Below are 230686 nucleotides of genomic sequence, written 5' to 3' on the forward strand. Positions count from 1 at the left end.
GAGATCAATTACAGCTTTGTTTGGACATTAGATGGCGGAGTATTGCCAGAAACAGGATCAAGCATTGAGGTAACATCCGCCGGAACCTATACGGTAACAGTAACCGATGTATTCTCTAACTGTGAGAGTAGCTCAAGCGCTAGCTTTACAGCAGGTAACCCACCAGAGTTCGATGTAATTCCGTTGACTTTAGCCTTCGATGAGCAACACTCGGCTCAGGTAATCAACATCAGCGGTAATGGCGATTATGAGTTCAATATCGATAACGGTCCGTGGACCGCTGTAGGCAGCGACGGCAGCATTACCTTTAGCGGATTAAGTGCTGGAGTACATTTTGTATACGGAAGAGATAAGAACGGTTGTGGAACAACGGTACGCGAAATCGCATTCATCGATTATCCAAAGTTCTTTACACCTAACGAAGACGGTTACAACGACACTTGGAATATCATCGGTTTAGGAGAAGCCAATATCGGAGCTAAGATCTTTATCTTTGACCGTTACGGTAAGCTATTGAAGCAATTAAGCCCAAGTGGTCCAGGATGGGACGGTACCTTTAACGGTAAGCCAATGCCATCAAATGACTACTGGTTTAGTGTAGAATACAAGCAAATTTTACCAACCGGTGAAGAGCGTATAGATACCTTTAAAGGTCACTTTACCTTGAAGAGATAATCAAGTTACCCCTAAATTAAGAAAAGGCTGCTCCTAATAGAGCAGCCTTTTTTTTTGCCATTTTAATAGTATTTATTGCTTAAAAGGATAGCCTTAAATAGTTTAGAGTCTGCCTAATTATGAATTCAAAACATTGGAATAGTTTACTTAGGGGTTTATTGAATTAAATAAAATCATTGCGGAGCTGGAAAAATGAACCGCTGTTTGCACTACAATAGGAAAAGCATTTTGTTATTTTGAAGCAATCTATACTTAGACAATAGATTTGTCTGGGGCAAGCAGTTGCAAAGAATCAGCCTTTGAATTTGAAATATTAGTAATAGAGGTTCAAAAACCTATAGTACAGGATTTTAGTGGGAGGTTATTTTTCTAAAATAGTCTTCTAGGCTCTCCTGTTCTTTGGATAAAGAAAGTATTTTGCAATTATTGGCTCGAGACAAATCATAGATTTCGCCACCCATATCCGTTTCGGTATCGAATTTTAAACGGTAGGAGCGAGCATCTATTTGTTCGGTTGATATTAAATGCGGCAGGTGGGCAAAGCTATCTTCGCTAATGCTTTGATCAAAAACCACTTGAATAATTTGATTCTTTTCATGTTGTAAATCCGCTAAGGGCTTATCAATTATCAATTTGCCCTTGTTCATAATCAAAACCCGACTGCACATTGCTTCAACCTCTTGCATAATATGGGTGGAAAGAAAAATAGTTTTATCGGCACTAATACTTTTGATAAGATTTCTTATTTCTACCAATTGATTGGGATCTAAACCTGTAGTGGGTTCATCTAAAATCAGCACTTTCGGATCGTGCAACAAGGCTGTTGCAATTCCCACTCGTTGGCGATAACCTTTTGAGAGCGCTTGAATTTTTTTACCTATTTCGGGTTGCAATCCCGTGAGTTCGATTACTTCTTGAATACGTTGTTTTGAACATTTATGAATACGAGCGTGAAACAATAAATACTCCCGTATATACATATCTTCATATAAGGGATTGTGTTCGGGTAAATAGCCGGTCAAAGCTTGTACATCTATAGGATTTGCTTGTACATCTATACCTTCTACAAAAGCCGAGCCTGTACTAGGTTGAAGATAACCGGTAAGAATTTTCATCATAGTAGATTTTCCTGCCCCGTTTGGTCCTAAAAAACCAATTACCTCACCGCTTTTAACTTCAAAAGAAATTTCTTGGAGGGCTTGTTGTTGGCCATAAAATTTACTCAGATTTTTTACCAGAATCCCCATAAATAATTCGTTTATGTTATTGGTTTAAGAATGTAAATTTACATATTTTATTGAAAGCCTACTTTTATTTATACTAGAGAATAAAGTATCTTCGTAAAAAAGATGAAATATGAGTAAGGAAATGTCTGGTAATACTGCAATGAACGATTGGTTGAAAGCTTTTAATTTAGATCGGCCATTGTTAATTGCTGGTCCTTGTAGTGCCGAAACCGAAGAGCAAGTACTGGCCACAGCAAAAGCATTGCAAAACACAGACACCAATGTATTGCGTGCCGGTATTTGGAAACCCCGTACCAGACCTGGCAACTTTGAAGGCGTGGGTGCGCTGGGTTTAAAATGGCTTTTAAAAGCTAAAAGAGAAACCGGTTTGCTTACTACTACCGAGGTGGCCAACCCTATTCACGTAGATCTAGCTTTAAAGCATGAAGTTGATATTTTATGGATAGGTGCACGTACCAGTGTTTCTCCTTTTGCCGTTCAAGAAATTGCCGAAGCGCTTAAAGGGACCAACAAAATAGTTCTGGTCAAAAATCCTATTAATCCAGACTTAAGTTTATGGCTAGGAGCTTTAGAACGTTTTTATAAAACCGGTATAGAGCAATTGGGTGCTATTCACCGTGGTTTTTCTAGCTATAAAGATAGTTTGTATAGAAATATACCCGAGTGGCAAATACCTATTGACCTAAGGCAAGAACTCCCCGATATACCCTTAATTTTAGATCCTTCTCACATCGCTGGCGATAGGAAGTTAATTTTTGATTTATGCCAAACCGCCTTAGATTTAAATTATAATGGATTGATGGTTGAAACCCATCCTAATCCAGACCAAGCCTGGAGCGATGCTAAACAGCAAATAACGCCAGAAACGCTCGCGGCCTATACCCGCGAATTAAAGGTGAGAAAAAAAAGTTCATCAAATCAAGATTATGAAACATCTTTAAGACGGTTGCGCCTTCAAATTGATAAGTTAGATGAACAACTGATTCAAATACTTATCGATCGTATGCAAATTGCCGATAAAATTGGAGCGGTAAAAAAGACGCATAATGTGGCTATTTTACAACCAGAACGCTGGCAGGCCATATTACAAAAAATGATAAATTTGGGTGTAGATAAAGGTCTAGCTGAAGAATTTGTGTACAGACTCTTTCAGGCAATACATCAAGAGTCTATAGCCCACCAACAAAAAATATTACATACTACTAGTGCAAAGCAAGCAAATAGCCATTAAGCGGAAAGCCTATGAAAGAAGGAATCGTATATAAATCAACCGGAAGTTGGTATCTAGTCAAAGAAAAAGAAGAGGAGAACTTTTATAAATGTCGCATCAAAGGCAAATTTAGAATAAAAGGAATCAAAAGTACCAATCCAGTTGCTGTAGGCGATCATGTTTTGTTTCAATTAGAAGCAAACAAAGAAGAAGAAACAGGAGTTATCCAAGATATACAACCTAGAGAAAATTATATTGTACGTAAATCGGTTAATTTGTCTAAACAAACGCATATCATAGCCTCCAATTTAGACCAAGCCTTTTTAATGGTTACGCTTAATAATCCGCCTACCTTTACTTCTTTTATCGATCGGTTTTTAGTAACCGCACAAGCCTACCAAATACCAACCACCATCTTGTTCAATAAAATAGATGCTTATACAGAAGATGAAAAAGATGAAATTCGGTATTTGGCCTTGTTGTATCGTGAAATTGGTTACACTTGTATAGGTACATCGGCGGTTAGCGGTAAAAATATTGAAAAAGTAAAAGAACTTCTTAAAGATAAAAAGACCCTTTTAGCGGGTCATAGTGGTGTGGGTAAATCTACTTTAATCAATGCGATTGAGCCAAGCTTAGATCTAAAAACGGCGCAAATCTCTAACCAACATTTGCAAGGCCAACATACAACTACCTTTGCAGAGATGTTTGATTTGCCTGAAGGCGGACAAATAATCGATACTCCTGGAATCAAAGGTTTTGGAGTGGTAGATATGGAAAAAGAAGAACTAGACCACTACTTTCCTGAATTTTTTGCTCGTAAAAAAGATTGTAAATTTCACAATTGCCTGCATCTCGAAGAGCCCAAATGTGCGGTTAAAGATGCCGTAGAAGAAGGCGATATTGCCTGGTCGCGGTATAAATCTTACTTGCAGTTGATACAAGGTGAAGACGAGAATTATAGAGTAGATATTTATAAAAACTAAAATATGCGAGCGACTATACAGCGGGTGAGCCAAGCTAGCGTAGAGGTAGATAACCATATCGCTGGAGTTATTCAAGAAGGTTTGTTAATTTTATTGGGGGTTTGTGATGATGATACCCAAGATGACATTGCTTGGTTAAGCAAGAAAATTGCCCAACTGAGAATTTTCCGTGATGAACATAAACCTATGAATCGATCCCTAATCGATATTGATGGTGATGCGCTGGTGGTAAGTCAGTTTACCCTTTATGCCAATACTAAGAAGGGCAACCGCCCCAGTTTTGTTGACGCCGCTAGTCCTGAGCTGGCTAAAACACGTTACGAAGAATTTGTAAAGGCATTAGAAAAACAACTTGATAAGCGGGTGGCAACCGGCATATTTGGAGCCGATATGCAAGTTAGCCTAATCAATGACGGACCAGTCACCCTAAATATAGATACCAAAAACAGATAAATGAATATACAAGACGCACAAAAAGCAGTTGACGATTGGATTAAAACGCACGGAGTGCGGTATTTTAATGAATTGACCAATATGGCTCAGCTTACCGAAGAGGTAGGAGAGGTGGCCCGTATTATCGCCCGCCGTTATGGGGAGCAAAGCGAAAAAGAAAGCGATAAGAACAAAGACTTAGGCGAAGAACTAGCCGATGTGGTTTTTGTGGTACTCTGTTTGGCCAATCAAACCGGTGTAAATTTGCAAGAAGCTTTCGATAAAAAGCTTGAGCTTAAAACCAAACGCGATCACGATAGGCACCATCAGAACCAAAAACTTAAATCATGAGTTCTTTTAAAAAAATACTACAAGCACCCAATTTTTGGAAATCGGTGCTTTTTATCGGCCTAGCCTTTGTTTTGCTGTACAATGCAATTGATTACGCTTTTGGTTATTCGATGCATTGGGATCAATTTTTAGAAGCTAAGTGGCAAGGTAGCACAAAATGGCGTTTTATTATCGCGAACCTTTTGGGTGGGGCACTTTACGGATTTATCATTAGCTTTTTACGCTACCGCAAGCAAATCTTACAAGATAAGCACAAAAAATGATACGGCTAGAGCATAGTAAAACACCTATAGCGGCAAAGATTAAAATTAGTGGCTCTAAAAGCATTAGCAACCGCTTGCTTATACTTCAGCAGTTTTGTCCAGATTTGATTTTAGATAATCTATCGGATAGCGACGATACTCAAGTGCTTATTAAAGCCCTGCAAAGTCAAGAAAAACATATTAATGTGGGGCATGCCGGTACGGCTATGCGTTTTTTACTAGCTTATTCTGCTACGCAACAAAAAGTTACAAAAATTATAACCGGTAGCGAGCGTATGCAGCAACGACCAGTAGCACCTTTGGTAGAAGCCTTACTGCAGTTGGGAGCTAAAGTTACCTATCTGGGTGCCAAAGGCTACCCACCCGTTAAAATTCATGGGTTTTGTCAACAAACTACTCAAATAAATATTAAAGCAGATATTAGCAGTCAGTTTATCACGGCTTTACTATTGGTAGGGCATCAACTTCCTATGGGGTTAGACTTGCATTTACAGGGCGGACTCATTTCAAAACCCTATGTACAAATGACTATTGACCTGTTGGCGAAATTGGGCGTGGCAGTAGAGGTGAGAGAAAATAGATTGTTGATTGAACTCCAGCAGCTTAAACCGCAAAAGATTAATGTTGAACCCGATTGGAGCTCGGCTTCTTATTTTTATAGTGCCTTGGCTTTAGCGCCTGTAGGTTCAACATGTTTCCTTTACGGATTTAAAAAAACAAGTTTACAAGGAGATGCTCGTTTAGTCTCTTGGTACCAAAAACTGGGGGTCGAAACCCAAGAAACATCCGAAGGTTTACAACTGCAACGAGTAGAGAAAGAAATTTCCACCCACCTTAGCCTAGACTTAGTCAACAACCCAGACCTGGCACAAACCTTAGCAGTTACCTGTTTGGGCTTAGGTATGAGCTGTGATTTATCTGGCTTGCAAAGTTTAAAAATAAAAGAAACCGATAGACTACAAGCTTTAAGAAATGAAATGCAGCGCTTAGGGGCGACTTTACGTATTACCGACTCAAGTTTACATTTGAGTCGCCAACAAAATCCGCTGCAAAGCGCCACTATAAAAACCTACCAAGATCACCGTATGGCTATGGCATTTGCACCATTAGCATTAAAAGTACCCCTTATGATAGAGAATGAAGCAGTGGTAGCCAAATCTTACCGAAGCTTTTGGAAAGATTGGAAGAAAATGGGCTTTTTAATCAATTAAAAAACAGGTTTTTATAAACTTAGGGGTAAATCAAATAAAAGATAAGCAACTTTTATAAATACGCTGCCTAAGAAGTAATAATTTGCTCTGCGACTTATAAAAAAATATTGTACAATATTTCGGCAAAAATTGTACAATATTTATAAAAAAATTGTACAATATTTTTTCAAGAGTTGTACAACTTTTATAAATAAGCTCTTTATGTTGTTTTAAAAAGTACAGCAACTTTTGTTAGGTACTAGCCTATCTTTTTTCAGAATCTTATTGATATACTGTTTTTTTTTATTCCCTGTTTTCAATTTTTTCAATTTCAAAGGGTTGTTAGTTTTGGCATCAAGAGCAGTAATAGGGGCATTATATTTAAAATAACAGCAGGCTTTGAATCCGCGAAAGCTAACCCACTAGATTTTAGGTAAAAAACATGTCGATTTACTTGACAACCCCTAGTCTGAGGTTGTATATTTGCATTCTTTTAAAAATGATACTATGGGAATGAAACTTTCGCAGTTCAATTTTGAACTACCTAAAGAGTTATTAGCAGAATACCCTTCTGAGCATCGCGACGAAGCCCGTTTGATGGTAATTCACAGAGAATCGGGAAAAATTGAGCATAAAATGTTTAAAGACCTAATCGATTATTTTGATACCGATGATGTGATGGTTTTTAATAACACGAAAGTGTTTCCGGCCCGTTTATTTGGAAACAAAGAGAAAACAGGGGCTCGTATTGAGGTTTTCTTATTAAGAGAGCTTAACGCCGAAACCCGATTATGGGATGTTTTGGTAGATCCTGCTAGGAAGATAAGAATAGGAAATAAACTATATTTTGGTGAAGATGAGAGTTTAGTGGCCGAGGTTATCGATAACACTACCTCTAGAGGAAGAACCCTGCGCTTTTTATATGATGGATCTTATGAAGAGTTTAGAAAAAAATTAAATGATTTAGGAGAGACACCGCTACCCAAATACATCAAAAGGGAAGTAGAACCAGAAGATGCAGAACGTTATCAAACCATATATGCCAAGCAAGAAGGAGCAGTAGCTGCCCCAACCGCTGGCTTGCATTTTTCTAAACATTTGTTGAAACGTCTAGAAATTAAAGGGATAAATCTTGCCGAAGTTACGCTTCACGTAGGATTGGGTACTTTTAATCCTGTTGAAGTGGAAGACCTGTCTAAACATAAAATGGATAGTGAAGAGGCAGAGATTGCCAAAGAAACTACTCAAATTGTGAATAAGGGCATAGAAGATAAGCGTCGCGTTTGTGCGGTTGGTACAACCGTTATGCGCTCTTTAGAAAGTGCGGTATCATCAAACGGTACCTTGAACGAGTTTAAGGGATGGACCAACAAGTTTATTTTTCCTCCTTATGACTTTAGTATTGCCAATTGTATGATTACTAATTTTCATACGCCAAAGTCAACGCTTTTAATGATGATTTCGGCCTTTATGGGGCACGAATTAATGGAAAAAGCCTATAAAGAAGCAATTAAAGAAAAATATAAATTTTATAGTTATGGCGATGCGATGCTAATTTTATAACTGCAACGCACACAATCTAGTAAAACCACACTTCGGTGTGGTTTTTTTGTTTAAATTTTAGTAAGCATAAATAAAAATCTACCTTTGCAGCGTGAAAAAAGAGAAAAAAGATATACGGTCGCTCACTAAAGAGCAGTTGAGAGATTTTTTTGTTTCTATTGGTGAAAAAGCCTTTAGGGGTAATCAAGTCTATGAGTGGTTATGGTCTAAAGCGGCGCACGATTTTGATGCGATGACCAACCTCTCTAAAGAGGTAAGGCAATTGTTAGAAGAGCACTTTGTAATCAACCACATACAGGTAGATGAAATGCAGCGCAGTAGCGATGGCACCATTAAAAATGCCGTAAAATTACACGACGGTCTAACGGTAGAGTCTGTACTGATTCCTACCTTTTCTAGAACAACTGCTTGCGTTTCTTCACAAGTTGGTTGCAGTCTAGATTGTCAGTTTTGCGCTACAGCCCGCTTAAAGCGGATGCGTAATTTGAATGCCGATGAGATTTATGATCAAGTAGTCGCTATAGATCAAGAAAGCCGATTGTACAATGGTATACCCTTATCTAATATTGTTTATATGGGTATGGGAGAGCCATTGATGAATTATAAAAATGTATTGGCCTCTATAGAAAAAATAACCTCTCCCGAAGGACTTGGAATGTCGCCAAAGCGCATTACGGTTTCTACTTCGGGTGTGCCCAAGATGATAAAAAAATTAGCCGATGATGAGGTAAAATTTAATTTGGCTGTTTCCCTACATTCAGCTATTGATGAAGTGCGCACGCAAATCATGCCTTTTAATGCTAGTTTCCCTTTAAAAGATTTAAAAGAATCTTTAATTTATTGGTACCAGAAAACAAAGAGGAGAGTAACCTATGAATATTTAATTTGGAAAGACATCAATGACAAACCAAAAGACATTGCTGCATTGGTTGAATTTTGTAAGGCCATCCCCTGTAAGGTGAATATCATAGAATACAACCCCATAGATGATGGTGCTTTTCAACAAGCCGATGCTCAAGTTACCTCAGCTTATCAGCGTGCTTTAGAACAGGCAGGTATAACGGTAACAGTTAGACGTTCACGAGGTAAAGATATTGATGCTGCTTGTGGGCAACTCGCTAATAAATCTTCAAAATAAAAAAAGGCCATCTTTTTAGATAGCCTTTTTTTTGGTGTTGGTGGGCGAGATTTACTCGACCATAAATTTAAAACTTGCTTGTTTGTTATTCATGTTTAATCGAGCAAAATAAACACCAGGTGTTAACTGACTAAGGTCTATTTGTGCCGATTCTTTATTAACTTTAATGGTTTTGATTTGCTTACCTTGCAGGTTATAAAGATTTACTTCTTTTAATAATTGCGTGGTATTGATGAATAGCTGCTTGTTTTGCGTATAGAAAGTATGGCTTAATGCCTCTGCTTGATCTAAACCAGCAGTTCCTTCTGTAGTGAAACTCCAAGTAGGCGTATTTACAGCAGCACCAACATCGTTTTTAGGTATAACGCGCCAGTAGTAAGTTGTCCCGTAGGTTACATTGCTTAAGGTGGTGCTGGTACCATTCACATTACCTATAATATTCAGCTGCGTAGGATCTGTAGCGGTAGGATCGCTTAAGTAAAATTCATATTGTGTTGGAGCACCTCCTGTTGCGGCTGCCTCCCAAGTTAAATCTACACTAAGTTGGTTTTGGCTATCGGTATATAAAACTACGCCTGTGGCGCCATCTGCAGGAGTTGGATTGGCGGCGGGGTCTGGCGCAATGCTACTATCACCCGTTGTAAAAGACCAGGTAGCAGAGTTAGTCGCTGTTCCTGCAGCATTCTTGGCCACTACTTGCCAATAATAGGTTTCTCCTTCTTGAATGCCGGTTACGTTTACCGAAGTGTTTGGTGTTGAACCAAGCAAGTTAAGCTGTGTAGGATCTGTAGCGGTTGGGTCACTTAAGTAAAATTCATATTCATCGGGTGTACCTCCTGTTGTAGCAGCAACCCAAGAAAAACCTACTTGTGGTTGATTTTGAGGATTCATACTTACGCCTACTTGTGTAGCGCCATCGGCTGGAGAGGGCGTAGTAACGGCGTCGGGTAATGTGGCCACTGTAGATGAACTCACCACATCAAAAGTAAACGCGTTGGTGCTTCCTAAACCGGCATTAGCATAATAATTATCAAATGCTATATAATAGGTAGTGTTGGCATAAGCAACAAAAGATACGGTTGGGTCGTTTAAGGTTGCTCCACCGTCTGGGGTGGTTACCAAGCTACCTCCGAGACAATTTAAGCTTGTACAGCTACCGTCATAAACACTAAAAGAAGGGAAATAATCTGTGCTGCTTACCGAAGCAGGTGCAGGTGAAGTTACGGTAATGGTTTGGTCTTGAGTTGGTGTAAAGGTATACCAACCGCTACTGGTAATGTCGGAGGCGGTGTAATAAGCAGGGTTACAAGTAGTGGTGGTAGCTGTTCCCGAAACTCCTGCTGCATTCACAGTAAGGGAAGCATTAAAGTTTAAGGTGATACTTTGCGCATTGTTACAGTCAGACTGAGCATACAGCCAACCGGTAAAAAGCATGAGTAGTAAGGTAATTTTTTTCATGATAATTTGTTTTAACAATTGTTTTGTGAATATACTTAAATCTTATCATAAAAAAAATAATTGTTTGTAAATTAAAAATAAGATAGAGTTGTTGTTCTATATAATTTATCTAATCCAAATACCTGACTACAAGTGGGGCTTTAAAAAAAAACACCCATAAAAATCATTTTATAATGCATAAAAAAAGGCTACCTAAAAGGCAGCCTTTAAACTATTAGTGTTAAGCGTAAATTACTTCTTAATCACTTTAAAGCTTTCTTTTTGACCGTTGATGTTTACTTGTACTAAGTATACGCCAGCGTTTAAGCTATTCAAGTTGATTTGAGCATCTTTAGCCTCTACGTTTTGATTGATTACCTCTTGACCTAAAAGGTTAAATACCGCTACATTGTTCATTGCATTTTCTGCATTGATGTTTAGTACCGCATTGGCATCAACAAAATGCTTGAAGTTTACTTTTTCTTGAACCTCTGTACCTAAAGTCGTATCTACAACTAAATTATCAAAATAGAAGCCATTTTCGTAATTGTCAAAAGCAATATAAAAGTTCTCAATATTAGTTGCCGCCCAAACGTTTCCTGTATATACTAAAGTGTTATCTAAGTAATATTTAATTTCACTATTGGTAAAATCAAACTCCATTTTAAAATTATACCAAGTATCGAAAGCATAAGTTGAAGCTTGTTGCCAAGCATTACTGCCTCCTGCATTATCTACAACTTGAACATTGTTTTGATAATCAAATTTTACTACTGCCGTAACTTGACCTTGAGAAGGTGACTGCGGAGAAATTCTAACATCAGAAGCATTACCGCCTGCTGGTGGAGACTCTACATAAAGATCAAAAGAAACCTCTACTTTCGAGTCATTGATCACATTTACAGGGCTTATAGCACCTACAGGAACTAAATTACCATCATTATCTTGGTACTGTTGATTCGTTGCAGTGGCTTTTAAGGAGTTTGTACCGTCTGAAGCCATAGTGTTATCTACAGTAAACTGAGGGTCTAAAGGGTCTTGAACAACCCAAGAATTTTGGCTATCGATAGTTGAGCCAGCGGTAAAACCTTCGCTAGTTTCAAAAGAAACAGTTGTTTGCGCTTGCATTGTGAACGCTGCTACTAAGGCAGCAAAAGTTAAAGTAATTTTTTTCATAAGGTTAAGTTTACTAAATTAAGCCGTGAATTTACATAAAATATAGTGAGTATCCAAAAATTAATTTAGAATTGATGTAAAAGAGGTGTAAAATAAATGAGGCTATTACTCAGTAACAGCCTCATCTTCTTAATTAAAGGAGTAAAAATTATTTTTTAATCACTTTAAAAGATTTTAATTGACCTTCAATGCTTACTTGTACCAAGTACACGCCGTCATTTAAATTATTTAAATCGATCTCGGCATTTTGAGCCGCTAGGTTTTTAGTAATAACCTGCTGACCTAAAATGTTAAACACTTTTGCCTGCTCGATGTTTGTTTTGGCATTTAGATTTAAAATATTGTTAGATACAAAATAATTGAAATTTTCAAATTCTTTATCATCAGTACTTAAGGCTCCTTCGACTACTTTAAAATCATCTACTTGAAATCCAAATTGATCATTCCCTTTATGGTTTATAGCTAAATAAACCGTTTGCCCGGCGTAATTATCTAGATTAACTGTAAATTTTTGCCAAGTAAGGGCAGTAGGTACTTGATTTGCTAATAGCGTGGTAAAGCTAGAAGTTTGCGTATCTGTTGTTGAAATTGCTACATCAAAAACTTCGTTAGAAAATGTGTTATCTGCAGCTTTTGCATAAAAGGTTAATTCATTGCCATTGGCTCCTAAAGTAATAGCTGGTGTAATCATCCAGTCGTTATTAGGCTGGTTTTGAGACGCAAAAGAGGTCATAGCCTTTGTGCCACTTCTTGCGTCCCAATCCGCATCGGCGGTAGGCGTTATTGGTGGAGTGGTTGCCGTACTATTAAATACTATAAAGGCCATTGGATCACCTGCATTTTGAAAGGTAACACCAGTGAAACCATAAGTAATTTGTTGATCAACATCAGTAAGCGTCCAATTGCCTACATTGGTGATGGCGAAGTCAGTATAGGAATCAAAATCATCTTCAAACAAGGTGGTTTGCGCTTGCATTGTAAAAGCAGCAGCAAGAGCTGCAAGGCTTAGAGTAATTTTTTTCATAATTCATGTTTTTAAGTTGATAACCTAAGTTAATAAAAATTTTATGGTTTTGCTTATAAATTAACACATTTTTAATTTATAAGATCTGTACCTTTGTCTTCTATGAAGATTATAGCCCAGATAAAACAGCCCATTGAGCACGAAATGCGCTTGTTTGAAGATAAGTTTAGACTGTTTATGTCTTCGCGAGTAGCTTTACTTAATAAGATCACCTACTATGTTGTAAACAGAAAAGGAAAGCAAATGCGCCCTATGTTTGTTTTTTTAGTCGCTAAAATGGTTGCAAAAGGCGAAGTAAACGACCGCACCTATCGAGGGGCATCGGTTATTGAGCTTATTCATACCGCAACCTTGGTGCACGATGACGTAGTAGATGATTCTAACCGGCGACGCGGTTTTTTCTCACTTAATGCATTATGGAAAAATAAAATAGCTGTCTTAGTAGGCGACTTTTTGTTATCAAAAGGTTTGCTATTGTCTATAGATAATGAAGATTTTGATTTGCTTAAAATTATTTCGGTAGCGGTGCGGGAGATGAGCGAAGGAGAGTTGCTGCAAATTGAAAAAGCGCGGAAACTTGATATTACAGAGGAGGTTTACTACGAAATTATAAGACAGAAAACAGCCACGCTTATTGCAGCTTGTTGTAGCATAGGGGCGGCCGCTGTAAAACCCGATTCGCCACACGTTGAAGCTATGCGCGAATTTGGCGAACTCATTGGTATGGCCTTTCAAATAAAAGATGACCTGTTTGATTATGGGCAAGAAAAAATAGGTAAACCCACCGGTATAGATATTAAGGAGCAAAAAATGACACTTCCGTTGATTTATGCTCTTAATCAAGCTTCGCCCAAAGAGAAAAACTGGCTGATAAACTCCATCAAAAATCATAATAAAGACCGCAAAAGGGTAAAAGAGGTTATTGCTTTTGTGAAAGCTCAAGGCGGATTGGATTACGCGGTAAAAGTGATGAAATCTTACCATTCGCGTGCACTTAAAATATTAGAAAATTATCCCGATTCGCCCTACAAATCCTCATTGCTTTTGATGGTAAACTATGTGATAGAAAGAAAAAAATAATTTTTTTGTGCATCAGGCAACCTTTTTGCCCTTACTTTCGTCTATATAAATAGAAGTCCACACGAGAGTGAAAGTTATACGTTTACATAAAAAAGAATCCTTTAACCTAAATAAACTTAGGCGGCAAGACCGAAGAGAGCAAAAACGGCTCTACGAGCGGTACGCTCCAAAGATGCTTAGTGTAGCACGTATGTACATCAAAGATTTGCAATTTGCAGAAGATAGCATGCTTAGGGCATTTGTAAAAGTATTTTCCAAAATCAACCAATTTGATGACAAGGGTAGCCTCGAAGGCTGGATACGCCGAATTGTAGTGCGAGAGGCGATAGATTTTTTACGTAAAAAACAACACCTAATGTTTGAGGAAAAGCTAGAGAACTTGTCGCAACAATCTTGTGAGCAACCCAGTCTTGATCGGCAACAAATTGCCAATGACTTGCAACAGGCCTTAGATTTGTTGCCAGCTGGCTACCGCAGTGTTTTTGTTTTGTTTGAGGTCGAAGATTTTTCGCATAAACAAATTGCCGAGTGCTGTAACATTAGCGTGGGTACTTCTAAATCACAATTGGCAAAAGCCAAAAAAATGTTGCAAGATATTATTAAGAATTCAAACAGTTGGAAAGATGGAAGTATGGGATAAGGAGCTTGAAAAGCTAAAAAATAGAGAGATCACCCCCTCAAATAATGCATGGTCTGAGATTGAACATCAACTCAATGACAAAGCTAAGCGAAAGCGTAAAAGACTTTTTTTCTATGCTGTGGCGGCAAGCTTTTTATTGGGAGTTGTGCTAACGGGCTTGTTCAATCGGTCACAAGAAGTGCCTGTAACAGATGTGGTGCAGCCTAAGCAGCAACCCGAAGAAAATACCATAAAAAAGTTAATAGAGGGTAAGCCGCAATTCAAATCTGCCGATGAATTGAAACAGCTCTTTCCTCAGCAAAGCCTCAGCGAGACCAATGAGCAAAAACAGAATAAATCAGATTTTAATGCAGAGCAGTCTTTAATCCGTAAAGAAAAAGCAAACAAAGCTCTTCCTGTAATCGCTAAGGCTGAACAAAAAATGGCGAATGAAATTCAACCCGATAGCCTACTACCGCTTTTACCTCAAGAAAAGGTACAGCTTACTACTACTCACTGGGATGAGGCGCAAATCGAAGCGGCTTTGCAAAAAGCATTAGTGCAAATAGAGCGCCAAAAAGGAACAAAAAACTATAGCGTAGATGCTAATGCACTGCTGCAGGAGGTTGAACGTGAATTAGATGTGCAGTTCAGAGAAAAGATATATTATGCGCTGCAAAAGAGAATAGAAAATATTAAAAATGCAATTGTTAAACTTTAATTGAATCTTATGAAAAAACAACTACATGTATTAATGCTCGTATTCGCTTTGTTAGGCGGTACCTTAACCCAAGCTCAGGTAATTATAAAAACCGAAGCCAAGGAAAAACTTGAGCAATTAAACGCCCAAAAAAGCAGGGTGCAAGAAGAAGAAAAGGCGTATTTAAAAAAGCAAATTGAGCGCATTGAGCAAATGCAGGCCGAAAATAAAATTACAGCGGCCGAGGCGCAAAGACGCAAAGAGGCAGCTGCACAAAAATCGGCTCAGAACATCGCTAGTAAGATGCTTATCATCGACGAGCAAATTGCTTTGATCAATAGAAATAGCGACGATTATAAGGCGACAGAACTTACCTTGGGCATCGGTCTAGATAACGATAAAGAAGACAATAAACAATACGATGAAAAAGACGCTATTCTCAAGCGTACTACTTCTGGTTTTACCATGGCCTTTGGTTTGAGTAACGCTTTAATAGATGGTTCAATAGACGACTCGCCGTATAAGATTGCGGGGAGTAGGTTTTTTGAATTGGGTTATGAGTGGCAAACCGTTTTAGATAAAAACGCTTGGTTGCGTTTGCGTTACGGAGCTTCACTTCAGTTTAACGGATTAAAACCAGAAGACAATCAATATTTTGTTGAAGACGGTGATCAAACCGTTTTAGAAGAGTTTCCGGTAGAATTAGACAAAGCTAAACTACGTATGGATAATTTGGTTATTCCTATTCATTTAGAATTCGGGAAAGCCCATAAATATTTTGACAAGGGTACTGCTTGTTACACTAGCACAGATAAATTTAAGATGGGTATAGGAGGTTTTGTAGGCTTGAATTTGAATACCATCCAAAAACTAAAGTTTGAGGAGAATGGTAAAAACAGAAAAGAAAAGCGTAACCAAAGCTATAATACCAATAACTTTCTTTACGGATTAAGTGCCTATATTGGTTATGATTCTGTTTCTTTATATGCTAAATATGAATTGAATACGGTTTTTAAAGACAATGCCATAGATCAAAATGCAGTAGCTTTAGGTTTGCGTTTTAGTTTTTAACTATTTCAGAAAAAGTAAAGTAAAAAAGGAAGCCTTGGGTTTCCTTTTTTTTTGTTTCATATTGTTTAATTTTGTCCCGCTTGGCTTCTAAACATCCAATCGCTTATGATTAAAAAATCCACCATCGATCAAGTCTTTGATGCCGCTCGAGTAGAAGAGGTTATTGGCGATTTTGTACAATTAAAAAAATCGGGAAGTAATTTTAAAGGCTTGAGTCCGTTTACAGATGAACGCACCCCGAGTTTTATGGTTTCGCCAGTAAAACAAATCTGGAAAGACTTTAGTAGTGGTAAAGGAGGTAATGTAGTGGCTTTTTTAATGGAGCATGAGCATTTTAACTATCCCGAAGCCATAAAATACTTGGCAAAAAAATATGGGATTGAGATTGAAGAAACCCAGCAAACCGATGAAGAAAAAGCACAAGCCGACGAACGTGAAAGCCTATTCTTAATCAATGAATTTGCCCGCGATTATTTTGAGCGTATGCTGCACGAAACCCAGTTGGGTAAAAGTATAGGCTTATCTTATTTCAAAGAACGCGGTTTCACTCAAGATACCATCAAGAAATTTCATTTAGGCTATTCGCCAGATGTTTGGGATGCTTTCACACAAGAAGCCATTCAAAAAGGCTATAAACTTGAATTGCTCGAGAAAACCGGTTTGAGTATTGTAAAGGAGAACAAGCAGTTTGACCGATTTAAGGGTCGGGTGATGTTTCCTATTCAATCGATGTCTGGGCGAACACTAGGGTTTGGTGGACGTATTTTGCGTACCGATAAAAAAGCAGCCAAGTACCTCAATTCACCTGAAAGTCCGGTTTATCATAAGAGTCAAGTCCTTTACGGATTGCATTACGCTAAGCAAAGTATGGCAAAAGAAGATCGCTGTTATTTGGTAGAAGGCTATACAGATGTAATTCAATTGCATCAAGCGGGTATAGAAAATGTGGTTTCTTCTTCGGGTACGGCTTTGACCGAGCAACAAATACGGTTGATTTTACGTCTAACAAAGAACATTACTGTTCTGTTTGACGGGGATGAAGCAGGTATGCGAGCTGCTTTACGCGGAATTGATCTCATTCTGGCGCAAGGTCTAAATGTTAAAGTCTGTACTTTTCCAGAAGGAGAAGACCCCGATAGTTTTGCACGAAAGCATCCTACCGAAGATATTAAAGCCTTTTTAGACAATAATGCCCAAGATTTTATAAGTTTTAAGGCCTCCTTATTGATGAAAGAGAGTGCTAACGATCCCATTCAAAAAGCCGCTACCATTCGCGATATGGTAGAAAGTATCGCAAAAATACCCGACCGTATTCAGCAAGAGATATACCTCCAAGAATGTTCGCGCATCATGGATATTTCAGAGAACGTTTTGTATAGTTCGTTAGCCCAGTTAACCGCGGGTCAATCTAGAAAAGCCAAACAAAAGTCTCAGTCGGCATCGGCTCCTTCGGGCGCTATGCAGGTAGTTAAAGAGCAAACCCAACAAACCAAGGTAAATAGACAACACGAACTAGAAAAGCATATCATTCACCTTTTACTGCATTATGGCGCAGCCGAAGGTGAGTTTAAAGAAACCTATTTAGAAGAAGATGAAGACGGAGAGGAGTTTTTAAAAACTGAACAGGTGAGCCGCAAAGTGTACGAGAAAATTTATTTAGATCTGCAAGAAGATGAGATTGAGTTTACCCATCCCGTATTTAAAGCGATTTATCAAAAGTTAATCGATACACTCAACCAAACCACAAGCCTAGATGTTGCTGCTTTTATTAGAGAGCTAGAGCCAGAGCACGCGCAATTGGTAAGTTCATTGGTTATGAACCAAGAGAAAAACTTGCTTAGCCGTTGGGAAGATCAAAACATTTTTGTGCGAGATATTCAAGATTTAGAGCCCCTAGAAGTAGAGCAAACCATATTGCATTTGCGCAATTTATTGGTACAGAAAAAAGTGCAGGAGTTAATGCAGGAAGTGATGCAAAATAAGGCTAACCATCACGCCAATATCCTTGAAGACATCAACGATTATAACGGTTTAAAAAAGATGATTGCCGATAAATTAAACCGGGTGATTTAAAAACGCATAGGTAATAATTACTTTAAATGTGGTGGAATGTTACAAACCGGTATAGGATTAATTTTATGTAAATTGGCCCGATTTAATCGAGTATAAATACCTAACACGATTTCCTGTCTTGGGGTTAACTTATGATCTGTTGGGTTGGCTGTATATGCCATAGCCCATTCGAGTTCGTCATAACTCGCACCAAGTTGATCTTCATCGGTGCGGCTGTCTCCAAAAAGTCCGTCGGTAGGTGCCGCTTTTAGAATACTCGGTGCCACGTTGAGGTATTCTCCTAGCGCATAAACTTCGCTTTTAAGTAAATCGGCAATAGGACTAAGGTCTACACCGCCATCGCCATATTTGGTAAAAAAGCCTACACCAAAATCTTCAATTTTGTTCCCAGTACCCACCACGAGATAGCCGTGTAAACCTGCGAAGTAATATAAGGTGGTCATGCGCAAACGAGCTCTTGTATTGGCAAGAGTTAAAGCGAGTTGGTCGGTGTCGGGTGTGCTAGGAAAACTATTTTTAAGGCTTTCGAAACTTGGGGTTAAATCGACTTCGAGCGAGCTAACGTTACTAAATTCTCTTTTAAGGTTTTGAATGTGTTCTTTCCCGCGGTGCATTTGGCTAGCCGCTTGGTGTATTGGCATTTCAATACATAAAGTACGCAAACCTGTTTGCGCACATAAAGTTGAAGTTACGGCAGAGTCAATGCCGCCGCTAATACCTACAACAAAGCCATTGGTTTTTGCTTGTGTACTATAATTTTTAAGCCAATTTACAATGTGTTGAGCTACCTTATCTGTTTGCATAGTCGCTGGGTTTTTAGAGAAATTAAACTACCTTTGCCCCAAAAATAAGGCGAAAAATTTAGGAATAAAATTATATCGCTTTTAATGCGAAAAAATAAACCTATTGTTTATGATTAAATCCAGGTATCTTTTGCTAATTGTAGTGTTGCTGCTTGTAAGTTGTAATCGGGAATCAGCGGTAGAACAGGCGATAGAGGAAATAGATATTTCGGTGCAAATCGATCGCTTCGATTTGGCTTTTGGTGAGGCAACCCCAGAAGATTTACCGCGCTTAAAGAGAAAATATCCGTTTTTGTTTCCAGAGCGTTTTCACGATTCAGTTTGGGTAAATATGATGCGCGATACCATTAACCAAGAATTGCACGCCGAGGTTAAGAAAGCTTTTCCGAATATGCATGAAGAGACAGAAGATATTGCTCATCTGTTTAAGCATTTTAAATATTATTTTCCTGGTTTTGAAGCGCCGCGAGTAGTAGGCATTACTTCAGAAGTTGATTATAAAAACAAGGTAGTGGTTAGTGATAGCTTAATGCTGATTGCTCTAGATACTTATTTGGGTGAAGATCATTTCTTTTATGATGGTTTGCAGGTTTTTATAAAGAAAAATTTTAAAAAAGAAATGTTGTTAAGTGATATAGCTGGGAGCTATGCTCGCCAATTGGTACCTAAGCCTAAGGGGAGAACTTTTTTAGAGCAGATGTTGTATTATGGTAAGCAATTGTACCTTAAAGATTTGGTGATACCGCATACTAAAGAGGCTTACCGTATAGGATATACTTTAGATGAAATGCAGTGGGCACATAACAATGAAGCGCAAATCTGGAAATATTTTTTACAAAAAGAGTTGCTCTACGATACCGATGTGCAATTGCGAGAGCGTTTCATTAACATCGCACCCTTTAGTAAATTTTACTTGCAGCTCGACCAGGAAAGTCCGCCTCAATTGGGGCAGTATATCGGCTGGCAAATCGTTCGGCAGTTTGCCGAAAAGCATCCAGACATTAGCTTAAAGCAGCTTCTGCAATTGCCGGCTCAAAAATTATTTCAAGAATCAAATTATAAACCTAGAAAACCAGAATAATGAGTACAAAACAGTCTGAAATAAAAATACATGTTGAGGTAGATGAAAATAATGTGCCAGAGTCTTTACATTGGAGTGCAGAAGACGGGGGCGTGCGTCATGCACAATCTAAAGCTATGATGCTTTCTTTGTGGGACAGTCAAAAGCAGGAAACCCTGCGAATAGATCTTTGGACTAAAGATATGCCGGTAGATGAAATGAAGGTGTTTTTTCATCAAACGCTAGTAGCTATGAGCGATACTTTTTATCGTGCTACAGATGACGAAAAGATGATGGAAACTATGAAAGATTTTTGTGATTATTTTGCTGAAAAACTTGAACTTAAAAAGGATTAGGTAGCTTAGTCAGTTAAACTTTGATTAATCTCATCTATATAATTTAGCAATTCTTCGCCACCCATTTTCTTTGATGAAGAAGTGAGAAAATACGGAGGTATTTCTTCCCAGTATTGCAGTAATACAGATTTATAGTGCCCAATGTTTTTTTCTATAGCATTGGGCTTTAATTTGTCAAGCTTAGTAAACACAATACTAAAAGGAATTTGATGTTCGCCTAACCAAATCATAAAGTCTAAATCAATAGGCTGTGGCTCGTGTCTAGCATCAACCAAAACAAAGGCAGAAACCAATTGCTTACGTTCTTTAAAATAATCGGTAATAAACTTTTGAAAGGTTTTCTTAGCTTTTTTGCTAACGCGAGCATATCCGTAACCAGGCAAATCTACCAAATGCCAAGCTTTATTGATTAAAAAGTGGTTAATCAATTGCGTTTTACCAGGTCTTCCCGATGTTTTAGCCAAGTTTTTACGCTGGGTAAGCATATTGATGAGAGAAGATTTCCCTACATTACTGCGCCCAATAAAAGCATATTCAGGTAATTGGCTAGCCGGGCATTTTTTTACCTGGCTATTGCTCATTACAAATTCTGCAGAGGTGATCTTCATAAAAATTATATCGATTTTGCTTTTAACCAATCGTGTAAAATGGTGTTGAAGGCATCTGGATGCTCCATCATTGCCGCATGCCCGCACTTGTCTATCCAAAATAAATCAGAATTGGGTAGCAATTCATTAAACTCAACCGCTACTTCAGGCGGTGTAACATTATCTTGTTTTCCCCAAATGATGCAAGTAGGCGTTTTCATTTTAGGCAAATCTTTAGCCATATTGTGACGTATAGCCGATTTTGCAATGGCTAGAGTACGTATTAATTTATTTTTATCGTTTACGGTATTGAATACATCGTCTACAATTTCTTTTGTGGCAACTTTGGGGTCATAAAAAACATTCTCGGCTTTTTTCTTTATAAACTCATAATCACCTCTTCTGGGGTAACTTTCTCCCATAGCGCTCTCGTATAAACCTGAACTTCCTGTGATTACCAGGGCTTTAACCCTTTCGGGAAATTTTTTAGTGGCTAATAAACCAATGTGGCCGCCAAGGGAGTTTCCAAGCAGAATAACTTCAGACCAACCTTTATGATCTATAAAATCTTTTAAGTACTTCGCAAATGAGTTAATATTGGTTTTAAGCAATGATAAAGTGTAAAGTGGTAATTCTGGAATTACTACTTTGTAACCCTGTTTTGGGAAATAGTTGGCTACTCCGTCAAAATTACTTAAGCCGCCCATAAGGCCGTGTAAAATCACGATGGGAGTACCTTCCCCTAATTCTATATACTTAAACTTGCCTTCGGTTTTAATGTCTTGTTCCATGCACTAGTCTTGCTGTTAGCGTTAGCAAATATAGGTATTATTGTTAAAAACAATCTACTTTTAAAAGAAACCTAAGGCTAAAGGTACTGTTTATTGTGGCAATTTTAAAATGCAAAATCCAAAATAAGCCTTAAAATTTGGCTTTATGCTCCACAATTTCCCACTCGTTTAAATACCGTAAATTATGGCTTAAGGCTTTAAGTTTCAAAAACTTATTAACAATGTGGAGAAATGTGGTAAAAAGTGGATAAAAATTCAATATATTTGAATATTCAAATCGATTTAATGCTTCATTTAACCGGAACATACGAGTGTAAAATAGACGCCAAGGGTAGGCTAATGCTGCCTGCCGCGCTAAAAAAGCAGTTGTTGCCAGAAATAGAAGATGGCTTTGTTTTAAAGCGTTCTGTATTTGATCAATGCTTAGAACTTTACCCGATGAGTGAGTGGAAAGAAATGATGTTGAAGATAAATAAGCTGAATCGGTTTAAGAAAAAGAACAACGATTTTATAAGACGATTTACAGCAGGTGTGAAGATTGTAGAGGTAGATGCTGCTGGTCGTTTATTGGTGCCAAAAGACTTATTTAATTTTGCAGAATTGCAAAAAGAAGTAGTGCTTTCATCGCAGATGACTATCGTTGAATTGTGGGATAAGAAAAAGTATGAACAGGTTATTGGCAATTCTGCAGATGATTTTGCAAGTCTAGCCGAAGAAGTAATGGGAGATCGAGATGAGCAATTATGAATATCATAAACCCGTATTGTTGCAGCAAACCGTAGATGGTTTGGCAATAGACCCTAGCGGTACATATGTAGATGTAACCTTTGGGGGTGGTGGTCATTCAAGAGAAATTTTAAATCGGCTAAACGACCAAGGGAGGCTCTTTGCTTTTGATCAGGATGCAGACGCGCAAGCTAATGCATTAGAGGATAGTCGCTTTACCTTAATACCAGAGAATTTTAGGTATATCAAGCGTTTTTTACGCTTTTATGGGGTTAAAAAAGTAGATGGTATTCTTGGTGATTTTGGAGTTTCATCTCATCAATTTAATGAAGCTGAACGCGGATTTTCTACGCGTTTTGAAGGGCGATTAGATATGCGTATGAATCAGAATGATAGTTTGTCGGCTTATCAAGTGATTAATACGTATGATGAAGAGCAGTTGAGAGACATGTTTTACGCTTACGCCGATTTGAAAAATGCTCCTAAACTTGCAAGAACAATCGTAGCGGCTAGGGCTGAAGCGCCTATAGTTACTTCGCAACAGTTAAATGATTTGTTGACCCCTTTATTGTTTAGGGGAAAAGAGTTTAAAATTTTAGCGCAAATTTATCAAGCTATTAGAATCGAGGTAAATCAAGAAATTGAAGCTTTAAAAGAATTTTTATTGCAAACGCCAGAATTGTTAAACCCAGGCGGTCGCATTAGTTTAATATCGTATCATTCGTTAGAAGATCGTTTGGTAAAGCGATTTATAAGAAATGGCTTGTTTCAAGGTGAGCCTGAGAAAGATATGTTTGGGCGTGTTGAGGTGCCGTTTAAAAAGGTAGGAAAATTAATAGTGCCTACCCCACAAGAGGTGCAAGAAAACAATCGGGCAAGAAGTGCAAAACTTAGAATAGGCGTGCGTTTATAAGTTAAATAGCAGGAGGTATGAGTAGAGAGCGGGTGTATGATTTTTTGCGAGGCAAGTTTCTCTTAAGTGAAGAGGCAAGTAAACACTGGTGGTTTATTATCTTTTGTACGCTATTGGCTTTAATAATGATTGCTTCTTCGCATAGTGCAGAGCGAAAAGTGCACCTAATTGCAAAAATGAATAATGAAGTGCGCGAATTGAGGAGTGAGTCTATAGCGGCTAAGAAAAATTTAATGACTTTAAAAATGAAGTCTACTTTAGAAGAGAAATTAAAAAATACAGGGGTGGGTCCAGCAAAAAATCCGCCCAAAAAAATTATCGTTTATCTGAATGACTAACGAAAAGCAAATTACCAATCGAATTATAATTGTAGCAAGCTTTATGCTTATTTTTGCTATAGGGGTAGGGTATAAGCTTTTTGAAATACAGGTAGTAGAAGGAGAAAAATACAGAGACCTGTCTGAAAAACGCATTTTCAAGAATTTTGAAATTCCGGCTAACCGGGGTAATCTTTATGATAGTAACGGTCATCTATTGGCAACATCGGTACCCGAGTATGATATCCGATTTGACGCTGTTACTGTATCCGAAGAAAATTTCAATAAAAATTTACGTCCGCTGGCTAAAGCTCTAGGTAAATTATTCAATCGGCCTGCCAGCCATTATATCAATAAATTAAAAGAAGCTCGGAATACCAAAAACAGGTACTATTTAGTAGCTCGCGGGGTGAGTTATACCCAGTATGTTCAATTACGGGAATTTCCTATGTTTAATTTGGGGGCCTTTAAAGGCGGATTTATTGCCGAACAGCGAACGGTTAGAGAACTGCCGTTAGGTAAAATTGGCGAACGTACCGTAGGAAGAGGTCAAGCCGGATTAGAGGGAGCTTACAATGAGTATTTGCAAGGGAAAAACGGAAGACGTTTAAAACAGAAAATAGCCAAAGGCCAATGGAAACCTATTGGAGATGCAAACGAACTAGAACCACAAGATGGTCTAGATGTTTACTCTACCATAGATATCAATATGCAAGACGTGGCGCATCACGCTCTGTTGCGTCAGTTAGAAAAGTATGAAGCGCACCACGGAACAGTGGTGGTTATGGAGACCAAAACAGGCGAGATTAAAGCCATGGCCAATTTAGCACGAACCAGTCTAGGGACTTATTATGAAAAACGTAATTATGCCGTATGGGAAGCGCAGGAACCTGGCTCTACATATAAGCTAATGACTTTAGTGGCAGCACTTGAAGATAAGGTGGTAGATACCAGTGACGTGTTTGATACCGATGGCGGAAAGGTTTTATACTATGATCGTGCGGTGCGGGATTCTCGTTTTGGAGGTTACGGAAAGATTTCGGTGGCCCGAGCTTTTGAGGTTTCTTCTAACACTGTTTTTTCAAAGTTTATAACTCAAGGCTATCAGCATAATCCAGAAAAATTGGTTAATCGTTTAAGTTATATGGGCTTGAATGATCGTATTGGTCTTGATATTAAGGGAGAAGGAAAACCTCATATACCGCATCCAGATGACGCAAATTGGTACGGTACTACACTCCCCTGGATGTCTTTTGGTTATGGAGTAACTATAACCCCCTTGCAAACACTTAGCTTTTATAATGCCATTGCTAACGATGGTTTAATGGTGAAACCACGTTTGATTAAGCAAGTAAAAGATAAAGACCGATTGGTGGCGCATTACCAACAACCTGAAGTGAGGAACACCATTTGTTCGAAAGAGACCGCTGCTAAAGTGAAAAAATTAATGGAGAATACGGTGAAAAATGGTACTGCAACCAATATTTATAGTAAAGAGTTTTCAATGGCCGGTAAAACCGGTACTTGTTTAACGAACTATGGTGTAAATCAAAAGGAGAAAGAATATATCGCTTCTTTTGTGGGTTATTTCCCCGCAGAACAACCTAAGTACTCTTGCATTGTTGTTATTACAAAACCCAATAGAAAATTAGGCTATTATGGAAGTACCGTTGCGGCTCCTGTTTTCAAAGAAATCGCACATGCGATTCATACCGATACGCCTATCACTAAAGAATTTGAATCGCTTGAAGTAGAAAACAAAAAAGTAAAACAAGAATTTGAGCAATATTATACGACGGCACAAAAATTTAAAACTAAAGTGCCTAAAGTTATTGGTATGCCAGCAATGGATGCTGTGGCTTTATTAGAAAATTTAGGACTTCGTGTAGTTTTGAAAGGTACTGGTGAAGTGAAAAAACAGTCGTTAGAGGCTTATACTGATGTTAAACCCAATCAAACCATTTATTTATTAACAAGTTGATTACCCTAAGAGACATATTATATGGTGTACCCATTGAGGGCACAAAAGGCAATACCCAAATAGCCATTACTAACTTGCACTTTGATAGCCGTAAGGTAGAGCTTAATGATGTTTTTGTGGCCATAAAGGGCACCGCAGTCGACGGGCATAAGTTTATCGAAAAAGCGGTTAACCAAGGCGCAATTGCAGTGGTTTGTGAGGTTTTTCCCGAGCAGATTCAAGGAGGGGTTACCTATATTCAAGTAGCCGATACCAAAAAGGCATTAGCCATAATTGCTAATAATTTTTATGATTCGCCCTCAAAGAAATTGAAGCTAATTGGAGTGACGGGTACCAATGGTAAAACAACAGTATCCAGTTTGTTGTACCAAATGTTTAAAAATGCCGGTTATGCTGTAGGACTTATCTCAACCATCAAAATTATGGTTGATGAAGAGGAGTATTCAACAAAGTTGACTACCCCAGATTCTATTACCATAAACAAGCATTTGGCCGCTATGGTTGATGCGGGAGTGGAATATTGTTTTATGGAGGTAAGCTCACACGGAATAGCTCAACACCGTACGGCAGGTTTGCATTTTGCAGGAGGTATATTTACCAATTTATCACACGACCATTTAGACTATCACAAGACTTTTGCTGAGTATAGAGATGTTAAAAAGCAATTCTTTGATGAATTAGATAAAAGTGCTTTCGCTATTACTAATATAGACGATAAGAATGGCTTATTTATGTTGCAAAATACGCCAGCAAAAAAGTATACCTATGCCCTTAAAACACTTGCCGATTATAAGGTTCAAATATTAGAAAATGAATTTACTGGCTTATTGCTTAAATTGAATAATCAAGAAGTATGGACCACCTTAATCGGGGCTTTCAATGCGTATAATATAGCGGCCATTTTTGCTGCAGCAGATTTATTAGACTTACCTGTTCTTGAGAATCTAAAACAAATCAGTAAACTAAAGGCTGTTAACGGGAGATTTCAATATGTGGTATCGCCAAAACAAAAAGTTACCGCAATAGTAGATTATGCCCACACCCCCGATGCACTTAAGAATGTGCTACAAACCATTAATTCTATACGCAGTAAGAATGAAAACTTAATAACTGTGGTAGGTTGCGGGGGAGATCGCGACAAAACCAAACGCCCCGTGATGGCTCAAGTCGCTACGGCTAGTAGCAATCGGGTTATTTTTACGAGTGACAACCCCAGAACCGAAGATCCTGATACTATTATTGCAGAAATGCAGGCTGGAGTAGAGCCGCAATATATAAGCAAATGCTTAGCCATTACTCAAAGAAAAGAAGCGATTAAAACTGCTTGTGCGTTGGCACAAGATGGAGACATTATTTTAATTGCCGGAAAGGGTCATGAAACCTATCAAGAAATAAATGGTGTAAGAACCGATTTTGACGATTTAAAAGTCGTACAAGAATTTTTAATACAATTAAAGAAATAACCATGCTATATTATTTATTTGCATATCTAGAACAGCATTTCGATTTCCCTGGCGAACAGCTTTATCAATTCCTTTCGTTTAGGGCTAGCTTGGCTATTTTATTTTCTTTATTGATTTCAACTATCTTCGGTAAGAGGATTATCAAGTACTTATTAAGAAAACAAGTGGGTGAAAGAGTACGTGAATTAGGACTTGAGGGTCAGGCCGAAAAAGCAGGAACTCCTACTATGGGAGGACTCATCATTATCTTAGCTACTCTTATACCAGTGCTTTTATTTGCAAAATTAGACAACATTTATGTAATCCTTTTGATTGTGGCCACCCTTTGGATGGGAGCAATAGGTTTTCTAGATGATTATATCAAAACATTTAAACAAAATAAAGAAGGCTTGCAGGGCAAGTTTAAGGTGATTGGGCAAGTTGGTTTAGGTATTATAATTGGGGCTACCATGTACCTACATCCCGATATAACGGTTAGGTCTAGTGTTTTATCAGAAACAAAATCTGTGCAAACCACTGAAGCCCAGGAGGGTCAACCTCAAATACAAGAGGTGAAAAGCACTACTACAACAATTCCATTTGTAAAAGATAATGAGTTTGACTACTCGAGCTTGATTAGTTGGATTAATCCGAGTTACAAAAAATATGCATGGCTGATTTTTATTCCTATTGTGATTTTTATTGTTACCGCTGTTTCGAACGGAGCCAATTTAACTGATGGAATAGACGGACTAGCAGCAGGTTCTTCGGCCATTATTGTTCTTACATTGGGGATTTTTGCTTGGGTATCGGGTAACGTTATTTTCTCAGAATATCTGGATGTCATGAATATTCCTAGATCGGGTGAAATGACCATTTTTATAACTGCTTTTGCAGGAGCATTGGTTGGTTTTTTATGGTATAATACTTATCCCGCTCAGGTTTTTATGGGTGATACCGGCAGTTTAACCATTGGAGGCGTTATAGCCGTTTTGGCCATCGCCACGCGTAAAGAACTATTAATACCTCTTTTATGCGGTATTTTTCTTATTGAAAATCTCTCGGTAGTATTACAAGTAGCTTGGTTTAAATACACCAAGAAGAAAACAGGAGTGGGGAAACGAATTTTCTTAATGTCACCCCTGCATCACCACTATCAAAAGAAAGGAATCCACGAAAGTAAAATTGTAGTTCGTTTTTGGGTAGTAGGTATATTTTTAGCCATTTTAACAATTGTAACCTTAAAGATAAGATAATGCAAAAGAGACTCGTTATATTGGGTGCTGGAGAAAGCGGAATGGGAGCTGCTCTTTTAGGGAAAAAAGAGGGGTATGAAGTTTTTGTATCTAGTTTGCAGACTATTGAAATGCGCTATAAACAAGTTTTACAACAAGAAGATATTGCATTCGAAGAAGATCAGCACAGTATAGAACGCTTGCTTAAAGCCGATCTGGTGATGAAAAGTCCAGGGATTCCTGAGGATGCTCCAGTGGTGGTACAACTAAGAGAAGCTAGAATTAAGGTTATTTCAGAAATTGAGTTTGCTAGTTTGCATACACACGCTATGCTCATCGGTATAACCGGAAGCAACGGTAAAACCACGGTTACTTCTTGGATTCATTATATTTTACAAAATGCTGGGATAGATGCTGTTCTTGCTGGGAATATTGGCGATAGTTTTGCCAAGAATGTAGCCCGTAAAAGTAATAATTGTTATGTGTTAGAATTGAGTAGCTTTCAGCTTGACGGAATAGAGACTTTTAAGCCTCATATAGCCGTTTTAACCAATATAACTCCCGATCATCTCGACCGCTATCACAATCAATTTGAATCTTATATCGCAGCTAAGTTTCGCATTGTAAAAAATCAAACACAACAGGATTATTTTATTTATGATGCCGATGACCCAGTGATTAATAAATGGTTATCTCAACACGAAATCAAATCTATAAAAATCCCCTTAAGTTCTAAAGAATTATCGGGTAATGGCGCTTATTTAAAAGACGATGAACTCCATATAAAAATAAACGAATCACATTTTACTATGGCTCAAGATGATATTGCATTAAAAGGAATTCACAATACAAAAAATGCGATGGCTGCCTCTGCAGTGGCACAACTTTTAAAAATTAGAAAACAAACGATTAAAGAAAGTTTACAGCGTTTTCATGGAGTAGAACATAGGTTAGAACGAGTGGTTAATAAAAACAAAGTAAGTTATATCAACGATTCTAAGGCAACTAACATCAATGCCACCTATTATGCATTAGACAGTGTTAAAGCCGATACGATATGGATAGTAGGAGGCGTAGATAAAGGTAACGATTATTCAGAATTGCTCGCACTAGTTAATGAAAAGGTAAAAGCAATTATTTGTTTGGGGGTAGATAACCAAAAGTTAATAAACTCGTTTAACAATTGTGTAGATACCATAGTTGAAACTCAAAAGATGCAAGAGGCTGTAAGCCTTGCCTATGATATAGCCAAACCTGGCGATACGGTTTTGTTATCGCCTGCTTGTGCTAGTTTTGATCTTTTTAAAAATTATGAAGACCGAGGGAATCAGTTTAAAGAAGCAGTGTTAAAATTAAAATAATAGTGAGCGCTAAAAAGAATAACATAAAGCAATTTCATTTCTTTCACCTTTTAAAAGGGGATAAGCTTATATGGGCTGTTGTAGTGTTATTGGGGTTGTTTTCTTTTATTCCCGTATATAGTGCAAGTAGTAATTTGGCCTATATTTATGGTAATGGTAACACCTTAAGCTTTTTGTTGAATCATCTTGCCCACTTACTTATTGGTTTTTTCTTGATATTTGCGGTGAGTAAAATACCATACAATTACTTTAAAGGCTTGTGCGTCCTGGCTTTGCCTTTGGTTATTATTTTATTGGTTTATACGCTCTTTCAAGGAACCACAATTGATGGAGCAAATGCTAGTAGATGGATCAAAATTCCTTTAATCAATAAAACCTTTCAAACATCTACAGCTGCGGCAGTAATATTAATGGTATTTGTAGCGCGTTATTTATCTAAAATAGCCGATAAAGAGATCACTTTTAAATCGAGTATGATTCATTTATGGCTACCAGTAGGAGCTGTTTTGGTACTTATTTTACCAGCCAATTTTAGTACAACTGCAATTTTATTTGCGATGGTACTCATGCTGGTTGTGGTTGGAGGTTATCCGTTGAAATATGTTGGAATTATATTATTAGCTGGCATAATTGTTTTAAGTGTTTTTATGTTATCCGCAAAAGCCTTTCCGGGTTTGTTTCCTAACCGAGTAGATACTTGGATTAGTAGGGTTGAAAATTTTGCCAGTGCAGATGACAAAGAAATTTATCAAGTTGAAAAGGCTAAAATAGCCATCGCTAGAGGAGGTGTTTTTGGGGTAGGTGTAGGTAAAAGTGTACAGCGTAATTTCTTGCCGCAGTCTTCATCAGACTTTATTTATGCGATAATTGTTGAAGAAATGGGGCTCGTAGGCGGATTTCTAGTGCTATTTGCTTATTTACTCATATTATTTAGACTGGTGGTTGTAGCTATAAAAGCCCCCAGTATATTTGGTAAACTATTGATAATTGGCGTTGGATTACCTATTGTTTTTCAAGCTCTGATTAATATGGGAGTGGCTACCGAGTTATTTCCGGTAACGGGGCAAACCCTACCTTTAGTTAGTAGTGGTGGGTCTTCTATATGGATGACTTGTGTGGCTTTAGGAATGGTACAAAGTGTGTGTGCAAAACGCGAATCGTTAAGAAATAAAACCGATATACAAAATCAACAAGACGATGTAAAATCGGGATATAATCAGGAAGAGAATCCATTGGAAATACTAAGCGAAACCCTATGAAGCCGTTACGAATCATATTGTCAGGAGGAGGAACAGGCGGGCATATTTATCCCGCTATAGCCATAGCGAATGAGCTTCAGGTTCGTTATCCAGAAGCTGAATTTTTATTTGTAGGCGCCAAGGATAAAATGGAAATGCAAAAAGTGCCACAAGCAGGTTACGCAATTAAAGGATTATGGATTAGCGGTATCCAGCGTAAGCTGAGTTTAGACAACCTAAGTTTTCCATTTAAATTATTAAGTAGTTTATCGGCTTCTAGAAAAATTATAAAAACTTTTAAGCCGCACGTTGCCGTTGGTACGGGAGGATTTGCAAGCGGACCTTTATTAAAAATGGCCAGTATGATGCAAATACCTAGTTTGATACAAGAGCAAAACTCTTACGCTGGGATTACCAATAAGTGGCTGGGTAAATCTGTAGATAAAATTTGTGTGGCTTACCCTGATATGCAGCGGTATTTTCCCGCATCAAAGATAATTTATACTGGAAACCCAATCCGTAAAGAGATTACTAGTGGAAGTGCTTCAAAATCTGAAGCTTTAGTTAAACTGGGTTTAAATCAACAACAGCCAGTACTTCTTGTTTTGGGTGGTAGTTTAGGCTCAAAACGTATCAACCAAGAAATCGCTAAAAATGTAGAATGGTTTGCACAATTAGGTTTACAGGTAGTTTGGCAAACCGGTAAATTATATTTTGAGCAATATAAGCATTTAACTAGCCAAAGCGTGCGGGTAGTGCCTTTTATAGAAGAAATGAGTATGGCTTATGCTGCAGCAGATTTCATTGTTTCTCGCGCAGGTGCAGGTGCTGTTAGTGAATTAAGTGTGGTAGGAAAACCAACGCTATTTATACCTTCTCCTAATGTAGCAGAAGATCATCAAACCAAAAATGCCGAAGCTGTGGTACAACAAAAAGCTGCATTATATATCAAAGAGAAAGATTTAGAGACTAAATTTCAAGAAGTTCTTTCTGAATTGGTGCAAGATGAACACAAACAACGCGAATTGAGTTTTAATTTTAAGCAGTTAGCAAAACCTCATGCGGCCGCACAAATAGTAGATGAAATTGAACAATTAATACAAGAAAAGTATGGTGAACTTTCGTAACATAGAAAACCTTTATTTTTTAGGTATCGGCGGTATAGGGATGAGCGCCCTGGCACGTTATTATGCCGGTGGTAAATATAAGGTTTATGGTTATGATAGTACTCGTACCCAACTTACTCAAGAGTTAGAGCATGAAGGTGCTCAAGTAGTTTACCACGAAGAGGCTGGCTTAAGTCTGTTGCAAGGCTTAAGTAAAGCCAAAACATTAGTGGTATTTACCCCAGCCGTGGCTAAAACTAACATAATATTGTCTTATGCCCAGACCAACCAATTTCCCATACTAAAACGAGCTCAACTCTTAGGGGAGATTACAAAAAATCACCCTACGTTGGCTGTTGCTGGTACACATGGTAAAACCACTACTACTAGTATTTTAGCACATATTCTTAAAGTAGCAGAGGTACGTTTGACGGCCTTTTTAGGTGGTATTACCGAAAATTACAATACCAATTATTTAAACGAGGGCAACGAGGCAATTGTGGTTGAAGCCGATGAATTTGATCGCTCATTCATGCATCTAAGTCCGAGTATCGCTGGCATTACAAGTTTAGATGCCGATCATCTCGATATTTATAAAAATAAAGAGTCTTTAGAAGTTAGCTACCGTGCATTTATCTCAAAGATAGAGCAGCCCGAAAATTGTTTTAAAATAGAAGGATTAGCAATACCAGGGCAGCCGGTAGGGTTTTCGGCTACTTGTGTTTATCAAATTCTTCAGTATACTGTGCGTGAGGGCAAGTATATTTTTGATTTTAAAACACCCAATGGAGTTTTACAGGATCTTGAATTTGCTTTGCCAGGTAGGCATAATTTATTAAATGCAGCACTAGCAATGGCCATGGCTCTGCATTTTGGGGTAGCACCTAAGCATATGGCATCAGCACTAAGAAGCTTTAAAGGAATTAAAAGGAGGTTTAGCATTCATTGCCATAAACCCCGTGTATTAATAGAGGATTACGCGCACCATCCTCAAGAAATTAAAGCGATGCATCAGGCGATGAGCGAGATGTACCCTAATAAGCGATGTTTAGCTGTTTTTCAGCCGCATTTATATTCTAGAACACAAGACTTTGCCACAGAATTTCAGGAAAGTTTGGCAGCTTTTGATGAAGTATTGTTATTGCCAATTTACCCTGCACGCGAGCAAGCCATCCCTGGAGTAAATAGTGAGATGCTACTTTCGGGTATAGAAAATGTGCAAAAAAAATGCATTCAAAAAACCGATTTAGTTTCGGAAGTGCTTCAGTCGGATGCCGAGGTGGTTATATTATTAGGAGCAGGAGATATAGGGCTAGAAGCCGAAAAAATTAAAAAAGCGTTAAAACGTGAAAATTAATTGGAATTACATAAAAGGCTTTGCATTATTGAGTTTGATTGTGTTTCTGTACGGATTTACACAGCAGCGTAACCATGCTAGAAAATTCGATCTATTGCAGGTAGTTTTTGTTAAGGATAGCGAAAAGTTTATCAGCGCCAAAGAGATAGAAAAAATTGTTTTACAAAATGAAAAATCTATTGATAAAATACCTAAAGATAGTTTAGATTTGAAAGTTTTAGAAAAACGTATAGACGAACATCCATTGGTTAAAAACGCAGAGGTGTATCTAACTGTAAGTGGGGGTGTTAACGTTGAGGTGCAACAAAAAAAACCATTGGCTAGAGTGTATGCTAATGCATCATTTTATATCGATGAAGATGCTAATAAGATGCCATTATCAAAAAACCATACGGCTAGAGTGCCAATGGTGAAGTATTCTGGGCAACAAGATTTAGGTTATGTGCGGGGTTTATTGAAAGAAATTAATCAAGATAGTTTTTTAAAACATCAGGTTGTTTCAATAGAAGTAGATCAAAAAAAAGAGATTCGATTTTATGTGCGTGGTTATGATTTTGAAACTATCTTAGGGGATAGTACAGCGCTAGCAGAGAAATTAAGAAAATTTAAGGCGTTTTATAAAACCGCATTTATAGATAAAAAGTTGGAGCAGTACGAGAGTATAAAATTAAATTACAAACAGCAAGTAGTTGCTACCAAAAAGGTATAGAAACTGGTTATGGAAGTAAATGATCAAGAAATCGCAGTAGGGCTAGACATAGGTACAACCAAAATTGTAGCTATGATTGGTCGGTATAATGAATACGGTAAAACCGAAGTTTTGGGTGTTGGTAAATCTAAAAGCTTAGGAGTGCATCGTGGCGTGGTTAATAATATAACCCAAACCATACAATCTATACAACATGCCGTAGAACAAGCAGTTGCCGATGCCGGAATTGAAGTGAAAGATGTGGTAGTGGGTATTGCTGGTCAACACATCAGAAGTTTACAACATAGCGATTATATTACCCGTGAGAATGCTGAAGAAGTAATTGGTGCTCAAGATATAGAAACCTTGTGTAACCAGGTACATAAATTAGTTATGTTACCAGGCGAGGAGATTATTCATGTTTTGCCCCAGGAATATAAAATAGACGGTCAAGGCGAAATAACTGAGCCAATCGGTATGTACGGCGGTAGATTGGAGGCCAATTTTCATGTGGTGGTAGGTCAGATCTCATCTATCAGAAACATAGGTCGTTGTATAAAAAGCTCTGGATTAGAACTAGAGGGAGTTACCTTAGAGCCATTAGCATCCGCCAAAGCGGTATTAAGTCAAGAAGAGAAAGAAGCCGGTGTTGCATTGGTTGATATAGGAGGAGGAACTTCTGATTTGGCTATTTTTAAAGATGGTATCATACGCCACACGGCAGTAATCCCATTTGGAGGAAATGTAATTACCGAAGATATTAAAGAGGGGTGCAGCATTATTGAAAAGCAAGCAGAGCTCCTTAAGGTGAAATTTGGTTCAGCTTGGCCTGGAGAAAATAAAGAAAATGAAATTGTATCTATTCCTGGCTTACGCGGAAGAGAACCCAAAGAAATATCTTTAAAAAATTTATCGAAAATCATTCATTACCGGGCGGTTGAAATCATTGAACAGATTTATTTAGAGATAAAAAATTACGGTCACGAAGAACAAAAGAAAAAACTTATTGCAGGTATAGTTATTACCGGTGGAGGCGCACAATTAAAGCACTTAAAGCAATTGGTTGAATATGTAACCGGTATGGATACCCGTATAGGGTACCCCAACGAGCACCTTGCAGGCGATAGCAATAAAGAAACCACCAGTCCTATGTACGCCACGGCTGTAGGTCTAGTTTTAAACAGTCTAGAGCGTAAACAGCAAGAAAAACAAGAGCGATTAGAAGCCGAACTTCGCCGTAAACACGCCGAGAATCATCAAGGTGTTAAAAGTGTTAATAGTGAAGACACTGGTAATATTGAGAATGATTCAGTAAAGGAAGAGCAAATTGAAGGCGAACAACTAGAGCAAACCCATCAAGAAGAACAAGAGCAAGAGGTGAAAGCCAGTAATGTGGCCCGCAAGAGCATTTTCGAAAAATGGTTTGACACCTTAAAAGATTTTTTAGATAAAGTAGAATAAAGTAAATAAGCGAAGCATAACACCCAAAATATAGAATTATGAGCAGCACAGAATTCGACATTTCATTTGATTTACCCAAAAATCAATCTAACGTGATCAAAGTGATTGGCGTTGGTGGCGGCGGTTCAAACGCCATTAATCATATGTTTGAACAAGGAATAAAAGGAGTAGATTTTGTTGTGTGCAACACCGATGCGCAGGCCCTAGAAAATAGTCCGGTTCCTATTAAGTTACAATTAGGAGTAAACCTAACCGAGGGGTTAGGAGCAGGTGCTAATCCAGAGATTGGAGAGCAGGCCGCTTTAGAGAGTTTTGAAGACCTTAAGAGCATGCTTAATACCAATACAAAAATGGTATTCATTACCGCAGGTATGGGTGGAGGTACCGGAACTGGAGCCGCACCAATCATTGCTCAACAGGCTAAAGAGATGGGAATTCTTACCGTAGGTATTGTAACTATTCCATTTCAGTTTGAAGGTAAAACAAGAAATGATCAAGCTCAACAAGGGGTAGAAAAATTAAGAAAACAAGTAGACTCGCTTATTGTTATTAATAATAATAAACTTCGTGAGGTTTATGGTAATTTAGGCTTTAAAGCCGGATTCTCTAAGGCCGATGAAGTTTTAGCTACTGCCTCACGAGGTATTGCAGAAGTAATTACACATCACTACCAACAAAATATAGATTTACGTGATGCTAAAACGGTATTGAGTAATAGCGGTACGGCCATTATGGGGTCTTCAACCGCCTCAGGTAGCAATAGAGCTCAAGAAGCGATCATTAAAGCACTAGATTCACCTTTATTAAATGATAATAAAATTACGGGCGCCAAAAACGTGTTGCTGCTTATTGTTTCGGGCTCCCAAGAAATTACTATCGATGAAATTGGAGAGATCAATGATCATATTCAAAATGAAGCAGGGCATAGTGCGAATATCATTATGGGTGTAGGGGAAGACTCTAACCTTGATGAATCTATATCGGTAACCATAATTGCTACTGGTTTTGATGTAGAACAACAAAATGTAATTGTTAATACAGAGGCCAAGAAGATCATTCACACCTTAGAAGATGAGCAGAAGGTAGTTCAAGATTTAAGCGAAAAGCGATTTCAAGCGCGATCATCTGCCATAGATGAGCCTTTGCCTAAAGAAGAGCAGGAAGAGAGAGTAGTGCACACGCTATTTGAGCAAGAGCAGCTTGAAGAACCACAAGAGTCTACTAATGCGCAAGAACAAGAAGTGCAAGCTTCCGCGGAAGCGAATACAGATGATTTTGTTTTTGTTGATGCAACTAAGAATACAACCAAAGAACAAGAGCCAGTAGAAGAGAAAAGACAGGTTGAAGAAGATAAGGAGAAAGAACAGGTAAATTTTACATTTGATTTCCCTATTAATCCTATAGCTTCAAAACCTGCTCCTTCATCTATTTCGGAGGAGACTGCAAAAACACCTACAGAAGTAGAACCTACATCATCTAAAATTATTCACAGGCTTGAGGAAGAGCCGCACGAAAAGCAAACACCATCTGCGCCAAAACCCAATGTAACAGGAGGAGTAAAACGCTATAGTTTAGATGACTATATGGAGGAGGAAAAACAGTTCCAAGAAAATAGAGCTCCAGAGGAAGATTATAGACAACAGACTCAAATTGAAGTTAAACAGCCTGTTTCTGAACCTATAAGTAAGGTTGAGGCCGCTTCTTTTGAGAATAAAAATAATCCGGTAGAAGAGCCAAAAGATACAGAAGAAATCGATCCTTTAGAAAACCCAATATCGCAAGATCTTATTGCACGAGCGGCAGAGAGACGTAAGCGCATGAAGGAGTTTAACTATAAGTTTAGGAATAATTCATCTATAGAAGAAATTGAACGAATGCCAGCATATAAGCGAGCCGGTCTCGATTTAGAAGAAGGAGAAACCACAGGTGATACAAAACTATCTCGAACCAGTGTAAATGGTTCTTCAAAGGATGATTTGAATTTTAGAACAAATAACTCGTTTTTACACGATAATGTAGATTAAATACAAAATTTATGAGTTTAGAAAAACAAGTAATGATAAAAATGAAAGAGGCCATGAAATCGAAAGATCAAATGGCCTTAGGAGCACTGCGTGCTATAAAAAATGCATTGATTTTAGCTAAGACAGAGGCTAATGCGACGGATTTGACTGAAGAGCAAGAAATCCAGATAGTGCAAAAATTAGTGAAGCAACGTAGAGATAGCGCAGAAATTTACCAAAGTCAACAACGTGAAGATTTGGCAGAGCCAGAACTAGCCGAAGCTGAGGTTATTACTCAATTTTTACCCAAACAGCTTACTGAACCCGAGATTGAAGCCGAAGTGCAAGCTATAATTGCAGAAGTAGGAGCGTCTGGAATGCAAGATATGGGTAAAGTAATGGGTATAGCCAGCCAAAAAATGATGGGAAAAGCCGATGGTAAAACCATTTCGGCAATTGTTAGAAAAAAATTAGCATAAGTATACTATATTAGGTATTTTTGCGCTGCTTAAATAGCTATTAGGCCCCGTGGCGCAACTGAATAGCGCATCAGATTTCGGCTCTGAGGGTTGCAGGTTTGAATCCTGCCGGGGTCACGAATAAATAAAAAAGCCTTACTTTCTACCAAGCTTGCTTGAAACTGAAAGTGAGGCTTTTTTATTTTCAAAGCGGAGCTTTGTCAGGAAGACGCAGTCAATCTGCCGGGGTCAATTTTTTAGTCCATAACCTCTTGTTTTTCAAGGGGTTATTTTTTTCTTGTGTCGCCCGTTGTGTCGCCCTTTTAAATTTTCTTAAACTTCCTCATAACGCGCATGCAGAATTTCTATTAGTTATTGAGATCAACTTTATCTAAGCATTTGATATAAACTTATAAAGAGCTCTTTTTTAAAGGTTATAAACATTTTTTGTCATCAATTTTATTCCTAAAGTGTAAAAACTACCAGATTAGACTTAACTTTTAAGTACATAAATTCTAGATGAAATCATTTAACATCTCTAGTTCAACTATAATTTTATGAGAAAACATAATTATTAGATTCATTTAATTTAAAATCCGTTAATCTGATGTAGTGAATTATGTAAATATTCACATATTTTTTGTGTTTATTTTTTAACTTTAAGTTAAATATTATAATTTATGAAGGTGCTAAATAAATTGTTTTGCCTTATGATAGTTGTTGCTTCGGTAGCCTGCGATAATGACGACGGTAACGCACCAAACCAAAATCAATGCTCTTACCTAGGTTTTTCTTATTTAGACACAAATAACAACACAAGCATCCTTATTCCAGAAGCCGATTTATACACCGATTTTTTTATCTCCTCATCGAACGGGCCAGAAGTTGAGATTTATAAAACCTCTCAACCTGGTAGTTTTTACTTTTTAACCACTACTGTGGGGTTAAATGCAACAGGAACTGGAACGCTTAGTTTAAATGGGAATGTATATAATGTAAATGTAATTTGCCAGCGAACTGGTAACACGGTAGGAGATGAAATGCGATTTGATTTGACTGCAAATGGTTTAGAAGCCGAATTTTGTGTTATTATAGATAGAGTCCAATAGTATTAGAAACCGCCGCAAACTCGAAAATTTAGTAGTTACCCTAATTTAAAACTGGTTTAATAAAAATTAAACAACTATTACGGCGGTTATAATTGGTTAATTAGCGTGTCAAAATTATGCATTTTCCTTTTTTTAAAAATACCCAGTAAAGGGTATATATAAATAAATCTCTATGAATAGCATTTGTTTGTTCAGGTAATATTACTTTTATAGAACATCTTATTTAAAAATCATACTAATGAAATATTATTTTACCCTAATCTTGTTGATTGCATCTTCAGCGACTATGATTGCACAAGAGTTTGAAGGCTCCTGGTATGGAGTGTTGCAGGCGGGAGGTCAACGTTTAAATTTAAGTTTTCATATCAATAAAAATGAACAAGGTTTTACCACTACGATGGATAGCCCTGACCAAAACGCTAAGGGAATACCGGTTGAGGTTACGCGAATTGAAGGTGATAGATTACATCTAGAAGCGCCACAGTTGGCATTGCGTTATAGTGCAGAAATTAAAAAGGATACTCTGTTTGGTACGTTCGCTCAGGGCGGATTTAGCACAACTTTAAACTTAACTAGAACAAAGCCTGCCCAATTACGGCCTCAAGAACCACGAGAACCTTTTCCTTACATAGTAAAAGAGGTAAGTTTTAAAAATAAAGAAGGAGGTGTACGTTTGGCTGGTAGCTTAACCCTGCCTAGTTCTAAAGGAGAATTTCCAGCAGTTATCTTATTAAGTGGTAGTGGCCCTCAAGATCGGGATGAAAGCTTAATGGGGCATAAGCCATTTTTAGTAATAGCCGATTTTTTGACTAGAAACGGTATTGCTGTTTTGCGCTACGATGATCGTGGGGTGGGAGAATCTACGGGAGATTTTAGTCAAGCCAGTTTAAACGATTTGGTAATTGATGCGGCTTCGGCACTTTCATTTTTAAAAAACCATGATCAGGTAAAAGAGATCGGTTTAGTTGGTCATAGTGAAGGCGGATTGGTTGCTGCTATGCTTGCTAGTGGTAATTCGAATGTTGACTTTATCGTTAGTTTGGCGGGGCCCGGAGTACCTTTAGATGAACTGCTTATTACCCAAAATAAAGAATTAAGTTTGGCACTTGGTTTTACTGAGGAACAAGTACAACCAAGATTAGAATTCAATCAAAAAATGTTTGATTTAATAAAGAGCATAAGCGATGAAGAAGCTTTAAATCAGGCTGTAAATGATTTTTTTAATGAGGAAGAAATAAATTCCGCTCAAAAGCGAAATGAATTAAAACAGCAGTTTTTGAGTCCGGGTATTCGAAGTTTAATTAAAACTAATCCGGCTCTTTACTGGAGTAAAATAGAAGTGCCAATATTGGCTTTAAATGGTGCGCTAGATTTACAGGTCAACGCTAAAGACAATTTGCAAGCCATACAAAACGCAAACAGCAAAGGAGGTTCAGCAAATGTTGTCGTGAAGAATTATCCCGATTTAAATCATTTATTTCAGAAAGCTAAAACGGGATTACCGGCGGAATATGGGCAGATTGAGCAGACTATTGCTCCTATAGTTTTGCAAGATATTCTAGATTTTATTAACCGCAATATTAAAAGAGAATAAGTATATTTGAATAAAACTTCAGCATGAAAAATTTACTTATTTTGCCACTTATAGCTTTATTTGTTATAGGCTGTAGCAATGAGCGTAAGGCGCTTAAAGAAAAACACGATGAGGTACTACAAGAAGTATTTGATGCTCACGATGTAGCCATGCCTAAGATGGGAGAAATAAACACCCTGCTTAAGCAATTAGAAGAAAAAATTGATAGTACATCAGAATCAGAAAATTATATAAAAGCTCAAAAAGATTTACAGGCGGCACATAAGCATATGATGACTTGGATGCAGGATTTTTCTTCCAAATTTCCAGATGTTAACCAAATCGAAAATCTTGATGCAAAAGAATTAAAGCAACGTACGGATAGCTTAATAAGCGAAAAGCCGGCTGTGGAAGCCATGCGGGATCATGTTTTAAAAAGCATTAGCCGCGCTAAAGAAATTTTAAACAATTAGGCTAAGGCTTTCTAAAAAGAAAAAGGTGGCTGCAATCGCAGTTACCTTTTTTTATTAAACCAACTATTGCTTTTTCTGTATTTTTTTCACCAAGTAGGCTGCATCTTTTTTTATGCCACCTAAAGTTGCAGAGCCTCGAGTATGCAGCCACGGAAGGCCTATAAAGTATAAGCCTTTCATTGTGCTCACTCCTCTGTGATGCTTGGGATAACCTTCGTGAGTAAGCTCTAAGCCTTCAATCCATTCAAAATTCGGTCGATAACCAGTTGCCCAAACGATATTTTTAACATCTTCTAAGGTCTTTAATTCGGTTTCGATGCGTTTACCATCTGCATCGGTCGTTCTACCTACGGGTATAACATTTTCTCTATTTAGTATCTCTTTTACGTTGGTGCCAATAACAGGCTGGCGGTTATTACTTATTCTTTTTCCAATAAAACTATTTTTGCTAAATGATAAAAAACCTGTCTTTGTAAACCACCACCAAAGCGTTTTGCCTAAAATTTCTTGGGGTAAACTTTTAATATTGGTTTCTCCTGAAAAATAAACGGTATGTTGGTTTTGTTTTGAGACTTCATCAAGTATTTGAAAACCGCTATCGCCATCACCTACTACTAGAGCGTTGCCTGCTTTTAATTGCTTTGGGTTTTGATAATAATTACTATGCATTTGACAGATTTCGTCCGCTATTTTTTTGGCACAGGGAGGTGTATAAGGAATGTGAAAAGGTCCTGTGGCAATGATAACGTTCTTGGCTTGGTAAACTCCATTTTTATGCTTTAGATGAAAAATCTCGTCTTTTTTATAAATTTTTTGAATTAAGGTGTTTAACTCAATAGGGAAATTGAAATGATTGGCGTAGGTTTTAAAATACTCAGCGACTTCATATTTATTGGGGTAATGGCCCTTTGGGGCAGGAAAATCTAAGCCGGGTAAATGATTGAACTCAGTTGGTGTAAAAAGCTTTAATGAGTCCCATCTATTTAACCAAGAAGCTCCTATTTCACTTTCTTTATCAACCATTAAAAAAGATTGATTGTTTTGTTGTAGGTAATACGCCATTGCTAGACCTGCCTGAGCAGCGCCTACAATAATAAAGTCTTTCATAGTTTATAGGTATTAGCCCATGATAACGTAAAAATTTAAAAAAACCAAATTATGAAATGGAATAGTGCTCTAAAAATATTCTATATTCGAAAAAAAATTAGTTTGGAAGAAGAAAAAATAAATATTTACTTTTTAGTCATTGTACTGGGGGCTCTCTTAATATTCTTTGTGCTATTTTTATTGGGTAAGATTTTTTCGACAATAGAATATATTTATGCCACTCGTACCAATAAACCCTTATTTATCCATTTTTATTGGCCTTTGCGCAAACTTACTCAAGACCAAAAACAATTTATTAGCAAACGTTTTTCGTTTTATCGTCAATTAAATCCGCGAAAGCAACTTTTTTTTGATCACAGGGTAAGTGGTTTTTTAAAGCATAAAACTTTTGAAGGTCGTTCAGGGTTTGTGGTCACTCCAGAAGTAGAATTGTATGTGGCGGCCACTGCTGTCATGCTTACTTTTGGGATGCGTCGCTATAAGTTACCTATCTTGCAAAAAATTTTGATTTATCCAGAAATCTATCGCTCAACAATCACGAAACAGGATCACAAGGGGGAGTTTAATCCGCTTTTAAAAACTATGGTTTTAAGTTGGAAAGACTTTCTTCTGGGTTTTGAACATCGCAGCGATAATGTTAATCTGGGGATTCATGAATTTATCCATGTCATCCAAATTAATAGTTATAAAGAGTCTAGTATTAGTGGAGATATTTTTATAGATGCCAGTAAAGAGATTATAAACAAGCTTAAGAAAGACTCTTATAGAAATTATGTGCTGCACTCAAAGTTTTTTAGAAACTATGCATTTACCAATGAATTTGAGTTTATTGCGGTTTTGGTTGAGCATTTTATTGAATCGCCGCAGCGTTTAAAACAAGAATTCCCCGATTTATATATAAAAACCAGGGAAATGCTTAATTACCGAATGATTCATTAAAAAAGCGGCAAAAAAAAGTTGAAACAATTGATACAGAGCGCTTATGGGTTAGTTAGTATGAGCTTTGTATAAAATATATTATTAAGTATACAGAATTTTGCCGCCTTTAGTTGAAAAAAACTAATTTAACTTTAAACTTACATGTTGTAAAAGAATCAGTTTAATTCGCTCGGCAATCAAATTATTACCATCATTGTCTAGGGGTGAAATAGAAAATATACCATCGCCATCGCCATCTTTAATATCATCAAAGTTTATGAAATTTGAATTAAAAGCGAGGTAGCTATCAAAGTTTACGAGAAGCTTTACTTGATTTTCTTCAATGGTTATAAACTCTTTATTTGCACCATATTTAAGCCGAATATCATTGCTGCAATCGTGCCAAAAAATGAATGGTTTGCCCTTTATTTTTCCTGTTATTTGAATGCTTTTTTGATACATTTCATTTTCGGGGTTTTGATGTGAATCAAAAGAAAACACTATTTCTTCGTATAACCCATTAGGTATAGTAATATCAACTAAATTTACAGGTCTAGGATTGATTAAGTTGGCTAAAAACGGACCTTGAAGTTTAGGGTTCATACTGGCATCGTAGTAACCATCATTCTCTTTGATGTCATCATAATCGGCTAGTTTTATTTCAATATCCGATAAGTTTACCCAGAACTGATCTATTTCAATGGTATTAGGATTTGATGTTTTGTTGCTAAAATTGTTAACATCTGAAGTGAGTTGTACTTCTAATTTTCCCATACTGTTGGGAGTGATGCTGTCGTCGTCTGAGCAGGAATACAAGACGGGAAGGCAAATGCTACATGCTAAGAACATGCCCAGCATTTTGCACGCTGCGGTGTTAAAAGGTTTCATAATAGGTTGATTTGGTTGTTAGTCTTGTAAAGATATTAAACCTAAATCGTTTGTTGTGTTAATAAACTGTTAATCAACCTTGTAGTTAATCTTGTTTTTTTACAATGTCTTGAATAATTAGGGTGGCGTGTACCCTGGAGTTTTCAATAAACCACTTATGTGTTTCTAAACCGCCACAAATAACACCGGCCAAATAAATTCCTTTTTGGTTGGTTTCCATCGTGCGTTCATCGTAAAAGGGTATCTTTTTTGTTTTGTCGGCCCAATCAATTCCTAAGTCTTTGAGGAAATTAAAATTAGGTTGGTAACCAGTAAGCGCTAGTACAAAGTCGTTTGGAAGGCTTATAGTTGAGGTAGGTGTACGCAATTCTATTTCCTCTTTTAGAATACGAGTAACCTCTGCGTTAAAGTAGGCTTTAATACTACCTTCTTTTATGCGGTTCTCAATGTCGGGTTTCACCCAATATTTTACTCGTTCTCCAATTTTTTCACCACGGATAATCATGCTTACTTTTCCGCCTTTTCGGTAAATCTCGAGTGCGGCATCTACTGCAGAATTACTCGCTCCTATTATTGCAACATGCTGTTGTGCGTAATAATGAGGGTCATTGTAATAATGATTTACTTTTGGTAAATCTTCACCTGGTACATTTAATTTATTCGGTATATCATAAAAGCCAGTGGCTACAATTATATTTTTGGCTTTATACGTAGCTTTGTTGGTCTTTATTTCGTATGCAGTAGGAAGATTAGATTCATTAGATTGTTTTACCTCTAATACAGCTTCAAAAAGGTTTACCGCCAAATTGTTAGCAGTAGTAATTCGGCGGTAATACTCTAATGCTTCTTGCTTAGTGGGTTTAGGATTATTGCTGATAAAAGGAATGCCGCCTATCTCTAATTTTTCTGATGTCGAGAAAAAAGTCATATTGGCGGGGTAATGATAAAGGGAGTTTACCAAAGTACCCTTGTCTAGAATAATATAGGATAAATTGTTCTTTTGGGCTTCAAGGCCGCAAGCCAATCCGATAGGGCCTGCACCAATTATCAGACAATCTAAAATCATTATTTTTGGGTAATTTCTTTTAAGTTAGCTATGGTTTCAATTGGCTGCTTGCTTTTAAATACAAAGCTACCAGCAACCAATACATCAGCACCAGCTTCAACTAGTGCTTTGGCATTTTTGTCTGTAACCCCACCGTCAATTTCAATTAAGGTATTGGCTTTTTTCGAAATAATAAGCTCTTTTAATGCCCTCACTTTTGTATAGGTATTTTCGATAAATGCTTGACCGCCAAATCCCGGGTTTACACTCATCACACACACTAAATCGATATCTTGAATCACATCCTCAAGTAGTTGTATATTCGTGTGCGGATTTAAGGCTACCCCGGCTTTCATCCCTGCAGCTTTAATGGCTTGCAAAGTGCGGTGTAGATGCGTGCAGGCTTCAAAGTGTACCGTTAAATTATCTGCACCTAAATCGGCAAAGGTTTGAATGTAACGGTCTGGCTCTACAATCATCAAATGCACATCTATAGTTTTTTTAGCGTGTTTACTTATGGCTTTTAAAACAGGCATGCCAAAACTGATATTGGGTACAAATACGCCGTCCATAATGTCAATATGAAACCAGTCGGCCTGACTTTTATTTACCATTTCGATATCGCGCTGTAAATTGGCAAAATCGGCTGCTAAAATTGAGGGAGCAATTTTTGTTGCATTCATTTTTTGTTGTGTTGTTGATTTTTTGCAAAAATAGGCATTAGAGACTAGAATTGGTTGAAAATAAATGCTTATTCTTTTCTTACCGGGCTTTTATTATTATTTTTAGTTTTTGAAAATACCACACCAAAATGATTTTAATAGACAATTTAGGAAATACAAATCCTTACCTTAATCTTGCTTTAGAAGAATATATGCTTCGAAATTCTAAACAGGGTGAAGATTTCATTTTATTTTATATTAATGAGCCATCAATAATTATTGGACGGAATCAAAATACCTTAGAAGAAATAAATACGAGTTATATTGAAGAAAAAGGCATACATGTGGTAAGAAGAATATCTGGTGGGGGAGCGGTTTATCACGACCACGGGAATCTGAACTTTAGCTTTATTACCGATTATGATGTGAAACGATTGAACAACTTTAAGAATTTCACACAACCTATTGTGAACATATTGAATGAGATAGGGGTTCCTGCAAAAATGGAAGGTAGAAACGACTTGTTGGCCAAAGGGAAAAAGATTTCGGGTAATGCTCAGTTTTCTAGCGTCAAGCGGATGTTTAGTCACGGCACCTTATTATTTGATACCAATTTAAATGAAGTAGCTAAAGCACTTCAGGTTAAAATGAGTAAAATTCAGTCTAAAGGACATAAATCAGTGCGTAGTAGAGTGGCCAACATCACTGAGTTTTTACCAGAACCTATGCGTATTGAAGACTTTAAGCAAAAAATTATAGACGGTCTGTTTATAGAGAAAGAAGATTTTAGTATTTATCAGCTTACCGATGAGGAGTGGGCCGGAGTACACCAACTAAAAAAGGAAAAATATGACCAATGGGACTGGAATTACGGGAAGTCGCCTAAATTTAATATCCAACGTGAGAAAAAATTTCCGGTAGGAATTATTGATCTCCGTATTTTTGTGGAAAAAGGTCATATAGCGGCTATTAAGATATATGGAGACTTTTTTAGTAAAGATCCGGTAGATGAATTGGAGCATAAGCTTTTAGGTGTTCGTTATACACTGCCTGATATAAAAGAGGCTTTAGCTGGTGTAAACCTTAAAAACTATTTTGGTGATTTGGCCAAGGAAGATTTTATAGAGCTGCTTTATGGGGAAGATGAAGAGTCAACTGAATAAAAAAAAACCGCCAATTGGCGGTTTTTTTATTTAACCTAAATAGGTCTTTAGTATTTTGCTTTTTGAGGTATGTTTAAGTCGGCGGATAGCTTTTTCTTTAATTTGACGCACACGTTCACGGGTCAAATCAAAAGTTTCTCCTATTTCTTCTAAGGTCATAGGTTGTTGGTCGCCTAAGCCAAAGTACAGTCTTAAAACATCGGCTTCTCTAGGAGTCAAAGTTTCAAGCGCTCGCTCTATTTCGGTTCTTAGAGAGTCATGCATCAAATCTTTATCGGGATTTGGAGACTCACCAAATTTCAACACATCATATAAATTAGAATCTTCACCATCTATCAAAGGTGCATCCATGCTAACGTGTCTACCTGAATTTTTCAACGACTCTTTAACGTCATTTACTGTCATGTCTAATTCCTTAGCAATTTCTTCGGCACTAGGAGGACGTTCATTGGCTTGCTCTAGAAAGGCAAAGGTCTTGTTTATTTTATTGATTGAGCCAATTTTGTTTAAGGGTAGACGTACAATTCTAGACTGCTCAGCTAAAGCTTGAAGTATAGATTGTCTAATCCACCAAACGGCATAAGAGATAAATTTAAAACCACGTGTTTCGTCAAATCGTTTTGCGGCTTTAATCAATCCTAAATTTCCTTCGTTGATTAAATCGGGAAGGGTAAGTCCTTGGTTCTGGTACTGCTTCGCTACCGATACCACAAAACGAAGGTTAGCGTTGGTTAATTTCTCTAAAGCTCGGTTATCACCTGCCTTAATACGTTGTGCTAACTCTACTTCTTCTTCTGCGGTAATCAAATCTACCTTACCAATTTCTTGCAAGTATTTGTCTAAAGATGCGGTTTCTCTATTGGTTACCTGCTTTGTAATTTTAAGTTGTCTCATTTAAAATGCTCCCAGTTAAATTAATGGTTGTATTAGGTTATACGTGCCTTTTTGAAAAAGGTTACAAAAGTAATACTTTTTTATTTTGAGTGCACATAAAAAAAAGCCTTAAACTCATTTAATTGATTTTAAGGCTTTTTTGTTCTGGGTTATTTTAATTAAACCCTTATGTGGCCATCGCCAAATACATAATATTTATTGGTGACCAATTGCTTAAGACCTAATGGCCCACGATGATGTAGTTTGTCTGTGCTAATAGCTAGTTCTGCACCAACTCCCATTTGACCTCCATCTGTAAATCGAGTAGAGGCATTGTGATAAACCGCAGCACTGTCAATTTGCTCCATAAAAGTTAAAGCTTCGGTTTTGTCTTCAGTAATAATGGCAGTTGAATGCCCACCTGAATATTTATTTATTTTCTGAATAGCCTCTGACATACTTGAAACTTCAGCTACCAAAATTTTCATCGCTAGGAACTCTTCGTACCAAGCCTCTTCATCGGTTAGTAATTTTGTTTCTGGGCATAAAGCGTGGATTGATTCATCTGCCCAGACCGCTACATTTACTTCTTTTAAGCTGCTATACAAATCAGCTACCTTTTCTTCGTAGTTCTCAATATTTTTATCTAACAGCACCTTATCTAAAGCATTGCATCCCGAAATTTTATCGGTTTTGGCATTGATGATAACTTTTTTGGCTTTATCCCAATCAGCTTTTGGCGATACGTATAGAAAATTATTACCTCTACCACTAATCAGTACTGCACAAGTCGCATTTTCTTTTACAAAATTAATCAAACGCTCTCCACCTCTCGGTACAATCAAGTCTAATGGTTCAGTTGGGTTTTTCAGGAAATCTCTTGTTTCGTGTCTATCCATTTGCATTAGACGTATCCAATCATTGCTTAAATCATTTTCGGCTAAAGCCTCATGCCAGCAAGATTCTAAAACTAAATTAGAGTGTTTAGCTTCTTTACCTCCCTTAAGTAAAATTTTATTATTGGCTTTAAAAGCTAATACGGCTGCTTCAATGGTAACATCGGGTCTAGATTCATAAATAATCATAATGGTCCCAAATGGAGCAGTTTTATTGATGATTTCTAAACCGCTATCTAATTTTTTTTCGGCAATGTTATTCCCAACAGGATCTTCCTGTACTTTTACCTCTTTGATAGCTCTAATCATATCGTCAACCTTTGCTTTGTCTACCACTAATCGGTCGTAAAGCGCTTGATCATCTTTAGAAAATGCATCAAGATCTTTTTGGTTGGCCGCTATAATTTCTTTTCTTCGTTGATCAATGATTCGCATCATTGAATCTAATACGTTATTTTTTTTATCTGTTTCTAATAATTGCATAAGCTTTGTTTTAATTCTTACTTCATTTAATCTTTTAGTCATTAACAATAAACTCTGTACCTACATTTTTCCCTTCTACTATATCTACAATAACATTAGGTATTTTACCTTTTGCGATATAGGTAGGTATATCTTTAAGTGCGGTTTGCTTAGCTATTTTTAATTTACTTTCCATTCCGCCTCTGCCTTCTCCTTCACCTTTTTCAGAGGCTTGAACATATTTTTCAACATCTTGGTCGGGGGTCACTTGTTTAAGTCTTTCAGAGTCATCGTCGTCTGGATGCCCAGTATAAAGTCCATCTGTATCGGTTAAAATAATCAAACGGTCGGCGTTTACCAACTCAGCCACTAGGCTGGCTAGCTCGTCATTATCTGAAAACATAGACATGGTAAGAGAAACCGCATCATCTTCATTGGCAATAGGAATAACCCCTTGCGATAGTAAACCTTCATAGCAATTGATCATATTTTCTCTATGTCTTCCTGGTGCGAAATCGCGTTTAGTAGCTAAAACTTGGGCGCAGCGCATCCCGTAATCGTGAAATAAACTATAATAGTGTCTCATCATACGCGGTTGCCCGACAGCCGAATACACTTGTCTTCTGGTAGAAGCGTCTTCTATACTGCATTGACTAAGTACTTCTTTTCCTGCTATAGCCGATCCAGAAGATACTAATATAACCATGACATCGCGTTCATAAAGTACCGCAATTTGACGAACGATTTCTTTTAAAACCGGACCTAAGATGCGGTTATCTTTATTGGTCATTACATTGGTTCCTACTTTTACTACTACTCGTTTGATGTCTTTTGTTTCTGTCATTACTTGTTCTTCTTTTCTCCTAATTCAACAGCACGATTAAAGGCTGCGTAAGCCGCTTCTTTAATAAGTTCATTTACATTGTTATCTTCCATGGAGTCTAGGGCGGCTCTTGTGGTTCCCCCTTTTGAAGCTACACGATCCATCCAAGACTTAGGAGATAAGTCAGATTGATTGAATAATTCTACCGCTCCTTCAAAAGTATTGCTTACTAAAATCTTGGAGTCGTAATCTGAAAAGCCCATTTTTTTTGCTGCTTCGAGCATTGATTCCATAAAATAAAATACATAAGCAGGACCGCTACCTGATATACCGGTTGAAGCGTCTATAAAATTTTCTGTATCAACGTGAATAGATGCGCCGGTTGTATCTAATAAGTTACGAACGGTTAGCAATTCAACGCGTGTAACCGCATCGCTTTCTGTGTAGGAAGTAACTCCCTTGCCTACTTGAGCGGGAAGATTAGGCATAGTGCGTACCACTTTTTGCGTATTTAAACCTTGCATTATGGTTTCGATGGTAACCCCGGCCATCAATGATACAAAAATTTGTTGCGGATTGATTAGAGGTTTCATTTGCTCAAAAAGTTCTTCGCAGTGGTAAGGCTTAACTGCGATAAAAACCAAATCGGCGCTGGGAAGCACCTCCTCTAAATTGTCATAAACAGCAAATAAATTTTCTTCTTTTAATTTCGTAATTTTTTTTGGATCGGTATCAAAAATTCTAACTTTTTTTCCATTCATTAAAGCAGACTTAGCCATACCTTCAGAATAGGTTAAACCCATGTTACCGCCACCAATTACTAATAATTTCATTCCTTATTTTTAAGTTAATAATTTATTGTTGTCTTATTAGCTGCAACTACCATACGATAGTTGGTATTAGCAATAAAACTTCATAAATAATAACTTTTTTTAACTTAAAAACAAATATTTAAGTATTGTTTAAGAATTCTGTATAATTTTAACGAATCGAGGTGAGTTAACCGGTTTGTTTGGCGTTAGGAGACTGACACATTTGCCGAGAGGTGATAATTTGGCAGTATATAAAAAAGCCTTCCCGAACGGGGAAGGCTTAAAATTCTAAAATAATAATTTTTTATTCTTTGTTTTTCTGCTCTCTTGGTGGTCGAGGAAGAAGTGCCTTGCGAGAAACTTTTTCTTTTCTGGTTTTAGGATCAAAACCAAAATATTTTACGTCTATTACATCGCCAAGATTTACCACATCGGTAACATTGTTTGTTCTTTCCCAAGCCAATTCAGAGATATGTAATAAAACCTCATTTCCTGGTGCTTCGGTATATTCTACCACAGCTCCAAAATCTAAAAGCTTAATTACTTTTACTTCATAAACGCTTCCTTTCTCAGGCTTAAAAGTAATAGCATCTATTTTAGCTAGAACTTTATCGATTCCTTCTTGGTCTGTACCCAGTATTTCTACAATACCTTCTTCGGTAACAGGATCTTCATTAATTACAATAGTAGTGTTGGTTTCTTTTTGTAATTCTTGAATTACTTTACCACCCGGACCAATAAGACTACCGATATATTCATTAGGAATTCTACGGGTAATCATTTTAGGAGCATGTGCTTTAACCGTTTCGTTTGGCTGGTCTATAGTGTCTGTAATTTTTTCTAAGATATGTAATCGACCTGCTCTGGCTTGTTGAAGCGCTTTAATTAAGATTTCATAACTTAAACCCTTTACTTTGATATCCATTTGGCAAGCGGTTATACCCTCAGCTGTACCAGTTACTTTAAAGTCCATATCACCTAAATGATCTTCATCACCTAAAATATCTGATAGCACTGCATATTTACCACTATCGGCATCGCTAATAAGTCCCATTGCAATACCTGAAACCGGCTTTTTAAGCTGAACCCCAGCATCCATAATTGCCATAGTTCCTGCGCAAACGGTCGCCATTGAAGAAGAACCATTAGATTCTAAGATTTCTGAAACTACACGAACGGTGTAAGGGCAATTATCTGGAATCATTCCTTTAAGGGCGCGCTGAGCTAAATTTCCATGTCCTATTTCTCTTCGTGAGGTACCTCGAATAGGTCTTGCCTCACCAGTTGAGAATGGAGGAAAATTGTAATGTAAGTAAAAGGTCTCTTCGCCTTCAAAACTAGGCATATCTATTTGGTTTGCTTCGCGCGAAGTACCAAGGGTCACCGTTGCAAGCGCTTGGGTTTCACCTCGAGTAAAAATCGAAGAACCGTGAACAGAAGGTAAGTAATCAACCTCACACCAAATTGGTCTAATCTCATCTGTTTTACGTCCGTCTAAACGTAAACCTTCATTTAAAGTTAAATCTCTTACTGCTGCTTTTTCGGCTTTGCTGTAGTACTTGCTTATTAAATCGCCATACTCCTCTTGCTCTTCTTCAGAAAAACTAGCGGTAATTTCTTCTTTAATTTCCGCGAAAGCTGCACTGCGTTCTGCTTTAGAAGAACCCGCTTTGGCTACTTCATAAACTTTATCATAAGCCAAATCGTGAATTCGTTTAGCTAAGGCTTCATCTTCTCTTTCACCTTCATAAGTTCTGGTTTCTTTTTTACCAAAAGCTTCGGCCAGTTTTATTTGCGCCTCACATTGCTTTTTAATTGCTTCGTGAGCAAATTTGATGGCTTCGGTCATTTCTTCTTCAGAAATTTCTTTCATTTCTCCTTCAACCATCATAACAGAATCGGCAGAAGCACCAATCATCATATCGATATCCGATTCAGCTAATTGGCTAAGCGTGGGGTTGATGATAAACTCACCATTTACACGACCTACACGAACTTCAGAAATGGCACACTCAAATGGTATGTCTGATAACTGAATAGCCGCAGAGGCAGCCAAACCAGCCATAGCATCTGGCATCACATCATCGTCATGAGACATAAGTTGAATCATAACCTGCGTTTCTGCGTGGTAATCTTTAGGGAAAAGTGGTCTTAAAACGCGATCTACAATACGCATAGTAAGCACTTCGCCATCACTTGGTCGTGCTTCTCTTTTAAAGAAACCGCCAGGATATCTTCCGGCAGCCGCAAATTTCTCTCTATAATCTACCGTTAAAGGTAAAAAATCAACGTCGCTTTGTTTGTAGTTAGAGACTACGGTACACAGCAGCATAGAATTTCCTGATTTCACAACAACAGAACCGTGGGCCTGTTTTGCTAATTTTCCGGTCTCGATAGAGATTTCTCTTCCATCTCCTAAATCGATAACCTCTTTAAATGTTTTTGGAATCATACTTTTTATTTCTAAGTTAACAATGGTCTCCGTCGGGATCCAGGACGGCCTGGGTTGTGTGTGTTGTGTGTAGTTGTAATGACCAATGAAAAACTATTACTGTAGCTTTTTCTTTATTTTCTTACACCAAGGTAAAAAAAAAGGGGCAAAACGCCCCCTTAAAATTATTTTCTAAGTCCTAAATCTTTTACGATTTCACGATACCTCATAATGTCTTTCTTCATTAGGTAGTCTAAAAGACGTCTTCTTTTACCCACTAAAGACACAAGAGCGCGCTCAGAGTTAAAATCTTTTTGGTTTCCTTTTAAATGTTTTGAGATGTGTGCAATTCGCTTAGTGAATAATGCGATTTGTCCTTCGGTAGATCCGGTATCATTCTTTCCGCTACCATACTTCTCAAATAATTCTTGTTTTGCTTCTTTACTTAAATACATTCCAATATTATTTCAATGATTATTATGCATAGATAGATTTTCTATCAAGCGGCAAATATAAAACATAATTTTTTAATTTATTCTAGTTAATGCAATTATTTACTTCCGCTTTAAGCGGATTATTGTAAAGGATGATATTGAGAAAGTAGTCTGACTTTATAAATCCGTTATTCATTAAATTATAACGGGGTTGACTTTGTCTTTTAGTTTGGTCAAATTCATATTGGTGCAAGTTACTTATTTTTTATAGCTTTGTGCTATGTTTAAAAATGCTGTCATAAAATTTCAAGCTTTTTTTATAGCTTTTGTACTACTGCTGTCTACCACTTCTTTTGCAGTAGAAAAGCATTTTTGTGCAGAGATATTAGTTGATTTTAGTTTTAGATTAGATACCCAATCTTGCTGTCCAGAGCCCGACCCAGAAGAGCAAATTAATTTTGAAAATTCTTGTTGCCAAGATTCTATCGAAGTTTTTTCTGGTCAAAAGCAACTTAAGCAAGATCAATCAGATTGGGATATTCAAGTGCCAAAGGCATCTATTTTATCTTTTACTTCTATCAATTCCGCTTTAAGCTTAATACAGGAGCAAAGACTCCATTTATTAGTTTGGAGCAAAACACCTCCATTCTGTAATACTCCGCTTTATTTGCGTAATGAGCAATGGCTCATTTAGACTTTTATTTTTAATTAGACTGCCCTAGTAGATTTCACAGAAGGCAGTTTTTATGTTTTTTACCGAACATCAATTAAAAATTAAAAGCAATTACAATGAAAAGAATATCCTGCCTTTTTATGCTATTTTTAGGTATTTGTGCGGGTGCACAAGAAAAAATAAGCGGCGTTGTTTATGAGCGCGGAGAAAAAAATATGCCTTTGCCCGGCGCTAATGTGTATTGGCTAGGCACCCAAGTAGGAACCGTAACAGACTTTGACGGAAAATTTGACTTACCTTATAAAAGCGAATCTCAACAATTGGTGGTGAGTTATATTGGTTTTACAACCGATACCGTTGCGGTTAGGGATGCTAAAATTCCTTTAAAGATAGACTTAGCACCTAAAAGCAATTTAGATGAAATTAAGATTGTCTCTAAAAAACAAGCAACTTCTAGATCGTTTTTAGATGCTCAAAATGTAATTAACGTAAGCAGCGATGAATTATTGAAGGCTGCTTGCTGTAATTTGTCTGAAAGTTTTGAGACAAATCCCTCTATAGATGTCAATTTTGCCGATGCTATCTCGGGTACTCGCCAAATTAAAATGCTGGGATTAACCAGCCCATACATACTTATTGCTACAGAAAATATACCTACAGTACGCGGAGCTTCACAAGCCTATGGACTCACTTTTACTCCTGGTACTTGGGTAGAGAGTATTCAAATTACTAAAGGTGCAGGAAGTGTAGTTAATGGTTATGAAAGTATGGCAGGGCAAATAAATGTTGAGTTACAGAAAACCACCAAAGATGATCGGTTTTTCTTAAATCTTTATGGAGCCACTAATCAAAGATTTGAGTTGAATTCCCATTTCAATACTCCCGTGAGCAAAAAATGGAGTACCGGCCTTTACGTGCACGGAAATATACACCAAGAAAAACACGATGTAAATCATGATGGTTTTTTAGATATGCCTTTATATCATCAAGTTAATGTGATGAACCGTTGGCAGTATACCGACACAGAAAAAGGCTTGGTTGGCTTTTTTAATATTAGGGCGCTAACCGATGAAAAACAGGCGGGACAAGTAAATTTTGATCCAGAGCAACATAAACTAGGCAATCAAGTTTTGGGAAGCGAAATAAAAACCCAACGTTATGATTTCTCAAGTAAATTCGGTTATGTTAACCCAGATTTACCTTGGCAGAATATGGGGGCGCAATTTTCGGTTAGTCACCATAACCAAGAGTCGTATTTTGGATTACGTAGGTATGATATAACGCAGAATAGCATATTTACTAATTTTATGTATAATAGTATTATTAGTGATTCTAGGCACAAAATAAAAACGGGTGTTAGTTTTACTTATGATGATTACGAAGAACTTGTAGAAAACAAAAGTTATACGCGAACAGATAATGCGGTAGGCGCTTTCTTTGAATATAATTTTGACAACCTAGAAAAGCTAAATTTAACTCTAGGCTTACGGGCAGATCAGCATAACCGTATGGGCTTTTTCTTGACTCCTAGGTTGCATATGCGTTATTCCCCTTGGGGTAAATCGGCTTTTAGGGCATCAATTGGTAGAGGAAAGCGTTTGGCCAATATTTTTGCAGAAAATCAAAATTTGTTCGCTACCGCTAGAAGTATAAAAATCTATCCTTCCAATTCAGAAGGGGCTTACGGCTTAGATGCTGAGATTGCTTGGAATTATGGAGTTTCTTTTTTACAAGGATTTAATTTATGGGGCAATAAGGCAGATATTACCGTAGATTTTTACCGTACAGATTTTGAAAATCAGTTGGTTATCGATTGGGAATCGCCTACGCAGATTCAGTTCTATAATTTAAAGAATGAAAGCTATGCCAACAGCTTTCAAGTAGAGGCTAATTATAATATTACAAAAGGTTTACATACGCGTTTTGCTTATAAATATTATGATATAAAAACCAAGTATTTAAGTGGTGAAAAATTGAAGCCTCTTACGGCACAACATAGGTTTTTTGCTAATCTATCTTACGAAACGCCTATTAAAAATAATAGTACTTGGAAGTTTGATGTTACTTATAATTGGTTAGGGAAACAACGCTTTCCTCAAACCGATTCTAATCCGCAAGCCTATCAATTACCCGAATTTTCGCCAGAAGTAAATACGGTAAATGCACAGGTTACGAGAGTGTTTTCGCCAAAGTTTGAAGTATATTTAGGAGGAGAAAACATAACCAACGTTAGGCAAAACCGACCTATTTTAGCAGCCGATAACCCGTTTGGGTCTAATTTTGATACTACTATTGTATATGGTCCTATCTTTGGTAGTATGTATTATATGGGACTTCGTTATAAATTGAACTAATAATTAAAACTAAAATTAAAATGAAAAAAATAGTAAGTGTACTTTTATTTTTTGCCGTAAGTATGGCCTTTGCCCAAAGTAAAAACGCCAGAGCAAGCCTTGTTGTAGATGGCGTTTGCGGTATGTGTAAAGAACGTATTGAAAAGGCAAGTATTAAAACTAAGGGAGTGAAAAGCGCCATTTGGAATGTTGAAACCCACGAGTTAAAACTGATTTATAATGCTAAGAAAGCAGATTTAGGTGAGGTAAAACAAAATATTTTGGCCGTGGGTCATGATGTAAACGATTTAAAAGCGAGCGACGAGGCGTATAATAGCGTACACGCTTGTTGCCGATACCGCGATGAAGCTGTTAAAGACGATCATAAAAAGGAAAAAGATCAATAAGCACAACTTTATTTAAAATTTAAAGCCTCTAAGATTCTTAAATCTTAGAGGCTTTTTAAAAGGATTAATAAATTATTTTGCCAGGATTAGACTTAAAACTGATACCCTAAGCCTGTTTTTAAAGAAATACTTTTGTATTGGTTATAACCAAACCCATATCCTATTTTTGCTGTAAGAAATAAATTTTTATACAAGGCAATATTTCCTTGTACCTGCAGTTGAAAAGTCTCATCTGACGATTTGCCGGTAACTATATAATCAGCGTTCCCTTCTAGATCTGTTATACTTTCTATCAAACCGTCATAAAACATACCTAAATAATTTACTTCACCAAAAACTTTAAATCTCTTTTGATTAATAATTAAATAGGCAACACCTATTTCCCATTTCTTAATTTCGGTTTCGCTATCTAGCCAAAACAAATCCTCATAATTGTCATCTGTTTTGGCATAAATTTTACCCCAAGATAATCCTAAGTGAAATCTTTTGTATACTTTTCTGGAGTATGCAATCTGAAACCCTGAACCGCTGAATGTATTGTTGTATCTTGTTTTAACACTGAGGTATTCATAGTTTCCCTCTAAAAAATTACCTTCATTAAAAATAATTTCTGTAATTGTTTTTTTATCATTAGAAGATTTTTCTTGAGCATAAGTGTAAGTAACAAAAATCGTTAATAGGAACAATTAGTATGCTTTTTTCATTTTGAAATTTTAATTGAATAATGATGTAAAGATATTCTTAAAATTCTTTTTACTTTAATCTAAATTATTCTATTTTAGACTAAAATAGTTATAAAATGACTGGTATTGGGAAATGCATTAGAGCACTCAGACAAATAAAAGGCTATTCTCAAGAATATATGGCCATTAGATTACATATGTCGCAAAGTAATTATGCTAAAATAGAAAAAGAGTTAATCAACATCTCAACCCAACGCCTAAAGGCTATTGCAGCGGTTTTAGAAGTTAGTATGCACAGATTGCTAGTAGAACCTCCTCAAAAATCCACTGCACTAATTGATGAAAAAGAGGATCTCAATTTGGAGGTAATGGAAGATTTTTTTACAACTAAAGTGCTTTATGAAAAAATAATTGAAGATAAAGACAAAGAAATTGCTTTTTTAAGGGAAGAAATAAAGCAGCTTAGAACAAAATAATGTAATAGTTGTCAAACCTTATTGGGTTCATCACTCACGTAATACTCTTTGCCTACTTCATCTATAGGTATTTAAAATTATGTAAAATCTATTTTGACAGACTTAATTTATTTTTTAAGCTCAGCTTCAGCTTGATTTAGATTCAAAATAAAACAAGCTAGCTTGTAAGCTAGCCTGTTTTTTATAGATTGAAGTGTTTTACACTTTTTTATGCACGAACCTGGTGGTTCTGAATTAAATCTAAGTATAAATTTACTTTATCTTTTAAATCTCTACGGTGAGTAATAAAATCTAAGAAACCATGTTCTTTTAAAAATTCTGCGGTTTGAAAATCATCTGGCAGATCTTTTCCAGTGGTATCTTTCACCACTCTAGGTCCGGCAAATCCAATAAGCGCGCCGGGTTCAGAAATATTAATATCGCCAAGCATCGCATAAGAGGCAGTGGTACCACCCGTTGTAGGGTCTGTACACAGAGAGATATAGGGTATCTTTTCTTCTGCGAGTTGAGCGATCATTACAGAGGTTTTTGCCAATTGCATTAAAGATAGTACGGCTTCTTGCATACGGGCACCTCCAGATTTTGATATAATCATTAACGGGATTCTGTTATCTAGAGAATATTTTGCTGCTCGAGCTATTTTTTCTCCTACAACGCTACCCATAGAACCGCCTACAAAGCTAAAATCCATACAAGCTACTACTAGATCTTTTCCTTTAGATTTACCTACTCCTACTCGAATAGCATCTTTTAGCCCGGTTTTTTTCTCGGCTTCCTGAATTCTGTCGGGGTATTTTTTCTTATCCTCAAATTTTAGAGGATCTTTAGAAGTAAGATTTGCGTCTAATTCTTTGAATTTATTGTCATCAAATAATATCTCAAAATACTCTTTACTTCCTATTCTTACGTGGTAACCATCTTCTGGGCTTACGTAAAAATTTCTAGCCAACTCTTCGGCATCTACAATTTTACCAGTTGGAGATTTGTACCACAAGCCTTTGGGTACATCTTTTTTATCTTCGGTAGCGGTTTGTATTCCCTTTTTTGTTCTTTTAAACCAAGCCATAATTTTTACTTATTAATTGGGCAAATTTTATTTGCTTAATGTGTTGATATTATTAAGGTCTTCAAAAGCTTGTTTTAATCTTGTTTTAAAAGTGCTTTCACCTTCTCTTAACCATTTTCTTGGGTCGTAATATTTTTTATTTGGTAAATCTTCTCCTTCAGGATTTCCAATTTGCGAAGCTACATAGGCCTCGTTATTTTTCATGTAATCTCTAACTCCTTCCGTAAAGGCATATTGCAAATCGGTGTCTATATTCATCTTAATTACCCCATAACCTATAGCTTCTCTTATTTCGGCTAGGCTAGAGCCACTGCCTCCGTGAAATACAAAATCAATATGGTTGTTGGGAACATTATAATTTTTGCTGATGTACTCTTGAGAATCTTTTAAGATGGTAGGGGTGAGCTTTACGTTACCGGGTTTATAAACTCCGTGAACATTTCCAAATGCGGCGGCAATGGTAAATTGATCGCTTACTTTACTAAGCTCCTCAAATGCATAGGCAACCTCTTTGGGTTGCGTGTATAATTTAGATACATCTACATCTGTATTATCAACGCCATCTTCTTCGCCACCAGTAATACCCAACTCAATTTCTAAAGTCATTCCCATCTTGCTCATGCGAGCCAAATATTCTTTGCAAATAGCAATGTTTTCTTCAAGAGGTTCTTCACTCAGGTCAATCATATGAGAACTATAAAGAGGTTTGCCTGTTTCTTTATAAAATTTTTCACCCTCGTCTAGCAAACCGTCTATCCAGGGTAGTAATTTTTTAGCACAATGATCGGTATGTAGGATAACGCTAGCGCCATAAGCTTCGGCCAACTGGTGAACGTGTTTGGCACCAGCTACGCCTCCTAAAATTGCGGCTTTTTGGTTTTCATTAGAAAGACCTTTACCTGCATTAAAAGAAGCTCCGCCATTTGAAAACTGTATGATAACGGGCGCGTTAAGCTCTGCAGCCGTTTCCATAACCGTATTTAGGGTGTTTGACCCTACAACATTCACGGCCGGTAGGGCATAGGCATGTTTCTTAGCGTGGTTAAATATAGCTTGCACCTCTTTACCTGTAGCAACTCCGGGTTTAATTTGATGACTCATATAGTTGATCTTATAAATTTAAGAGACAAAATTAATAAAATAAAATGGCTTAGAAAGGATAATTAATACCAACATTGTAAACCACATTGGCAAAATTATATTCTTGAAACCATTTTTGTTTCGTTTGGGCGGGGTTGTAGGTTTTAAAACCAAGGTCAAGCCGGATGACAAAAAAATCTAAATCATACCGCAGACCAAACCCAGTACTTACGGCGAGTTCCGTAAGGTCTTTAAGCTTTGTAAAGCGGGAAGCTTCATCTTTTACATTGTCTTCTACATTCCAAATATTACCGATATCCGTGAAAACGGCACTATGCAAATCGCCAAATAAATTAAAACGGTATTCTAAATTAAAAGCTATTTTCATATTGGCTTCATTAAACTCGTTAATTCCGCCAGAGCTACCCGGTCCTAAACTATAGGCCTGCCAACCGCGGTTATCATTGGTTCCTCCCGCAAAAAAACTTCTTGCAAATGGTATACTGCTGGCGTTACCATAAGGTAAGGCAATACCACCCATTATGCGTGCCGCAATAATATTGTCTTTGCCTAGATCCCAATGCTTGATAAAATCTGTTTCTAGTTTTATATATTGCGAAAATTGTACGCCAAATAAATCATAGTTACCCTGACTGTTTTCTTTTAAATTGAGCATTTTTCCTAGTAATGCAAGCGAATTTCCTGCGGTCTCTAGTTTAAAGCGAAACTGACTAAAGTCCCAATCGTAAATACCCTCTCTTGTGTTTTTATTGTACGAAAAATTGGTGGCCAAAATCAAGTTGTCCTCGGTTAATCTTTGTCTTCTTTCAATAATATCACGGGCTATTTGTTCTTGTTCACGTGTTAAATTAATTTGGTTATTTCTTAGGTCTCGTATAAACCCATTGGCACCTTCGGGAATAATAAGATTGGGTAAGCCAGAACCAGATGAATTGTTATTGAAATAAGCGGGATTGATTTGCGAAATATTGTCTTGGGCAATTTCATTGAGTCGAGAGAAAGAGTTGGTGTATACGTTAAAGTAATTACTGGTGTTTAAATTTTTAACATATTGTAAATCGATTAAACTAAACTTATGGCTCAGAGTTTCATTGGGATACCAACGGTAGAAAAAACTTCCTGTAACGTTTTGTTTGTCTAATCCTATATTTTTTTGTGTGCTTAACCCAACGCGTAAGGTGGTGAACGGCGACATTTTTTTGGGAATTATTTTTTCGGTATTTACAGGAAACGCAATACTAGGAAAAGTGAGGCTGGCATCGCTACCAATTTCTGAAATATTAAAAAATCGGTCATTGGCATCAGCCGCTTCTTTTGAAGAACCCACACTACCTCTTGCTGCAATTTCTAGATTTTCTGCGCCACCAAATACATTTCTAATCAGTAAGGAGCCTCCAAAACCAATACCAAAATCTTGAATGTTACTTCGTGAGGCATCTACGTTAAAATCTACTCCTAGTTTAGGTCTTGGGGTTAAAAAAACATTGGCAATAAGTTGCGTGCCGGTGCTGTCTCTTGGATCGGGTTGATACTTGATGTCGGGGTATCTAAATTGCCCCAACTCATTTAATCTTCTGTAGGTTAAAGAGCGGTCGAGGTCTTTGTAAACATCTCCCTTTCTTATAAAAACCGCATTGGCTAAAGTTTTTGGCTTGTATTTTAACTTGCCAAAAGAGTAAATAGTATAGCCTTTGTATTGTGCCGAGTCTTGTGCAAAATTGCCAGATTTAAAAGAATAATCGGGGAATATGTTAACCTGACTAATGCGGTGAATTTTATAGGGCACCGTTTTGGTGCTGTCTTCGCGTGTAACTTCTCGGTTAGAAATTATAATATCTGTCTTTACCTTATGGTTGGTGTCTAAAGTGTCGGCTTCAAAACTGATGAATTCTTTTTCAAAGTGGTACAAGCCTCGATTCCTGAAAAAGAAAGTGATTCTATCGCGTTCTGCCTCAAAATTATCGGTGTTAAACTGTTGTCCTGCTTTTAAAATACTTTCTTTTTTGCTTAGCATATACAAACTGTCTGCCACTGGCGACTTTATTTGCTTTTGTATACTGTCAAGAACATAAGCTTTGTTAGTGGTAACCCAATATTTAACACGCGTTCTGTCTTTTTTATGGTTTACCGATTTAAAATCCGCTTCAGCATTAAACCACCCACGGTTCCAGAAATAAGCTTCTAACCGATTTTTGCTTTTTACACTTTTGTTTTCATCATAAACACTGGGAGGTTCTCCCGATTCTTTTAAAGTATTATGAAAAGATAAATAGCCTCTTTTAATGCGGTCAACTTGTTTTTGTGAATAAATCGAAGCGAGTCGTTTTTTGCGGTTTGGCTTTCTGTTTAACCAAGCGGTATAACTCGAATCGGGGTTTGGTTTTGCTAGGTTATAAATGTGCAGCTTAAGCGGAATACCCAAAACCGGTAATTTGCTATTGGGTTTTTGGTAAACCTGATTGTATAGGGCATTGTCTTTTGACTTTTCATTGTTTACAAAAATGCTGTTTTCTGTGAGTAGTCGCTCATCCTCTTTTACTCTTTTTGTAGGATTACAGCTTACAAAATTTAAGACTAAGCAGAATAATATTATTTTTGCGGTAACGGCTCTCAAAATCATCTAAAAATTAGGTTCAAAAATACATCAATTTATGCTCAGCAAAAATCAAATAAAGTTAATAAACAGTCTTTCTCAAAAAAAATATAGGAATAAATATAATCTTTTTGTAGCCGAAGGAATTAAAGTTATAAAAGAGCTTTTAAACTCAAATTATGAATTGGAGTTGCTGTATAGCACTACAGATGTCTTTTATGTTCCAACAGAGAAATTACAACTTATCACCGAAGCCGATTTGAAAAAGATTAGCAAGCTGGCCACCCCACAAATAGCATTAGCGCTTTTCAAAATACCCGAAAAAAGCGAAACTATGAAAGCGGTTAATTTTGCGGTGGCCTTAGACGGTATTCGCGACCCAGGCAATTTAGGTACAATTATAAGACTTTGTGACTGGTTTGGTGTGAAGCAAATTCTGTGTTCTAATGATACCGTAGATTGTTATAATGAAAAAGTAGTGCAAGCAACTATGGGTTCTCTTGCTAGAGTAAACATCGCTTACACGGATTTATACGAAACTTTAAAAAACACCGATTTACCCCTACTAGGAACTTTTATGGATGGTGAAAATGTATATAAAACCCAATTACCGTCAAGCGGAATTATAATATTAGGCAACGAAGCTAACGGGATTTCTCCCACCATCGAAAGTTTAGCAAGTCAAAAAATAAGTATTCCCCAATTTGGCGAAAACCAATCTACTGAAAGTTTAAATGTAGCCACGGCTACGGCCATTTTGCTAAGTGAATGGAGAAGAGGTTAATAGATTAGTGCCATTTGAAAATGGCGTTTATTTTGTTATCTAAATACTTGCGTGTTAAATTTTTACGGCTAGTAGAAAAATATTTAAGTACTCCGTATTGTTTTGGAGTTAATCAATAACCAAAAACCGAAGCATGCTTATTGAAAAGTGAAATTAATAAAGATGCCGCGAGACTTCATAGATTCAATTTGCCCTGTGTAAGGACTGTTTGGGTCTTTATCTCGCTTAAGCTCATCGGTCATGCCAAATACACCGCGTATAGAGGGGGTGAATTTGAAATAAGGCAGGTAAAAATCAATGCCAAATCCTAGCTCAAAATAATTGGCATCATTAATCATTCTAAATTCGCCCGCGCTATTGTCATCTGGATTAGTTTCATTACTAGATAGGTTGATAGAGCGTGAAACCCCACCCACTACAAAGGGTTTAAAGTTGTTGAGTCTTTTGGTTGAAAACTTCACCAACAAAGGCACATGGATGTAAGTAGATTTGATATCTCTAAAATTGTCTTCGGGAATTTCGGTATAAGTAAAGGTACGATTGGCAAAGACAACTCCAGGCTCTAACCTTAGATCAATATAATCATTGATTCTTAGATTTCCCAAAAGCCCTACATTAAAACCAATATCGTTTTTCACCACAATGTCGGTTGCGGGCTTATTGTACTGCAAGTCGAATCCGTAAGAGTTGAAGCCTAAAAAATAACCCCAAGACCAACGCTGCTTGTCCATATTATCTTTGTTGCGAATCTTTTCGGTGTTAAAAAACCCTTGTCCATAGCTGCTCGTGAGGCTTAAAAAAACCACCGTACACATCAATAAATATCTCATAAAATTACTTTGAAGCAGAATAAATTGTTGCTACACCCATAGTTTGCGGATGATGATTCACTTTATTAAACCCAATTTTCTTTAAAATATTGTTGAATTTTTCACCAAATGGGAAAACTGCGGCACTATCGCTTAAATATTTGTAAGCCACCTTGTCTTTTGAGAACAGTTTTCCAATACTAGGCAACATATATTTAGTGTAAAATTTATATCCTTGTTTAAAAGGAGCTTTGGTAGGTACAGATGTTTCTAAAACAATAAAAATGCCTCCTGGTTTTAGCACGCGGTAAATTTCGGCTAATCCTTTTTCTAGGCTTTCAAAATTTCTAACGCCAAAAGCCACGGTAATAGCATCAAAAGTATCTTCTTTAAAAGGTAGAGTCTCAGAATCTCCTTGGGTCATCTTAATTTTATTGCCTAAGCCTTTGTTTTCTATTTTTTTGCGTCCTACGCTAAGCATACCCTCAGATAAATCTAGTCCAATTACATCTGGTACTCCAGCTTCTGCTAGACTAATAGCTAAGTCTCCCGTTCCTGTTGCTATATCTAAAGCATTTTTGGGCTGGGTGTTCATAACCATTTGAATTACCTTTTTGCGCCAAGAAGTATCAATACCAAATGAGATGACACGATTGAGCCCATCGTAATTATCAGAGATGGTATCAAACATTTGTTCTACCTGCTTTTTCTTAGCTAGTTTTGAATCTTTATAAGGGGTGACTTTCTTTGCCATGGCTTTTTTTGACAAAGATAAGTTTTAATACTAAAAATAAGATTCACAAATAAAAAAATCGGTTAGAGCTTGGCATCTCCAATTGTAAATGCCATATCTTTGCCCTACTAAAAACCCATTTATGAAAATTATCATTGCAGGGGCAGGAGAAGTAGGTTTTCATTTATCGAAACTGCTTTCTTTTGAGTCTCAAGATATTACCCTTATAGATCCGGATGCCGAAAGTTTAGAGTATGCCGACAGTCATCTGGATATAAGAACCATAAAAGGAGATGCAACTTCAATTTTATTACTTCATGACGCTCAAATAAAAGGAGCCGATTTGGTGGTTGGTGTGACCAGTAGCGAGACAACCAATATAACCATTTGTGTTTTGGCTAAGCAATTGGGTGCTAAACGTACCATTGCAAGAATTAGAAATACCGAGTTTATCGAACATAAAGATGTGGTGGGTTTTGAGCAGTTTGGGATAGATGAACTCATTTCTCCAGAATCATTGGCAGCTAAAGAAATTGAGTCTTTGGTAAAGCAATCGGCGTTTAATGATACCTTTGAGTTTGATGAAGGTGCCTTATCAATGATCGGTTTTAAACTTTCTCGTAATGCGCCATTTTTAGGTAAAACATTAAAAGAAGCGCAAAACATTTTTCCAGACATACCTTTTGTCTGTATTGCGATACAGCGTTATGGAACCCAATTTACGCTAATACCTCGTGGAGATACTGAGTTTAAGGAAGGAGATCAAGCTTATTTCATGTCCAGTAGGCAGGGGTCTGAACAGTTGTATAAATTAACGGGTAAACAAAAACAGGAAATCAAAAATGTGATGATTCTTGGAGGGAGTAAAATTGGTAAACAAACGGCGAAAGAATTGGCAGAAGCCAAATTTAATGTTAAGCTGGTTGAGAAAGATAGAGAAAAGGCATTTGAATTAGCCGATGAGATGAATGATACGCTTATAATTAATGGCGATGGTAGGAATGTGGGTTTATTAGAAGAGGAAAATATTCACGATATGGATGCTTTCATCTCGGTTACAGGAAATTCTGAAACCAATATCATGTCCTGCTTGGTAGCCAAATCTAAAGGAGTGAAAAAGACCATCGCTCTAGTAGAAAATATGGATTATTTTCAATTGAGTCATTCTATAGGAATAAACTCCTTAATCAATAAAAAATTACTGGCGGCAAACACCATCTTTAGGTATGTGCGCAAAGGAGAGGTTGTGGCCATGACCAAACTTAATAATTTAAATGCCGAATTGCTGGAGTTTATTGTGCATAAGAAATCAAAAGTTTGTGGTAAACGTATTGTAGATATCGACTTTCCAAGATCTACCATCGTGGGTGGTGTAGTTAGAAAAGGTAAGGGTATGATAGCTTCAGGCGATATTTTGATAGAGCCAGGAGACCGTATAGTGGTGTGCTCATTACCCCGATCTATCCATAAAATAGAAAAGCTATTTTCATAATGCCTAAACTTAATTTTAAAATTATTGTGTACATTATGGGGCTGCTATTGTTATGCAATGGCGGCTTTATGCTTATTGCTACCTTGGTGAGCTGGATTTATAAAGATGGTGCCACGGTTCAAATTGCGGGAGCATCTGTGACCACAATGATGGTAGGTATGCTTTTTATGTTTACTACCCGAAATTATACCAAAAAACTTAAACAAAGAGAAGGGTATATAATTGTAACCTTTGGATGGATTTTTATGGCCTTAAGTGGTATGCTGCCTTATCTCTTTACGGATGCTATTCCAGATATTACCAATGCTTTCTTTGAAACGATGTCTGGTTATACAACTACTGGAGCCACTATTTTAGACGATATAGAGGTATTACCCGAAGGTGTTTTACTATGGCGTAGCCTTACCCATTGGATAGGAGGTATGGGTATAATTGTGCTTGCGGTTGCTATTCTTCCGCTATTAGGAATAGGGGGTATGCAATTGTTTGCCGCTGAAGCACCAGGACCCAGCGCAGATAAATTAAAACCTAGAATTGCAGACACGGCAAAAAGATTATGGCTTATTTATGTTGGTTACACAGCCGCCGAAACGATTTTATTGAATTTAGCCGGCATGTCTTTTTTTGATGCTGTAAATCATGCGCTTAGTACATTGTCTACAGGAGGATTTTCAACTAAGAATGCAAGTGTTGCTTACTGGAATGATCAACCTTTAATTCAATATATTATTATTGTTTTTATGTTCTTAGCAGGTACCAACTTTGTGATGAGTTACTTTGCTTTTAAGGGAAAAATTCAACGCATTTTGCACGAAGATGAATTCAAATGGTATGTTATTTTTGTTTTTGGTTTTGCTATTGTTGCTGCGCTACTAATTTATTTTTATGCAGATACGAGTCAGTCTACCATAGTGCATCCAAAAGTTTGGGGGGAGTTTGAAAGTGCTTTTAGGCACGCGCTTTTTCAAATTTTAACAGTGATAACCACAACTGGTTTTATTACCGCCGATTTTACTTTATGGACACCCTTTTTGACTATTTTCTTTTTTGGATTGTTTTTCTTAGGGGGTTCTGCCGGGTCTACTTCTGGAGGGGTAAAGGTGGTGCGTCATATTATTATGATTAGAAATGGAATTGCTGAATTTAAACGAGCATTACACCCTAACGCAATTGTACCAGTACGTTACAACGGTAAGGGAATAAAAGGAGAGATTGTTTTTAATATTTTAGGATTCTTTATTCTTTATATGTTGGCTTTTATTATTGGAGCTATGGGATTGGCTGCGTTAGGCTTAGATTTTCCGACGGCAATTGGCGGTGCGGCTTCTTCTTTAGGGAACATAGGGCCTGCGTTTGGCGATTTGAGCCCGGTTGATAATTTTAACAGCCTACCCATGTTGGGTAAATGGTGGTCTGCGTTTTTAATGCTTATAGGTCGTTTAGAGCTGTTTACGGTGCTTATTATTTTGACTCCCATGTTCTGGAGAAATCGTTAACTCTTAACTGCATTTTAACGTCTTATTTTAAATTTAATGTTTTCTAGTAATTTAGATGTTAGTAATTTAAATCTACCCAATTAGAATCAAATATTGTGAAACAACTTTGCCCACCAACCAAACAATTATTCTTCTATATTACAGGCAAACACAATTAATGAACCTGCCATCTAGAATTGGTACGACGAAAAAGAGAATTTATGGCATTGGAGAGCAACTTAAACTCAGAAATGCTATAGCACAAACCTATAAATTGGAGATTATAGCAGAAGTTGACGGCTACAAAGATTATGCTAGTGTAATTGCAAACAGCCCTTACCAATTACAAAAGATAAGCCTTAACCCAAGCGATCAAATAACGTTTTATTACCAAGCAGCTGGAGCCAGTTCGGGTTATATAAGTATTATCTCTATCCAAACCGTAATAGGAAATAATTAAATTTTAGATGTAATGGCAAGCGCAGTAAATATAGATGTTTCTACATAGCCTTTAGGTAAGTATGTGGTCGCATTAAAATGAATTGGAGAAATTATAGAAACCTAAATTGTAGTCATTCAATAAAAAATATATAATCCATAAAAAAATAAAATGCTTCCCAATAGGAGAAGCATTTTTATATGTTGAATTTTAAGTATAATTAACTTAACGCAGCCTTAATTTGTTGTATAGCCTGTGTAATTTCTTTTTCGCTGGCGGCATAAGAAAGACGAATACAGTTAGCATCTCCAAAAGCTTCACCCGTTACGGTAGCAACTTCAGCTTCTTCTAAAAGGTACATGCTTAAATCGGTAGCATTGTTGATGGTTTTTCCGTGGAAGCTTTTTCCATACAATTCCGAGACATCGGGAAAAACATAAAAAGCACCTTGTGGGGCGTTGCATTTAAAGCCGGGGATATCGCTCAATAAATCTAAAATAAGTTTTCTACGTTCTTTAAACGTATCAATCATAAAAGAAATTTTGCTCACTGGAGCTTCTAGTGCGGCAATAGTTGCGCGTTGGGCAATACAATTGGCTCCGCTGGTAAATTGTCCTTGAATCTTGTTACAAGCTCGCGCTATATACGAGGGAGCTCCAATATAGCCAATTCGCCAACCGGTCATCGCAAAAGCTTTGGAAACCCCATTAACGGTTACCGTACGCTCATACATATCGTCAAAGGCCGCCATGGAGGCGTGCCCGTTGGCTGTAAAATTAATGTGCTCGTAAATTTCATCGCTCACTACAATAATATCTGGATGTTTTTGAAGCACATCGGCTAGGGCTCTTAATTCTTCTTTACTGTACAACATACCGCTAGGATTGCACGGAGAACTAAACCATAACATTTTGGTTTTGGGTGTAATGGCTTTTTCAAGCTGTTGCGGAGTCATTTTGAAATCTGTTTCGATAGTAGTTGGTACTTCTACAGGCACTCCTTCGGCAATTTTCACAATATCCTTGTAGCTCACCCAATACGGGCAGGGTAAAATAACTTCATCTCCTGGGTTGATGCAAACCATGGCTACGTTGGCTAAAGATTGTTTTGCCCCTGTAGATACAACAATCTGCGATTTGTCATAGTTGAGGTTATTATCGCGTTTGAACTTGTTTATAATCGCTTGTTTTAAATCATCGTAACCATCAACCGGGGTATATTTATTATAATTATCATTGATGGCTGCGATAGCAGCATCTTTAATAAATTCAGGTGTAATAAAGTCGGGTTCGCCTAAGCTAAGGCTGATTATATTTTTACCTTCCGCTCTAAGCTCACGTCCTTTGGCCGCCATGGCTAAGGTTGCACTTGTCTCTAACCGGTTGATTCTGTCTGATAGCTTATTCATAGCAATAGGATTAAGATAGGGCTATTTTTGGATTGGCCCCCATTTCTTTTAAATGTTTAAAGTGAGCAACTATAGCTGCTCGTGTTGTTTTGTATTCGTGGTAAGGCAACTCGCACTCTTGCGCTGTCTGCTTTACAATTTTAGCAATTTTATCATAATGAATATGGCTGATATGTGGAAATATGTGGTGCTCAATTTGGTGGTTTAAGCCGCCAGTAAACCAGTTTATGATTCTATTTTTAGTAGCAAAATTTACAGTGGTAAATAATTGATGAATCGCCCAAGTATTTTTTAAGTTTCCTTTTTCATCGGGCAAAGGCATTTCTGTATTTTCTACCACATGTGCCAGTTGAAAAACAATACTTAAAATTAGTCCAGCGGTATAGTGCATGATAAAAAAGCCTAAAAGAATTTTCCACCAAGCAATACTCAAAACCAACATAGGGATAACAATCCAAATGGCAATATATAAGGCTTTGGTTATAGCTAAGGTACTCCATTGCCATATAGGATTAGGCATTTTGCCATAACTTAATTTTTTCTTTAAATAGCGATGTGTTTGTTTAAAGTCTGTTGTTAATACCCAGTTAAAGGTTAGCAATCCGTAAAGGAAAACCGAATAATAATGTTGAAACTTATGAAATCTACGCCATTTACTGTGTTTGCTAAATCGGATAATGCGACCGGCTTCTAAATCTTCGTCGTGGCCGTGCACATTGGTATAGGTGTGGTGCAATACATTGTGCTGTACCTGCCAGTTGTATACGTTACCAGCTAAAATATACATGCTACCCCCCATAATTTTATTGATCCATTTTTTGGAAGAATAAGAACCATGGTTAGCATCGTGCATCACATTCATACCTACGCCTGCCATTCCTACGCCCATAATTATTGTGAGCAAAAGCATCCACCATTGGGAAATGTCTAAGGTTAACATTATAAAGTATGGACTTAAAAACAGACTAAACATGATTATAGTCTTAAGGTGAAGTTTCCAGTTACCCGTTTTGTTAATGTTGTTTTCTTTGAAATAGGTGTTTACTCGCTTATTTAAAGTCCTAAAAAACTTATTGGTGTCAATGCGAGAAAATTTTACAGTGTTGTTTTTCATTTAAAAATAATATAAGTTCCAAATTTAAACATTTCTATGCGTAAAATCGTTCTTTGTTATAGTGCAATTTTATGAGAAATGTCAAGGTTGATAAAAATAAGTATTTTAGCAGGTAAATATCAATTTTCACTTAAATAAAATTGTTTTATGATTCCTGCTATATCATTATTTGTCATTGTTAGTCTATCTGCCTTGATTACCCGTATTGCCGCAATTGCTTTGACGCATACTGGCCTATCTACAGAAGTTGCTCGTTTTCAAGCTCGTTCTGCCTATACAGGTACGGGTTTTACTACTTCTGAAACTGAAAAAATCATGAATTTCCCAGTGCGTAGAAAAATCATTTATAGCCTAATGCTTATAGGGAATGCTGGTATTGTAACCACAATGTCTACGTTAATATTAACCTTCGTTTTACCTAATAGCACCAGTAATCTGCTGTGGGGATTATTCATAATTATAGTGGGTATGGCGATAATTTGGTGGGCGGTACAAAGTCCTTGGGTTGATAAGTACCTTTCTAAGGTTATTGGTAAAGCCTTAAAAAAGTACACTAGAATTGAAGTAAAAGATTATGCATCTATCCTACATCTAGCCGAGGATTACCGAATTACGGAATTGCGTGTAGATGAAGATTCTTGGTTGGCTAATAAATCGCTTAACCAATTGGCTCTGCGTAAAGAGGGTATTATTGTTTTGGGTATTAAACGTGAAGATGGTCAATATTTAGGATCTCCTAACGGAAGTTCTCTCGTAAAAACAGGTGATTTACTAACCATGTACGGAAAAGAGGAAGTATTTCTTAATTTAAATCAGCGTAAGCGTAATTTAGAGGGAGAATTAGAACATCAAGAGCAAATGCGCAAAGAAGCAAATAATTAGTTTTACTTTACGGATGGCTTATACGATTCTTATTATATTTGCATAAAATTGCAGCGTGGAATTAATCAAGCATTATTTTCCTGGTTTAAGTCAGGATCAAATCGATAAGTTTACTCAACTAAACGAATTATACCAAGATTGGAATCAAAAAATTAATGTGGTTTCAAGAAAAGATATAGACGAGATATATCTAAGACACGTTTTACATTCTTTGGGTATTGCTAAAATTCAAGGTTTTAAGCCAGGAGCTAAAATTATGGATGTTGGTACAGGAGGTGGTTTTCCTGGGGTTCCTTTGGCAATACTTTTTCCTGAAACAAGCTTTCATTTGGTAGATAGTATAGGTAAAAAAATAAAGGTGGTTAATGAAGTGGTAGAAGGCCTTGGTCTAGAAAATGTACGCAGCAGCAATTGCCGAGTAGAAGAAGTAGATGAGCAGTATGATTTTATTGTGAGTAGGGCGGTAGCTCAAATGGATACTTTTGTGCGTTGGGTAAAAGGTAAAATTGCTAAACGCCAGCAACATGAGTTGAAAAATGGAATTCTTTATCTTAAAGGTGGTGATCTTTCTGAGGAACTTGCGGTATATGAAACGGCAAAGATTTATGATTTAAAAGATTACTTTGAAGAAGATTTTTTTGAGACGAAGAGCGTGGTGCATTTGCCAATGAAATATAAAGCTTTGTAGACAAAACTAATTCATATAAAAAAAATCCGCTAACAAGCGGATTTTTTTTGGTTGGATTATACCCTTTTATTCTCCTAAGAACGGATATCTGTAATCTGTTGGTGGAACAAAGGTTTCCTTGATAAGACGCGGTGAAACCCAACGCAATAAGTTAAGCTTAGATCCTGCTTTATCATTGGTTCCACTAGCTCGAGCACCACCAAATGGCTGTCTGCCCACTACGGCTCCAGTTGGTTTGTCGTTAATATAGAAGTTTCCAGCAGCATTCTGTAAAATATCTGTAGCAAGACTAGCGGCATATCTATCTTTAGACAAGATGGCTCCGGTAAGTGCGTAAATACTTGTTTCGTTTACCAAATGTAGGGTTTCTTCGTATTTTTCATCTTCATACACATAGATGGTTACCACTGGGCCAAATAACTCAGTTTCCATGGTCGTGTACTTTGGGTTTGTGGTAAGTATTACCGTTGGTTCAATGAAATAACCTTTAGATTTGTCATAGCCACCTCCTATAATAACTTCGGCATCTTTATCTTGCTTGGCTTGATCGATATAGCTGGCTAGTTTATCAAATGATTTTTCGTCTATAACGGCGGTAATAAAATTACTCATGTCTTCTGGAGATCCCATTTTGAATGATTTTAAATCTTCTTCAACATAAGATTTTACTTCATTCCAAATAGAGTTGGGGATGTAGCAACGCGAGGCTGCACTACATTTTTGGCCTTGAAACTCAAATGCACCTCTTGAGATAGCTGTTGATACTTCTTTTGGGTTGGCAGAAGGGTGTGCTACAATAAAATCTTTTCCTCCTGTTTCACCAACAATACGTGGGTAAGTTTTATAATTATTTATGTTTTTACCAATTTCAGCCCAAATGTTTTGGAAAACACCAGTACTTCCTGTAAAATGTACTCCAGCGAAATCTGGACTCTTAAGTACAGTATCGGTGATCATGGCTGGGTCACCCATTACCATATTGATTACACCATCAGGGACTCCAGCTTCTTGAAACACTTCCATAAGTACTTGAGCAGAGAACATTTGTGTAGATGAGGGTTTCCAAACTACTACATTACCCATTAAAGCGGCAGAAGAAGGTAAGTTACCTGCAATTGCTGTAAAATTGAATGGAGTAATTGCATAAACAAATCCTTCTAGTGGTCTATATTCTACACGATTCCATGCCTTTTCATCAGATTCTGGTTGCTCATCATAGATTTGAGTCATATACTCCACGTTAAAACGTAAGAAGTCTATAATTTCACAAGCAGAGTCAATTTCGGCTTGATAAATGTTTTTTGACTGTCCAATCATTGTGGCGGCATTAAGTCTTTGCCTGTAGGGACCAGCGATTAAATCGGCCGCTTTTAGAAATACCGCAGCTCGTTGCTCCCAAGGTAATTTAGCCCACTTTTCACGAGCTTTTAATGCTTCTTCAATTGCAGTTTCAATATGACTTTTTTCAGCCAAATGAAAAACACCTAAATCATGTTTGTGATCATGCGGGGGGTGCATATTTCTTGTTTTTCCCGTTTTAATTTGTTGGTCACCTATATATAATGGGATATCCATTTTTTGGTTGAACATCTCTTTGTAAGTTGCCAATGCTTCTTCTCTTTCTGGGGTTCCTGGCGCGTATGATTTTACAGGCTCATTTACCGCTGGAGGAACGTGAAAAAATCCTTTTCCCATAGTATTTTTAATTTTTAATTCTTGAATATTTTAAAGGTCTAAAGGTAACAAAATTAATGTAGGAAAAAATAGAAAAAGGCAACCGATTTTCAATCGCCGAAATTATTTTAAAATGAAGAAAATGAAGTTGTTAGTGTTTAATTTAAAGCGAAAGGTGCACTAAGCTTAAAAGTGGGTATATGTACCTTAAATTTTTTGGTAGATGTAAAATTGATCATGTTGTAAAATCCGCTCATTGAGCCAAAGGGAGAGGTGAGTAGGCACCCACTGCTATAAGTGTGAGATTCACCAGGCTTTAAAACAGGTTTTTTACCAATAACCCCTTCGCCTTTTACAATTTCATCTGGACTAAGGGCATCTTTAATTTTCCAGAATCTGGAGTTGAGTTGCACCGAGTCGTTGCTCTGGTTTTCAATGGTTATTTGATAAACAAAAGCAAAGTTAACCTTATAGTTTTTAAGGAATACACCTTCAAAACTAGTTTGAACCGATATTTTTATACCTTTTGTTATTTGCTGAATCATTGTAAATTACAACTTGATAATGTCAAAATTAATTTGATAAATATAGCCAAAAATTATAGGAAAAAATAGCTTATGTAAAATTTTAAGATTTTATTGACTTCTGATTATTTTTATTGAGATTGAAGTAAGAATTTTTCGCAATGAAATAACGTAAGAGATTCTTAATTGCTGATGTTGCGACTGTTAGCCGATCCCACTCCTATAATTCTGTCAAAACGTCCGCCTATAGGCCGGTAATAAACTAGAATGGTGTACTGGTTTTCGGTTTCATCAAAGTTTCCGCTAAAATAACCTAAGTCAATACTTCCATCTTTCCTCTTTAATACATATTTATAATTATAAAAGCCTTGTTTCAATAGATATTTTAAGGTGTAGGCATCTTGTTTTTTATCATAGTTTAAGCGGGTAGAGCTGTTTAATTGATAATTGTTAAAGTTTCCGTAAAGATGAATTTCTCCGCCATTTAGCGGTTCATAGTTAAAAAGTTTAAAATGCACCCAAGTGTATTCTGCTTCTATGTCGGGGTTGTTTCCTTGAATGGTGTTAATCTTGAAGTGACCATTTATATCTGGATTGTAAGTGTATGGATCGTATTTTCTAACCTTGTCGCCAAAAAGGTAGGTGTTGTAGATATCGATAAGTGCCGTACGTTGAATATTCATTGTAGAAGCGCGAATGTCTTTGTTCTCAAAAAAAAGAAATTCATTTCCTCCCCAAAAAGCGCTTTCGTCATCGTAGCGGTAAATCAATTCATTGCCTAAGGTGTATTGAGGTTTAAGGTTGTAAATGGCTCTTTTGGTATTGTTGTTGGGGATGATTAAGGTTTTAAGGTTGGTAGCAGGATTTTGGATCAAAATATCATCCTGACCATTAATAGTAAAGTTTAAGACTTGTTTTTCATTGATGTATTTTAAATTACGCGTACGTTTTACCTCTGCTTTTACCAGGGCTATATTTTCGTAAACCATAAATTTTCTGGAGAAAACAACTTCTCGTTGGCTGTTTAAAATACTCAGTAGATAATTGCCACTTACTTTGAGCCCTTTCGTGATGTTATTGGGTATTTGAAGTTTGTAATGAGTGTAAATTTGCAGGGTGTTAAATGAATCTTCAAAATTTAAAATACGGGTGTCATCAAAACCGTTTAAAATTTCTGTTTTAGCTAACTCAGATGGAGTCCAGTCAAAATTAAAATGCTCTATCTTGTAAAAATAATCGGCATTATCTCCTATAAGGTCATCAAAGCTTAGCTGTATAGTTGACCCTAGTTCGACAATTGGGGTTCCTCCAAACTCGTCTTGGCCTTTGAACTCAATGCTACGTATGTATTCTGGAGGTGCTGTTTCGGCTACTTGCGCGGTAAGGATTTGGAAACAAAAAAGTAGGAATAAGGTGTTTACGATTTTCATACCATTAAAATAAAGGTAAATATAAGCAAATGGTCTGCCAAGCTTAAAAAGTACAGGTCTGAATATTTATAATTTAGAATAATTATAAATAATATAATATACTCGCAATCATACGGTCAAGAAGATAATTAAATTGCTAAATTTGCAATCGCAAATATTAACTTATAATTTAGGATTATGTCAAAAGGCATTAAGGTTAAAAAGGGATTAGATTTGCGTTTGGTAGGAGAGGCCTCTAAAGAGTTGGTTTCTACCCGTGAATCTAAGACCTATGTTATTAAACCATCGGATTTTCATTTGGTGGTTCCTAAAATGATTGTAAAAGAAGGTGGGAGACTTAAAAAGGGTGATCCCATTTTTTATGCTAAAGGTAATGAGGACTTAAAAGTTCTTTCACCTGTTAGCGGTACACTTACCAAAATAGAGCGTGGAGCAAAGCGCGTTATTTTAAGAATATTCATAGAGGCAGATGCGCAACAAGAAGAGACCGTATATAACCCGGTTAATATTTCTTCTGCAAAACCAGAGGAAATTAAGAAAGCTTGGTTGCAAGGTGGTTGTTGGCCATTTATTATGCAGCGTCCTTATGATGTGATCGCCAATCAAGGAACTACTCCAAGAGATATTTTTATTTCAGGATTTTCTACCGCTCCATTAGCGGCAGATGTCGATTTTGTACTCCAAGGTAAAGAAAAAGAGGTCCAAGTTGCATTATCAGCTTTGTCAAAATTAACTTCTGGTAAAGTTCATGTTGGTGTAAATTCAACTAGTGGTTTGTTTGCCACAATGAAAGATATAGAATTGCATCAAGTAAGTGGTCCGCATCCTGCTGGAAATGTAGGGACTCAAATCAATAAATTGTCTCCTGTAAATAAAGGAGAGACAGTGTGGACAATAGCGCCACAGCATTTAGCGATTATGGGGGAGATGCTATTGACAGGGAAATATAATCCAGAAAGAATAATTGCCTTTGTAGGTTCAAGTTTAGAGAACCCTAAATATTTTAAAACAAAAATTGGGGCAGAATTAGATCCTATAATTCAAGAAATTGGCTTAAAAGGAGATAATGTTCGTGTTATTAATGGAGATGTGTTAACCGGAGTTCAAACCGAAAAGCAAGGTGGGCATTTAGGTTTTGCCAATTCTGTTGTAACGGTTATCCCTGAAGGAGATGATTATGAGTTCTTTGGATGGAACAAGCCCGTTTTTGATAAGATATCAACTTCAAGAGCGCTTACTTTTTCTTGGTTAAACCCAAAGAAAAAATATGAACTAACCACCAATACTAATGGTGAGCATAGAGCTTTTGTGCTTACAGGTAATTACGAGGAAGTTTTTCCTTTAGATATTTACCCGTTACAAACCTTAAAAGCTTGTATGGTTAAAGACTTAGACCAAATGGAAGCCTTGGGTATGTATGAAGTGGCGCCAGAAGATTTCGCATTAACAGAGTTTATATGCGTGTCTAAACAACCACATCAGCAAATTATAAGAGAAGGTTTAGATTTAATGTATAAAGAAATAGGATAAGGTTATGGGATTGAAAGAAAACTTACATAAGCTTAAAATGAAATATGAAGGCAAAAAAATGGCGCCTGCCTTTAATGCACTTCATACATTTTTGTACTTACCCAATATGATTACAAAGGGAGGTACGCATATTAAAGCAGCCGATGATTTAAAAAGAACGATGAATACGGTTATTTTAGCCTTAGTTCCTTGTTTGATTTTTGGTATGTTTAATGCAGGATTCCAGCATTATGCAGCTATCAATGGCTTGCCAGAGGGTATGTCTTTTTTTAGTACTGCTTTCTGGAATATGGATAACTTTTTATTGGGGCTTGTAACCGTTCTTCCATTAGTGATTGTGTCTTATGGAGTAGGTTTAGCGATAGAATTTTTATTCGCAGTAATAAAAGGTCATGAGGTAGAAGAAGGGTATTTGGTAACAGGAATGCTAGTGCCACTAATTGTACCTATTGATATTCCTTTATGGATGCTCGCTGTAGCGGTAGCCTTTGGTGTAGTTATAGGTAAAGAGGTTTTTGGAGGTACAGGAATGAATATTCTTAACCCTGCATTAACTATTCGAGCTTTCTTATTCTTTGCTTACCCTACTTGGATGAGTGGAGATAAAGTATGGGTTCACGAAGCGGTTGAACGTGCAGGTACTCCAGACGCAATTTCGGGAGAAACAATCTTGGGTAGCTATGCGCAAAATAGTGATGTGATGTACTCTTTACAAGATATGTTCTTTGGTTTTATTCCTGGTTCGGTAGGAGAAACTTCTAAACTTTTAATTGTTATAGGAGCTTTATTTTTAATCTTTACCAAAGTAGGAAGCTGGAGAATAATCTTAAGTACGCTTATTGGTGCCTTAGTAATGGGACTTATTTTTAATGGTGTAGTTGACGCCGGATGGATTCAAGAAGGATCTAAGTTCTTCGGATTAATGAGTGTTCCTTTTTGGCAGCATCTTATAATAGGTAGTATTTTATTTGGGGCTGTTTATATGGCAACCGATCCTGTAAGTGCAGCACAAACCAATAAAGGAAAATGGATTTACGGATTTTTAATCGGTTTTATTTCAATTCTTATCCGTGTATTTAATCCAGCTTATCCAGAAGGAGTATTCTTGGCTATTTTATTGATGAACGTATTTGCTCCTACCATAGATCACTACGTGATTCAAGGAAATATCAATAAACGCAAAAAACGTCTAAAAGTTAAAACAGCATAATAATGGCTATTAATACAGATAAGAATAGTTATACCATCATTTTTGCAATTGTGATGGTAGTTATAGTAGGAAGTTTGCTAGCTGGTTTTGCCAATGGTTTAAAACCAATGATTAAAGCAAATGAACGATATGAAAAACAACAAAACATACTTTATGCTTTGGGTGTGAATAACAACGAAGGAGCTAATGATGTTGTTTTTATTGGTACAGAGCAAGTTGAGGAAGAATTTAAAAAATATATTACTAAGCAATTGGTAATTCAAGGCGATCAAGTAACCGAAGATGATCAAGCTTACTTAATTGACATCAGTAAAGAAGAAAACAAAGCAAAAAAGGCAGATTACCAAAGAAGACTTCCTTTGTTTGTTGCCAATTTAGAGGGCGAAGAGCTTTATGTGATGCCAGTTAGAGGCAAAGGACTCTGGGATGCCATTTGGGGATATGTAGCGGTTGATAAAAGTATGACCGTAAAAGGTGTTTATTTTGACCATAAAGGAGAAACACCTGGTTTAGGGGCTGAAATTAAACAACGCTACTTTATGGATGATTTTACGGGTGAGAAATTCTTACACGGAGGAGCCTTCAAAGGTATCGAAGTGGCTAAAGGTAACAACGACCCTAAGAATGAAGATAAATCAGATAATGAGGTAGATGCTTTGGCAGGTGCAACCATCACAGGAGATGGTGTAAGCGCTATGCTAAGAAAAGATATCAAACTTTATGTGCCTTATTTTAAAACTTTAAACAACTAAAATTATGGGACTTTTATCTAGAAAAGACGCAAAGTTAATTACAGACCCATTAGCAGATAACAACCCCATTACCATACAGGTTTTAGGTATTTGCTCTGCATTAGCTATTACCGCTCAGTTAAAGCCATCTATTGTAATGGCAATTTCGGTACTGTTTGTAATGGGGGTGGGTAACGTAGTGATTTCGTTATTACGGAATTTAATACCTTCAAAAATTAGAATTATTGTACAATTAATCGTTGTAGCTACATTAGTAATTATTGTAGATCAAGTGCTTAAAGCTTTTGCTTACTCACTAAGTAAAGAACTTTCTGTATTTATTGGATTAATTATTACCAACTGTATCATTATGGGGCGATTTGAAGCATTTGCTTTAGGAAACGGACCTTGGAAATCCTTTCTTGATGGAATAGGAAATGCAGCGGGATATGGACTAATCTTAGTAATTGTTGGTTTCTTTAGAGAATTATTAGGTTCGGGAACTTTATTTGGTTTTCAAGTATTAGGAGACCCTGTAGAGAAAACAGGCCTTTATGCTATAGGATATGAGAATAATGGTTTTATGGTATTGCCTCCAATGGCGCTTATCGTAGTGGGAATCATTATCTGGGTTCAACGCAGTAGAAATAAAGATTTAATAGAAGAGAATTAATAATTCGTTACGCGAATAATTCAGTAAAAAATTTATTATGGAACATTTAGAATTATTTTTTAAATCCATTTTCGTAGATAATATGGTATTTGCCTATTTCTTGGGAATGTGTTCTTACTTAGCTGTATCTAAAAAGGTAAGTACAGCAGTAGGTCTAGGGGCTGCGGTAATATTTGTATTAACCGTTACCGTGCCTTTAAACTGGTTGTTAGACCAGTATATTTTACAAGAAGGTGCGCTTACATGGTTGGGCCCAGAATATGCAGATTATGACTTGAGTTTCTTATCGTTTATTTTATTTATTGCTACCATAGCAACCATGGTTCAATTGGTAGAAATAATCGTTGAGAAATTTTCACCTTCACTTTATAACTCTTTAGGAATTTTCTTGCCGTTAATCGCCGTTAACTGTGCAATTTTAGGGGGTTCTTTGTTTATGCAATCCAGAGACATTGCTTCTATAGATTTAGCTTTGAACTATGGTTTTAGTAGTGGTATTGGTTGGTTCTTGGCAATTGTAGCTATTGCTGCAATTCGTGAGAAAATTAGATATAGTAACGTTCCCGCTCCACTTCGTGGTCTTGGGATTACCTTTATTATTACTGGTTTAATGGCTATTGGCTTTATGAGCTTTGGTGGTATGTTAACTGGTGGTGATGAAGAAACTACTTCTTTAGAGCCAAGTCAAGAGAATAGCGTAGGTATGCTTGAAGAAGAAAAAGAAAATACTAACCCAACTGCTGAAACCTTAGTGGTGTCAGATTTAAACAACCAAGAATAGTATGTTTTTAGCAAGTACAATTGGCGTAGTAGTTGCCACCGTAGTAGCTTTTTTAGTTTTAATTCTACTGCTTGTCGCATTACTACTTTTTACAAAACAAAAATTATCGCCTTCTGGTCCGGTTACTATAACCATTAATGATGAGAAGAAGATAGAGGTAGATTCTGGAGGAACCTTATTATCTACCTTAGGTAAAGAAAAAATATTCTTACCTTCTGCTTGTGGTGGTGGTGGTACATGTATACAATGCGAATGCCATGTTTTAGAAGGTGGTGGTGAAGCCCTGCCTACTGAGACGCCTCACTTTACTCGAAAAGAATTGCAAGAAGGAGCAAGACTCTCTTGCCAAGTAAAGGTAAAACAAGATATGAATATCCATATACCAGAAGAGGTGTTCGGAATTAAGAAATGGGAGGCAACCGTAGTGCGTAACTACAATGTAGCCTCATTTATTAAGGAGTTTGTAGTGGAGATTCCTGAGGATATGAACTATAAAGCTGGAGGGTATATTCAAATTGAGATTCCTCCTTGTGAAATCAATTATAAAGATATTGATATCACAGCTCACCCAGAAGAGCATGAAACTCCAGACAAGTTCCAAGAGGAGTGGGATAAGTTTGGTTTATGGCCATTGGTGATGAAAAATACAGAAACCGTAGAAAGAGCTTACTCTATGGCTTCTTACCCAGCCGAAGGGAGAGAAATTATGCTTAACGTGCGTATTGCTACGCCACCTTGGGATCGTGCCAAAAATCAATGGATGAATGTAAATCCTGGTGTGGCTTCAAGTTATATATTTAACTGTAAAAAAGGAGATAAAGTAACTATCTCAGGTCCTTATGGTGAATTCTTTATCAACGAATCTGAAGCAGAAATGCTTTATGTAGGTGGTGGAGCCGGTATGGCACCTATGCGATCGCATTTATATCATCTTTTCAAGACCTTAAAGACAGGAAGAAAAGTAACGTATTGGTATGGAGGTAGATCTAAACGAGAGTTATTCTACATTGAGCATTTTAGAGAATTAGAACGCGATTTCCCGAACTTTAAGTTTTACTTAGCCTTGTCTGAACCTTTAGAAGAGGATAATTGGAAGGTAAAAGAAGATATTCATGCTGAAGGGGATGGGTTTGTAGGATTTATTCACCAAGTAGTAATAGATCAATACTTATCAAAACATGATGAGCCAGAAGAAATTGAATTGTATTTCTGTGGACCACCGTTAATGAACCAAGCGGTTCAAAAAATGGGAGAAGACTTCGGTATTCCAGATGAGAATATCAGATTTGATGATTTTGGTGGATAAACCATCATTAATAATGTATATAAAGCCTTTTCATTTAATTGAAAAGGCTTTTTTTATACCAAAAGACTAGTCTTTTTCGGTTGATAATCTAAAAGTTCTTCAATGCGAAGTAAATTAGGCTCATGATCGAGTTTGCATAAATACTTGATCACCGCTTCTAATCCATAAAACAAATCATCTTGATTATAACTAAATTTTCCATTTGCTTCAAATCTTAGCCGTTTTAAAAACACAGCTTCTATATCAAGCAATTCTTGAGGGGTAAAGCCCTCAAACCTTCTTCCAAGTAATTGATTTACCCTCCCTACATAACTCAAATTCCCTTCTCCTATGCTATCGCTGAAATCGGCCCAGAAATCGGCTTGATTTAAGATATTGCCCACCGCACATTTACAGTGGCAATTAGGATGTAATTCTCCTTTATGAAAAGCAGTATATAATCTATTTATCGCTTTCTCTGTTCTTCTCTTAAATGCCATTTATCATTTTTACTTTTAAGATAAATAAAAATCATAAAATACTGATAATTAGAAGGTTGTTTTAACACTTTCTTTATTTTGGTTCAGGTTTTTACATTGAGCAAAATGTAGTATTTTTGGGGTATGAAAGAAGAACTAACAGAACAAGAATTGCATCAACTTGCTATGAATATAGTAGGAAAAGATTTAGAAAAACAAGGATTTGAATTTTTAGCGGTTAATTCTAAATTAAAAAAGAACCCACAATTTGTTATTCAAAAGGAAAAACAAATGAGCTTTGTGGTTGTTCGGGCAATTTGTCATCCACAAAAAGTTTCTGAAATGGATAAGGAACTTATGCAAAAAGTAAAGGATCACGCTGTAAAGTTTGAGGCCGACACTTATTATGCACCTGTTGGTCTTGGGCATGGTGATGACTTTGAACGACCCGTGGTCAAAGACGAAGCATATAGTTTGCTTTATCCTGGTATAAAAAAAGTATGAGGTATATATATTTATTTTTGATTTGCTTGTTTGCCGCTTGTCAAGCACCACAACAAGAAGAATTTGTCATTTCTGGAGATGCTTTTGGCACTCGATACTACATCAATACACAAAAAAAAGCAGTAGAAAAATCCCAAATTGATAGTATTATAAATCGAGTTAATCAATCGGTTAGTACTTATTTGGAAACTAGCGATATTTCACGCGTGAATAAAGGGGATAGTACTATAGTGGTTGATTTTATCTTTACGGAAGTATTTAAACTTTCGAAGAGAATTCACCAAGAAACCGATGGTTATTTTGATCCCACTGTTGGCGCCCTAAGAAATGCTTATGGATTTGGAACCAGTCCGGCATTAAACGACCTTTCGCAACATACAATAGATTCTTTGTTGATGTTAACAGGTTTTGAAAAAATAAGCTTAACAGAACAAAATCAAATCCGTAAAGTAAATCCCAATATCTATATTGATTTTAATGCTATTGCCAAAGGCTACGGTATTGATCTCATCGCTGATTTTTTGAACCAACAAGGCATCGAAAATTATTTGGTTGAGCTTGGTGGTGAAATTGTTTCGCGTGGTATAAATTTAAACAAAAATGCCGGTTGGATAGTTGGCGTAGAGGGAATAGATTCTGATTTAGATAATAGGAGCTATCAATATAAACTCAAACTTAAAAATGAAGCCTTGGCCTCTTCTGGCAATTATCGAAAATTTTGGGTAGATAGCCTTAGCGGAAAAAAATATGTGCATACCATAAATCCTAGAACTGGTCAAGCAAAAACTACGCAAGTGACCAGCGCATCAATAATCGCAGCAAATTGCGCCAAAGCCGATGCGTACGCTACAAGTGTAATGGCAATGGGAAAAAAGAAAGCACTATCTTTTCTTAAGCAGGAGAACGGCATAAAGGCTGCTTACTTCACTTATATCGATAGTTTAGGCAAACAAAGGGAGTATATGACCCAATCGTTTAAAGAGCGCTTGGTGAATTGATTATTTATAAACCAAGGGTAAAATCTCGTTGGGATCTAAGCAGAATCTCTGTACTTCGCCAATGCTTAATTGCTGCGCATAGTGAACAGGTTTTACCTTGAAGCCGACCTTAGACAATCTGTCAAAATAATCTTTGCCGTAAACACGAACATGGTCATATTGTCCAAAAATTTCAGCTCTCTTTTTCGGGTCGGTTATGGTGTCGTCTTCAAAAGTTTTTTCCCTATAAATATCTTGTGGTACCTGAAGAATAGCGAAACCACCGGTTTTTAAAACACGATATATTTCTTTCATCGCTTTAATATCATCAGGAATATGTTCTAGTACGTGATTACAAAAAATAACTTCAAAGTGATCATCAGGAAACGGTAGATTACATATGTCGGCTTTAACATCGGCTAGAGGAGACTCTAAATCGGTTGTAGTGTAATTTAAATGCGGTAATTTTCTAAATCGATGATAAAAGGCCTGCTCGGGAGCCACGTGCAACATTTTTCGAGGCAAACTAAAAAAATCAGTTTCGCGTTTGAGGTAAAGCCATAGTAATCTGTGGCGTTCTAAAGATAATGTAGATGGCGATAGAACATTTGCTCGGGTTTTTCCATATCCATAAGGTAAAAATCGTCTGAATGATTTACCATCTATGGGATCTGTAAAGGTCGAGCCTCTTAAAAGAATACTCAAAAACGGCTGGGCTACATAACTTGCTTTGATAAGTAGCGGTCTAGGAACGTTATTGAGTATCCATTTAATCATTGTTTTTTAGGCTTTAGTGGTATTAGTTACTTTCTTAAATTCGTTTTCTTCTTCACTACTAATACCTAAGGCTTCATAAATATAGTCAAAGGTAGATAATAACTGTGGCTTACCATCAACTAAAGCCACATCATGCTCAAAGTGAGCACTTGGCAATCCGTCTTTGGTAAGTATCGTCCAGCCATCTTTTAATTGGATAATCCTTTTACTCCCCATATTTATCATAGGTTCTATGGCCACAACCATTCCTTCTACAAATTTTTTGCCGCGTCCTCTTCTTCCATAGTTAGGCATCTCTGGGTCTTCGTGCATCGTTTTTCCTATTCCATGGCCTACCAATTCGCGTACTACGCCATACCCGTGTTTTTCTGCATAGTTTTGAATCGCATAGCCTACATCGCCAACGCGATTGCCTATTTTGAATTCTCTTATGCCTTGGTATAGCGACTCTTTAGTTACTTGCAGTAATTTTTCGACCTCTGGGCTTACTTCACCTACTTTAAACGTGTAGGCGTGGTCGCCATAATAACCATTTTTCACCGCTCCGCAATCTATAGAAATGATATCACCTTCCTTTAAAGGCTCGTCATTGGGTATTCCATGAACCACTTGCGCATTGGGACTCATACAAAGTGTGTTGGGAAAATCATATAAGCCCAAAAATCCTGGCACAGCATCTTGTGAGCGAATATACTCTTCGGCTATTTTATCTAATTCTAAGGTGGTTACACCGGGCTTTACGTAATCTGCTAGTACACCAAGTGTTCTGGAAACCACTAAGGCACTTTCACGCATTAACTCAATTTCTTCTTTGCTTTTTGGTATAATCATATTTTATTTCTTTAAAAAAGAAAACCATCCTTTATTTTTTTTACGGTATTGTGGTTTTTCTTTGAATAATAATTGATAAATTTCTCCCCAGCCTAAAAAACCCCCTATATTTCTGTCATCTATAAATAAGTCGGCATTTATTTTTCGACTTACTACAGCATCATATTCCTCTTCAGGAAAACTTTGGTTAACCGCATAAAAAGTGAGACCGTTTTTCTCACAAAAATCGACCGCTTCCTGTAACTCTCTACCGTAGCGGTAGGTCCATAAAATCAATCGATGTCCTTTTTTTTGTAGTTTTTTTAAGGTTTCAAAGGCAAACATTTTAGGTTTGCCTATACCAGGGTATTTATTTTCTACAATGGTGCCGTCAAAATCAACGGCTATGATAAGCGATTTACTGTTGCTCATTATTTTAACGATAAGGGGTGTAATTTTGTTGGGTAACGATTTGAATGATATCTTTTATAAAATTCTCATTTGGTCTTTCAACGTATCGCCCTACTTCATTCCCAGTTTTTTTGCTGATGAAAATGAATGTAGGTACATACCTGATGTTGAATTTTTGCTCAATGCCTTCACTTGTCTTTTTCATCCGGTTAACCGCATAAATTTTAAAATCTTCTGATTCAAAGTCAACTTCGTCGAGTAATTTTATAAGTTTAGGGTACTCTCTCTTACTATCTGGGCACCAAGTTCCAATAAAACCAATAATTTCATATTTCTTAAGGTGCTTTTTAAGTGTTTTCTTTTCAGTTTCGCTAAGTTCAAAATTTGTATATCCAGCTTCAAACCATGCCTTATGTTTTGAACGTTTAATGTCTTCTACCTTAAAAACACCGGTAAAAGCATAATTGTTTAAGTCTTTGTAACTAGCTGTTTCTGATTGGCTTTTTTTAAATGTGGTTTTTTTAGAACTTCCACAAGACCAAAGAGCAAGCGAAACTACAAGAAGGAAGATTGTTTTTTTCATGGTGTTAATAGTGATTGTTGCGTCATTAATTCGGGTTTGTCTAATTGCATTAAGTCTAGAATAGTAGGAGCTATATCTCCCAAAATGCCGTCTTTTAATTTTTTTGATTTATTTGAAATAAGAATGCAAGGTACAGGGTTGGTAGTATGTGAGGTGTTCGGACTTCCATCCTCATTTTTCATTTTTTCACAATTCCCATGATCGGCAAGTACCAATATGTGGTAATTTTCTTTGGCAGCCTCTATTATCTTACCCATACAGGTGTCTACTGTTTCACAGGCTTTAATAGCCGCTGGCAGACTTCCCGTATGACCTACCATATCTGGATTGGCAAAATTAATGCAAAAGAAATCGATATCATTTTCTTGTATACGGTCTACTAAACTTTCAGTTAACTCAGGGGCACTCATTTCGGGTTTGAGGTCATAGGTTGCAACTTGGGGAGAGTTTACCAGTATGCGTTCCTCTCCAGGGAATGGTGTTTCTCGTCCTCCAGAGAAGAAAAAAGTAACATGCGGATATTTTTCTGTTTCGGCCGCCCGCAATTGCGTTTTGCCCATAAAAGAAAGCGCCTCACCCAGTGTGGCCTTTATATGGCCTTTTGAAAAAACTACATTAATATTTTTAAAATTATCATCATATTGAGTCATCGTCACATAATACAAAGGCAAAGGCTTCAAGTTATATTCACGATTTTCTTCTTGAGATAAAACTTGGGTCAGCTGTCTACCGCGATCGGTTCTAAAGTTAAAGAAAATAACTACATCACCTTCCTGAATGCGTGTTTCTGCTTTGTGCGCTAAGAAATGAGGCTCCAAAAATTCATCGGTGATATCATTTTTATAACTTTGATCTATTGCGCTAAGAATGTCACGTGTTAAATGGCCTTTGCCATGCACCAATAAATCATAGGCTTTTTTTATACGCTCCCAACGTTTATCTCTGTCCATTGCATAATATCGCCCAATCACAGAGGCTAATAAAGAGTTCGTTTTCTCAAGAGTAGCTTCTAAGTCCTGAATGTAAGATTTAGCTGAATGCGGATCGACATCTCGTCCATCGGTAAAGGCGTGTACCCGTTTTCGTGTTACGCCAAAACTATGCGCAGCTTCTAATAATCCTTTTAAATGATTGATATGCGAATGAACCCCGCCATCACTTAGCAAACCTAAAAAATGAATGGGTTTATCATTTTTTACGGCGTAATCAAAAGCTTGCTCAAGAACAGGCTCATCAAGAAGAGATTTATTCGCTACGGCTTTGTTTATTTTAGCTAAATCTTGATAGACAATTCTTCCTGCCCCAAGGTTAAGATGACCTACCTCGCTATTACCCATTTGGCCCGAGGGCAATCCTACGTGTTCCCCATCTGTCCTTATATTTGAAGTAGGATAGTTTTCAATTAAATGGTCAAAGCAAGGGGTTTTAGCCTGTTCAATTGCAGAAACATTTGCATCCTGTGTTTGGCCCCATCCATCTAAAATGAGTAAAATAGCTTTTTCTGACATAGTTGATGAAATTTTATACAAATTTACATAACATATATTCTAATACACTAATTATTGAGGTAAAATCAATCGGGTAAGAGTAATTCATTTACTCCTAAAACGTGCGTTTTGACGTACTGGTTGAGTAAGTCAGCGCTTAACATTTCAAAACCGCTGATGTCTTTTCTATTTAGGTAAAAATCAACCAAATCAATTTTCAAAAACTCGCTTAAATAGGCTTGACTTAAAGGTTGATAAGAAAAATGCCATGGTTCATAAGAAAAGCCAGTACGCTTTGTTTCGTTGGTGTAGGTAAGCATCCAATTGTATTTTTGGCTATGTTCATCCATCCAGCATTTTAAAGAATGATAAACACCATGGGTTTCATAGTTTTTTTGAATTAAAATTTCTTTAGGGAAGGGTTTAGTGGCATCAACGATATCAATCTCTGTTCCCCAATGATGACGAGAAGTGCCGGGTAAAGTGGAGTATTCGAGTATACGATGAATACTTGCTTCTTTGGATAGACCTTGATTAATAAGCTGATTGTATTTTTTATTCCAAATGCTTTTCTGCCTATTAAAGCTGCGGTAGCTAGATACGGCTTGGATTATTATTCCTGCTTTTCTAGCTTCTTTTTTCATACGCATAAAATCAAGATGAGCTTGCTTTCTGAGCATATGCTTACTGCCCACTAAAAGTGGCTTGCGTAAACCCAAAAGTTCTTGACTGTCTATTAACTGGCTATAAGTGATGAATGGTAAACTAGAGCTACCTGCCAATGCTATACTGGTTTTTATAAAATCACGTCTATTCAAATCAAAATACTTTTTGCATTTTGTAATGCTCACCCACATCCTTGATGGTGAATATATCGCTTGTTATTTCTGTACCAAATTTCAAATAAAACGGCACAGCATTTACACGGGCATTCCACCAAATTTTTTCGACCTTTTGTTGCTTGCAGTGATTTAAAATATGTTGCATTAAAAAATGTCCCGCTCCCGTTCTTTGGTGCTTTTTGCAAACTGCCATACCCCGTAGTTGATAACATTTACCTGTTTTATAGAACGCACTATCAGATACTAACAAAGTAGCGACACCAATGAGTTGATTCTTTGAAAAAACCCCAAAATGAAGGGTTTCTTTACACAAATCACCCTCAAATATACAATCTTGTAGCCCTAAATTTGGCCTTAAAACTTCTTGCCTTATAGGTAAAACTGCTTTGTTTGGTATGATTTTTACCTGCATTTAAGCTTTTAATTTTTGGTATTCTTCATTCTGTTCAAATTTCACCTCGGCAAAGGGGCAAAGCGGATCTATTTTTAGCTGATTTTCTTGTGCAAAACGAACGGCTTTTTCTAAAAGTTTAGAAGCAAAACCTTGGCCTTCGTGCCCTTTTTTTGTTTCGGTGTGATCAATTACAATTATATTTTGACCTTTTTTAAAATAAGAAAGTTCTGCAAGGACTCCCTTGTCACTCGGCATATAAAAAACCCCATTGGTTTCGTTTTCTCTGTGTTTAATTTTTTGCTCCATACTTATATTCTTTAAAACCTTCTAGCTAATATTTCCTTTGGTTTACACTACTTTTGGTGGTATAAAATTAATTTTTTCTTTTGCAAAGTCAAAATCTTATGTATATTTGCCCCACTTGCGGGAGTAGCTCAGTTGGTAGAGCGTCAGCCTTCCAAGCTGAATGTCGCCAGTTCGAACCTGGTCTCCCGCTCTAAATTAAATCCGCTTTAAGCGGATTTTTTTATTAGAAAATTGAGAGCCCTGTTAAACTGGTTAACTCTTCTAATGCCCGCATTCCCTTTTCAGAATTTCCGTGTTCGTTCAACGGTGGGCTCCATACCGCTACACTGTACTTGTCTGGATGAATAGCAACAATGCCGCCACCTACGCCACTTTTACCAGGTAAACCTACACGAAAGCTGAATTCTCCTGCTTCATCATAAAAACCACAAGTTTGCATAAGGGCATTGATTCGTTTGGTGCTATTTTCTTTTAGTATTTGTTTATTATTGTGTAATAAAATACCATCATTCGTAAAAACCATAAAAGCATTTGCAAGTTGTTTGCAAGACATAGCTAGCGAACATTGGTGAAAATAAAAATCTAACACCAAATCTATGTCATTGCGAATGTTTCCTAGCGCTTTCATATAATTTACAAGCGCCACATTCCTGTAACCTGTCTTTTTTTCTGAGGCAGCGACCTCTTCATCATAAGCAATACTGGTATCATTGGTTATTTCGTGTACAAAATCTAATAAAACTTGTTTTGGGTTGTCGAATGTACTTACCAGAATATCTGCAATTACCAAAGCACCTGAGTTTATAAAAGGGTTTCTAGGAACCCCTTTATCTTGTTCGAGTTGCATTAAAGAGTTAAAAGCATTACCAGAGGGTTCTACGTCTACTCGTTTCCATATGCCTTTCGCATATTTCTTGGCTAAAGCTAAGGTAAATACCTTTGAGATACTTTGTATGCTAAAGGTTTCTTGATGATCACCAAAACCAAAATTTTCACCGCTAATGCAAGCCAAATTCATGCCAAATTTATGACGGGGTACAAAAGCTAACTCTGGGATATAGTCTGCTACCTTACCTAAATCGTCATAATTTACTAAGTCTTTTTCTATAATATTTAATATGGCTTGGTAGTTCATTTATCCTAGGGTATTAAAATTAAAATCTGGCGCAATCTCCTTTGGCTTTTCATTGGGTAAAAAAAGGCGTGCATTTAGTTTTCCTTTAAGTGAGCAAGAGTCTCCTTGAATTCTTATCCAACTTCCTTCGCGCAACCCTACGACGGGTGTTGAGTTAAGGTTTAAAAACTCTAATATTCTTGTTTCGCGGGTTTCGCCTTTATGGGTGGAGTGAGGATCTGGATCTAGATAATGCGGATTTATATTAAAGTTTAAAACACCAAGAGCATCAAAGCTAGGCGGATATACTATAGGCATATCGTTGGTAGTATTTATGGTTTTACCGCATATATTGCTCCCTGCACTAGTACCTAAATAAGGCATACCTTTGAGTATCTTCTCTCTTAAAGGAGTTAATAAGTTGTTTTCGTGTAACTGTTTGGACAATAAAAAAGTATTGCCACCTCCAGTAAATATAGCTTCGGCAGATTGAATGGCTTTGGTGTAATTTTTAAATGTATGTAATCCTACAACTGTTGTGTTTTTTAAAAAAGACAAACCTTTCTTAGCTTTTTTGGTGTATTCTTCATGGGTAATACCTCCAGGTCTTGCAAAAGGTATAAACAATATAGACTTACATCCGTTAAAAAGAATTTCTAACTCGGGTTTGAGATATTCTAGGTAATCCGATCCATGAACCGTAGAAGTACTTGCAATAATACTATTCATAAGTATTTAATTTTTCATAAATTTTAGGTAAATTTATTTGATTTGGCAACTAACACAAAAGTTTATGCCTAATTTAACCTGATATTAGCTTACTTATGAAAAAAATTGTACTTCTACTTCTCCTATTATCCAGCAGCCTATACGCACAAATAGACTCGCGTGTTTTTGTAAAGGGAAAAATAATGTTAGACGATAATTTTAATTTAAATGATGTGCTTATTTACGATCTAAATACAGCTAGTGGTGTATTTACTAGTGATAATGGTGAGTTTATAATTAAAGTAGGTCTTAACGATCAGCTTTTGGTTTCATCTGTGCAATTTGAAGATTTTAAGGTTATTGTTGACCAAGGCGTAATAGATAATAAAATTATAAATATTAAGATTAAGGGCTCTGAAAATGTTTTAGAAGAAGTTACGGTAAAGCCCTATAACCTTTCGGGGGATGTAATTGCCGATGTTCAAAAAATAAGCCTTGAAGAGGTGAAGCAAGCACGACCAGATTTTAACGAGGATGCTTATACTTTTCGATATAAATTTAGACCAGATGAACAATCGGCTGTCGAGAATATAGCCATCGAAAAAAGTTACCTCACCAATGGTCTCAATTTCACAAACATGATTAAGGCAATTGTGAAAGGAAGCCGTAAAAAAGAGAATCAGAATTTAGATAAAGAACTTATGGCGCTTGAAAAAAGTCCATTTTTTCAACAATATATAGAAGTGCCAAGCGATAGAATTCCAGCGTTTATTGATTATTTAAAAAATGAAGAAACAGATAGAAAATTTTTTAAAAAAGGCAATGAATTAAATTTAATCGAGCATTTAATTGAAAAGAGTGAGGAATTCAAATTGCAACAATTAAAAAAATGATGCGTTTTTAAAGTATTGGGATAGTTTTTTAAATTCCATTTCATTAATACCTTTTTTGTTTTATGATTGCGCAAAAATTTCACCCTTTAGCATTTTTTCTGCTATTTTCTTTCAGCTATGCTTTTGCGCAATCCCAAAAGTTACGTGAAATAAAAGGGATGATCATAGCCGACTCTATTGCGCAACGTGAAGTAAATATCGTTAATTTAAACACCAAAAAGGGAGTGGTAAGTCAAGCCGACGGCCAATTTACTATTCAAGCGAAAGTAAATGATACATTGGTATTTTCTTCTTTACAATATGAGCCTTATTCATTGGTTGTAAAAGAGGCGTCTTTTGAAGAAACATTAAAAGTTTATTTGTTTCCCTTAGTCAATGAACTAGAGCAAGTTGAGGTTTCTAATATTAGTCTTGAGGGTATTTTGCAGACCGATGTGAATCAATTAGAATTAAAACCTATTTTTCGGAATGAAGATCTTGGCTTCCCTACCATTAAAAGACCCAGTTTGGCAGAACGTCGATTGTATACCGCCATGAGTAGTGGCTCGGGTCTACCGTTAGACCCTTTGTTAAATATGATTTCTGGGAGATTAAAAGTGCTTAAACGTCAAGTGGCCTATGAAAAGCTTGAGCAAAAGGTAAGTCAGGTATTCTCGCTGTTTTCACAGTATTTTTTTATTAATGACTTAGAAATACCAGAACATTTTGTCGAGGATTTTATTTATTATTGTTTAGAGTTCAGTAATTTTGAAGAAATGTTAGGTCACAAAGATAAATTGCAGATGCTAGAATTTTTCAAATCCATAAAAACGACCTATCTAAAGAGAAAAGAGATTACTGAGTGAAGCCAAAATTAATTTTTATGCCCATCATTTTGGGTTTCATTTTATTTACAAGCTTATCTAAACATAAGTTTTATGTTAGTGTTACCGATGTAATGCATAAAGAAGAGACAGGAGAGGTTCAAGTAATTAGTCGGTTGTTCGTAGATGATTTTCAATTGCTTTTACAAACTCGCTACGATAAATCTTTACGATTAACCTCAGGTGAACTTGACGAAAAAACTCAAACTTTTATTCAAAAATATTTTGATCAAAAATTTAGACTTCGCTTCAACGGTCACCCTCAGAACCTGAACTATATTGGCAGTAAGTTTGAAGATGACCGAATAGTGTGTTTTTTTGAGGGGAAGTTTGAGGGAACCATAAATGATATTAAAGTGAAAAACACTTTATTAATTGATTTATACGAAACTCAAAAAAATCTGTTTCATTTTACACGAAATGGTAATATCAATTCGCTGCTGCTGGTAAAAGAAAAACCAGAAGGGCGCATTCAAATTTAAAATTCAGCTTATGAATACTACAAACGCTATCAAAACCATTCTTATTTTTATGATTTGCATAGGTTTTGGTAATGCACAAGAGAAAAAGGAGACTCAAGAAAAAAATAGGGTAGAGGCAGGACATACCAACCAGAACAAATTTAAGCAGCTCTATGATGAATTTTCCACCCCTAATCAATACCGCACCGGTTCTGGTGCTCCAGGCGAGGCTTATTATCAAAATACAGCCGACTATGACATGGATATTCAACTAGATGACCTAAACCAAAAACTATCTGGTTTTGAAACGATTACTTATACCAACAATTCTCCCGATGAGCTAACCTATCTTTGGGTACAACTCGACCAAAATGTTAGAGGAGAAAAAGGTAAAAGTGATTTAATCAGGTCTCAAAAATTACCAGAGGTAACCCCCATGAATAGATTTGTTTCTACCTATGCTAAGCAGCCTTTTAAAGGAGGGTTTAATATAGAATCGGTTAGTCATAAAGGCAAAGCTTTACCCTATACTATTCACCAGACTATGATGCGTGTAGACTTACCAAAAGCTTTGCAGCCAGGTGATAAATTTCAATTTTCTATAAAATGGTGGTATAATCTAAACAATCATGTAACCGATGGTGGTCGATCTGGTTACGAGTATTTTGAGGAAGATGGGAACTATGCTTATGTAATTGCACAGTTTTTCCCTCGAATGGCCGTTTATAATGATGTTGAAGGCTGGCAAAACTACCAATTCTGGGGTAGTGGTGAGTTCGCCCTACCTTTTGGCGATTATAAAGTAAATATTACTGTACCTGCAGATCATATTTTGGACGCAACAGGTAAATTGAAAAACAGAAAAAAGGTTTTTAGTAAAAAAATGATCGAACGCTTTGAAAAAGCTAAAAATTCTTATGATAAACCTGTTTTCATCGTAACACAAGAAGAGGCAGAAAAGGCCGAGAAAGGTTTTTCTAAAAAAACAAAAACCTGGCAATTTGAAGCCAAACAAGTGCGTGATTTTGCGTTTGCAAGCTCGCGTAAATTTATATGGGATATGCAGGCCGTAAAAATTGGTGATAAATCGGTTATGGCGGTTTCATTATATCCCAAAGAAGGCAACCCGCTATGGGAAGAGTACTCTACAAAAGTGGTAGCTTCAACCCTTAAAAGCTATAGCCGAATGACTTTTGATTATCCTTATCATAAAGCCATTTCTGTTCACGCCAAAAGACAAGGTATGGAATATCCAATGATTTGTTGGAACTACGGTCGACCAGAAAAAGATGGCAGCTATTCAGACCGAGTGAAATTTGGAATGATAAGCGTAATTATTCATGAAATTGGGCATAATTTTTTTCCAATGATTGTAAATAGTGATGAGCGACAATGGGGTTGGATGGATGAAGGCATAAATACCTTTGTGCAATATGTAGCTGAGCAAGATTTTGCCGAAACCTATCCTAATGCTATTAAACCACTAAATAAATATCCGTCAAGAAGAGGTGATCCTGCTAAAATAGTGCCGTATATGAAAGGCAATCAAAGTTTTATTGCACCCATAATGAGTAATCCAGAGCAAGTGTATCAATTAGGGAATAACGCGTACGGTAAACCAGCAACGGCGCTTAATATTTTGAGAGAAACAGTAATGGGTAGAGAACTTTTTGATTATGCTTTTAGAACCTATTCTCAGCGATGGATGTTTAAACACCCCACACCAGAAGATTTCTTTAGAACTATGGAAGATGCTTCGAGTGTAGATTTAGACTGGTTTTGGAGAGGTTGGTTTTACACTACCGATGTGGTTGATATCGGTATTGAATCCGTAAAGAAATACTATGTAACCGATCAACCTACAGCCTCTGGAAGAACCTTTCTTCAAAACTATGGGGTGACAAATCCTAAAAACATAGATGCCTTATACGTTGTACCCGAAAATGATACCGAATTAACCAATGAGATGAAAAGTAAGACAACCCTTGAGAATGCACCGCGTTTAAAAGAGTTCTTATTAGATAACTTTACGGAAGTAGAACGTCAAGCCATTGAAGTTCCTAACTATTTTTATACCATTACTTTTGAAAAACCCGGAGGATTGGTAATGCCAATTTTAGTAACGTATACTTTTGCCGATGGCTCTGAAAAGCAAGTAACCTATCCTGCACAAATTTGGAGAAAAAATGATAGGCAGGTAAAACGTGTGATGGCTAGCCAGGTTGAACTGGTAAAAGTACAAGTAGATAAAGATCAGCTAACAGCCGATGTTAATACCACTAATAATACTTGGCCCAAAGAAAAGCAAGAAAACGAATTTGAACGCTTTAAAAAACAACAAAATTAGGCTAAAAAGCTCACTTTAACGGGTGAGCTTTTTTTATGAGAAAATTCCCTCGTATATTTGCATTATGTATATCAGTTTTTTATTTATAAGTGGAGCAGAAATAGCTTTTATAGTTTTTATATTAGTTATGGTTTTTGGTGCCGATAAAATTCCTGAAATAGCCAGAGGCTTAGGTCAGGGTATGCGTCAAATAAAAGACGCCACCAACGATATTAAAAATGAGATTACGCAAACCTCGAATGAACATTTAGAAGACTTTAGGGGTAAAGAAATTACCGATGAAGTTGATAAGGTGAAAGAAGAAATAGAGGAGATCACAGGAGCGATAAGAAGACGTCGCTAATGCTAGATCAAATTAAACAATGGGATAGAGAGCTTTTTATTTATCTTAATAGTTTAGGGGTAGAGCAATACGATCGGTTTTGGATTCTCGTTACCCAAGAAGAATTCTGGATTCCCTTATATTTGTTTCTACTAGGTCTTATATTTTACAACTTTAAAGATGCAGCTAGTCGTAAATACCTACTATTGGGTTACCTGGGAAGCTTCGCTGTAACTTTTGGTATTACTCGTTTGATAAAATTTAGTGTACAGCGGTTACGCCCCAACCAAGTAGATAGTTTAAAAGAATTAATACGGGTTTTGCAAGAGCCAACTTATTTTAGCTTTGTTTCGGGACATACCTCAACGTCTATGGCCATTACAACTTATTTCGTGTTGCTTTTTAGAGAACGCTTTAGTTGGATTTATTTTCTTTACTTATGGCCTTTTTTATTTGCCAGTAGCCGTATCTATGTGGGGGTGCATTATCCATTAGATCTTTTAGCCGGAGCAATTTTAGGAGTAAGTATAGCTTTATTAATTTACGCCTTTGTTAAAAAAATGTCTCCTATTTTAGCCAATGAAAATTTATAAACCTCAGCCTAGTCAAGCCTCTTACTACTATCAAAATTATCTTGATGCCGCACCAGGCGAGTATGTTTTAGAATCGCTTTCGCTCACCAAGCAAGCGAGTATAGATGTTTTAAAAAATATACCAGCATCACTTGAAGATTATCGATATGCGCCAGAAAAATGGACAATAAAGCAACTTTGGCAACACATAATAGATTGCGAGCAGGTTTTTTCTTATCGTTTATTAAGAATTTTACGTGGAGACCAAACGGCATTAGTCGGTTTTGATGAAAATGCATTTGCAGCCAATGATGCAAGCGATTTGCTTAGCTTAGACCAGCTTCAAGCTGATTTTTTGTTGGTACGCGAGCATACTTTTATGTTGTTGAAACAATTGAAAGTAGAGCAGCTTGATCTTGAGTTAGAAGCTAGCAATTGCCCCTTTTCACCCAGGATTTTGCTCTGGATCATTTCGGGGCACAACCAACATCATTTAAATGTTTTAAAAAAACGCTATTTGTAAGTGTTTATTTTTTTCGTGTAATGGTAAGTCCATCCCTAATAGGTAGCATTACACTTTCAACCCGAGGATCTTCAATCACTTTTTTATTATAAGCCAATAGCACTCTAGTGTCATCATCATTAGGATTTAATGCTTTGGTAACTTTTCCGCTCCAAAGAACGTTGTCGGTAAGAATAATTCCTCCTGAATTCAATTTGGGAACAATCAGCTCAAAATAGGTAAGATAGTTACTTTTATCAGCATCTAGAAATACCAGATCAAAATTAAGATCAAGTCGAGGTATAATTTGCTTAGCTTCTCCTAAGTGTTGAATGATTTGTTTAGCCCAAGAAGATTTGTCAAAATATTTTCTTTGAAAATCAAAGAGTTCTTCATTTTTATCAATTGTATGTAAAACACCATCGGTTTGCATGCCCTCAGCCATGCAAAGAGCAGAGTAACCCGTATAAGTTCCTAATTCTAAAATGTTTTTAGGATTTATTAATTTAGTTAACATGCTTAAAACCCTTCCTTGGTAATGCCCACTTAGCATGCGTGGCTGCAAAATTTTTTGATGGGTTTCTCGATTGAGTTTTTGTAAAAGTTCAGGTTCGGGTGAACTATGATTCACCGTGTATTGATCTATATCTTCTGGTAAGAAATGCATTAATTTAAAATTCTATTTAATAGTTTTTCTTGAGCCTTTTCATCTTTTCCGCATAACCAACGGATAATGTTATCGTCCCAAATAGCGGTACATTGCTCGCTTGTTAAAATATTTCGCTCAACGGCCAAATCTAATATTTTTCCCGGGTAAGAAGATTGGGAGTCGCTCTCCATTTCTCCTAATGGGTAAGGATCATCTAAGCCCATGATAATCTGTTGAGGTTTTTGGTTTTCTACCAATAATTTTAAAGAGCCTGTATCGTGTACCAAAGTGTCAAAGAAGATATTGGGATGCCCCACAGATTTTCTAGGATGTACTTTACCTTCAAATAAATCAGGTCTACCATCAAAACCTTGAATTCTTCGCCCTAGATTAATTTGTGCCAGCTGTCCGCCGTGGGCAAAGCAAACACGCATATTGGGATATTTATCAGGGTAACCATTTAAAGTTAAAAAATGATAAGCATCTGCACATTGGGCTAACATCCAGATTAAGTGAAAACGCCATGCGGTGTTTTCTAGTTTTATAAACTTTTCACCATCGTAAGGGTGAATTTCAACAGCCAGATTATATTGATTGGCTAATTCGAAAATAGGTTCATTTTCTTCATCAAAAATACATCGCCATGTACCAATACTATCCATATAATGCGTGGGTAAGCAAAGCAGGCGCATATCTAATTCTTCTACACATCGTTCAATCTCCCATAAAGCACTTCTTACAAAACCGGGGTGAACCACAAATCCACAAGTAAATTTACTAGGGTTGTCATGTTGTACACGCGCATTAAAATCATTTTGAAAGCGTAGTGCTTTTTTCATCTCTTCAACCCTTAAACCGTTTCCATAAAGTTGAGAAAGGTTGAGCACAACAGCATGATCGAGCTGGTTACGCTCCATCCACTCTAATTTTTCGTCTAAAAAGAAACTAGAATCGGTTACAGGTCTCTTCCAGTTTTTTTGCAACATGTATTTGCGTTCGTCATCAACCCAGAAAATTTCTTTTTCTTTCATAAAAGCCGGAATTTCTTCTGGATAGGGTAGTAAATGAGAGTGTCCGTTAATTCTTAAAGATCGTCTGTTTTTCATGGTTTAAGTTTTTTAGGTAACCGATTTATACGGGTTTAATACCATAGATTCTAAGAGCTTATGTGTAGTTTACGTTCTAATTACAAGCTTTTGGTACGCCCACCGTCAACAGGTAGGTTAATTCCGTTGATATAACCAGCGCTTTCACTAGCTAAAAAACAAATAGCATTAGCTATTTCTTGAGGTCGTGCAAATCGTTTTGCTGGCACGGCTTGCTGCATGCTTTGTTCAATTTCTTCTTGGGTTTTTCCTGTTTTTTGAGCTTTATTGCTAATGATTTCTTGTAATCTGCCGGTTGCTGTAGCTCCGGGTAATACATTATTAACTGTGATACCAAAAGCACCTACTTCATTGGCTAGCGTTTTGCTCCAATTAGCCACGGCGCCGCGAATCGTGTTAGAAACGCCTAACCCATCTAAAGGTTGCTTTACCGACGTTGAAATTACATTGATAATTCGGCCAAAACCTCTTTTTTTCATTCCAGGGAGTACGGCTTGTGCTAAAATGTGGTTGCAAATTAAATGCTGGTTAAAGGCATTGATAAACTCTTGTGTTTTGGCGTCAGCGATTTTGCCACCAGCGGGACCACCTGTATTATTTAAAAGTATATGAAAATCTTTTTTACTTAATACCTCTTGAAGGCTTTCTTCTAGTTTTTCGGGTTTAGAAAAATCAGCGATGATATAATCATGTTTTTGATCGTGATTGGTGGCTAATTCGGCTAAAGTTTCTTTTAACCTTTCCTCATTTCTAGCGACTAGAGTTATTTGCGCTCCCTCTTGGGCGAGTGCTATTGCAGCTTCTTTTCCTATTCCGCTTGTACTACCACAAATTAATGCGTTTTTGTTATCTAAGTTTAATTGCATGTTGATTTAAATATTTTGTTTATGCTTGGTATTGTATGCATACGTTTTTAGGTTCAGTAAAAAAGTCTAATGCTTCAAAACCTCCTTCACGACCAACGCCGCTTTCCTTTACACCCCCAAATGGTGTTCGCAAATCTCGGTTTAACCAGGTGTTTACCCAAACAATTCCGGCTTCAATTTCTTGGCTTAGGCGCATACTTCTATTAATGTCATTTGTCCATACCGTTGATGAAAGTCCGTAGCGAACTTCATTGGCCAATTTTAATGCCTCCTTTTCGGTTTTAAAAGGCATTAAGGTAACTACGGGACCAAAAATTTCTTCTTGATTTAGACGACATTGGTTGTTGTTAACTTCTATGATGGTAGGCTCTAAAAAATATCCTTTTTCAAAACCTTTAGGATGCACCAAATTTCCGCCCGCAAGAATTTTAGCCTCTGTGGGATTTATTTGCTTTATGTAATTATAAACCTTTTCAAGATGGGCTTGAGAGACCAAAGCTCCCAAATCTGTATTAGGGTGTTTAGGGTCACCCACCTTAAGTTTTTTGGTAGCCGCGACGAAGTCATTTTTGAACTTGTCGAAAATATTTTCTTCGACGTAAATTCTACTTCCGCAAAGGCAAATTTGACCTTGATTGGCAAATGAAGATTTCAGGGTGGTTTTTAACATTTTATCATAATCACAATCTGCAAATACAAGGTTGGGGTTTTTACCTCCTAGTTCGAGCGAGAGTTTTTTAAACATGGGTGCAGCCGTGCGAGCTATATGTTGTCCTGTGCTAGTGCCTCCCGTAAATGAGATGGCTTTAATCGAGGGATGTGCTACGATACTTTGACCACAATGTTCACCCAATCCGTGCACAATGCTTAAAACTCCTGGCGGTAAACCAGCTTCTTGACAAACTTGACTGAGTAAAAAGGCAGTGACTGGAGTTACCTCGCTTGGTTTTGCGATTACACAGTTTCCTGCGGCTAAAGCTGGAGCTATTTTCCAGCTAAAGAGATATAACGGTAAATTCCAAGGAGAAATACAGCCAACTATTCCTACTGGTTTTCTTAGGGTAAAATTGATGCTGTTGGTGTGTACCGTTTGGTGTGATTTACTTGCATATTGAGTTATAGCTTTTGCAAAGAACCTAAAGTTAGCAATTGCCCTTGGAATATCAACTTTTCTTGCTAAACTTAAAGGTTTACCATTGTCTACAGATTCGGCCTGGGCAAACTCTTCTAGACGGTTTTCAATACCTTTGGCAATTCTTAATAAGCATTCACTCCTTTTTTCTATACTGGTGTTTGACCATCCAGAAAATGCTTTTTTGGCTGCAGCTACAGCTTGGTTAACGTCTGTTTCTTGGCTGTTTGGTATTTTACCGTAAACCTCACCTAGAGCAGGGTTTATATTGTCTAGCCATTCGTTGGAAGCAGGGTCAATTAGTTGTCCGTTAATAAAATTTTGTATGCGTAGCATCAATCAATTGGTTTTCTACAAATATAGAATTTCTTGATTTAGGATGCTTGGTTTTTCGCTATCTTAAATTATTAAATTGAAGCGCTTAATTATTATTTTTGATTAATGTTGCTTCATAGTTTTAAACGAATCAGAATGAAAGTTGTTGAATTTTAGTTAATCAACGATAATAAAGGCATTAGAATCAAACCCTAGTTTAGGGAAGTAAACTAGGGTTTTAGAGTGGGGGTGTCTATATCATTGTTAATGTCCTGCGTAAGCTTGTTTTTTGTAAGCTACCACTTTTATTTCAATCAACAAATGGGGATGAGGCAATTGATGTACAGCTACTGTGGTGCGGGTTGGTCCTGTTTCTTGATCAAAAAACTTAGCATAGATCTCATTGTAGCCTTTAAAATCATTCATATTTACCAAAAAGGAGGTGACATCTACAACGTCTTTTAAGGAAGCACCTTCTTCTTTTAAAATTGCATCAATGTTGTTTAAAACTGCCGCAGTTTGTTTGCTAATATCTAAATTTGTGGTTCCCATTTCGTCAACTTCAACACCTTCAAAAGTGTTGTCTGCTCTACGTGAGCTGGTGCCCGAAACGTAAATAAAATCGCCTACTCGCTTAACGTGTGGATATTTACCTCTTGGTTTCGCTTTTCCTTCTATTACTTTTCCTGCCATTTTTCTTTATTTAGTTTTGAAGCTTACCGCTCCTATTTTATCTATTTGGGTTGTTATTTCGTTGTTTTTCAGCAAAGGTATATGTTTGGTAGCTGCTCCGGCCAATATTATGTGTCCAGGTTTTATTTTTACGCCAACTTTAGAGGCTAATCGGCTTAGCTCTATTACGGGTTGCAGTGGGTTGTTTAAAATTGCAGACGAACTTCCTTGTTCTTGCACTTTGCTGTTTACCATTAGCGTGATAGGTAAATCGGTAATATCTTCTTTAAGATTTTGCCATTTGCCTATACAATAACCTGCAGATGAGCAATTGTCGGCTACCAAATCTTCTAGAGAAAAGGTGAATTTTTCATACCGAGTATCTATTAATTCGATGGCAACTGCCATCTTATCAACATACTTAGGGACATCTTTTAATGGTATAGATTCTGTAATAGGCTGAGATACACGAAAAGCAATTTCAGGCTCAGCATTTGGTTTTATGTATTTACTTAGATCTACTTCGCTAAGCGGATTGATTTGCATGCCACTGGTTAAAAAGCCCCAAATTAGATCGTGCACACCCATTTGCTCCATTTTAGCACGTGAGGTAAAGCCTAATTTAAATCCCGTTATATGCTCAGCTCGCTCTAGTCGTAAATTTATAGTTTTGCGTTGAACGGTATAAGCATCTTGCAAACTTAAATCAGGAAAATCTTTTTGCTGTATGGGCTGTGCCTTTAAAGTGGCTTGGTCAATTAAATGGGCAACTTGATCTAAATTCATGTATTGTTGGTTTACATCCCGCTAAGGATGGCATCTTCATTTAAGATTTCCTGTGTCTCTTGATTAATTTTATGAAGCAAATCTTCTAAATTCATCTCAGTATCTATTACTCCTTTATTCAGCAAACTCAATATGGCTTTATCCTGTGCTCTTCCTTTTTTCATTGCCTTGTTATACCCCAAATCTTCTCTAAAAGTAACCAGTCTATATTTTGAAGCATAGTCTTTAGGGTGTTTTTGCTCTAAAGCTGTTTCGATTTTTCTCTTTTGTTGAAAAATTTTTGCAGCCGTATGAGATTTCATTTCATGAAAATTATCAATAGCTAAATCGGCAATAGCATCAGCATCGGCTTTACGTTTTTTTTGATAAGTATCAAAGATAAATTTCCAATTAGATTTTGGGTTTTCATCGAGAATTTTGTCTAGTACTACCACATCTTCAAAAGAAGCATTCATACCTTGTCCGTAAAACGGAACAATTGCGTGCGCTGCATCACCAATGAGTAAAGTTTTTCCTGAGCAACTCCAAGGATAGCATTTAACGGTGCCCAGCGGACTCGTTGGATTTTCAAAAAAATCTTGAGTAAGTGTTGGCATATGCGGGTGTGCAGAGGGGTATGTTTCTTTAAAATAAGCGTCTACTTTTTCTGGAGTGTTTAGGTTGTTTAAGTTGTATTCTCCTCCTTCATAAGCCATAAAAAGGGTAACCGTAAAGCTACCGTCTAGATTAGGCAGCGCAATAACCATATTTTCTCCTCTTGGCCAAATGTGTAAAGCGTTTTTTTCTAGCCTGTAGCCGCCATCTTTTGTTGGAGGTATGCTTAACTCTTTGTAACCGTGAGTGAGAAAATTTTGCGACAAACTAAATAGAAATAAGCGGTCTTCCCACATACTTTTTCTAACTACAGAACCTGCTCCATCTGCTCCAAAAATCACATCTGCCTTAAACTGCTTTTTTTCTTGGCTAGTTTCATCTTTAAACATGGCCGAGGCGGCCACTAAGTCTACGTCAAGACAAGTGTGGTTAAATAGGATTTCTACATTTGGTAATTTTTCGGCCTCATTTAAAAGAAGTGCGTTTAAACCAGTCCTCGAAATAGAGTTGATGTACTCTGAGGTTAATCCGCTATAAGGAGATAGAAATTCGTCTCGGTCCTTTTGGTGAATCATGCGGCCGTGCATCGGAATACACAATTCTTTAACCTTTTCTTCAATTCCTGCTAGTTTCATAGCCTTTAAGCCACGATTGGACAAAGCAAGATTGATTGACCTACCTGCCGAAATCTCAGTTTTTCTTAGATCTGGCCTTTTTTCAATTAATTTTACTTGATAGCCTTTTTGAGCTAAACGTAATGCTAATAAGCTACCACATAAACCAGCTCCTATAATTAATGTTGATTTTTCTTGCATCTTAACCTAAGTGTTTTTTTAAAGATTGAACCATTTTAAAGACATCTTCATAATTATTATAAAGAGGTGCTGGAGCGATTCGAATTACATTAGGTTCTCGCCAATCTGTTATTACACCGTCTTTGATTAAGTTGTCGAAAAGGGATTTGCTAACCCCTGTCAATTTTAAGGAAAGTTGGCAACCTCGCTCATCGAAATTTGATGGTGTTATTATTTGAATGCGATTATCTTGTAAATCTTTAATTAGGAATTCAAGATAACCAGTTAGATTTTTTGATTTTTGAATTAGCTTATCAAAACCAGCCTCTTCAAATAAACTTAGAGAGGCATTTATAGCAGCAAGAGATAGAATAGGGGGATTGCTTAATTGCCAGCCCTCTGCTCCTGGGATTGGGTCAAAGTCTTGGCGCATATTAAATCTTGATTCTTTGTCGTGGCCCCACCATCCTGCAAATCTAGGTAGTTTTAAATCGTTTTCATGTCTTTCGTGAACAAAGCAACCGCCTACGCTGCCAGGACCGCTGTTGAGGTACTTATATGAACACCACACTGCAAAATCTGCTCCTGTTTTATGTAAATTAGGTTGGATATTTCCCGCACCGTGCGCTAAATCAAATCCTACATTTATCTCATGTTGGTGACCTAATTGTACAATTTTTTTAAGCGGAAAAGATTGTCCTGTATAATAATTAGTGCTGCCTATCATCATTAAGGCAATTCGATTGCCTTGCTCTTCGATAATCTTTTGTAAATCTTCAAATCGGCATAATTCTTCACCCTCAGGTGGTTCCCATAACAATAGTCCTTCTTCTGGACTAATTCCGTGAAAACGCAATTGTGATTCTATTGCATAACGGTCTGAGGGGAAAGCATCCTTTTCAATTAGTATTTTAAATTTTCTATCTGTAGGTCTGTAAAAACTAACCATCATTAAATGCAGGTTAACCGTAAGGGTATTCATCATCACCACTTCTTTAGGTTTTGCACCTACAATTTTAGCCATTTTGTTGGTAAGTATCTCGTGATACGGCACCCAGGGATTTTTAGCTAAGGTGTGTCCTTCAACACCGTATTTCGCCCAATCTTTTAATTCTTGGTTGATGTATTCTTGAGTTCTTTTGGGTTGCAATCCTAGAGAATTGCCGCAAAGGTATATTTGATTTTGATTTTGATTGTTTTGAGGAAAATAAAATTCATCTCTAAATTTTGCTAATGGATCTTTGGCGTCTTGTTCTTTAGCAAATTCTAGACTATTTTTATATTGGGTCATAGCTGTTTTAGTTTGTAAGTGTAACAAATTTAGCAATTATTATGCAACTAGCTATTTTGTTTTTAGACAAAAAAAGCACTCTGGTAAGCCAGAGTGCTTATGGTTTGTAGTTTACGTTTGCTTAATCTACTGCATCTTCAATTTCATCGCCCACATCTTCGGCTGCATTTTCTATATCGTCTGCAGCTTTTTCGGTAGCGCTTTTTTCTCTACAGCCTACAAAACTTGTGGCAAATAGGCCTAATAAAAAGGCCGATAGCATTAATTTTCTCATAATTTTTAATTTTTATAGGCAAATGAATGGTTTCATTTGCGTGGTTTAAATTAAATGTACAGATTAGTGTGCAGCTGTAAGAAAATTTTAACCTGAAGTTAACGAATATAGCGTGTGCAAAAAAAAATCGGGATTTAAAAAAACCCCGATTTCTGTATTAACCTAAGCTTCATCTAATCTAAAACACCTAACCAAATTTGAAGTGCTTAAAGTTAATACGATTTAATACGATAAAGATACTTAAAAAGCTATTAATTAGCACTTTAAATGTATATAACGTCTTGTTAAATCTTATTCTTCTTTAAAAGATTTTTATTGTTTTTAAACCAATTTATAGCCTCATTTAGGTCTTCAACTTGCAGTATGTTTCCTTTGTAAAACATTTCTTCGAATAATAGATTTACTTTTGAAGATGTGGTGCGGGAAATTGCAATGTAGTGGGTAGGACCAAGGGTGTCAATTACTTTTTTCCAAACCATGGGATCAATGGCGTATTCATTTATTTTATTTGAGATATATAAATTAGGAATACCCTCTTTATAAAAATCTCGGGCAATTGAAATAAGACCTTTAGCTTTTTCCCAATTCCATAACACCTCTGGCTTTATTTCAGCCACAATAAAGTCTGCACAAAAATAAAAATTACCATGTTCTAACAGAATTTCTTCTAAAATGTAATGGTGGTGTATGGATTCTTTAAATTTCACTATTGTGAATTATTAATAATTGTAAAATGCAATTCGTGTGAAAATAATCAAAAAAATAAGTTATTGTTGTTAAATTATCAAAAAATAGTTAAATCATTATTGTTTTCGGTTAAATGTTTTTTATTTTTAATATGTTAACCAATTTTTAAGAATATTCATGCCCAAAGGGGTAAGAATAGATTCGGGGTGAAATTGAACGCCAAATAACCTAAACTCTTTATGTTCAAAAGACATAATGCATCCTTCCTTGTCATAACTGGTAGGGATTAAACAATCTGGCAGGTCTCTTACTGCCCAGGAGTGGTATCGGGCCACGTCAAACTCCGTTGGTAGTCCCATTAATAAACGGTTTGGTGCATTTGTCTTTGTAATTCTTGAGGATACTCCGTGGTGAACTGCCTTTAAGTTGTATAATTCGGCACCTAAAAATTCAGCTATAGCTTGATGTCCTAAACATACCCCCAATATGTTTTTGGTGCTGCCATATTTTTTTATAACTTCTGCAAGCAACGGTGTCTCATAAGGAAGTCCGGGGCCTGGTGAAATTAAAATATGATTGTAATTTGCAATTGAATTTAGGTCGATTAGCCCAGGTCTTTTAACAATCGGGATGAAGTTATTCATTTCGATGTAGTGGGCGAGATTATAGACAAAACTATCATGATTGTCTATAATTAAAACGTGATTAGATTGAGGTGTAATGCTTTTCATTTATATGGCGCAAAATTAAGTTGTTTTTTTTATACTTTAAAGCTTTACTGAAATTTTGCTTTTGTAGATTATTTGAGGTGTTTTAAATTTGATTAACTTTGCGGAGGTTAAAAAATAGGTGACATGAAAAATTTAGATCAAGAAACTTGGAGAAATCAACTGGCCAAGGATGAAAATGCCGTATTGTTAGATGTGAGAACTCCAGAAGAATATGAAGAGGGCTATATACCTGGTGCAATTTTAGCAAATATTCAAGAGCCACAAGATTTTATGAATAACACACAAGAATTAGATAAATCTAAAAACTTTTATGTGTATTGTAAAGCCGGAGGAAGGAGTGCTCAGGCCTGTCAAATTATGGATCAACTGGGTTTTAGTTCTACCTTTAATTTGGAAGGAGGCTTTTCAGTTTGGGAGGGTGAAGTGACTAAATAGTTATTTCAATAAAATTTTTAAAAAACCGCGCTATTAGCGTGGTTTTTTTATTGTGTCATTTACAAAAAGTTAAAAGACTTTGGGTGTAATGATTGTAATAAACCATTATGACTTGTATAGAGTGCTATTGTATCTAAGCCATTTGTTTAACCTGAAGAGCATTTTTTTAAGTGTATTAACAAGAATCTAGATCTCTTTATAGTTAAAATTTTTTAATACCATTGCAATTTTCCTTGACGGAATCTTTTAATGCTAAAATTAAAGCTTTTAGAGCACAATTAAGAGGAGTAGGAAAACCCGAATTTTTCTTATTAATCCTCGAAAAATTATTTGCTTAAAAACTCAAAAACACAGAAAATGTCCTTGATCCGTCTTTATTGTCATTGTCTTCAAAATAAAAAAAATCTCACATTCAAACTCAATCGTAATTGGTGTGAAGTGAGATTTAATACTTATTTGTGACCTCGGCAGGATTCAAACCTGCAACCTTCTGAGCCGTAATCAGATGCGCTATTCAGTTGCGCCACGAGGCCTTAATTGTACTACCATTTCTGGTTGCGGGTGCAAATATATACTAATAATACCATACTGCAAAAATTTATTGAACTATTTTTTGTTTACTTTTATCGTTATTAAGTAAAGGCAATTCCGTTAAGCTACTAATTAAGAAAATAAAGTGAAATGAATTTAAATGAGTATATAAGAGATATCGTAGATTTTCCTAAACCTGGGATAATGTATAAAGATATTACTCCTCTCCTACAGCATCCTGATGCTCTTAAAAAAACTCTAGCTGAATTTAAAGCAGGTATTGGGGAGCTACAGATTGATAAAGTGGTAGGTATTGAGTCTAGAGGATTTATTTTTGCTAGCATGTTGGCAGTTGAGCTTCATGCGGGATTTGTAATGGTGAGAAAAGCTAATAAATTGCCTTATAAAACCTTAGCGGAAACCTATTCTCTAGAGTACGGGCAAGATCAGGTTGAGATACATCAGGATGCAATAAAGAAAGGAGATCGAGTACTTTTGCATGATGATGTTTTGGCTACGGGCGGCACTGCTAGTGCAGCTCTAAGATTAATAGAGAGGCTGGGCGGCGAAGTAGTGCAATGCAATTTTCTACTTGAACTAGTCAATTTGGAAGGGCGAAAACGATTGGGTGAAAAAGAAGTCTATAGTTTACTTTCTTATTGAGTCAATATTACTTTAAGGCGTTTTTGAGCACCCAAGCTCTATAAGCAATTATTGCTAGCTGTAATTTACTTGCTTTTTCAATTTGTAGGCCTTTTTTAGAGTAACTAGGCAACACCTTTTTGTTGAGACGGGCCAGACTTTTAAAAATTAATTTTTTCATGTTTATTGGTTGTTTTTTATAGAGGAAATTTAATAATAATATAATCCATTACCTATTTGGAACGGAGAATAATTATTTATCGAAGTAGTTAGGATTACCGCTTAAAACTTGTAAAAATTGTATATTCGCAAAAAAAATAAATGTCTGTACTTTTTATTTTAATCGGGCTAACCTTGCTAGTTGTTGGCGGCGAATTTTTGGTTAGATCATCTGTAGCACTATCTTTCAAATTTAATATATCAAAAATGGTAATTGGGCTTACAGTAGTGTCTTTTGCTACCTCTATGCCCGAATTATTGGTGAGTTTACAAGCAGCCTTAGAAGGGTTTTCGGATATAAGTCTGGGGAATGTAATAGGGTCTAATATCGCTAATATAGGGCTGGTTCTAGGTATTACAGCCATAATTGGTGATTTAGCAATAGATAAAGATTTCTATAAGTTCAACTGGCCTGTAATGATAAGCCTCTCATTATTGCTTTACGGTTTTTTAGCTAATGATGGCACAATAAGTAGATTTGAAGGCTTGGTATTTTTATTGGGAATTATAGCTTATTTGATTTTATTAATTCGAAGAGCTCGAAAAAATGCCGATGTGATTCCCGACGAAGTAGATGAAGCGCTGCAAACAACGAGTTCTTTTAAAATAATTGCTTGGTTAATAATTGGGATAAGTGCTTTGTATTTTGGTTCAGAGCTGCTTGTTAATGGAGCGGTCGATCTTGCCGAGGCTATAGGCGTTAGTGAGCGAGTTATCTCGGTAACTATGATTGCTATTGGGACCAGTGTTCCTGAATTAGCAGCCTCTGTAATTGCTGCCCTAAAGAAAGAAAAAGCTTTGTCTTTAGGTAATCTCATTGGTTCAAATATATTTAATATAGCTTCTGTACTGGGTCTAACGGCTATCATAAAACCAATTGTAATGCAGTCTAAACAAGTATTAAGTGTGGATATTTTATGGATGCTGGGTTTTGCATTAATCTTGTTACCTCTAATTTTCCTGCCTAAAAAATTTGTTTTCACTAGGTATAAAGGATTTGTGATTTTTATTGCTTATACAATTTTTGTCGCTTTAAGCTTTGTTTAGATGCTTATTTAGGGGGGGGGTGTTGGTTTGAAATGTTATTTTTTTTAAAAAAAATAATCAAATTTAGGGGGTGTTTTTATTTTTAATTTACTTTTGCGGGGTAATTAAAAACACACACAACATGGGAAACCTTCGTTTTCAAGCACTAAAAGAAGCCTTAAATCGCCAACCTGTACCAGTATCTGAAGCACCTCGCCGTTCAGAAATATTTGGTAAAAATGTATTTAATGAAATGGCTATGCGCCAATACCTTACCAAAAGTTCTTACCGAAGTTTGATGGATGCTATTGATAAGGGAAGCAAAATTTCGCGAGATGTGGCAGATCACATATCCACAGGAATGAAAGAATGGGCTATAGCCAAAGGTGCGACCCATTATACACATTGGTTTCAACCACTTACCGGATCTTCAGCTGAAAAGCATGATGCGTTTTTTGATGTTGAAATGGGAGATGCGGCTATAGAAAAATTTGGTGGCGGACAATTGGTACAACAGGAACCTGACGCTTCTAGTTTCCCCAACGGAGGTATAAGAAATACATTTGAAGCTCGTGGTTATACAGCTTGGGATCCTACTTCACCTGCATTTATTTTAGGTACTACCTTATGTATTCCTACCATTTTCGTTTCTTATACAGGAGAAGCCTTAGATTTTAAAACTCCTTTGTTACGTTCATTGCAAGTACTAGATCATTCGGCTACAGAAGTAGCACGTTATTTTGATAAGAAAGTAAATAAAGTGATTACAACTTTAGGTTGGGAGCAAGAATATTTTTTAATTGACGCCTCCCTAGCCAATAGTAGGCCAGATATAATGCAAGCTGGAAGAACGCTTTTGGGGCATTCTGCAGCAAAAGGCCAACAATTAGATGATCACTATTTTGGAGCGATACCTTCCCGTGTTCTAGATTACATGAGAGATTTGGAAAACGAGTGTATGCTTTTGGGTATTCCGGTTAAAACGAGACATAATGAGGTGGCACCAAGCCAATTTGAATTAGCGCCTATTTTTGAAGAGGCCAATTTGGCGGTAGATCACAACCAATTGCTTATGGATGTAATGGAGAAGGTGGCAGAGAAACATAAATTAAAAGTACTATTTCATGAAAAGCCATTTGCAGGAGTTAATGGTAGTGGTAAGCATAATAATTGGTCTCTATCTACCAGTACGGGAGTTAACCTATTGAGTCCAGGTTCTACCCCTATGAAAAATTTACAATTCCTTACCTTTTTTGTAAATACGATTAAAGCTGTAAATGAGAATGAAGAGCTCTTGCGTTCTGTAATTGCAACTGCATCAAACGATCATCGCTTGGGGGCCAATGAGGCTCCACCAGCCATTATATCCGTATTTATAGGTTCACAGCTTACAAATGTATTAGATGAATTAGAAAAAGTTACCGATGGTAAATTGTCTCCGCAAGAAAAAACAGAGCTAAAGCTAAATGTAGTAGGTAAAATACCTGAAATTTTGTTAGATAACACTGATCGAAATAGAACTTCCCCTTTCGCTTTCACGGGAAATAAATTTGAGTTTAGAGCAGTAGGTTCAACGGCTAACTGCGCTAAACCTATGACTTTGCTTAATATGATTGTTGCAAAACAATTAAAAGAGTTTAAGTTGCAAGTAGATTCTTTAATTAAAGATCAAAAGTTAAAAAAGGATGATGCTATTTTTAATGTTTTACGTGAGTATATTCGCGATTCAAAGCGAATAAGGTTCGAAGGAGATGGATATGGAGAAGCTTGGGAGAAGGAAGCCAAAAAGAGAAAATTAAGCAACAATAAAACCACCCCCGAAGCACTTAAAATTCAATTGCACCCCAATACTATTAAGTTATATGAAGAAATGGGAGTAATGAATAAAATAGAACTTGAAGCGAGGCATGCGATTAACTTAGAAGAATATTCTAAGCATATACAAATAGAGGGAAGGGTTCTAGGTGATATTGCCCGAAATCACGTAATTCCTACCGCCATTCGCTACCAAAACATTTTAATTAAAAACGTAAAAGGCCTTAAAGAGATTTACGGAGATAACTTTAGAAATTACGGGCAGGAGCAGTTGAATATAATTGAGCAAATTTCTCATCATATAGAGCAAATCAATTCTGGTATTACCGCCATGATAGATCAGCGTAAGAAAGCGAATAAACTTGAAGATCTTGAAAAAAGAGCAGAAGCTTACTGTTTTGAGGTAAAACCGTTTTTCGAAAAAATCAGGTACCATTGTGATAAACTAGAGCTTCTAGTTGATGATGAAATATGGACTTTGACCAAATACCGCGAAATGTTGTTAATTCATTAAGAGCTAAAAAAATAAATTAAGAGCTGCACTCCACTGGGTGCAGTTTTTTTTTGTTATAAATTGATTTATAGTGCTTTACATGGCTTAATTTAAGCGTAATTAACTTAAATTTAATCCTTTATCAGTCATTTAAATCGATAAATAGACCAAAAGCAAAAAAGGGCATTAGAGTTGGATTTTTTAATTTGCGGATTTATAACTGGTATTGGGGATATTTAATTTTTCAAATTTCAACAAAGGTAATAATATCAAGTAATTTAATTTATGATATTCAATGTTGGTAAAATTTATTATAATTTTTAAAGAGTATTAATACGTTTAAAATAAAAAATAACACATTAACTGTTTTTAATTGTTAAAAAAATACATTTTAACTAATTTTATCACGTTTTAAACGAGAATTTTAAATAATTGTTTGAAAGGGCGGCTTCTGTATGTAATTTAGTACCAGATTATTAGAGGAAGAAATTCCAAAGACAATCGATCCGAAAGGGACTGTTAACACCCTATCGAATTCAAAGAAAATGAAATTAGGTTTGCATTTTCTTTATTATAAGCTTATGAGTTTTGTGTCTTTTATACTAACGGAAGACATTAACCTAAAAACCGATTAGCTTAAAAACTAATCCTAATCAATCTTTAATTAATTTTTAACTAAAAATTACAATTATGAAAAAATCAATTTTCTGTGCAGCCGCTCTACTTTTTGGTGCTGTTGCTTTCGCTCAAAACACAAGTAATGTAGACCAAACCGGTGTAACGAATAAAGCTTGGGTAGATCAAAGTGGTAACAATAATAGTGATGTAGACCAAGAGTTTACAGGTAACAAAGCCGACATCGATCAAATAGGGCATAACTACTCTAAAGTAGATCAAAAAGGTAATGTGGGGGGTAATCCTGCAAGTGGTGACTCAAACTACGCAAAAGTAGATCAAAACGGAGGTTTAGTTACTCAACAAAGATCTACCGTTGAACAACAAGGAGATAGAAACAAAGCTTATGTAGATCAAGACGGGCAAGATAACCGCTCAGACATACAGCAAGGAAACGGGATGAACGCCGAAGATAACTGGGCAAAAGCCATTCAGGATGGAAATGGTAACCGTTCTACTATTTTCCAGACTTATGATAATAACAGGTCTAAAGTTAATCAACAAGGAGATGATAACTATGCTAATGTAAGACAAATAGCCAGACCAAATCAGTCTAAAGGTAATTACTCAGATATCGAACAAATGGGTAATGATAACCATGCTACTTCAAGACAAGAGACTTCAGGTGCATATTTAGCTCCAGGATACTCAAACATAGAGAAAGTTAAGCAATATGATGACGGAAACAAATCTATCTTAGATCAATTAGGTGATTTTAACCGCTCAGAAGTAACTCAATCTGGAGGAGTAGGACTTAACACTAACTACGCTAATGTAGACCAAGATGGTGAAATGAACAAGTCTTACATCACGCAAAAAGAACAAGGTGCTATTACTGCAGATAACTATGCAAAAGTTACCCAGTCAGGAATGTTAGGAAACACAAGTCACGTAAATCAAGCAGGTGCAAACTCAGCTTGGGTGAACCAGTCTAACTAATATATAGCAAATTATATCCTACTAACTAACCATTTCATTTCAAATATTTAGTATTAATTATCAACTAGATATTCGAGATGAGGATACTAAGGGTAAATGAATGTGGAGGAAAGCTCTTTGGTTCGTTTACCCTTGTATTTTTAAATACTAATTAAAATGAAAAAGAAATCAATTTTAATCATTTTCTGCGCTATTCTATTTAATTGGAATTCCGTCGCTCAAGAACAAGGTGAAGACAATCCAGAAATAGTTGAGGAAAATGCAGCCAATCTTAATATTTTGAGTCGATTTGCCGAAACAAGTGTGCTGTCCGAACAAGTACCACCCTTAGGAAACCAGGTTTATATTGATCAAATAGGAGAACGAAATATTATTATGACACAAGTCAATTCAAATCGATCTGAAGTAAGACTAAGTCAGAATGGTAGCGACAATATTATTGGACTGAGCTTAAGAGCAAAACAAATTAATGAGAGAATAAGTCAGTCTGGAGATAGTAATTTAGCCTTACGTTATATAAATGATCCTCTAGGCACAATCAATTTTGAATTGATTCAAAATGGAGGAAACCAATACATACAACATGGAGCTAACCGATTAACCAATAATTTAAAAATAGAGCAAAGTGTTGGAGATCGTGGTATTATTATTCGAAGCTTTAGATAAATAAATTAAACCAATAAATTGAAACTTTTTAACTACATAACTATTTTATTATTTAGTGTGAATTTGGGTTTTTCTCAAGTTTACAATCAAACTATTGAGGCTAAAATACAAACTGATTTTCGAGATGATTTTTTAACGATTACTGGTACTGCTCTTAATAAAACTAGCTTCAATGCCAGTTTAAGATATGAATTATCCGTTATAAAACACGTGGGCAGTAATCATTCAAAAAATAGCCAAGCAGGTCGATTCACTCTTTTACCTAATGAGGGGAAGGAACTTTCAAAAACCACTATAAATCTAGATGATAAAGCGAAAATTATTATTCTATTGTTGATCTATGATATAGACGATCAATTGGTAGGTAAAGACCGGTTGGTTTTAAACGAAAATAAAAATGAATCGATTCAAAATCAGCAGGCTAATGTAAAAAATATGTTAAATAAGTTAAGCGCTAATGATGATGTAGGCTTTGTTTTAAGAGGGGTCGTTACGCAAGAAATGAAAACCAAAGCTGGAAATGATTTTTATAACTATTTCTCTACAATATATCGTCAAAGCGGAATAAATAGCCAGTTCATTGTGCACGTAAGAGAACAATTTAACCTGGGAAGAAATACCAAAATACAAGTTTTGGTTAATCAAGATGTTGTTTACCAATTTTTTGCACAACCTAAACAAGATTACTTGAAAGGTATGGCCGAAAATGCTTTGAGGAGACTTGGTGGCTACTTACAGCAAATTGAAAGAAATAAAGAAACAATACAAAAATTTTAATATTATGAAGTCAATCCTAACCTTGCTTTTATTAATATTTAGTTTAGCGGTATCCGCACAACAACTAACTTATAAACCTAAAAATCCTGCATTTGGGGGCGATACTTTCAATTATCAATGGTTGCTTAGTTCTGCCAACGCTCAGAATGATTTCGAAGAGCAATCAGATCGTGATATCGATTCTGAATTAGAAGACTTTGCTAAAGGTCTAAATCGTCAATTATTAGGTCAACTCGAACGTACATTACTCACCAACCAGTTGGGAGATGGTGATTTAAAACCAGGAACTTTTTCATTCGGAAGTTTGGAGGTAGAAATTTATGAATCTCTAGAGGGTTTAGTGGTTAATATTTTAGACACGAATACGGGAGAGCAAACACAAATTATAGTACCTAATTAATTTCTGGATATTTATGAGACGATGGAAAACCATATCAGTTATCCTGGTTACTGGCTTTTTTGTTGGTTGTGGAACTTACTTCAATCAGCCAATAAAACAACAAAGCGCACGTACCGGTGAATTGACTACAGCTAGCAAAACTTTAAAAGATCTTCCTAAGCCACAGAAAAAAGTTGTAGTGGGTGTTTATTCTTTTAAAGATCAAACAGGGCAGTATAAAGAAATTCAAAACGGGAGTTCTTTTAGTACTGCAGTAACCCAAGGAGGAACTTCTATATTGATAAAAGCATTAGAAGACTCGGAGTGGTTTACGCCAATAGAACGTGAAAACTTAAGTAATTTGCTTAATGAGCGTAATATTATTAGATCTACAAGGCAAGAATACGCAGGTAATAATGGCCCGGCAGTACCTCCGTTACTATTCGCAGGTGTGCTATTAGAAGGAGGGGTGGTGTCTTACGATACTAATATATTAACAGGAGGCTTTGGCGCAAGATACTTTGGAGCAGGAGGCAGTACACAATATAAACAGGATCGTATTACGGTTTATTTACGCGCCATTTCCACCTCAAATGGTGAAGTTTTAAAGACTGTTTATGTTTCAAAAACAATTTTGTCTCAAGCTATTGATGCAAGTTTATTTAGGTATGTAAATTTCCAAAGACTTTTAGAGGTAGAAACTGGCTATACTAAAAATGAACCTTTACAATTGGTAGTCAAAGAGGCTATTGAAAAAGCTGTTGAGGCCATCATCATTGAGGGCTTAGAAGAGAAAATTTGGTCGGCAGAAAACCCAGAAGAGGCACAGACTTTAATTGAAAAGTATAATCAAGAGAAACAGGAAGAGCAGGCTGTTGAACTGTATAACCGTAAAAAAATTGATTTTAATTATACAAACGCTTTTGAAATTCAATTAGGGTTAAATAGATTTTTGGGAGACTATGGCGCGAGAGATTTTGATTATATAGGAAAACTAGGTTACCATCGCAGATTCATTCCTCATTTCGGGGCTAGTCTAAGGGGGTATGCCTTAGACTTTGAAATTCCGAACTCCAAAAATACATTGCATTTAGGCGTTGATTTAGATGCCGAGGTATACCTCTTACCCTATGATAAATTTTCTCCCTTCTTTCATGCGGGGGCTGGTATGCTTTTTCAAAGCGAGAAAAATAACTGGTTTACAAATCAAGAGGAATTTTTTAAACTTCAATATGGAACTGGTCTTCAATATAATTTAAACTCTAGATTAAATGTATTTTTAAAAGGAACTTATCACTTGTCTTTTTCTGATGAAATAGACGCTTTGAATTATGGTAAACGAGATGATTATTTTATCGATGTTGGAGTCGGTTTAACCTATATGTTTGGAGGCAAAAAAGAAAAAAACACAAATAAAGATGAAGAATAAACAATTACTATTTTTAATTCTTGCCTTTTTGGGTGTATTCCATTATGGCTGCGAAGAAGATACTATAGATGAATCTGAAATAGGAAATATTACTGGATCTGTAGTAATTAAAGACGATAAATCCCCAATTGCTAACGCTAAGATTTCTACAAATCCTGCTACTTCAACTGTATTTACTGATGATTTTGGTCAATTTATTCTAGAAGGTGTCAGCGTAGGAGAATATTCTGTTCAGGCAAAAAAGGAAGGGCTTACAGCAAATTTTGAAGGCGTAACTGTTCAAGCGAACAGCAGTGTAAATGTTATATTTGAGATGGAAAATGAGGCGATTTTAAATACACCACCAAAAGCTCCAGAGCCTTTACTTCCTCAGGATAATCAAGTCGACGTATCAAACAACTTTGAGTTTGTTTGGGCTAAAAGTACAGATAGAGAAGATCAAGAATCATTAACTTACACACTCGAAATTAGAGATGCTCAAAACCAAGAAGTGTTGCGTTTTGAAAATATTACAGATACAATCAAACAGATTGATAATTTACAGTTTTCTAAACAATATTTTTGGCAAGTCAGTGTAAGCGATGGGGTAAATGATGCAGTGCGTAGTGAATTATTTACATTTAAAACTGCTGATTTTCCGGTAATTACTAATTATTTTGTTAAGAATGTGAATGGGAATAATGTAATTTATGCTCTTTCTGAAGATGAAGATGAAATTCAGCTTACATCAGAAAACTACAATAGCTTTAGACCCAGAAAAAATAATGGGGTAAATAAAATTGCTTTTATGCGAAGCGTAGGAGCCCAAACGCATCTGTTCACAATGAATCCAGATGGGAGTGACCAACAACAAATCTCAAGTATTCCAATCGGAGGATTCAATATGGAGATGGTTGATTTTGATTGGACTTCCAATGGCAACGCCCTGGTTTATCCTAATTTCACTAACCTTTTTCAAGTGAATTATACCGGAGGTGGCACACAAGCCATTTACCAAACCTCAGACGGTAGTTTGGTTACAGAAGTTGCCGTGTATGAAAATGACAATTCTAAAATAGCACTTATTACCAATGATAATAGTGGTTACAATGCCAAAGTATTTGTTTATGATTTAACTACAAATCTAGTCACCCATATGATTCAGCAAAACCTGCCTGGAGCAGTTGGCGGGATTGATTTTTCACCTGCAGGAAATCGCGTGTTGTTTACACGAGACGTGCAAGGTTTTGAAAATCCTAACTATAGGCAGTTAGATTCAAGAATATTTTTATATAACCTAAACACGCAAGTATTGGTAGATATTTCTACCGAGAAAGATGCAGGAACCAATGATTTGGATCCAAAGTTCTCGCCCACAGGTGCAGATATTATTTTTGTTAATGTTCCCAATAATTTAAATGCAACTCCACAAATTTATATTAGCGATATAAACCCCAACGATAATGAACCGCGCTTTTTATTGGTAGATGGGGCCTATATGCCTGAATGGAAATAATATTTAAATAATAATAAAAGCTTACTTGTAAATTAAGTACTTTTGCAACTTTAAAAGCATTTGATATGAACAAGGTAAGTAAACGATATGCTCAACGTGGAGTTTCTGCGCAAAAAGAAGATGTACACAACGCGATTAAAAACGTAGATAAAGGATTGTATCCGCAAGCCTTTTGTAAAATTGTACCCGATTACTTAACTGGATCTGAGGAACATTGTTTGGTTATGCATGCAGATGGTGCCGGCACTAAATCTTCCTTAGCTTATATGTATTGGAAAGAAACGGGAGACTTGAGCGTGTGGAAAGGAATTGCTCAAGATGCTTTGATCATGAATATTGATGACTTACTTTGTGTAGGAGCTACTGACAATATTCTTTTAAGCTCGACCATAGGGAGAAACAAAAATGTAATTCCCGGCGAAGTGATTTCGGCTATAATTGCGGGAACAGAAGAGTTAATCGAGAGCTTAAAAGAGCACGGGGTGAATATCTTTTCAACAGGAGGCGAGACCGCCGATGTGGGAGACTTGGTGCGTAGCATAATCGTAGATTCAACCGTGACAGCTAGAATGCGACGTGATCACGTCATTGATAACAAAAATATTCAAGCTGGAGACGTTATAGTTGGCTTAGCTTCATATGGTAAAGCTAGTTATGAAGATGCTTATAACGGCGGGATGGGTAGTAATGGACTAACCTCGGCAAGACATGATGTTTTTAATTCTGCTTTAGCGCAAAAATATCCGGAAAGTTTTGATGCCAATATACCCAAAGAATTGGTTTACTCAGGTTCAAAAAATTTACTTGATGAAACAGAAACAGAATTGGATGCAGGTAAATTAGTTTTATCTCCAACACGAACTTACGCTCCTATTGTTAAAGAGGTTTTATCAAAAATAAATCGAAAAGAAATTCACGGTATGGTGCATTGTAGTGGCGGTGCACAAACTAAAATTCTCCATTTTGTTGAAAATTTACATATCGTAAAAAACAATATGTTTGAGGTGCCGCCGTTGTTTGCAATGATTCAAGAAGAGAGTAAAACAGATTGGAAAGAGATGTATCAAGTTTTTAATATGGGGCATCGCTTAGAGTTTTATGTTCCTCAAGAAGTGGCCGAAAAAATTATTGCCATCTCAAAATCATTTGATGTAGATGCAAAAATAATAGGTCGAGTTGAAGCCTCTAAGAAGGGGAAAAGTCTTAGTATCCAATCAGATAAAGGAACTTTCGATTACTAAACCGATAAGTGTTGTTGATGAATTTGCGATATGATAAGCTCAAAGCGTATCTGTTAGCTTGGGTGTGCATTTTATGCGTAAACGTATCTTATGCTCAAGTGTCTGATACGATTAGACCATTTATTTTTAGAGCCAGAACGGTCATACCTTCAAGTATAGATTATACTCCTAACCAAGTGCTTAAACGTAAGGTGCCGGTATCTTATTGGACCAAAGTCAACAAAATAGAATACGATATTAGCGAGGTGGCTTTCATCAATTGGAATGCCGGGGGAGTTTCATCATTATCTAGTTTGTTAAATGCAAAATTTAAACGTATTTATGAGCGAGGTTTTTTGAGATGGAACAATGAGTTGCTCGTGCGCTATGGTGTCAACCAACAAAAAGATGAGATTTTAAAAAAGACCGATGATAATATAGAGCTTAACTCCACTATTGGTTTTCGAGCAGATAGTCTTTCCAATTGGTTCTATTCGGCAAAAATGAGAGTAAGTACTCAATTGACCAATGGGTATAAGTATCCTAATACTGATGATAAAATATCAACATTCTTCTCGCCTGCCAATGTGTTTCTTGGGGTCGGGGGAGAAATTAACATCGAAGAGAAAAACTTCTCAGCCTATGCTTCGCCTTTAACACTAAGATCTACAATGGTTCTTGACCAAGAATTAGCCAATCAAGGTGCTTTTGGTGTAACCCCTGCTGTTTATGATGAGGAGGGGAACCTGCTAAAAGAAGGGGAAAATACCAAAACAGAATTAGGTATATTAATTACGGCAGAACATGACTTGACCCTTTGGGAGAATGTTAGTATGCACAATAGGCTTAGTTTATATTCAGATTATATAGATAAATTTGGCAACGTAGATGTTGATTGGGAGTTTCGCCTTAATTTTAAAGTCAATAGTTTTATCCGGGCACGTTTAGGGTCTCACTTAAAATATGATGACAATATAAAAATCCAAGTTGAAAATGAAGCTGGAGAGCTAGTAGAAGGAGGCTCTCGCGTACAGTGGAAACAGCAATTAGGTATAGGGGTAACGGTTGCCTTTTAAACGGATTTTGCCTCTAGTAATCTTCAAAACTTGTTAACTTTTTTCTGTTGATAAATAATTAAGTCGCTTTTAATCAGTTAATTGGCATTGTGATTTTGTAAACTTTTATTTTTAAGGTGTAAAACATGTCTTTTTTTTTGCTAAGTTTATCTTTTGAAATTTAGATAAAACATTCACCGCAAAAAGCCTGATTATGAAAGTAAAAACAAAACAAAAAACTTCAGTTTTTTCACAAGATGAAGCATTCAAAGCTTCTCTAGAATATTTTAATGGCGATGATCTTGCTGCTCGTGTATGGGTAAACAAATACGCGCTAAAAGATTCTGAAGGGAATATCTATGAGGCAACTCCTAATGATATGCATCGTCGTATCGCTAAAGAAATTGCTAGAATAGAAAAAAGGTATCCTAACCCAATGAGTGAAGAGGAGGTTTTTAATCTTATTAAAGATTTTAAATATATTGTACCTCAAGGTAGCCCTATGGCCGGTATAGGAAATCCCTATCAGGTAGCCTCGCTTTCTAATTGTTTTGTAATAGGTAATGACGGCGATTCAGACTCCTACGGGGGAATAATGAAGATAGATCAAGAGCAAGTTCAGTTAATGAAACGTCGCGGAGGGGTTGGTCACGATTTATCGCATATAAGACCAAAAGGTAGCGAAGTGAAAAACTCAGCCCTTACTTCAACCGGGGTAGTGCCTTTTATGGAGCGCTATTCGAATTCAACACGAGAAGTTGCGCAAGACGGTAGACGAGGAGCTCTAATGCTTTCGGTTTCTATAAATCACCCAGATGCAGAAGACTTTATAGATGCTAAAATGGAACAAGGCAAAGTGACCGGAGCTAATGTCTCGGTGAGAATTGATGATGAGTTTATGAAAGCAGTTAAAAACGCTACGTCTTATACTCAAAAATATCCTGTTTTTAGCGAAAAGCCAAAATTTGAAAAAGAAATTGATGCTTCAGGAGTATGGAAAAAGATAGTCCACAATGCGTGGAAATCAGCCGAACCAGGTATATTATTCTGGGATACAATTGCGAGAGAATCTATACCAGATTGTTATGCCGACCTAGGGTATAAAACCGTATCAACAAATCCGTGTGGAGAGATACCATTGTGCCCGTACGATTCTTGTAGGTTATTGGCTATTAACTTATTCTCATACGTTAATAATCCTTTTACTCCAGAAGCTAGTTTTGACTTTGATTTATTTAAGAAGCATGCTGCTTACGCTCAGCGTATGATGGACGATATCATTGATCTCGAGCTTGAAAAAATAGATGCGATTATAGAAAAGATTGATGCTGATCCAGAATCTTCAGAAATTAAAGCAACCGAGCGTAATTTATGGGAAAACATTCAGCGAAAAGCTGAAGAAGGAAGAAGAACAGGAATTGGTATTACAGCCGAAGGAGACATGTTAGCTGCCCTAGGAATCAAGTATGGTTCGCAAGAAGGTAACGACTTCTCGGTAGAAGTTCACAAAAATTTAGCTTTAGCCGTCTATCGCGGATCGGTTTATACCGCCAAAGAAAGAGGTTCTTTTGCAATCTATGATTCAGAAAGAGAAGCCAATAACCCGTTTATACTCCGTTTGAAGGAAGCCGATGAGCAACTGTATTATGAAATGATGGAGTATGGTAGACGAAATATAGCGCTACTAACAATAGCTCCAACTGGGACTACAAGTTTAATGACCCAAACAAGTTCGGGAATTGAACCCGTCTTTTTACCGGTCTATAAACGTAGGCGTAAAGTAAATCCAAATGACAAAGAAGCCCGTGTAGATTTTGTTGATGAAGTAGGCGATTCTTGGGAAGAGTATGTTGTATTTCATCACAGGTTTAAACAATGGATGCAAGTCCAAGGCTATGATGTGAATAAAAATTACACCCAACAAGAGTTAGATCAACTCGTGCAAGAGTCGCCCTATTACAAAGCTACCTCAAACGATGTAGATTGGTTAAGCAAAGTTCATATGCAAGGCGCAGTGCAAAAATGGGTAGATCACTCTATTAGTGTAACGATTAACTTGCCTCACGATGTGTCGGAAGAATTAGTAGGAAAGCTTTACCTTGAAGCTTGGCAATCGGGATGTAAAGGGGTTACCGTTTATAGAGACGGTTCAAGAAGTGGTGTATTGATTTCGAACGAAGAAAAAGAAGAAGAAAATGCAGAAACTTTAACTGCTTTCCCTACAAAAAGACCAGATGTTTTAACAGCCGATATTGTGCGTTTTCAAAACAATAAAGAGAAGTGGATTGCTTTTATTGGAAGTATAAATGATCAACCTTATGAGATTTTTACCGGTCTAGCCGATGATGAAGACGGTATTTTATTGCCACGCTGGGTGACCAATGGATTAATTATTAAGAACAGAAATGCAGACGGTACTTCTCGTTATGATTTCCAATACGAGAATAAGCGTGGTTATAAAACCACTATTGAAGGGCTTTCGCATAAATTTGACCCAGAATATTGGAATTATGCAAAACTGATTTCAAGTACTTTGCGCTACGGAATGCCTATCAATAAAATTGTAGACCTTATTAATAGTCTTCAACTTGACAGTCAGTCTATAAATACCTGGAAAAATGGTGTAGTGCGTGCACTCAAGCGATATGTAGAAGATGGAACTCAAGCCAAAGGCAGATGTCAAAGCTGTAACTCAGACCAATTGGTGTATCAAGAGGGATGCCTTACTTGTACCAATTGCGGTTCTTCGAAATGCGGATAAAATTAGTAAGTATTAAATTCAATCTGTAAATTAAAAAACGATCAATAAGTATTGGTCGTTTTTTAATTTATACAACAAGTAATTGTTGCTTATGCGGAATTAATAGCAACTAGAAAAATATACTGGTTGGAGCATAATATTAAAAGCAGCAGTTAATACAATCAAGAAATAATCGTAAATTTGTGCAATTATTGAATTTTTATGATAGATAAATTAAACATAGTAAAGCAGCGATTTGACGAGGTTAACGATTTAATTATACAACCTGAAATCATTGCCGATCAAAAAAGATATGTAGAGCTTACAAAAGAGTATAAAGACCTTAAAAAGTTAATGGTAGAGCGAGAGCGCTATGTAGAACTTACTCAAAATAAGAGCGAAGCCGAAGAGATAATTGCAGATGGGAGTGATGAGGAAATGGTCGAAATGGCCAAAATGCAGTTGGAAGAGGCTAAGCAAGAACTTCCTGAGCTAGAGGAAAAGATAAGAATGATGCTTATTCCTAAAGATCCTGAAGATGCTAAAAATGCAGTAGTTGAGGTTCGTGCGGGAACAGGCGGGGATGAAGCAAGTATTTTTGCAGGAGATATTTACAAAATGCTTACTAAATATTGCGAAAGTAAAGGCTGGAGTGTAAGCACAGTAGATTTTTCTGAAGGAACAAATGGAGGGTTCAAAGAGATTCAATTTGAGGTTAGTGGTGAAGATGTTTATGGCACCTTAAAGTATGAGGCAGGAGTACACCGTGTACAACGAGTACCACAGACTGAAACTCAAGGAAGGGTGCATACTAGCGCAGCAACCGTAATGGTTTTTCCAGAAGCCGAAGAATTTGATGTAGAAATAGATCCTAAAGATGTAAGAATTGACTACTTCTGTTCATCTGGTCCTGGAGGGCAATCGGTAAATACTACCTATTCTGCTGTTCGCCTTACACACGAACCTACAGGTATAGTAGCTCAATGTCAAGATCAAAAATCACAGCATAAAAATAAAGAAAAGGCATTTAAAGTTTTACGCTCTAGATTGTATGATATGGAGCTGGCCAAAAAACAAGAAGCCGATGCAGCTAAAAGAGGTTCAATGGTAACCAGTGGTGACCGTAGTGCAAAAATTAGAACCTATAATTATCCGCAAGGCCGTGTTACCGACCATCGTATAAATTTAACTTTATATGATTTGTCGAATATAATTAACGGGGATATTCAAAAAATCATTGACGAATTAAAATTGGTGGCCAATACCGAAAAACTTAAAGAAGGATCAGATATCTTTTAATCTTTTAAAGACACTTGCACCACAATTATGACCACAGCAGAACTTGTTCAGCAAATAAAGCAAAAGAAATCTTTTTTATGTGTCGGTTTAGATGCCGATTTAGATAAAATCCCCGAGCACTTACTTCAAGAAGAAGACCCAATTTTTGCTTTTAATAAAGCAATTATAGATGCAACCCATAAACTTGCGGTGGCTTATAAACCTAATACCGCTTTTTATGAAGCTTATGGTGTTAAGGGCTGGTTAGCTTTAGAAAAAACTATACGGTATATCAATGAGCAGTATCCTGATACTTTTACCATAGCAGATGCCAAAAGAGGTGATATAGGTAATACCTCTAGTCGCTACGCAAAAGCTTTTTTCGAAGATTTGGGATTTGATTCGGTGACGGTAGCTCCATATATGGGTAAAGATTCTGTAGAGCCGTTTTTGGCTTTTCCCAATAAGCACACCATTTTATTGGCCTTAACCTCTAATCAGGGCGCACTCGATTTTCAAACGCAAGCTTTAGTGAATAATGAGGAGCTTTATCATAAGGTTTTGAAAACGGCTGTGAATTGGAAGAATTCGCAAAATTTAATGTTTGTAGTAGGCGCCACGAAAGCATCATCTTTCAAGACTATTCGAGAACTTGTTCCTAACCATTTTTTATTGGTCCCTGGAGTAGGAGCTCAAGGTGGGAATTTAAAAGAGGTTTGCGAATACGGACTTAACAATCAAGTAGGTTTGCTAGTCAACTCTTCGCGAGGAATTATTTACGCTAGTAGACAAACAGATTTTGCAGAAGCCGCCAAAAACAAAGCCTTTGAACTTCAGCAACAAATGAAAGTTTATGTAGACCAGTTATTGTCTTAAAGTTTAGAAAGAAGCAAGTTAACTTTAGAAATATCAAAATAGCGTCCTATGCAAGTTTTTGATCAATTAAACCGAAGGCTATGTTTGGATAAAGCTCCACAACGAATAATCAGTTTGGTGCCAAGTCAAACAGAATTGTTGGTCGATTTAGGTTTAGCAGATAAATTGGTTGGCGTAACTAAATTTTGTGTGCATCCTAAAAAAATCCGTAAACAAAGTGCTGTAGTAGGAGGTACCAAACAAGTACATTTAGATAAAATTGCGGCATTAAATCCAGATATAATTCTGTGCAACAAAGAAGAGAATACACCAGAAATGGTTAAAGAACTTCAAAAAATAGCACCGGTGCACGTTTCAGATGTAAATACGCTTCCTGAAGCTTTTGAGTTAATGCGTCAATATGGCGTTCTTTTTAATTGCGATTTAGCTATTGAAGAAATGCTTGCAGCTATTAACCAAAAACAACAACAGCTACAACAACAAGTGAGTAAAGCTCCATTGCAAAAAGTAGCTTATTTTATATGGAAAGATCCTTGGATGGTAGCGGCAAATCATACCTTCATTCACCATATTTTGCACCTCGCAGGCTATCAAAATGTTTACGCTCACAAATCAAGGTACCCTGAAATTAATTGGGAGGATTTACCTCAAGTAGATTTTATTTTTTTGTCTTCAGAGCCTTTTCCATTTAAAGAAAAACACATCCAAGAAATTCCTGAAAACTTACAAGATAAGGTTGTATTGGTAGATGGTGAATTTTTTAGCTGGTACGGTTCACGTCTACTTAAAGCTATGTCATATTTTATTAATTTACACAAAGAAATTTGTCAAATTAATCTTTCTTAAGGCGCAAAGGAATATCTTCTGTATTTTTATAAAGTTTGAGTTCGGTAATATTAGCGGGGAGATTAAAGCCTTTTTCATCTAGAGCCTCTTTTACTTTACGGATGATAAGCCCCCTGAAAATACGCGAAGAAACTCTGTAATCTTGCGTATCTACCCAAAAGAAAACTTTTAAATTTACAGCGTTAACCGCTAGCTCTGTTTCGGTAACAAAATTCTGGTGGTCAATATTGTTTTGAATGATTTCTGGTTGACTATTAATAATATCCATGATTATTTTCTTGGCTTGCTCTATATTATCTTCATAGCCTATTCCTACAATGAACTCATTTCTAAAAAAACCGTCGGCAGTATAGTTTTCTACCGCTTTGGTAAGTACATCAGAGTTAGGTATAAAAATGTCACGACCATCTGAACTTTTAATATGGGTGTACCTAAAATTTAAGGCTTTTACCTTACCGAAAAAATCACCTACCATAATGGTGTCATTAATGTGAAATGGTCTGTTGAACGCTAAGATAATTCCTGCTAAAAAATTTTTCCCAATGTCTTGAAAAGCAAATCCTAAAATAATAGCAGCTCCACCAGCTGCTGTCAAAACTCCAGCGGCAATATTGCTTAAGCCAGCAATTTCGAGTGCTAGCATAAATGATAATAAAATAAAACTAATTTTGATGGCTTGCGCTAGGAATCTTGCCATCAAAGGGTCGGTAGTTTTACGCTTTATTCTTTTTAAATAAAATGAAGAAATTAATTTAGCAATGAGACTTCCAAGGATTACAATTAATATACCAATACCAATTTTTGGAAGAAGCCCAATAAACTCTTGGTAGTAGGCAGTAGCAGATTCTAGAAATTTATCGGTAGCATTTTGGTTCATCGCATTAAGGATTTAAGCATTTTAAATTAAAAATATTGACTGTTCCAACCGGCGCGTTTCAACTCTTGAAAAATACGCCTTGCTTGCCGATTTAAATAATCACTCTTTTTCTTATTTTTAGGGGCTATGAGAAATGCCTTCTTCATAAGCGATTGATATTTTTCTTTCAATCGGTCAATATGACTTCTTTTATTTCTCCAAAACATATTCATTTTTTATGATCAATTTAAAACATAATGTTTGTGTTTTTTGTTTAGGAATTGGTAAAAAGAGTTAATATTAATTAAAATTGATCTTGAAGTGCAAACACACGCTGAAGAATTTGACTTGTCCGTGCACTAACATTGTTTCTTATTTGTTTTTCTTCTTGTTCAATCATAAAATAGACACCCTTCAATGCTTGGTTCGTTACATAATCAGTTAAATCGGGGTTAACATTTTTGGTAAGGGGTATTTGGTTGTATTTGGTGATGAGATTACTCCAAATTTGGTCTGCTCCAACCTTGCGAAAGGAATTTTGAATTACCGGGTTAAATTTGTTATATAATTCTTGATTGGTCTTGGCTTTTAAATACGCCGTTGCTGCATTTTGGTCACCCATTAAAATATTTTTCGCATCGTTAATAGTCATTTGCGAAATAGCATTTACAAAAATAGGCGTTGCTTCTTTTACAGCATCTTCAGCCGCTCGGTTCAAGGCTTTAATCCCTTCATCTGCCAGATTACCAAGTCCAACATCTCTAAGCGTATTTTCAACTTTGGTCAATTCTTTAGGCAATAAAATTTTAACCGCCTCATTTTGGTAAAATCCATTTTCTAAAGTAAGTTTTTTAACCTCCTGGTCAACACCCTTCTGCAGTGCGGCTTTCAACCCCTGTGCGATATCTTGATTGGTTAATACTTTGTTTTCTTGAGGAATTTGACTAGCAATGCTTTGTAATTCTGCACAAGACTGAAAACTAAAAATGGCTAGTATAAATAAAAAGAAGTAAAGATTTTTCATAATTGAAATGATTTAAAACTGATTTGACTAATTAAGATATCGATTTGTATTGCTACCAAAATTAAGAAAATTAGGTATCATCTTTAGATTTTGACTTAAAATAATTGTAGGCTTGCTATAGTCATTCCTTTTGGATAGGTTTCAAAATAGAGAATCGAGACAAAAAGTAATTAGTTTTTCTTAAATTTACGCACTTAAAAAAAGGAATGTTAGTTATGAAAAATATAAAAATATATAAACCCAAGCATAAAGTAAGAATTGTAACGGCAGCATCATTATTTGATGGCCATGACGCCGCTATTAATATTATGCGTCGTATCATACAATCAACGGGTGTTGAGGTTATTCACTTGGGGCATGACCGTAGCGTAGAAGAGGTGGTAAATACCGCTATTCAAGAAGATGCAAATGCGATTGCTATGACTTCTTACCAAGGGGGACATACAGAATATTTCAAATATATGTATGACTTACTTAAAGAAAAAAATGCAGCCCATATTAAGATTTTTGGAGGTGGAGGAGGAGTAATTCTTCCTGAAGAAATCGAAGAATTAGAAGCCTACGGAATTACACGCATATATAGTCCAGACGATGGTCGGGAACTAGGGCTGCAGGGAATGATTAATGATTTGGTAGAGAGATCAGATTATCCTTTGGGAGATAAAGCCAATATAGCACTGCAGAAAGTACAAGATAAAGATCCGGGAAGTATGGCCCGTTTGATATCTTCGGCAGAGAATTTTCCAGAAACAGCTCAAACTTTACTAGATGAGATTCACGAAATCAATAAAAGTTGTAAAACTCCTGTATTAGGAATTACAGGTACAGGAGGAGCAGGAAAGTCATCTTTAGTAGATGAATTGGTACGTCGTTTTTTATCTGACTTTACCGATAAGACTATTGGAATTATATCGGTAGACCCATCAAAAAGAAAGACGGGAGGAGCCCTTCTAGGCGATCGTATTCGTATGAATGCTATAAACTCTCCAAGGGTTTACATGCGCTCTCTAGCGACAAGACAATCAAATTTGGCTTTATCTAAACACGTGCGCGAGGCAGTTCAAGTGCTAAAGGCAGCGCAGTATGATTTAATTATTTTAGAAACTTCGGGAATCGGACAAAGCGATACCGAGATATTAGACCATTCTGATGTTTCCTTGTATGTTATGACTCCCGAGTTTGGAGCTGCTACGCAATTGGAGAAGATAGACATGCTTGATTTCGCTGATTTGGTAGCTATAAATAAATTTGACAAACGTGGCGCTCTCGACGCTTTGCGCGATGTAAAAAAACAATACAAGAGAAACCATCATCTTTTTCACGAAGACGATGCCAATATTCCGGTATTTGGTACCATTGCTTCCCAGTTCAATGACCCCGGTATGAATACCTTGTACAAAAATATCATGGATGCCCTGGCCGAAAAAACCGATGCATCATTGAATAGTCAGTATCATATTACCAATGAAATGTCTGAGAAGATATTTGTCATCCCTCCAGCACGGGTACGCTACCTCTCCGAAATCTCAGAGAATAATCGAGCCTACGATCAAAATGTGAATATCCAGGTTAATGTAGCTCAAAAACTTTATGGCGTATATAAAACTATCACCACATTGCTTGATATTAAACCCTCGGATCAAAACGAATATGCTTACTTAAATAAAAATGGTCTAGACGAGGAGGCGATAAAAAACGATTTGCAGGATGAATCGGATATTGATTTAATCAATCTATTAATCGCTCAGTTCAATAAAGTGAAAATGGATTTAGATCCCTATAATTGGGAAGAGATTTTAAATTGGCCAACTACCGTTAAGAAGTATCAGAATCCTATTTATAGCTTTAAAGTAAGAGATAAAGAAATAAAAATAGATACGCACACCACTTCGTTGTCACATACGCAAATCCCTAAAGTAGCTTTACCAAAATATAAGGCTTGGGGTGATTTATTACTGTGGATTCTTCAAGAAAATGTACCAGGAAAATTCCCATATACCGCAGGTTTATATCCGTTCAAACGCCAAGGAGAAGACCCTACTCGTATGTTTGCCGGTGAGGGAGGACCAGAAAGAACCAATAGAAGATTTCATTATGTTAGTTTGGGCTTGCCTGCAAAAAGACTTTCTACGGCATTTGACTCGGTTACCCTTTACGGAAACGATCCCGATTTAAGACCAGATATTTATGGTAAAATAGGTAATGCTGGGGTTTCAATTTGCTGCTTAGATGATGCAAAAAAACTATATTCCGGATTTGATTTGGCACATCATTTAACCTCGGTAAGTATGACCATTAATGGTCCGGCTCCTATGTTGCTCGGTTTCTTTATGAATGCAGCCATAGATCAGCAATGCGAAAAATACATTAAAGAAAATGATCTTGAGAAAGAAGTTGAGCAAAAAATAAAAGCGATTTATCAAGAAAGCGGATTAGAAAGGCCAACCTATAAAGGTGAATTGCCAGAGGGTAACAACGGTTTAGGACTAATGTTATTAGGTGTAACTGGAGATCGAGTTTTACCCAAAGAAGTGTATGAGAAAATAAAAAAAGAGACCATAGCTGTAGTACGCGGTACTGTTCAAGCCGATATTTTAAAAGAAGATCAAGCTCAGAATACGTGTATTTTTTCTACCGAATTTGCATTACGTTTGATGGGCGATGTACAAGAATATTTCATAGAAAATCAAGTGCGTAATTTTTACTCGGTTTCTATATCGGGCTACCATATAGCCGAAGCAGGAGCCAACCCTATAACCCAATTGGCCTTAACTTTGGCTAACGGATTTACTTATGTAGAATATTACCTAAGTAGAGGTATGGATATCAATAAATTTGGCCCGAATCTTTCTTTCTTTTTCTCCAATGGTATTGATCCTGAATATGCTGTTATAGGTCGAGTAGCTCGCAGAATTTGGGCCAAGGCACTTAAAGAAAAATACGGAGCCAATCCTAGAGCACAAATGCTAAAATATCATATTCAAACCTCTGGTAGATCTCTACATGCCCAAGAAATCGATTTCAATGATATTAGAACTACGCTTCAAGCGCTGTATGCCATTTATGATAACTGCAATTCTCTGCATACCAATGCTTATGATGAAGCTATTACCACTCCTACAGAAGAATCGGTAAGACGTGCAATGGCAATTCAGTTGATTATCAATAAAGAGTTGGGGCTTGCTAAAAATGAGAACCCAATTCAAGGTTCATTTATCATTGAGGAATTGACCGAATTGGTAGAAGAAGCCGTATTGCAAGAGTTTGATAGAATTACTGAAAGAGGAGGTGTATTGGGCGCGATGGAAACCATGTACCAGCGTTCAAAAATACAAGAAGAAAGTCTTTATTATGAAACGCTAAAGCATAATGGAGATTTCCCTATAATTGGGGTAAACACTTTTTTAAGTAGTAAAGGCTCACCTACGGTTACTCCAGGCGAGGTAATTCGTGCTACAGAAGAAGAAAAACAAAACCAAATTAAGACCCTTCAAAAATTGCATAAAACCTATGAACACAGTGCAGGTGATGCGCTAGAACGCGTTAAAGAAGCCGCTATTCAAAATAAAAATATTTTTGAAGAGCTTATGGATGCAACAAAAGTGTGTTCATTAGGTCAAATTACAGAGGCTCTTTTTGAAGTAGGGGGGCAGTACCGAAGAAATATGTAGACTATAAAACTGCCCTCTTTATTTAGGGCAGTTTTTTATTTTAATTATAGCAAAATGAGAATAAAGTTTAATTTATCTTATTGTTTTTTAATGTGCATATGCCTATTAAGTTCAATTAGCGTTGCGCAACAGCAGATTAGTGCAAAAGAATTCCAAGCGGACTTAAACGAAAAGTTTAAAAATCCAGATTCTTCTCCACTGGCACAAGAGGATTTAGCAGATTTTGAATCATTATCGTTTTTTGAAATTGATTCAACTTTTATTGTAGAAGCTAAATTTGTTCGTACTGCAAACGATTCGGTTTTCGCTATGAAAACCACTACCAATCGATTGCCCTTATATTCAAAGTATGGCGAATTGCATTTTACTTATGAGAAAGCATCTTATAGATTAAATGTTTATCAGAACCAGCGGTTAAAGTCAGATCCTGAGTATAAAAATTATTTTTTCATTCCCTTTACGGATTTATCTAACGGAAAAGAGACCTACGCAGGGGGAAGGTATTTAGATATCTGGATGAGCAGCCCTAACCCTTCAATCTTGCAATTAGATTTTAATAAGGCCTATAATCCATATTGTGTATATAATAAACGCTATTCTTGTCCCATTCCGCCGGCAGACAATCATTTGGAGTTTTCGGTTTTGGCAGGAGTAAAAATGTATAACAAAGATCAATAAGAAACTCGCATTAAATACAGGCCAATGCCAACAGCTAAATAACCTAAACATATACTTATTAAAAAGTAACCTATGAACTGCCAATAAGCTTGAGCTTGCAACATTTTAAAACCTTCTAGCCCAAAGCTTGAAAAGGTAGTAAATCCCCCACAAAACCCGGAAATAATCAATAAGCTTAAAGAAGTAGAGTACTTTTCGGTTTTTATAAGATAACCGGCTACAAGGCCGATAATAAGGCAGCCTAGTATATTTACTAATAGGGTGCCAAAAGGCCAAGTGCTAGTATTGAAAAGGCGCTGTACAAAATAGCGTAAAGCACTTCCTAAGCCACCTCCTAAAAATACCAATAAAAAGGGTTTCATTTAGTTGTATTCATTTAGTTGAGGTTCTTCTGTAGTTGTTCCGCTTTCAGTTTCTTTCAGAGGTAAATACAATTCGGTTATCCACTGGGCAGGATTTTCTTCTTGGTCAGAAGCTACCACGTAAATCAAAAAGCGCTCCGCTTGCTCATCCACATTTAAGAATTCTTGCTGTGCATAAGCATAAGCTTTTTCCCAAGCTTGTTCTAAACTCTTATAATTTCCCTGTAAGGTGACTTTTAAAACCTTTTTTTGGGGCATAAACCCGGTAAGCACATCATCCGCTTTGAGCGTGATTACTCGCGAAGAAATAGGAATGCCTGCCGAGATTATAACCGATTGATTCAGGGTATCTATGTTGTTAAAAACTGTGATACCAGAACCCGAAGCCCTTAAATTATTACGCTGCATATAGTTTTCAACTTGCGATATTATTTTTTGGCTCTTGTTTACGATTAAATCGGAATTATTTTTAGAAGCTGTAGAAGCATACAAATAATAACTGCCACTAAACTGAGTCACACCTTCGACAGAGATGCTTGTTTTCTTCATTTCACGTATCAAATATTCATCCAGATTTTTTAAACTTAAATCAAAATTATCGGCTATAATTTTATCTAGACTTGGGGTTCTCCAAATACCAAATAATTTTGCCAAAAAACTTTTTTTTCCCGATAGTGTAAGTTGAATTTGCGTTTGAGACTCGATTTCTTGTATTGTCCAGCCTAGATTGATTTCTGCCTCATTCCTTCCTTGACTCAAATTCATTTTTTGTGTCATTTTAGAGAAAGGCTGTCTTTCAATTGTCTTTATTTCGCCAGATATTTCATTAAAGTTACTAAATTGGGTAATAGAATCTGTTGACCTAATATTTTCTTTTGGCTTTAAAACTATAGGTGAACCAGTAGAGTCGGTTACAAAATTTTCCCAGTTCTCAAAATTATGAATCTGTTTAAAAGCCATAGAACCAGGAGCTTTGGTTTTTTGAGTAAGCGTATATTTAAAATTCCCGTCTAGTGTGGCAACATAGAGTGAAGTACCTATAATTGCAACTAAGAACAATAAAAAGATGTATTTAAATATTTTCATACAAAAGTCTTGAGCATGGTAAAACGAATATACTTATTTTAGGCCACGAAAGTTTTAAACAGTTTAAAAATAAAATTAATTAAGATGAAATTAAAATTTATTCCCTTGTTTTTTGCGGCAGCAATCAGTGTGCTAGCTTGTAAACAAGAAAAAGCAACTTCAGAAAAGCAAGAAGTAACGACGACCGAAATAGATCAAAAACAAGATTTTCTTTATGTGGTCGAAGAATTTACCGATATTAAAATATTGCGTTACCAAATACCTGGTTGGGAAAACCTAAGTTTAAAAGAACAAAAATTAGTTTATTACCTAACCCAGGCTGGCCTTGCCGGAAGAGATATTATTTGGGATCAAAATTACAGGCACAATTTAAAAATAAGAAAAGCCTTAGAGCATGTTGTAAATAATTACAATGGCGATAAAAACACAGCTTCTTGGGATGATTTTATGACCTACGTAAAACGTGTATGGTTTTCAAATGGTATTCACCACCATTACTCTAACGATAAAATAAAGCCCGAATTTGAGAAATCATACTTAAAAACGCTTTTGACAGAAACAAATTACAAGCTTGAAGATGAGGTGTTCGAGGTGATTTTTAATGATAAGGATGCCAAAAAAGTAAACTTAGATGCTTCAAAAGGCTTGCTGAAAGGATCAGCAACCAATTTTTATGGAGTAGAGGTGACGGCAGCTGAGGTGGATGATTTTTACGCAAAAAAAACATCACCTAATCCAGAAAAGCCACTTTCTTTTGGATTAAACTCTAAGCTTGTGAAGGAAAATGGGGAATTAATTGAAAAAACGTATAAGGTTGACGGTATGTACCATGAGTCAATCGTTAAAGTAATTGAATGGTTAGAAAAAGCAAAAACTGTTGCTGAAAATGAAGCGCAAGCAGATGCTTTGGAGCTTTTAATAGAGTACTACACCACTGGTGAATTACAGGTTTGGGATGATTATAATGTGGCTTGGGTTGAAGCTACCGAAGGAAATATTGACTACATTAACGGATTTATCGAGGTGTACAATGATCCAAAAGGTTATCGGGGGTCTTTCGAAAATATCGTACAGATTAAAGACTTCGATATGTCAAAAAAAATGGCTGTATTAGAAGATAATGTGCAGTGGTTCGAAGACAATGCGCCAATTGCTAAGGAGCATAAAAAAGAAAATGTAAAAGGAGTTACTTACAAAACCGTTATTGTAGCTGGTGAAGCAGGTGACGCATCGCCTAGCACGCCCATCGGTGTAAACTTACCTAATGCCAATTGGATTAGACAAGAGCATGGTAGTAAATCAGTTTCCTTGGGTAATATTATAAATGCTTACAACAATGCTGGAGGCACTGATAAGTTAAGGGAGTTTGCCTATACCGAAGAAGAAATTAAATTATCTGAACAATATGGTAAATTGGCCGATAAATTACATACTGCTTTGCACGAAGTTGTTGGGCACGCTTCGGGTAAACTTAATCCTGGCGTTGGAGAAACCAAAGAAACTTTAAAAGAATATGCATCGACCTTAGAAGAAGGAAGAGCAGATTTGGTTGGTTTATATTATTTAATGGACCCTAAATTGCAAGAACTCGGTTTAACCGATAATAGTGAGAAACTAGGAAAAGCTGCTTATAATGATTATATTAGAAATGGATTAATGACCCAATTAACTAGAATTGAACTTGGCAAAGATATTGAAGAGGCTCATATGCGAAATAGACAATGGGTGAGCGCTTGGGTTTATGAAAAAGGAAAAGAAGAAAATGTAATTGAAAAAATTAACAAAGAGGGTAAAACCTATTTTGTAATTAATGATTACCAGAAGTTACGTGAATTATTTGGAGACTTACTCAAGGAAACCCAAAGAATTAAATCAGAAGGTGATTTTAAAGCGGTTAAGGCACTTGTCGAGAATTATGGGGTTAAGGTAGATCAAGAGTTGCATAAAGAAGTGATCGAAAGAAATTCCAAATTCAATGCCAAACCTTATAGCGGTTTTGTAAACCCTATTTTAAGACCAGAAATGAATGAAAACGGAGAAATAATAAAAATTAGCATAGAGCAACCTGAGTCTTTTATGCATCAAATGCTTAACTACAGTAAAAACTATAGCTTTTTACCATTAGAAAACTAAAAGCAAAGCTAATTCGAGAATAGCCCCCAGTCAATATTGGGGGCTTTTTAATTGAAATCATATTTTTTTTCGATTGCATAGCGCAGCAATTCACCTTTTCCTTGTAAACCTAGCTTTTTAATCATGTTTTTTCTATGGGTCTCTACAGTTGAAACAGAGCAATAGCGTTCTTCTGCTATTTCATTGCTGGTAAGCCCTCTTCCTATGAGTTGCAATATCTCACGTTCAGATTTACTTAAAATAGTTTTTTTGTTGCTATTATTTTGACCAAGACTGTTAACATCTATGGCTTTATCATAATAATTCTCACCCTTTAAGACAGTATCTATCGCTATTTTAAGATCATTGAGACCAGAACTTTTTAAGATATATCCATGAGCACCGGCTTCGCGCATTTGTTCAATGGCTTGCAATTGGTCAAACATGGTAAAAGCAATTATTTTAATTTTGGGAAACAGCTGAGTAATGGTCTGGGTGAGGCTTATCCCGTCTAAAATAGGCATGCGAATATCGGTTAAAACTACATCGGGTTGTTTCTTTTTAATTTGCTCCAGCAAATCTTTTCCGTTATTAGCAGTATGAATGATTTTGTAGTCTTCTTCATATTTCAACAATAGATCTATGCCGTCTATTAGCGATTGGTGGTCTTCTGCAATACTTATCTTTATCATAAGGGTATGTTTATAATTATGCTTGTACCCCGCTGAGGGTTAGAATCAATTTCAATGGTTCCCATCAGGTTTTCCACTCTTTTCTCAATACTTCCTAAGCCAATTCCTGTTTGATTAGAAAATTTAAAATTTTTGGGTAGGCCAATGCCGTTATCTTCAACAATAATATTGAGACTTGAGTCGTGATTGGTCAGCGATATGGTAGCTTGTGAGGCTTTAGCATGCTTAATGATGTTGGTGAGTAATTCTTGAATAATTCTGTATATTCTTATTTCTAAACTATTATCTAAGCGATTATCTAAACCAAAATCTTCTACAGAAATTGCTAGATCTTGGGTTGAAAATTGGTTAGCAAGCTTTTTAATTGCGGGTAATAATCCTTTTTTGGCAATCACCCCAGTACTTTTTTCATGGGCCATCCCTCGTACTTTTTCATAAGCATCATTAATCAATTCTACGCCATTTTGTAAGGCTTGTTGCTTAAAATTGGCATCAGGTTTTTGCAATTGCATTAAATTAATTTTTAGGGCAGCAAGAGTAGCACCTAAATTATCGTGTAGATTCTCAGCCAATCGCTGCCGCTCTTTCTCTTGACCTTCAATTAATGTATCTATACTGTTTAACTCTTGATCTTTGAGTTCTTTTTCAATTTGTTTTTGTTTTAATTGCTCCTCTTTACGGATAAGTTCTCGTTTTTTTCGTGCATTTTTCAATATTAAAAATACGATTAAAGATCCTATCACTAAAGCTGAAATTATACCGGCCCATAAGAGCTGCTGTACCTTTTTCTTTTTTTCAATATCATGCTTTAAGACGATATTTTCTTTTTCTTTTTTTTCGGCCTCATATTTCTCTTGTAAATCTGCAATAGCTATTTTCTGCTTTTCATAGTTTATTTTTCGGCGTAACTGTTCAGATTTATACATGTAATCCAAAGCTGTTTTGTAGTTTCCTAATTCATAATGATAGCGGGCAAGCTTTGCGTTTATTACCTTATGGTATAGATCTACATTAGTGCTAATAGGTACTTCTTTTGCTTGATTTATATAATTCAAGGCCAGTTTAAACTTCTTTTCTTTCTCATAACTATTGGCATAGTTAATTAAGTTGTTCACCAATAATTCATGCTCATTGGTGCTTTGTAAATAATCAATATTTTTTTGGTATTTAATACGGGCAGAGTCTTGTAGATTTTCATACCCAGAATGTATTAAACCTAAATTACCACGTGCCCGAACAAGCGATAAGCTATCGCCTATTTTTCTTGCTAGTGCTATGGCTTTTTGATAATTTTCTTTTGCTTTAGGATAAGTTTTACTTGAGAGGTAAGATACACCAAAACCCAGATGAGATTGAACCAGCGCTTTTATATTATTTTTTTTCTTAGCGTAATCATAAAAAGCTTGTAAATGGCGCCTCGATTGTTCGCTGTTCTTGGCATTACCCGTATTAAAAATCTCGTAATTGCAGTAAGCTAATTCTTTTTCTAAGTTTAGCGATTTATAGATTTCTAACGCTTCAAAAAGTAAAGGAGAGGCTTTATCGTGCCTATCATTTAAATTGTAATTTTGTGCCAATTTTACCAATTTATCTGCGCGAGATTTGGGGTTATCTTCCTTATGAAGTTCCTCTTGATAATAAGCGATAGAATCAAATGCTTCCTTCGGTTGTTCCTGGGCTAAACTTAATGCAGATATAAATATAAACTGCAGGATTAAAAATGCTTTAAGCATTTGAAATGATACCGCCGCAGGCTTCGATAGGATATTGTAGATGTTGATTTGCTTCATCTTCACATAAAATTTGATAGGTGTTCATTTGGTGTTCAAGGACCAGTTCTTTTAAATTTTCGAGCATCGATGACGGTTCAACTTCTCCTGCAAGTTGATGATAAGAAATAATTTGTAACTGTTGGTTTATTATAGAAGTAAAATTCAATAAACTTAAATCGATGTCAAGACTTAATTGGGTTTCTACAGGTTTATCTTTATACCGATTAGTTGTCCCGTCGCTGAGCAAAACAACCAAAGTAGAACAAGTCTGATTACTCAAGTTGTAAAGAGCAAAATTGTAAAATGAATGATTCGGAATGTTGATACTTAGATGCAGCGCTAATTGACTGAGATGACTTTCATTGGTTAATTGAAAGTTTTTCAATTGGCTAACAATTGGAGATGATAATGAATTCATTGATAGTTTTAGATAGGGTTAGTTTATGTAAATATATATAATTTAACATAAAAAAGCCTAATTTGATATCATTAATCCATTACATGCCAGTACGTATGGCTTCCACCGGGTCTAGTTTTGAGGCCGATAGTGCGGGTATGATCCCTGCTATAAGTCCGATGGCCCCCGAAATGCTAATGCCTAAAATCGCATTGTAGGCAGATAAGATAAACGTAAAATCGTCTGTTGCAGCCGAGGCAATAAGGGTGGTGAGGTAAACGAAAACCAAACCAACCAATCCTCCAATAATCGCTAAAATAATGGCTTCAAAAAGAAACTGAAGTAAGATGAATTTATTTTTAGCCCCCAATGACTTTTGTATACCGATGAGATTTGTTCGTTCTTTTACAGAAACAAACATAATGTTGGCAATACCAAATCCGCCCACGAGCAAAGAAAAGCCGCTTATAACAAGACCTATTAAATTTAATTGACCTGTAATGTTATCGATAAAATCGGTAAATCCTTTAAGTTGATTTATGAAGAAGTTATCGGTTTCTTCTGGTTTTAATCCTCTGTAGAGTCTCATTTTTTGGGTTAACATGGCTAAGTAGGCTTCATTGTCAACGTCCTCTTCTGGTTTGATAATAATTTGTGGGAATGTACCTCGATTATTGTCTCCATAAATGCGACGTGCAACATTTACAGGAATAAAAACACTACCATCTTTTGAAGGGCCAAACATGCTTGCTCCTTCTTTTTCTAAAATACCAATGACAGTAAATTTTCTTCCGTAAAGCCTCACTTCTTTATTGAGGGCACTTTCTGGATTAGAAAATAAATTTTCGGCAATTTCGTATCCCATTACCAGTACCGGACTTCCACTAACGGCTTCAGATTCATTGAAAAAACGTCCAGAAATTAAGCTTAAGTTTTCTATTTCGTAATACTCGCTACCTAATGGTGAAATTTGAACGCTTTGCGCTTGTTTACCTCCAAAGCTAATTGGTTTTGCTGGCACATTTATGGTGTAGGTTACAGCTTTGGTCTCGGGTAAATTCCTTTTTAAATATTGGTATTCCTTATAACTTACATCAGGAAACTGTTGTCTTTTCCATTGCGGTATTTCAGTTGGACCAAAAGAAAATCGGGTGAGTATGATCGTGCTACTATCTAAGGTGCTTAAACTTCCTTTTACCTCTTTCTCAAGTGAATCTACTGCAGCTAAAACAGCTATGATAGAAAATATACCAATGGTCACCCCCAGAAGTGATAAAAAGGTTCTTAGTTTATTATTGGTTAAGGCGTTAATCGCAAAGTTGAAACTTTCTTTTATAATCCTTAGATAAATCAGCATATAAACAATTTAATTAAGCTTAAATATAAGACGTTATGCGGTGGTATTTGTTACAAGATGATTTAAATTTTCAAATTTAAAATCTATGTTGTTATAGAACGGGCGCTTTTTACTAAATAATGTTCTTTTATTTTAAAACAACTGCACATTTTACTAAGAGAAATACTATTTTTGCGCTTTTAAACAACAACACAACATGAACGATTTAAAAACAATCAAATCAGCTTTAATTTCTGTATTCCATAAAGAAGGATTAGGACCAATTGTAGAAAAGTTAGATGCCTTAGGCGTTAAAATTTACTCTACTGGAGGCACAGAAAAATTTATAAAAGAAAAAGGGATAGATGTGATTGCGGTTGAGGATATTACAGATTATCCTTCAATTCTTGGCGGTAGAGTAAAGACTTTGCATCCCAAGGTATTTGGGGGTATCTTAAATAGACAAGAAAACCAACAGGATCAAGAACAAATGGAAACTTACCAAATACCACAAATTGATTTGGTAATTGTAGATTTATATCCTTTTGAAAAAACGGTAGCCTCTGGAGCTAGTGAACAAGATATAGTCGAAAAAATCGATATAGGGGGAATTTCCTTAATTCGCGCTGCAGCCAAAAACTTTAAAGACGTTTTGTGTGTGTCTTCTCGAGAAGATTATGAGCAATTATTAGCTGTTCTTAATGAGAATCAAGGTAAAACTTCGTTGAAAGATAGAAAGTTATTTGCGGCAAAATCTTTTAATGTTTCTTCACATTATGATACGGCGATTTTTAATTACTTTAATGAAGAAGAAACGGCTTATAAACAAAGTTACACTCAAGGTACAGCTTTACGTTATGGAGAAAATCCGCACCAAAAAGGTTTCTTCTATGGTGATTTTGATGCAATGTTTAATAAATTGCACGGTAAAGAGTTATCATATAATAATTTGCTAGATGTAGATGCAGCGGTAAATTTGATGAAAGAATTTAAAGGTGATGCGCCTACTTTTGCCATTTTAAAGCATAATAATGCCTGTGGAGTAGCCCAACGAGAGACCTTAAAACAAGCTTACCTAGATGCTTTAGCAGGCGATCCTGTTTCAGCTTTTGGAGGTATTTTAATAAGTAATCAAACCATAGATGAAGAAACGGCAAAAGAAATTCATCAATTATTTTGTGAAGTGGTTATCGCACCTAGCTATACAAATGAGGCTCTTTCAATTTTAAAAGGTAAAAAGAATCGTATACTTTTAGAGCAAAAAGATACAGCTTTGCCAAAACGTACTGTTCGTACTTGTTTAAATGGAGTATTGGTACAAGATCAAGATTATATAACAGATAAGGAATCAGACTTGAAAGCGGTGACTAATCAGAAGCCCAATTCAACAGAGTTGGAAGATTTGCTATTTGCTTCGAAAATTTGCAAGCATACTAAATCGAATACCATTGTTTTAGCCAAAAATAAGCAACTATGCGCTAGCGGTACCGGCCAAACCAGTCGAGTAGATGCTTTAAGGCAAGCTATTGCTAAGGCAGAATCTTTTAATTTTGATTTAAAAGGAGCGGTAATGGCGAGTGATGCGTTTTTTCCTTTTCCAGATTGCGTAGAAATTGCTAACTTGGCAGGAATTAAGGCAGTGATTCAACCAGGAGGCTCAATAAAAGATGATTTAAGTATAGATTATTGCAATAAAAACGAAGTTTCTATGGTTATGACAGGTACACGTCATTTTAAACACTAATTTTGTAATCGGTTGAACGATTTTTTAAAGCGCAGAGAACTAAATTATGGGATTTTTTGATTTTCTTACTGAAGATATTGCAATTGACTTAGGTACGGCAAATACTTTGGTTATTCATAACGATAAAGTTGTGGTAGATAGCCCCTCTATTGTTGCTAGAGATAGAACCTCTAAAAAAATTATCGCAGCGGGTAAAGAGGCTGCGATGATGCAAGGTAAAACCCACGAGAATATCAAAACCATAAGGCCTTTGAAAGATGGTGTTATTGCCGATTTTGACGCAAGTGAGCAAATGCTTACTATGTTTATAAAAGAAATACCTGCTTTAAAAAAGAAAATTTTCACCCCTGCATTACGCATGGTAATTTGTATACCCTCTGGTATTACCGAGGTTGAGATGCGAGCTGTAAAAGAAAGCGCAGAGCGAGTAAACGGTAAAGAGGTTTACCTTATTCACGAGCCTATGGCCGCAGCTATAGGAATAGGTGTAGACATCATGCAGCCTAAAGGTAATATGATTGTAGATATAGGAGGAGGTACCACAGAAATCGCTGTTATCGCTTTAGGCGGTATTGTTTGCGATAGATCTGTTAAAGTTGCGGGAGATGTTTTTACTAACGATATTGTTTACTATATGCGTACCCAACATAACTTGTATGTAGGAGAACGCACTGCCGAGAAAATAAAAATTCAAATTGGAGCAGCAACCGAGGATATCGAGGCCCCACCCGAAGAAATGAATGTTCAAGGTAGAGACTTGTTAACAGGAAAACCAAAGCAAGTCAATATAACTTATAGGGAAATTGCTAAGGCATTAGACAAATCAATATTAAGAATAGAAGATGCGGTAATGGAGACCTTATCGCAGACTCCACCCGAATTGGCTGCAGATATTTACAACACAGGTGTTTACCTTGCAGGAGGAGGCTCTATGCTACGAGGATTAGATAAGAGGCTTTCTTTAAAAACAGATCTTCCTGTATATATCGCAGAAGATCCCTTGCGTGCAGTGGTTCGTGGTACAGGAATTACGCTAAAAAATATTAATAAATTCAAAGGTATTTTAATCAAATAAAATAGCAAAAAGATGTAATGCAGCAAATAATCAATTTTCTTATATCTTATAAGAATACCCTGCTATTCTTGTTGTTGTTTTGTATCTCCTTAATTTTTACCATAGAGTCACACTCTTACCATAAAAGTAAGTTTGTTTCATCTGCAAATTGGCTAACAGGAGGAATTTATAATACCTTAAGCGGTATAGGTCAGTACTTTAGGTTAAAAGAAGATAATAAGTTTTTAGTCGAAGAAAATTTAGTGCTCAGAAAACAACTTTTAGAGGCACAGGCGACCTTGCAAGAAAAAGGTCTCGAGACGTTTAGAATTGCCGATTCGATATATGAGTTAAAAGCAGGCCGTGTAGTGGCAAATCGGTATAGCCATTTAGATAATTATGTGTTGGTTAATAAAGGCAAAAAAGATAGTATTCAAGTAGATTTTGGCGTTATTACACAAAAAGGGATTGTAGGGATTGTTGAGCAAACTGCCCAGAAACATAGTAGGGTTATTTCTATTTTAAATTCCCAAATAGCAGTAAATGTTAAATTAAAAAAATCCAATCATTTTGGTACGCTAACTTGGGATGGTAAAAATCCACAAATTATTCAGGTCGAAGATATACCTCGACTAGCCGAGGTAAAAAAAGGAGATACCATAACCACAGAAGGTCGTTCGTTAATTTTTCCGCCAAACATACCAGTGGGTAAAGTGGTGAGTTTTGAACTTGAACCAGGCAAAAATTATTATACCATAAATGTCCAATTGTTTAATGATATGACCAATTTAAACTATGTTTATTTCATTAATAATAAGCAGAAAGGAGATTTACAAAGTTTAGAATGAATACAATCTTAAAACATAGCATACGATTTATATTATTGGTTTTATTACAGATATTTATTTTTAATAAAATTAATCTCTTTGAATTTGTAAACCCTCAAGTTTATATCATTTTTATTATACTATTACCCTTTAATTTAAGTCATGCTTGGGTAATGCTACTTTCATTTTTATTAGGGTTAAGTTTAGATTTTTTTGATGATACCGGTGGAATGCACGCCGCGGCTTGCGTATTTGCTGCGTATATACGACCATTTTTATTGCGATTTGCATTTGGTATTAGCTATGAATTAAATACTTTAAAACTTAACCAGACTCCCGTTACACAAAGACTATCTTATATTGGGTTAGTGATTTTAACGCATCATTTTGTCTTATACCTTCTAGAATATTTTAATTTAGAAAGAATGCTTGATGTTTTAGAAAAAACAATTTATTCTAGTGTTTTAACTTTTCTATTTATTATACTGATTACGCTTATCTTTAAATCTAAAAAAACGTGAGAAAATTCTTTCCAATTATCTTAGTAAGTTTAACCGGCTTGATCTTTTTGATTAGGCTATTATATTTACAGGTAATTGATAGTTCTTATGAGGCGCTATCACTAAATAATGCGGTAAGTATTAAATACGATTACCCGCAGCGTGGATATATTTTTGATCGTGAAGGAAACCTATTAGTGGCCAACCAGCCATCTTATGATGTAATGGTGATTCCTAGAGAAATAAAGGTATTTGACACGTTAGAATTAGCTAGTCTTTTAAATATAACCAAAGAAAAACTGATTGAGCGACTTGATAAAGCTCGTGTTTATTCCCCGAGATTACGATCGGTTATTATTCCCCAATTAACGCAAGATGAGTTTGCCTTATTAAAAGAAAAAATGAGGAAATACAAGGGGTTTTATATTCAAAAGAGATCTTTGAGAGATTACAAAGTAGATCATTCAGCAAGTGTTTTAGGTTATATTTCAGAGGTAACGCAATCTGAAGTTAAAGAAAGTTCGTATTATAAGTTAGGTGATTTAATTGGTAGGTCTGGCGTTGAAAAACAATATGAATCGCTTTTACGCGGTGTTAAAGGTGTAAACTACGTTCAAAAAGATCGGTTTAACCGGGAAATAGGGCCCTATAAAAATGGTATTTATGATACCCTATCGGTAAAAGGGAAAGATATTACGCTAACGCTTGATCAAGAGCTTCAAGCTTATGGCGAAAAATTAATGCAAAATAAACATGGAGGTATTGTGGCTATTGAGCCAAAAACGGGGGAGTTACTCAGCGTGGTTACCGCTCCTTTCTATGATCCTGACTTGCTGGTAGGGCGCAAACGGTCTGGAAATTATACCAAATTGTATTATGATAGTATCAATAAGCCACTGCTAAATAGAAGCTTGCAAGCTATGTATCCGCCAGGATCCCCATTTAAGGCCCTAACAGGATTGGTTGCATTAGAAGAAGGGGTAACCGATATAAATACCAAGGAATCTTGCTCACATGGTTTTCGTTACGGAAGAAATGCAAAAATGGGTTGCCATGCCCATGCCAGTCCGCTTGCCTTAACCCCAGCTCTGGCTAATTCTTGCAATGCTTATTTTGCCAAAACCTACAGAAGAATTATAGAGAAATACCCTACGGCACACAAGGGTATGGATGTATGGTACGAGCACCTAAGCAGTTTTGGGTTAGGAAATTATTTAGGAAATGATTTACCAGTAGGTCAACCGGGACGAATACCAGACGGAGATTATTATGATAAATGGTACCCTAACACGCGTTGGGCGGCCACCTATACCTTGTCAAATGCTATAGGGCAGGGAGAAATATTGGCTACACCTATTCAAATGGCAAATTTTACTGCTGCAATTGCTAACCGGGGCTATTACTACACACCACATATTTTAAAAGCCATTGATGGTGAGCCAATTAAAGATGATAAATTTACACAAAAGAAAAGGACCAGTATAAGTACAGAACACTTCGAGCCTATTATTGAAGGGATGCATCAAGTTTATACCTCAGGTACCGCGAAATATTTGCAAATACCCGATATTGAAATTTGCGGAAAGACCGGGACTGCTGAAAATTTTACACGTATTGACGGAAAAAGGACTCAGCTTACAGACCACTCCTTATTTGTGGCTTTTGCACCAAAAGACGATCCTAAAATAGCAATTGCTGTAATAGTTGAAAATGGCTATTGGGGGTCACGTTATGCGGGGAGAATTGCTAGTTTGATGATTGAGAAATACCTCAAAGGCAAAATAACACGAAAAGATATGGAGCAATGGATTTTGACTCACAGCTTAGAAGAAGAGTATTTAAAACCCTATTCGGGAGAAGAATTTAAAATAAATCAGTAAAATGGGCAAAAGCTTCTTACCCGATTGGTTTACAATTTTTTTGTACCTCATTTTGGTTTTATTTGGGTGGATTAATATTTATTCGGCTAGTTTAAACGATGCTGCCACTGGCTTTTTTGACATGAACCAGATTTATGGTAAACAAGCTTTGTGGATTGGTTTATCACTAGTATTAATTGTAATCATGCTCTCGCTAGAAGCCAAATTTTATTATCGTTTTTCAAGCATTATTTATTTGGTATCGCTTCTTTCTTTATTGGGCCTTTTTATTTTTGGAAAAACCATTTCGGGGGCAACTTCTTGGTATAGTTTCGGGAGTTTTAGTTTGCAACCTAGTGAATTTGCCAAAGCTGCAACTGCGTTAGCGCTAGCTAAATATCTTAGTGATATTCAAATCAATATAAAGAGTTTTAAAAATCAATTAAGCGCATTTCTTATCATTGCCTTACCAGCGTTAATTATAATACCCCAACCCGACCCCGGTAGTGCTTTGGTGTATTTGGCTTTTTTCTTTCCGCTGTATCGAGAAGGGCTATCTGGGCTCTATTTAATCTTAGGTTTTTCTTTACTCTTTATTTTTGTTTTTACTCTAGCTGTAGGTAGTTTATGGGTGAGTGCGGGTGTTGTGGCGATTGCTCTTTTAATTTTATTTTTCAATCGAAAGAAAAAAAGAAAGCATATTTCACGCTATGTAGTTTTAGGTGGTTTGGCCATATTGTTTTCGCTATCGGTTAATTATATTTTCGAAAACGTGTTTGAGCAGCGTCATCGTGACCGATTTAATCTTGTACTAGGTAAAGAAGTAGATAGCAAAGGAATTGGTTATAATACCGATCAAAGTGAAATAGCCATAGGTAGTGGAGGCTTGTGGGGCAAAGGGTGGACAAAAGGTACGCAAACCAAAGGAGGCTTTGTGCCAGAACAACATACCGATTATATCTTTAGCACCGTAGGAGAAGAGTGGGGGTTTGTAGGCAGTGCAACACTAACCCTCTTATTTGTAATTTTAATTATTCGGTTAATCGTTTTGGCTGAAAGACAGAAAAATCAATTTAGCCGAATATATGGTTATAGTGTAGCCGGAATTCTATTTATACATTTTGCTATTAACGTAGCAATGGTTATCGGTATTTTTCCTACTGTAGGTATTCCTTTGCCTTTTTTTAGTTACGGCGGTTCTTCATTGTGGGGCTTTACCGTTCTATTATTTATTTTCATTCGTCTAGACGCTGCACGCCAAGAGATTTAATTTTTTTATTTAAGATTAGTCGCCAAGATTTTAATTTGAATTGAAGACGGACTTAATGGTAAAGTTTAAATAAAGCTTAGGAGCTTCTTCCGTAAAGAAAGTTCTAAAATAGTTTATTGAGTAATAAATCTACATCAATCAGTAAAATAGAAAAAACACCCGCTACTAGAATGAACTTTAATAAATTATGAATTAAGATATATTGGTAGCGTGTGGTAGATTTCCATAAAAAAAGCAACATAAGCAGCAAAAGGAGAAAGCTTAAAACAAAGTAATAGTCCATATAACCAATGTTGAAATCATAAAACAACAAGAAGAGGATGGGAATAAGGGTTAATCCTACTAAGAAACTAATCAGAAATTTTGAAAATTTTATACCATAAACCACTGGAATAGTATGGTATTTTTGGGTGAAATCGCCTTTTAGATTTTCTAAATCTTTGACCATTTCTCTTATGGAAATAATTAAAAACAAAAAGGTTGCATGAATAAAAATAACCAAGTCAAAGTTTTTGTAATAAACAAAAACGACAAAAAAGGGAATTACAGCCAAAATTGAGGCGGTTAAATTTCCGATAAACGGATACTTTTTAAGTTTGTGAGAATAAAACCACAAAAAGAAAATATACCCAGAGAAAAAAAGAACCAAAGAAAATGAAACATAGCTTACACAAACTACAGAAATGAAGTTTAGAATAAAATATACGCTTAGTTTAGTTCGTTGGCTGATATAATTGTCTAAAAAGGTTTTATTAGGTCTATTGATAAGATCTTTTTCACTATCATAGAAATTGTTAATAATATAACCAGAAGCTATCGCTAAACTCGAGCCCAGCACCAATAAAAATAGATTGGGATCAAAAAGCACATCACGCGTTGGAATATGCGGGGCAAGTATATATATACTGGCAAAATACTGAGCTAGAGCTAATAAAAGAATATTATAGCCTCGTACAACAGAAAACAAGCTTACCCACTTTAAAAACCGTTTTTTTTTAGCGGGGGTACTCATGGTTTAAAAGTTATAAACCACCTCTAGCTTATAATCTTTTAGTTCTTTTTGAGCTTTCTCAAAGTCTTCAGTGAAACCTAGAATATATCCTCCACCTCCAGAGCCACAAAGTTTCAGGTAGTAATTACCAGTGTCAATGCCCTTTTTCCACAGTTCGTGAAACTGTTTAGGAATCATTGGTTTGAAATTGTCTAAAACCACATGAGAAAGTTGCTTTACGTTTTTGAATAAAGATTTCACATCTCCTTTCAAAAAATCATCTACGCAAGCGTCCGTATGTTTTACAAATTTTTCTTTTAGCATTTTTCTAAACCCTTCTTGCTTCATATTTTCCATAAAAATATGAACCATAGGTGCTGTTTCACCTACAATACCGCTATCTAATAAGAACACCGCCCCTTTGCCATTGGTAGATTGAGATGGAATACCAGCAGCCTCTACGTGATCTTGAGAATTGATAAGAATGGGAAGGCTGAGGTAACTATTTAAAGGGTCTAATCCAGATGATTTACCGTGAAAGAAAGACTCCATTTGTGAAAAAATAGCTTTCAAAATTTGCAATTTTTCACGATTCAAGTTTTCTAAAACAGTTATTTTATTCAGCGCATATTGATCGTAAATTGCAGCGACTAAAGCTCCGCTGCTCCCTACACCATAGCCTTGTGGTATACTGCTATCAAAATACATGCCCTCCTCTAAATCTTGCTCAAATTTTGATAAGTCAAATCGCACTAAATTATTTCCTTCTTGCATCTCTGCCAGATAAGATGCAAATCTTCTTAAATTTTTATTTGAGGCTTGTTGACTTAAAGATAGGGTTTCTTCTTTTTTGAGCGCACCTTTGTAAAAATTGTACGGTATAGAAAGACCTTTGGAGTCTTTAATGATGCCGTACTCGCCAAAGAGTAAAATTTTAGAGTAGAATAAGGGTCCTTTCATATATTTATGTTTTCGGTCTATTAACTTTCTATAACAGAAGCGCCTAGACCTACTTCGTCACAAATATACTGTCCTTTTTCGCAAAATGCAACTAACTGGTTCTTAACAAAGTCTAAAATTTTCTCTTTTTCTTTTTTAGGATAAAGTAAATGAACATTTGCCCCCGCATCTAGTGTAAAGCAAACTGCACTATCATTGGCTTCTCTATAAGCCCAGATACGATGAATTATTTCAAGAGTATAGGGTTTCATCAAGATAAAATAAGGGTCGCTCGTCATCATCATCGCATGCAATGCAAGCGCTTCCATTTCTACTATTTTTGCAAAACTCTTTAGATCACCTTCTTTTAAAACCTTTTTTAATTGTCTTAATTGGTGTTGAGCTTGTTGAAAGCGATTCTCGGCATATGGATGATTTAGCATCAAATTATGACCTAAAGTGCTGCTCACCTCCTTTTTTCCACGATCTACCAATAAAATGGTGTCTTGAAAGTCTTTAAATACAGCATCTATAGGCTCTTCGTAAGGAATCGCAAATAACTGACTAGATTTCTCAGTCCCTTGGTGTTCTCCCCATAGCATTAATGGGCCAGTAATACTGCGAGCAGCACTTCCAGAACCCAGTCTAGCTAAGAAAGAGGCTTTTTTTGCAAATTTTTCTTCTGTTAACTCTGGGTTGTGCTCTTTTTCAATACTTAGTAAGCAGCAGGCTAATGCAGCTAAACCGCTAGCCGAAGAGGCAATTCCACTACTATGAGGAAATGTGTTCTGCGTATGAATATCAAAATGATAATTTTTTAAAAAAGGAAGATAAGCTTCAATTCTGTCAAGAAAGGTGGCTATTTTTGGTTCAAAACTAGGGGCATGTTCTCCCTCTAAAAATACCTTGAAACTAAACTTATCTGCTTGTTTCTGTTTGGTGTAAATCACTTTGGTCTGCGTTTGGCAAGCAGATAGAGTAAAACTTAAAGAGGCATTTTTAGGCAATTGCAAACCATACTTCCCCCAATATTTAATTAAAGCAATATTGCTAGGTGCTTGCCAAGAATGAACTCCCTTTTCGGGTAAGTTTAAGGTAGGACAGCAAAATTCTTCTTGAACCATTTTTCTTTTTTTTTCACAAATATACTAATCTAAGTATGCCGATATTATGCTTATTAAAAATTAATTTCTAAATTTAAAATTAAAATGAGCACTATGTTTTCAAAAATTCGATATATCTCTTTATCGGTTATGGTATGTCTATTAGTAGGACTCATTGCCTCAATTGTCACGCAATCTTCTATAGATACGTGGTACTTTAATTTAACCAAGCCAACTTTTACTCCTCCCGCTTGGTTGTTTGCTCCTGTATGGATGTTACTTTATATTTTAATGGGTGTGGCAATGGGTTTGGTTTTAAATCGAGGCTTACATCATATTTGGGTGAAAACAGCGATTTATCATTTTGGATTTCAACTTTTACTTAATACTGCCTGGTCTATTGTCTTTTTTGGAGTACAAAGTCCGTTTTTTGCTTTTATGATAATCTTAGCGCTATTTATAGTGCTCTTATTTACTTTTAAATGGTTTAAGGTTGCGAGTCCGTTGGCAGCTTATCTTTTAATTCCGTACATCGCTTGGGTTGGCTTTGCAGCAATGCTCAATTTTGAAATTTGGCGCTTAAATTAAGATATTGAAGCTACTTTTTTATCAGCTAGATAGGCTACAATAATTAATTGGCATATATGATATATCATGAGCGGAAGTAACCATAAGCCTAAGAAGGGACTGCTAGAGAAAATGATTTTTGCCATTGCCGAGCCATGAACAAGTGACTTTTTTGAGCCGCAGAAACGAGCTGTAATTTGATCTTTTGTATCAAAATTTAAACTTCTACCGAGTATTCCTAGGCTAAAATAGATAATAAAAAAAAGAAGTAAAACTACGAGTATTATAACTATTAATTCTAGAATAGCTACTTTTTCAAAAACACCGGCCAAATAGGAATTAGCAAAACTTTGGTATACTAGAAGAGCAATAATGGTCTTGTCAAATAAAGGTAAATAATGTATAAAAGGAGTTATTTTTTTCTTTACGGATCGCTGAATTAAAAAACCTATGCAAAGCGGAAGTAAAATCTGGCCAATCAATTTTATGATTACTTCATTAAATGATACGGCTTGCGCTGTGTTAGCTAAAAACAACTTTAGCCACAAGGGAGTGACAAATACCCCAATAATCCCCGAAATACTGGCATTAAAGATGGCTGCAGGAACATTGCCTCGTGCCAATGATACCATAACCACACTAGATGAAACCGTAGAAGGCAAGCATGCCAAAAAGAAAAAACCAAACCAATAAATTTCAAAATCTGTTTCTTCCAGAAGGGGATAAAAAATAAGTATTATTAATGGAAACATCAGAAATGTAAAACTTTGTATTAATAGGTGTAAACGAGTGTTTTTTAATCCTTCTTTTAATGCTTGGAACGGTAATTTTAATCCGTAAAAGAAAAAAATTAAACCAATACCGTAATTGATGACACTTTCTAGCCAATTGCTTCTTGATGCGTCAGGATAGATAAAGCTTAAACCAATAGCTGATAACAAGGCAACAACAAACCAATTAACTTTCATGGGCAATATGTTTGGCCGCAATATATGCTGTAGTCCAAGCATTTTGAAAATTGAAACCACCTGTAATGGCGTCAATGTTTAATACTTCGCCAGTGAAATACATGTTTTTGTGAGTTTTGCTTTCCATACTTTTAAAATTTACCGTTTTTAATTCCACCCCACCGGCCGTTACAAACTCATCTTTAAAAGTACTTTTTCCTTGTATGTTAAATTGGCTTGCGGTAAGGCATTGGGCTAGGGTGTTCAATTCCTTTTTGGTGATTTCTGCCCAAGAACACTCTTTATCGATTTGACAATAAGCCACCAAAGACTGCCAAAGTCTTTTGGGGATATCAACCACGCTGTGAGTATGAACTTTTTGCTTTCCTAAAACTTGCTTTTTACTCAATAGTAATTCTAAGCAAGACGAAGTAGAGGTATTTTCTAACCAGTTTACTTCAATTACAAATTGATAGTTTTTCTCGTGAAGGTGACGCGCACCCCAGGCCGATAACTTTAAAACGGCAGGACCACTTAATCCCCAGTGCGTGATTAATAAGGGGCCATAGGCGTCAAGCGGAAAATCTCTTAATTTAATGTGTGCTTGTGTGCTTAAGCCGGCTAAATTAAGAATGCGATTATCTTTTACATTAAATGTGAACAAAGAGGGTACAGGGGGAACTATTTTTAAATTTAATGAGCTGAGAAGCTCCCATATTTTTGGACTGCTGCCCGTTGCCACCACAATTTTCTTGCAGGTGTACGTGTTGCGCGAAGTTTTTATTTGCCACAAATTATTCTCAAAACTTAATCGGGTTGCAGCTTCTTGGGTTTGCACAGGAATTTTGTACCGGTCTAATGCACTTAAAAAACAATCAATGATGCTTTGGGAGTCATCGCTAGTAGGAAAAATACGACCATCCTCTTCTATTTTTAAAGCCACTTGATTTTGTTCTAACCAAGCCATCATATCTCCGGTCATAAACTGATGAAAGGGGCCTAGTAATTCACGCTCACCTCTAGGATAGTTTTTGATTAAATCTTGTGGTATAAATTCTGCATGGGTTACATTGCATCGCCCTCCGCCCGAAATCTTAACCTTGTTTAGTAATGTTTTGGAGCGTTCGATAATCAAAGGTCTAAGCTTGCTATTCATTTCGGCTATTTGAATGGCTGTAAAGACCCCAGATGCGCCACCTCCTAGAATAATTATATCGTGATACATAGGTAGATTACTTATCTTAAAATAAGTAAGGGTACTGTAGATTGATAACTGATCTCACTGGTTTGAGATTTTTGTATAAAACGATCTATAAAGCTTTCTTCTTTAACAAATAATGCGTGTAAATCTACCTTAAAAAGCTGACAAAAAGCCTGAATAGCATAAGGAGCAGGAATACCGCTCAACCGATGAATTTTATAGTCTACAAATTGTAAGCTTGTTTTTTCGAGTACGTTGTGTTCGCTATTTGTGATGTTTTTATTTTGATTGATTTCTAATACGTGAAGCTGCGGCTGAAATTCTCTAAATATAAAAGCCAACTCATTTAAATCTTTTTTGCTCAAATCGTCATTTTGGTGTTCGCTAAACAGAATACTGCTCATTTCTTGGTAATTAAAATGCTGAGGTATAATTAAAGAGGTTACCTTCACTTGCCGAATTACCTTAAGCGCATTGCTGCCAAATAAGGTTTCTTCTAAATTACTAGCACCGTTTGTTCCTAAAACTACGGTGTCTATTTTGTACTTATCAATACTGGTTTCAATAGCCGAGATAAATCCGTCAAAAAGAACATGGCTATGGAAATTTCCGTTAAACCCGCTAATTTCTTTTTGGAGTTTCTCGGCTAGCTTATTCAATTTGGTCTTGTTATCGGTTATTACGCGACTATAAATACTATCCTCAGGATTTGCTGCCAATAGTTCGCCCGTAATATAAGAGGAAGGTTTCTCTATGGTTAATAAATGAAAATTACAATTGCTTTTACCCAGTAAATTTACAGCATATTTTAATGCATTATAGGCATTGTCAGAAAAATCGGTTAACAATAAAATAGATTGCATGCACTAGAATTTTAAAATATAAAATTACGCATATTTAGCGATAACACATAGGCAATTGTTTTTTATTTAAGCTAAAAAGCCTTGGACTCAATTTCCAAGGCTTTCGCTGATTTTGATAGTGTTAATTTATCATTAGTTTCTTAGTGTATTGATGCTGTATACCTATAAATTTTATCAAATACAAGCCTTCTGGTAAGCCGAGATTAATATTGTTTTCGTGTTGCGAGAGCTTAAAACTTTTTATTTTCTTACCCATTAAATTGTATACTTCTAACTTATTAAAATTAAAATCGTTTTTAAAATTAATCTTGCCATCCGTTGGGTTGGGATAAACTGCAAAATTTAAAACTTCGGTATTTGCCGTGCTCAAATTACATCCGTAAAGACTAAAGTTTACCAAACCTAAATTAGGATCGTCTGTTTGGTGCACTATAACATCTTCGACCTGCGTATTGGTGGCATTTGGGTTAGAACTAATCCAGCAATTACCTATGGCATTTATGTTGTTTGAAGTATTGTTATACAAGGCATAGATAGTACTGTTGTTACCATTGTTATCAAAACTGTTTTCGCCCAAATCTTGGTTGGTTCCTAAATTAATACTAGCATTTCCCAAAAGGGTAACTCCCCATAAATTTCCTGTGATGGTGTTTTTACGTGCAATTATATTTTGAGTATGGGTGTTGCTATTTAAAGAAATACCACTACCGCCTGAATTTGGTAAATTTTGACTATCGTTATTAAAAATATTGTTTTCTCTTATAAATGCGAAGGCATTTGGTCCTGCAATGGTGATTCCGTAACGGTTGTCTTCTATAGTATTTTTATCTATAATCGCTCTAATCTCTTGGTTTACAAAATTAGAAATGGCAATACCACCAACTTTGTCTAAACTACGGTCGCCTATGATAGTATTTTCGATTATTTTAAGTGTGTCTTGGGTGCCTCCTGTAGGTCCCATATTAATTTGAGGTCTATTTTGATTGCTTTGGCTGTTTTTTTCTATCCAGTTGTTTAGAATACTCGCAGGAACGTTTTGATTGGCACCAGAGGCAACAGCAGGTAAATCGTTTAAAGTAATGGTATTGTTGGCTATAACAGGAGCTCCTCTAGATAGAGAAATTGCCGCCCCTGTTGCCGCTCCCGAAATATGATGCGCAATATAGCTGTTGGTTATAGCAAAATCTTCTGTTAAGACACGCAAGCCACCGCCATAGGTGATTTTAGTGTTGTTAATGGCTACCTCGGCTCCCTGTTCGAAACGAAGACCATCAAAATGATTTTGAGGATTTTCTGCTGAAATCACAACAGGATCTGATGCAGAATCAGTAAAAAAGCTGCCCGATACCGTGATGCGTACACCTGGGGCAACCATAAGTGAGTCTGCGGAACTAATTTGTAAAGTGTCATTAGCCGAAATGGTAAGCGGTTGAGCCAAAATGTAGCGTGTGCCATTAAAACTAATGGTGTTTGGGCTAGCCGTCACAAGATCTGATAGCGAGTAATTTATGCCACTACCTGGGGTCGTAAATTGAGCCTGTATATTTAGGCTAAAAAAGATTGAAAGGAAAAAAAAGGAAAGTTGTTTCATGGTTTTTTAAACAAAGTTAAAAACTATGATGGGTAAACAAAGTAAAATAGGCTTAAATGGGTAGATAATTATAAATGCATAAAAAATGGAACAAAGATCCCAACAACACAAAGATGTGGAAAATAGCATGATGATACGGTAATTTGGGAATGCTATAAAGAACAGCGCCTATGGTATAAGCGGCACCACCAGCAAACAACCAAAATAGTCCTTCTTGACTCAGAGCTGCGCTTAAAGGCTCGAATACGAACAATATAATCCAACCCATACCTACATATAGCAAGGTAGACACAATATTAAATTTACCTGTAAAAAATAACTTTAGTGTTACACCCAAAAGTGCAATACCCCAAACAAGGTATAAAATTGACTGGCCTGTACTCTCGGGCAGTGCCAATAGGGTGAAGGGAGTGTAGGTGCCAGCAATTAAAACGAAAATTGCGGCGTGATCTAAAATATTTAGTCGGTACCTTAATTTACGATCTTTTACATAATGGTAGGTTGTAGACGCGGCATAAAGTAAAATGAGACTAAAACCATAAATAGTGTAAGCTGCCAAAATATCGAATTGGTTCAATTGAATGCTTTTATACAATAAAAAGCAAAATCCTATTAAACTTAAAATTAACCCCAAACCATGTGAAACTACATTGAGTTGCTCTTCTTTCTTACTGTAATATGATGGGTGATGATGTATTTTTCTGGAAGATGTTTTCATGCGGTAAAGTTAAGTTTTTATGAGTTAAAAAATAGCCTTAAATTACTAACTGCGCTGCCTGTGGTTCTTTTTATAATTGAGCTAAAATTAAGATGAATTTAGCGTTTGTGAAGGAGTACTTGTATTAAATATTTTAGCAGTTTAAGATAGATTCGCCTTAGGTTTTAAACTTCTCCTATAAATACCGGTAAAAGAATTTTTGTTTCGCTTTTAGCGGAAGCTAGTGGTCAAGTCTTGGCTGTGGCGAAGAAATTGACTTATCTGTGAATGCTTTTACAGTTAAAAATTATTTACAATGATTGTGATGATTTATAGCTTATAAAGACCTATTAATTTTGCTTAGACTCTACGCGAATTAAAATTAAAATTACGACTTCTGAATTTTTTCACCGTAAGGAAAGAATTTTATTTTAAGTGTAGGGTTATTTCAAAAAAAATACTTTCAACTTTAAGTTTAATTATTTGATTGCTAGATAAAAAAATACTAGCTTATACTATAAAAAAATATGTCAAAAAATTTTAAGCCAACAGGCAATTTATTAGCGCTACAGCTTCCCGTAAAAATACCAAAGCATTTAATTGAGGAGCGTCTTAAAGATTTATTAATTGGTTTTCCAATAACTAGTGGTGATCAATCTAGTTGGGCTGTAGTAAAAGATATATTTTTTGATATAGATAATAGTCAGAAATTGATTCTAGATTTGGTAGTACAACTTAAAACCAAAATCCGAAAAGATAAAATACTTAAGATACAACTTCAGGCGGATGTTCAGTTTGATCCCAAGAAACAAGAACTTCAACTACGGGATTATGATATAATACTCCAACAAGAGTCTTGGATAAGTCAACAGCTTATTCGAAGCATTATTAAAAAAACGATTAACAAAAAAATGGGGCAACCGCCAGTTGTTTCGATAAGTCAATTTACCGATAGCTTTCGAGATAAAATTAACGCCCATTTAAATGATATTATTCCTGTTGAAAATAAGCTGATGCTGTACGGGAGCATGGAATTCGCAGAAATTAGTGCGATTAAATTTTATGCAAATAATATTGTAGTTCATCTAATGGTAGAAGGAAATTTAGCCGTGCAAATGATTTCTTTAGATGCTTTTTAAAGTTTTTATTAAGGGTGTACACAAGTTAATTAACAAATAATTAGACGCTTCTACTCTTTATGAATCAAAAAGGCTAGTACTTTCGCTTTTTCATAAAATATGAATAACAATACCCTTTCTAAATCTACCCTATATTTAATGAGCGCGGCTGCAGGACTAGTTGTCGCAAATTTGTATTTCAACCACCCTTTACTTTATGAGATTTCGGTAGACCTTAAAGTTACAAAGGCTGCGGTAAGCAACGTGGTCTTAGCTACACAATCTTAGCTACAAAATTAGGTTATGCTTTTGGGTTACTGTTTGTATATCTCTTAGGTGATAAGGTAAACAATAAGAAGATTTTGAAATATGGTTTTATTTTAACGGGTCAGGCGTTGGTTGCCATAGCTTAATCAAAATTTTAAACTTGTTAATTGTGAGCAGTTTCTTTTTAGGAGCCACCTCAGTTCTCTGTTCCAGAAAATCGAGGTAAAGCAATAGGCATTGTAATAAGCGGGTTGTTAATAAGAATTCTTGGTAGTAGGATAATCAGTGGGATGTTAACACATGGTTTTGGTTGGCGATTTACTTATTATCTCGCTATAATAGTTATGGCGTTGCTGTATGTTTTACTTCTGCGAAAGCTACTGGATATTACTCCTAAGTATAAAAGCACATACTTTAATTTACTACAATCGGTTTTTAATTATTTTAGAAAAGAGCCAGGTTTAAGGATAGCGGCGCTTTATGGTAGATTAGCTTTTGCAGGATAAAGCGCTTTCTGGACTAGTTTGGCGTTTCTCTTAGAAAGCAATTTTAACTATAGCGGTGATGTTGCCGGGGCATTTGGTTTATTTGGCATTGCAGGTGCTTTAGCCGCAGCGGTGGTAGGTAAACTAAACGATAGAATGAGTAAAATTAAAATTATCACTTATGCAGGGCTGGGCCTTTTGGTCTCTTGGATTATTTTTTATTTCTCAGGCTATTCCATTCTTGGGCTTATCTTAGGAGTTATCCTAGTCGATTTAGCGGTGCAAGCCTTACACATCACTAACCAGAACATAATTTTTGCAAACAATCCTGAGGCGCGCAACCGGGTAAACACAATCTATATGGTAGGTTTTTTTATAGGCGGAGCATTAGGGACTAGTTTGGCAGCAATTGCTTGGAAATACTTTAACTGGAAGGGTGTTTCTCTGTTAGGCTTTAGTTTATCGGTTGTTATTATGTTGGTACATTTATTGAATCAAAAAAAAAATTACTAGAAACGACGTATGATTTAATCATAAAAAATGCAAGTTTAGCAGAGCGAGAAGAAAATATAGATTTAGCCATTTTAGATGGGAAAATAGTGGCGATAGAAAAACTATCGCAAGTGGAATCGCTAAAAGAATATGATGCAAAGGGTGATTTTTTGTGTTCAGGATTTTACGAAACACATACATCTTGACAAGGCTTGTAATTTAGATCGCTGAAACATCAATAAAGGTACATTAAACGAAGCGGTTGAGGAGACCAGTTAAGCTAAATCCAATTTTACAGGAGAAGATTTCTTTGAAAGGGCTTGTCGCGTGGTAGAAATGGCAATAAAAAAAGCTACCGTATCAATGCGTAGTTTTGTTGAAACGCATGAAAAGTCAGGGCTGGTTTCATTATTTGCGTTAAAAAGGGTTCAAGAAAAATATAAAAAAGCCATAGATTTAGAACTTTGTGCTTTTGCTCAAGAAGGGCTTACCCAAAAGCCTAAAACCCGTAAGCTGTTAGAAAAGGCATTGCAAAATGGGGCCTCGGTAATTGGTGGCTGTCCCTACAAAGACAAAAATCCTCAAGAATATAGCAAGCAAATATTTGATTTAGCAGAAAAGTATGACATTCCAGTTGACTTTTATTTAGATTTTGATCTTAACCCCAAAAACTCAAGTATTCCAATTTTGGTACAAGAAACCTTAAATCGTAATTGCGAAGTACGAGTAGGCATAGGGCACGTAACCAATCTAAGCGCAAAGCAACCTCAAAGTAGATAAAATTTAATTCAAGAACTTGCCAAAGTAGATATCAGATTAACCGTTTTACCCGCAACAGTTGTGTTTTTGAACGATTGAGATTATTACTTTTTAAAACCAAGAGGGATGACAGACGCTAATGAATTGGCAGATTCCTGTGTGATTACAAGTTTGTCAAGCAATAACATCCTTAATGCCTTTACTCCCTTTGGTGATGCTTCTTTAATCCGAATGGGCAATATGTACGCTAATAAAAATCAGCTGGCAAAAAAAAGAGATGCAAGTTACTTTTGATATGGTTTATAAACAAGCCGCAACTATCTTAAACAAACAAAGCGCTAATAAAATAGATGCCACTGCTAATTTTGGGGTTTTAGAAGCAAAAAAGGTGATGAGACTATTCGAAAAGTGTTTTAAACCTTGGCTGGCTTTAAAGTAGATATGCAAACATTTGAAAATACTCCCGCTAAGCTAACATTTCTGTAAGATAAATAAATTTTAACATAGGTTTAGTTTGATCTAGTTTGAAATTAACCAAAATGAGGGTAGATTTGTGTTTTTTAATCTAATAATATGATAAATAAATTCGCTTTATTGTTATTAATCGCAATGGGTTTGGCAAGCTGCAAATCGAGTCAATCTAGCAAAAATAAAAATAATATGGTTCAGCTGGAGCAAAATACTACCACTACATGGCAGCTTATAGAATTAAATGGTGAAGAAATTAAAGCTGGAGATCAAAAACCTGTTCGGTTTACCTTAGATGTAAACAATCGTGTTTATGGTTTTACAGGTTGCAATAATTTCAATGGTAACTTTAGCTTAGACAAAAATTACACCTTGTCTTTTTCTCCGCTTGCTACTACCAGAATGGCTTGCCCTGATGCTAAAATAAACGAACAACAAGTTCTAGATGTATTTAATCAAAGCAAATTTTACACGCTTGAGGGTGATTGGTTATTCCTAAAAAACAGTCAGGATAATTTGCTAGCAAAATTCAAAAAAATTGAGCAACAAGAACAAATTGTAGAAAAGTATTGGAAATTAAAAGAGCTTAACGGAAAAAAGATAGAAATGCAACCCAACCAGGATAAAGAGATTTATTTTATGCTTAAAACCGATGAAAATAGGTTAACAGCTTATGGGGGTTGTAACACCATAGGTGGTAGCTTCGAGTTGAAAAACGGTCAGCGCATAGATTTTTCTAATTTACTGAGTACCATGAGAATGTGTGAAGAGGATATCTCAAAAGTAGAGAAGGAGTTTTTTAAGGTTTTTGACACCGCAGATAATTATAGCATAACAGGCGATCGTTTAACTTTAAATGTAGGGAGAAGGGCTCCATTAGCCGTTTTTGAAGCAGTGTACTTTTAATATTCTTATGGAGTGTTCTATTGCCAGTCAAACCATCTTGAGGCTCTAACAAACCAATTTTACCGTATTTAGATTTATTTTGAAAAATTAATTAGAATTGGAGATTTTCTTAAATTAATAAATGGAAGGGAAAGCAAAAAGAAAAATTCATTTCCAATGTTTAAGCGGTCTCAGTACTCGAGCTAGTAAAATAAATAGAAATTTTTCTATTTAGATTGATTATATTTTTAACTCTAACTAGCATTCAGGGTTGATTTATTTATTGTTGCAGGTTATTTGCTAAGTTGAAACATATAAACGCCATAGTATTGTCGAATCATAAGCGAATTCAGCCCATACTGAGTTCACTGAATAGTGAGCTAAGTTAGTTTCATAACATATTTGATGTAGATTTAAATTAAGGGCGATATGGTTCAAACCTTGCTTAACTATAATGTTAGTATATTTAAATATCAAGTCAACTTAAAAATTAATCTGGTTTTCGAATAAGCCTTTCATAACAAATCGATAAATCATAATAATAAGGAGTTTTTATAGCTTTTAGATTTTCTTAAAGAACAGTGTTATGAAGGCATTTTACCTTTACCAGTTCTCTTCCACGCTTTACTTGCAAGCCTAGATGAATTCGGTTTACTCCATTTCAAACGCCTATCATAAGCATATTGAGTCCACAGTGAGTCCACTATTTAGTGGACTCAAGTAAACTCATAATCGATTCAATATAGATTTAGAATAGAGACAATTTGGTTTAAACCTTGCTTTGATAAAAAGTTAGTATACTTAATGACTAAGTCAGCTTTAAGCAAGTAAGATTCAAAGAGTAATAAGATTTAAATACCGCCTAGTGTTTAAAATACAGTACTTTATAAACAAGCCACCTACTTGAAATTTAAAAGCTTTTAGGTCTCAATTTAGAGGTATGAAAAATGTAGATTTCTTTGTATACAGATAATCTTCAAATTTTGATTAAACACGGGGTATAGATTTGTAACAGTTAACTTTGATTCTTGATAAATAGAATTAAAGAAAATTATAAAAGAAATAAAAACCCGACTTAATAATTTAAGTCGGGTTTTATGTTGTGCGGGCGGAGAGACTCGAACTCTCACGCCGTGAAGCACTAGATCCTAAGTCTAGCGTGTCTACCAATTCCACCACGCCCGCAATTGTTTTATTAGAACTTTGCTAAAGTATATTTCCTTAGCGAGTGCAAATATAAACAAAGACTGGAATAATCAAAGAATAACTTTAAAAAAATTTCATTTTTTATTCTAGTATGGCTATCTTCATCCCAATTAAAAAAACAAGGAATGAACAAGTCAAAAGCCTATTTAGAAGAAAATAAAGAGCGATTTCTCGAAGAGTTGATAGATTTATTAAAATTACCCTCTATTAGTGCCGATCCTAGCTATAAAGATGATGTTATAGCTACAGCGCATATGGTGAAAAAACGTTTGGCAGAAGCGGGTTGCACCCACACCGAAATTTGCGAGACGCCTGGATACCCTGTGGTCTATGGAGAGCGCATAATAGATGAAAATCTACCTACCGTACTGGTTTACGGTCATTATGATGTGCAGCCGGCAGATCCCATTGAATTGTGGGACAGTCCAGCTTTTGAACCGGTAATCAAAAAAACCGATAAGCACCCAGAAGGAGCTATCTTTGCTAGAGGGGCTTGTGACGATAAGGGCCAAATGTATATGCACGTGAAAGCTTTGGAATACATGGTGCAGAATGAGGACCTACCTTGCAACGTGAAGTTTATGATAGAAGGAGAAGAAGAAGTGGGTAGCGAAAATTTGGGTTGGTTTATTCAACGCAATCAAGAAAAATTAAAGAATGATGTTATTTTAATTTCTGATACCGGTATGATCGCTAAAGATGTGCCTTCGATTACTACAGGTTTACGCGGACTAAGTTATGTAGAAGTAGAAGTAACTGGGCCAAATAGAGATTTACATTCAGGACTTTATGGAGGTGCTGTGGCCAACCCTATAAATATTTTAAGCAAGATGATTGCTTCTTTACACGATGAGAACAATAAAATTACAATTCCAGGTTTTTATGATAAAGTAGAAGAGCTTTCCCAAGTGGAGAGAGCTAAAATGGCTGAGGCGCCATTTGATATAGAGGAATATAAAGAATCTATAGGCTTACACGATGTATATGGAGAGAAGGGCTTTACTACTAATGAACGAAATTCAATACGACCAACTTTAGATGTAAACGGTATTTGGGGAGGATATATTGGAGAAGGTGCCAAAACAGTTATTCCTAGTAAGGCTTATGCCAAAATCTCTATGCGTTTAGTACCACATCAAGATTGGAAAGAGATAACAGAATTATTTCAAAAACATTTTGAATCTATCGCTCCAGATGGAGTATATGTTAAAGTGAAACCGCATCACGGAGGTCAGGGTTATGTTACGCCTATAGACGGTATTGAATATAAGGCTGCCAGCAAAGCTTATAAAGAGGTTTTTGGAAAAGAGCCTATTCCTCAACGTAGCGGAGGAAGTATACCAATTGTGGCCATGTTTGAGAAAGAACTCAAAAGTAAAACTATTTTGATGGGATTTGGTCTCGATAGCGATGCAATTCACTCCCCAAATGAGCATTTTGGTATTTGGAATTATTTAAAAGGCATTGAAACCATACCGTTTTTCTACAAGCATTTTGCTCGATTAAAGCAAAAATAAACTTACAATTTCAGAGAAGCCTCTTTACTGCTAAGAGGCTTTTTTATATGAAAGAAACGCTAAGCACGATTATATTTTAAAGCCTGTAGACTACATTTTGAAAAATAAGTAATGCATCAATGGCAATGAATCAATTAATTGTACCTTTGCAAAAAAATAATAGTAATGACTAAAAGACAAGGCAAAAAGAAAACGAAGAAAGAGTATGGTGTGCCTAAACCTCATAAGAAGCCAGCAACTAAGAAGGTAGCTGTAGACAAACAGGTTAAAAATCCAGATGCTAAAATGCGTTTGAATAAATATATAGCAAACTCCGGTATTTGTAGCCGTAGAGACGCAGATATTTATATTAAGGCAGGAAATGTTCGGGTAAATGGAGAAGTAGTTACCGAAATGGGTTATAAGGTACAACCCGATGATGAGGTAAGATTTGACGGTCGTAGAATAACTCCAGAAAGAAAAGAATATGTATTGCTTAACAAACCTAGCGGATTTTATGTTACTGGTAGCTTAGAAAGAAGTAATCGAACAGTAATGGATTTGGTGGCTAACGCATCAAAATCTAAACTGAGTCCTGTAGGTAAATTAGAAACCAGTGCTATGGGATTATTACTATTTACCAACGATGGTACATTAGCTATGAATTTAGCCAATCCCAAAAAGGGAATAAGGCAAATCTACGATGTAGAACTAAATCGTAACCTCGACTTATCTGATCTAAAGAAAATAGAAGAAGGAATAGTTTTAGAAGATGGTAAGGTACATGTTAATGCCATCAGCTATGTTGAAAATCAAAGTAAACGTAATGTTGGTCTCGAAATACATAGTACAAAACCACATATTGTCCAACGGATGTTTAAAAAGCTGAACTATGAAGTAGTTCGCTTAGATCGTGTAGTATTTGGAGGGCTTACCAAGAAAGATTTACCCAGAGGCCATTATCGCCACCTTAACAAACAAGAGGTTATTAACCTAGGGATGATTTAAAAAAAAGCTTGGTAATTACACCAAGCTTTTTTTATTATATTTTCTTCACAAATTTGGTGAGAATCACAATTTGCTGCCCATCTACTTTTCCCTCTATTTGTTCTTCATTGTCATGTACAAGAGAGACACGCCTAACAGCAGTACCTCTTTTAGCGATCATACTTGAACCTTTTACCGGTAAATCTTTAATGAGTACCACGCTATCTCCAGCTTCAATTTTTACCCCATTACTGTCTCGGTGTACTAGGCCCGTAGTTGTTTCTTCTGTGGCGTTTACTCCCTGTTTAGCATAATCCAAAACCTCATCTTCTATATACATCATTTCAATCAAATCCTGTGGCCAGCCTTCATTTTTTAAAGCATTTAATAAACGCCATACAACAACTTGAACTGGCTTATCTGTGCTCCACATACTATCATTGAGGCAACGCCAATGGTTGGGATCTAATTCTTGCTCTCCAGTAATTTGCAAATGGCAAGTCTCGCAACACAAAATACTATTGTCTATACTGGCCGTATTTTGAGGAGGTAAATTATATATTTCTAAATTCTCCTTACTTCCGCAAAGTTCACAACTAGAAGTAGCACGCTGCATTAAATCTTGATCTAAACTCATAATTCTTTTTTTTGAATGCTGCAAAAATACATTTTTATAAATGCAGAATTGCTTTTATTTTTAAAAGACTGATATAAATCAATATTCTATTTTTATTTAAGCTTTAATTTGTAAATTATAAATTAACTTTGCTTTGTTATCTAAAGTTATGCGCAGATTTTATACTATCTTTTTTAGTTTTTTAGCCTTGTGCTTTTTAAATCCAGTATTTGGTAATAATACAGAGGTTTTGTTTTCTAATGTACCGTTTCAGTTACAAGAGATCAACAAAGTTATTATTCGTATAGAAGGAGAAAGAAAGATTATTGTTAACCAAGAAGTGGTACAACCAGAAAATTTGGTGAAGGTGATTAATGCTATAGTTGATAGTTTAGATGAAGACAGTTTGTTTAGAGATTCAGCTACCTTGATTATAACTGAAAATTCAGACCCAGAGATTATCCAATTCGTAAAGCAGTCTCTTAAAAAAACCCAAATTAGCATTCTAAACGTTCAACAACGAACAGAAATCAATCAGGAAAAAACTAAAATAGGCGAGCACCAGCTAGCACTGTATGACAGCCTTGTGAAAAACTGGAAACATAGTAAAATAGAAGATCGCATTTTAAAAGCTGACGATTTAGCCCAAGTTGAATACATTTATCAAAATATGACTTTTGATCAACGTATTAAAGCCGAAAAGCTTCCAGATTTTTTACCTTTTGTAGAAGCCTTAACCCAAAAGCAAGACTTGAGTGCACAACGGCTAGACCTTTTTACTTATGATATGCAATACCGCATTTTCCTAAACAACAACCAGGTTAAAAATGACACTTTAAAACATTATTCTGTACAAGACTTTGTAAAATTTTATACTAATCCTGTACCCGATGATAGCCAAATCAAACAACAGGTTAATCTCTTTACAAAAGATTAATTTCCTTGTATTCTAGTAATCAACTCTTGAATTAATTTTTTACCATCTCGCATATGCTTCTCTCTTTCTTCGATAGATACAGAGCCATCTTTATTTTTTTTGATAGTATAGCTAAACACAAAATCTTTAGCTTGTGGAGATAAGCTAAGTAATCCAAAACGCAAATCATTTAAAATAATATAATCTTCTTTTTGCTCTAAATTGTACCAGCCCTCTGTAATTTTAAGCAGTTTTTCCACTTGTGGCTCTTGCCCCAAGGTGTCAAGCAACAAATGGTTTTTGGGATACTTTGAAAAATGTATGGGCTGGGTGTCAAAAATGGAGTAGTGGCCTATTAAATAATGACTGTCTGTTTCTACATTGGCTGTCCATAATAAACTATTAAAAGCCGTTGGTTTAGTCTCAATAGCTGTATACGAAATCCCTTGATCGTTTAAGGCTCTTTTAAAATGCTGGTAGGTGTAAAACTTAAGTAGTAAGGTGATACCTAAATAAGTGGTACTCAGAATTAAACCCCATTTATTTAAGTTTTTACGTCGAGCGGATTTTTTAGGCAAGCGCATAGCCGCTAGAACACATACCAAAAAAGGTAGCGTATAAAGCGGATCGATCACAAAAATATTTTTATAGGCTAAGCGTAGGTCTAAAGGCCAAAAAAGTTGCGTACCCCAGGTAGTGTGGGCATCAAGTAGGGGGTGAGTTAAAAAGCCCCAAAAGAATAACCAAGACCAGTCTTTAAAATTGGCAGCTTTTTCAAAACGTGAGATGAGCCAACCCATAATAGGTGCAAATAAAACAGCAAAAAAAATAGAGTGTGTAAAACCGCGATGAATAGCCAAAGCATCAACGGTACTTACAAAATGCGATGCAAAGGTATCTAAGTCGGGTATGGTGCCGGCAATAGCTCCGTATAACATAGCCTTGTTACCCACTTTTCTACCTAAAACTACTTCGCCAACAGCAGCGCCCAATACAATTTGTGTAAGTGAATCCATTAATCGACTATTTGCATTTTTTTAAGTAAAAATGAAGCATTCATATTCTGGCAAATTCCTTTTTTGAATTTATAATCAAAATGAAGCTCTTCATCGATAATTTGTGCATCGAAATAATGGTTTTCTACTTGTGGTAAGCTTTGGGCAACTTCACATAAACTCAAATCGTGTGTCGCAATAATTCCCGTGGAGTGAGAATTTACTAGTTTCTCAACAAATTTTCGCGATCCAATGGCTTTATCGGTGCTGTTGGTACCTTTTAAAATCTCATCGAGAATAATAAAATACTTATCCTTTTTAATTTGGTCAACAATAAATTTCAACCGGGTCAATTCCGAAAAGAAATAAGAGGCATCGTCGGCTAGAGAATCTACTGTCCGCATACTGGTAATGAGCTTAATAGGGGAGTATTCGCAAGTTTTGGCGCAAACAGGAAGTCCTACATTACCCATAACTATTTGTAGCGAAATGCTGCGTAAAAAAGTACTTTTCCCTGCCATATTGGCTCCAGTAATAATGAAGAATTCTTGTTGATTGATCTCATAATCATTTGTCACTGCATCTTTTGGATTGATTAATGGATGCACAGCCTCGGTTGATTTTAAAACCACTTGGTTTTCTTTTATTTTTGGATAGGTGTAGTTTTGGTGATTAAAAGCAAAACCTCCTAGCGAGTTGTAAGCGTCAAAATAATCAATCGCTGTAAACCAATTTTCGGTGCTTGGGGCGTATTGCTTGATCCATTGCTCTATTTCATAAGCTTTCCATAAATCCCAAAGCATAAAACCACTGATTAACTGCCCAAAAATCATAAAGTTCTTCCGCTCTAAAGCATCAATAAGTCTAGAAAAATCTTTGACCAAAGCGGATGCTTTTTTTTGATCGATTTGAATTTTGTTTTGCTGATTCTTGTTCCAATCCGATTGAAAATCGGTAACTTCAATTAATCCCAGCAATAAATGATATTGTTGAAATGTGCTTTGAATTTCGCTTACATAACCCGATAACTCATTTACTTTTTTTGCAAACCTCCCAATAATAATCCAACCCAAAATAAACCAGCCTGCCACATAAAACCAAGGAATTAAATCTAAAGCTAGGCTAAGAAATAACAAGAATGAGACGGCTGTAAAAACCTTAGGCAGCCATTTATAAACAGAAGGAACAAAAGCTTCGTAGTTTTTAAACCAGCCTAAAACAATAGGTGGTTTAATTTTTACTTGAGTCATTTTAGCAATCGCCGTGAATTCTTGTCTAAACTTTATTTTTTTCGCAAGGTCTCGTATACTATCTTGTTTTTGCTTAATCTGGTCAATATTGTTGCTGCTTAGTAAATGGGCTAAAGCTCTTTTACCCGAAGCTAAGGCGGTACGGTTGAGGTATTGAAAAAACGATCGATTGCCAAATAAATCTATATCTTGACTAAATTCGTGCTGAGGATCAACAAATTCATCTCCACTTGGTAAATGGTGAAAATCCCGTTTTAAAACGCTAAGCTCAGTTTCATTCAGTTCAATAAGTTGTCGTAATTTTTCTTTTTGTTGTTGAAGATCACTGTGTCTAGATACCAGAAATAAGAAAGAAACAATTCCTAAAAAAATAAAAAGAAATATAAGCGAAGTTGAGCTTGAATAAAAGTAAATTAAAAAAGCAAAAACTAAGAAAACCACCAGCCTCAACATACTCGAAGCAAATAGCCGTTTTTTTATTTTTTTTAGCTCAAGTTGAAATTCTTCTATATAAGCGCTATATGTAGTTTTGGGGTCTTGCATTAAAAATAAGGTTAGGAGGTTAAAGTTTACTCAACTCTTCTTTTTGCTTTTTAGTTAATTGGCTAACTACCAATTCATAACTGTGATTGATAAAATGCAATATCTTTTTTTGTGTTAAATGCGGTCCGTTAATAACAACCGTATTCCAATGTTTTTTACTCATATGATAACCGCCATAAATTTCATCGGGGTAGCGTTCTCTCAATTCGATGGCTTTTTCGGGGTCGCATTTCAGGTTAATGGCAGGATTTCCCGCTTCCCATTTTTCTAGTCCTATCAAAGCATACATCTTACCCATAACTTTAAAAACTAAGGTTTGCTGATCAAAAGGAAAATCCTCTGTTGTGCCTGGCTTGTAAAGACAATATTGCCGAATTTCATCAATCTCCATAAGTTACTTACTTATTCTTTTAGTGTTGGTAGTTGTGGGGCTGTTTTCGAGGATTAATGCAGAATAATCGAGTTTCCAATTGATAGTTTCAACAAGTTTTTCCATTAATTGTATAGTCTCCAAAGCTTGATTTTGAGCTTCGTTAAGCAAGCCGCTTTGAGGTATTTTTTCTACAATATAGCGTTTGGCTTCAGTGTTGATATCAGTCAAGTCAGTTGAAGTAAAGGGGTTTGCCCACCCTTCACGTTTATCGTAATACTTAAAATCGGTTTCAATAGAGAGCAATTCGGGCTCGGGAAAATTGGTGAGCACGATGGTTTTTTCGGCCGTTTTGGCCTGCATCTGTATTTTGGTTAAATCAAAGCCTACGTGGGCTTTCGCTTCGATTAAGATAAGGGCTTTCTTACTTCCTAAAAAAATATTTAACCACTTGTCTTTTACATTTTTATAATGATAAATTTCGGCAAAATCACCTTCTACGATAATGAATTTACAAACCGCTCTAATTTTCTCCATTATGATGAGCGATTGTTGATCCTGCGATTGCTTTGCTTGATCTTTGTGGGTAAATCGGTAAACAAAATAGGCTGCTACGGCACCTACGGCCAAACCTAAGAAAAGTAGCTCCATTGTACTAAAAATCTAAAAAAGTTCATACAAAATCGGTTTACTGGGGGAAGCGTCGTTATGAAACGAGCTTATCTGTAAATTTAATAAATACTGACCGTCTTTTACAGTATTTGGCACATAAATCAATTCTGTAATGCTGGCATCTAGGCGAGGCTTAGCAGGGTAATTCCAAAAGGCTTTATGAGCCAGTAGTTTTCCATCATCTTTTTCGCGATCTATAGAAGGCAAATCAATTAATAAATGCTTCACCTTTAATTTCCGCAGCAGCAAGGCGGCTTCTTCTTTTAAATAGGGCCAGTTGGTGTGACTATACTTAAAACTTTTCTTGGTCGTAGTGTTGGGTAGCGTTCTTATTATAAGGGCTTCTGGGTTATTATCGTTTAATGCTTTACGGATTTGATCTGCGGTAAAAATATAATCTCCATCGCTCAATTCTGGCGTTAAACTTATAAGCTGAGCCTCAAAAAAGAATTGGGTAAGGCAATCGTTAATGCTATAAAATTCTTTAGAAATATGGCCTACACACTCGGTATGGGTTCCATGTGCGTGCGGATTAAAACTAATATCATTAAAATTAACTGATGCTCCTTGTTTTACGCTAGCCACCCAGTTGCCGTCTTGCACCGGCTTAATACTTGGCACATCTTTATACCATGCGGTTACATTTTGCTGATCACCATACAAGGTTAATGAAATATCTATGGGTTTGTTTAAATTAACCGTATAGCTTTTTTCAGAAATATTAATTTGTGCACGCATCAATACAAAAAACTTTTAATTAACCATAAACTGCTTAAAAAAACTAAAAAACCTAGCAAGACGAGCCAACTACGCTTGTAATATTTTTGATGCAATTTTAAATCTTTACGGTAACTATAAAGCAATAAAAGGGCGAAAGCCACAATAAAAAAAAGGGTAAAAGTAATTTGACCTTGCGTAAACATAGCTTTGTTTTTCACAAAATTAGGTATAAAAAGCCAAATGCTTTAGGCTAATGGAAAAAAAGAAAACAAAAAAGCGCTCTTCAAAAAGAACGCTTGAAAGCTTTATTATAGAATGTAAAATTAATCTAATTTTACTTCGTATCGCCATCCAAAAGGATCTTCGGCACGGTTGTATTGAATATCTTGAAGTCCTTTTTTGAAGCGAACACTGTAAGGATTTTCTATTTGAGGTAAATCATAGTATTTTTCAGCATATTCAAAACCTTCGATAAAAGCAATAGTCGCGGCAGTTCCTGTTCCAAAAATTTCTTTTAATGAACCGTCCTCTGCAGCGCTTACTAATTCTTCTACAGTAATTTTTCTTACCTCTACTTCAACTCCTTGATGCCTAGCTAAATCTATGATGCTTTTACGGGTTACCCCATCTAAAATACGATCGCTTGTAGGTGCTGTTATTAATTTATCGTTTATTCTAAAGAAAAGGTTCATGGTTCCTGCCTCTTCAAGATATTTATGGCTGTTAGAATCGGTCCATATAATTTGCTGATAACCTTTTTCTTTAGCTAAATTAGTAGGATAAAACTGTGCGCCATAATTACCCGCTGCTTTAGCATAACCTACACCACCATCTGCAGAACGTGAATAGTGATCGGCCACTAAAACTTTTACTGGTGAATTGTAATAAGCTTTGGCCGGACAGCAGATAATCATAAACTTATATTCGTTAGAGGGTGAAGCCGAAACTCCATTTTCAGAAGCAATTACAAAAGGTCTTATATAAAGCGAATTTCCGTCTCCTGGGTGTACCCATTTTTCATCTAACTTAAGTAAGGTTTCTAAGGCAGCGAAAAAATAGTCTTTGGGAAACTCAGGTATTGCCATTCTTTTAGAAGAAATATTAATACGATTAAAGTTTTCTTCTGGTCTAAAAAGCCAAACCTTGCTATTCTCATCTTTAAAGGCCTTCATCCCTTCAAAAACCGCTTGCCCATAATGAAAAACTTTAGCAGAGGGCTCAAACTCCATAGGACCATAAGGCAAGATTTTAGGTTTTTGCCAGGCACCATCTTTGTAATCGCATACCATCATATGGTCGGCGTAGTTTTTACCAAAGGCTATATTATCAAAATCAACTTGATCAATTTTTGATTTTTCTACTTGGCGTATATCTAAAATATCGGATGTGGAGTGCATAATAAAAAATTTTCACAAAAGTATTAAAATAAAACAACTTTTATACAGATGCTTTTTTTAATTTTGGCTTATCTAAAATCTTAATATAATGAAAAAGTTTTCTTTTTTAATTTTGTTGGCCTTTATGGCTTGTAAGCAAGAGAATAATCCGGCCCCGACCGAAAACCAAGAAACGCCAGAAGTGGTTGAAAAAACTGAAGTGAATTTTGTGAACTTTGGTGAAGAAATAGGAGACGCTAATGTGTTAACACGAGCCGAAATGAAAGCCCAATATGAGCAATTGGCCGAAGGAGATACGCTTAATGTTGCCTTTAAAAGTGAAGTAGAAAAAGTATGTAAGAAAAAAGGATGCTGGATGTCTTTAGATCTTGGCGAAGATGAAGCTACTTTTGTTCGCTTTAAAGACTATGCTTTTTTTGTACCACTCAACAGTGAAGAACGTGAAACCGTAGTAAAGGGAAAAGCTTTTATTAGTAAAACTAGCGTCGAAGAGCTAAAACATTATGCGAAAGATGCCGGGAAATCTCAAGAAGAAATAGATGCTATTACCGAGCCTAAGGTTGAGTATGCTTTTATGGCCGATGGAGTTTTAATGCAAGAGTAAATGAAAGCTATATCTTTATATACGCTTTTATTGTTGCTGATTTTAATGGCTTGTAAAAATGAGCAGTCTAGTGAAACCAGCAAGGCAACTCCTTTAGTTGAAGAAAAAGAACCTATGCAGATGTACCAAATGTCTGAAATGGCAGCTTATATGGAACAAATGTATGCCGCGCACCAACAGATGAAACAACAAATCTTAGACGGTGAAACAATTACTGAACTGAATTTTGATTTAGAAAACTTGCATTCTGCAGCTTTTACCGATCCTAAGGACTATGACGCTTTTTTTAAATCTTGGGCCGATCGTTTTAAGCAATATGAAATACAAATGATAGAAAATCCTGAGCAAGCGCAGCATTATTATAATCAAGCAATTCAGGCGTGTATTAGTTGTCATGAAGTGAAGTGTGCCGGACCGTTGCCACGGATTAAAAAACTGATTATTAAACCGTGAAACGCCAAATAATTACCACTGCAGATGGCTCGAAAACCATTCAGATAATTGATTGGAACGAACAATATCATTCTAAACATGGGGCCTTGCAAGAGGCCTATCATGTTTTTATAAGGATGGGATTTCAATTTATAAATAAACCTGAGTTATCTATTTTAGAAATTGGTTTTGGTACGGGCTTAAATGCTATCATTACCGCTATTGAATCAAAAAAAGCAAATCGAAAAGTTAATTATACAGGGGTAGAAGCTTACCCTGTAAGCTCAAACGAACTGGAACTTTTAAACTATAGCGACCTGTTTAAAACCGAATTTAAGCCACTGGTTAATAAAATCCATCAGTCAACTTGGGAATTCCTACAGCCCATAGAACCCAATTTTCACCTACACAAAAAAAAGCTATTTTTCCAAGAAATTGAAGATAAGACAGCGTATGATTTAATTTATTTTGACGCTTTTGGTGCAAGGGTGCAACCTGAACTATGGGACAAGAATATTATGGCAAAAATGTATAGAGCACTTAATTCTCAAGGCGTTTTGGTTACCTATTCTGCGAAGGGCAGTGTTCGCAGAGCGTTGCAAGAAGTAGGATTTCAGGTAGAACGACTTCCTGGTCCGCCAGGTAAACGCGAGATGCTACGCGCCATAAAAGCTTGTTAAACCCTTGCAAAACCTTTTATAGGTTTGTTTTTAAATTGTAAATTTAAAATAAAAAATGAAGGTTTTAATTACGGGGGCGACGGGGCTTATTGGTTCACAAATTGTTAGTCTATGCCAACAGGAAAACATAGCGGTGAATTATTTGACTACCAGTAAAGAGAAGCTAGAAAACCAAGACTATTACAAAGGCTTTTATTGGAATCCTGAAGAAGGAAAGATAGACGAATCTTGTTTTGAAGGGGTGACTAAGATAATTCATTTGGTAGGGGCAAGTGTGGCTAAGCGTTGGACAAAAAAGCAAAAAGAAATTATTTTATCCAGTAGGTTAGCTACTACCCAACTTTTAATCGATACCTTAAAGGGTATTGAGCATAATATAGAACATGTTATTTCGGCGAGTGCCATTGGTATCTATCCTAGCGATTTTCAAAAGTTATATCATGAAGACCAGCACCCAATTGCTGATAATTTTTTAGGTGAGGTGGTTAAAAAATGGGAAGCTGCAGTTGACGGGTTCGAGCAACTTGGAATAGATGTAGCTAAAATTAGAATAGGTCTGGTCTTATCAAAAAATGGTGGCGCACTAGAAAAAATAGCTAAACCTGTGCGATATGGTGTAGGAGCACCTTTAGGTAGTGGTGAGCAATGGCAGTCTTGGATTCATATTGAAGATTTGGCGAGTATCTTTTTATTTGTTGCAAAGAATAGATTAGAGGGTGTTTATAATGGTGTTGCTCCGAATCCAGTTACCAACAAGGAACTCACTGTGCAAATAGCCAAGGTTTTAGATAAGCCTTTGTGGCTGCCTAATGTCCCAAAATTTGTTCTTAAAACCGCATTGGGAGAAATGGCCACCATTGTACTTGGGAGTCAACTTGTTTCTAATAATAAAATTGATAGTCAAGGGTTTTTATTTAAGTTCACCCATATTAAACCAGCCTTAGAAGATTTACTATAAAAAAAAGCGGTGAAAATCTTTCACCGCTTTTTTTAGTAAAAAGTTACCGTTATTATTTTGTAGCAATTACTACTAAACTTAACTCAATTTCGTCGTTAACAAACTTATCTTTCAAGTCGTCAAAAACACTTTTAGAGGCATAGTTTACATTCCACTTTGTTCTATCAATAGTAAACGGCTCGCTTTTTAAAGTAAGTTTATTTTCACTTACCTCATAGTTTACAGGGATTTCAATATTTTTAGAAATATCTTTCATAGTTAAATTTCCTGCAAGCATTGTTTTGCCATCCATCTCCTTTACTTCAGTGATTTGAAACATAGCAGTAGGAAACTCAGCTACATTAAAAAAGTGATCTTCTTGTCCTTCAGCTGTTCCTTTTAAGTGTGCCATTAATTTATCACGGTCTTCACCTTCAAGATCGGTAACATCAATACTGGTCATATCTATAACTACCGTACCGCCAGAAAGCTTATCGCCGTCAACAGTAAATTCTCCTTTGCTTAACATAACTGTTCCTGTGTGTTCACCAGCAGGCTTAGAACCTACCCAGTCAATTTTTGACTCTGCCGCGTCTATGGCATAAGTTGCAGATTCAGCACCAGCTTCGGCAACTTCTTGTGCTTCTTTTGGAGTGGTTTCGTTTTTAGCTTCATTTTTACAAGCCACGGTACTCAATCCTAGAAAGGCTAATACCATACCATTTAATAATACTTTTTTCATAGTTGTATAAATAATTAATTTTAATGTGCCAAAAATACAATGTTTGGCTTTTAAAAAATCATAAAAATATGATAAAATAGCACAGGTGACATTTTGGCATTTTTGTAAGAATGGCAACAGTTTTGCTCATAGGGCAACAGAGATTTAATTTTATTAATCATGAGTAAGGAACAAGAAAAGCAAAATAGCGAAAATTATAAAGAGCAACTAGACCAGGAAATGAATGATGTTATAGAGAAGGATGCCGAAGGAAATCAGGCTGAAGCCGATGACGATATCAACCAAGAAATTAGTGAACTGGATAAGCTAAAAAATGATTTGCAAGAAGAAAAAGATAAGTTTTTACGCCTATTTGCAGAATTTGAAAATTATAAACGTAGAACCAGTAAAGAGCGTATCGAGTTGTTTAAAACAGCGGGTGAAGAAATCATGCAGGTCATGCTTCCTGTTTTAGATGACTTTGATAGAGCTTTAAAAGAAATTCAAAAATCTGAAGACGAGAACATGCTTAAGGGAGTAGAGCTTATCAGCAATAAACTACGCAGAACTTTAGAAAGTAAAGGCTTAGCCCCTATTGCCGTTAAAGCTGGCGATAAGTTCGATGCCGATATACACGAAGCTGTGACACAAATTCCGGCACCCGACAAAAAATTAAAAGGTAAGGTAATCGATGTGGTGGAGACAGGTTATACTTTAGGGGATAAAATTATTCGTTATCCAAAAGTGGTTACCGGTAAGTAATTAAAAATAAAATTGATGAAAGAAGACTATTACGACATATTAGGAGTGAATAAAAATGCGACCGAAGCCGAAATTAAAAAGGCCTATCGCAAAATGGCGGTGAAATACCATCCCGACAAAAATCCAGATGATCCTAAAGCCGAGGAAATGTTTAAAAAATCTGCCGAGGCTTATGATGTATTGAGCAACCCCGATAAAAGGGCACGTTATGACCAAATGGGGCATGCAGCATTTGATGGTTCTGGCGGCTTTGGCGGCGGTGGAATGAATATGGATGATATCTTTAGTCAGTTTGGAGATATATTTGGCTCTGCTTTTGGTGGTGGTCAAGGTGGTTTTTCTGGCTTTGGTGGTGGTTTTGGTGGCGGTCAACGCCGTGCTAAAGGGAGCAATATGCGTATTCGCGTAAAGCTTACTTTAGAAGAAATTGCCAATGGTGTAGAGAAAAAAATCAAAGTAAAACGCAAGGTTCAAGCACCAGGAACAACTTATAGTACTTGTTCTACTTGTCAAGGTTCGGGGCAAGTTACCCGCGTAACCAACACCATTTTAGGTCGTATGCAAACCGCTTCTCCTTGTACTCAATGTGGAGGTAGCGGACAGGTTATTGATAAAAAACCTGCTGGAGCCGATGCACAAGGTATGATTCAAAAAGAAGAAACCGTTTCAATAAAAATTCCAGCTGGGGTAGTAGAAGGAATGCAGTTGAAGGTTTCAGGAAAAGGAAATGAAGCACCTGGTAATGGCATTTCTGGTGACCTGTTGGTCGCTATTGAAGAAAAAGAACATCCGCATTTACAGCGAGAGGGCGATAATTTACATTATGACCTTTATATCAGTTTTCCTGAGGCAGCACTTGGGGCTTCTAAAGAAATACAAACTGTTAGCGGTAAAGTACGCATAAAGATTGAAGCTGGCGTGCAAAGCGGCAAAATTTTGCGCTTGCGCAATAAAGGAATTCCAAGTATAAACGGCTATGGTAAAGGAGATTTACTGGTGCATGTAAACGTTTGGACACCTAAAACGCTAAATAAAGAACAAAAAGAATTTTTCGAAAAAATGCAGGGAGACGATAATTTTGAACCTAATCCAGAAAAGTCTGATAAATCTTTTTTTGAAAAAGTGAAAGATATGTTCTCATAATTGCAGTATTAACAAAATTTTATATATATTTGAATATCACCGATTGCATATTGGTGATATTTTTCTTTTTCATAGCAATTTTTTTCCCATCCTTATTTCATAGAAGTTTTAAGGATGGGTTTTGTTTTTTTAGCCATTTGTTTAGTAAATTTATCCCTTAATATTGCGTATGAATCTTTTAGAAGTAAAAGGCCTCACTAAGAAATATGGAGATAAATTGGCTCTGGATGGTTTTTCGTTTGAGGTACCTAAAAACAGTATTTTTGGTCTTCTTGGGCCAAATGGTGCGGGGAAAACTACCTTAATTCGAATTTTGAATCAAATTACTCAACCCGATTCAGGTGAAATTAACCTTGACGGTAGACCACTTAAACCAAAAGATGTTGAACTCATTGGCTACTTGCCCGAAGAAAGAGGCTTGTATAAAAGTATGAAAGTAGCCGAACAGATTATCTATTTGGCCCAACTAAAAGGTTTGTCTAAAACTGTAGCCAAGAACCGCATGTATTATTGGTTTGATCGTCTGAATATAAAGGGCTGGGGAGACAAAAAAATTGAAGAGCTATCAAAGGGAATGGCGCAAAAAATCCAATTTATTGTCACGGTGATTCATAACCCGCCTTTGTTAATTTTAGATGAACCCTTTAGTGGTTTTGATCCTGTGAATGCAAATTTGATCAAAAATGAAATTTTAACTTTAAAGGAGGAGGGTGCAACTATAATTTTATCAACCCATCGAATGGAGAATGTGGAAGAGCTTTGCGATAATATAGCTTTAATTCATCAGTCAAAAAAGGTGTTAGATGGTCCAGTGAAAACCATAAAGCGCAATTACCGATCACAAACTTATGAGGTAGGTTTTCACTCGGAAAGTGCTGAGGAAATCACTAGACAATTATCGAAAAATTTTAAAGTACAACCGGCTTATTTCAACGATATTACTGCTCAAGCTAAGCTGCAGGTTAAACTAAATGACCATCAATCTACCACCTCGCTCCTGCAATTTCTTATTGATGCAAAAGTAGAAATTACTCATTTCAGTGAGTTAGTTCCTTCAATAAATGATATATTTATAAAAACGGTAGAGCAACATGGGTAACTTAAGTCTTATTATTAAGCGAGAATATCTGGCAAGAATTAAAAATAAGGCTTTTGTCATTATGACTTTTTTAAGTCCGCTTCTCGTTGTAGGGATGATATTCTTAGTCGCATACCTTAGCAGTTTAAATAACGACGAAAAGAAGATAATTGCCCTTCACGATGTGCAAGAATTAATTAATAAAGAACTACCCAACACCAACCAGCTCGGTTTTGTAGATTTTTCGAACCTACCTATAGATCAAGCTATTATGCGTGCTGATAAAGAAAAACTTTATGGTTTGCTTTATGTGCCTGCTGTAGAAGATGCTGCTATCTCTAATCCCAATATAGAATTCTTTGCTAAAGAGGCTCCCAGTAGTTTTTTAGTGTCAGATTTAGAACAAAAAATAAGTCGAATTATAACCGATACCAACTTGGCCAATGCAGGTATAGACAAAACTCAATTGCAACAAGCACAAACAAAAGTAAACCTACAAATCGAAGATTTCGACGGACAGTCAACCTCTAAATTGGCGGGCTATGTTAAAATGATTTTTGGTGGTGCCGCGGGTTATTTGCTTATGATGTTTATCATTATTTATGGCAATATGGTTATGCGCAGTGTAATTGAAGAAAAAACAAACCGTATTGTAGAAATTATTATTTCTTCGGTAAAGCCTTTTCAATTGATGTTGGGTAAAATTACGGGTACTAGTTTGGCAGGTCTTACGCAATTTTTAATTTGGCTGATCTTTGGCGGAGTTATTTTACTAATTAGCAGCAGCCTTATAGCACCAAATGAGCCAGGAATAGTAAGCGCGGCGACACCCGTTGATAGCGATGAGATAGCCTTGCTTTTTCAAAACATTATGGCACTCCCGCTCTTTAAAATAAGCCTTTCATTTTTCATTTATTTTATCGGTGGCTATTTCTTATACAGTGCCATATATGCGGCCATTGGGGCCGCGGTGGATAGCGAAACCGATACCCAGCAATTTATGTTTCCTATAATTGTACCACTTATGCTGGGAATTTATGTTGGCTTTTTTACTGTAATTGAAAACCCACACGGCACCGTAGCAACACTTTTTTCGCATATTCCTTTAACTTCTCCAATTGTTATGCTTATGCGAATTCCATTTGGAGTGGCTTGGTGGGAAGTATTAATATCTTTAAGTATTTTATTTGCTTCGGTTTTTTTAGTGATTATAATGGCAGCAAAAATTTATCGCATAGGTATTTTAATGTATGGAAAGAAGCCAACTTATAAGGAATTATTCAAATGGTTAAAAAATTAATAAAATGAACGAAATCACGTCAAATAAACGTTAATGCTTTAAGAGGTTTATTGTAAATACTTATATTCGGTAATAACGAACACTTCGATCATTTTATGAGAAATTTCTTTAAGGCTTTCAATTTTTGGCTGATCCTGTTTTTAAGCTACTCTTGTGGTTTAAAAGCACAAACTACAGATCTTGCAAGAATTGAATATACACGTATACCTTTTTCTAAGGGAAAACAATCCATGAATCGATTTCGGGCATTTATACAGGCCCCAATTCCCATAAAGGAAGATTATTTAGTATTCGGGGGCGAGTATAGAAAAACCGATTTAGATTTTAAAGAAGACATCCCTTTTGAATATAACCGATTAGAATCTACGCAACGCATAGATGCTACCTTGGGCTATATTAAAAAGATTAAAGCAAGTAATTGGCGTTTAGCCTTTAGGGGCGGAATACGCTTGACCTCAAATTTTGAGCGTTCACTAGTGCAGGATGACCTAATATATATAGGTGCTGTATATGCGATTAACGATGTGAAACAACGCGATGAAAACGGTACAGTAATTGGGAAACCTTATCGTTGGATTTTCGGCTTGGTTTATACCAGCACCCCGGGGAGAAATTTTCCCTTACCCCTAATTAATTTTTTTAGAAAACCTAACGATACTTGGTCATACACTTTGGGTGTGCCGAAGACTTTATTAAGATATTCGTTTAATGATAAGCACCATCTTCACGCTTTCGCTTCCTTAGATAATCATTTCGCAAATATTCAAAACAATATACGTATAGATAATGTAAACCGCGTAGGCGAAAATATTTCTATGACCAACGTTACTTTAGGTCTAGGATATGAGTTTTATTTTACCGACCATTTACAATATTATTTGTATGTTGGCCATACAGTTTATAATGAATACAGAATAAGAGATAATAACCGTGACGATGTTTATGTTATTGAAAACGAAAATACTTGGTACATTCGTTCAGGGCTTAAATTTAAAATATAAATGGGGAAAATTTTAATCATAGAAGATGAAGCAGCCATTAGGAGGGTGCTTAAAAAAATATTAACCGAGGAGAACAAAAATTATGAAGTCAGTGAAGCCGAAGATGGCTTGAATGGCATAGAACTCATAAAAAACAACGACTATGATTTGGTGTTATGCGATATAAAAATGCCAAAAATGGACGGTGTTGAGGTGCTCGATGCAGTCATGAAGATAAAGCCTGAAATTCCTATGGTCATGATATCTGGCCATGGTGATTTAGAAACCGCAGTAGAAACCATGCGTAAGGGAGCATTTGATTATATTGCCAAACCGCCAGATCTCAACCGATTACTCAATACTGTGCGCCACGCACTAGATAGAAAATCATTGGTTACCGAAAATAAACGCCTAAAGAAGAAGGTGAGTAAAAATTACCAAATGATTGGTGAATCGCCAGCTATAGTACAAATTAAAGAAATCATAGAAAAGGTGGCGCCAACCGAGGCTAGGGTACTTATAACCGGGCAAAACGGTACCGGTAAAGAATTGGTAGCACACTGGTTGCATCAAAAAAGTGAACGAGCCAAAGGACCAATGATTGAGGTGAATTGCGCTGCTATTCCAAGTGAATTGATCGAAAGTGAACTTTTTGGGCACGTAAAAGGTGCGTTTACTTCTGCCAACAAAGACCGCGCAGGTAAATTTGAAGCGGCAAATGGGGGTACTTTGTTTCTCGATGAAATAGGAGATATGAGTCTATCCGCGCAAGCTAAAGTTTTGCGAGCTTTACAAGAGAATAAGGTACAAAGAGTAGGGTCTGATAAAGATTTAAAAGTTGATGTACGGGTAGTCGCAGCAACCAATAAAAATTTAAAAGAAGAAATAAAAGCCAAGCGTTTTAGAGAAGATTTATACCACAGACTAGCGGTTATTCTTATTGCCGTTCCTAGCCTAAACGATAGGAGAGAAGATATTCCTAGTTTAGTGAATTATTTTGCAGAAAAAATAGCCAAAGAACAGGGCTCAACGCCCAAAACCTTTAGCGATGATGCTTTAAAACAACTAAAAGATTACGATTGGACAGGTAATATTCGCGAACTTCGAAATGTGGTTGAGCGTCTAATGATTTTGGGAGGAAAAGAAATCACCCAGCGAGATGTGGAAGCCTTTGCTAGTAAATAAAAATTCATTTAAATAAAAAAAGCAGCTATAAGGCTGCTTTTTTTATTCTTAATTTTGCTGGTCTTCGTATTCAGGATGTTTTGAAGGGTCATATTTTAAAAAATACATGGTTTTACCATCTTCTCTATTCCAGGTGTGAAATAATTCAAAACCAAATTTTTGATATACAATGGTATTTCGTCGCATTTGTGTCTCGGCATATAGCGGTAAATTTAACTTATGCGCTCGTCTTAAAAACTCATCTTTCATTTGTTTAGCTACCTGGGTGTCTGCACCGCGATTATCTTTGCTAATGCCCCAAAACCAGCAATATAAATAATCCTGGTTGGCAGGTCTTTGCTGACGAACATATTTTTGATTTCGCAAAATTTTGGGTATATTTTTGAAACCTGTTACATGGTAAACCAATTTTAAATCTTCCCATTTATCTTTGAAAAAATTAGGCTTGTCTTTACTGTTTTGAATCACTATTCCAATACCCATTTCATTATCAGATAACACCAGCGCGTCCTTAGCTATTGCCTTGTCAATCATATAAGTAGCTAAGTATTTGAACCGCTGTTCGGTTTTGGCGTCCTTCTTTACGATTTCCATAGAGGTTGGCGTTTCTTTCAAGATCTCTGCCATGCGCTCTACGATAGTGTTTTTGTCCAAATCAAAATGTTTTAGTGCGCAAAGATACTGAATTCACTTTTATTTTAATACGGCTCTTTTCGTTTATCGAGAATACTAAGGAATGTTGGTAGATTTGTTTTACTTTTAAGCCAGATACTTAAAAGACGGCAATAGCTATAAAACCAAACATTATGAAATCAATTGATATAAACGATTTTATCGCTTCAGAAAATGTGAATTTAAAAAATGCGCCTACCCAAATCGATTTAGGTGCAACCAGTAAAGAGGCCAAACAAGCCCTAAAGCCTATCCGTAAAAATCTGGCTACCTGGCAAGATAAATTATATGCGCATGGTAAATATTCGGTTTTGGTCTGTTTACAGGGAATGGATACGGCAGGGAAAGATAGTTTGATTCGAGAGGTTTTTCAAGGCTTTAATTCACGCGGGGTGGTAGTGCATAGCTTTAAAACTCCTTCTAAAAATGAATTGAAGCACGACTATCTATGGAGACACTACAAGAGATTGCCCGAAAGAGGTAAATTCGGGATTTTTAATCGAACCCACTATGAAAATGTTTTGGTAACCCGCGTGCATCCCGAGTACATTCTAAATGAAAATTTGCCGCAAATTAATTCCGTAAAGGATATCACGCCAAAATTTTGGGAAAAACGCTTTGCAGAAATCAACGCGTTTGAACAAGCGCTGGTTCAAAATGGTACGCTTATTTTTAAATTTTTTCTTCATCTTTCTAAAGAAGAACAAAAAAATAGACTGCTGCGGCGGTTACATAAACCCGAAAAAAACTGGAAATTTTCATCCGGAGATATTGAAGAACGCAAACTGTGGGACAACTATCAAGACTGCTATCAAGAAGCCATTCAAAAAACCAGTACTCCAGCAGCCCCCTGGTATATCATCCCAGCCGATAATAAAAAATACGCACGCTATTTGGTGGCTAAAATTCTGTTTGAACGTCTTACCACCTTTAAAGATGTTAAAGAACCCACGCTACCCCCAGATATTAAAGATGAATTGAGTAACTACATTCAAGAACTCGAACATGAAACAAATTAACATAGTTTTATTATGCTGGGTTGGTTTGACTTTTTAAATAGGTCTTATTTTTGGTAAAAACCCAATTTATGCCACTTTTAGGATCTATTATTAAAAAAGTTATCGATGTGAGCGGTACGCTCAATCAAAATTCAAATCCGGTTAAAGAACAGGAAGAAGTTTTGATGCACTTGCTTAAAACCGCTCAAGATACCGCCTTTGGTAAATATTATGGCTTTAAAGAATTGTTAGCTACAGAAGAGCCTGTTGCCGCTTTTCAAGAAACCGTTCCTTATTTTGATTATCATCAAATGCAAGAGCGTTGGTGGGGGCAAACCCAAAAAGGACTTCCTGATATTACTTGGCCTGGTGCTCCAGAATACTTTGCGTTAAGCTCAGGCACCACCGGTAAAACAAGTAAACGTATTCCGGTAACCGATGAAATGATAGAAGCTATCCGCCAAGCCGGGATAAAACAGGTGAGCGCTTTAGCTAATTTTGAGCTGCCCGCAGATTTTTTTGAAAAAGAGATCATGATGTTAGGTAGTAGCACCAATCTTCAAAAAAATCAAGGACATCTTGAGGGTGAAATAAGTGGTATTAGTGCTAGTAATATTCCTTTTTGGTTTAAAGGCTATTATAAACCAGGTGAAGAAATTGCTCAAATAGACGATTGGGACGAGCGAGTAAAGCACATTGCCGAAAATGCTAAAAATTGGGATATCGGGGCCCTAAGTGGGATTCCATCTTGGATGGAGCTAATGCTAAAAGAGGTAATTAAGTATCACGGAGTAAATAATATTCACGAAGTTTGGCCTAATCTACAAGTTTATACCTCGGGGGGCGTGGCTTTTGAACCCTATGAAAAGAGTTTTAATGCCCTGCTGGGTAAACCAATAACTGTTATTGATACCTATTTGGCTTCAGAAGGGTTTTTAGCTTTTCAAAATAGGCCAGATACAACCGCTATGAAACTGGTTACCGATAATGGAGTGTATTTTGAATTTGTACCTTTTAAGCCAGACTACATTAACGCCGATGGTTCATTGTGTCAAGATGCCCCTGTTTTAAGGCTCGATCAAGTCGAAGAAAACGTAGATTATGTATTGCTTATTAGTACTGTTTCGGGAGCTTGGAGGTATTTAATTGGCGATACCATTGCCTTTACGGATGTAAGTAAGGCCGAAATAAAAATTACGGGTAGAACTAAGTTCTTCCTTAATGTAGTCGGCTCTCAGCTTTCTGTGAATAAAATGAATCAAGCCATCCAGGAGCTAGAAAAACAATTCAGCATAAAACTACCTGAATTTACCGTGAGTGCTATTAAAGAAAACGGTGAATTTTATCATGTTTGGCACCTAGGAGTTAATGAAAAAGGAATAATTGAAAACGAGAAGCTCGCTCAAGCCTTAGATGAGAATTTAAAAGCGGCGAATAAAAACTACCGCGTAGCCAGATCTAAAGCACTCAAGGGAATAAAAGTACATACCATTCCGCTCGACCTATTTTATGAATGGAGTGGTGCCAATAAGAAAAAAGGCGGACAAGTAAAGATGGAGAAAGTGATGGATGAAGAAAAATATACCGCTTTTAGAGATTTTGTAAAAAGTCACTTATAGCGCCCGTTTTTGAATTACTTTTTTTGCTACTTCTTGCTCTAGTTTATCAGCCCCTAGCTCATTTACAAGTTCCATGATTTCTTCGGGAGACATGTATAAGTTTTTAATTCGGGCTTTGTAAGCGGGAGAAAGATCTGCATTATTCAATATGAAATTTTTAGTGGCCAAAATATAGTCTTTCATACCGTGTTTTATGGCATATGTATCCGCTGTACGCTCAACTTCTTTTAAATGTTTCTTAGAAAATAGGTATTTAAATCCTAAAAGAATTAAATCAAAGGCGTTTCGGTTGAGGTAATCCATAATATGTCCTAATTCGTGTCCAATCCAACCAATTAAAACTTCATCGGGTACGTCTAGAATCGAAAATTTTTCTTTCTCGATATGAAATTTTTCAGAAATTAGAATAAAATAGGCCCGCTCATTCTTAGGTTTAAAAACACTACCAAAGGCGGGTTGCGCCTGCATAGTCGATTTTTTTATGGATGCCTTAAATTTAAAACAAATGGGTGTGTCTTTCAAAGCAGGAAAATAAGCCAGTGCTTCTTCAACTTGGGGCTGTATGCTTTTGGGTATTGTTTTTCTGGTATAGTTTTTCACGTGCAATTGCTTTTAATTTACAAATTAGGTTTTTTGTTTAAAAACGGCTGTTAAGCAATTCTAAAAATTCTAGCGCCTTACTACCGCTCTACCGACCTTAAATAACTTTCAGGAACACAGAGCGACCTTATGAATTACAAGAAATAAAATAATTTGATACGAATTTTTTAAACGTGTAAAATTAGAATTCAATACCTTATTTAACTGGTTCACAATAAATACCACTGTTGCTTGCATCGTTAAAGTAATTTGTTTTTTTGTCGTTAAAACTTCAAGCGATTTAAATTATAATTCTAACTAAACTGCATATCTTTGCGCACTATTAAAAGCAGAATCATGCAATTAAGCGCTTATACCAAAGAGTTTAAGAAGAACCTTAGCATTGCCTACCCAGTGATGTTGGGTCAATTGGGTCATGTATTAGTCGGTCTTGCCGATAATATTATGGTAGGTAAGCTGGGTGCTGCCCCTTTGGCAGCGGTTTCTCTAGGTAATTCATTGGTTTTTATCGCGCTTTCTATTGGGGTAGGATTTAGTTTTGCCATTACCCCTTTGATTGCCGAGGCCGATGGTGCTAATAATATAGAAAAAGGTCGTTCTTACTTTCAACACGGTATGATCATGTGCTTAACTACAGGTGTTGCGTTGTTTCTAGCACTTTGGCTTGCCAAACCTGTATTGTTCTATCTCAATCAGCCCGATGAGGTGGTGCAATTAGCAATGCCTTATTTAGATATTGTAGCGTTCTCAATGATTCCACTAATGATTTTTCAGGGTTTTAAGCAATTTGGTGACGGGTTATCACAAACAAAATACGCTATGTACGCTACCATTGGGGCCAATGTGGTTAACGTACTTTTTAATTATTTGCTCATTTATGGAATATGGATTTTTCCGAGATTAGAGCTAGAAGGTGCCGCATTAGGGACCTTGATTTCGCGTTTCTTTATGCTTTTCTTTTTGTATTATATTTTAAGATCAAAAAAGAAATTTGCTACCTACTTCGTTTGGGCGAAAAAATCATTACAAAAGAAAGTATTTAAACGCTTGTTTAATTTAGGCTTTCCCACTGCTTTACAAATGCTTTTTGAGGTGGGTGTTTTTACCGGTTCGGTTTTTCTTGCAGGTACCCTGGGTACAGATCCTCAAGCGGCAAATCAAGTGGCTTTAAACTTAGCTTCCATGACATTTATGATTGCTGTAGGTTTAGGCGTAACCGCAACTATTCGGGTGGGTAATCAAAAAGGAAAAAAGGCCTTCAAAGAGCTAAGACGAATTGCTTTATCTACGTTTTTGTTAGTATTTTTAATCGAAGCCGTTTTTGCCGTAGGTTTTATCGTGCTTAAAGATTGGTTGCCTACTTTTTATATAGACAATTCACAAGTAGTTTATCTAGCCTCTCAATTGCTTATCATAGCCGCTTTATTTCAGTTAAGTGACGGTTTGCAAGTTGTTATTTTAGGTGCTTTACGCGGATTGCAAGACGTAAAAATACCTACTTTGTTTTGTTTTATTGCCTATTGGGTAATAGGGTTTCCTATTTGTTTCTATCTCGGTAAGGAGGATGTACTAGGAAGTATGGGAATCTGGATTGGTCTTTTGGTAGGGCTTTCTGCTTCGGCGGTTATGTTATACTTTAGATTTAATTACCTTAGCAAAAAATTAATTGAAAAAGGAAGTATTTCTTTACCTTTATAAAAAATTCAAACTATGGAATTTCCAAAATTTTTACTCGCCGATAATACCGATTTTCCCGAGGCTATATTTATTGTGCATACCGACTACCCAAGGTTTATCATCAATTTGCAAAACGACGAGATTGAGTGGCTGGAGGAGTTTGATGCACACGATCAAAAAGAACTGGAAAGTGAAGTAGAAAATTTAATCGAAGAGGCTTCGCAGTTTTACGACCGTGAAGTGGCACGCTACCAAGAATAAAACTATGCCCACTATAGAACAATTGTTGCAATGGGACCAAGAACTTTTCTTGTATCTGAATAACTTAGGTACGCCTACTTGGGATTGGTTCTGGATTTTTATAACGCATAAGTTTGCTGCTATACCCATGTATGCCTACTTGCTGTATTTACTTTATAAAAACTATAACTTAAAAACACTCGGAATTACGCTGGTTTTTATCGCGCTTTTAATAACGGCTACAGATCAATTGGCTAATGTATTCAAAGATGCCTTTGCCAGACCCCGACCATGTAAAGAAGATTTTATGGCTCAAGGCCGATTTTTAATGGATTATTGCGGTAAGTACGGTTATTTTTCTGCACATGCAGCCAGCTCAACAGCTTTAGCCATCTTTCTAGGTAACATTCTAAAAAAATGGTATAAGCTAGCTTTTCCCTTGTTATTTATTTGGGCCATGTTGGTCAGCTATAGCCGTATTTATGTAGGTAAACATTACCCAGGAGATGTTATAACGGGTATACTCATTGGGAGTATAATTGGGTTTTTATTTTATAAACTGCATCAAATCAGTATAAATAAGCTAAACGCTAAAGTTTAGCTTATTTCCTTATGCAATTGGAGTAAATCAAAAGCAGCTTCAAACGGAGAAACTTCTTGTCGCTCTAGAGCCTCTATTTTTTCGGCTAAGGCTTGTTTTATTTTTGGGTTAGCATAAAAGTCGGCTTTTAATTGGTCTTGTATGGTTTGTAAAAGCCAATGCTTGTTTTGCTCTAACCGCAATTGTTCAAAATACCCGTTGCCTTTGGTTAATTTAAAATAAGTTTCTAGCATTTCCCATATGCGGTCTATACCTTTTTGATGCAAGCCACTAGCAATTTTCACCAAAGGTTTCCAGGTGCTTTCCTTGGTTGGGTAAAGATGCAGCGCTTTTTTAAATTCTGCTTGGGCTTGTCGTGCGGGTTTTAGGTTCTCGCCATCAGCTTTATTAATAACAATAGCATCGGCCATTTCCATAATACCACGTTTAATACCCTGTAACTCGTCACCCGCACCAGCCAATTTGAGCAACAAAAAAAAGTCGGTCATACTATGCACCAAGGTTTCACTTTGTCCCACCCCCACGGTTTCGATTAAAATAACATCAAAGCCTGCCGCTTCGCATAAAATAACCGATTCACGTGTTTTCTGAGCAACCCCACCAAGCGAATCTCCCGATGCCGTTGGCCGAATAAAAGCATTCTCTTGTTTTACTAATTCTTCCATGCGGGTTTTGTCGCCCAAAATACTTCCGTGCGAGACGCTACTTGTAGGGTCTACAGCCAAAACGGCAACTTTTTTAGCATGTTGCTCAATAAGATAGTTCCCAAAAGCCTCTATAAAAGTACTTTTACCCACACCTGGCACCCCCGTAATGCCTATGCGAATAGATTTGCCCGATGCAGGTAAACAGGTGTTGATAATCGTTTTTACCGATTCAAAATGCTTCTGTTGTTTGCTTTCAACTAGGGTTATACCTTGACTCAAGGCCGTTTTATTGCCCGCTAATATGCGCTCCGCTAAATCGGCGGCATTGATGCGTTTTTTTCGTAAAGCCTTTATGCGTGCCGCACTTTTTGACCCAATAGATTGAGAGTGCTGTGATGTCTTTTCGCTTAAAGCGGATTTGTTTTTCTTGGGGGTGGGCATATACATTTTTATTTAGCACAAATTTATGAATTCATTCTTGAAAACGGATAAAAAGCTTTTTATCTTCAAGCCATAAATTAAACCTTAAATTTTAAACAAGATGAAAACTTTTTATACAGAACAAGCCACCGCAAAAGGAGGTAGAGCCGGACACGTAAAAACCGAAGACGGTAAGATAGATATGAATTTGAGTGTTCCTAAAGCCATGGGCGGAGACGATGGTGATGGAGTAAACCCAGAGCACTTTTTTGCTTGTGCTTATTCGGCTTGTTATGGGGGTGCGCTTGAGGCTGTGGCTAAGGAAGATAATATAGATTTAGGCGATTATAGCGTTTCGGCTTCGGTGAGTATTGGGCGCACAGATGAAGGTGACTTTCAATTGGCCGTAATCTTAGATTCTTACCTACCAACAGTTGATGTTGAAACAGGGGAAAAATTAGTGAATAAAGCACACGAAATTTGTCCGTTTTCTCGTGCCACACGAGATAATATTGACGTGACTTTAAATCTGTTACTAGACGAGTAATCTAATAAATATTTATTCAAAAAAAAACCTAGGTGCTCTTGCATCTAGGTTTTTTTGTTGAGTTTATCAAAAGCAAAACTCACTTGGGTTTGATCCCAACTTAAAACCATATAATGCAAGTGGTTTTGTTTCTCAAAATGAATACTAAAGCGTTCTACGGTCTCGGGTAATTTTTGGGTTGGTACTTCAATGATTAAAGCATCGTAAGCTTCGTCTCGAGCGGCTTCTTGTGTACTTAAATCAATACCCCAAGCATACATCTTTTTATTAAAAATAATTTTCCAAGAATCCGGTTGCGGAATGGTCCATAAACTATAGCGCCCCGCATCTAACAACGAGCCGTCTACTTGAATGGCTTGATTAACCCAGAAAGTAGTAGCCTCGTTTGCCCCTGTTCGCCAAACTTGGTTGAAAGGTACTAGCTCGCCAAAAATCTCCCTACCTCGTTTTGCGGGCCGGTTGTAAAAAACTTCTACTTTTAAATTTCCTGTACGATAATGTATGGTTTCTTCTGGACTATGTGATTTGGTTTGGTTTTTGATTAAAAAGAAGCCAATGATGCCTCCGATAAGTAGGATAAGGAAGATGCGAATACTTCTTTTCATATTTTTTTAAAGTGAAGATAAAAATTTTTTAGAAACTGCAACAACAAGAGAAGGCAATCGTATTTAAAAATGAATAGAAACTAATTAAGCTTTATTTTGTTTCAAAACGATTTAATCGAACGCTGCCGAAAGCAAGACAGACGCGCACAGTTGAAGATTTACAACAAATACTGTGATGCCATGTATTATGTTGCCTTGAGATTTTTAAAAAATCAACACGAGGCCGAAGAGGCGATGCAAGAAGGTTTTATTAAAGCCTTTTCAAAACTGCATCAATTTACAGGAGAAGTTACTTTTGGCGCTTGGTTAAAACGAATCGTGATTAACACTAGCTTAGATATGCTTAAAGCTAAAAAGTTAAATTTAATTGCGATTAACGAGCAAACCTTAGGTAAGGTAGAAGAAGAAGATAATTGGAGTATTGCAGACGAGATAAGTGTTGAGCAGGTCAAAGAATGTATTGCTCAATTACCCGATAAATATCGCTTTGCATTAATGCTTTTTTTAATCGAAGGTTATGACCACGAAGAAATTTCGCAAATTTTAAATATAACACAAGTTTCGTCGCGTACCCTTGTGCATCGAGGAAAGAAAAAGTTGCAAGAACAATTAAAACATATTTACCATGGCACAGGATCTTAGAGAAATGTTGCAGTTTGAGGCCCAGAAAAAAGCAAATCCGCCCTTGGCAGATGGGCACAAAGATAGATTTTTAAGTCGGTTGGAGGCTGAGTTTCCTGAATCTCAAAAGAAAAGAGACTATTTTCTATGGTATAAAATTGCTGCTGTTATAATAGTGGTGTTGGTAAGCGGAGTGCTGTTTTGGCCCACTTCGCCGCAATTAAATCAAGAGCAGTTGGTTGAAGGTCAGTCTGTGAATCCAGGCAGTCTTCCTGTTGTGCCAGCTACTATGTTGAGCCAAAGTTCGCCAGAATTTAAAAAGATAGAAGATTTTTATCTGGCCAACTTGCATACAGAGCTCGCCGCTTTAACCATTACCTCAGAAAATAAAGAATTAATAGATGATTTTATGCTACAATTAGAGCAACTCGATGACGAATACCTAAGGCTTAATGAAGAAATTAAAGAATATGGTGTGAGTGAGGCCTCTATAGGTACGCTTATTCAAAACTTAGAGTTAAGACTCGATCTATTAAAACGATTAAAAAGTAAATTAAAATCCCTGAAACAAGAGCAGCAGCAACAGTTAACGGGAATAAGCATATAGCATGAGAAAATTAGCTATTTATTATTGTAAAGTGTTAATCCTTAGTTTTTTTGGTTTGACTACTACTGCTTTGGTAGCCCAAAAAACCACATTATTACACGAAAAACTAGAGGTTAATGCCAAACCGAGTTTAGATTTAGAGTCTAGGCACACCCGAGTTATCATTGAAACTTGGGACCAAAATAGAACCGAGATTGAAGCCTTTGTTGAAGGTATAGATTTGTCTGAAAAACAGATCGAACAAATCAAAAAACTCTGGGGAGTGAGCTTTAAAGCGGATAAAGACCGTATTTTTTTGCGTTCTTTTGCTCGGCCTGCACAGCAAATCGCCTACGAATTACAAAAAGCAACATTGACCAGCGAAACAGCAGCAGATTATCCTAAGCCAGGCGAAATGAAATTGATGCAGAATTTGCTAGCCGAGTTAAATGCGCTTAATATTACCAGTAGCGCACTTCAAAACATCAGTAAACTCAAATTTGATTATAGCGCCTACCAGAAGCAAGGAAAAGAATACTTAAGGGCTTATGAAAATTTGGTGTTATCTTTCTTAGAAGATAAAGAAAATGCCGCAGTGCTTCAACGTCAATCTGAATTGCAAAAAAATGCAACCAATCAAACATGGCGCCAAGAACTAGAGCGCAAGATGCAGCAAATGGAAGCACAGTTCAATGAACGAATTACGGCTTGGTCAACGACCGAAAATACCCCTAATACGCACATAAAAAAAGAGGTTATCGAGCATCCAGACGGCAGGAAAACAACCCAAATTTTTATGGTTTCTACGCTGAGTCCTAATGCAAATAAGTCAGCAGAGAAAACCTTAATCGTTCCTACTATAAAGATTAAAATTCCTTCACAATCTAGCCTACAAATCAGTCAGCGCTATGGCAGTTTAGATTTGCTAAAACCGGTTAGTAACCTTCAGGTGCAATTGGCCTATGCATCGCTTAAAGCGGATTTGATAACAGGAGAAAACAATAGGGTAGAGGTAGCTTATGCTCCCATAAATATTAATTTTTGGGAACACGGAGAACTGCATTTAAACTATGTAAAAAAAGCTCAAATAGGTAAGGTGAATAGTATGGCCTTAAGAGCTAACGCCAGTGATTTAAGTATAAAAGAGTGGAATGGTTTTGGGCGATTAACCAGTGCCTTCGGACAGATAAAAATTTTGAAAATAGGAGCCGATTTTAATCGTCTTGACATTAATTTAAGCAATACCGATATGAGTATAGCAGTGCCAAATCTGGCCTTTGAGCTCAATTATACGGGTAGTAAAAGCAATTTGAAACTACCCTCTAGTATTAAAGTTACGCGAGATAACACTTATGGCACAGAATTGGTTACAGGTTTCTTTAAAGATAAGACAACCGATAATCGAATCAATATTGATGTGAAATTTAGTAAAGTTGTTTTTAATTAGTTTTTTTATTTGGTTTTTGTGTAAAAATAGTTTTGCTTTATAAGTGAAACTATTTTTTTTATGTCTAATAAACCTTCTTTAGCTTTTTTATCATCACTTACTACAGGTTTTACCCCGGTAATAAAAGGCTTTTCACATCAGACTTATATTCCTTTAGACCTTTCAATTCATCAAAACTTGTTGAGTACTTCAGTTTTGTTTAACCCTGTACAAATGCAAGAACGTTTGACCCAATGGTTGCAAATAAAAGGAGCTCAAGTCGCTTTTGGCGGATATATGGAATTGCGTAAAATTTATGATCGGAGTATGCATTTTTTGACAGATGAAGCACAAAAGAGAAATTTACACCTGGGGGTTGATTTTTGGGCACCTGCAGAAACACCTGTTGTGGCTCCCATAGCCGGTCGTGTGCACAGTTTAGCAAACAATGAAGGATACGGAAATTATGGTCCAACACTACTATTAGAACATCAAATAAATGGGTATCAATTCTTCAGTTTATACGGTCATTTGAGTTTATCCAGTCTTTCGCTATTACAACAGGGCGACCTTGTAAAAGCAGGAGATACTATTGGTTTTTTGGGAGATGCAATGGTAAATGGTGATTACGCGCCGCATCTACATTTCCAGTTAATTTTAGATCTTGAAAGTTATGTAGGCGATTATCCTGGCGTGGCAAGGGCTTTAGAAAAGCCTTATTACTTGAAAAATTGTCCCGACCCTAATTTACTTTTGAAATACAAATCCGCGTAAGCTACTTTTTCTTGACAAAAAGCGCCACTAAAGCAGAAGTCACAATACCCATGGCCAAGGCAAAGAATATAGATTGTATGATATAGCTGCGCATACTAAAATATTGCTTGGCTAAATCTGGATTCATATTACGTTGCTCGATGGCGTATTCGGTGGCATTTTTAAAATAATCGGGAGTTATAAAGGTGGCTCCGATATATTGTACTAGTGGGGATAGAAGCGCAACTATTGCCGATAAGACGGCACCAGATACCACGGCTTGAGACCAAGTGATCTGGCCGTTGTAAAACCATTCTCTTTTTTGTCGCAAAGCCAAATAATACAACAAAATATAAGGTATAGCGATTAAGTTGGTGTAAATGGGATGTAAATCGATATGCTGGTCGTGAAGCCCTACACCTTTTTCTATACTTAACCAGAATAATGTTAGAATACTAAAGTAAATGGCCCATTTAAATTCTATTTTAAAATTTTTCATGCGAGTTGCTCTGTTGACTTATTGTATGAAGTAAAAATACAAAAAGCGGTCTTATCAAAAAAAGTTATAAAGAAGACTTTTAAGGTATAAGACCGCTTTGTTTTTAAAAGGTATGGTGTTTTAGTGTTTAGTTAAAACCCATTGCCCTTTTTCTAATAAGGGGATCGCTTGTTTGTATTTTAAAGTTTTGCTTTCTCCAGTGGCAACATTGCGAATAGTTACCTTGTCATTGCGACCGATTTTAGGTTGTTCACGAACAATGGTTTCGGTTACTTGTGGTTGTTGTGAGGCTTGTTGACCCGCGGCTCTGTTTTGAGCAGCACGCTCATCCATATTAGGGATTTCCTCTTTAGAAGTCTCTAGATTTTCTTTAGGTCTTTGCTCACGAGCTTCTTGTATATTGGTTTCTTGCTGAGGTATTTCTCCTTTAAACAAGAAAGAAATCACCTCTTTATTTACCTCGTCTAGCATTGCTTTAAACAATTCAAACGCCTCAAATTTATAAATAAGCAAGGGGTCTTTTTGTTCGTGAACCGCAAGTTGTACACTTTGCTTTAATTCATCCATTTTACGCAAATGGGTTTTCCAAGCATCATCGATAATAGCCAAAGTGATATTTTTCTCGAAATCTTGAACCAATTGTTTACCTTCGGTTTCATAAGCCATTTTTAAATTGGTGGCAACCTGTAAGGTTTTTTGACCATCAGAGAAAGGTACTCCAATACGCTCAAAACGATCACCTTGGGTTTCAAAAATTTGTTTTATTACAGGATAAGCTCTTTCTGCATTAGCCCGCATACGCTCTTCGTAATTGGCATAAGCAGCTTTATAAACTTTACCCGCTAACTCTTGTGGCTTTAGTTTTTCAAAAGTTTTTTCATCTACAGGAGAATCCATAGAGAAATAACGAATCAACTCAAATTCAAAGTTTTTAAAATCAGCAGCATTTTTGTTGGTTTCGGTAATCGATTCCGATAGATCGAAAATCATATTGGCCAAATCAACACGTAAACGCTCCCCGAATAGAGCGTGGTATCTACGCTTGTAAATTACTTCACGCTGCGCATTCATCACATCATCATATTCTAACAAGCGCTTTCTTACACCAAAATTGTTTTCCTCTACTTTTTTCTGGGCGCGTTCTATAGATTTAGAAATCATACCATGTTGTATCACCTCACCTTCTTCAAGCCCCATGCGGTCCATTAATTTAGCAATACGTTCACTACCAAATAGGCGCATTAAGTTATCTTCTAAAGAAACGTAGAATTGTGAGCTACCTGGATCTCCTTGACGACCAGCACGACCTCTTAACTGTCTGTCTACTCGTCTCGAATCGTGGCGTTCGGTACCAATAATGGCCAAACCACCAGCTTCTTTCACTTCTTTACTCAGTTTAATATCGGTACCACGACCAGCCATATTGGTTGCAATGGTTACCACTCCAGCTTTACCCGCTTCTTCTACAATATCTGCTTCTTTCTTGTGTAATTTTGCATTCAATACATTATGCGGCACATTTCTTATTTTAAGCATACGGCTAAGCAGCTCTGAAATATCTACCGAGGTTGTACCTATAAGTACGGGGCGTCCTGCTTGAGATAATTTGGTTACCTCCTCAATAACTGCATTGTATTTTTCGCGTTTGGTTTTGTATACCAAATCGTCTTTATCTTTACGTGCAATAGGGCGGTTGGTAGGTATCTCAACAACATCTAATTCATAAATTTCCCAGAATTCGCCCGCCTCGGTTACCGCTGTACCAGTCATACCCGATAACTTGCCGTACATTCTAAAGTAATTTTGTAAGGTTACGGTAGCAAAGGTTTGCGTGGCATCTTCAATCTTTACATTCTCCTTGGCCTCAATAGCTTGGTGTAACCCGTCGCTATATCTACGTCCATCCATAATACGCCCTGTCTGCTCATCTACGATCTTCACCTTATTGTCCATCACCACATACTCGGTATCTTTTTCAAAAAGCGTATAGGCTTTTAAAAGTTGGCGCAGGGTGTGAATTCTTTCGCTTTTTACACTATAATCTCTAAAGAGTTCTTCTTTTAAAGCAGCTTCTTCTTCTTTAGGTAGGTTTTTTTGCTCAATTTTAGAGATTTCCATACCAATCTCGGGCATCACAAAAAAGTTAGGATCTTCTTTACCCGATAAAAACTCAACCCCCTTATCGGTTAAGTCAATTTGGTTGTTTTTTTCTTCAATCACAAAATACAACTCAGCGTCTACCTTTGGCATCTCGCGGTTGTTGTCTTGCATATAGTGATTTTCGGTTTTTTGCAGCAATTGCTTAATACCTTCTTCACTTAAAAATTTGATTAATGCTTTGTTTTTAGGTAATCCGCGGAAAACGCGAAGCAATAAAAATCCACCTTGTTTGGTATCTCCTGCAACGATGAGCTTTTTGGCTTCTGCCAATACGCCAACTAGATACTTGCGCTGAACTTCAACTATTTTACTGATTTGAGGTTTTAGCGCATCAAATTCGTGCACATCTCCTTTAGGCACCGGTCCCGAAATAATAAGTGGAGTTCGAGCATCATCAATCAATACCGAATCGACCTCATCTACAATGGCATAGTTATGCTTACGCTGAACTAAATCATTAGGCGAGTGACTCATATTATCACGCAGGTAGTCAAAACCAAACTCGTTGTTGGTACCATAGGTAATATCGGCATTATAAGCTTTTCTTCTAGCTTCAGAATTAGGTTTATGATAATCGATACAATCTACCGTAAGCCCATGGAATTGGAAAATCGGGGCCATCCAAGCGCTATCTCGTTTGGCCAAGTAATCGTTTACCGTTACCAAGTGTACACCCTTTCCGGTTAATGCATTAAGGTATACCGGTAGGGTTGCCACTAAGGTTTTCCCTTCACCCGTTTGCATTTCGGCAATTTTACCTTGGTGCATGGCGATACCACCAATCAACTGCACGTCGTAATGAATCATATCCCACTGCACTTCTTTACCGGCGGCATCCCATCGGTTTAACCAAATGGCTTTATCTTCACCCTCTAGACTTACATAGTCTTTGCTGGCCGAAAGTTCGCGATCATAGGCGGTGGCAGTTACCTCTAAACGCTCGTTATGGCAAAAGCGTTTGGCGGTTTCTTTAACCGTTGCAAAAGCTTCTGGTAATATATCATTTAAAACCTGCTCAGAAACCGTATAAACTTCTTTCTCAAGGCTGTCTATTTTGTTGTAATGATCTTCTTTGAGGTTGATGTCTTCTTCTTGACTAGCTTTTTCTTTTAAAGCTGCAATTTCTTCGGTTAAATTTTGGGTAGCCGATTTTATTTTAGCTTTAAAATCGCTTGTTTTCTGCCTTAATTGATCGAGGCTAAGTTGTTCAAAGTCTTTTTCTAAAGCTTTGATTTTTTCTACAATAGGTTTGATGGCTTTGATGTCTTTTTCAGACTTGTCGCCAATAAATACTTTTAATACCGAGTCTAAAAACCCCATAACTTGTAATTGTTTTTATAAGTGTCAAATGTAAGCAAAAAAAAAGCCTCACAGGGAGACTTTTTTCTAGTTATTTTGCTGATTTTTAATATTCATCTTCGTTCCAAAGGTAATCTTCATCGGTGGGGTAATCTGGCCAAATTTCCTCTATTGAATCATAAGAATCACCTTCATCTTCTATAGATTGTAAATTTTCAACCACCTCTAAAGGAGCTCCCGTTCTAATAGCATAATCTATCAATTCATCTTTGGTTGCCGGCCAAGGGGCATCACTTAAGTAGGATGCTAATTCTAAAGTCCAATACATCTGATACTCGTGTTTAATTTCTGCAAAAATAAATTTTTAATTGAATAATCCAAGAAAAAAATCTATTATTTTATTTTTTTGATTTATAAGAACTTGTGCTTCACAAATAAAGCTGGTTGTAAGCTTAATTTTCATCCTTCTTTGGAATCCACTTTATTTCGTCTACACCTAGATCATTTGTCAATTTTCGTGCCAGCACAAAAAGATAATCCGATAATCTATTCAAATAACTTAAAATACTCGGATCAAAAGGTTCGAGTTCGTTTAAAGCGGCAGCCATGCGCTCGGCACGTCGGCAAACACAGCGTGCGATATGACAATATGACACGGTAGTATGGCCCCCTGGTAAAATGAAATGCGTCATCTGCGGGAGACGCTCATTCATCTGATCGATGCGTTCTTCTAAAAAGCTTATCTCTTGATCGTTGACTTTTTTGATGGCTAAACGCTCTTTGCCGTTTTTTAACTGGGCTTTTTGCGGATCGGTGGCTAATTCCGCGCCAAGCGTAAATAAATGATGCTGTATGGCAAATAGATCTTGTTTTGTATCCTGGTCGATATCTTGATCTTTGATTAAACCAATTTGGGCATTAAGTTCATCTACACTGCCGTAACTTTCTATGCGAATATGATGTTTGGGTACACGTGTTCCGCCAAATAGGGCAGTAGTACCTTGATCTCCTGTCTTGGTGTAAATTTTCATTTTCTTTTTTTGCCTACAAAGTAAGAAAGAAAAAGATAAATGTAGAATTTTTATATAATCAATTTAAATGTATTGAGAGATGAAGCCAAAATTTTAAAGGATGCGAATGACTCGGTTCAAATTTGTAGCCTAAACCATTTATAGTAATTCCTTATGCATTCTCTTTTTCCTTTTCTTCTCTTTTGGCTTTTAAACGCTCTTTAAATGCTCGCGTATTTCTGGGTTTACGCTTGCTTTTGTTGCGGTTGTTATTAGCGATTACGGCCAGAAATAATACCACTAGACCACCAAAAACAAGTAAGATTTGTGTGAGCGGAGAGAGGTTCTCAAATTGCATAGCTTTTTGGCTTTTGTTTGATATCGGTTTCTATAAGACCATCGCGCAGACGAATAACCCTATGCGCATGCGCTGCAATATCTTCTTCGTGAGTAACTAAAATCACGGTATTGCCTGCGGCATGAATTGCATCAAAAAGATGCATGATTTCTACAGAGGTTTTAGAATCGAGGTTTCCCGTAGGTTCATCGGCTAAGATAATAGAAGGCTTGTTTACCAAAGCACGTCCCACGGCTACTCTTTGGCGCTGTCCACCTGAAAGCTGATTGGGTTTATGGTCCATACGATCGCCCAAACCAACGTCTTGCAATACCTCGGCCGCTCGCTCGTTGCGTTCTTGTTTTGATTTGCCAGCATAAATCATAGGTAAAGCCACATTGTCTAAAGCTGTGGTTCGCGGAAGCAAATTAAAGGTTTGAAATACAAAACCGATTTCTTTATTTCTAATCTCTGCTAACTCATCATCGCTGAGCTGCGAAACATCTTGCCCGTTTAAAATGTACTTTCCGGCGGTAGGGGTATCTAAACAGCCTAACAAATTCATTAAAGTGGATTTTCCTGAACCAGACGGACCCATAATTGCAACGTATTCGCCTTTTTCAATAACCAGGTCTATGCCTTTTAAAACGTGTACGGTTTCTTGGCCAAGTTTAAAATCTCGGGTAATTTTAGTAATATCAATAACTTTATTCATACTTCTGCTTTCTGTTTTATAAGACGTTAGCACGGCAGCTTTGTTACATGCGAATGGTAAATTCTTCTCGAGCTTGCTCGGCTCTAAAAAATACCAAGCCCCAATAAAAACAATCTATACTTACCCTTACCTCGGGATGCTTTTTAATCCGCTCCCAAGCGCGCTGCATACCAGCCGACCAGTAAATGTCGTCTATAATAAATACACTGTCGTTGTGTTTATGCGCCAACAAGGTACAAAAATACGCGTAAGTAGCCTGCTCATCATGGTGCCCATCTATAAATGCCAAATCAATTTTATCGGGTACTTGCTTTAAAGTATCTTTAAATAAGCCCAAATGCAACTGCCAATTGTTGCGTTGCATTTTTTGCATTTGGTTTTGGGCTAATTTTGCCGTGGCCTGGCAGGCTTCAAAGCTGTGTACTTGCGTGCCCGAATTAGCGGCCATCCCAATACTTCCCAAACCCAATGAAGTGCCCAATTCAACCGCTTGCTTGATATCAAAATAACGGCAAATTCTATAAAGCAGTTGACTGCGTTTAAGCGTACTACCCGCTTGCTTAGCAATAGCACTTATCTTTCTTTTTTTATTAGGCGAAAATACCCGTGATCCTGCACCAAAATCTTTTACCTCAATCGAATGGTGATTACTACGCATAGCTTTATGGTATGCCTTGATAAGCCGATAAGCCGCATAGTCTTTTTTGTCGTATAAACATCGGGTTACCCAATCGTACACAAAGGGAGAGTGTACCCCGTGGGCATTGGTGCTTTTTAACCAAAATCTAGGATATGATTTTAACAAGTGATTCATATTCTATTTCTTTGTTTCCGCTTAAAGCGGATAGCTTTACTCCAGCTCCATACTCAGTTCAAACCAACGTTCGGTTTTTTCTTCCAATTCTTTTTCGAGCTGCTGCAGTGCAATAGATTTTTCTTTGATTTCTTCTTCGCTCAATTCTGTTAAAAAAGCCTGCTGCAACTGCTCTTTCTTTTTTTCTAATTGAGTGATTTCTTTTTCTAGACGCTTAAACAGCTTTTGATCGTTGTAAGATAATTTTTTAGCCTGCTTTTGTTCGGCATAAGCTGCTTTGGCGCTGGAGTCTTTATCTGGCGTTGGTTCTGGGGTGCTACTGCTCTCGTAAGTGCGGTAATCGGAGTAGTTGCCGGGAAAATCTTCGATTTTTCCGCCTCCCTTAAATACCAATAAATGATCTACAATTTTATCCATAAAGTAACGGTCGTGCGAAACTACAATCAAGCAACCCGGATAATCTAATAAAAAGCTTTCGAGCACATTTAAGGTTACAATATCCAAATCATTGGTAGGCTCATCTAAAATCAAGAAATTAGGATTCTGTATGAGTACCGTACATAAATAAAGCCTTTTGCGCTCGCCTCCGCTTAATTTTTCTACATAGTCATACTGCTTTTTACGGTCGAATAAAAATCGCTCCAGCAATTGCGCTGCCGAAATTTGCCTTCCTTTTTTAAGCGGAATGTAATCGCCAAACTCGCGTATCACATCGATTACCTTTTGACCTTCTTTTATGGCAATTCCCTTCTGGGTGTAATAGCCAAATTTTATAGTTTCTCCTAGTGTGATTTTTCCCGCATCGGGCTTTAAAGCGCCGGTAACGATATTTAAAAAGGTAGATTTTCCTGTTCCGTTTTTACCGATGATGCCTACACGCTCTCCTGGCTGAAAGTTGTAGCTAAACTGGTCTAGTAAAACTTTATCGTCATAGCTTTTACTCACCTTGTGTAACTCGACAATTTTATTACCCATACGCTCCATATTTATTTCGAGCTGTACTTGGTGGTCTTTACGACGTTGATGCGCTCTAGCCTTGATGTCGCTAAAATCGGCGATACGCGATTTCGATTTGGTGGTACGGGCTTTGGGTTGACGCCGCATCCAATCCAATTCTTTTTTATACAACTGCTTGGCTTTATCGGTATTGGTTTCTTCTAGCGCCACTCGTGCCTCTTTTTTATCAAGGTAGTAGGAGTAATTGCCTTTGTAGGTATAGAGTTTTCCGTTTTCTAATTCTATGATTTCATTACACACACGTTCTAAGAAATAACGATCGTGGGTAACCATAAACAGGGTGAAGTTTTCGCGCTTAAAAAAATCTTCTAACCACTCGATCATTTCTAGATCAAGGTGGTTGGTGGGCTCATCAAGAATCAATAAATCGGGACGGTCTAATAGTACCGTCGCTAATGCCAATCGTTTTTTTTGGCCTCCACTCAGGCTAGCAACCGGCTGGTCTAAGCGGTCTAATTTAAGCTGAGATAATATTTGCTTGTATTCGGTTTCAAAATCCCAAGCTTGTTGTGCCTCCATTTTTTCAAAGGCCGCTTGGTAAGCTTCGGTGTCTTCGGGGTTTTTTAATGCTTTTTCATAAGCGGCGATAATCCGTAAAGTCTCGTTGTCACTGCTAAAAATTGTTTGCTCTACACTCAAGTTGGGGTCGAGTTGAGGTTCTTGAGGCAAAAATGCGGTTTTGATCGATTTTCTAAAAACCACCTGTCCCTCATCGGGTAGTTCTTGCTGCGATAAAATATTGAGCAAAGAGGTTTTTCCTGTTCCATTTTTAGCGATTAAGGCTATTTTTTGTCCTTGGTTAATGCCAAAAGAAAGTCCCGTAAACAAGACCCGCTCGCCAAAAGCCTTAGCAATATTTTCTATAGAAGCGTAATTCAAAACGTAAGATTTTTACACAAATAAACGAGAAATATTTGAGTTTACTTCTTTTGGGTTTTATTATTACTTGTTAAAACTTATATTTGTGGCTTATACAGCCTAATTTACGCCTATGAAATACAGCCAATTAATCGTCTTTATATTGCTAATACTAGGATTGAGTTCGTGTATCAGTACAGAACGATTAACCTATTTGCAAGAAGAAAAAAGTCAAATAGACAGTTTGATGGCTGTGCGCAAGTTGCAACCGCCTTATCGCGTGCAAACCAATGATTTGTTGAGTATCCGTATCAAGGCACTCGATCAAGAATTGGTGGCGATGTTTAACCCCATTAATGATAGCGAGATTTCGGCCACGGGCGAAGAGCGTTTGTATTACGATGGTTTTCGTGTAGATGATCACGGGAATATTCGCGTTCCTACTTTAGGTGAAGTAAATGTACTCGGCTATACATTGGCCGAGATTCGAGAGAAAATTGAGAAACGCTTGCTAGCCGATTATTTTAAAGAGGAGGCCAATATTTTTGTAACCGTAAAATTAGCTGGGGTGCGTTATACAACCATTGGTGAGATTGGTTCGGGTAGCCAGGTTATTTACAAAGATCAAGTTACCATTATGGAGGCCATTGCCAATGCAGGCGATATCGAAGTTACGGGAGACCGTACCGATGTGGTAATTTTACGTCAATACCCCGAAGGCCAAAAGGTACACCGCATCGACCTTACCAATCTCGATGCTATTCATTCTCCTTATTACTATATACAACCCAACGATTTGATTATTGTAAAACCGCTGCCGCAAAAGAGTCTAGGCTTTGGGGCCAACGGTTTAGAAACCTTTAGCGCCATAGCTTCTGTGGTTACTTTGTTTACTTCGATCATTTTATTGTCAACGCGTTTATAGATGGAAGAAGAATTTGCCCTACAAGAACAAGAACAAAATTTTGACTTTAAAGGCTTTGTCTTTAAAGTCTTTAGCTATTGGTATATTTTTGCCATTAGTATTGCTGTGGGTTTGGGAATTGCCTACTACATAAACGTACGCAAATTACCGGTTTATCAACTGAGTTCGCTTATCAGCATCAAAGACGATCAAAATCCGTTTTTTACCTCCAACACCAGCCTCACCTTTAATTGGGGCGGAACCTCCGATAAAGTAAGTACCGCCGTAACCACCTTAAAAACACGCTCGCATAACGAGCAGGTGGTCGAGGAGTTAAACTATTATGTCAATTACCTGCAAGAAGGTAAATACCAGCTCATCGATGCCTACGGTTCGGTGCCTTTTCAATTTGAAGTGGACACCAGCGCATTCCAAGTGCTGTACACCCCGCTAAAAATTGTCTTTAAAGACGAAAGGCATTTTGAGCTCTCCTATAATTTAGAAGAAGCCGCTCAGGCTTCGGCTATGCGGTATAGCGATAAGAAATTGGGACAAGTAGAGCTTCCCGCAGGAGCTTTTAAAAAACAATACCAACTTAAGCAGCCCATCGAACTGCCTTTTTTAAAAGGCCGACTCTTGCCTAATGATATGCCCTTAACAATAGGTAAGCCTTATTATATCGAGTTACATAATTTTAATCAGGTGGTTAAAAACTACCAGAACATTCAAATTCGACCAGAAGAAAAAGGTTCTTCGGTATTGAGTCTCGCTTTACGCGGAAACAATAAAGCTAAAATTGTAGATTACCTCAATACCACCGCTGCCGTACTAAGCCGTAATATGCTGGATAGAAAAAACCTTTTTGCGACCAAAACCATTCGGTTTATCGATAGCAGTTTGCAAAAACGTGCCGAAGAATTACGTGGGGTAGAAGACGAACTCAATGATTTTAGAAAGAACAATTCGATTATAGACATCACTGGCGAAGCGCAGCAGCTTAGAGACCGCCTCACCGTGCTCGATGAGCAAGAGCAAGAATTAAGCCGCAAGCTTAACTATTTTAATACTTTAAAAGACTATTTGCAGTCGCGTACCGATTATTCTAATGTACCTGCACCTAGTGTTTCGGGTATCGAAGAGCCAAGCATTTCAAGCGGAGTGGGGCGCATCGTGCAATTGTCTGAGCAGCGCAGCGCCTATGAATACGGCGCCAAAGCCAATAACCCCAAGTTTAAAGATATCGATAGGCAAATCAATGCTACCAAAGAGGTATTGCTAGAGAATATCGCCAGTTCAACCGGCTTGTTGCAAGACGAGATCAATTCCGTAAAGCGTAACATCAATCAGCTCGAAGCTAAAGTGCGCCAACTGCCGCAAGACGAGCAAGACCTTTTAAATATTCAACGCCGCTACACCATAAGCGAGCAAACCTATAACCTGTTTTTAAACAAACGCAACGAGGCCGGCTTAGTAAAAGCCGCTAATGTGAGCGACGTGCAGGTAATCGATGAGGCAAAAGATGTAGGAGGAGGTAAAATAGGACCCAATACTCAGCTTAATTATGTGATGGCCATTTTATTGGGTAGTGCCATACCGCTGGTGTTTGTTTTTATTCTTGTTTTCTTAGATAACAAGGTGAACAGCGTTAAAGATGTTGAAAAACTATCGCCTATTTCTATTTTGGGTATGGTGGGCAAAAGTCGTTTATCTTCCAATTTGGTGGTTTACCACAAATCTAAATCGGCTATAGCAGAGAGCTTTCGCGGATTGCGAACCAGTCTTCAATTTATCTATCGCCAAAGACAATTAAAAGGTTGTAAAACCGTTCTGGTGACCTCCTCGATTTCGGGAGAGGGTAAAACTTTTATATCTATGAACTTGGCCTCGGTATTTGCTATAAGCGGAAAGAAAACCTTATTGATGGGATTGGATTTACGTAAGCCTAAAATTTTTGACGATTTCGAAATCAATAACGATAAAGGGGTGGTCAATTATTTAATCAACCAAGATGGTATCGATGATATTATACAACAAACACGCTATGATAATTTAGATGTGATTACCTCGGGTGCGGTACCGCCTAACCCCTCTGAGTTATTGATGAAAGAAGAGATGGAAGACCTGATTCGACAACTCGAAAAGCGTTACGATTACATTATACTGGATACGCCACCTATCGGTTTGGTCTCGGATGCTTTGAATCTGACTAAATTCTCAGATGCCAATTTATATATTGTACGTCAAAATTATACCCGTAAGGGGATGTTGAACGTAATCAACGAAAAATACAAATCGGGTGAGGTTAAGAACATCAGTTTTGTACTGAATTACTTCCAGCAAAAAGCCAAATACGGCTATGGTTATGGCTACGGCTATGGTTATGGATACAGTTATGGCAACTATGGCAACGGTTACCACGAACCCGAAATCAAACGAAGCTGGTACCGCCGATTATTTAAAAACAAGAAATAAGATTATTGCACTATGAATAATTCTCCAAAAATTGCCATTATAGGCTTAGGATATGTAGGTTTACCCTTAGCGGTTGCCTTTGCTCAAAAATATAAGGTACTGGGGTTTGATATCAATACCCAACGTGTAAATGAGCTGCAAGGCGGTCACGACCACACCCTAGAAGTAAGTGATGAGTTGCTGCAAGAGGTGCTCCACCTGTCGGGTGATAAGGGGCTTAGCCTTAGTGCGCAAGCCGATGATTTGCACGACGCCCAAGTGTATATTGTTACGGTACCTACGCCTACCGATAAAAACCACCGCCCGGTACTCACTCCTTTAGAAAAAGCCAGTGAAACCATAGGCAAATACCTTAAAAAAGACGATGTGGTGATTTACGAATCTACCGTTTACCCAGGGGTAACCGAAGAGGTTTGTGTACCGATTTTAGAGCAAGTATCCGGGCTGAAGTTCAATAAAGATTTTTATGCGGGCTATTCTCCCGAGCGTATCAATCCGGGCGATAAAAAGCATACGGTAACCCAAATTCTAAAGGTGACCTCGGGTTCTACACCAGCGATTGCCCAAAGCATCGATCAATTGTATGCTTCGGTAATCACCGCTGGCACGCATCTGGCGCCAAGTATTAAAGTGGCCGAAGCGGCAAAGGTGATCGAAAATTCGCAGCGCGATATCAATATTGCCTTTGTAAACGAATTGAGTAAAATCTTTAGACTACTCGATATCGATACCGATGCGGTTTTAGAAGCTGCCGCTACAAAATGGAATTTTATCAAATTCACTCCCGGTTTAGTAGGCGGGCACTGCATTGGAGTAGACCCTTATTATTTGGCACAACGCGCTCAAGAAGCCGGTTATAATCCTGAAATTATTTTGGCGGGAAGGCGTATGAATGATGGGATGGGACGCTATGTGGCCCAAGAAGTGATAAAACTAATGGTGAAAAAAGAAGCCCAGATCAAAGGCGGAAACGCTTTGGTTTTAGGAATTACTTTTAAAGAAAATTGTCCCGATGTGCGCAATACCAAGGCCATTGATGTGATTGAAGAATTAAAAACATACAACTTAAATGTTGACGTCTGCGACCCTTGGGCAAACCCCGATGAGGTGCAAAGTATTTTTGGTATTAATCTCATTGGTGATTGCGATAAGCTCGATAAAAAATACGATACCATAGTATTGTGTGTGAGTCATAACGAGTTTTTAACAATGGATTTAAACCGACTTAAAAAGCCAGAAACCGTGGTTTTTGATGTAAAGTCTTGCTTACCCCTTGATCATATCGATGCGCGCTTATAAATTCACGCATGCTTATCGGGTTAAAGTACAAATGAAAAAGAAAAATTAATATGCCTAATTGGTCAACAATTCCCCCTTTAAGGGGGATTTTTGTTGGGTTTATTCCGTAAAGCATAGTGTAAAATACCTGCATAGGTGAGTAGCAGTATTATTATTAAATTGCCACAGCAAAGCAATAGTTTTGGCAAAGTTAAGGAGCAAAGAAAAGACATTGCATCTCTGAGCATTAAACAGAAAAAACTATATTTGCAAGCAAAGACAAACGCGCAGCACACATGATGTATTCAGAAGCCTTTCATAAAGGAGATTTAGGAGAGTATTCATTTTTAGTCACAGGAGGAGCAGGTTTTATAGGTTCTAATTTAGTGGAATACCTACTCACCCACGGAGCTAAAAAAGTTCGGGTTTTAGATAACCTTTCTAATGGTTATTATGCCAATATTCGGGAATTTGAAGATTTGCCTAACTTTGAATTTATCGAAGGTGATATCAGAGATTTAGCTACCTGTCAAAAAGCCATGCAAGGTATAGACTATGTGAGTCACCAAGCAGCTTTAGGCTCGGTTCCGCGTTCAATAGATGACCCGGTGACTTCAAATGAGGTGAATGTAAGTGGTTTTCTTAATATGTTGGTCGCTCAAAAAGAAAGTACTTCCGTAAAGCGATTGGTATATGCCGCCTCGAGTTCAACTTATGGTGACTCTAAAGCTTTACCCAAAGTAGAGGCTACTATCGGGAAACCCTTATCGCCTTATGCGGTAACCAAATATGTAAATGAATTGTATGCCGATGTGTTTGCTAAAACTTATGGCACTCAACTTATAGGATTGCGTTATTTTAATGTCTTCGGACCCAAACAGAGTCCGAATGGCGCTTATGCAGCAGTGATCCCCCTATTTATGCAAGCCTTAAAAGAAGAAAAAGCGCCCACCATCAATGGCGATGGAGAACAAACCCGAGATTTTACTTTTGTAGCCAATGCGGTGCAAGCCAATATCAAAGCCATGTTTGCGCCCGATGAGGCGGCCAATGAGGTATATAATGTAGCGGTAGGCGAACGTATTAGCCTAAATAAGTTATGGGAGAGTTTAAAGGATACTTCTGGGAAAAAGGTGGAAGCTCAATACGGTGCGCCAAGAAAAGGAGATGTGCGCGACAGTTTAGCCGATATTACCAAAGCTAAAACCCAAATGGGATATAGTCCTAAAGTGCGTGTAGATGAAGGTTTGGCCATTACTTGGGAAAAGTTTATAAAGGCATGAAACAAGAAAACTGGTTGTATGAAATAAGTCCGCGTAAAAAACTCATCGATCTTAATATTCGGGAGATTTGGCGCTACCGCGATTTGCTCGTTTTGTTTGTAAAACGAGATATTGTAACGCTTTATAAACAAACCATCTTAGGGCCTTTATGGTATATCATACAGCCGCTTTTTACCTCGGTAATTTTAACCCTTATTTTTAACAATGTGGCGGGCGTAACTACTGGAGCCATCCCCTCATTTTTATTTAACCTAGCGGGAATTACGGCGTGGAATTATTTTAAAGATTGCCTCACAGGAACTTCCAATATTTTTCGTGGTAATGCAGCGATTTTTGGTAAGGTATACTTCCCACGGGCCATTATGCCTTTGAGTATTACCATTTCTAATTTATTGAAATTTGGGATACAGCTGGGTATTTTCATAGGTTTTTACCTGTATTTTGTACTCACGGGAAAATCGATTGCCCCCAATATTTATCTGCTGCTGTTTCCGGTGTATGTCATGATGATGGCGTTGATGGGGCTCGGTTTGGGAATGACCATTTCGGCCTTTACCACTAAGTACCGCGATTTAACAGTATTGGTTGGCTTTGCCACCTCTTTACTGATGTACGTTTCGGCCGTACCTTTTCCGTTGGCCAAAGCCAAAGAGAAATTACCAGAGCTAAGCTGGGCATTTGAGTACAACCCCATTACACAAATCATCGAAGGATTCCGTTTTATCAGTCTTGATTTTGGCGAATTTAGCTGGGGCGGATTGCTATATGCTTTGGTTTTTTCGGTGCTTATATTTTTTATCGGTCTCATCATCTTTAACCGAACCGAGAAGAATTTTATCGATACGGTTTAACCGATTGGTTTTAAGCTAAATCATTTGAAGATACAGTTAGTAAACCCACCTTGTTACACTGAGTGCGGGTTTTTGGCGATAGGCAAACACCCGTGTATCGAAGCCCCGAATTCTCGGGACTCCCTTAAGGTCGTGCCAAGTAGGTAGTAGTTTAATACCTACCTTGTCATGTCGAGTTTCGCATTTTTGGTGGTTAACCAAAAATACGAAGTATCGAGACACAGTCGAAAAGTAGCGAGTTTATTTATATTTTCATAACTTACTTTCTTACAATTCATCAATCTTGCTATGTTCTAATTTTCATTTTCTTTACGGTGTATTCCTCTCGCTGCGCTCGTCGGATACAGGAGAAAACGAAACCCCGAAGATTCGGGGCAGGTTACCGAAGTGTCGGTAAAAAGTACACTTTTTCTGAGGTATTTTTCAGACAAGCTGAAAACCACTTGTATTTTGCTAAATTGGCTCCAAGGCTTTCCCGAATGCTCGGGACTCCCAAATGGTCGCACTAAGTACTAGTATTTTAAATCACGCCTTGTCAGTTCGAGTTTCGGATTTTTGGGCGATAGAACAAAAATGCGAAGTATCGAGAACAAGTCGAAAAGTAGTGAATACTTTTATAGTTTCCATTATTATTTACTGCTAATCGAAAACTAAAAATACTCATTTCTTAATCCTCTACTTTTTTCCATTGCCGAAAAAAGTAGCAAAAAAGTCTAGGCTTACGAAACTAGCGCTAAATTGTAAGTTTGCAAGCTGAATTTTAGGAACTCCCCCGATTTCCAATCGGTCTCAAACAGCCTAAAATTTTTAACGCTTACTGCACTGCCAATTTTACGTGCTATTTTCGATAGGCCGGGTTAAAAAGGTATTTCTTTTTATGGCTCTTTCGTAAAATAACCTACCTTGTCACACTGAGTGAGGGTTTTTGACGATAGGCGAAAACCCTTGTATCGAGGTGCAGTCGAAAACTAACGAATAATTTTTTAGTTCTCACTGAAAACCACTTCTCGGTACCACCCAAACGTCTATAGGGTAGGGAATGGGCTTAAGGAGAAAAAATCTGGTAGCGGGTAGGAGTGAAGCCGCATTTTGACTAGCGATAAAGCATAAAGTATAATGCTGTATAGCTTAGATAAAAAAAAACTGCGTTTCCTTTGGGGAAACGCAGTTTTTTATTCCGCGAAAGCGAACTATAAATTAGTCCTCATCATCGTCATACATATCATCCATCAACTCGATTTGTGCTTTGATAGCCGATTTAAGCGCAGCAGCCAAGGCTTGGTTGCCGTCTTGATCTTCTGGACTTATAGTAATGGTACCATCACCATCTAAATCGGTGGCGATACTTAAATCAACCAAACCGTTGATTCCTACCACAGCATCTAAATCAAAGTTAATTACCAATTCGCTGCTGTTGCCGTCAATTGCCAAGTTGGTACCTTGATCTTCATAATCTACTTCGATCTCTTCGTCAAAATCATGCCAGAAAACAAAAGGAGTACCGTTGATGCTTCCTTCTAATTGCATACTTTTTCCGAAAAGGGCAGAGTTACTGTCTTCGCTTTTGTCAAATTCAAACTCTACTTCTTCGTAAACACCATTAGGAACATTTACGGTCGCTAAGCTCACGCTGTTTTGCGCTAACAAATCTACTTCAAAAGGTCCGCGTAATTCTACTTCATCTTCGCTATCAAAATAAAGATCTACACCATTGCTGTCTTCCTCGGCATACTCCAATTCGATTTCTTTGAAGTTTACCATAAAGCTGCTTAACACAACCGCATTGGCATTACGAGCGGTTTCGCCCGAATAGCTGGCAGTTGATTTTATTTTTAACTGACCCTGATTGGTGTTTTTTGCGCCGTCATCGTCGCTAGAACATGCGGTTAAAATTCCGCCTAAGGCTAAAGCCATACCGGCTAATTTTAAATTTCTTACTAATGTCATAAGTATGTGTTTTTTGTTCGTGCTAATATAACGCCTGATTCTCGGTTTAGTATAGACGCATTGATAAACATTTCTTAAAATCCCTGTTAGGCGCTATATTTTAAGTCTTTTTTTACTTGTGGTTAGCAAATATTTAAGATTTTAATCTGCTTTTGCATCTTCTAAAAGTGGCTGAAGTTGTTGGGCTAAAGATTTCAACAGATGCTGCTCGTTAAGCACTTGGTATAAAATTTTACGGTTGTGAAGGATTAAATAATTGATTTTACTGCTAAATAATTTTGTTTTAAAAGTTCTTTAAGCCTATATCTAGAGGTAAATACGGGATTTTGAGTAATATAAAAAATATTGATTGAAAAGTAATCTTTAAAATTGTCGATTTCTGCTAATAACCTAAGGAGCTTCCTGCTAACATTACGTTGTTTCTGTTGCCAATAATTAAATACTTCTTTATTATTTTTATGATAAACCATCATTTCTTTATTGAACACTCGAGAAGCTTTTAACCTTTTTAAGGTTTCTAATGTACTCCAAATTCCCCCTTCATGTATTCTGTAGGCGGCTGGTTGTATGTTTTCCAAATACTTTCCTTTACCATAAGCTCCTAAAATGCTTATCAAAAAAGTATCCCCGTTTAACACTTTACTAAAATTAGGAGGATAATCTTTAATTACATTTCTAAACACCATGCCAAGAGTTAATAGGAATGCTCCAGTTTGTAGTTCATAAGGTGAATAATCACGATCTTTCGTAAGTTGAGGTATTTTTTTGTCTTTTAACAATACCCCATTAGAATCAATAATTTTAGCGTTATGACTACAAACAACATACTCCGGATTATTTTCAAGAAAATCTACTTGTTTTTGTAGCTTATAGGGATCGGTCCAGTAATCATCTCCTTCGCAAATGGCTATGTATTTACCTTGTGCTTCGCTTAAGGACCATTTAAAATTTGGAATGGCGCCAAGATTCTTAGGGTGATTATAATATTTTATTAGAAAATCTTTTTTTCTTTCTTGGTTGAATTTTTTAAGAAAACAATTTATTTTTTCATTCGTATTATCAGTAGAATTATCATTTGAAATAATCAATTCAATTGAACCATCAAACTTTTGGGAAACTATACCATTAAGGGCTTGATTAATAAATTTGGCGTGATTATATGTAATAACTACTATTGAAATTGTAACTTTATTTTCCACCTTTTCGTTGTTTTAAAGGTTTCGCAGGATTACCAACAACTACAGAATTGGCTGCTACATCTTTAGTTACTATGGCTCCTGCACCAATCACGGCTCCTTCATCAATTTGCACCTTAGGTAAGATAATAGCACCAGCGCCAACACTTACATAGTTACCTATATTTACGTGGCCTAGAAGTTTGCAGGCAGGAGAAAGCTCTACAAACTCACCAATTTTTACATCGTGTGTTATGACAACATTATAATACACCAAGCAACCTTTACCCAATTCGGCACCATTTGAAATATTAACACCACTTAAAATATTAGTTCCACCGCCGATTTTGGCGTATTTGCCGATGTTTGTGGCTTTGTCAATCGTAGAAACCAAAGTTCCTCCTAATTCATCAAATTTCTTAAATAATTTTAAACGTAATTGAGGGTTACCTAAACCTAAACAGAATTTATCTGAAACATTATGAAAATAATTTAAGACATCAGCTTCTTTCTTCAAAACAGGATAGCAACCGTATAATTTTTCGGGAATATCTTTATTTACATCATCGTAAAACGCTAATGGTTCTAACAATTTGTTATCTAAGCTTTGTAAAATTTCCTTGGCAAAGCCTTTTGCGCCAATTATTAGCATAAAAATGAAACTATTTTTTTTAAATCTTCCTTGTTAAGGCCTACATACAGGGGTAAACACATTACACGCGAAGCAATACTGTGAGCGATAGGGCAAGTTTTTGTTTGAATATAGGGTAAATTCTCTAAGCTAGGGTAAAAATACCTTCTGGGATAAATTCCTTCCTGGTTCATCGCTTTTTCTACCTGTAATAAATCTTCTTCGGTCTCAAATATAATGGGATAGTAACTATAGTTCCAGTCTGTTCCTTCCCTTATCTTTAACTTTTGTATTCTCGAAGACGTTAAGGCTTTATCGTAAAATGCACAAACCTTGGCACGAGCATCTAAAATATCGGGCATATGCGGTAAAACACTAAGCCCCATAGCCGCTTGTAGCTCACTCATTTTAGCATTGATTCCTAATCCGTGAAAACGCAATGGACCGTCGTGTCCAAAGTTATGACGGTAATAAATTTCGTGATAGTCTTGTTTATTCTGTACAAATGCTGCACCGCCTTCACCGGTGTGAAAAAGCTTGGTAGCATGGAAACTACAGGTGCTTACATCACCAAAGTTAAATATAGACTCTCCTTTGTATTTGACACCAAAACAATGCGCAGCATCGTATATTACTTTTAGATTGTACTTTGATGCCAGCTTCTCTATTGTTTCTATATGACAAGGATTTCCAAAAACGTGTGTAGCAAGAATAGCCGTGGTTTTGCTTGTGATAGCCGCCTCTATTTTGGTTTCATCAATACAGAGGTACTCGGGGTGAATGTCTACAAACACAGGAGTACAATTTTCCCAGACAATACTTGAAGTAGTGGCTACATACGAAAAAGGGGTGGTGATTACTTCTCCGCCTTGTGCAAAAGTTTTTAAAGCGATTTGCAAGGGTAGGGTGCCATTGGTCATGGGGAGTATGTGATTTACTCCTAAATAATTTTTTAAAGATGAACTTAATTCATGAAACAACTCTCCATTGTTGGTTAACCATTGGTTTTGCCAAATACGCTCTAAATATTTTTGGTATTCGGTGATTGGTGGGAAAAAGGTTTTAGTTACAGTAATCATAGTCTATTCCATTCTAGATTAGGTGTAATATAACCAGGCTCTTTACCCATAAAAGTTCCTATTTTTCTTTCGCCGTTGACTATTTTAAAGTGCAGTATTTTATCTTCTATGAAAATAGCTTTTTTCTTTTTTTCCACCAACATAAATTTCAAAGAGAAACTGCCAGCTTGCAAAAATTTGGCTGGGAAAATTGTAACCAATTTATTATTACCTTTTTTAAGCGGTTGTTCTCCGAAATAGCTGGATAAAGAAAATAGAGGCTCTTCCATTTCATTTATGAGATGGTAGGTAATGTGATAATCTTCAGGATTCTCGTAGATGTCTATATCTGTAAGAAGTTCAATAGCATTGTTTTCATCTATAGGCTGCTGGTAATTGCCTGAGGTATTTTTTACTCCAACTTTATTTAGTTTAAAAACAGGATGCTTGATGTGATTAATTTCTTTTAAGTTGTTTAGATCTTTTTGATTTCCATTCAAGTAAAATGCTACACTCTCTTCGGCGCTTCCTTCAAAAACGCTGGTACCATTTTCAAGCACAATTCCACGGGTACACAAGCTTTTTACCGAAGCCATATTATGACTCACAAACAATACGGTGCGGCCTTGACCTTGAGAAATGTCTTGCATCTTACCAATGGCTTTTTTCTGAAATTCGGCATCGCCAACGGCCAAGACTTCATCTACCACCAATATTTCGGGTTCTAGATGTGCGGCTACGGCAAAAGCTAAACGTACGCGCATACCGCTACTATAGCGTTTTACCGGCGTGTCGATATACATTTCGCAACCCGAAAAACTCACAATTTCATCGAGCTTTGCTTTGACCTCGGCTTTGGTCATTCCCAAAATAGCTCCGTTTAAAAATATATTCTCTCTACCGGTAAGTTCAGGATGAAAGCCTGTACCTACTTCTAGTAAAGAAGCGATGCGTCCTTTGGTTTTAATGCTTCCGGTGGTTGGACCCGTAACCCGGGAAAGGATTTTAAGTAAAGTCGATTTTCCTGCTCCGTTTTTCCCGATGATGCCTAAGACTTCTCCGCGTTTTACTTGAAAGTTGATATCGCGCAGTGCCCAAACATAGTCTTCTTTAGCCTTAGCCGAGCGGTCGTTTACCGCACCCACTTTAGCATAGGGATCGTCTTTACCGCGCAGCTGGTGCCACAAGCGGTTCAAGTCATGACTTAAGGTTCCGGTGCCCACAAGACCTAAACGGTATTGTTTACTGATGTTTTCGGCTTTTAATATGATGTCGCTCATGCCTGTTTCGAAAGCTGGATTTACAAAATTCAATCAAAAAGTAAAAATAGGAAATTCAATAGAAACCCCACCGCTTTTCGAGATATTGTTTTTTCTACTAGAATATAGTGACCACTACTTTTCAAAACGCCCTATCGAAAATAGTGCGTAAAATTGGCGGTGCTGTTCCAATAATTCATATTGCACTAGATAAGAAGAGTGATATTCAGCAGCCCAATTCAAATAGCGATTCAAAGCAGATTTACTGATGCGTGATTGCATCGCGTTCTTTTTAAACATTTTCAATTCTTAAATCAACTAATAAATAAGCACTTCGTTCCCAATCAAAATCCAACTTCAAAGAAAAGGCTACAAATTCTTTCTATTCATTTTTGCCTGATCAAAAACGATCCAAACAAAGTAGGTAATAAACGCTCTGTCACTTCGAGTGGGCCAGCCTAGCCAACAGGCGTTTATGCCGTAGTTGGACTTGTTGGGTTGTATCGAGAAGTGATTTAGTTCGAACTAAAAAAGTATTCACTACTTTTCGTCCTGTTCTCGATACTTCTCATTTTTGTTCTAGCGCCCAAAAATGAGAAACTCGAACTGACAAGACGTGGTTTTCTACAAAGAAACACAACCACTTTTTAAATCGGCCTATCGAAAATAGCACGTAAAATTGGCAGTGCAGTAAGCGTTAAAAATTTTAGGCTGTTTGAGACCGATTGGAAATCGGGTGAGTTCCTAAAATTTAGCTTGCAAACCTACAATTTAGCACTAGTTTCGTAAGCCTAGACTTTTTTGCTACTTTTTTCGGCGATGGAAAAAAGTAGAGGATTAGATTAAGTAGTAATTTATTTTATAGGGTAGTTGGACTTCATTTAAAAAAAAATGTTTCCAATCAAAGTTTCAGGTTAAAATCATTATTTTTGATTATAAATAAATGAGAGATGAATATTCAAGCGGAAAAAATAGAATTGGTAAAAATGATATTGGACACCGAAAATCCTAAAATCATTGAATCAATTAAAAAAATCTTCAAAAAAGCACAAACTGCTGACTTTTGGGATGATTTATCTATTGAACAACGTAAAGAAATTGAAACAGCTTCTCGTGAAATAGAAAATGGAGATATAACGGATTACGAATCTTTTATACAAAAACACAGATAAATTGAGCAGAAAAGTTGTTATTTCAAAAACGGCCGAAAGGAAATTAGAAAAACTTTTCGAGTACTTAACTGAAAAATGGTCTGTTAAAGTAAAAAAGGACTTTGTTGAAAAGTTAGACGCATCAATTGATATAATTAAAAACCAGCCTGAAATATTTCCAGAATCTAAAAAAGGAAAAAGTTTAAGAAAATGCGTAATCACAAAGCAAACTACTTTATATTATCGCTATAATTCTAAACGAATAAATATTGTTACGTTTTTTGACACAAGACAAAATCCGAATAAGCTGGATAAAGAAATATAAAAAACGAAAGCCTTCGCTGGTGCGCGATTGCATCGCGTTCTCTTTACAAATTTTCAATTCCTAAATTAACTAAAAAATTAACCTCTCTTTCCTCATCAAAATCCAGCATCATATAAAAAGCTACAAATTCTTTTTATTCATTTTTGCTTGATCAAAAACGAACCAAAAAATAAATTCGCTACTTTTCGTCCTGTTCTCGATACTTCACATTTTTGTTCTATCGTCCAAAAATCCGAAACTCGAACTGACAGGGCGTGGTTTAGAGTTATTTTATACAACAGCAGCCCAATTCAAATAGCGTTTCAAAGCAGGGCTTTGCAATCTTTTTCTTCAGTATAACTTGTGTTTTGCATTAAAATGTTTAGTGTAATAGGCTTGAGTATATAAAATTAGATATTTTACTTCTATCTACCTAGTGCGACCCTTGGGGAGTCCCGAGCATTCGGGAAAGCCTTGGAGCCAATTTAGCGAAATACAAGTGGTTTTCAGCTTGCCTGAAAAATACCTCAGAAAAAGTGTACTTTCTTTTGTTTCGTTTTCTCCTGTATCCGACGAGCGCAGCGAGAGGAATACACCGTAAAGAAAATGAAAATTAGGACATAGCAAGATTGATGAATTGTTATGATGTAGGTTATGAAAAAGAAAATAAACTCGCTACTTTTCGACCGTGTCTCGATACACGTTTTTATGGCTCACGCCATAAAATCGCACTCGACATGACAAGGTAGGTTTTATACCGAATTAGTACGACCTGTTGGGAGTCTCGAGTATTCGGGATCTCGATACTTCGCATTTTTGTTCTATCGCCAAAAACCCCCACCCGGTGTGACAAGGCAGGTTTTAGAGTTATTTTACACACCAGCAGCCCAATTCAAAAGCTTTTCAAAGCAGGGTTTTACCCATTCCATAATCCCATAAAATTATGTATCTTCCGCTATCTTCAAAAAAGTAAGCCCTATGTGTTATGAAACCTCTTTGCATAAAACGCAAAAACAAATTCAAAAGACGTTTTCGGTTGAATTTAAAAATCCCGATTTGTTTACTCCTTACTATCATCGTTCGGGATTTACCCATCCCAATTTATATGTGATACCCCAAGAAGAGGCACATTTGGTTTATGCTATGCAATGGGGCCTTGTGGCTCCCTTTGGTGAAGCCGATGTAAAGGCTTTCCGAAAAAAATACAATACCCTAAATGCCAAAAGCGAAAGTGTTTTGCGTTCGCGTATGTATCAATCGGCTGCTCGTGAACGCCGCTGTTTGGTTCTAGCCGATGGTTTTTTTGAACCTCATCATCAGGCGGGTGGGGCACAACCTTATTATTGTTATTTACCGCAGCAAGCCTTGTTTTGCTTTGCAGGCATCTATACGCAAATGGCTTCGGGAGCCTATACCGTAAGTATTTTAACCACGGCAGCCAATCCTTTTTTCGCCGAAATTCATAATACCAAAAAACGTATGCCTTTGGTTTTAGATCCGAGTAAGCAGGGAGATTGGCTAGATCCCAATCTTAGCGATGCCGATATTCAAGAGCTCATCAACAACGGATTTATACAGCAGGATTTAAAAGCCCATGCGGTGAGTAGCGACCTTTATAAAAGACAAATAGATACCAATACACCACAAATCCTAGAGCCTATAGCAACACAAGATTAAGCTTTTTGGCTGCGCAGTAAACGATCGTGTAGGTTTTGAATATTGGCTTTATGTTCGATAAGCGCTGAGATATCTGCTTCAAAGCTAATGGTTCTGTTCAGTTTAGGAAAAGCAAATTTACCCTTGGCAAGTGAATTGGCTATTACAAGGTTAAAGTAGTTGTAGCCCAAAATGAGCAATTGAAGTCCGTCTGTTTTTTGCGGCTTAAAGCCGATTTTTTCTGCTGTGCGTGCATTTATAATATAGCTGGTGCCGCGTACTTTTAGATGCTTATGTGTTTGATGCGCTTCGATAAAATTCAATAAACCACTTAAAAACTGCTGCATGATAAAAGCCTTTCGTTGTTGGGGCGTGCTACTGCGATCGAGTACAAAATAGTAATCAAACAAACTACCTGCGTGAATTTTAAGGCACTGATTTTTGGGTTTTTCGGCGAGAAAAAGAAGGGAATAGTACTTTAAATCACCTTTTTTTTGCAGTGCAGGAATATCAAAAAACGGAGCGATAAGCGATAAACCTAGGGTGATACTCAGCACCGGTATCAAATACCAGCCGGTAAAGTAACCAAGCGCGCAGGTTAGCAATATAAACCCGGCGAAAAGCAGAGCTAAACGCAATAAAAAACGCTTTTGTTGGGATTCGCTTTTGCGGAAAAAAGGGTGGGGAGCCAGGTTATTCATAGAGCTATAAAGGTCTTGAGTCGCCAAAAATAGAAAAAACAAACAAAACCTACTGCAGCGCCTTTAAAAGTAGCGTTGAACTGACTGATGATAAAAACAGGCTACTTTTAGTTAAAATTCAAGGTTTCCGCTACAAGATTTTCTAGCGCCTTTTGTTTGTGGTCAAACCAAGCTTGCCGATAAGCAGAACCTTCTACTTTAGCTTTAAAATTCCGAAACGGATATTTGTTCTGCAAGAGTGTTTGCAATTGAGTGCTAAAGCGCGAATCATCAATTTGATCTACAAAAGATTCCATAATACCAAAAGAAGTCTGCGAATCTGGGGCTTCAATAAAAATAAAATCCTCCTCTTGTTCTTTGACTCTTTCGAGGTCTTCCTCAAAAAACTCCTCCATTTCAAAATCCATACTCATGTCATAACCTTCGCCCGGTACGCTTATGAGTTCTTTGGTTGCTACATTATAATAACAATCCATTCCGCAATCCAATTCTTGCGCAATCTTATAAATCAGTTCTTTCTGTTCGGTATTCACAATAATAAGCTAAAATATTTTGAAGTATAAGTTATAAAATTTATGGTAAGACAAGCATGTTAAGTTAAAAAAAGTTTAATTAGATTTTATTTTCCGCTTAAAGCGGATGGCTCTAGCAAAATCATTTACAGCACAGGTTAAAACAAAATTGATGCAGGAGGGAGGTGTTTAGCAAAACCTATAGTAGTCATTGCTGCAATAAACACGGGATAAAAGAACCAGTAGGCTTTAAAAAAAACGGCGGGAAGTACTTTTCGTCTTATTTGTTTAAAAAACAAGACTCCGTTAATAGCCATAACAGAGCCTTGATTTATAATTTGGTTTAGATTACCCCAAAAGTAGAAACAATGGTTTGTTTTTCGTCTAATGAGTTAGGATTGCTTACCATTACCCCATATTCAGCACCGCGTTCAAAATTTTCAATCGAAAGCAGGTATGAATTTTTACCAAACTTTTCGGCTTTAAACTTTAGATAATCCAAGTTGTTCGAAGAACCACCAGAAAAAGTACCTACCGAAGACAATTCAGCCAATCTCTTTTTCTTTTTCTTTTTGAATTTAAAAACCTGAATAATCGATAACGGATCCGTTTCATTATCTACTGCCCGTACCACCAATTTTATTTCCTTCTTAGGACGATAAGAGGTATCCGAACAACAATTAGGAATATCAATTTTAGTTTTCACTTTACCTATTCCTGCTAAGTAAACGCCAGCACCAGCACGGGTTTTTAATTGCACATGTTCTTTTTGTAAATCTAAGGTTTCATTGTTATCTTTTAGAATAAAGGCCTCACCAATAAAAGTTGGTTCTTTAACTTCTTCTTGGGCGAAACTTGCAAAGGAAGCTAAAAATAGCATTCCAAAAATAAAATTTTTCATGTTTAGGTGTTTTTGAAATTAGCCTTTACCACCATGGAGAAAAGGCAAAGATTAGTTTTGTGTTAATTTAAGCTTAAAATTTGCGTAAATATAAAATCTTTTTGCAAATAAGGTTTATTAATCCTAAAAATATTTAAAAATTTCTTAAAATTATTTTGTTAGGTTACCTAACGTCTTGGGGTATAGGCAGCGGAACAACTGGTTTAAAATATATTTACGGGTGCAGATAAAATCCTTAAAGGAATGGCTTAATCTAGGAAAATAAAGATAAGGTATAGGCCTATCCCGTAGCTTTTAAGTCTTATTGGCCAAGCTTTTATTTTGTATCAGCAATTAGTATTTAGCAATTTCAGTTTGATTATCAAGAAAGAGGTCTATTGTTTTTTCATTTGTGAACCGATAAAAGGGGTTTTTGGTGCGAGAAAATATCCGGTAAGGCTAGCGAATAAAATGGGAATAAAGTGTCCAAATCCCGTTAAGGTAGCCAGTAAAATAGTAGTACTCATCGGCGTTCGGGTCACGCAAGCATTGATCGCCGCCATACAACTTACCACAGCTAGGCTTAAATTAATGCTAGGAAAAAGCTCATGTAAAATCAAACCAGCCGTAGCCCCTACAAAAAATAGAGGAATGATAAAACCGCCTCGCCAACCCGAAGTAACCGTAATGGAAATCGCTATGATTTTAAAAACTAGAATTCCGCCTAAAAAGGCTAGGGAATAAGAACTGGTCAAAAGCGTATTGATTTCGTGGTGACCAAAGTAACGGGTTATCGGATAATAATAGGCAATACTACCAAGTAGCAAGCCTCCAATTAGTGTTTTAAGGTAAATGGGTAGGGGTTTTCTTTCGAAGGCAACTTTAAAAATTTTGGTACACCCGATAAAAGTCCAACCTAATATTGCGCCAATGCCTGCAAATAAAACCGCATAGGCAAAATCAAATATCCCGGAATACGCATAAGCCGATAAATCCCAAACCGGACCCAATCCCAGGTGTATGATGAGCGCAAAAACTAAATAACTAAAACAGCTGGCCACAAAAGCGGGGATAATGGCGCGGTAATATTCTACCGCATACTTATAGTGTAAAATTTCTAAAGAAAAAAGACTGCCGCCTAGCGGAGCGCCAAAAAGTGCGGTAAAGCCCGATGCCATACCGGCAATACTAAGCGAGCGTAAATCTTCTCCTTTAAGCCGAAACAGCTTACCCAACCAGGTTCCGGTAGAGCCGGTGATTTGCACTAATGGAGCCTCGGGTCCCAAACTTCCGCCAGAAGCTACGCAAAGTAGCGAAGATAAAATCATCGACGGATTGTTCTTGGGGTCCAGTTTACCCTTGTTGAAACGGATGTTATTCACCATCAAGTGGATTTCACCCGGATCGCCGATAAAATGAATAATCAATCCGGCTAACAATCCGCCAAGGGCCATCACTGGAATGACCAACCAACCCTGAAAAAAAGCGATTTGATGGGTTAAAAATTCCAATACAATCCAATACAATCCGGCAATCACACCACCCAGCAGCCCCAGTAAAGCCCATAATAAAAAAGACCGACTAAAAACAAAGGGGTTAAAACCTAAAGGTTGGTCTAGGCGCTCGCGGTAACGGAGTATTTTTCGGCCTTGTTTTAATTTCATGAGCTGTTTTTTAAGTGATCTGAGTGCTTTGTGCTGCAAATTATCAGCTAATTGTACGTCAATAGTTTATTTTCAATTCTTTTGTATTCAGCTATATTTTGTTCGGCGACGAATGTAAGTTTTTATCGGCATAATTAAAAAGTAATGCGTTGTTTTAAGCTATTGAACTGAAAAGTTTTTTTTATACTTAAGCGAGCTGAATTTGTACCAATAATATAAAGTGTTTTTATTTAATTAGACGCTTTGGCTGCATGGTACTATTTAAAGTGGACGATCAGATTAAGCATTACGACTTAAGGTATAGGTACATTCAGGAAAATTGACACACCCATAAAATTTTCCATAGCGGCCTTTTTTCTTTATTAATTTTATTTTACACCTAGGACACACCTTTTGCTTTTCATACCTCGCATTTATTTGAATTTTTTTTCGGATTTGAGCGGAGTGTTGTTTCGTTATTTTGGTGTCTGAAATATGTTGAGATTGCAGGCTAGTGGCAAGATCTTGCATTTGTTCATACGACAATAATTTTTGATCGTTTAATTTCTTAATGGTTTGATTCAGTTGACTAGAATAAATTACGGGCAGTTCACTGCTGATATTCTTTAAAGTAGCATTTCCTGTAAAAACAACAATGGGGAAATACTGAACAGGATATGTGGTATTCAGAATTTTTTTTAAAACAAAAACGTGAACCCAGTTTTGCTGAATCGGATTTTTAAATCTTGTTTTGTGCTCATAAATAGTTTGAGTCCAATACCTCGCTTTTTCGTACCCGTGAATCCATCCTTTATAATACTTTGTTTCGATCACAACTATTCCACTCCTACAAATCACTAAATGATCAATTTGTGTAGTGGCATTAGCTGTTTTGAAAAAAAGATTGTTTAAAATGATATACTCTTTTTTATTTAAGCGCTTCAATTTGTTCGCTACACGGTATTCACCTACAGCACCTTTAATTTTTGGTGATAGGTTTAATTTGAAAAGTTGATAAAGAAGAAAAAGAAAAAGTAGGCTAAGTAGTAAGTAAAGTGCCATTCTAATCAACTAATTAAAAAACCATTGCCAATTGAACCATGAAAGCAGATGATTTTCTTATTTGCTTTGAAATTTGACAAGATAGGTTTGGTGCTTTATTTAGGGTACGACCAATCGATAGCAACAAAAATAAGCAATAGAATTAAATAAACATTGCCCTCAGACCTTTCACTTTCGCCTTGACCTGCGCAATCAAGTCTTTTCATTATGCTCACGAAGGGGTCGCTTTAAGCAGTGGCAACCGACTCAACACCTGATGACTTTAACCAAAATCAATCAAACATCCCTTTGCTGGTACCGCCTCGCTTAGCATTTCTTGGCGATAGGGAAGCCTATTTAAGCCATAAAAATCGCTTAAAATACCCGGGGATACGCCATAGCTACCTCGATGCTAGCTCGATACTCCTTCGATAAAACATCGATAAATCCTTATATTTCGAGGGATGAACGAAGAAGTACCGAAGGAGTTACGAAGCAGGTATGCTTTTAGCTTGCATTTTGTAACCCCAATTATCATCCTAAACCATAGGTGAGCGAGCAATATTTTATACTCATTCAATTTTGTGGGAGACGGACGTTTAATGCAATTGCCATGGAGATAAAATGCTCTGGACAGTGAAAAGGGTTAAAAATTCCGGTTGCAACCGATTAAAATGCCGCTTAAAATTAGCTTTATAACTAACTGATTACTAGCCAGTAGGGAATCTTACGAGTAAACTCGGAAGATTTTCGGGTAGACGCATAAAATTCTGTTTGAAACTCAATAAATTCTGCTTTAAACTCGTAAAATTTAAACCGGTATTCTTTGCTTAAGTCTCTAGTTTAGCGCTAGGTAAATAAAAAAGAACTAGCATGACTTAGCTTTAGAACAACCACCGAGAGACCAAGTAAGAAGCAGTTTCAACCTTTGCTGCTACCACAGCTTACCCAAGGTAAGCGCTCTCCCGACCGCAAAAGGTGTATTTTAATTAAAACACATTTTATTATGAGTAAAAATATACTCGCAAAATTAAAAGTTAGAACACGTAAGAACCCTCAAGATCCAACCGCTGCGCCGCTGTATTATCTACAGGCCGTAAGCACTGGCACCTGTGATCTTGACCGACTTGCGTATTTAATTTCCAATCAGTCAACCGTGCGTGAACCCGATTGTTTAGCCGTTTTACACGCTTTTGTACATAATATGCTCGATGAGTTAGAGCAAGGGCGTATTGTAGAATTAGGACGCTTGGGCAATTTTCAAATTGGCGTAGGCTCAACCGGTAGTGTTTTAGCCGAAGACGTAAGTTTAAGCAATATCAAGCGTATAGCTTTAAACTACCGTCCCAGCAAACATGTGAAAAAGCGCATTAACAGTATGGACTTCAGTCTAACCGAATAAAGCGCTCACCGCAGCAAGCGGAAGTTGAATAAACCGCTTGGTCCAGCTTGGATCAAGCGGTTTTTTTGGTCAAAAAAGCCAAATTTCATGCGCATGATCCATGTAAATCATGCGCATGATTCATGAAAAACATGCTGAAGAATTAAAAAATCATGCTGATGATTTACATGAACCTTCAGCATGATTTTTAAAAACCACTTCTTTCAATTTTTTTTACATTTTCACCCTCCAAAACAAGCTTTTTCAAGCCCAAAACCATCTCAAAACCCTAAAAAACCGACTGTTTTTGTTCAAAAAAGCACTAAAACGCTAGCAAACACCCCAAAAAAGCAGGATAAAAAACAAATTCAACCGATGAAATACAGTTGTTCTTCTCTCTAAATGTCGGTTTTTATTTCAAAAATCAACAAAACCGTAGGTGAAACGGCAGGGTTTAAACCGAATTAGTGCGACCTTTCGGGAGTCCCGAGAATTCGGGATCACTTCGAGTGGGCTAGCTTAGCCAACAGGCATTTATGCCGTAGTTGGACTTGCTGGGTTGTATCGAGAAGTGAATGAAATAGAACTGAAAATAAACCCGCTACTTTTCGACTTGTTCTCGATACTTCGCATTTTTGGTTTACCACCAAAAATCCGAAACTCCTTTAGACTTGCATAAGAGAAAATATAAAGATAAATAATTAAATTTATGGATGTTTAATTAGAAAAAGAGAGCTGAACTTAAGTACACTAACCGCACTCAGAATTTAAAAAATTCATAGTTCGATTCAGACTTAAGTTCAGACTTTCATCAACAATCTCTAATAGAAATTCGGGATTTTAAGCCCATTATTAAGGAGTTGAGTTATTGATGAAATCCCTCTTTTCAATAAAAGTATTACAAAGTTATGAAAAGTATTTATTTTGGTATTGACATTAGTAAAAAGAAATTAGATTTTAAATTAAATATTAAGTCAATCTTAAGAAAAACCCAACCTAAACTTAAATGAAAATTGTAACTTTTGTATCATGAGAATTTTAATAGTAGAAGATGAGCCAGGAATATTTAATTTCCTAAAACAAGGCTTAGAAGAGGAATCTTACGCTGTAGACGTAGCCGAAGAAGGTAAAAAGGGGCTTGAGATGGCACTTTCAGGAGAATATGATTTGCTTTTGCTAGATTGGATGGTTCCAGGAATTAGCGGCATTGAAATCTGCCGTCAATTCCGTAAAGAATTTCGCGAAACTCCGGTTATTTTTCTAACAGCAAAAGATACATTAGACGAAACCGTATTTGGCCTTCAAGTTGGCGCCAATGATTACATTAAAAAGCCTTTTCATTTTGAAGAACTCCTCGAACGCATTAAGGTGCAATTACGTCCAAAAACTGGGGAACATTCAATATTTAAACTTGGTAATATCACACTTAATACCGCAACTCATCAAGTTTTTAAAAATGATGAAGAGATAGCATTAACCCAAAAAGAATTTGCCTTATTGGAATATCTCATACGAAACAAAGGTTTGGTTTGTCGGCGATCAAGAATCATTGAAAGTGTTTGGGATATTCATTTTGATTATAATACTGGGGTCATCGACGTATTCATCAATGCGCTACGAAAAAAACTGAAACTTGGAAAAGAAGAAAATTATATTCAAACCATTAGAGGTGTTGGCTACATTGCAAAAGAAATATGAATTTAAGTTTTAGAAACAGAATAGGGCTGTATTATATGGCTGCAACGGCAATCATAATGGCAGTTGCTTTTTTAACGGTATATTTTGTCGTACGAGGTGTTGTATATCAAAATTTAGATAGAGACTTGTCTTATGAAGCCAAAAAGCACACAAGAGAAATAAAAGTTATAGGCGACAGCATTAAGATCAAAAATAAAAGAGAATGGGAAGAAAGAGAGCATAGAGAAGTACAAGTTAATCCTGTTTTTATCCAATTTTGGGATAAAAATGGAGTTTTTATGGATAAATCACCCAATCTAAAAGAAAACCATTTAAAACTTAATGCGAATTCAAATTATAATGGGCATTATAATGGCCATTTAAATCAAAGACCTATAAGGCAAGTACAACTACCCATTGAAGATAAGGGTAAATTGAAAGGTTTTATAGTAGCGGCTATGTCATTGGAAGCCTCTCAAATGGTACTTTACAATCTTAGAAATATTTTACTAATAGTCTATTTATTACTTCTGGCAAGCCTATATTTTATTTCTAAATTTATTGCAGGAAGAAGTATCATTCCAGTAAAAAATGTAATACAAACCACCAATAGAATTACAAGAAATAGCCTAAACGAACGCGTTGAGTTGCCTCAAAATAAAGATGAAATGTTTGATTTAACTTCCAGTATCAACGACTTATTAAACCGAATCGAAAATGCATTGGAAAGAGAACGCCAGTTTACTTCAGATGCTTCTCACGAGCTGCGTACCCCTTTAGCAACATTAAAAGGCACATTGGAAGTTTTGGTGCGTAAACCGAGGGAACGCTCTGAATATGAAGAAAAAATTAAACTTTGCTTAACAGAAATAAATAGAATTACATCCATAATAGAACAACTCTTACTATTAGCAAGATTAGATACAGGATCAAAATCTGCTGAAAAACCATTGATTCCTTTAACCTCCATCATCGAAGAAATTCTTTTTAGGCACAATAATGTAGCCACAGAAAAAAAGTTAACCATAAAAATTAAAAATGATATTGGAGATAAAGTTTTAATCCCTCAATATTTCGGTAACCTAATTTTGGAAAACATAATTGAAAATGCTTTGAAATATGCTAAAGATGAAACCACAATTCATATTGCTCTAACGAAATCCGAATCTAAAGTTATCTGTAAAATCCGAGATGAAGGAATAGGTATTAAAGAAGGGGACCTCCACCGCTTATTTAATAATTTCTTTAGGTCTGATCCGCTTCAACACAAAGATGTTACAGGGAATGGCTTGGGACTTTCAATAGCCAAAAAAGCTGCTGATGCTATTAATACTAAAATTAGTGTAGAAAGCGAATTCGGCAAGGGTACCATTTTTACTGTAGAATTTTAATGAAGCTTTAAAAACCGCCATATTTAGGTTATGTATTAGCAATATTTCCCAATAGAAAAAGATCTCTTTTTGATACATTAAATTTTGACCTTTACAAAAGGACCGCTAGATGTTAAAAGTCGGTTGTAAATTTAAATGAAGTTGAATCTTTTTTAAACTTCATAGCGAAAGATTGCTTGTAGTGAAGCTTTGGAATAAACAATTAAATAATTTCAAAGCTTATAAAATATTCAAATTCTCACCTTTTTATTAAAAACCGAAAATTTTCTTAAGCGAATCTTAAGATAGGATTTAGATTAGGCTTAGATACTGCTCATATATTTGAATAGTTTTAATTTAAATAACCAAGAAAATGCTAGGACGTATAATAGAGTACAGTATTCATCACAAACTTATTGTGCTACTATTTACCGCCTTAATCATAGGTTTCGGGTTGTACTCTCTTTCTAATATTCCTATTGGTGCGGTACCAGATGTAACCAATAATCAAGTACAAGTTATTACCACCTCAAGGAATTTAGCGACCGAAGATGTCGAGAAATTTTTGACTTATCCAGTAGAATTGGAAATGGCAAATTTACCTGGAGTGCAAGAAATACGTTCGGTTTCAAAATTTGGCTTATCAGTTGTAACTGTTGTTTTTGATAATGATTTAGGCACTTATTTACCACGCCAATTAATTGCCGAAAAGATTAAAAGTGCCGAAGAAAAAATCCCAGCGGGCTTTGGTAAACCTTTTATGGGCCCTATTTCTACGGGGCTTGGTGAAATTTATCAATATGTAATCGATGTAGATGACAAATATAAAAATCAATACTCGTTATCTGATTTGCGAACCATCCAGGATTGGATTGTAAAACGGCAGCTTTCTGGTATTAACGGGGTGGTAGAAGTAAACACATGGGGCGGCTATTTAAAGACCTACGAGGTAGCTATAAATCCCGAAAGACTCCGTGCGATGAAGGTTTCTATTTTTGATGTTTTTACCGCTCTTGAAAAAAACAATAGCATTGCAGGTGGTGGTTATATTGAGAAAATTAATGAAAGTCATTTTATTAGAGGCGAAGGTCTGGTTAATTCTATAGAAGATATAGAAAATATCGTGGTAACCAATAAAGGAGATGTTCCTGTATATGTTAGCGATGTAGCTACAGTTGGTTTTGGTCACGCTAATCGTTTTGGAGCCATTACCGGAAATGGAGAAGGTGAAAAAGTACTTGGTCAAGTGATGATGCTTAAAGACGCCAACTCTAATGCAGTGATTGAAGCCGTAAAAGAACGAGTTTCTTCAATTCAACCCTCTTTACCGCCAGGCATTTCCATAAATCCATTTTTAGAGCGAAGTGAACTTATCGGAAAAACCACTTTTACCATTGCCGAAAACTTGATTTTAGGTTGTTTAATTGTGATTTTTGTAGTGGTACTACTGTTAGGAAATTGGCGTTCTGGTTTAGTGGTTGCCTCTGTGATTCCTTTGAGTTTGCTATTTGCGCTTTCACTAATGTACATTTTTGGTGTAGACGCTAATTTAATGAGTTTAGGCGCAATTGATTTTGGAATTATCATAGATGGTGCTGTGATTATTGTAGAGTTTATTGCCT

The 230686-nt window shown here is 36.6% G+C and carries 226 protein-coding genes, 4 tRNA genes and 1 pseudogene (1 of these 231 cut by a window edge); 131 read left to right on the forward strand and 100 right to left on the reverse strand.

Annotation, left to right across the window (positions count from 1 at the left end):
* Positions 1-675, forward strand: a 675-nt coding sequence (locus tag ACH2AZ_RS04095; protein WP_394906773.1) for a T9SS type B sorting domain-containing protein, incomplete at its 5' end; no start/stop codon positions are given.
* A gap of 350 nt (positions 676-1025) precedes the next feature.
* On the opposite strand, the gene gldA is transcribed toward ACH2AZ_RS04095, so the two are convergent.
* Positions 1026-1922: a gliding motility-associated ABC transporter ATP-binding subunit GldA gene (gene gldA / locus ACH2AZ_RS04100; RefSeq protein WP_394906774.1), complete on the reverse strand. Its 897-nt coding sequence runs from the start codon at positions 1920-1922 to the stop codon at positions 1026-1028.
* A 121-nt stretch (positions 1923-2043) separates the two neighbouring features.
* On the opposite strand from gldA, the gene ACH2AZ_RS04105 reads away from it, so the two are divergent.
* The 8 genes from ACH2AZ_RS04105 (at position 2044) to rlmN (ending at position 9055) form a co-directional block, all read left to right on the forward strand.
* A complete protein-coding gene (locus ACH2AZ_RS04105) occupies positions 2044-3153 on the forward strand; it encodes a chorismate mutase (protein WP_394907037.1) in 1110 nt (369 codons plus the stop codon).
* Positions 3154-3164: 11 nt separating this feature from the next.
* Positions 3165-4118, forward strand: a complete 954-nt coding sequence (gene rsgA / locus ACH2AZ_RS04110) for a ribosome small subunit-dependent GTPase A (RefSeq protein WP_379048798.1) — start codon at positions 3165-3167, stop codon at positions 4116-4118.
* 3 nt (positions 4119-4121) lie between these two features.
* Positions 4122-4571 (forward strand): D-aminoacyl-tRNA deacylase, encoded by a 450-nt coding sequence (dtd, locus tag ACH2AZ_RS04115; RefSeq protein ID WP_394906775.1) that lies wholly within the window; start codon positions 4122-4124, stop codon positions 4569-4571.
* The gene (locus ACH2AZ_RS04120; RefSeq protein ID WP_394906776.1) at positions 4572-4901 is read left to right on the forward strand and encodes a nucleotide pyrophosphohydrolase; all 330 of its coding nucleotides are present in this window, start codon (positions 4572-4574) and stop codon (positions 4899-4901) included. It begins immediately after the preceding gene.
* The gene (locus ACH2AZ_RS04125) at positions 4898-5164 is read left to right on the forward strand and encodes a hypothetical protein (protein WP_394906777.1); all 267 of its coding nucleotides are present in this window, start codon (positions 4898-4900) and stop codon (positions 5162-5164) included. Before ACH2AZ_RS04120 ends, ACH2AZ_RS04125 begins: the two co-directional genes overlap by 4 nt.
* Positions 5161-6375 carry a 3-phosphoshikimate 1-carboxyvinyltransferase gene (locus ACH2AZ_RS04130; RefSeq protein WP_394906778.1) on the forward strand — a complete coding sequence of 405 codons (1215 nt, stop codon included), beginning with the start codon at positions 5161-5163 and terminating at the stop codon, positions 6373-6375. The genes ACH2AZ_RS04125 and ACH2AZ_RS04130 overlap by 4 nt, the downstream gene beginning before the upstream one ends.
* A 492-nt stretch (positions 6376-6867) precedes the next feature.
* Positions 6868-7917, forward strand: coding sequence for a tRNA preQ1(34) S-adenosylmethionine ribosyltransferase-isomerase QueA (queA, locus tag ACH2AZ_RS04135; protein WP_147861498.1), 1050 nt, complete (start codon positions 6868-6870; stop codon positions 7915-7917).
* 91 nt (positions 7918-8008) lie between these two features.
* Entirely contained in the window at positions 8009-9055 is a 1047-nt protein-coding gene (rlmN, locus tag ACH2AZ_RS04140; RefSeq protein ID WP_394906779.1) for a 23S rRNA (adenine(2503)-C(2))-methyltransferase RlmN, read from the forward strand.
* 51 nt (positions 9056-9106) lie between these two features.
* Here rlmN and ACH2AZ_RS04145 read toward each other — a convergent pair whose 3' ends face one another.
* The 3 genes from ACH2AZ_RS04145 to ACH2AZ_RS04155 all read right to left on the reverse strand — a co-directional run bounded on the left by ACH2AZ_RS04145 (position 9107) and on the right by ACH2AZ_RS04155 (position 12692).
* Positions 9107-10513, reverse strand: coding sequence for a T9SS type A sorting domain-containing protein (locus ACH2AZ_RS04145; RefSeq protein ID WP_394906780.1), 1407 nt, complete (start codon positions 10511-10513; stop codon positions 9107-9109).
* Between the two features lie 231 nt (positions 10514-10744).
* A complete protein-coding gene (locus ACH2AZ_RS04150) occupies positions 10745-11668 on the reverse strand; it encodes a T9SS type A sorting domain-containing protein (protein ID WP_394906781.1) in 924 nt (307 codons plus the stop codon).
* 148 nt (positions 11669-11816) lie between these two features.
* On the reverse strand, positions 11817-12692 hold the full coding sequence (locus ACH2AZ_RS04155; RefSeq protein ID WP_394906782.1) for a choice-of-anchor J domain-containing protein: 876 nt from the start codon (positions 12690-12692) through the stop codon (positions 11817-11819).
* A gap of 102 nt (positions 12693-12794) precedes the next feature.
* Between ACH2AZ_RS04155 and ACH2AZ_RS04160 the strand changes: the two genes are divergently transcribed.
* The 5 genes from ACH2AZ_RS04160 (at position 12795) to dnaG (ending at position 18235) form a co-directional block, all read left to right on the forward strand.
* Positions 12795-13772, forward strand: a complete 978-nt coding sequence (locus ACH2AZ_RS04160) for a polyprenyl synthetase family protein (RefSeq protein WP_394906783.1) — start codon at positions 12795-12797, stop codon at positions 13770-13772.
* 67 nt (positions 13773-13839) lie between these two features.
* Complete coding sequence (locus tag ACH2AZ_RS04165) at positions 13840-14412, forward strand: RNA polymerase sigma factor (protein ID WP_394906784.1); 573 nt, start codon at positions 13840-13842, stop codon at positions 14410-14412.
* Positions 14396-15112, forward strand: a complete 717-nt coding sequence (locus tag ACH2AZ_RS04170; protein WP_394906785.1) for a hypothetical protein — start codon at positions 14396-14398, stop codon at positions 15110-15112. The genes ACH2AZ_RS04165 and ACH2AZ_RS04170 overlap by 17 nt, the downstream gene beginning before the upstream one ends.
* Before the next feature lie 9 nt (positions 15113-15121).
* The gene (locus ACH2AZ_RS04175) at positions 15122-16162 is read left to right on the forward strand and encodes a hypothetical protein (RefSeq protein WP_394906786.1); all 1041 of its coding nucleotides are present in this window, start codon (positions 15122-15124) and stop codon (positions 16160-16162) included.
* Positions 16163-16267: 105 nt separating this feature from the next.
* Positions 16268-18235, forward strand: coding sequence for a DNA primase (gene dnaG, locus ACH2AZ_RS04180; protein ID WP_394906787.1), 1968 nt, complete (start codon positions 16268-16270; stop codon positions 18233-18235).
* Positions 18236-18252: 17 nt separating this feature from the next.
* Here dnaG and nadE read toward each other — a convergent pair whose 3' ends face one another.
* On the reverse strand, positions 18253-19038 hold the full coding sequence (gene nadE / locus ACH2AZ_RS04185) for an NAD(+) synthase (RefSeq protein ID WP_394906788.1): 786 nt from the start codon (positions 19036-19038) through the stop codon (positions 18253-18255).
* A 109-nt stretch (positions 19039-19147) separates the two neighbouring features.
* On the opposite strand from nadE, the gene gldB reads away from it, so the two are divergent.
* Together gldB and gldC are read left to right on the forward strand one after the other, a co-directional pair.
* Positions 19148-20119 carry a gliding motility lipoprotein GldB gene (gene gldB / locus ACH2AZ_RS04190; protein ID WP_394906789.1) on the forward strand — a complete coding sequence of 324 codons (972 nt, stop codon included), beginning with the start codon at positions 19148-19150 and terminating at the stop codon, positions 20117-20119.
* Entirely contained in the window at positions 20119-20454 is a 336-nt protein-coding gene (gldC, locus tag ACH2AZ_RS04195) for a gliding motility protein GldC (protein WP_394906790.1), read from the forward strand. The genes gldB and gldC overlap by 1 nt, the downstream gene beginning before the upstream one ends.
* A 5-nt stretch (positions 20455-20459) precedes the next feature.
* Here the strand turns inward: gldC and yihA are convergent, their stop codons facing one another.
* Together yihA and ACH2AZ_RS04205 are read right to left on the reverse strand one after the other, a co-directional pair.
* Positions 20460-21062, reverse strand: a complete 603-nt coding sequence (gene yihA, locus ACH2AZ_RS04200) for a ribosome biogenesis GTP-binding protein YihA/YsxC (RefSeq protein WP_394906791.1) — start codon at positions 21060-21062, stop codon at positions 20460-20462.
* A 5-nt stretch (positions 21063-21067) separates the two neighbouring features.
* Complete coding sequence (locus tag ACH2AZ_RS04205; protein WP_394906792.1) at positions 21068-21832, reverse strand: alpha/beta fold hydrolase; 765 nt, start codon at positions 21830-21832, stop codon at positions 21068-21070.
* Positions 21833-22117: 285 nt separating this feature from the next.
* Between ACH2AZ_RS04205 and mraZ the strand changes: the two genes are divergently transcribed.
* The 18 genes from mraZ (at position 22118) to ACH2AZ_RS04295 (ending at position 41273) form a co-directional block, all read left to right on the forward strand.
* Positions 22118-22579, forward strand: coding sequence for a division/cell wall cluster transcriptional repressor MraZ (gene mraZ, locus ACH2AZ_RS04210; RefSeq protein WP_394907038.1), 462 nt, complete (start codon positions 22118-22120; stop codon positions 22577-22579).
* Positions 22566-23471: a 16S rRNA (cytosine(1402)-N(4))-methyltransferase RsmH gene (rsmH, locus tag ACH2AZ_RS04215; protein WP_394906793.1), complete on the forward strand. Its 906-nt coding sequence runs from the start codon at positions 22566-22568 to the stop codon at positions 23469-23471. Before mraZ ends, rsmH begins: the two co-directional genes overlap by 14 nt.
* A 17-nt stretch (positions 23472-23488) precedes the next feature.
* On the forward strand, positions 23489-23809 hold the full coding sequence (locus ACH2AZ_RS04220) for an FtsL-like putative cell division protein (RefSeq protein ID WP_147861468.1): 321 nt from the start codon (positions 23489-23491) through the stop codon (positions 23807-23809).
* Positions 23802-25769, forward strand: a complete 1968-nt coding sequence (locus ACH2AZ_RS04225) for a penicillin-binding protein (RefSeq protein WP_394906794.1) — start codon at positions 23802-23804, stop codon at positions 25767-25769. The genes ACH2AZ_RS04220 and ACH2AZ_RS04225 overlap by 8 nt, the downstream gene beginning before the upstream one ends.
* Positions 25766-27232 carry a UDP-N-acetylmuramoyl-L-alanyl-D-glutamate--2,6-diaminopimelate ligase gene (locus ACH2AZ_RS04230; protein WP_394906795.1) on the forward strand — a complete coding sequence of 489 codons (1467 nt, stop codon included), beginning with the start codon at positions 25766-25768 and terminating at the stop codon, positions 27230-27232. The genes ACH2AZ_RS04225 and ACH2AZ_RS04230 overlap by 4 nt, the downstream gene beginning before the upstream one ends.
* Before the next feature lie 2 nt (positions 27233-27234).
* A complete protein-coding gene (gene mraY, locus ACH2AZ_RS04235) occupies positions 27235-28467 on the forward strand; it encodes a phospho-N-acetylmuramoyl-pentapeptide-transferase (RefSeq protein ID WP_394906796.1) in 1233 nt (410 codons plus the stop codon).
* On the forward strand, positions 28467-29807 hold the full coding sequence (murD, locus tag ACH2AZ_RS04240; protein WP_394906797.1) for a UDP-N-acetylmuramoyl-L-alanine--D-glutamate ligase: 1341 nt from the start codon (positions 28467-28469) through the stop codon (positions 29805-29807). Before mraY ends, murD begins: the two co-directional genes overlap by 1 nt.
* Before the next feature lie 2 nt (positions 29808-29809).
* Positions 29810-31066 carry an FtsW/RodA/SpoVE family cell cycle protein gene (locus ACH2AZ_RS04245; protein ID WP_394906798.1) on the forward strand — a complete coding sequence of 419 codons (1257 nt, stop codon included), beginning with the start codon at positions 29810-29812 and terminating at the stop codon, positions 31064-31066.
* Positions 31063-32172: an undecaprenyldiphospho-muramoylpentapeptide beta-N-acetylglucosaminyltransferase gene (gene murG, locus ACH2AZ_RS04250; RefSeq protein WP_394906799.1), complete on the forward strand. Its 1110-nt coding sequence runs from the start codon at positions 31063-31065 to the stop codon at positions 32170-32172. The genes ACH2AZ_RS04245 and murG overlap by 4 nt, the downstream gene beginning before the upstream one ends.
* Positions 32156-33508 carry a UDP-N-acetylmuramate--L-alanine ligase gene (gene murC / locus ACH2AZ_RS04255; protein WP_394906800.1) on the forward strand — a complete coding sequence of 451 codons (1353 nt, stop codon included), beginning with the start codon at positions 32156-32158 and terminating at the stop codon, positions 33506-33508. The genes murG and murC overlap by 17 nt, the downstream gene beginning before the upstream one ends.
* Positions 33498-34217 carry a cell division protein FtsQ/DivIB gene (locus tag ACH2AZ_RS04260; protein WP_394906801.1) on the forward strand — a complete coding sequence of 240 codons (720 nt, stop codon included), beginning with the start codon at positions 33498-33500 and terminating at the stop codon, positions 34215-34217. Before murC ends, ACH2AZ_RS04260 begins: the two co-directional genes overlap by 11 nt.
* A 9-nt stretch (positions 34218-34226) precedes the next feature.
* Complete coding sequence (ftsA, locus tag ACH2AZ_RS04265) at positions 34227-35657, forward strand: cell division protein FtsA (protein ID WP_394906802.1); 1431 nt, start codon at positions 34227-34229, stop codon at positions 35655-35657.
* A 38-nt stretch (positions 35658-35695) separates the two neighbouring features.
* A complete protein-coding gene (ftsZ, locus tag ACH2AZ_RS04270; RefSeq protein WP_394906803.1) occupies positions 35696-37681 on the forward strand; it encodes a cell division protein FtsZ in 1986 nt (661 codons plus the stop codon).
* An 11-nt stretch (positions 37682-37692) separates the two neighbouring features.
* Positions 37693-38139, forward strand: a complete 447-nt coding sequence (locus ACH2AZ_RS04275; RefSeq protein WP_394906804.1) for a GatB/YqeY domain-containing protein — start codon at positions 37693-37695, stop codon at positions 38137-38139.
* Positions 38140-38182: 43 nt separating this feature from the next.
* Positions 38183-38256 (forward strand) — tRNA-Arg (locus ACH2AZ_RS04280).
* Positions 38257-38828: 572 nt separating this feature from the next.
* On the forward strand, positions 38829-39227 hold the full coding sequence (locus tag ACH2AZ_RS04285) for a hypothetical protein (RefSeq protein WP_394906805.1): 399 nt from the start codon (positions 38829-38831) through the stop codon (positions 39225-39227).
* A 238-nt stretch (positions 39228-39465) separates the two neighbouring features.
* On the forward strand, positions 39466-40821 hold the full coding sequence (locus tag ACH2AZ_RS04290; RefSeq protein WP_394906806.1) for an alpha/beta hydrolase family protein: 1356 nt from the start codon (positions 39466-39468) through the stop codon (positions 40819-40821).
* 23 nt (positions 40822-40844) lie between these two features.
* A complete protein-coding gene (locus tag ACH2AZ_RS04295; RefSeq protein WP_394906807.1) occupies positions 40845-41273 on the forward strand; it encodes a hypothetical protein in 429 nt (142 codons plus the stop codon).
* 63 nt (positions 41274-41336) lie between these two features.
* Here ACH2AZ_RS04295 and ACH2AZ_RS04300 read toward each other — a convergent pair whose 3' ends face one another.
* Positions 41337-42380 carry a flavin-containing monooxygenase gene (locus tag ACH2AZ_RS04300; protein WP_394906808.1) on the reverse strand — a complete coding sequence of 348 codons (1044 nt, stop codon included), beginning with the start codon at positions 42378-42380 and terminating at the stop codon, positions 41337-41339.
* A gap of 51 nt (positions 42381-42431) precedes the next feature.
* Here ACH2AZ_RS04300 and ACH2AZ_RS04305 point away from each other — a divergent pair, with 51 nt between their 5' ends.
* Entirely contained in the window at positions 42432-43319 is an 888-nt protein-coding gene (locus ACH2AZ_RS04305; RefSeq protein WP_394906809.1) for a zinc-dependent peptidase, read from the forward strand.
* A 120-nt stretch (positions 43320-43439) separates the two neighbouring features.
* Here the strand turns inward: ACH2AZ_RS04305 and ACH2AZ_RS04310 are convergent, their stop codons facing one another.
* The 3 genes from ACH2AZ_RS04310 to rpe form a co-directional block, all read right to left on the reverse strand.
* On the reverse strand, positions 43440-44186 hold the full coding sequence (locus ACH2AZ_RS04310) for a hypothetical protein (RefSeq protein ID WP_394906810.1): 747 nt from the start codon (positions 44184-44186) through the stop codon (positions 43440-43442).
* Between the two features lie 85 nt (positions 44187-44271).
* Complete coding sequence (locus ACH2AZ_RS04315; RefSeq protein ID WP_394906811.1) at positions 44272-45252, reverse strand: YpdA family putative bacillithiol disulfide reductase; 981 nt, start codon at positions 45250-45252, stop codon at positions 44272-44274.
* On the reverse strand, positions 45252-45914 hold the full coding sequence (gene rpe, locus ACH2AZ_RS04320; RefSeq protein WP_147861494.1) for a ribulose-phosphate 3-epimerase: 663 nt from the start codon (positions 45912-45914) through the stop codon (positions 45252-45254). Before rpe ends, ACH2AZ_RS04315 begins: the two co-directional genes overlap by 1 nt.
* A gap of 128 nt (positions 45915-46042) precedes the next feature.
* Here rpe and ACH2AZ_RS04325 point away from each other — a divergent pair, with 128 nt between their 5' ends.
* Complete coding sequence (locus ACH2AZ_RS04325) at positions 46043-47056, forward strand: lipoate--protein ligase (RefSeq protein ID WP_394906812.1); 1014 nt, start codon at positions 46043-46045, stop codon at positions 47054-47056.
* Positions 47057-47086: 30 nt separating this feature from the next.
* On the opposite strand, the gene ACH2AZ_RS04330 is transcribed toward ACH2AZ_RS04325, so the two are convergent.
* The 6 genes from ACH2AZ_RS04330 to rpsO all read right to left on the reverse strand — a co-directional run bounded on the left by ACH2AZ_RS04330 (position 47087) and on the right by rpsO (position 53808).
* Complete coding sequence (locus ACH2AZ_RS04330; RefSeq protein WP_394906813.1) at positions 47087-47950, reverse strand: RNA polymerase sigma factor RpoD/SigA; 864 nt, start codon at positions 47948-47950, stop codon at positions 47087-47089.
* Between the two features lie 158 nt (positions 47951-48108).
* Entirely contained in the window at positions 48109-49308 is a 1200-nt protein-coding gene (locus tag ACH2AZ_RS04335; protein ID WP_394906814.1) for a glutamate-5-semialdehyde dehydrogenase, read from the reverse strand.
* A gap of 34 nt (positions 49309-49342) precedes the next feature.
* Complete coding sequence (proB, locus tag ACH2AZ_RS04340; protein WP_394906815.1) at positions 49343-50131, reverse strand: glutamate 5-kinase; 789 nt, start codon at positions 50129-50131, stop codon at positions 49343-49345.
* Positions 50131-50943, reverse strand: a complete 813-nt coding sequence (gene proC / locus ACH2AZ_RS04345) for a pyrroline-5-carboxylate reductase (protein WP_394906816.1) — start codon at positions 50941-50943, stop codon at positions 50131-50133. Before proC ends, proB begins: the two co-directional genes overlap by 1 nt.
* A 283-nt stretch (positions 50944-51226) precedes the next feature.
* Positions 51227-53374 carry a polyribonucleotide nucleotidyltransferase gene (locus ACH2AZ_RS04350; RefSeq protein ID WP_379048717.1) on the reverse strand — a complete coding sequence of 716 codons (2148 nt, stop codon included), beginning with the start codon at positions 53372-53374 and terminating at the stop codon, positions 51227-51229.
* A gap of 164 nt (positions 53375-53538) precedes the next feature.
* On the reverse strand, positions 53539-53808 hold the full coding sequence (gene rpsO / locus ACH2AZ_RS04355; RefSeq protein ID WP_379048715.1) for a 30S ribosomal protein S15: 270 nt from the start codon (positions 53806-53808) through the stop codon (positions 53539-53541).
* A 259-nt stretch (positions 53809-54067) separates the two neighbouring features.
* On the opposite strand from rpsO, the gene ACH2AZ_RS04360 reads away from it, so the two are divergent.
* The 3 genes from ACH2AZ_RS04360 (at position 54068) to ACH2AZ_RS04370 (ending at position 57200) form a co-directional block, all read left to right on the forward strand.
* Positions 54068-54481 carry a hypothetical protein gene (locus ACH2AZ_RS04360; protein WP_379048713.1) on the forward strand — a complete coding sequence of 138 codons (414 nt, stop codon included), beginning with the start codon at positions 54068-54070 and terminating at the stop codon, positions 54479-54481.
* A 95-nt stretch (positions 54482-54576) separates the two neighbouring features.
* Positions 54577-56814, forward strand: coding sequence for a carboxypeptidase-like regulatory domain-containing protein (locus ACH2AZ_RS04365; protein WP_394906817.1), 2238 nt, complete (start codon positions 54577-54579; stop codon positions 56812-56814).
* Between the two features lie 20 nt (positions 56815-56834).
* Positions 56835-57200, forward strand: a complete 366-nt coding sequence (locus ACH2AZ_RS04370) for a heavy-metal-associated domain-containing protein (RefSeq protein WP_394906818.1) — start codon at positions 56835-56837, stop codon at positions 57198-57200.
* 92 nt (positions 57201-57292) lie between these two features.
* Here the strand turns inward: ACH2AZ_RS04370 and ACH2AZ_RS04375 are convergent, their stop codons facing one another.
* Entirely contained in the window at positions 57293-57886 is a 594-nt protein-coding gene (locus ACH2AZ_RS04375) for a hypothetical protein (RefSeq protein ID WP_394906819.1), read from the reverse strand.
* A 113-nt stretch (positions 57887-57999) separates the two neighbouring features.
* On the opposite strand from ACH2AZ_RS04375, the gene ACH2AZ_RS04380 reads away from it, so the two are divergent.
* Entirely contained in the window at positions 58000-58359 is a 360-nt protein-coding gene (locus ACH2AZ_RS04380; protein ID WP_394906820.1) for a helix-turn-helix domain-containing protein, read from the forward strand.
* Positions 58360-58567: 208 nt separating this feature from the next.
* Here ACH2AZ_RS04380 and accD read toward each other — a convergent pair whose 3' ends face one another.
* The 3 genes from accD to ACH2AZ_RS04395 are packed head-to-tail and all read right to left on the reverse strand — an operon-like array spanning position 58568 to position 63146.
* Positions 58568-59425, reverse strand: coding sequence for an acetyl-CoA carboxylase, carboxyltransferase subunit beta (accD, locus tag ACH2AZ_RS04385; RefSeq protein WP_394906821.1), 858 nt, complete (start codon positions 59423-59425; stop codon positions 58568-58570).
* Positions 59426-59452: 27 nt separating this feature from the next.
* Complete coding sequence (fbaA, locus tag ACH2AZ_RS04390) at positions 59453-60526, reverse strand: class II fructose-bisphosphate aldolase (protein WP_394906822.1); 1074 nt, start codon at positions 60524-60526, stop codon at positions 59453-59455.
* Positions 60527-60575: 49 nt separating this feature from the next.
* The gene (locus ACH2AZ_RS04395; RefSeq protein ID WP_394906823.1) at positions 60576-63146 is read right to left on the reverse strand and encodes a BamA/TamA family outer membrane protein; all 2571 of its coding nucleotides are present in this window, start codon (positions 63144-63146) and stop codon (positions 60576-60578) included.
* 31 nt (positions 63147-63177) lie between these two features.
* On the opposite strand from ACH2AZ_RS04395, the gene ACH2AZ_RS04400 reads away from it, so the two are divergent.
* Entirely contained in the window at positions 63178-63903 is a 726-nt protein-coding gene (locus ACH2AZ_RS04400; RefSeq protein WP_394906824.1) for a TrmH family RNA methyltransferase, read from the forward strand.
* Positions 63904-64040: 137 nt separating this feature from the next.
* On the opposite strand, the gene ACH2AZ_RS04405 is transcribed toward ACH2AZ_RS04400, so the two are convergent.
* Together ACH2AZ_RS04405 and ubiE are read right to left on the reverse strand one after the other, a co-directional pair.
* Positions 64041-64733 (reverse strand): porin family protein, encoded by a 693-nt coding sequence (locus ACH2AZ_RS04405; RefSeq protein ID WP_379048691.1) that lies wholly within the window; start codon positions 64731-64733, stop codon positions 64041-64043.
* Between the two features lie 4 nt (positions 64734-64737).
* A complete protein-coding gene (gene ubiE, locus ACH2AZ_RS04410; RefSeq protein WP_394906825.1) occupies positions 64738-65466 on the reverse strand; it encodes a bifunctional demethylmenaquinone methyltransferase/2-methoxy-6-polyprenyl-1,4-benzoquinol methylase UbiE in 729 nt (242 codons plus the stop codon).
* A 121-nt stretch (positions 65467-65587) separates the two neighbouring features.
* Between ubiE and trkA the strand changes: the two genes are divergently transcribed.
* The 3 genes from trkA (at position 65588) to ACH2AZ_RS04425 (ending at position 68872) form a co-directional block, all read left to right on the forward strand.
* Positions 65588-66937 carry a Trk system potassium transporter TrkA gene (gene trkA / locus ACH2AZ_RS04415; protein ID WP_394906826.1) on the forward strand — a complete coding sequence of 450 codons (1350 nt, stop codon included), beginning with the start codon at positions 65588-65590 and terminating at the stop codon, positions 66935-66937.
* The gene (locus tag ACH2AZ_RS04420; RefSeq protein WP_394906827.1) at positions 66937-68433 is read left to right on the forward strand and encodes a TrkH family potassium uptake protein; all 1497 of its coding nucleotides are present in this window, start codon (positions 66937-66939) and stop codon (positions 68431-68433) included. The genes trkA and ACH2AZ_RS04420 overlap by 1 nt, the downstream gene beginning before the upstream one ends.
* A gap of 157 nt (positions 68434-68590) precedes the next feature.
* Positions 68591-68872 carry a hypothetical protein gene (locus ACH2AZ_RS04425; RefSeq protein ID WP_394906828.1) on the forward strand — a complete coding sequence of 94 codons (282 nt, stop codon included), beginning with the start codon at positions 68591-68593 and terminating at the stop codon, positions 68870-68872.
* Positions 68873-69071: 199 nt separating this feature from the next.
* Here the strand turns inward: ACH2AZ_RS04425 and ACH2AZ_RS04430 are convergent, their stop codons facing one another.
* Together ACH2AZ_RS04430 and ACH2AZ_RS04435 are read right to left on the reverse strand one after the other, a co-directional pair.
* Positions 69072-70259, reverse strand: a complete 1188-nt coding sequence (locus ACH2AZ_RS04430) for a pyridoxal phosphate-dependent aminotransferase (protein ID WP_394906829.1) — start codon at positions 70257-70259, stop codon at positions 69072-69074.
* 10 nt (positions 70260-70269) lie between these two features.
* Complete coding sequence (locus tag ACH2AZ_RS04435; protein ID WP_394906830.1) at positions 70270-71373, reverse strand: fatty acid desaturase family protein; 1104 nt, start codon at positions 71371-71373, stop codon at positions 70270-70272.
* Between the two features lie 147 nt (positions 71374-71520).
* On the opposite strand from ACH2AZ_RS04435, the gene ACH2AZ_RS04440 reads away from it, so the two are divergent.
* Both ACH2AZ_RS04440 and rsmG read left to right on the forward strand, forming a co-directional pair.
* Positions 71521-72255, forward strand: a complete 735-nt coding sequence (locus ACH2AZ_RS04440; protein ID WP_394906831.1) for a TrkA C-terminal domain-containing protein — start codon at positions 71521-71523, stop codon at positions 72253-72255.
* Positions 72256-72310: 55 nt separating this feature from the next.
* Positions 72311-72943 carry a 16S rRNA (guanine(527)-N(7))-methyltransferase RsmG gene (gene rsmG / locus ACH2AZ_RS04445; protein WP_394906832.1) on the forward strand — a complete coding sequence of 211 codons (633 nt, stop codon included), beginning with the start codon at positions 72311-72313 and terminating at the stop codon, positions 72941-72943.
* Positions 72944-73009: 66 nt separating this feature from the next.
* Here the strand turns inward: rsmG and pruA are convergent, their stop codons facing one another.
* The 3 genes from pruA to ACH2AZ_RS04460 all read right to left on the reverse strand — a co-directional run bounded on the left by pruA (position 73010) and on the right by ACH2AZ_RS04460 (position 76571).
* The gene (pruA, locus tag ACH2AZ_RS04450) at positions 73010-74638 is read right to left on the reverse strand and encodes an L-glutamate gamma-semialdehyde dehydrogenase (protein WP_394906833.1); all 1629 of its coding nucleotides are present in this window, start codon (positions 74636-74638) and stop codon (positions 73010-73012) included.
* A 137-nt stretch (positions 74639-74775) separates the two neighbouring features.
* A complete protein-coding gene (gene apaG / locus ACH2AZ_RS04455) occupies positions 74776-75162 on the reverse strand; it encodes a Co2+/Mg2+ efflux protein ApaG (protein WP_379048674.1) in 387 nt (128 codons plus the stop codon).
* Between the two features lie 161 nt (positions 75163-75323).
* Positions 75324-76571, reverse strand: a complete 1248-nt coding sequence (locus tag ACH2AZ_RS04460) for a DUF5103 domain-containing protein (protein WP_394906834.1) — start codon at positions 76569-76571, stop codon at positions 75324-75326.
* Positions 76572-76748: 177 nt separating this feature from the next.
* Here ACH2AZ_RS04460 and ACH2AZ_RS04465 point away from each other — a divergent pair, with 177 nt between their 5' ends.
* From ACH2AZ_RS04465 to nqrF, 6 genes are read left to right on the forward strand one after another with little or no spacing between them, the layout of a single operon-like run.
* Positions 76749-78101: a Na(+)-translocating NADH-quinone reductase subunit A gene (locus tag ACH2AZ_RS04465; protein WP_394906835.1), complete on the forward strand. Its 1353-nt coding sequence runs from the start codon at positions 76749-76751 to the stop codon at positions 78099-78101.
* A 4-nt stretch (positions 78102-78105) separates the two neighbouring features.
* On the forward strand, positions 78106-79311 hold the full coding sequence (locus ACH2AZ_RS04470; protein WP_394906836.1) for an NADH:ubiquinone reductase (Na(+)-transporting) subunit B: 1206 nt from the start codon (positions 78106-78108) through the stop codon (positions 79309-79311).
* A 2-nt stretch (positions 79312-79313) separates the two neighbouring features.
* Entirely contained in the window at positions 79314-80063 is a 750-nt protein-coding gene (locus ACH2AZ_RS04475) for a Na(+)-translocating NADH-quinone reductase subunit C (protein ID WP_394906837.1), read from the forward strand.
* Positions 80064-80067: 4 nt separating this feature from the next.
* Complete coding sequence (locus ACH2AZ_RS04480; protein WP_147861420.1) at positions 80068-80715, forward strand: NADH:ubiquinone reductase (Na(+)-transporting) subunit D; 648 nt, start codon at positions 80068-80070, stop codon at positions 80713-80715.
* Positions 80716-80752: 37 nt separating this feature from the next.
* Entirely contained in the window at positions 80753-81496 is a 744-nt protein-coding gene (nqrE, locus tag ACH2AZ_RS04485; protein WP_379048664.1) for an NADH:ubiquinone reductase (Na(+)-transporting) subunit E, read from the forward strand.
* A gap of 1 nt (position 81497) precedes the next feature.
* A complete protein-coding gene (gene nqrF / locus ACH2AZ_RS04490; RefSeq protein ID WP_379048662.1) occupies positions 81498-82802 on the forward strand; it encodes an NADH:ubiquinone reductase (Na(+)-transporting) subunit F in 1305 nt (434 codons plus the stop codon).
* Positions 82803-82855: 53 nt separating this feature from the next.
* On the opposite strand, the gene ACH2AZ_RS04495 is transcribed toward nqrF, so the two are convergent.
* A complete protein-coding gene (locus ACH2AZ_RS04495; RefSeq protein WP_394906838.1) occupies positions 82856-83281 on the reverse strand; it encodes a Na(+)-translocating NADH-quinone reductase subunit F in 426 nt (141 codons plus the stop codon).
* Positions 83282-83404: 123 nt separating this feature from the next.
* On the opposite strand from ACH2AZ_RS04495, the gene ACH2AZ_RS04500 reads away from it, so the two are divergent.
* Entirely contained in the window at positions 83405-83764 is a 360-nt protein-coding gene (locus ACH2AZ_RS04500; RefSeq protein ID WP_394906839.1) for a Na(+)-translocating NADH-quinone reductase subunit F, read from the forward strand.
* Entirely contained in the window at positions 83761-84762 is a 1002-nt protein-coding gene (locus tag ACH2AZ_RS04505; RefSeq protein ID WP_394906840.1) for an FAD:protein FMN transferase, read from the forward strand. Before ACH2AZ_RS04500 ends, ACH2AZ_RS04505 begins: the two co-directional genes overlap by 4 nt.
* Here ACH2AZ_RS04505 and ACH2AZ_RS04510 read toward each other — a convergent pair whose 3' ends face one another.
* The 8 genes from ACH2AZ_RS04510 to ACH2AZ_RS04545 form a co-directional block, all read right to left on the reverse strand.
* Entirely contained in the window at positions 84763-85518 is a 756-nt protein-coding gene (locus tag ACH2AZ_RS04510; protein WP_394906841.1) for a class I SAM-dependent methyltransferase, read from the reverse strand.
* A 6-nt stretch (positions 85519-85524) separates the two neighbouring features.
* Positions 85525-86349, reverse strand: coding sequence for a type I methionyl aminopeptidase (map, locus tag ACH2AZ_RS04515; RefSeq protein ID WP_394906842.1), 825 nt, complete (start codon positions 86347-86349; stop codon positions 85525-85527).
* A gap of 3 nt (positions 86350-86352) precedes the next feature.
* Positions 86353-86760: a BT0820 family HAD-type phosphatase gene (locus tag ACH2AZ_RS04520; RefSeq protein WP_394906843.1), complete on the reverse strand. Its 408-nt coding sequence runs from the start codon at positions 86758-86760 to the stop codon at positions 86353-86355.
* Positions 86761-86764: 4 nt separating this feature from the next.
* Positions 86765-87322, reverse strand: coding sequence for a TlpA family protein disulfide reductase (locus tag ACH2AZ_RS04525; protein WP_394906844.1), 558 nt, complete (start codon positions 87320-87322; stop codon positions 86765-86767).
* Complete coding sequence (gene gpmI, locus ACH2AZ_RS04530) at positions 87319-88830, reverse strand: 2,3-bisphosphoglycerate-independent phosphoglycerate mutase (protein WP_394906845.1); 1512 nt, start codon at positions 88828-88830, stop codon at positions 87319-87321. The genes ACH2AZ_RS04525 and gpmI overlap by 4 nt, the downstream gene beginning before the upstream one ends.
* Positions 88831-88895: 65 nt before the next feature.
* Positions 88896-89627 carry a M15 family metallopeptidase gene (locus tag ACH2AZ_RS04535; RefSeq protein WP_394906846.1) on the reverse strand — a complete coding sequence of 244 codons (732 nt, stop codon included), beginning with the start codon at positions 89625-89627 and terminating at the stop codon, positions 88896-88898.
* Between the two features lies 1 nt (position 89628).
* Complete coding sequence (locus ACH2AZ_RS04540) at positions 89629-90063, reverse strand: GNAT family N-acetyltransferase (RefSeq protein WP_394906847.1); 435 nt, start codon at positions 90061-90063, stop codon at positions 89629-89631.
* Complete coding sequence (locus ACH2AZ_RS04545; protein WP_394906848.1) at positions 90064-90351, reverse strand: GNAT family N-acetyltransferase; 288 nt, start codon at positions 90349-90351, stop codon at positions 90064-90066.
* Positions 90352-90468: 117 nt separating this feature from the next.
* On the opposite strand from ACH2AZ_RS04545, the gene ACH2AZ_RS04550 reads away from it, so the two are divergent.
* Positions 90469-90541: transfer RNA gene (locus tag ACH2AZ_RS04550), tRNA-Gly, on the forward strand.
* Between the two features lie 33 nt (positions 90542-90574).
* On the opposite strand, the gene ACH2AZ_RS04555 is transcribed toward ACH2AZ_RS04550, so the two are convergent.
* Positions 90575-91486 (reverse strand): glutaminase, encoded by a 912-nt coding sequence (locus ACH2AZ_RS04555; RefSeq protein WP_394906849.1) that lies wholly within the window; start codon positions 91484-91486, stop codon positions 90575-90577.
* Positions 91487-92194, reverse strand: a complete 708-nt coding sequence (gene pepE, locus ACH2AZ_RS04560; RefSeq protein ID WP_394906850.1) for a dipeptidase PepE — start codon at positions 92192-92194, stop codon at positions 91487-91489.
* A gap of 95 nt (positions 92195-92289) precedes the next feature.
* On the opposite strand from pepE, the gene ACH2AZ_RS04565 reads away from it, so the two are divergent.
* From ACH2AZ_RS04565 to ACH2AZ_RS04595, 7 genes are all read left to right on the forward strand, one after another.
* On the forward strand, positions 92290-93066 hold the full coding sequence (locus ACH2AZ_RS04565) for a hypothetical protein (protein ID WP_394906851.1): 777 nt from the start codon (positions 92290-92292) through the stop codon (positions 93064-93066).
* A 62-nt stretch (positions 93067-93128) separates the two neighbouring features.
* Entirely contained in the window at positions 93129-93911 is a 783-nt protein-coding gene (locus tag ACH2AZ_RS04570; protein ID WP_394906852.1) for a hypothetical protein, read from the forward strand.
* Positions 93912-93928: 17 nt separating this feature from the next.
* The gene (locus ACH2AZ_RS04575; protein ID WP_394906853.1) at positions 93929-94411 is read left to right on the forward strand and encodes a DUF6702 family protein; all 483 of its coding nucleotides are present in this window, start codon (positions 93929-93931) and stop codon (positions 94409-94411) included.
* Positions 94412-94421: 10 nt separating this feature from the next.
* Complete coding sequence (locus ACH2AZ_RS04580; protein ID WP_394906854.1) at positions 94422-96737, forward strand: M1 family metallopeptidase; 2316 nt, start codon at positions 94422-94424, stop codon at positions 96735-96737.
* 64 nt (positions 96738-96801) lie between these two features.
* The gene (locus ACH2AZ_RS04585; protein ID WP_147861401.1) at positions 96802-97080 is read left to right on the forward strand and encodes a twin-arginine translocase TatA/TatE family subunit; all 279 of its coding nucleotides are present in this window, start codon (positions 96802-96804) and stop codon (positions 97078-97080) included.
* Positions 97080-97652 (forward strand): phosphatase PAP2 family protein, encoded by a 573-nt coding sequence (locus ACH2AZ_RS04590; RefSeq protein WP_394906855.1) that lies wholly within the window; start codon positions 97080-97082, stop codon positions 97650-97652. Before ACH2AZ_RS04585 ends, ACH2AZ_RS04590 begins: the two co-directional genes overlap by 1 nt.
* A complete protein-coding gene (locus tag ACH2AZ_RS04595) occupies positions 97639-98154 on the forward strand; it encodes a DinB family protein (RefSeq protein ID WP_394906856.1) in 516 nt (171 codons plus the stop codon). The genes ACH2AZ_RS04590 and ACH2AZ_RS04595 overlap by 14 nt, the downstream gene beginning before the upstream one ends.
* A gap of 4 nt (positions 98155-98158) precedes the next feature.
* Here ACH2AZ_RS04595 and ACH2AZ_RS04600 read toward each other — a convergent pair whose 3' ends face one another.
* The 11 genes from ACH2AZ_RS04600 to ACH2AZ_RS04650 all read right to left on the reverse strand — a co-directional run bounded on the left by ACH2AZ_RS04600 (position 98159) and on the right by ACH2AZ_RS04650 (position 108030).
* A complete protein-coding gene (locus tag ACH2AZ_RS04600) occupies positions 98159-98800 on the reverse strand; it encodes an O-methyltransferase (RefSeq protein ID WP_394906857.1) in 642 nt (213 codons plus the stop codon).
* Positions 98800-99888 (reverse strand): amidohydrolase family protein, encoded by a 1089-nt coding sequence (locus tag ACH2AZ_RS04605; RefSeq protein WP_394906858.1) that lies wholly within the window; start codon positions 99886-99888, stop codon positions 98800-98802. The genes ACH2AZ_RS04600 and ACH2AZ_RS04605 overlap by 1 nt, the downstream gene beginning before the upstream one ends.
* Positions 99889-99968: 80 nt before the next feature.
* On the reverse strand, positions 99969-100754 hold the full coding sequence (locus tag ACH2AZ_RS04610; protein WP_394906859.1) for an SDR family oxidoreductase: 786 nt from the start codon (positions 100752-100754) through the stop codon (positions 99969-99971).
* Between the two features lie 19 nt (positions 100755-100773).
* Complete coding sequence (locus tag ACH2AZ_RS04615) at positions 100774-102222, reverse strand: aldehyde dehydrogenase (RefSeq protein WP_394906860.1); 1449 nt, start codon at positions 102220-102222, stop codon at positions 100774-100776.
* A gap of 243 nt (positions 102223-102465) precedes the next feature.
* Positions 102466-102894 carry a RidA family protein gene (locus ACH2AZ_RS04620; protein WP_394906861.1) on the reverse strand — a complete coding sequence of 143 codons (429 nt, stop codon included), beginning with the start codon at positions 102892-102894 and terminating at the stop codon, positions 102466-102468.
* 6 nt (positions 102895-102900) lie between these two features.
* A complete protein-coding gene (locus ACH2AZ_RS04625; RefSeq protein WP_394906862.1) occupies positions 102901-103659 on the reverse strand; it encodes a 2-keto-4-pentenoate hydratase in 759 nt (252 codons plus the stop codon).
* Positions 103660-103670: 11 nt separating this feature from the next.
* Positions 103671-105068 carry an FAD-dependent oxidoreductase gene (locus ACH2AZ_RS04630; RefSeq protein WP_394906863.1) on the reverse strand — a complete coding sequence of 466 codons (1398 nt, stop codon included), beginning with the start codon at positions 105066-105068 and terminating at the stop codon, positions 103671-103673.
* A gap of 1 nt (position 105069) precedes the next feature.
* Entirely contained in the window at positions 105070-106338 is a 1269-nt protein-coding gene (kynU, locus tag ACH2AZ_RS04635) for a kynureninase (protein WP_394906864.1), read from the reverse strand.
* Between the two features lie 121 nt (positions 106339-106459).
* Entirely contained in the window at positions 106460-106612 is a 153-nt protein-coding gene (locus tag ACH2AZ_RS04640) for a hypothetical protein (RefSeq protein WP_379048608.1), read from the reverse strand.
* Positions 106613-106896: 284 nt separating this feature from the next.
* Positions 106897-107319 carry a hypothetical protein gene (locus ACH2AZ_RS04645; protein WP_379048606.1) on the reverse strand — a complete coding sequence of 141 codons (423 nt, stop codon included), beginning with the start codon at positions 107317-107319 and terminating at the stop codon, positions 106897-106899.
* A gap of 126 nt (positions 107320-107445) precedes the next feature.
* Positions 107446-108030: an anthranilate synthase component II gene (locus ACH2AZ_RS04650; RefSeq protein ID WP_394906865.1), complete on the reverse strand. Its 585-nt coding sequence runs from the start codon at positions 108028-108030 to the stop codon at positions 107446-107448.
* Positions 108031-108153: 123 nt separating this feature from the next.
* On the opposite strand from ACH2AZ_RS04650, the gene ACH2AZ_RS04655 reads away from it, so the two are divergent.
* Together ACH2AZ_RS04655 and ACH2AZ_RS04660 are read left to right on the forward strand one after the other, a co-directional pair.
* Entirely contained in the window at positions 108154-108465 is a 312-nt protein-coding gene (locus tag ACH2AZ_RS04655) for a rhodanese-like domain-containing protein (RefSeq protein ID WP_379048602.1), read from the forward strand.
* Positions 108466-108704: 239 nt separating this feature from the next.
* Positions 108705-108803 (forward strand): annotated as a pseudogene (locus ACH2AZ_RS04660) (transposase); the annotation flags it as partial.
* A gap of 121 nt (positions 108804-108924) precedes the next feature.
* On the opposite strand, the gene ACH2AZ_RS04665 reads toward ACH2AZ_RS04660, so the two are convergent.
* Positions 108925-108998: transfer RNA gene (locus tag ACH2AZ_RS04665), tRNA-Arg, on the reverse strand.
* A 148-nt stretch (positions 108999-109146) separates the two neighbouring features.
* On the opposite strand from ACH2AZ_RS04665, the gene ACH2AZ_RS04670 reads away from it, so the two are divergent.
* Positions 109147-109659, forward strand: coding sequence for an adenine phosphoribosyltransferase (locus ACH2AZ_RS04670; RefSeq protein WP_379048600.1), 513 nt, complete (start codon positions 109147-109149; stop codon positions 109657-109659).
* 7 nt (positions 109660-109666) lie between these two features.
* Here the strand turns inward: ACH2AZ_RS04670 and ACH2AZ_RS04675 are convergent, their stop codons facing one another.
* Entirely contained in the window at positions 109667-109819 is a 153-nt protein-coding gene (locus tag ACH2AZ_RS04675) for an SsrA-binding protein (protein WP_379048598.1), read from the reverse strand.
* 140 nt (positions 109820-109959) lie between these two features.
* Here ACH2AZ_RS04675 and ACH2AZ_RS04680 point away from each other — a divergent pair, with 140 nt between their 5' ends.
* From ACH2AZ_RS04680 to ACH2AZ_RS04745, 14 genes are all read left to right on the forward strand, one after another.
* Positions 109960-110904 (forward strand): calcium/sodium antiporter, encoded by a 945-nt coding sequence (locus tag ACH2AZ_RS04680; protein ID WP_394906866.1) that lies wholly within the window; start codon positions 109960-109962, stop codon positions 110902-110904.
* Between the two features lie 121 nt (positions 110905-111025).
* Positions 111026-113212: a glutamine synthetase III gene (locus tag ACH2AZ_RS04685; RefSeq protein ID WP_394906867.1), complete on the forward strand. Its 2187-nt coding sequence runs from the start codon at positions 111026-111028 to the stop codon at positions 113210-113212.
* 669 nt (positions 113213-113881) lie between these two features.
* Positions 113882-114805, forward strand: coding sequence for a hypothetical protein (locus ACH2AZ_RS04690; protein ID WP_394906868.1), 924 nt, complete (start codon positions 113882-113884; stop codon positions 114803-114805).
* Between the two features lie 156 nt (positions 114806-114961).
* Entirely contained in the window at positions 114962-115471 is a 510-nt protein-coding gene (locus ACH2AZ_RS04695; RefSeq protein WP_394906869.1) for a hypothetical protein, read from the forward strand.
* Between the two features lie 18 nt (positions 115472-115489).
* The gene (csgH, locus tag ACH2AZ_RS04700) at positions 115490-116248 is read left to right on the forward strand and encodes a curli-like amyloid fiber formation chaperone CsgH (protein ID WP_394906870.1); all 759 of its coding nucleotides are present in this window, start codon (positions 115490-115492) and stop codon (positions 116246-116248) included.
* A 4-nt stretch (positions 116249-116252) separates the two neighbouring features.
* On the forward strand, positions 116253-116648 hold the full coding sequence (locus tag ACH2AZ_RS04705; protein ID WP_147861371.1) for a curli production assembly/transport component CsgF: 396 nt from the start codon (positions 116253-116255) through the stop codon (positions 116646-116648).
* Positions 116649-116661: 13 nt separating this feature from the next.
* Positions 116662-118056, forward strand: a complete 1395-nt coding sequence (locus ACH2AZ_RS04710) for a CsgG/HfaB family protein (RefSeq protein ID WP_394906871.1) — start codon at positions 116662-116664, stop codon at positions 118054-118056.
* Positions 118046-119551, forward strand: coding sequence for a carboxypeptidase regulatory-like domain-containing protein (locus ACH2AZ_RS04715; protein ID WP_394906872.1), 1506 nt, complete (start codon positions 118046-118048; stop codon positions 119549-119551). Before ACH2AZ_RS04710 ends, ACH2AZ_RS04715 begins: the two co-directional genes overlap by 11 nt.
* A 65-nt stretch (positions 119552-119616) precedes the next feature.
* On the forward strand, positions 119617-120792 hold the full coding sequence (locus tag ACH2AZ_RS04720; protein ID WP_394906873.1) for an AIR synthase related protein: 1176 nt from the start codon (positions 119617-119619) through the stop codon (positions 120790-120792).
* Between the two features lie 17 nt (positions 120793-120809).
* On the forward strand, positions 120810-121847 hold the full coding sequence (locus tag ACH2AZ_RS04725; RefSeq protein WP_394906874.1) for a DUF3078 domain-containing protein: 1038 nt from the start codon (positions 120810-120812) through the stop codon (positions 121845-121847).
* 193 nt (positions 121848-122040) lie between these two features.
* Positions 122041-124587, forward strand: a complete 2547-nt coding sequence (locus ACH2AZ_RS04730; protein WP_394906875.1) for an adenosylcobalamin-dependent ribonucleoside-diphosphate reductase — start codon at positions 122041-122043, stop codon at positions 124585-124587.
* A gap of 201 nt (positions 124588-124788) precedes the next feature.
* A complete protein-coding gene (gene prfA / locus ACH2AZ_RS04735) occupies positions 124789-125865 on the forward strand; it encodes a peptide chain release factor 1 (RefSeq protein ID WP_379048576.1) in 1077 nt (358 codons plus the stop codon).
* A gap of 27 nt (positions 125866-125892) precedes the next feature.
* The gene (pyrF, locus tag ACH2AZ_RS04740; protein WP_394906876.1) at positions 125893-126720 is read left to right on the forward strand and encodes an orotidine-5'-phosphate decarboxylase; all 828 of its coding nucleotides are present in this window, start codon (positions 125893-125895) and stop codon (positions 126718-126720) included.
* Between the two features lie 48 nt (positions 126721-126768).
* The gene (locus ACH2AZ_RS04745) at positions 126769-127566 is read left to right on the forward strand and encodes an ABC transporter substrate-binding protein (RefSeq protein ID WP_394906877.1); all 798 of its coding nucleotides are present in this window, start codon (positions 126769-126771) and stop codon (positions 127564-127566) included.
* Here the strand turns inward: ACH2AZ_RS04745 and ACH2AZ_RS04750 are convergent.
* The 3 genes from ACH2AZ_RS04750 to ACH2AZ_RS04760 all read right to left on the reverse strand — a co-directional run bounded on the left by ACH2AZ_RS04750 (position 127553) and on the right by ACH2AZ_RS04760 (position 129446).
* Positions 127553-128443 (reverse strand): mechanosensitive ion channel family protein, encoded by an 891-nt coding sequence (locus tag ACH2AZ_RS04750; protein ID WP_394906878.1) that lies wholly within the window; start codon positions 128441-128443, stop codon positions 127553-127555. The genes ACH2AZ_RS04745 and ACH2AZ_RS04750 overlap by 14 nt on opposite strands.
* Before the next feature lie 26 nt (positions 128444-128469).
* Complete coding sequence (locus ACH2AZ_RS04755; RefSeq protein ID WP_394906879.1) at positions 128470-128649, reverse strand: Lacal_2735 family protein; 180 nt, start codon at positions 128647-128649, stop codon at positions 128470-128472.
* Between the two features lie 77 nt (positions 128650-128726).
* Positions 128727-129446, reverse strand: a complete 720-nt coding sequence (locus tag ACH2AZ_RS04760) for a DUF4197 domain-containing protein (protein WP_379048566.1) — start codon at positions 129444-129446, stop codon at positions 128727-128729.
* A gap of 215 nt (positions 129447-129661) precedes the next feature.
* On the opposite strand from ACH2AZ_RS04760, the gene ACH2AZ_RS04765 reads away from it, so the two are divergent.
* Together ACH2AZ_RS04765 and ACH2AZ_RS04770 are read left to right on the forward strand one after the other, a co-directional pair.
* Entirely contained in the window at positions 129662-133117 is a 3456-nt protein-coding gene (locus ACH2AZ_RS04765) for a methylmalonyl-CoA mutase family protein (RefSeq protein WP_394906880.1), read from the forward strand.
* A gap of 54 nt (positions 133118-133171) precedes the next feature.
* Positions 133172-133795, forward strand: coding sequence for a DUF1684 domain-containing protein (locus tag ACH2AZ_RS04770; RefSeq protein WP_394906881.1), 624 nt, complete (start codon positions 133172-133174; stop codon positions 133793-133795).
* Here the strand turns inward: ACH2AZ_RS04770 and crcB are convergent.
* Together crcB and ACH2AZ_RS04780 are read right to left on the reverse strand one after the other, a co-directional pair.
* Complete coding sequence (gene crcB, locus ACH2AZ_RS04775; protein ID WP_394906882.1) at positions 133789-134157, reverse strand: fluoride efflux transporter CrcB; 369 nt, start codon at positions 134155-134157, stop codon at positions 133789-133791. The genes ACH2AZ_RS04770 and crcB overlap by 7 nt on opposite strands.
* On the reverse strand, positions 134158-135243 hold the full coding sequence (locus tag ACH2AZ_RS04780; RefSeq protein WP_394906883.1) for a GyrI-like domain-containing protein: 1086 nt from the start codon (positions 135241-135243) through the stop codon (positions 134158-134160).
* Between the two features lie 84 nt (positions 135244-135327).
* Between ACH2AZ_RS04780 and ACH2AZ_RS04785 the strand changes: the two genes are divergently transcribed.
* The gene (locus tag ACH2AZ_RS04785) at positions 135328-137376 is read left to right on the forward strand and encodes a dihydrofolate reductase (RefSeq protein ID WP_394906884.1); all 2049 of its coding nucleotides are present in this window, start codon (positions 135328-135330) and stop codon (positions 137374-137376) included.
* A gap of 47 nt (positions 137377-137423) precedes the next feature.
* Here the strand turns inward: ACH2AZ_RS04785 and ACH2AZ_RS04790 are convergent, their stop codons facing one another.
* The 4 genes from ACH2AZ_RS04790 to ACH2AZ_RS04805 all read right to left on the reverse strand — a co-directional run bounded on the left by ACH2AZ_RS04790 (position 137424) and on the right by ACH2AZ_RS04805 (position 141573).
* The gene (locus ACH2AZ_RS04790) at positions 137424-138047 is read right to left on the reverse strand and encodes a response regulator (RefSeq protein ID WP_394906885.1); all 624 of its coding nucleotides are present in this window, start codon (positions 138045-138047) and stop codon (positions 137424-137426) included.
* Positions 138044-139837 carry an ATP-binding protein gene (locus ACH2AZ_RS04795; protein ID WP_394906886.1) on the reverse strand — a complete coding sequence of 598 codons (1794 nt, stop codon included), beginning with the start codon at positions 139835-139837 and terminating at the stop codon, positions 138044-138046. Before ACH2AZ_RS04795 ends, ACH2AZ_RS04790 begins: the two co-directional genes overlap by 4 nt.
* Positions 139773-140237: a hypothetical protein gene (locus ACH2AZ_RS04800; RefSeq protein ID WP_394906887.1), complete on the reverse strand. Its 465-nt coding sequence runs from the start codon at positions 140235-140237 to the stop codon at positions 139773-139775. The genes ACH2AZ_RS04795 and ACH2AZ_RS04800 overlap by 65 nt, the downstream gene beginning before the upstream one ends.
* Before the next feature lie 79 nt (positions 140238-140316).
* Entirely contained in the window at positions 140317-141573 is a 1257-nt protein-coding gene (locus tag ACH2AZ_RS04805) for an ABC transporter permease (RefSeq protein ID WP_394906888.1), read from the reverse strand.
* Between the two features lie 196 nt (positions 141574-141769).
* On the opposite strand from ACH2AZ_RS04805, the gene purH reads away from it, so the two are divergent.
* Genes purH through rodA form a run of 6 tightly spaced genes read left to right on the forward strand, consistent with a single transcriptional unit; the run spans position 141770 to position 148806 of the window.
* The gene (gene purH / locus ACH2AZ_RS04810) at positions 141770-143296 is read left to right on the forward strand and encodes a bifunctional phosphoribosylaminoimidazolecarboxamide formyltransferase/IMP cyclohydrolase (protein WP_394906889.1); all 1527 of its coding nucleotides are present in this window, start codon (positions 141770-141772) and stop codon (positions 143294-143296) included.
* Between the two features lie 46 nt (positions 143297-143342).
* Complete coding sequence (locus tag ACH2AZ_RS04815) at positions 143343-144371, forward strand: rod shape-determining protein (RefSeq protein ID WP_394906890.1); 1029 nt, start codon at positions 143343-143345, stop codon at positions 144369-144371.
* Between the two features lie 17 nt (positions 144372-144388).
* A complete protein-coding gene (gene mreC, locus ACH2AZ_RS04820; protein ID WP_394906891.1) occupies positions 144389-145198 on the forward strand; it encodes a rod shape-determining protein MreC in 810 nt (269 codons plus the stop codon).
* Positions 145195-145698: a rod shape-determining protein MreD gene (locus ACH2AZ_RS04825; RefSeq protein WP_394906892.1), complete on the forward strand. Its 504-nt coding sequence runs from the start codon at positions 145195-145197 to the stop codon at positions 145696-145698. Before mreC ends, ACH2AZ_RS04825 begins: the two co-directional genes overlap by 4 nt.
* Positions 145695-147557 carry a penicillin-binding protein 2 gene (mrdA, locus tag ACH2AZ_RS04830; RefSeq protein WP_394906893.1) on the forward strand — a complete coding sequence of 621 codons (1863 nt, stop codon included), beginning with the start codon at positions 145695-145697 and terminating at the stop codon, positions 147555-147557. Before ACH2AZ_RS04825 ends, mrdA begins: the two co-directional genes overlap by 4 nt.
* Position 147558: 1 nt before the next feature.
* On the forward strand, positions 147559-148806 hold the full coding sequence (rodA, locus tag ACH2AZ_RS04835) for a rod shape-determining protein RodA (RefSeq protein ID WP_394906894.1): 1248 nt from the start codon (positions 147559-147561) through the stop codon (positions 148804-148806).
* A 103-nt stretch (positions 148807-148909) separates the two neighbouring features.
* Here rodA and ACH2AZ_RS04840 read toward each other — a convergent pair whose 3' ends face one another.
* From ACH2AZ_RS04840 to mvaD, 3 genes are read right to left on the reverse strand one after another with little or no spacing between them, the layout of a single operon-like run.
* Complete coding sequence (locus ACH2AZ_RS04840) at positions 148910-149818, reverse strand: geranylgeranylglycerol-phosphate geranylgeranyltransferase (RefSeq protein ID WP_394906895.1); 909 nt, start codon at positions 149816-149818, stop codon at positions 148910-148912.
* Positions 149819-149821: 3 nt separating this feature from the next.
* Complete coding sequence (locus tag ACH2AZ_RS04845; RefSeq protein ID WP_394906896.1) at positions 149822-150757, reverse strand: mevalonate kinase; 936 nt, start codon at positions 150755-150757, stop codon at positions 149822-149824.
* Between the two features lie 20 nt (positions 150758-150777).
* Positions 150778-151860, reverse strand: a complete 1083-nt coding sequence (gene mvaD / locus ACH2AZ_RS04850) for a diphosphomevalonate decarboxylase (RefSeq protein WP_394906897.1) — start codon at positions 151858-151860, stop codon at positions 150778-150780.
* Between the two features lie 93 nt (positions 151861-151953).
* Between mvaD and ACH2AZ_RS04855 the strand changes: the two genes are divergently transcribed.
* The gene (locus ACH2AZ_RS04855) at positions 151954-152427 is read left to right on the forward strand and encodes a TspO/MBR family protein (RefSeq protein WP_394906898.1); all 474 of its coding nucleotides are present in this window, start codon (positions 151954-151956) and stop codon (positions 152425-152427) included.
* Here ACH2AZ_RS04855 and ACH2AZ_RS04860 read toward each other — a convergent pair.
* From ACH2AZ_RS04860 to ACH2AZ_RS04880, 5 genes are all read right to left on the reverse strand, one after another.
* Complete coding sequence (locus ACH2AZ_RS04860) at positions 152424-153374, reverse strand: bile acid:sodium symporter family protein (RefSeq protein WP_394906899.1); 951 nt, start codon at positions 153372-153374, stop codon at positions 152424-152426. The two genes, ACH2AZ_RS04855 and ACH2AZ_RS04860, sit on opposite strands and share 4 nt — an antisense overlap.
* A complete protein-coding gene (locus tag ACH2AZ_RS04865; RefSeq protein WP_394906900.1) occupies positions 153364-154578 on the reverse strand; it encodes an NAD(P)/FAD-dependent oxidoreductase in 1215 nt (404 codons plus the stop codon). The genes ACH2AZ_RS04860 and ACH2AZ_RS04865 overlap by 11 nt, the downstream gene beginning before the upstream one ends.
* Before the next feature lie 11 nt (positions 154579-154589).
* Entirely contained in the window at positions 154590-155417 is an 828-nt protein-coding gene (locus ACH2AZ_RS04870; protein WP_394906901.1) for a universal stress protein, read from the reverse strand.
* A 121-nt stretch (positions 155418-155538) separates the two neighbouring features.
* Positions 155539-157008 carry a T9SS type A sorting domain-containing protein gene (locus tag ACH2AZ_RS04875; RefSeq protein WP_394906902.1) on the reverse strand — a complete coding sequence of 490 codons (1470 nt, stop codon included), beginning with the start codon at positions 157006-157008 and terminating at the stop codon, positions 155539-155541.
* A gap of 52 nt (positions 157009-157060) precedes the next feature.
* Positions 157061-157726, reverse strand: coding sequence for a hemolysin III family protein (locus ACH2AZ_RS04880; RefSeq protein ID WP_394906903.1), 666 nt, complete (start codon positions 157724-157726; stop codon positions 157061-157063).
* 506 nt (positions 157727-158232) lie between these two features.
* Between ACH2AZ_RS04880 and ACH2AZ_RS04885 the strand changes: the two genes are divergently transcribed.
* From ACH2AZ_RS04885 to ACH2AZ_RS04915, 7 genes are all read left to right on the forward strand, one after another.
* Positions 158233-158844, forward strand: coding sequence for a DUF4403 family protein (locus tag ACH2AZ_RS04885; protein WP_394906904.1), 612 nt, complete (start codon positions 158233-158235; stop codon positions 158842-158844).
* A 99-nt stretch (positions 158845-158943) separates the two neighbouring features.
* A complete protein-coding gene (locus ACH2AZ_RS04890; protein WP_394906905.1) occupies positions 158944-159111 on the forward strand; it encodes a hypothetical protein in 168 nt (55 codons plus the stop codon).
* A 230-nt stretch (positions 159112-159341) separates the two neighbouring features.
* Positions 159342-159596, forward strand: a complete 255-nt coding sequence (locus tag ACH2AZ_RS04895; RefSeq protein ID WP_394906906.1) for a hypothetical protein — start codon at positions 159342-159344, stop codon at positions 159594-159596.
* Positions 159597-159614: 18 nt separating this feature from the next.
* Complete coding sequence (locus ACH2AZ_RS04900) at positions 159615-160088, forward strand: MFS transporter (protein ID WP_394906907.1); 474 nt, start codon at positions 159615-159617, stop codon at positions 160086-160088.
* Between the two features lie 342 nt (positions 160089-160430).
* Positions 160431-160847 (forward strand): hypothetical protein, encoded by a 417-nt coding sequence (locus tag ACH2AZ_RS04905; RefSeq protein WP_394906908.1) that lies wholly within the window; start codon positions 160431-160433, stop codon positions 160845-160847.
* A gap of 105 nt (positions 160848-160952) precedes the next feature.
* Entirely contained in the window at positions 160953-161120 is a 168-nt protein-coding gene (locus ACH2AZ_RS04910; RefSeq protein ID WP_394906909.1) for a hypothetical protein, read from the forward strand.
* A gap of 279 nt (positions 161121-161399) precedes the next feature.
* Complete coding sequence (locus ACH2AZ_RS04915; RefSeq protein WP_394906910.1) at positions 161400-162200, forward strand: META domain-containing protein; 801 nt, start codon at positions 161400-161402, stop codon at positions 162198-162200.
* A 1082-nt stretch (positions 162201-163282) separates the two neighbouring features.
* Here ACH2AZ_RS04915 and ACH2AZ_RS04920 read toward each other — a convergent pair.
* Positions 163283-163364 (reverse strand) — tRNA-Leu (locus ACH2AZ_RS04920).
* 146 nt (positions 163365-163510) lie between these two features.
* Between ACH2AZ_RS04920 and ACH2AZ_RS04925 the strand changes: the two genes are divergently transcribed.
* The gene (locus tag ACH2AZ_RS04925) at positions 163511-164902 is read left to right on the forward strand and encodes a dipeptidase (protein ID WP_394906911.1); all 1392 of its coding nucleotides are present in this window, start codon (positions 163511-163513) and stop codon (positions 164900-164902) included.
* Positions 164903-165067: 165 nt separating this feature from the next.
* Positions 165068-165889, forward strand: coding sequence for a pseudouridine synthase (locus ACH2AZ_RS04930; RefSeq protein ID WP_394906912.1), 822 nt, complete (start codon positions 165068-165070; stop codon positions 165887-165889).
* A 34-nt stretch (positions 165890-165923) separates the two neighbouring features.
* Here the strand turns inward: ACH2AZ_RS04930 and ACH2AZ_RS04935 are convergent, their stop codons facing one another.
* Positions 165924-166505, reverse strand: coding sequence for a PhnA domain-containing protein (locus ACH2AZ_RS04935; protein ID WP_394906913.1), 582 nt, complete (start codon positions 166503-166505; stop codon positions 165924-165926).
* Between the two features lie 148 nt (positions 166506-166653).
* Between ACH2AZ_RS04935 and ACH2AZ_RS04940 the strand changes: the two genes are divergently transcribed.
* A complete protein-coding gene (locus tag ACH2AZ_RS04940; protein WP_394906914.1) occupies positions 166654-167421 on the forward strand; it encodes a hypothetical protein in 768 nt (255 codons plus the stop codon).
* On the opposite strand, the gene ACH2AZ_RS04945 is transcribed toward ACH2AZ_RS04940, so the two are convergent.
* From ACH2AZ_RS04945 to ACH2AZ_RS04970, 6 genes are all read right to left on the reverse strand, one after another.
* Complete coding sequence (locus tag ACH2AZ_RS04945) at positions 167418-168416, reverse strand: metal-dependent hydrolase (protein WP_394906915.1); 999 nt, start codon at positions 168414-168416, stop codon at positions 167418-167420. The two genes, ACH2AZ_RS04940 and ACH2AZ_RS04945, sit on opposite strands and share 4 nt — an antisense overlap.
* Positions 168416-170188: a DNA mismatch repair protein MutS gene (locus ACH2AZ_RS04950; protein ID WP_394906916.1), complete on the reverse strand. Its 1773-nt coding sequence runs from the start codon at positions 170186-170188 to the stop codon at positions 168416-168418. Before ACH2AZ_RS04950 ends, ACH2AZ_RS04945 begins: the two co-directional genes overlap by 1 nt.
* A gap of 19 nt (positions 170189-170207) precedes the next feature.
* Positions 170208-170579, reverse strand: a complete 372-nt coding sequence (locus ACH2AZ_RS04955; protein ID WP_394906917.1) for an MmcQ/YjbR family DNA-binding protein — start codon at positions 170577-170579, stop codon at positions 170208-170210.
* Between the two features lie 3 nt (positions 170580-170582).
* Positions 170583-171209 carry a DUF4230 domain-containing protein gene (locus tag ACH2AZ_RS04960; protein WP_394906918.1) on the reverse strand — a complete coding sequence of 209 codons (627 nt, stop codon included), beginning with the start codon at positions 171207-171209 and terminating at the stop codon, positions 170583-170585.
* Positions 171210-171221: 12 nt separating this feature from the next.
* Entirely contained in the window at positions 171222-171968 is a 747-nt protein-coding gene (locus tag ACH2AZ_RS04965; protein WP_394906919.1) for a cyclase family protein, read from the reverse strand.
* Between the two features lie 305 nt (positions 171969-172273).
* Positions 172274-173347, reverse strand: a complete 1074-nt coding sequence (locus ACH2AZ_RS04970; RefSeq protein ID WP_394906920.1) for a branched-chain amino acid aminotransferase — start codon at positions 173345-173347, stop codon at positions 172274-172276.
* Between the two features lie 88 nt (positions 173348-173435).
* Between ACH2AZ_RS04970 and ACH2AZ_RS04975 the strand changes: the two genes are divergently transcribed.
* The 4 genes from ACH2AZ_RS04975 to ACH2AZ_RS04990 are packed head-to-tail and all read left to right on the forward strand — an operon-like array spanning position 173436 to position 176021.
* Entirely contained in the window at positions 173436-173951 is a 516-nt protein-coding gene (locus ACH2AZ_RS04975) for a DUF4920 domain-containing protein (protein ID WP_394906921.1), read from the forward strand.
* Complete coding sequence (locus tag ACH2AZ_RS04980; RefSeq protein WP_394906922.1) at positions 173952-174404, forward strand: hypothetical protein; 453 nt, start codon at positions 173952-173954, stop codon at positions 174402-174404.
* The gene (gene mnmD / locus ACH2AZ_RS04985) at positions 174401-175063 is read left to right on the forward strand and encodes a tRNA (5-methylaminomethyl-2-thiouridine)(34)-methyltransferase MnmD (protein ID WP_394906923.1); all 663 of its coding nucleotides are present in this window, start codon (positions 174401-174403) and stop codon (positions 175061-175063) included. Before ACH2AZ_RS04980 ends, mnmD begins: the two co-directional genes overlap by 4 nt.
* Positions 175064-175118: 55 nt before the next feature.
* Positions 175119-176021 carry a TIGR01777 family oxidoreductase gene (locus ACH2AZ_RS04990; RefSeq protein ID WP_379048487.1) on the forward strand — a complete coding sequence of 301 codons (903 nt, stop codon included), beginning with the start codon at positions 175119-175121 and terminating at the stop codon, positions 176019-176021.
* 52 nt (positions 176022-176073) lie between these two features.
* Here ACH2AZ_RS04990 and ACH2AZ_RS04995 read toward each other — a convergent pair whose 3' ends face one another.
* A complete protein-coding gene (locus tag ACH2AZ_RS04995) occupies positions 176074-176742 on the reverse strand; it encodes a YceI family protein (protein ID WP_394906924.1) in 669 nt (222 codons plus the stop codon).
* A gap of 159 nt (positions 176743-176901) precedes the next feature.
* On the opposite strand from ACH2AZ_RS04995, the gene ACH2AZ_RS05000 reads away from it, so the two are divergent.
* The 6 genes from ACH2AZ_RS05000 (at position 176902) to ACH2AZ_RS05025 (ending at position 183169) form a co-directional block, all read left to right on the forward strand.
* Complete coding sequence (locus ACH2AZ_RS05000) at positions 176902-177483, forward strand: nucleotide exchange factor GrpE (RefSeq protein ID WP_394906925.1); 582 nt, start codon at positions 176902-176904, stop codon at positions 177481-177483.
* A 15-nt stretch (positions 177484-177498) separates the two neighbouring features.
* Positions 177499-178626 carry a molecular chaperone DnaJ gene (gene dnaJ / locus ACH2AZ_RS05005; RefSeq protein WP_394906926.1) on the forward strand — a complete coding sequence of 376 codons (1128 nt, stop codon included), beginning with the start codon at positions 177499-177501 and terminating at the stop codon, positions 178624-178626.
* A gap of 169 nt (positions 178627-178795) precedes the next feature.
* On the forward strand, positions 178796-179725 hold the full coding sequence (locus ACH2AZ_RS05010; protein ID WP_394906927.1) for an ABC transporter ATP-binding protein: 930 nt from the start codon (positions 178796-178798) through the stop codon (positions 179723-179725).
* Positions 179718-181004 carry an ABC transporter permease gene (locus ACH2AZ_RS05015; protein WP_394906928.1) on the forward strand — a complete coding sequence of 429 codons (1287 nt, stop codon included), beginning with the start codon at positions 179718-179720 and terminating at the stop codon, positions 181002-181004. The genes ACH2AZ_RS05010 and ACH2AZ_RS05015 overlap by 8 nt, the downstream gene beginning before the upstream one ends.
* A 95-nt stretch (positions 181005-181099) precedes the next feature.
* Positions 181100-182005 carry a DUF6268 family outer membrane beta-barrel protein gene (locus ACH2AZ_RS05020; RefSeq protein WP_394906929.1) on the forward strand — a complete coding sequence of 302 codons (906 nt, stop codon included), beginning with the start codon at positions 181100-181102 and terminating at the stop codon, positions 182003-182005.
* Positions 182006-183169: a sigma-54-dependent transcriptional regulator gene (locus ACH2AZ_RS05025; RefSeq protein WP_394906930.1), complete on the forward strand. Its 1164-nt coding sequence runs from the start codon at positions 182006-182008 to the stop codon at positions 183167-183169.
* Positions 183170-183217: 48 nt separating this feature from the next.
* Here the strand turns inward: ACH2AZ_RS05025 and ACH2AZ_RS05030 are convergent, their stop codons facing one another.
* Complete coding sequence (locus ACH2AZ_RS05030) at positions 183218-183823, reverse strand: hypothetical protein (protein WP_394906931.1); 606 nt, start codon at positions 183821-183823, stop codon at positions 183218-183220.
* A 152-nt stretch (positions 183824-183975) separates the two neighbouring features.
* On the opposite strand from ACH2AZ_RS05030, the gene ACH2AZ_RS05035 reads away from it, so the two are divergent.
* The gene (locus tag ACH2AZ_RS05035) at positions 183976-184860 is read left to right on the forward strand and encodes a PPK2 family polyphosphate kinase (protein WP_394906932.1); all 885 of its coding nucleotides are present in this window, start codon (positions 183976-183978) and stop codon (positions 184858-184860) included.
* A 68-nt stretch (positions 184861-184928) separates the two neighbouring features.
* On the forward strand, positions 184929-186458 hold the full coding sequence (locus ACH2AZ_RS05040; protein WP_394906933.1) for a GH3 auxin-responsive promoter family protein: 1530 nt from the start codon (positions 184929-184931) through the stop codon (positions 186456-186458).
* On the opposite strand, the gene ACH2AZ_RS05045 is transcribed toward ACH2AZ_RS05040, so the two are convergent.
* Positions 186453-187058, reverse strand: a complete 606-nt coding sequence (locus ACH2AZ_RS05045; RefSeq protein WP_394906934.1) for a hypothetical protein — start codon at positions 187056-187058, stop codon at positions 186453-186455. The genes ACH2AZ_RS05040 and ACH2AZ_RS05045 overlap by 6 nt on opposite strands.
* A gap of 336 nt (positions 187059-187394) precedes the next feature.
* Between ACH2AZ_RS05045 and ACH2AZ_RS05050 the strand changes: the two genes are divergently transcribed.
* Genes ACH2AZ_RS05050 through ACH2AZ_RS05060 form a run of 3 tightly spaced genes read left to right on the forward strand, consistent with a single transcriptional unit; the run spans position 187395 to position 189576 of the window.
* Complete coding sequence (locus ACH2AZ_RS05050; RefSeq protein ID WP_394907039.1) at positions 187395-188756, forward strand: MATE family efflux transporter; 1362 nt, start codon at positions 187395-187397, stop codon at positions 188754-188756.
* Positions 188757-188768: 12 nt separating this feature from the next.
* Positions 188769-188996: a hypothetical protein gene (locus ACH2AZ_RS05055; protein WP_379048457.1), complete on the forward strand. Its 228-nt coding sequence runs from the start codon at positions 188769-188771 to the stop codon at positions 188994-188996.
* 4 nt (positions 188997-189000) lie between these two features.
* On the forward strand, positions 189001-189576 hold the full coding sequence (locus tag ACH2AZ_RS05060) for a phosphatase PAP2 family protein (RefSeq protein WP_379048455.1): 576 nt from the start codon (positions 189001-189003) through the stop codon (positions 189574-189576).
* On the opposite strand, the gene meaB is transcribed toward ACH2AZ_RS05060, so the two are convergent.
* Positions 189573-190664: a methylmalonyl Co-A mutase-associated GTPase MeaB gene (gene meaB / locus ACH2AZ_RS05065; protein ID WP_394906935.1), complete on the reverse strand. Its 1092-nt coding sequence runs from the start codon at positions 190662-190664 to the stop codon at positions 189573-189575. The genes ACH2AZ_RS05060 and meaB overlap by 4 nt on opposite strands.
* A 100-nt stretch (positions 190665-190764) precedes the next feature.
* Here meaB and ACH2AZ_RS05070 point away from each other — a divergent pair, with 100 nt between their 5' ends.
* Positions 190765-191190 (forward strand): organic hydroperoxide resistance protein, encoded by a 426-nt coding sequence (locus tag ACH2AZ_RS05070; RefSeq protein WP_147861306.1) that lies wholly within the window; start codon positions 190765-190767, stop codon positions 191188-191190.
* Positions 191191-191234: 44 nt separating this feature from the next.
* Here the strand turns inward: ACH2AZ_RS05070 and ACH2AZ_RS05075 are convergent, their stop codons facing one another.
* Positions 191235-191795 (reverse strand): DUF2911 domain-containing protein, encoded by a 561-nt coding sequence (locus tag ACH2AZ_RS05075; protein WP_394906936.1) that lies wholly within the window; start codon positions 191793-191795, stop codon positions 191235-191237.
* Positions 191796-191891: 96 nt separating this feature from the next.
* Here ACH2AZ_RS05075 and ACH2AZ_RS05080 point away from each other — a divergent pair, with 96 nt between their 5' ends.
* From ACH2AZ_RS05080 to ACH2AZ_RS05095, 4 genes are read left to right on the forward strand one after another with little or no spacing between them, the layout of a single operon-like run.
* Positions 191892-192437, forward strand: coding sequence for an RNA polymerase sigma factor (locus tag ACH2AZ_RS05080; RefSeq protein WP_394906937.1), 546 nt, complete (start codon positions 191892-191894; stop codon positions 192435-192437).
* A complete protein-coding gene (locus ACH2AZ_RS05085) occupies positions 192421-193023 on the forward strand; it encodes a hypothetical protein (protein WP_394906938.1) in 603 nt (200 codons plus the stop codon). The genes ACH2AZ_RS05080 and ACH2AZ_RS05085 overlap by 17 nt, the downstream gene beginning before the upstream one ends.
* A 1-nt stretch (position 193024) precedes the next feature.
* Positions 193025-194449 (forward strand): hypothetical protein, encoded by a 1425-nt coding sequence (locus ACH2AZ_RS05090; protein WP_394906939.1) that lies wholly within the window; start codon positions 193025-193027, stop codon positions 194447-194449.
* A 60-nt stretch (positions 194450-194509) separates the two neighbouring features.
* Positions 194510-195202, forward strand: coding sequence for a peptidoglycan DD-metalloendopeptidase family protein (locus tag ACH2AZ_RS05095; protein WP_394906940.1), 693 nt, complete (start codon positions 194510-194512; stop codon positions 195200-195202).
* A 1-nt stretch (position 195203) separates the two neighbouring features.
* Here ACH2AZ_RS05095 and ACH2AZ_RS05100 read toward each other — a convergent pair whose 3' ends face one another.
* From ACH2AZ_RS05100 to ACH2AZ_RS05135, 8 genes are all read right to left on the reverse strand, one after another.
* Complete coding sequence (locus ACH2AZ_RS05100) at positions 195204-195680, reverse strand: DUF4199 domain-containing protein (protein WP_394906941.1); 477 nt, start codon at positions 195678-195680, stop codon at positions 195204-195206.
* 120 nt (positions 195681-195800) lie between these two features.
* Positions 195801-199160 carry a preprotein translocase subunit SecA gene (gene secA / locus ACH2AZ_RS05105; RefSeq protein WP_394906942.1) on the reverse strand — a complete coding sequence of 1120 codons (3360 nt, stop codon included), beginning with the start codon at positions 199158-199160 and terminating at the stop codon, positions 195801-195803.
* Positions 199161-199245: 85 nt separating this feature from the next.
* Entirely contained in the window at positions 199246-199467 is a 222-nt protein-coding gene (locus ACH2AZ_RS05110) for a DUF2795 domain-containing protein (RefSeq protein WP_006989959.1), read from the reverse strand.
* 124 nt (positions 199468-199591) lie between these two features.
* Entirely contained in the window at positions 199592-200170 is a 579-nt protein-coding gene (locus ACH2AZ_RS05115) for a cob(I)yrinic acid a,c-diamide adenosyltransferase (RefSeq protein ID WP_394906943.1), read from the reverse strand.
* 151 nt (positions 200171-200321) lie between these two features.
* Positions 200322-200507 carry a hypothetical protein gene (locus ACH2AZ_RS05120; protein ID WP_379048435.1) on the reverse strand — a complete coding sequence of 62 codons (186 nt, stop codon included), beginning with the start codon at positions 200505-200507 and terminating at the stop codon, positions 200322-200324.
* Complete coding sequence (locus tag ACH2AZ_RS05125) at positions 200497-201201, reverse strand: ABC transporter ATP-binding protein (RefSeq protein WP_379048433.1); 705 nt, start codon at positions 201199-201201, stop codon at positions 200497-200499. The genes ACH2AZ_RS05120 and ACH2AZ_RS05125 overlap by 11 nt, the downstream gene beginning before the upstream one ends.
* Before the next feature lie 43 nt (positions 201202-201244).
* Complete coding sequence (locus ACH2AZ_RS05130; protein WP_394906944.1) at positions 201245-202015, reverse strand: O-methyltransferase; 771 nt, start codon at positions 202013-202015, stop codon at positions 201245-201247.
* A 36-nt stretch (positions 202016-202051) separates the two neighbouring features.
* Positions 202052-203911 (reverse strand): ABC-F family ATP-binding cassette domain-containing protein, encoded by a 1860-nt coding sequence (locus tag ACH2AZ_RS05135; protein WP_394906945.1) that lies wholly within the window; start codon positions 203909-203911, stop codon positions 202052-202054.
* A 112-nt stretch (positions 203912-204023) separates the two neighbouring features.
* On the opposite strand from ACH2AZ_RS05135, the gene ACH2AZ_RS05140 reads away from it, so the two are divergent.
* From ACH2AZ_RS05140 to ACH2AZ_RS05160, 5 genes are all read left to right on the forward strand, one after another.
* Positions 204024-204815: a polysaccharide biosynthesis/export family protein gene (locus ACH2AZ_RS05140; protein WP_394906946.1), complete on the forward strand. Its 792-nt coding sequence runs from the start codon at positions 204024-204026 to the stop codon at positions 204813-204815.
* A complete protein-coding gene (locus ACH2AZ_RS05145; RefSeq protein ID WP_394906947.1) occupies positions 204816-207266 on the forward strand; it encodes a GumC family protein in 2451 nt (816 codons plus the stop codon).
* Positions 207267-207278: 12 nt separating this feature from the next.
* Positions 207279-208565: a nucleotide sugar dehydrogenase gene (locus ACH2AZ_RS05150; protein WP_394906948.1), complete on the forward strand. Its 1287-nt coding sequence runs from the start codon at positions 207279-207281 to the stop codon at positions 208563-208565.
* A gap of 278 nt (positions 208566-208843) precedes the next feature.
* On the forward strand, positions 208844-209827 hold the full coding sequence (locus ACH2AZ_RS05155; protein ID WP_394907040.1) for an SDR family oxidoreductase: 984 nt from the start codon (positions 208844-208846) through the stop codon (positions 209825-209827).
* Positions 209824-210678 (forward strand): ABC transporter permease, encoded by an 855-nt coding sequence (locus ACH2AZ_RS05160; RefSeq protein WP_394906949.1) that lies wholly within the window; start codon positions 209824-209826, stop codon positions 210676-210678. The genes ACH2AZ_RS05155 and ACH2AZ_RS05160 overlap by 4 nt, the downstream gene beginning before the upstream one ends.
* Before the next feature lie 1197 nt (positions 210679-211875).
* On the opposite strand, the gene ACH2AZ_RS05165 is transcribed toward ACH2AZ_RS05160, so the two are convergent.
* From ACH2AZ_RS05165 to ACH2AZ_RS05185, 5 genes are all read right to left on the reverse strand, one after another.
* Positions 211876-212625, reverse strand: a complete 750-nt coding sequence (locus ACH2AZ_RS05165) for a hypothetical protein (RefSeq protein WP_394906950.1) — start codon at positions 212623-212625, stop codon at positions 211876-211878.
* Positions 212626-212873: 248 nt separating this feature from the next.
* Complete coding sequence (locus ACH2AZ_RS05170) at positions 212874-213824, reverse strand: glycosyltransferase family 2 protein (protein ID WP_394906951.1); 951 nt, start codon at positions 213822-213824, stop codon at positions 212874-212876.
* Positions 213814-214452: an acetyltransferase gene (locus ACH2AZ_RS05175; RefSeq protein ID WP_394906952.1), complete on the reverse strand. Its 639-nt coding sequence runs from the start codon at positions 214450-214452 to the stop codon at positions 213814-213816. The genes ACH2AZ_RS05170 and ACH2AZ_RS05175 overlap by 11 nt, the downstream gene beginning before the upstream one ends.
* Positions 214446-215510, reverse strand: coding sequence for a DegT/DnrJ/EryC1/StrS family aminotransferase (locus tag ACH2AZ_RS05180; protein WP_394906953.1), 1065 nt, complete (start codon positions 215508-215510; stop codon positions 214446-214448). The genes ACH2AZ_RS05175 and ACH2AZ_RS05180 overlap by 7 nt, the downstream gene beginning before the upstream one ends.
* The gene (locus ACH2AZ_RS05185) at positions 215507-216769 is read right to left on the reverse strand and encodes an ABC transporter ATP-binding protein (protein WP_394906954.1); all 1263 of its coding nucleotides are present in this window, start codon (positions 216767-216769) and stop codon (positions 215507-215509) included. Before ACH2AZ_RS05185 ends, ACH2AZ_RS05180 begins: the two co-directional genes overlap by 4 nt.
* 929 nt (positions 216770-217698) lie before the next feature.
* Here ACH2AZ_RS05185 and ACH2AZ_RS05190 point away from each other — a divergent pair.
* The 3 genes from ACH2AZ_RS05190 to ACH2AZ_RS05200 all read left to right on the forward strand — a co-directional run bounded on the left by ACH2AZ_RS05190 (position 217699) and on the right by ACH2AZ_RS05200 (position 219880).
* A complete protein-coding gene (locus tag ACH2AZ_RS05190) occupies positions 217699-217920 on the forward strand; it encodes a hypothetical protein (RefSeq protein ID WP_147862149.1) in 222 nt (73 codons plus the stop codon).
* Between the two features lies 1 nt (position 217921).
* On the forward strand, positions 217922-218224 hold the full coding sequence (locus tag ACH2AZ_RS05195; RefSeq protein WP_147862148.1) for a type II toxin-antitoxin system RelE/ParE family toxin: 303 nt from the start codon (positions 217922-217924) through the stop codon (positions 218222-218224).
* 957 nt (positions 218225-219181) lie between these two features.
* On the forward strand, positions 219182-219880 hold the full coding sequence (locus tag ACH2AZ_RS05200; protein ID WP_394906955.1) for an SOS response-associated peptidase: 699 nt from the start codon (positions 219182-219184) through the stop codon (positions 219878-219880).
* Here ACH2AZ_RS05200 and ACH2AZ_RS05205 read toward each other — a convergent pair.
* From ACH2AZ_RS05205 to ACH2AZ_RS05225, 5 genes are all read right to left on the reverse strand, one after another.
* On the reverse strand, positions 219877-220497 hold the full coding sequence (locus tag ACH2AZ_RS05205) for a hypothetical protein (RefSeq protein WP_394906956.1): 621 nt from the start codon (positions 220495-220497) through the stop codon (positions 219877-219879). The two genes, ACH2AZ_RS05200 and ACH2AZ_RS05205, sit on opposite strands and share 4 nt — an antisense overlap.
* Positions 220498-220667: 170 nt before the next feature.
* Complete coding sequence (locus ACH2AZ_RS05210) at positions 220668-221093, reverse strand: hypothetical protein (RefSeq protein ID WP_394906957.1); 426 nt, start codon at positions 221091-221093, stop codon at positions 220668-220670.
* Positions 221094-221415: 322 nt separating this feature from the next.
* Positions 221416-221973 (reverse strand): hypothetical protein, encoded by a 558-nt coding sequence (locus tag ACH2AZ_RS05215; protein WP_379048399.1) that lies wholly within the window; start codon positions 221971-221973, stop codon positions 221416-221418.
* A 374-nt stretch (positions 221974-222347) separates the two neighbouring features.
* Entirely contained in the window at positions 222348-223616 is a 1269-nt protein-coding gene (locus ACH2AZ_RS05220) for a chloride channel protein (RefSeq protein WP_394906958.1), read from the reverse strand.
* A 279-nt stretch (positions 223617-223895) separates the two neighbouring features.
* Positions 223896-224657 (reverse strand): NERD domain-containing protein, encoded by a 762-nt coding sequence (locus ACH2AZ_RS05225; protein ID WP_394906959.1) that lies wholly within the window; start codon positions 224655-224657, stop codon positions 223896-223898.
* Positions 224658-225642: 985 nt separating this feature from the next.
* Here ACH2AZ_RS05225 and ACH2AZ_RS05230 point away from each other — a divergent pair.
* The 4 genes from ACH2AZ_RS05230 to ACH2AZ_RS05245 form a co-directional block, all read left to right on the forward strand.
* A complete protein-coding gene (locus tag ACH2AZ_RS05230) occupies positions 225643-226038 on the forward strand; it encodes an HU family DNA-binding protein (RefSeq protein WP_394906960.1) in 396 nt (131 codons plus the stop codon).
* A gap of 1008 nt (positions 226039-227046) precedes the next feature.
* Positions 227047-227715, forward strand: a complete 669-nt coding sequence (locus ACH2AZ_RS05235) for a response regulator transcription factor (protein WP_379048389.1) — start codon at positions 227047-227049, stop codon at positions 227713-227715.
* A complete protein-coding gene (locus ACH2AZ_RS05240; protein ID WP_394906961.1) occupies positions 227712-229085 on the forward strand; it encodes an ATP-binding protein in 1374 nt (457 codons plus the stop codon). Before ACH2AZ_RS05235 ends, ACH2AZ_RS05240 begins: the two co-directional genes overlap by 4 nt.
* 352 nt (positions 229086-229437) lie before the next feature.
* Positions 229438-230686, forward strand: the beginning of a protein-coding gene (locus tag ACH2AZ_RS05245) for a CusA/CzcA family heavy metal efflux RND transporter (RefSeq protein WP_394906962.1). 3092 nt of this gene lie beyond the right edge of the window; only the first 1249 of its 4341 coding nucleotides appear in the window; its start codon is at positions 229438-229440; the stop codon falls past the right edge of the window.

The sequence above is a fragment of the uncultured Mesonia sp. genome (assembly GCA_947499595.1).
GTDB lineage: Bacteria > Bacteroidota > Bacteroidia > Flavobacteriales > Flavobacteriaceae > Mesonia > Mesonia sediminis.

Excerpts from the sequence above, each read along its gene's own strand:
- ACH2AZ_RS04875 (WP_394906902.1), bottom strand. The coding sequence starts at position 157,008 with ATGAAACAACTTTCCTTTTTTTTCCTTTCAATCTTTTTTAGCCTAAAT.
- ACH2AZ_RS05215 (WP_379048399.1), bottom strand. The coding sequence starts at position 221,973 with ATGAAAAATTTTATTTTTGGAATGCTATTTTTAGCTTCCTTTGCAAGT.
- ACH2AZ_RS04150 (WP_394906781.1), bottom strand. The coding sequence starts at position 11,668 with ATGAAAAAAATTACTTTAACTTTTGCTGCCTTAGTAGCAGCGTTCACA.
- ACH2AZ_RS05040 (WP_394906933.1), top strand. The coding sequence starts at position 184,929 with ATGCCACTTTTAGGATCTATTATTAAAAAAGTTATCGATGTGAGCGGT.
- ACH2AZ_RS04350 (WP_379048717.1), bottom strand. The coding sequence starts at position 53,374 with ATGATTCCAAAAACATTTAAAGAGGTTATCGATTTAGGAGATGGAAGA.
- ACH2AZ_RS04980 (WP_394906922.1), top strand. The coding sequence starts at position 173,952 with ATGAAAGCTATATCTTTATATACGCTTTTATTGTTGCTGATTTTAATG.
- ACH2AZ_RS05180 (WP_394906953.1), bottom strand. The coding sequence starts at position 215,510 with ATGATTACTGTAACTAAAACCTTTTTCCCACCAATCACCGAATACCAA.
- ACH2AZ_RS04105 (WP_394907037.1), top strand. The coding sequence starts at position 2,044 with ATGTCTGGTAATACTGCAATGAACGATTGGTTGAAAGCTTTTAATTTA.
- rsmH (WP_394906793.1), top strand. The coding sequence starts at position 22,566 with ATGAGCAATTATGAATATCATAAACCCGTATTGTTGCAGCAAACCGTA.
- meaB (WP_394906935.1), bottom strand. The coding sequence starts at position 190,664 with ATGCCCACCCCCAAGAAAAACAAATCCGCTTTAAGCGAAAAGACATCA.
- ACH2AZ_RS04520 (WP_394906843.1), bottom strand. The coding sequence starts at position 86,760 with ATGAGCAACAGTAAATCGCTTATCATAGCCGTTGATTTTGACGGCACC.
- ACH2AZ_RS04330 (WP_394906813.1), bottom strand. The coding sequence starts at position 47,950 with ATGAGACAACTTAAAATTACAAAGCAGGTAACCAATAGAGAAACCGCA.
- pyrF (WP_394906876.1), top strand. The coding sequence starts at position 125,893 with ATGACCACAGCAGAACTTGTTCAGCAAATAAAGCAAAAGAAATCTTTT.
- ACH2AZ_RS04295 (WP_394906807.1), top strand. The coding sequence starts at position 40,845 with ATGAAAAATTTACTTATTTTGCCACTTATAGCTTTATTTGTTATAGGC.
- ACH2AZ_RS04670 (WP_379048600.1), top strand. The coding sequence starts at position 109,147 with ATGAATTTAAATGAGTATATAAGAGATATCGTAGATTTTCCTAAACCT.
- ACH2AZ_RS04205 (WP_394906792.1), bottom strand. The coding sequence starts at position 21,832 with ATGGAACAAGACATTAAAACCGAAGGCAAGTTTAAGTATATAGAATTA.
- ACH2AZ_RS04305 (WP_394906809.1), top strand. The coding sequence starts at position 42,432 with ATGAAATGGAATAGTGCTCTAAAAATATTCTATATTCGAAAAAAAATT.
- ACH2AZ_RS04910 (WP_394906909.1), top strand. The coding sequence starts at position 160,953 with ATGACAGACGCTAATGAATTGGCAGATTCCTGTGTGATTACAAGTTTG.
- ACH2AZ_RS04170 (WP_394906785.1), top strand. The coding sequence starts at position 14,396 with ATGGAAGTATGGGATAAGGAGCTTGAAAAGCTAAAAAATAGAGAGATC.
- ACH2AZ_RS04860 (WP_394906899.1), bottom strand. The coding sequence starts at position 153,374 with ATGAAAGTTAATTGGTTTGTTGTTGCCTTGTTATCAGCTATTGGTTTA.
- ACH2AZ_RS05055 (WP_379048457.1), top strand. The coding sequence starts at position 188,769 with ATGGAATTTCCAAAATTTTTACTCGCCGATAATACCGATTTTCCCGAG.
- ACH2AZ_RS04585 (WP_147861401.1), top strand. The coding sequence starts at position 96,802 with ATGTATATCAGTTTTTTATTTATAAGTGGAGCAGAAATAGCTTTTATA.
- ACH2AZ_RS04940 (WP_394906914.1), top strand. The coding sequence starts at position 166,654 with ATGCGCAGATTTTATACTATCTTTTTTAGTTTTTTAGCCTTGTGCTTT.
- crcB (WP_394906882.1), bottom strand. The coding sequence starts at position 134,157 with ATGAAACCCTTTTTATTGGTATTTTTAGGAGGTGGCTTAGGAAGTGCT.
- ACH2AZ_RS04505 (WP_394906840.1), top strand. The coding sequence starts at position 83,761 with ATGAGGTATATATATTTATTTTTGATTTGCTTGTTTGCCGCTTGTCAA.
- ACH2AZ_RS05200 (WP_394906955.1), top strand. The coding sequence starts at position 219,182 with ATGTGTTATGAAACCTCTTTGCATAAAACGCAAAAACAAATTCAAAAG.
- prfA (WP_379048576.1), top strand. The coding sequence starts at position 124,789 with ATGATAGATAAATTAAACATAGTAAAGCAGCGATTTGACGAGGTTAAC.
- ACH2AZ_RS04625 (WP_394906862.1), bottom strand. The coding sequence starts at position 103,659 with ATGAATTTAGATCAAGTTGCCCATTTAATTGACCAAGCCACTTTAAAG.
- ACH2AZ_RS05085 (WP_394906938.1), top strand. The coding sequence starts at position 192,421 with ATGGCACAGGATCTTAGAGAAATGTTGCAGTTTGAGGCCCAGAAAAAA.
- ACH2AZ_RS04460 (WP_394906834.1), bottom strand. The coding sequence starts at position 76,571 with ATGAAAATCGTAAACACCTTATTCCTACTTTTTTGTTTCCAAATCCTT.
- ACH2AZ_RS04695 (WP_394906869.1), top strand. The coding sequence starts at position 114,962 with ATGAAAAAGAAATCAATTTTAATCATTTTCTGCGCTATTCTATTTAAT.
- ACH2AZ_RS04370 (WP_394906818.1), top strand. The coding sequence starts at position 56,835 with ATGAAAAAAATAGTAAGTGTACTTTTATTTTTTGCCGTAAGTATGGCC.
- ACH2AZ_RS04465 (WP_394906835.1), top strand. The coding sequence starts at position 76,749 with ATGTCAAAAGGCATTAAGGTTAAAAAGGGATTAGATTTGCGTTTGGTA.
- ACH2AZ_RS04815 (WP_394906890.1), top strand. The coding sequence starts at position 143,343 with ATGGGATTTTTTGATTTTCTTACTGAAGATATTGCAATTGACTTAGGT.
- dnaJ (WP_394906926.1), top strand. The coding sequence starts at position 177,499 with ATGAAAGAAGACTATTACGACATATTAGGAGTGAATAAAAATGCGACC.
- rpsO (WP_379048715.1), bottom strand. The coding sequence starts at position 53,808 with ATGTATTTAAGTAAAGAAGCAAAACAAGAATTATTTGAGAAGTATGGT.
- ACH2AZ_RS04285 (WP_394906805.1), top strand. The coding sequence starts at position 38,829 with ATGATAGTTGTTGCTTCGGTAGCCTGCGATAATGACGACGGTAACGCA.
- gldC (WP_394906790.1), top strand. The coding sequence starts at position 20,119 with ATGAGTACAAAACAGTCTGAAATAAAAATACATGTTGAGGTAGATGAA.
- dtd (WP_394906775.1), top strand. The coding sequence starts at position 4,122 with ATGCGAGCGACTATACAGCGGGTGAGCCAAGCTAGCGTAGAGGTAGAT.
- ftsZ (WP_394906803.1), top strand. The coding sequence starts at position 35,696 with ATGAGCAGCACAGAATTCGACATTTCATTTGATTTACCCAAAAATCAA.
- ACH2AZ_RS04130 (WP_394906778.1), top strand. The coding sequence starts at position 5,161 with ATGATACGGCTAGAGCATAGTAAAACACCTATAGCGGCAAAGATTAAA.
- ACH2AZ_RS04975 (WP_394906921.1), top strand. The coding sequence starts at position 173,436 with ATGAAAAAGTTTTCTTTTTTAATTTTGTTGGCCTTTATGGCTTGTAAG.
- ACH2AZ_RS04725 (WP_394906874.1), top strand. The coding sequence starts at position 120,810 with ATGAATTTGCGATATGATAAGCTCAAAGCGTATCTGTTAGCTTGGGTG.
- ACH2AZ_RS04780 (WP_394906883.1), bottom strand. The coding sequence starts at position 135,243 with ATGAAAATATTTAAATACATCTTTTTATTGTTCTTAGTTGCAATTATA.
- ACH2AZ_RS04685 (WP_394906867.1), top strand. The coding sequence starts at position 111,026 with ATGGGAAACCTTCGTTTTCAAGCACTAAAAGAAGCCTTAAATCGCCAA.
- ACH2AZ_RS04220 (WP_147861468.1), top strand. The coding sequence starts at position 23,489 with ATGAGTAGAGAGCGGGTGTATGATTTTTTGCGAGGCAAGTTTCTCTTA.
- ACH2AZ_RS04935 (WP_394906913.1), bottom strand. The coding sequence starts at position 166,505 with ATGAGTTTAGATCAAGATTTAATGCAGCGTGCTACTTCTAGTTGTGAA.
- ACH2AZ_RS04420 (WP_394906827.1), top strand. The coding sequence starts at position 66,937 with ATGCCTAAACTTAATTTTAAAATTATTGTGTACATTATGGGGCTGCTA.
- purH (WP_394906889.1), top strand. The coding sequence starts at position 141,770 with ATGAACGATTTAAAAACAATCAAATCAGCTTTAATTTCTGTATTCCAT.
- ACH2AZ_RS05220 (WP_394906958.1), bottom strand. The coding sequence starts at position 223,616 with ATGAAATTAAAACAAGGCCGAAAAATACTCCGTTACCGCGAGCGCCTA.
- ACH2AZ_RS04160 (WP_394906783.1), top strand. The coding sequence starts at position 12,795 with ATGAAGATTATAGCCCAGATAAAACAGCCCATTGAGCACGAAATGCGC.
- ACH2AZ_RS04470 (WP_394906836.1), top strand. The coding sequence starts at position 78,106 with ATGGGATTGAAAGAAAACTTACATAAGCTTAAAATGAAATATGAAGGC.
- rpe (WP_147861494.1), bottom strand. The coding sequence starts at position 45,914 with ATGAATGCAACAAAAATTGCTCCCTCAATTTTAGCAGCCGATTTTGCC.
- ACH2AZ_RS05090 (WP_394906939.1), top strand. The coding sequence starts at position 193,025 with ATGAGAAAATTAGCTATTTATTATTGTAAAGTGTTAATCCTTAGTTTT.
- ACH2AZ_RS04615 (WP_394906860.1), bottom strand. The coding sequence starts at position 102,222 with ATGCTACGCATACAAAATTTTATTAACGGACAACTAATTGACCCTGCT.
- ACH2AZ_RS05075 (WP_394906936.1), bottom strand. The coding sequence starts at position 191,795 with ATGAAAAGAAGTATTCGCATCTTCCTTATCCTACTTATCGGAGGCATC.
- ACH2AZ_RS04570 (WP_394906852.1), top strand. The coding sequence starts at position 93,129 with ATGATTGCGCAAAAATTTCACCCTTTAGCATTTTTTCTGCTATTTTCT.
- mraY (WP_394906796.1), top strand. The coding sequence starts at position 27,235 with ATGCTATATTATTTATTTGCATATCTAGAACAGCATTTCGATTTCCCT.
- ACH2AZ_RS04555 (WP_394906849.1), bottom strand. The coding sequence starts at position 91,486 with ATGAACTACCAAGCCATATTAAATATTATAGAAAAAGACTTAGTAAAT.
- ACH2AZ_RS04720 (WP_394906873.1), top strand. The coding sequence starts at position 119,617 with ATGAACAAGGTAAGTAAACGATATGCTCAACGTGGAGTTTCTGCGCAA.
- ACH2AZ_RS04360 (WP_379048713.1), top strand. The coding sequence starts at position 54,068 with ATGTTTAAAAATGCTGTCATAAAATTTCAAGCTTTTTTTATAGCTTTT.
- mraZ (WP_394907038.1), top strand. The coding sequence starts at position 22,118 with ATGCTTCATTTAACCGGAACATACGAGTGTAAAATAGACGCCAAGGGT.
- ACH2AZ_RS05000 (WP_394906925.1), top strand. The coding sequence starts at position 176,902 with ATGAGTAAGGAACAAGAAAAGCAAAATAGCGAAAATTATAAAGAGCAA.
- trkA (WP_394906826.1), top strand. The coding sequence starts at position 65,588 with ATGAAAATTATCATTGCAGGGGCAGGAGAAGTAGGTTTTCATTTATCG.
- ACH2AZ_RS04710 (WP_394906871.1), top strand. The coding sequence starts at position 116,662 with ATGAGACGATGGAAAACCATATCAGTTATCCTGGTTACTGGCTTTTTT.
- accD (WP_394906821.1), bottom strand. The coding sequence starts at position 59,425 with ATGGCTTGGTTTAAAAGAACAAAAAAGGGAATACAAACCGCTACCGAA.
- ACH2AZ_RS04600 (WP_394906857.1), bottom strand. The coding sequence starts at position 98,800 with ATGCATTTCTTACCAGAAGATATAGATCAATACACGGTGAATCATAGT.
- ACH2AZ_RS04790 (WP_394906885.1), bottom strand. The coding sequence starts at position 138,047 with ATGATAAAGATAAGTATTGCAGAAGACCACCAATCGCTAATAGACGGC.
- ACH2AZ_RS04495 (WP_394906838.1), bottom strand. The coding sequence starts at position 83,281 with ATGGCATTTAAGAGAAGAACAGAGAAAGCGATAAATAGATTATATACT.
- ACH2AZ_RS05025 (WP_394906930.1), top strand. The coding sequence starts at position 182,006 with ATGGGGAAAATTTTAATCATAGAAGATGAAGCAGCCATTAGGAGGGTG.
- ACH2AZ_RS04715 (WP_394906872.1), top strand. The coding sequence starts at position 118,046 with ATGAAGAATAAACAATTACTATTTTTAATTCTTGCCTTTTTGGGTGTA.
- ACH2AZ_RS04945 (WP_394906915.1), bottom strand. The coding sequence starts at position 168,416 with ATGGATTCACTTACACAAATTGTATTGGGCGCTGCTGTTGGCGAAGTA.
- ACH2AZ_RS04315 (WP_394906811.1), bottom strand. The coding sequence starts at position 45,252 with ATGATTTTAGATTGTCTGATAATTGGTGCAGGCCCTATCGGATTGGCT.
- ACH2AZ_RS04880 (WP_394906903.1), bottom strand. The coding sequence starts at position 157,726 with ATGAAAACATCTTCCAGAAAAATACATCATCACCCATCATATTACAGT.
- ACH2AZ_RS04365 (WP_394906817.1), top strand. The coding sequence starts at position 54,577 with ATGAAAAGAATATCCTGCCTTTTTATGCTATTTTTAGGTATTTGTGCG.
- ACH2AZ_RS04990 (WP_379048487.1), top strand. The coding sequence starts at position 175,119 with ATGAAGGTTTTAATTACGGGGGCGACGGGGCTTATTGGTTCACAAATT.
- ACH2AZ_RS05035 (WP_394906932.1), top strand. The coding sequence starts at position 183,976 with ATGAAATCAATTGATATAAACGATTTTATCGCTTCAGAAAATGTGAAT.
- yihA (WP_394906791.1), bottom strand. The coding sequence starts at position 21,062 with ATGAAGATCACCTCTGCAGAATTTGTAATGAGCAATAGCCAGGTAAAA.
- ACH2AZ_RS04770 (WP_394906881.1), top strand. The coding sequence starts at position 133,172 with ATGAGAATAAAGTTTAATTTATCTTATTGTTTTTTAATGTGCATATGC.
- ACH2AZ_RS04405 (WP_379048691.1), bottom strand. The coding sequence starts at position 64,733 with ATGAGATATTTATTGATGTGTACGGTGGTTTTTTTAAGCCTCACGAGC.
- ACH2AZ_RS04175 (WP_394906786.1), top strand. The coding sequence starts at position 15,122 with ATGAAAAAACAACTACATGTATTAATGCTCGTATTCGCTTTGTTAGGC.
- ACH2AZ_RS04845 (WP_394906896.1), bottom strand. The coding sequence starts at position 150,757 with ATGAAAGGACCCTTATTCTACTCTAAAATTTTACTCTTTGGCGAGTAC.
- ACH2AZ_RS05145 (WP_394906947.1), top strand. The coding sequence starts at position 204,816 with ATGGAAGAAGAATTTGCCCTACAAGAACAAGAACAAAATTTTGACTTT.
- ACH2AZ_RS05155 (WP_394907040.1), top strand. The coding sequence starts at position 208,844 with ATGTATTCAGAAGCCTTTCATAAAGGAGATTTAGGAGAGTATTCATTT.
- nqrE (WP_379048664.1), top strand. The coding sequence starts at position 80,753 with ATGGAACATTTAGAATTATTTTTTAAATCCATTTTCGTAGATAATATG.
- apaG (WP_379048674.1), bottom strand. The coding sequence starts at position 75,162 with ATGATTCAGCAAATAACAAAAGGTATAAAAATATCGGTTCAAACTAGT.
- ACH2AZ_RS04475 (WP_394906837.1), top strand. The coding sequence starts at position 79,314 with ATGGCTATTAATACAGATAAGAATAGTTATACCATCATTTTTGCAATT.
- ACH2AZ_RS05160 (WP_394906949.1), top strand. The coding sequence starts at position 209,824 with ATGAAACAAGAAAACTGGTTGTATGAAATAAGTCCGCGTAAAAAACTC.
- ACH2AZ_RS04565 (WP_394906851.1), top strand. The coding sequence starts at position 92,290 with ATGAAAAAAATTGTACTTCTACTTCTCCTATTATCCAGCAGCCTATAC.
- ACH2AZ_RS04335 (WP_394906814.1), bottom strand. The coding sequence starts at position 49,308 with ATGCAATTATTAGAAACAGATAAAAAAAATAACGTATTAGATTCAATG.
- ACH2AZ_RS04400 (WP_394906824.1), top strand. The coding sequence starts at position 63,178 with ATGCTCAGCAAAAATCAAATAAAGTTAATAAACAGTCTTTCTCAAAAA.
- ACH2AZ_RS05185 (WP_394906954.1), bottom strand. The coding sequence starts at position 216,769 with ATGAGCGACATCATATTAAAAGCCGAAAACATCAGTAAACAATACCGT.
- ACH2AZ_RS04145 (WP_394906780.1), bottom strand. The coding sequence starts at position 10,513 with ATGAAAAAAATTACCTTACTACTCATGCTTTTTACCGGTTGGCTGTAT.
- nadE (WP_394906788.1), bottom strand. The coding sequence starts at position 19,038 with ATGCAAACAGATAAGGTAGCTCAACACATTGTAAATTGGCTTAAAAAT.
- ACH2AZ_RS04595 (WP_394906856.1), top strand. The coding sequence starts at position 97,639 with ATGAAAATTTATAAACCTCAGCCTAGTCAAGCCTCTTACTACTATCAA.
- ACH2AZ_RS04755 (WP_394906879.1), bottom strand. The coding sequence starts at position 128,649 with ATGTTTTGGAGAAATAAAAGAAGTCATATTGACCGATTGAAAGAAAAA.
- ACH2AZ_RS04430 (WP_394906829.1), bottom strand. The coding sequence starts at position 70,259 with ATGAATAAGCTATCAGACAGAATCAACCGGTTAGAGACAAGTGCAACC.
- ACH2AZ_RS04655 (WP_379048602.1), top strand. The coding sequence starts at position 108,154 with ATGAAAAATTTAGATCAAGAAACTTGGAGAAATCAACTGGCCAAGGAT.
- ACH2AZ_RS05010 (WP_394906927.1), top strand. The coding sequence starts at position 178,796 with ATGAATCTTTTAGAAGTAAAAGGCCTCACTAAGAAATATGGAGATAAA.
- ACH2AZ_RS05095 (WP_394906940.1), top strand. The coding sequence starts at position 194,510 with ATGTCTAATAAACCTTCTTTAGCTTTTTTATCATCACTTACTACAGGT.
- ACH2AZ_RS04760 (WP_379048566.1), bottom strand. The coding sequence starts at position 129,446 with ATGAAAAATCTTTACTTCTTTTTATTTATACTAGCCATTTTTAGTTTT.
- ACH2AZ_RS04915 (WP_394906910.1), top strand. The coding sequence starts at position 161,400 with ATGATAAATAAATTCGCTTTATTGTTATTAATCGCAATGGGTTTGGCA.
- ACH2AZ_RS05115 (WP_394906943.1), bottom strand. The coding sequence starts at position 200,170 with ATGAAAATTTACACCAAGACAGGAGATCAAGGTACTACTGCCCTATTT.
- ACH2AZ_RS04545 (WP_394906848.1), bottom strand. The coding sequence starts at position 90,351 with ATGGAGCAAAAAATTAAACACAGAGAAAACGAAACCAATGGGGTTTTT.
- ACH2AZ_RS04930 (WP_394906912.1), top strand. The coding sequence starts at position 165,068 with ATGACTAAAAGACAAGGCAAAAAGAAAACGAAGAAAGAGTATGGTGTG.
- kynU (WP_394906864.1), bottom strand. The coding sequence starts at position 106,338 with ATGACCCAATATAAAAATAGTCTAGAATTTGCTAAAGAACAAGACGCC.
- ACH2AZ_RS05020 (WP_394906929.1), top strand. The coding sequence starts at position 181,100 with ATGAGAAATTTCTTTAAGGCTTTCAATTTTTGGCTGATCCTGTTTTTA.
- rsgA (WP_379048798.1), top strand. The coding sequence starts at position 3,165 with ATGAAAGAAGGAATCGTATATAAATCAACCGGAAGTTGGTATCTAGTC.
- ACH2AZ_RS04705 (WP_147861371.1), top strand. The coding sequence starts at position 116,253 with ATGAAGTCAATCCTAACCTTGCTTTTATTAATATTTAGTTTAGCGGTA.
- ACH2AZ_RS04155 (WP_394906782.1), bottom strand. The coding sequence starts at position 12,692 with ATGAAAAAAATTACTCTAAGCCTTGCAGCTCTTGCTGCTGCTTTTACA.
- murD (WP_394906797.1), top strand. The coding sequence starts at position 28,467 with ATGCAAAAGAGACTCGTTATATTGGGTGCTGGAGAAAGCGGAATGGGA.
- secA (WP_394906942.1), bottom strand. The coding sequence starts at position 199,160 with ATGGGGTTTTTAGACTCGGTATTAAAAGTATTTATTGGCGACAAGTCT.
- rodA (WP_394906894.1), top strand. The coding sequence starts at position 147,559 with ATGGGCAAAAGCTTCTTACCCGATTGGTTTACAATTTTTTTGTACCTC.
- ACH2AZ_RS04525 (WP_394906844.1), bottom strand. The coding sequence starts at position 87,322 with ATGAAAAAAACAATCTTCCTTCTTGTAGTTTCGCTTGCTCTTTGGTCT.
- ACH2AZ_RS05060 (WP_379048455.1), top strand. The coding sequence starts at position 189,001 with ATGCCCACTATAGAACAATTGTTGCAATGGGACCAAGAACTTTTCTTG.
- ACH2AZ_RS04575 (WP_394906853.1), top strand. The coding sequence starts at position 93,929 with ATGCCCATCATTTTGGGTTTCATTTTATTTACAAGCTTATCTAAACAT.
- ACH2AZ_RS05100 (WP_394906941.1), bottom strand. The coding sequence starts at position 195,680 with ATGAAAAATTTTAAAATAGAATTTAAATGGGCCATTTACTTTAGTATT.
- ACH2AZ_RS05140 (WP_394906946.1), top strand. The coding sequence starts at position 204,024 with ATGAAATACAGCCAATTAATCGTCTTTATATTGCTAATACTAGGATTG.
- ACH2AZ_RS04680 (WP_394906866.1), top strand. The coding sequence starts at position 109,960 with ATGTCTGTACTTTTTATTTTAATCGGGCTAACCTTGCTAGTTGTTGGC.
- ftsA (WP_394906802.1), top strand. The coding sequence starts at position 34,227 with ATGGAAGTAAATGATCAAGAAATCGCAGTAGGGCTAGACATAGGTACA.
- ACH2AZ_RS04690 (WP_394906868.1), top strand. The coding sequence starts at position 113,882 with ATGAAAAAATCAATTTTCTGTGCAGCCGCTCTACTTTTTGGTGCTGTT.
- ubiE (WP_394906825.1), bottom strand. The coding sequence starts at position 65,466 with ATGGCAAAGAAAGTCACCCCTTATAAAGATTCAAAACTAGCTAAGAAA.
- queA (WP_147861498.1), top strand. The coding sequence starts at position 6,868 with ATGAAACTTTCGCAGTTCAATTTTGAACTACCTAAAGAGTTATTAGCA.
- gldB (WP_394906789.1), top strand. The coding sequence starts at position 19,148 with ATGATTAAATCCAGGTATCTTTTGCTAATTGTAGTGTTGCTGCTTGTA.
- ACH2AZ_RS04795 (WP_394906886.1), bottom strand. The coding sequence starts at position 139,837 with ATGAAGCAAATCAACATCTACAATATCCTATCGAAGCCTGCGGCGGTA.
- ACH2AZ_RS04805 (WP_394906888.1), bottom strand. The coding sequence starts at position 141,573 with ATGCTGATTTATCTAAGGATTATAAAAGAAAGTTTCAACTTTGCGATT.
- ACH2AZ_RS04955 (WP_394906917.1), bottom strand. The coding sequence starts at position 170,579 with ATGGAGATTGATGAAATTCGGCAATATTGTCTTTACAAGCCAGGCACA.
- ACH2AZ_RS04745 (WP_394906877.1), top strand. The coding sequence starts at position 126,769 with ATGCAAGTTTTTGATCAATTAAACCGAAGGCTATGTTTGGATAAAGCT.
- ACH2AZ_RS04785 (WP_394906884.1), top strand. The coding sequence starts at position 135,328 with ATGAAATTAAAATTTATTCCCTTGTTTTTTGCGGCAGCAATCAGTGTG.
- ACH2AZ_RS05165 (WP_394906950.1), bottom strand. The coding sequence starts at position 212,625 with ATGACATTAGTAAGAAATTTAAAATTAGCCGGTATGGCTTTAGCCTTA.
- proC (WP_394906816.1), bottom strand. The coding sequence starts at position 50,943 with ATGAAATTATTAGTAATTGGTGGCGGTAACATGGGTTTAACCTATTCT.
- murG (WP_394906799.1), top strand. The coding sequence starts at position 31,063 with ATGAAGCCGTTACGAATCATATTGTCAGGAGGAGGAACAGGCGGGCAT.
- ACH2AZ_RS04730 (WP_394906875.1), top strand. The coding sequence starts at position 122,041 with ATGAAAGTAAAAACAAAACAAAAAACTTCAGTTTTTTCACAAGATGAA.
- ACH2AZ_RS04480 (WP_147861420.1), top strand. The coding sequence starts at position 80,068 with ATGGGACTTTTATCTAGAAAAGACGCAAAGTTAATTACAGACCCATTA.
- ACH2AZ_RS05225 (WP_394906959.1), bottom strand. The coding sequence starts at position 224,657 with ATGGCACTTTACTTACTACTTAGCCTACTTTTTCTTTTTCTTCTTTAT.
- ACH2AZ_RS05240 (WP_394906961.1), top strand. The coding sequence starts at position 227,712 with ATGAATTTAAGTTTTAGAAACAGAATAGGGCTGTATTATATGGCTGCA.
- ACH2AZ_RS04855 (WP_394906898.1), top strand. The coding sequence starts at position 151,954 with ATGTTTTCAAAAATTCGATATATCTCTTTATCGGTTATGGTATGTCTA.
- ACH2AZ_RS04380 (WP_394906820.1), top strand. The coding sequence starts at position 58,000 with ATGACTGGTATTGGGAAATGCATTAGAGCACTCAGACAAATAAAAGGC.
- ACH2AZ_RS04905 (WP_394906908.1), top strand. The coding sequence starts at position 160,431 with ATGCGTAGTTTTGTTGAAACGCATGAAAAGTCAGGGCTGGTTTCATTA.
- ACH2AZ_RS04620 (WP_394906861.1), bottom strand. The coding sequence starts at position 102,894 with ATGGCAGGAAAAGTAATAGAAGGAAAAGCGAAACCAAGAGGTAAATAT.
- ACH2AZ_RS04290 (WP_394906806.1), top strand. The coding sequence starts at position 39,466 with ATGAAATATTATTTTACCCTAATCTTGTTGATTGCATCTTCAGCGACT.
- ACH2AZ_RS04510 (WP_394906841.1), bottom strand. The coding sequence starts at position 85,518 with ATGATTAAATGGATACTCAATAACGTTCCTAGACCGCTACTTATCAAA.
- ACH2AZ_RS04965 (WP_394906919.1), bottom strand. The coding sequence starts at position 171,968 with ATGCGTGCACAAATTAATATTTCTGAAAAAAGCTATACGGTTAATTTA.
- pepE (WP_394906850.1), bottom strand. The coding sequence starts at position 92,194 with ATGAATAGTATTATTGCAAGTACTTCTACGGTTCATGGATCGGATTAC.
- ACH2AZ_RS04605 (WP_394906858.1), bottom strand. The coding sequence starts at position 99,888 with ATGAAAAACAGACGATCTTTAAGAATTAACGGACACTCTCATTTACTA.
- ACH2AZ_RS05190 (WP_147862149.1), top strand. The coding sequence starts at position 217,699 with ATGAATATTCAAGCGGAAAAAATAGAATTGGTAAAAATGATATTGGAC.
- ACH2AZ_RS04425 (WP_394906828.1), top strand. The coding sequence starts at position 68,591 with ATGAACCTGCCATCTAGAATTGGTACGACGAAAAAGAGAATTTATGGC.
- ACH2AZ_RS04960 (WP_394906918.1), bottom strand. The coding sequence starts at position 171,209 with ATGGAGCTACTTTTCTTAGGTTTGGCCGTAGGTGCCGTAGCAGCCTAT.
- ACH2AZ_RS04630 (WP_394906863.1), bottom strand. The coding sequence starts at position 105,068 with ATGCAAGAAAAATCAACATTAATTATAGGAGCTGGTTTATGTGGTAGC.
- map (WP_394906842.1), bottom strand. The coding sequence starts at position 86,349 with ATGATTATACCAAAAAGCAAAGAAGAAATTGAGTTAATGCGTGAAAGT.
- murC (WP_394906800.1), top strand. The coding sequence starts at position 32,156 with ATGGTGAACTTTCGTAACATAGAAAACCTTTATTTTTTAGGTATCGGC.
- ACH2AZ_RS04640 (WP_379048608.1), bottom strand. The coding sequence starts at position 106,612 with ATGAGAAAATTAATGCTATCGGCCTTTTTATTAGGCCTATTTGCCACA.
- ACH2AZ_RS04825 (WP_394906892.1), top strand. The coding sequence starts at position 145,195 with ATGAATACAATCTTAAAACATAGCATACGATTTATATTATTGGTTTTA.
- ACH2AZ_RS04540 (WP_394906847.1), bottom strand. The coding sequence starts at position 90,063 with ATGCAGGTAAAAATCATACCAAACAAAGCAGTTTTACCTATAAGGCAA.
- ACH2AZ_RS04395 (WP_394906823.1), bottom strand. The coding sequence starts at position 63,146 with ATGATTTTGAGAGCCGTTACCGCAAAAATAATATTATTCTGCTTAGTC.
- ACH2AZ_RS04580 (WP_394906854.1), top strand. The coding sequence starts at position 94,422 with ATGAATACTACAAACGCTATCAAAACCATTCTTATTTTTATGATTTGC.
- ACH2AZ_RS04435 (WP_394906830.1), bottom strand. The coding sequence starts at position 71,373 with ATGAAAAACAACACTGTAAAATTTTCTCGCATTGACACCAATAAGTTT.
- ACH2AZ_RS05230 (WP_394906960.1), top strand. The coding sequence starts at position 225,643 with ATGAGTAAAAATATACTCGCAAAATTAAAAGTTAGAACACGTAAGAAC.
- ACH2AZ_RS04870 (WP_394906901.1), bottom strand. The coding sequence starts at position 155,417 with ATGCAATCTATTTTATTGTTAACCGATTTTTCTGACAATGCCTATAAT.
- fbaA (WP_394906822.1), bottom strand. The coding sequence starts at position 60,526 with ATGAGTCATCAAATTAAACCCGGAGTTGCTACAGGTAAAGAGGTGCAA.
- ACH2AZ_RS04440 (WP_394906831.1), top strand. The coding sequence starts at position 71,521 with ATGATTCCTGCTATATCATTATTTGTCATTGTTAGTCTATCTGCCTTG.
- ACH2AZ_RS04610 (WP_394906859.1), bottom strand. The coding sequence starts at position 100,754 with ATGCAATTAAACTTAGATAACAAAAACGCATTAATTTGTGGTAGTACA.
- pruA (WP_394906833.1), bottom strand. The coding sequence starts at position 74,638 with ATGGGAAAAGGATTTTTTCACGTTCCTCCAGCGGTAAATGAGCCTGTA.
- proB (WP_394906815.1), bottom strand. The coding sequence starts at position 50,131 with ATGACAGAAACAAAAGACATCAAACGAGTAGTAGTAAAAGTAGGAACC.
- ACH2AZ_RS05235 (WP_379048389.1), top strand. The coding sequence starts at position 227,047 with ATGAGAATTTTAATAGTAGAAGATGAGCCAGGAATATTTAATTTCCTA.
- mvaD (WP_394906897.1), bottom strand. The coding sequence starts at position 151,860 with ATGGTTCAAGAAGAATTTTGCTGTCCTACCTTAAACTTACCCGAAAAG.
- ACH2AZ_RS04325 (WP_394906812.1), top strand. The coding sequence starts at position 46,043 with ATGATTTTAATAGACAATTTAGGAAATACAAATCCTTACCTTAATCTT.
- ACH2AZ_RS04120 (WP_394906776.1), top strand. The coding sequence starts at position 4,572 with ATGAATATACAAGACGCACAAAAAGCAGTTGACGATTGGATTAAAACG.
- ACH2AZ_RS04125 (WP_394906777.1), top strand. The coding sequence starts at position 4,898 with ATGAGTTCTTTTAAAAAAATACTACAAGCACCCAATTTTTGGAAATCG.
- gldA (WP_394906774.1), bottom strand. The coding sequence starts at position 1,922 with ATGGGGATTCTGGTAAAAAATCTGAGTAAATTTTATGGCCAACAACAA.
- ACH2AZ_RS05050 (WP_394907039.1), top strand. The coding sequence starts at position 187,395 with ATGCAATTAAGCGCTTATACCAAAGAGTTTAAGAAGAACCTTAGCATT.
- ACH2AZ_RS04275 (WP_394906804.1), top strand. The coding sequence starts at position 37,693 with ATGAGTTTAGAAAAACAAGTAATGATAAAAATGAAAGAGGCCATGAAA.
- ACH2AZ_RS04765 (WP_394906880.1), top strand. The coding sequence starts at position 129,662 with ATGAAAAATATAAAAATATATAAACCCAAGCATAAAGTAAGAATTGTA.
- ACH2AZ_RS04300 (WP_394906808.1), bottom strand. The coding sequence starts at position 42,380 with ATGAAAGACTTTATTATTGTAGGCGCTGCTCAGGCAGGTCTAGCAATG.
- ACH2AZ_RS04800 (WP_394906887.1), bottom strand. The coding sequence starts at position 140,237 with ATGAATTCATTATCATCTCCAATTGTTAGCCAATTGAAAAACTTTCAA.
- ACH2AZ_RS04885 (WP_394906904.1), top strand. The coding sequence starts at position 158,233 with ATGTCAAAAAATTTTAAGCCAACAGGCAATTTATTAGCGCTACAGCTT.
- ACH2AZ_RS05110 (WP_006989959.1), bottom strand. The coding sequence starts at position 199,467 with ATGTATTGGACTTTAGAATTAGCATCCTACTTAAGTGATGCCCCTTGG.
- ACH2AZ_RS04840 (WP_394906895.1), bottom strand. The coding sequence starts at position 149,818 with ATGAGTACCCCCGCTAAAAAAAAACGGTTTTTAAAGTGGGTAAGCTTG.
- ACH2AZ_RS04925 (WP_394906911.1), top strand. The coding sequence starts at position 163,511 with ATGAACAAGTCAAAAGCCTATTTAGAAGAAAATAAAGAGCGATTTCTC.
- ACH2AZ_RS04970 (WP_394906920.1), bottom strand. The coding sequence starts at position 173,347 with ATGCACTCCACATCCGATATTTTAGATATACGCCAAGTAGAAAAATCA.
- dnaG (WP_394906787.1), top strand. The coding sequence starts at position 16,268 with ATGATTAAAAAATCCACCATCGATCAAGTCTTTGATGCCGCTCGAGTA.
- ACH2AZ_RS05175 (WP_394906952.1), bottom strand. The coding sequence starts at position 214,452 with ATGCTAATAATTGGCGCAAAAGGCTTTGCCAAGGAAATTTTACAAAGC.
- ACH2AZ_RS05120 (WP_379048435.1), bottom strand. The coding sequence starts at position 200,507 with ATGCAATTTGAGAACCTCTCTCCGCTCACACAAATCTTACTTGTTTTT.
- ACH2AZ_RS05070 (WP_147861306.1), top strand. The coding sequence starts at position 190,765 with ATGAAAACTTTTTATACAGAACAAGCCACCGCAAAAGGAGGTAGAGCC.
- ACH2AZ_RS05015 (WP_394906928.1), top strand. The coding sequence starts at position 179,718 with ATGGGTAACTTAAGTCTTATTATTAAGCGAGAATATCTGGCAAGAATT.
- ACH2AZ_RS05150 (WP_394906948.1), top strand. The coding sequence starts at position 207,279 with ATGAATAATTCTCCAAAAATTGCCATTATAGGCTTAGGATATGTAGGT.
- nqrF (WP_379048662.1), top strand. The coding sequence starts at position 81,498 with ATGTTTTTAGCAAGTACAATTGGCGTAGTAGTTGCCACCGTAGTAGCT.
- ACH2AZ_RS04675 (WP_379048598.1), bottom strand. The coding sequence starts at position 109,819 with ATGAAAAAATTAATTTTTAAAAGTCTGGCCCGTCTCAACAAAAAGGTG.
- ACH2AZ_RS04650 (WP_394906865.1), bottom strand. The coding sequence starts at position 108,030 with ATGAAAAGCATTACACCTCAATCTAATCACGTTTTAATTATAGACAAT.
- ACH2AZ_RS05130 (WP_394906944.1), bottom strand. The coding sequence starts at position 202,015 with ATGAATCACTTGTTAAAATCATATCCTAGATTTTGGTTAAAAAGCACC.
- ACH2AZ_RS05125 (WP_379048433.1), bottom strand. The coding sequence starts at position 201,201 with ATGAATAAAGTTATTGATATTACTAAAATTACCCGAGATTTTAAACTT.
- ACH2AZ_RS04750 (WP_394906878.1), bottom strand. The coding sequence starts at position 128,443 with ATGAACCAAAATGCTACCGATAAATTTCTAGAATCTGCTACTGCCTAC.
- ACH2AZ_RS04995 (WP_394906924.1), bottom strand. The coding sequence starts at position 176,742 with ATGAAAAAAGTATTATTAAATGGTATGGTATTAGCCTTTCTAGGATTG.
- ACH2AZ_RS04590 (WP_394906855.1), top strand. The coding sequence starts at position 97,080 with ATGCTAGATCAAATTAAACAATGGGATAGAGAGCTTTTTATTTATCTT.
- ACH2AZ_RS04890 (WP_394906905.1), top strand. The coding sequence starts at position 158,944 with ATGAATAACAATACCCTTTCTAAATCTACCCTATATTTAATGAGCGCG.
- ACH2AZ_RS04225 (WP_394906794.1), top strand. The coding sequence starts at position 23,802 with ATGACTAACGAAAAGCAAATTACCAATCGAATTATAATTGTAGCAAGC.
- mreC (WP_394906891.1), top strand. The coding sequence starts at position 144,389 with ATGCAGCAAATAATCAATTTTCTTATATCTTATAAGAATACCCTGCTA.
- ACH2AZ_RS04500 (WP_394906839.1), top strand. The coding sequence starts at position 83,405 with ATGAAAGAAGAACTAACAGAACAAGAATTGCATCAACTTGCTATGAAT.
- ACH2AZ_RS04865 (WP_394906900.1), bottom strand. The coding sequence starts at position 154,578 with ATGTATCACGATATAATTATTCTAGGAGGTGGCGCATCTGGGGTCTTT.
- gpmI (WP_394906845.1), bottom strand. The coding sequence starts at position 88,830 with ATGTCAGAAAAAGCTATTTTACTCATTTTAGATGGATGGGGCCAAACA.
- ACH2AZ_RS04950 (WP_394906916.1), bottom strand. The coding sequence starts at position 170,188 with ATGCAAGACCCCAAAACTACATATAGCGCTTATATAGAAGAATTTCAA.
- ACH2AZ_RS04310 (WP_394906810.1), bottom strand. The coding sequence starts at position 44,186 with ATGAAACCTTTTAACACCGCAGCGTGCAAAATGCTGGGCATGTTCTTA.